Annotated in this window: 189 protein-coding genes and 2 pseudogenes (1 of these 191 cut by a window edge); 108 read left to right on the forward strand and 83 right to left on the reverse strand. The window is 69.3% G+C overall.

Annotation, left to right across the window (positions count from 1 at the left end; all coding sequences use genetic code 11):
- Positions 1 to 460: the start of a LysM peptidoglycan-binding domain-containing protein gene (locus YS110_13800; GenBank protein ID UJB65748.1), read on the reverse strand. 755 nt of this gene lie to the left of the window's left edge; only the first 460 of its 1,215 coding nucleotides appear in the window; the start codon lies at positions 458 to 460; its stop codon lies off the left edge, out of view.
- A 182-nt stretch (positions 461 to 642) separates the two neighbouring features.
- Between YS110_13800 and YS110_13805 the strand changes: the two genes are divergently transcribed.
- The 8 genes from YS110_13805 (at position 643) to pyrF (ending at position 6,916) form a co-directional block, all read left to right on the forward strand.
- A complete protein-coding gene (locus YS110_13805; GenBank protein UJB65749.1) occupies positions 643 to 1,155 on the forward strand; it encodes a peptide deformylase in 513 nt (170 codons plus the stop codon).
- Positions 1,152 to 2,114, forward strand: coding sequence for a methionyl-tRNA formyltransferase (locus YS110_13810; GenBank protein UJB65750.1), 963 nt, complete (start codon positions 1,152 to 1,154; stop codon positions 2,112 to 2,114). Before YS110_13805 ends, YS110_13810 begins: the two co-directional genes overlap by 4 nt.
- Positions 2,111 to 2,923: an AzlC family ABC transporter permease gene (locus tag YS110_13815; GenBank protein ID UJB65751.1), complete on the forward strand. Its 813-nt coding sequence runs from the start codon at positions 2,111 to 2,113 to the stop codon at positions 2,921 to 2,923. Before YS110_13810 ends, YS110_13815 begins: the two co-directional genes overlap by 4 nt.
- The gene (locus tag YS110_13820; protein UJB67457.1) at positions 2,923 to 3,258 is read left to right on the forward strand and encodes an AzlD domain-containing protein; all 336 of its coding nucleotides are present in this window, start codon (positions 2,923 to 2,925) and stop codon (positions 3,256 to 3,258) included. The genes YS110_13815 and YS110_13820 overlap by 1 nt, the downstream gene beginning before the upstream one ends.
- A 68-nt stretch (positions 3,259 to 3,326) precedes the next feature.
- A complete protein-coding gene (locus YS110_13825; GenBank protein ID UJB65752.1) occupies positions 3,327 to 4,520 on the forward strand; it encodes a phosphoglycerate kinase in 1,194 nt (397 codons plus the stop codon).
- 213 nt (positions 4,521 to 4,733) lie between these two features.
- Positions 4,734 to 5,417 (forward strand): hypothetical protein, encoded by a 684-nt coding sequence (locus tag YS110_13830; GenBank protein ID UJB65753.1) that lies wholly within the window; start codon positions 4,734 to 4,736, stop codon positions 5,415 to 5,417.
- Positions 5,414 to 5,974: a hypothetical protein gene (locus YS110_13835; protein ID UJB65754.1), complete on the forward strand. Its 561-nt coding sequence runs from the start codon at positions 5,414 to 5,416 to the stop codon at positions 5,972 to 5,974. Before YS110_13830 ends, YS110_13835 begins: the two co-directional genes overlap by 4 nt.
- A gap of 117 nt (positions 5,975 to 6,091) precedes the next feature.
- A complete protein-coding gene (pyrF, locus tag YS110_13840; GenBank protein ID UJB65755.1) occupies positions 6,092 to 6,916 on the forward strand; it encodes an orotidine-5'-phosphate decarboxylase in 825 nt (274 codons plus the stop codon).
- 108 nt (positions 6,917 to 7,024) lie between these two features.
- On the opposite strand, the gene YS110_13845 is transcribed toward pyrF, so the two are convergent.
- Entirely contained in the window at positions 7,025 to 8,164 is a 1,140-nt protein-coding gene (locus YS110_13845; protein UJB65756.1) for an FAD-binding oxidoreductase, read from the reverse strand.
- Between the two features lie 185 nt (positions 8,165 to 8,349).
- On the opposite strand from YS110_13845, the gene YS110_13850 reads away from it, so the two are divergent.
- Together YS110_13850 and YS110_13855 are read left to right on the forward strand one after the other, a co-directional pair.
- Positions 8,350 to 10,311 (forward strand): nitrate- and nitrite sensing domain-containing protein, encoded by a 1,962-nt coding sequence (locus tag YS110_13850; GenBank protein UJB65757.1) that lies wholly within the window; start codon positions 8,350 to 8,352, stop codon positions 10,309 to 10,311.
- Between the two features lie 186 nt (positions 10,312 to 10,497).
- Complete coding sequence (locus YS110_13855) at positions 10,498 to 13,014, forward strand: EAL domain-containing protein (GenBank protein ID UJB67458.1); 2,517 nt, start codon at positions 10,498 to 10,500, stop codon at positions 13,012 to 13,014.
- Positions 13,015 to 13,122: 108 nt separating this feature from the next.
- Here the strand turns inward: YS110_13855 and uvrA are convergent, their stop codons facing one another.
- Positions 13,123 to 16,143, reverse strand: a complete 3,021-nt coding sequence (gene uvrA, locus YS110_13860) for an excinuclease ABC subunit UvrA (GenBank protein ID UJB65758.1) — start codon at positions 16,141 to 16,143, stop codon at positions 13,123 to 13,125.
- Between the two features lie 337 nt (positions 16,144 to 16,480).
- On the opposite strand from uvrA, the gene YS110_13865 reads away from it, so the two are divergent.
- The 9 genes from YS110_13865 (at position 16,481) to YS110_13905 (ending at position 26,618) form a co-directional block, all read left to right on the forward strand.
- Positions 16,481 to 17,332 carry a GNAT family N-acetyltransferase gene (locus YS110_13865; GenBank protein UJB65759.1) on the forward strand — a complete coding sequence of 284 codons (852 nt, stop codon included), beginning with the start codon at positions 16,481 to 16,483 and terminating at the stop codon, positions 17,330 to 17,332.
- Positions 17,325 to 17,846, forward strand: coding sequence for a phage tail protein (locus tag YS110_13870; protein ID UJB65760.1), 522 nt, complete (start codon positions 17,325 to 17,327; stop codon positions 17,844 to 17,846). Before YS110_13865 ends, YS110_13870 begins: the two co-directional genes overlap by 8 nt.
- 16 nt (positions 17,847 to 17,862) lie before the next feature.
- Positions 17,863 to 18,366: a phage tail protein gene (locus tag YS110_13875; GenBank protein ID UJB65761.1), complete on the forward strand. Its 504-nt coding sequence runs from the start codon at positions 17,863 to 17,865 to the stop codon at positions 18,364 to 18,366.
- Between the two features lie 16 nt (positions 18,367 to 18,382).
- Positions 18,383 to 18,925, forward strand: a complete 543-nt coding sequence (locus YS110_13880; GenBank protein ID UJB65762.1) for a phage tail protein — start codon at positions 18,383 to 18,385, stop codon at positions 18,923 to 18,925.
- A 507-nt stretch (positions 18,926 to 19,432) separates the two neighbouring features.
- A complete protein-coding gene (locus YS110_13885) occupies positions 19,433 to 22,933 on the forward strand; it encodes an IPTL-CTERM sorting domain-containing protein (GenBank protein ID UJB65763.1) in 3,501 nt (1,166 codons plus the stop codon).
- Positions 22,934 to 23,138: 205 nt separating this feature from the next.
- Complete coding sequence (locus YS110_13890) at positions 23,139 to 24,311, forward strand: MFS transporter (protein ID UJB67459.1); 1,173 nt, start codon at positions 23,139 to 23,141, stop codon at positions 24,309 to 24,311.
- Positions 24,312 to 24,477: 166 nt separating this feature from the next.
- The gene (gene ssb, locus YS110_13895) at positions 24,478 to 25,020 is read left to right on the forward strand and encodes a single-stranded DNA-binding protein (protein UJB65764.1); all 543 of its coding nucleotides are present in this window, start codon (positions 24,478 to 24,480) and stop codon (positions 25,018 to 25,020) included.
- 295 nt (positions 25,021 to 25,315) lie between these two features.
- Positions 25,316 to 25,873, forward strand: a complete 558-nt coding sequence (locus tag YS110_13900; protein UJB65765.1) for a hypothetical protein — start codon at positions 25,316 to 25,318, stop codon at positions 25,871 to 25,873.
- Between the two features lie 28 nt (positions 25,874 to 25,901).
- On the forward strand, positions 25,902 to 26,618 hold the full coding sequence (locus YS110_13905; GenBank protein ID UJB65766.1) for a Bax inhibitor-1 family protein: 717 nt from the start codon (positions 25,902 to 25,904) through the stop codon (positions 26,616 to 26,618).
- A 57-nt stretch (positions 26,619 to 26,675) separates the two neighbouring features.
- Here the strand turns inward: YS110_13905 and mnmA are convergent, their stop codons facing one another.
- Genes mnmA through YS110_13930 form a run of 5 tightly spaced genes read right to left on the reverse strand, consistent with a single transcriptional unit; the run spans position 26,676 to position 31,955 of the window.
- Positions 26,676 to 27,815 carry a tRNA 2-thiouridine(34) synthase MnmA gene (mnmA, locus tag YS110_13910; GenBank protein ID UJB65767.1) on the reverse strand — a complete coding sequence of 380 codons (1,140 nt, stop codon included), beginning with the start codon at positions 27,813 to 27,815 and terminating at the stop codon, positions 26,676 to 26,678.
- A gap of 23 nt (positions 27,816 to 27,838) precedes the next feature.
- Positions 27,839 to 29,557: a hypothetical protein gene (locus tag YS110_13915; GenBank protein UJB65768.1), complete on the reverse strand. Its 1,719-nt coding sequence runs from the start codon at positions 29,555 to 29,557 to the stop codon at positions 27,839 to 27,841.
- Positions 29,491 to 30,243, reverse strand: a complete 753-nt coding sequence (locus YS110_13920; protein ID UJB65769.1) for an SDR family NAD(P)-dependent oxidoreductase — start codon at positions 30,241 to 30,243, stop codon at positions 29,491 to 29,493. Before YS110_13920 ends, YS110_13915 begins: the two co-directional genes overlap by 67 nt.
- Positions 30,244 to 31,545: an FAD-binding oxidoreductase gene (locus tag YS110_13925; protein ID UJB65770.1), complete on the reverse strand. Its 1,302-nt coding sequence runs from the start codon at positions 31,543 to 31,545 to the stop codon at positions 30,244 to 30,246. It lies immediately after the preceding gene.
- On the reverse strand, positions 31,542 to 31,955 hold the full coding sequence (locus YS110_13930; GenBank protein UJB65771.1) for a GtrA family protein: 414 nt from the start codon (positions 31,953 to 31,955) through the stop codon (positions 31,542 to 31,544). The genes YS110_13925 and YS110_13930 overlap by 4 nt, the downstream gene beginning before the upstream one ends.
- A gap of 29 nt (positions 31,956 to 31,984) precedes the next feature.
- Here YS110_13930 and YS110_13935 point away from each other — a divergent pair, with 29 nt between their 5' ends.
- Positions 31,985 to 32,869, forward strand: a complete 885-nt coding sequence (locus tag YS110_13935; GenBank protein ID UJB65772.1) for a decaprenyl-phosphate phosphoribosyltransferase — start codon at positions 31,985 to 31,987, stop codon at positions 32,867 to 32,869.
- A 2-nt stretch (positions 32,870 to 32,871) separates the two neighbouring features.
- The gene (locus YS110_13940; GenBank protein UJB65773.1) at positions 32,872 to 33,294 is read left to right on the forward strand and encodes a divergent PAP2 family protein; all 423 of its coding nucleotides are present in this window, start codon (positions 32,872 to 32,874) and stop codon (positions 33,292 to 33,294) included.
- Between the two features lie 159 nt (positions 33,295 to 33,453).
- Here YS110_13940 and YS110_13945 read toward each other — a convergent pair whose 3' ends face one another.
- The 3 genes from YS110_13945 to YS110_13955 form a co-directional block, all read right to left on the reverse strand.
- Positions 33,454 to 33,963, reverse strand: a complete 510-nt coding sequence (locus tag YS110_13945; GenBank protein UJB67460.1) for an NUDIX hydrolase — start codon at positions 33,961 to 33,963, stop codon at positions 33,454 to 33,456.
- A 111-nt stretch (positions 33,964 to 34,074) separates the two neighbouring features.
- Positions 34,075 to 35,511, reverse strand: coding sequence for a sensor histidine kinase N-terminal domain-containing protein (locus YS110_13950; GenBank protein UJB65774.1), 1,437 nt, complete (start codon positions 35,509 to 35,511; stop codon positions 34,075 to 34,077).
- Positions 35,508 to 36,182 carry a response regulator gene (locus YS110_13955; protein ID UJB65775.1) on the reverse strand — a complete coding sequence of 225 codons (675 nt, stop codon included), beginning with the start codon at positions 36,180 to 36,182 and terminating at the stop codon, positions 35,508 to 35,510. The genes YS110_13950 and YS110_13955 overlap by 4 nt, the downstream gene beginning before the upstream one ends.
- 94 nt (positions 36,183 to 36,276) lie before the next feature.
- On the opposite strand from YS110_13955, the gene YS110_13960 reads away from it, so the two are divergent.
- Positions 36,277 to 37,953 (forward strand): VRR-NUC domain-containing protein, encoded by a 1,677-nt coding sequence (locus YS110_13960; GenBank protein ID UJB65776.1) that lies wholly within the window; start codon positions 36,277 to 36,279, stop codon positions 37,951 to 37,953.
- A 61-nt stretch (positions 37,954 to 38,014) separates the two neighbouring features.
- On the opposite strand, the gene YS110_13965 is transcribed toward YS110_13960, so the two are convergent.
- The 6 genes from YS110_13965 to YS110_13990 form a co-directional block, all read right to left on the reverse strand.
- Positions 38,015 to 40,183 carry a c-type cytochrome gene (locus YS110_13965; GenBank protein ID UJB65777.1) on the reverse strand — a complete coding sequence of 723 codons (2,169 nt, stop codon included), beginning with the start codon at positions 40,181 to 40,183 and terminating at the stop codon, positions 38,015 to 38,017.
- A 29-nt stretch (positions 40,184 to 40,212) separates the two neighbouring features.
- A complete protein-coding gene (gene ttrA, locus YS110_13970; protein ID UJB65778.1) occupies positions 40,213 to 43,362 on the reverse strand; it encodes a tetrathionate reductase subunit TtrA in 3,150 nt (1,049 codons plus the stop codon).
- 89 nt (positions 43,363 to 43,451) lie between these two features.
- Positions 43,452 to 44,489: a polysulfide reductase NrfD gene (gene nrfD, locus YS110_13975; GenBank protein ID UJB65779.1), complete on the reverse strand. Its 1,038-nt coding sequence runs from the start codon at positions 44,487 to 44,489 to the stop codon at positions 43,452 to 43,454.
- Between the two features lie 11 nt (positions 44,490 to 44,500).
- The gene (locus YS110_13980) at positions 44,501 to 45,277 is read right to left on the reverse strand and encodes a 4Fe-4S dicluster domain-containing protein (GenBank protein UJB65780.1); all 777 of its coding nucleotides are present in this window, start codon (positions 45,275 to 45,277) and stop codon (positions 44,501 to 44,503) included.
- 406 nt (positions 45,278 to 45,683) lie between these two features.
- Positions 45,684 to 47,105 carry an FAD-binding protein gene (locus YS110_13985; protein ID UJB65781.1) on the reverse strand — a complete coding sequence of 474 codons (1,422 nt, stop codon included), beginning with the start codon at positions 47,103 to 47,105 and terminating at the stop codon, positions 45,684 to 45,686.
- 105 nt (positions 47,106 to 47,210) lie between these two features.
- Positions 47,211 to 47,423: a hypothetical protein gene (locus tag YS110_13990; GenBank protein ID UJB65782.1), complete on the reverse strand. Its 213-nt coding sequence runs from the start codon at positions 47,421 to 47,423 to the stop codon at positions 47,211 to 47,213.
- A gap of 189 nt (positions 47,424 to 47,612) precedes the next feature.
- Here YS110_13990 and YS110_13995 point away from each other — a divergent pair, with 189 nt between their 5' ends.
- Positions 47,613 to 48,182, forward strand: coding sequence for a cob(I)yrinic acid a,c-diamide adenosyltransferase (locus tag YS110_13995; GenBank protein UJB65783.1), 570 nt, complete (start codon positions 47,613 to 47,615; stop codon positions 48,180 to 48,182).
- Between the two features lie 163 nt (positions 48,183 to 48,345).
- On the opposite strand, the gene YS110_14000 is transcribed toward YS110_13995, so the two are convergent.
- The gene (locus tag YS110_14000; protein UJB65784.1) at positions 48,346 to 48,771 is read right to left on the reverse strand and encodes a hotdog fold thioesterase; all 426 of its coding nucleotides are present in this window, start codon (positions 48,769 to 48,771) and stop codon (positions 48,346 to 48,348) included.
- Between the two features lie 157 nt (positions 48,772 to 48,928).
- Here YS110_14000 and YS110_14005 point away from each other — a divergent pair, with 157 nt between their 5' ends.
- The gene (locus YS110_14005; GenBank protein UJB65785.1) at positions 48,929 to 50,065 is read left to right on the forward strand and encodes an ABC transporter substrate-binding protein; all 1,137 of its coding nucleotides are present in this window, start codon (positions 48,929 to 48,931) and stop codon (positions 50,063 to 50,065) included.
- 62 nt (positions 50,066 to 50,127) lie between these two features.
- Here YS110_14005 and YS110_14010 read toward each other — a convergent pair whose 3' ends face one another.
- Both YS110_14010 and YS110_14015 read right to left on the reverse strand, forming a co-directional pair.
- Positions 50,128 to 51,642, reverse strand: a complete 1,515-nt coding sequence (locus tag YS110_14010; GenBank protein UJB65786.1) for an acetyl-CoA hydrolase/transferase family protein — start codon at positions 51,640 to 51,642, stop codon at positions 50,128 to 50,130.
- A gap of 182 nt (positions 51,643 to 51,824) precedes the next feature.
- Positions 51,825 to 53,111, reverse strand: coding sequence for a pyrimidine utilization transport protein G (locus tag YS110_14015; protein ID UJB65787.1), 1,287 nt, complete (start codon positions 53,109 to 53,111; stop codon positions 51,825 to 51,827).
- Positions 53,112 to 53,320: 209 nt separating this feature from the next.
- On the opposite strand from YS110_14015, the gene YS110_14020 reads away from it, so the two are divergent.
- Entirely contained in the window at positions 53,321 to 54,400 is a 1,080-nt protein-coding gene (locus YS110_14020) for an ankyrin repeat domain-containing protein (protein ID UJB65788.1), read from the forward strand.
- Between the two features lie 9 nt (positions 54,401 to 54,409).
- Here YS110_14020 and YS110_14025 read toward each other — a convergent pair whose 3' ends face one another.
- Positions 54,410 to 56,278, reverse strand: a complete 1,869-nt coding sequence (locus YS110_14025) for a radical SAM protein (protein ID UJB67461.1) — start codon at positions 56,276 to 56,278, stop codon at positions 54,410 to 54,412.
- A gap of 37 nt (positions 56,279 to 56,315) precedes the next feature.
- A complete protein-coding gene (locus YS110_14030) occupies positions 56,316 to 56,942 on the reverse strand; it encodes a TetR/AcrR family transcriptional regulator (protein ID UJB65789.1) in 627 nt (208 codons plus the stop codon).
- A gap of 79 nt (positions 56,943 to 57,021) precedes the next feature.
- On the opposite strand from YS110_14030, the gene YS110_14035 reads away from it, so the two are divergent.
- Positions 57,022 to 58,167, forward strand: a complete 1,146-nt coding sequence (locus tag YS110_14035) for an MBL fold metallo-hydrolase (protein UJB65790.1) — start codon at positions 57,022 to 57,024, stop codon at positions 58,165 to 58,167.
- A gap of 130 nt (positions 58,168 to 58,297) precedes the next feature.
- Here the strand turns inward: YS110_14035 and ubiM are convergent, their stop codons facing one another.
- Positions 58,298 to 59,551, reverse strand: coding sequence for a 5-demethoxyubiquinol-8 5-hydroxylase UbiM (gene ubiM / locus YS110_14040; GenBank protein UJB65791.1), 1,254 nt, complete (start codon positions 59,549 to 59,551; stop codon positions 58,298 to 58,300).
- A gap of 457 nt (positions 59,552 to 60,008) precedes the next feature.
- Here ubiM and YS110_14045 point away from each other — a divergent pair, with 457 nt between their 5' ends.
- The 7 genes from YS110_14045 (at position 60,009) to YS110_14075 (ending at position 69,045) form a co-directional block, all read left to right on the forward strand.
- Positions 60,009 to 60,926 carry a M48 family metallopeptidase gene (locus YS110_14045; protein UJB65792.1) on the forward strand — a complete coding sequence of 306 codons (918 nt, stop codon included), beginning with the start codon at positions 60,009 to 60,011 and terminating at the stop codon, positions 60,924 to 60,926.
- 358 nt (positions 60,927 to 61,284) lie between these two features.
- The gene (locus tag YS110_14050) at positions 61,285 to 62,322 is read left to right on the forward strand and encodes an IS110 family transposase (protein UJB65793.1); all 1,038 of its coding nucleotides are present in this window, start codon (positions 61,285 to 61,287) and stop codon (positions 62,320 to 62,322) included.
- Positions 62,323 to 62,690: 368 nt separating this feature from the next.
- The gene (locus YS110_14055) at positions 62,691 to 64,775 is read left to right on the forward strand and encodes an acetoacetate--CoA ligase (GenBank protein ID UJB65794.1); all 2,085 of its coding nucleotides are present in this window, start codon (positions 62,691 to 62,693) and stop codon (positions 64,773 to 64,775) included.
- 7 nt (positions 64,776 to 64,782) lie between these two features.
- The gene (gene pssA, locus YS110_14060) at positions 64,783 to 65,403 is read left to right on the forward strand and encodes a CDP-diacylglycerol--serine O-phosphatidyltransferase (GenBank protein ID UJB65795.1); all 621 of its coding nucleotides are present in this window, start codon (positions 64,783 to 64,785) and stop codon (positions 65,401 to 65,403) included.
- Positions 65,404 to 65,507: 104 nt separating this feature from the next.
- Entirely contained in the window at positions 65,508 to 67,700 is a 2,193-nt protein-coding gene (locus YS110_14065) for a TonB-dependent receptor (protein UJB65796.1), read from the forward strand.
- A 2-nt stretch (positions 67,701 to 67,702) separates the two neighbouring features.
- Positions 67,703 to 68,842 (forward strand): PepSY domain-containing protein, encoded by a 1,140-nt coding sequence (locus YS110_14070; protein UJB65797.1) that lies wholly within the window; start codon positions 67,703 to 67,705, stop codon positions 68,840 to 68,842.
- Positions 68,839 to 69,045, forward strand: coding sequence for a hypothetical protein (locus YS110_14075; protein ID UJB63259.1), 207 nt, complete (start codon positions 68,839 to 68,841; stop codon positions 69,043 to 69,045). The genes YS110_14070 and YS110_14075 overlap by 4 nt, the downstream gene beginning before the upstream one ends.
- 67 nt (positions 69,046 to 69,112) lie before the next feature.
- Here the strand turns inward: YS110_14075 and YS110_14080 are convergent, their stop codons facing one another.
- Positions 69,113 to 73,096, reverse strand: coding sequence for a DUF3616 domain-containing protein (locus YS110_14080; protein UJB65798.1), 3,984 nt, complete (start codon positions 73,094 to 73,096; stop codon positions 69,113 to 69,115).
- Between the two features lie 153 nt (positions 73,097 to 73,249).
- Here YS110_14080 and minC point away from each other — a divergent pair, with 153 nt between their 5' ends.
- The 4 genes from minC to YS110_14100 all read left to right on the forward strand — a co-directional run bounded on the left by minC (position 73,250) and on the right by YS110_14100 (position 77,555).
- Positions 73,250 to 74,005 carry a septum site-determining protein MinC gene (gene minC, locus YS110_14085; GenBank protein ID UJB65799.1) on the forward strand — a complete coding sequence of 252 codons (756 nt, stop codon included), beginning with the start codon at positions 73,250 to 73,252 and terminating at the stop codon, positions 74,003 to 74,005.
- A gap of 41 nt (positions 74,006 to 74,046) precedes the next feature.
- Entirely contained in the window at positions 74,047 to 74,862 is an 816-nt protein-coding gene (gene minD / locus YS110_14090; GenBank protein ID UJB65800.1) for a septum site-determining protein MinD, read from the forward strand.
- 6 nt (positions 74,863 to 74,868) lie between these two features.
- Positions 74,869 to 75,135 carry a cell division topological specificity factor MinE gene (minE, locus tag YS110_14095; GenBank protein ID UJB65801.1) on the forward strand — a complete coding sequence of 89 codons (267 nt, stop codon included), beginning with the start codon at positions 74,869 to 74,871 and terminating at the stop codon, positions 75,133 to 75,135.
- Between the two features lie 77 nt (positions 75,136 to 75,212).
- The gene (locus YS110_14100) at positions 75,213 to 77,555 is read left to right on the forward strand and encodes an IPTL-CTERM sorting domain-containing protein (GenBank protein ID UJB65802.1); all 2,343 of its coding nucleotides are present in this window, start codon (positions 75,213 to 75,215) and stop codon (positions 77,553 to 77,555) included.
- Between the two features lie 87 nt (positions 77,556 to 77,642).
- Here YS110_14100 and YS110_14105 read toward each other — a convergent pair whose 3' ends face one another.
- Together YS110_14105 and YS110_14110 are read right to left on the reverse strand one after the other, a co-directional pair.
- Positions 77,643 to 78,641: a helix-turn-helix transcriptional regulator gene (locus YS110_14105; protein ID UJB65803.1), complete on the reverse strand. Its 999-nt coding sequence runs from the start codon at positions 78,639 to 78,641 to the stop codon at positions 77,643 to 77,645.
- 32 nt (positions 78,642 to 78,673) lie between these two features.
- On the reverse strand, positions 78,674 to 79,156 hold the full coding sequence (locus YS110_14110) for a flavin reductase family protein (GenBank protein UJB65804.1): 483 nt from the start codon (positions 79,154 to 79,156) through the stop codon (positions 78,674 to 78,676).
- Between YS110_14110 and YS110_14115 the strand changes: the two genes are divergently transcribed.
- The 8 genes from YS110_14115 (at position 79,131) to YS110_14150 (ending at position 92,398) form a co-directional block, all read left to right on the forward strand.
- Complete coding sequence (locus YS110_14115) at positions 79,131 to 80,228, forward strand: DUF2817 domain-containing protein (protein ID UJB65805.1); 1,098 nt, start codon at positions 79,131 to 79,133, stop codon at positions 80,226 to 80,228. The genes YS110_14110 and YS110_14115 overlap by 26 nt on opposite strands.
- A 114-nt stretch (positions 80,229 to 80,342) precedes the next feature.
- Positions 80,343 to 81,839, forward strand: coding sequence for a DUF3375 domain-containing protein (locus YS110_14120; protein UJB65806.1), 1,497 nt, complete (start codon positions 80,343 to 80,345; stop codon positions 81,837 to 81,839).
- A gap of 107 nt (positions 81,840 to 81,946) precedes the next feature.
- Positions 81,947 to 82,657 carry a DUF4194 domain-containing protein gene (locus tag YS110_14125; GenBank protein UJB65807.1) on the forward strand — a complete coding sequence of 237 codons (711 nt, stop codon included), beginning with the start codon at positions 81,947 to 81,949 and terminating at the stop codon, positions 82,655 to 82,657.
- Positions 82,654 to 85,944, forward strand: a complete 3,291-nt coding sequence (locus YS110_14130; protein ID UJB65808.1) for an AAA family ATPase — start codon at positions 82,654 to 82,656, stop codon at positions 85,942 to 85,944. The genes YS110_14125 and YS110_14130 overlap by 4 nt, the downstream gene beginning before the upstream one ends.
- A 111-nt stretch (positions 85,945 to 86,055) precedes the next feature.
- Positions 86,056 to 87,225 carry a hypothetical protein gene (locus YS110_14135; GenBank protein ID UJB65809.1) on the forward strand — a complete coding sequence of 390 codons (1,170 nt, stop codon included), beginning with the start codon at positions 86,056 to 86,058 and terminating at the stop codon, positions 87,223 to 87,225.
- Between the two features lie 34 nt (positions 87,226 to 87,259).
- Positions 87,260 to 88,333 (forward strand): HlyD family efflux transporter periplasmic adaptor subunit, encoded by a 1,074-nt coding sequence (locus YS110_14140; GenBank protein UJB65810.1) that lies wholly within the window; start codon positions 87,260 to 87,262, stop codon positions 88,331 to 88,333.
- 148 nt (positions 88,334 to 88,481) lie between these two features.
- Complete coding sequence (gene rbbA / locus YS110_14145; protein UJB65811.1) at positions 88,482 to 91,265, forward strand: ribosome-associated ATPase/putative transporter RbbA; 2,784 nt, start codon at positions 88,482 to 88,484, stop codon at positions 91,263 to 91,265.
- Between the two features lie 5 nt (positions 91,266 to 91,270).
- Positions 91,271 to 92,398 (forward strand): ABC transporter permease, encoded by a 1,128-nt coding sequence (locus YS110_14150; protein ID UJB65812.1) that lies wholly within the window; start codon positions 91,271 to 91,273, stop codon positions 92,396 to 92,398.
- Positions 92,399 to 92,500: 102 nt separating this feature from the next.
- On the opposite strand, the gene YS110_14155 is transcribed toward YS110_14150, so the two are convergent.
- A complete protein-coding gene (locus tag YS110_14155) occupies positions 92,501 to 93,433 on the reverse strand; it encodes a DUF91 domain-containing protein (protein ID UJB65813.1) in 933 nt (310 codons plus the stop codon).
- 58 nt (positions 93,434 to 93,491) lie between these two features.
- Here YS110_14155 and YS110_14160 point away from each other — a divergent pair, with 58 nt between their 5' ends.
- Positions 93,492 to 93,902 (forward strand): YkgJ family cysteine cluster protein, encoded by a 411-nt coding sequence (locus YS110_14160; GenBank protein UJB65814.1) that lies wholly within the window; start codon positions 93,492 to 93,494, stop codon positions 93,900 to 93,902.
- Between the two features lie 41 nt (positions 93,903 to 93,943).
- Positions 93,944 to 94,600, forward strand: a complete 657-nt coding sequence (locus YS110_14165; GenBank protein UJB67462.1) for an FMN-binding negative transcriptional regulator — start codon at positions 93,944 to 93,946, stop codon at positions 94,598 to 94,600.
- A gap of 50 nt (positions 94,601 to 94,650) precedes the next feature.
- Here YS110_14165 and YS110_14170 read toward each other — a convergent pair whose 3' ends face one another.
- Positions 94,651 to 94,944: an acylphosphatase gene (locus tag YS110_14170; protein UJB65815.1), complete on the reverse strand. Its 294-nt coding sequence runs from the start codon at positions 94,942 to 94,944 to the stop codon at positions 94,651 to 94,653.
- Between the two features lie 85 nt (positions 94,945 to 95,029).
- Between YS110_14170 and YS110_14175 the strand changes: the two genes are divergently transcribed.
- Positions 95,030 to 95,263, forward strand: a complete 234-nt coding sequence (locus tag YS110_14175; protein ID UJB65816.1) for a 4Fe-4S dicluster domain-containing protein — start codon at positions 95,030 to 95,032, stop codon at positions 95,261 to 95,263.
- 50 nt (positions 95,264 to 95,313) lie between these two features.
- On the opposite strand, the gene YS110_14180 is transcribed toward YS110_14175, so the two are convergent.
- The 9 genes from YS110_14180 to YS110_14220 all read right to left on the reverse strand — a co-directional run bounded on the left by YS110_14180 (position 95,314) and on the right by YS110_14220 (position 105,689).
- On the reverse strand, positions 95,314 to 95,733 hold the full coding sequence (locus YS110_14180) for a hypothetical protein (protein ID UJB65817.1): 420 nt from the start codon (positions 95,731 to 95,733) through the stop codon (positions 95,314 to 95,316).
- A 15-nt stretch (positions 95,734 to 95,748) separates the two neighbouring features.
- The gene (locus tag YS110_14185; protein ID UJB65818.1) at positions 95,749 to 96,267 is read right to left on the reverse strand and encodes a purine-binding chemotaxis protein CheW; all 519 of its coding nucleotides are present in this window, start codon (positions 96,265 to 96,267) and stop codon (positions 95,749 to 95,751) included.
- The gene (locus YS110_14190; GenBank protein UJB65819.1) at positions 96,264 to 97,982 is read right to left on the reverse strand and encodes a diguanylate cyclase; all 1,719 of its coding nucleotides are present in this window, start codon (positions 97,980 to 97,982) and stop codon (positions 96,264 to 96,266) included. Before YS110_14190 ends, YS110_14185 begins: the two co-directional genes overlap by 4 nt.
- Positions 97,983 to 97,986: 4 nt before the next feature.
- Positions 97,987 to 98,355 (reverse strand): response regulator, encoded by a 369-nt coding sequence (locus tag YS110_14195; GenBank protein ID UJB65820.1) that lies wholly within the window; start codon positions 98,353 to 98,355, stop codon positions 97,987 to 97,989.
- 24 nt (positions 98,356 to 98,379) lie between these two features.
- A complete protein-coding gene (locus tag YS110_14200; GenBank protein UJB65821.1) occupies positions 98,380 to 100,572 on the reverse strand; it encodes a hybrid sensor histidine kinase/response regulator in 2,193 nt (730 codons plus the stop codon).
- Between the two features lie 105 nt (positions 100,573 to 100,677).
- Positions 100,678 to 102,174, reverse strand: a complete 1,497-nt coding sequence (locus tag YS110_14205; protein ID UJB65822.1) for a tetratricopeptide repeat protein — start codon at positions 102,172 to 102,174, stop codon at positions 100,678 to 100,680.
- A complete protein-coding gene (gene cheB / locus YS110_14210; protein UJB65823.1) occupies positions 102,171 to 103,241 on the reverse strand; it encodes a chemotaxis-specific protein-glutamate methyltransferase CheB in 1,071 nt (356 codons plus the stop codon). Before cheB ends, YS110_14205 begins: the two co-directional genes overlap by 4 nt.
- A gap of 12 nt (positions 103,242 to 103,253) precedes the next feature.
- Positions 103,254 to 105,188 carry a methyl-accepting chemotaxis protein gene (locus YS110_14215; protein UJB65824.1) on the reverse strand — a complete coding sequence of 645 codons (1,935 nt, stop codon included), beginning with the start codon at positions 105,186 to 105,188 and terminating at the stop codon, positions 103,254 to 103,256.
- Positions 105,189 to 105,386: 198 nt separating this feature from the next.
- On the reverse strand, positions 105,387 to 105,689 hold the full coding sequence (locus YS110_14220) for a hypothetical protein (GenBank protein UJB65825.1): 303 nt from the start codon (positions 105,687 to 105,689) through the stop codon (positions 105,387 to 105,389).
- A 165-nt stretch (positions 105,690 to 105,854) separates the two neighbouring features.
- On the opposite strand from YS110_14220, the gene dinG reads away from it, so the two are divergent.
- A complete protein-coding gene (gene dinG, locus YS110_14225; GenBank protein ID UJB65826.1) occupies positions 105,855 to 108,074 on the forward strand; it encodes an ATP-dependent DNA helicase DinG in 2,220 nt (739 codons plus the stop codon).
- Positions 108,075 to 108,135: 61 nt separating this feature from the next.
- Here the strand turns inward: dinG and YS110_14230 are convergent, their stop codons facing one another.
- Positions 108,136 to 109,785: a methyl-accepting chemotaxis protein gene (locus tag YS110_14230; protein ID UJB65827.1), complete on the reverse strand. Its 1,650-nt coding sequence runs from the start codon at positions 109,783 to 109,785 to the stop codon at positions 108,136 to 108,138.
- A gap of 18 nt (positions 109,786 to 109,803) precedes the next feature.
- On the reverse strand, positions 109,804 to 110,988 hold the full coding sequence (locus tag YS110_14235; protein UJB65828.1) for an HD domain-containing protein: 1,185 nt from the start codon (positions 110,986 to 110,988) through the stop codon (positions 109,804 to 109,806).
- A 312-nt stretch (positions 110,989 to 111,300) separates the two neighbouring features.
- On the opposite strand from YS110_14235, the gene YS110_14240 reads away from it, so the two are divergent.
- From YS110_14240 to YS110_14285, 10 genes are all read left to right on the forward strand, one after another.
- The gene (locus tag YS110_14240) at positions 111,301 to 111,657 is read left to right on the forward strand and encodes an alkylphosphonate utilization protein (protein UJB65829.1); all 357 of its coding nucleotides are present in this window, start codon (positions 111,301 to 111,303) and stop codon (positions 111,655 to 111,657) included.
- A gap of 5 nt (positions 111,658 to 111,662) precedes the next feature.
- Complete coding sequence (locus YS110_14245) at positions 111,663 to 112,277, forward strand: 3'-5' exonuclease (GenBank protein ID UJB65830.1); 615 nt, start codon at positions 111,663 to 111,665, stop codon at positions 112,275 to 112,277.
- Positions 112,278 to 112,346: 69 nt separating this feature from the next.
- Positions 112,347 to 113,048 (forward strand): MOSC domain-containing protein, encoded by a 702-nt coding sequence (locus tag YS110_14250; GenBank protein ID UJB65831.1) that lies wholly within the window; start codon positions 112,347 to 112,349, stop codon positions 113,046 to 113,048.
- Between the two features lie 71 nt (positions 113,049 to 113,119).
- Complete coding sequence (locus YS110_14255) at positions 113,120 to 114,766, forward strand: site-specific DNA-methyltransferase (GenBank protein ID UJB65832.1); 1,647 nt, start codon at positions 113,120 to 113,122, stop codon at positions 114,764 to 114,766.
- 5 nt (positions 114,767 to 114,771) lie between these two features.
- Positions 114,772 to 116,502 (forward strand): putative DNA binding domain-containing protein, encoded by a 1,731-nt coding sequence (locus YS110_14260; GenBank protein UJB65833.1) that lies wholly within the window; start codon positions 114,772 to 114,774, stop codon positions 116,500 to 116,502.
- Positions 116,503 to 116,602: 100 nt separating this feature from the next.
- Positions 116,603 to 119,296, forward strand: a complete 2,694-nt coding sequence (locus YS110_14265) for a DEAD/DEAH box helicase family protein (GenBank protein ID UJB65834.1) — start codon at positions 116,603 to 116,605, stop codon at positions 119,294 to 119,296.
- A gap of 238 nt (positions 119,297 to 119,534) precedes the next feature.
- Complete coding sequence (locus YS110_14270) at positions 119,535 to 121,241, forward strand: 2-isopropylmalate synthase (GenBank protein ID UJB65835.1); 1,707 nt, start codon at positions 119,535 to 119,537, stop codon at positions 121,239 to 121,241.
- Positions 121,242 to 121,274: 33 nt separating this feature from the next.
- Positions 121,275 to 121,775: a C40 family peptidase gene (locus YS110_14275; protein ID UJB65836.1), complete on the forward strand. Its 501-nt coding sequence runs from the start codon at positions 121,275 to 121,277 to the stop codon at positions 121,773 to 121,775.
- Between the two features lie 35 nt (positions 121,776 to 121,810).
- Entirely contained in the window at positions 121,811 to 122,920 is a 1,110-nt protein-coding gene (locus tag YS110_14280; GenBank protein ID UJB65837.1) for a 3-deoxy-7-phosphoheptulonate synthase, read from the forward strand.
- Between the two features lie 82 nt (positions 122,921 to 123,002).
- Complete coding sequence (locus tag YS110_14285) at positions 123,003 to 125,573, forward strand: EAL domain-containing protein (protein ID UJB65838.1); 2,571 nt, start codon at positions 123,003 to 123,005, stop codon at positions 125,571 to 125,573.
- 416 nt (positions 125,574 to 125,989) lie between these two features.
- Here the strand turns inward: YS110_14285 and YS110_14290 are convergent, their stop codons facing one another.
- Positions 125,990 to 126,496: a Spy/CpxP family protein refolding chaperone gene (locus tag YS110_14290; protein ID UJB65839.1), complete on the reverse strand. Its 507-nt coding sequence runs from the start codon at positions 126,494 to 126,496 to the stop codon at positions 125,990 to 125,992.
- A 150-nt stretch (positions 126,497 to 126,646) separates the two neighbouring features.
- On the opposite strand from YS110_14290, the gene YS110_14295 reads away from it, so the two are divergent.
- The 3 genes from YS110_14295 (at position 126,647) to YS110_14305 (ending at position 129,610) form a co-directional block, all read left to right on the forward strand.
- Entirely contained in the window at positions 126,647 to 127,633 is a 987-nt protein-coding gene (locus tag YS110_14295) for a recombination-associated protein RdgC (GenBank protein ID UJB65840.1), read from the forward strand.
- 12 nt (positions 127,634 to 127,645) lie between these two features.
- Positions 127,646 to 128,899 carry a spore maturation protein gene (locus tag YS110_14300; GenBank protein ID UJB65841.1) on the forward strand — a complete coding sequence of 418 codons (1,254 nt, stop codon included), beginning with the start codon at positions 127,646 to 127,648 and terminating at the stop codon, positions 128,897 to 128,899.
- Positions 128,900 to 129,358: 459 nt separating this feature from the next.
- Positions 129,359 to 129,610 (forward strand): DUF3297 family protein, encoded by a 252-nt coding sequence (locus YS110_14305; protein ID UJB65842.1) that lies wholly within the window; start codon positions 129,359 to 129,361, stop codon positions 129,608 to 129,610.
- Positions 129,611 to 129,723: 113 nt separating this feature from the next.
- Here the strand turns inward: YS110_14305 and YS110_14310 are convergent, their stop codons facing one another.
- The 9 genes from YS110_14310 to YS110_14350 all read right to left on the reverse strand — a co-directional run bounded on the left by YS110_14310 (position 129,724) and on the right by YS110_14350 (position 139,620).
- Positions 129,724 to 130,890 (reverse strand): acyl-CoA dehydrogenase family protein, encoded by a 1,167-nt coding sequence (locus YS110_14310; protein ID UJB65843.1) that lies wholly within the window; start codon positions 130,888 to 130,890, stop codon positions 129,724 to 129,726.
- A 60-nt stretch (positions 130,891 to 130,950) separates the two neighbouring features.
- On the reverse strand, positions 130,951 to 132,141 hold the full coding sequence (locus YS110_14315) for an acetyl-CoA C-acyltransferase family protein (GenBank protein UJB65844.1): 1,191 nt from the start codon (positions 132,139 to 132,141) through the stop codon (positions 130,951 to 130,953).
- Between the two features lie 13 nt (positions 132,142 to 132,154).
- Positions 132,155 to 132,937, reverse strand: coding sequence for an enoyl-CoA hydratase/isomerase family protein (locus YS110_14320; GenBank protein ID UJB65845.1), 783 nt, complete (start codon positions 132,935 to 132,937; stop codon positions 132,155 to 132,157).
- Positions 132,938 to 132,998: 61 nt separating this feature from the next.
- A complete protein-coding gene (locus YS110_14325; protein ID UJB65846.1) occupies positions 132,999 to 134,798 on the reverse strand; it encodes a long-chain fatty acid--CoA ligase in 1,800 nt (599 codons plus the stop codon).
- The gene (locus YS110_14330; GenBank protein ID UJB65847.1) at positions 134,795 to 135,616 is read right to left on the reverse strand and encodes an ABC transporter ATP-binding protein; all 822 of its coding nucleotides are present in this window, start codon (positions 135,614 to 135,616) and stop codon (positions 134,795 to 134,797) included. Before YS110_14330 ends, YS110_14325 begins: the two co-directional genes overlap by 4 nt.
- A 13-nt stretch (positions 135,617 to 135,629) precedes the next feature.
- Positions 135,630 to 136,808, reverse strand: coding sequence for an ABC transporter substrate-binding protein (locus YS110_14335; protein ID UJB65848.1), 1,179 nt, complete (start codon positions 136,806 to 136,808; stop codon positions 135,630 to 135,632).
- Between the two features lie 17 nt (positions 136,809 to 136,825).
- On the reverse strand, positions 136,826 to 137,863 hold the full coding sequence (locus tag YS110_14340; GenBank protein ID UJB65849.1) for a branched-chain amino acid ABC transporter permease: 1,038 nt from the start codon (positions 137,861 to 137,863) through the stop codon (positions 136,826 to 136,828).
- 12 nt (positions 137,864 to 137,875) lie between these two features.
- Entirely contained in the window at positions 137,876 to 138,754 is an 879-nt protein-coding gene (locus YS110_14345; protein UJB67463.1) for a branched-chain amino acid ABC transporter permease, read from the reverse strand.
- Positions 138,754 to 139,620 (reverse strand): ABC transporter ATP-binding protein, encoded by an 867-nt coding sequence (locus YS110_14350; protein ID UJB65850.1) that lies wholly within the window; start codon positions 139,618 to 139,620, stop codon positions 138,754 to 138,756. The genes YS110_14345 and YS110_14350 overlap by 1 nt, the downstream gene beginning before the upstream one ends.
- Positions 139,621 to 139,752: 132 nt before the next feature.
- Here YS110_14350 and YS110_14355 point away from each other — a divergent pair, with 132 nt between their 5' ends.
- The 3 genes from YS110_14355 (at position 139,753) to YS110_14365 (ending at position 141,964) form a co-directional block, all read left to right on the forward strand.
- A complete protein-coding gene (locus YS110_14355; GenBank protein ID UJB65851.1) occupies positions 139,753 to 140,463 on the forward strand; it encodes a TetR/AcrR family transcriptional regulator in 711 nt (236 codons plus the stop codon).
- A 131-nt stretch (positions 140,464 to 140,594) separates the two neighbouring features.
- Positions 140,595 to 141,488, forward strand: a complete 894-nt coding sequence (locus tag YS110_14360) for an EamA family transporter (protein UJB67464.1) — start codon at positions 140,595 to 140,597, stop codon at positions 141,486 to 141,488.
- Positions 141,489 to 141,562: 74 nt separating this feature from the next.
- A complete protein-coding gene (locus YS110_14365) occupies positions 141,563 to 141,964 on the forward strand; it encodes a VOC family protein (protein UJB65852.1) in 402 nt (133 codons plus the stop codon).
- Here YS110_14365 and YS110_14370 read toward each other — a convergent pair.
- From YS110_14370 to YS110_14380, 3 genes are all read right to left on the reverse strand, one after another.
- Positions 141,946 to 142,605 carry an AraC family transcriptional regulator gene (locus YS110_14370; protein UJB65853.1) on the reverse strand — a complete coding sequence of 220 codons (660 nt, stop codon included), beginning with the start codon at positions 142,603 to 142,605 and terminating at the stop codon, positions 141,946 to 141,948. The two genes, YS110_14365 and YS110_14370, sit on opposite strands and share 19 nt — an antisense overlap.
- A 174-nt stretch (positions 142,606 to 142,779) precedes the next feature.
- Positions 142,780 to 143,172, reverse strand: coding sequence for a Cu(I)-responsive transcriptional regulator (cueR, locus tag YS110_14375; GenBank protein ID UJB65854.1), 393 nt, complete (start codon positions 143,170 to 143,172; stop codon positions 142,780 to 142,782).
- The gene (locus YS110_14380; GenBank protein UJB65855.1) at positions 143,169 to 143,366 is read right to left on the reverse strand and encodes a heavy-metal-associated domain-containing protein; all 198 of its coding nucleotides are present in this window, start codon (positions 143,364 to 143,366) and stop codon (positions 143,169 to 143,171) included. Before YS110_14380 ends, cueR begins: the two co-directional genes overlap by 4 nt.
- Positions 143,367 to 143,522: 156 nt before the next feature.
- Here YS110_14380 and YS110_14385 point away from each other — a divergent pair, with 156 nt between their 5' ends.
- Positions 143,523 to 145,829: a copper-translocating P-type ATPase gene (locus YS110_14385; protein UJB65856.1), complete on the forward strand. Its 2,307-nt coding sequence runs from the start codon at positions 143,523 to 143,525 to the stop codon at positions 145,827 to 145,829.
- A gap of 158 nt (positions 145,830 to 145,987) precedes the next feature.
- Positions 145,988 to 147,589 carry a HAMP domain-containing protein gene (locus YS110_14390; GenBank protein UJB65857.1) on the forward strand — a complete coding sequence of 534 codons (1,602 nt, stop codon included), beginning with the start codon at positions 145,988 to 145,990 and terminating at the stop codon, positions 147,587 to 147,589.
- A 247-nt stretch (positions 147,590 to 147,836) separates the two neighbouring features.
- Here YS110_14390 and YS110_14395 read toward each other — a convergent pair whose 3' ends face one another.
- The 3 genes from YS110_14395 to YS110_14405 form a co-directional block, all read right to left on the reverse strand.
- Entirely contained in the window at positions 147,837 to 150,911 is a 3,075-nt protein-coding gene (locus YS110_14395) for an efflux RND transporter permease subunit (GenBank protein ID UJB65858.1), read from the reverse strand.
- Entirely contained in the window at positions 150,908 to 152,089 is a 1,182-nt protein-coding gene (locus YS110_14400) for an efflux RND transporter periplasmic adaptor subunit (GenBank protein UJB65859.1), read from the reverse strand. The genes YS110_14395 and YS110_14400 overlap by 4 nt, the downstream gene beginning before the upstream one ends.
- A gap of 61 nt (positions 152,090 to 152,150) precedes the next feature.
- Positions 152,151 to 153,410, reverse strand: a complete 1,260-nt coding sequence (locus YS110_14405) for a TolC family protein (protein UJB65860.1) — start codon at positions 153,408 to 153,410, stop codon at positions 152,151 to 152,153.
- A 58-nt stretch (positions 153,411 to 153,468) separates the two neighbouring features.
- Here YS110_14405 and YS110_14410 point away from each other — a divergent pair, with 58 nt between their 5' ends.
- The 4 genes from YS110_14410 (at position 153,469) to YS110_14425 (ending at position 157,774) form a co-directional block, all read left to right on the forward strand.
- A complete protein-coding gene (locus YS110_14410; protein UJB65861.1) occupies positions 153,469 to 154,170 on the forward strand; it encodes a response regulator transcription factor in 702 nt (233 codons plus the stop codon).
- A complete protein-coding gene (locus YS110_14415) occupies positions 154,167 to 155,579 on the forward strand; it encodes a sensor histidine kinase N-terminal domain-containing protein (GenBank protein ID UJB65862.1) in 1,413 nt (470 codons plus the stop codon). The genes YS110_14410 and YS110_14415 overlap by 4 nt, the downstream gene beginning before the upstream one ends.
- Before the next feature lie 110 nt (positions 155,580 to 155,689).
- Positions 155,690 to 157,096: an AAA family ATPase gene (locus YS110_14420; GenBank protein ID UJB65863.1), complete on the forward strand. Its 1,407-nt coding sequence runs from the start codon at positions 155,690 to 155,692 to the stop codon at positions 157,094 to 157,096.
- Between the two features lie 3 nt (positions 157,097 to 157,099).
- A complete protein-coding gene (locus YS110_14425) occupies positions 157,100 to 157,774 on the forward strand; it encodes a DUF4276 family protein (GenBank protein UJB65864.1) in 675 nt (224 codons plus the stop codon).
- Positions 157,775 to 157,833: 59 nt separating this feature from the next.
- Here the strand turns inward: YS110_14425 and YS110_14430 are convergent, their stop codons facing one another.
- The 3 genes from YS110_14430 to YS110_14440 all read right to left on the reverse strand — a co-directional run bounded on the left by YS110_14430 (position 157,834) and on the right by YS110_14440 (position 160,043).
- Positions 157,834 to 158,940: an alkene reductase gene (locus YS110_14430; GenBank protein ID UJB65865.1), complete on the reverse strand. Its 1,107-nt coding sequence runs from the start codon at positions 158,938 to 158,940 to the stop codon at positions 157,834 to 157,836.
- A gap of 142 nt (positions 158,941 to 159,082) precedes the next feature.
- Positions 159,083 to 159,691, reverse strand: coding sequence for a glutathione transferase GstA (gstA, locus tag YS110_14435; protein UJB65866.1), 609 nt, complete (start codon positions 159,689 to 159,691; stop codon positions 159,083 to 159,085).
- Positions 159,692 to 159,734: 43 nt separating this feature from the next.
- Complete coding sequence (locus YS110_14440; GenBank protein UJB65867.1) at positions 159,735 to 160,043, reverse strand: YkgJ family cysteine cluster protein; 309 nt, start codon at positions 160,041 to 160,043, stop codon at positions 159,735 to 159,737.
- Between the two features lie 83 nt (positions 160,044 to 160,126).
- Here YS110_14440 and YS110_14445 point away from each other — a divergent pair, with 83 nt between their 5' ends.
- The gene (locus YS110_14445) at positions 160,127 to 161,209 is read left to right on the forward strand and encodes an IS630 family transposase (protein ID UJB65868.1); all 1,083 of its coding nucleotides are present in this window, start codon (positions 160,127 to 160,129) and stop codon (positions 161,207 to 161,209) included.
- Here the strand turns inward: YS110_14445 and YS110_14450 are convergent.
- Positions 161,206 to 161,784 carry an NAD(P)H-dependent oxidoreductase gene (locus tag YS110_14450; GenBank protein UJB65869.1) on the reverse strand — a complete coding sequence of 193 codons (579 nt, stop codon included), beginning with the start codon at positions 161,782 to 161,784 and terminating at the stop codon, positions 161,206 to 161,208. The two genes, YS110_14445 and YS110_14450, sit on opposite strands and share 4 nt — an antisense overlap.
- Positions 161,785 to 161,870: 86 nt before the next feature.
- Positions 161,871 to 163,868 (reverse strand): methyl-accepting chemotaxis protein, encoded by a 1,998-nt coding sequence (locus YS110_14455; GenBank protein UJB65870.1) that lies wholly within the window; start codon positions 163,866 to 163,868, stop codon positions 161,871 to 161,873.
- Positions 163,869 to 164,080: 212 nt separating this feature from the next.
- Between YS110_14455 and mnmG the strand changes: the two genes are divergently transcribed.
- The 13 genes from mnmG (at position 164,081) to YS110_14520 (ending at position 180,115) form a co-directional block, all read left to right on the forward strand.
- Positions 164,081 to 166,033, forward strand: a complete 1,953-nt coding sequence (gene mnmG / locus YS110_14460) for a tRNA uridine-5-carboxymethylaminomethyl(34) synthesis enzyme MnmG (protein ID UJB65871.1) — start codon at positions 164,081 to 164,083, stop codon at positions 166,031 to 166,033.
- On the forward strand, positions 166,030 to 166,689 hold the full coding sequence (gene rsmG, locus YS110_14465; GenBank protein UJB65872.1) for a 16S rRNA (guanine(527)-N(7))-methyltransferase RsmG: 660 nt from the start codon (positions 166,030 to 166,032) through the stop codon (positions 166,687 to 166,689). The genes mnmG and rsmG overlap by 4 nt, the downstream gene beginning before the upstream one ends.
- 42 nt (positions 166,690 to 166,731) lie before the next feature.
- Positions 166,732 to 167,346: a LysE family translocator gene (locus YS110_14470; protein ID UJB65873.1), complete on the forward strand. Its 615-nt coding sequence runs from the start codon at positions 166,732 to 166,734 to the stop codon at positions 167,344 to 167,346.
- Between the two features lie 9 nt (positions 167,347 to 167,355).
- Positions 167,356 to 168,126, forward strand: coding sequence for a ParA family protein (locus YS110_14475; GenBank protein UJB65874.1), 771 nt, complete (start codon positions 167,356 to 167,358; stop codon positions 168,124 to 168,126).
- A 299-nt stretch (positions 168,127 to 168,425) separates the two neighbouring features.
- Positions 168,426 to 172,643 (forward strand): IPTL-CTERM sorting domain-containing protein, encoded by a 4,218-nt coding sequence (locus tag YS110_14480; protein UJB65875.1) that lies wholly within the window; start codon positions 168,426 to 168,428, stop codon positions 172,641 to 172,643.
- 181 nt (positions 172,644 to 172,824) lie between these two features.
- The gene (locus YS110_14485; GenBank protein ID UJB65876.1) at positions 172,825 to 173,367 is read left to right on the forward strand and encodes a serine hydrolase family protein; all 543 of its coding nucleotides are present in this window, start codon (positions 172,825 to 172,827) and stop codon (positions 173,365 to 173,367) included.
- Between the two features lie 9 nt (positions 173,368 to 173,376).
- Positions 173,377 to 174,303, forward strand: coding sequence for a ParB/RepB/Spo0J family partition protein (locus YS110_14490; GenBank protein UJB65877.1), 927 nt, complete (start codon positions 173,377 to 173,379; stop codon positions 174,301 to 174,303).
- Positions 174,304 to 174,469: 166 nt separating this feature from the next.
- On the forward strand, positions 174,470 to 175,195 hold the full coding sequence (locus tag YS110_14495) for a class I SAM-dependent methyltransferase (GenBank protein ID UJB65878.1): 726 nt from the start codon (positions 174,470 to 174,472) through the stop codon (positions 175,193 to 175,195).
- A 267-nt stretch (positions 175,196 to 175,462) separates the two neighbouring features.
- A complete protein-coding gene (locus YS110_14500) occupies positions 175,463 to 176,947 on the forward strand; it encodes a hypothetical protein (protein UJB65879.1) in 1,485 nt (494 codons plus the stop codon).
- 31 nt (positions 176,948 to 176,978) lie between these two features.
- Positions 176,979 to 177,377, forward strand: coding sequence for a YcfL family protein (locus YS110_14505; protein UJB65880.1), 399 nt, complete (start codon positions 176,979 to 176,981; stop codon positions 177,375 to 177,377).
- 29 nt (positions 177,378 to 177,406) lie between these two features.
- Positions 177,407 to 178,018 carry a penicillin-binding protein activator LpoB gene (gene lpoB / locus YS110_14510; GenBank protein ID UJB65881.1) on the forward strand — a complete coding sequence of 204 codons (612 nt, stop codon included), beginning with the start codon at positions 177,407 to 177,409 and terminating at the stop codon, positions 178,016 to 178,018.
- Between the two features lie 169 nt (positions 178,019 to 178,187).
- A complete protein-coding gene (locus YS110_14515) occupies positions 178,188 to 179,123 on the forward strand; it encodes a hypothetical protein (GenBank protein ID UJB65882.1) in 936 nt (311 codons plus the stop codon).
- Positions 179,123 to 180,115 (forward strand): alpha/beta hydrolase, encoded by a 993-nt coding sequence (locus YS110_14520; GenBank protein ID UJB67465.1) that lies wholly within the window; start codon positions 179,123 to 179,125, stop codon positions 180,113 to 180,115. Before YS110_14515 ends, YS110_14520 begins: the two co-directional genes overlap by 1 nt.
- Here the strand turns inward: YS110_14520 and YS110_14525 are convergent.
- Positions 180,093 to 180,722 (reverse strand): flavin reductase family protein, encoded by a 630-nt coding sequence (locus YS110_14525; GenBank protein UJB65883.1) that lies wholly within the window; start codon positions 180,720 to 180,722, stop codon positions 180,093 to 180,095. The genes YS110_14520 and YS110_14525 overlap by 23 nt on opposite strands.
- A 114-nt stretch (positions 180,723 to 180,836) precedes the next feature.
- Positions 180,837 to 181,733, reverse strand: a complete 897-nt coding sequence (locus tag YS110_14530; protein UJB65884.1) for a helix-turn-helix transcriptional regulator — start codon at positions 181,731 to 181,733, stop codon at positions 180,837 to 180,839.
- 48 nt (positions 181,734 to 181,781) lie between these two features.
- Here YS110_14530 and YS110_14535 point away from each other — a divergent pair, with 48 nt between their 5' ends.
- Complete coding sequence (locus YS110_14535; GenBank protein ID UJB65885.1) at positions 181,782 to 183,053, forward strand: MFS transporter; 1,272 nt, start codon at positions 181,782 to 181,784, stop codon at positions 183,051 to 183,053.
- An 82-nt stretch (positions 183,054 to 183,135) separates the two neighbouring features.
- On the opposite strand, the gene YS110_14540 is transcribed toward YS110_14535, so the two are convergent.
- Positions 183,136 to 183,645, reverse strand: a complete 510-nt coding sequence (locus YS110_14540; GenBank protein UJB65886.1) for a GNAT family N-acetyltransferase — start codon at positions 183,643 to 183,645, stop codon at positions 183,136 to 183,138.
- Entirely contained in the window at positions 183,642 to 184,346 is a 705-nt protein-coding gene (locus YS110_14545; protein ID UJB65887.1) for a riboflavin synthase subunit alpha, read from the reverse strand. The genes YS110_14540 and YS110_14545 overlap by 4 nt, the downstream gene beginning before the upstream one ends.
- 114 nt (positions 184,347 to 184,460) lie before the next feature.
- Between YS110_14545 and YS110_14550 the strand changes: the two genes are divergently transcribed.
- Genes YS110_14550 through YS110_14570 form a run of 5 tightly spaced genes read left to right on the forward strand, consistent with a single transcriptional unit; the run spans position 184,461 to position 189,676 of the window.
- The gene (locus YS110_14550; protein UJB65888.1) at positions 184,461 to 185,093 is read left to right on the forward strand and encodes a TetR/AcrR family transcriptional regulator; all 633 of its coding nucleotides are present in this window, start codon (positions 184,461 to 184,463) and stop codon (positions 185,091 to 185,093) included.
- A complete protein-coding gene (locus YS110_14555) occupies positions 185,090 to 186,241 on the forward strand; it encodes an efflux RND transporter periplasmic adaptor subunit (GenBank protein UJB65889.1) in 1,152 nt (383 codons plus the stop codon). The genes YS110_14550 and YS110_14555 overlap by 4 nt, the downstream gene beginning before the upstream one ends.
- Positions 186,238 to 187,452, forward strand: coding sequence for an ABC transporter permease (locus tag YS110_14560; protein UJB65890.1), 1,215 nt, complete (start codon positions 186,238 to 186,240; stop codon positions 187,450 to 187,452). Before YS110_14555 ends, YS110_14560 begins: the two co-directional genes overlap by 4 nt.
- A 6-nt stretch (positions 187,453 to 187,458) precedes the next feature.
- Positions 187,459 to 188,181, forward strand: a complete 723-nt coding sequence (locus YS110_14565) for an ABC transporter ATP-binding protein (GenBank protein ID UJB65891.1) — start codon at positions 187,459 to 187,461, stop codon at positions 188,179 to 188,181.
- A gap of 22 nt (positions 188,182 to 188,203) precedes the next feature.
- Positions 188,204 to 189,676, forward strand: coding sequence for an efflux transporter outer membrane subunit (locus tag YS110_14570; protein ID UJB65892.1), 1,473 nt, complete (start codon positions 188,204 to 188,206; stop codon positions 189,674 to 189,676).
- A gap of 492 nt (positions 189,677 to 190,168) precedes the next feature.
- Here the strand turns inward: YS110_14570 and YS110_14575 are convergent, their stop codons facing one another.
- From YS110_14575 to YS110_14585, 3 genes are read right to left on the reverse strand one after another with little or no spacing between them, the layout of a single operon-like run.
- Positions 190,169 to 191,554, reverse strand: a complete 1,386-nt coding sequence (locus YS110_14575; GenBank protein ID UJB65893.1) for a sensor histidine kinase — start codon at positions 191,552 to 191,554, stop codon at positions 190,169 to 190,171.
- Positions 191,551 to 192,222, reverse strand: a complete 672-nt coding sequence (locus YS110_14580; protein UJB65894.1) for a response regulator transcription factor — start codon at positions 192,220 to 192,222, stop codon at positions 191,551 to 191,553. Before YS110_14580 ends, YS110_14575 begins: the two co-directional genes overlap by 4 nt.
- On the reverse strand, positions 192,222 to 192,560 hold the full coding sequence (locus YS110_14585) for a PepSY domain-containing protein (protein ID UJB65895.1): 339 nt from the start codon (positions 192,558 to 192,560) through the stop codon (positions 192,222 to 192,224). Before YS110_14585 ends, YS110_14580 begins: the two co-directional genes overlap by 1 nt.
- A gap of 129 nt (positions 192,561 to 192,689) precedes the next feature.
- Between YS110_14585 and YS110_14590 the strand changes: the two genes are divergently transcribed.
- The 3 genes from YS110_14590 to YS110_14600 all read left to right on the forward strand — a co-directional run bounded on the left by YS110_14590 (position 192,690) and on the right by YS110_14600 (position 195,278).
- A complete protein-coding gene (locus YS110_14590; protein UJB65896.1) occupies positions 192,690 to 192,971 on the forward strand; it encodes a PepSY domain-containing protein in 282 nt (93 codons plus the stop codon).
- A 41-nt stretch (positions 192,972 to 193,012) separates the two neighbouring features.
- Complete coding sequence (locus YS110_14595; protein ID UJB65897.1) at positions 193,013 to 194,392, forward strand: ferric reductase-like transmembrane domain-containing protein; 1,380 nt, start codon at positions 193,013 to 193,015, stop codon at positions 194,390 to 194,392.
- A gap of 94 nt (positions 194,393 to 194,486) precedes the next feature.
- Positions 194,487 to 195,278 (forward strand): alpha/beta fold hydrolase, encoded by a 792-nt coding sequence (locus YS110_14600; protein UJB65898.1) that lies wholly within the window; start codon positions 194,487 to 194,489, stop codon positions 195,276 to 195,278.
- Positions 195,279 to 195,360: 82 nt separating this feature from the next.
- On the opposite strand, the gene YS110_14605 is transcribed toward YS110_14600, so the two are convergent.
- The gene (locus tag YS110_14605; protein UJB65899.1) at positions 195,361 to 195,648 is read right to left on the reverse strand and encodes a hypothetical protein; all 288 of its coding nucleotides are present in this window, start codon (positions 195,646 to 195,648) and stop codon (positions 195,361 to 195,363) included.
- A gap of 67 nt (positions 195,649 to 195,715) precedes the next feature.
- On the opposite strand from YS110_14605, the gene YS110_14610 reads away from it, so the two are divergent.
- From YS110_14610 to YS110_14630, 5 genes are all read left to right on the forward strand, one after another.
- Positions 195,716 to 196,996, forward strand: coding sequence for a glutamate-5-semialdehyde dehydrogenase (locus tag YS110_14610; protein UJB65900.1), 1,281 nt, complete (start codon positions 195,716 to 195,718; stop codon positions 196,994 to 196,996).
- Positions 196,997 to 197,056: 60 nt separating this feature from the next.
- Entirely contained in the window at positions 197,057 to 198,532 is a 1,476-nt protein-coding gene (gene trkA, locus YS110_14615; protein ID UJB65901.1) for a Trk system potassium transporter TrkA, read from the forward strand.
- 28 nt (positions 198,533 to 198,560) lie between these two features.
- Complete coding sequence (locus tag YS110_14620; GenBank protein ID UJB65902.1) at positions 198,561 to 200,027, forward strand: TrkH family potassium uptake protein; 1,467 nt, start codon at positions 198,561 to 198,563, stop codon at positions 200,025 to 200,027.
- A gap of 104 nt (positions 200,028 to 200,131) precedes the next feature.
- Positions 200,132 to 201,424, forward strand: a complete 1,293-nt coding sequence (gene gshA, locus YS110_14625; GenBank protein UJB65903.1) for a glutamate--cysteine ligase — start codon at positions 200,132 to 200,134, stop codon at positions 201,422 to 201,424.
- 180 nt (positions 201,425 to 201,604) lie between these two features.
- On the forward strand, positions 201,605 to 203,473 hold the full coding sequence (locus YS110_14630; GenBank protein ID UJB65904.1) for a potassium transporter Kup: 1,869 nt from the start codon (positions 201,605 to 201,607) through the stop codon (positions 203,471 to 203,473).
- Positions 203,474 to 203,707: 234 nt separating this feature from the next.
- Here the strand turns inward: YS110_14630 and YS110_14635 are convergent, their stop codons facing one another.
- The 7 genes from YS110_14635 to YS110_14665 all read right to left on the reverse strand — a co-directional run bounded on the left by YS110_14635 (position 203,708) and on the right by YS110_14665 (position 209,693).
- On the reverse strand, positions 203,708 to 204,544 hold the full coding sequence (locus YS110_14635) for a hypothetical protein (protein ID UJB65905.1): 837 nt from the start codon (positions 204,542 to 204,544) through the stop codon (positions 203,708 to 203,710).
- Positions 204,545 to 204,670: 126 nt separating this feature from the next.
- Entirely contained in the window at positions 204,671 to 206,155 is a 1,485-nt protein-coding gene (ubiD, locus tag YS110_14640) for a 4-hydroxy-3-polyprenylbenzoate decarboxylase (protein ID UJB65906.1), read from the reverse strand.
- 55 nt (positions 206,156 to 206,210) lie between these two features.
- Entirely contained in the window at positions 206,211 to 206,798 is a 588-nt protein-coding gene (locus tag YS110_14645; GenBank protein UJB65907.1) for a UbiX family flavin prenyltransferase, read from the reverse strand.
- On the reverse strand, positions 206,795 to 207,205 hold the full coding sequence (locus YS110_14650; GenBank protein ID UJB65908.1) for a zinc-binding protein: 411 nt from the start codon (positions 207,203 to 207,205) through the stop codon (positions 206,795 to 206,797). The genes YS110_14645 and YS110_14650 overlap by 4 nt, the downstream gene beginning before the upstream one ends.
- Positions 207,202 to 207,720 carry an SCP2 sterol-binding domain-containing protein gene (locus tag YS110_14655; GenBank protein UJB65909.1) on the reverse strand — a complete coding sequence of 173 codons (519 nt, stop codon included), beginning with the start codon at positions 207,718 to 207,720 and terminating at the stop codon, positions 207,202 to 207,204. The genes YS110_14650 and YS110_14655 overlap by 4 nt, the downstream gene beginning before the upstream one ends.
- A gap of 12 nt (positions 207,721 to 207,732) precedes the next feature.
- Complete coding sequence (locus YS110_14660; protein ID UJB65910.1) at positions 207,733 to 208,635, reverse strand: U32 family peptidase; 903 nt, start codon at positions 208,633 to 208,635, stop codon at positions 207,733 to 207,735.
- Between the two features lie 5 nt (positions 208,636 to 208,640).
- Positions 208,641 to 209,693 carry a U32 family peptidase gene (locus YS110_14665; protein ID UJB67466.1) on the reverse strand — a complete coding sequence of 351 codons (1,053 nt, stop codon included), beginning with the start codon at positions 209,691 to 209,693 and terminating at the stop codon, positions 208,641 to 208,643.
- 180 nt (positions 209,694 to 209,873) lie between these two features.
- On the opposite strand from YS110_14665, the gene YS110_14670 reads away from it, so the two are divergent.
- The 3 genes from YS110_14670 to YS110_14680 all read left to right on the forward strand — a co-directional run bounded on the left by YS110_14670 (position 209,874) and on the right by YS110_14680 (position 214,562).
- Entirely contained in the window at positions 209,874 to 211,061 is a 1,188-nt protein-coding gene (locus tag YS110_14670) for an MFS transporter (GenBank protein UJB65911.1), read from the forward strand.
- Between the two features lie 246 nt (positions 211,062 to 211,307).
- Positions 211,308 to 212,978, forward strand: coding sequence for a diguanylate cyclase (locus YS110_14675; protein ID UJB67467.1), 1,671 nt, complete (start codon positions 211,308 to 211,310; stop codon positions 212,976 to 212,978).
- A gap of 357 nt (positions 212,979 to 213,335) precedes the next feature.
- On the forward strand, positions 213,336 to 214,562 hold the full coding sequence (locus tag YS110_14680) for an IS110 family transposase (protein ID UJB67468.1): 1,227 nt from the start codon (positions 213,336 to 213,338) through the stop codon (positions 214,560 to 214,562).
- A gap of 19 nt (positions 214,563 to 214,581) precedes the next feature.
- Here the strand turns inward: YS110_14680 and YS110_14685 are convergent, their stop codons facing one another.
- The 8 genes from YS110_14685 to YS110_14720 all read right to left on the reverse strand — a co-directional run bounded on the left by YS110_14685 (position 214,582) and on the right by YS110_14720 (position 224,561).
- A complete protein-coding gene (locus YS110_14685; protein ID UJB65912.1) occupies positions 214,582 to 215,445 on the reverse strand; it encodes an alpha/beta hydrolase in 864 nt (287 codons plus the stop codon).
- 128 nt (positions 215,446 to 215,573) lie between these two features.
- Complete coding sequence (locus tag YS110_14690) at positions 215,574 to 217,037, reverse strand: M20 family metallopeptidase (protein ID UJB65913.1); 1,464 nt, start codon at positions 217,035 to 217,037, stop codon at positions 215,574 to 215,576.
- A 29-nt stretch (positions 217,038 to 217,066) separates the two neighbouring features.
- On the reverse strand, positions 217,067 to 218,629 hold the full coding sequence (locus tag YS110_14695; GenBank protein ID UJB65914.1) for a chemotaxis protein: 1,563 nt from the start codon (positions 218,627 to 218,629) through the stop codon (positions 217,067 to 217,069).
- Between the two features lie 14 nt (positions 218,630 to 218,643).
- Positions 218,644 to 219,864, reverse strand: coding sequence for a GGDEF domain-containing protein (locus tag YS110_14700; protein ID UJB65915.1), 1,221 nt, complete (start codon positions 219,862 to 219,864; stop codon positions 218,644 to 218,646).
- 104 nt (positions 219,865 to 219,968) lie between these two features.
- Positions 219,969 to 221,951: a Cache 3/Cache 2 fusion domain-containing protein gene (locus tag YS110_14705; protein UJB65916.1), complete on the reverse strand. Its 1,983-nt coding sequence runs from the start codon at positions 221,949 to 221,951 to the stop codon at positions 219,969 to 219,971.
- A 218-nt stretch (positions 221,952 to 222,169) separates the two neighbouring features.
- Positions 222,170 to 222,754 carry a methionine biosynthesis protein MetW gene (metW, locus tag YS110_14710; protein ID UJB65917.1) on the reverse strand — a complete coding sequence of 195 codons (585 nt, stop codon included), beginning with the start codon at positions 222,752 to 222,754 and terminating at the stop codon, positions 222,170 to 222,172.
- Complete coding sequence (locus YS110_14715) at positions 222,751 to 223,878, reverse strand: homoserine O-acetyltransferase (GenBank protein UJB65918.1); 1,128 nt, start codon at positions 223,876 to 223,878, stop codon at positions 222,751 to 222,753. The genes metW and YS110_14715 overlap by 4 nt, the downstream gene beginning before the upstream one ends.
- Positions 223,879 to 223,994: 116 nt before the next feature.
- Positions 223,995 to 224,561, reverse strand: coding sequence for a TMEM165/GDT1 family protein (locus YS110_14720; GenBank protein UJB65919.1), 567 nt, complete (start codon positions 224,559 to 224,561; stop codon positions 223,995 to 223,997).
- Positions 224,562 to 224,990: 429 nt separating this feature from the next.
- Here YS110_14720 and YS110_14725 point away from each other — a divergent pair, with 429 nt between their 5' ends.
- The 6 genes and pseudogenes from YS110_14725 (at position 224,991) to YS110_14750 (ending at position 229,780) form a co-directional block, all read left to right on the forward strand.
- Complete coding sequence (locus tag YS110_14725) at positions 224,991 to 225,290, forward strand: RNA-binding protein (GenBank protein ID UJB65920.1); 300 nt, start codon at positions 224,991 to 224,993, stop codon at positions 225,288 to 225,290.
- A 275-nt stretch (positions 225,291 to 225,565) separates the two neighbouring features.
- Complete coding sequence (locus tag YS110_14730) at positions 225,566 to 226,024, forward strand: RNA-binding protein (protein ID UJB65921.1); 459 nt, start codon at positions 225,566 to 225,568, stop codon at positions 226,022 to 226,024.
- Between the two features lie 222 nt (positions 226,025 to 226,246).
- The gene (locus tag YS110_14735) at positions 226,247 to 227,446 is read left to right on the forward strand and encodes a tyrosine-type recombinase/integrase (protein ID UJB65922.1); all 1,200 of its coding nucleotides are present in this window, start codon (positions 226,247 to 226,249) and stop codon (positions 227,444 to 227,446) included.
- Positions 227,443 to 227,634: pseudogene (locus tag YS110_14740) on the forward strand (DUF1016 domain-containing protein). Before YS110_14735 ends, YS110_14740 begins: the two are co-directional and overlap by 4 nt.
- Positions 227,630 to 228,664: pseudogene (locus tag YS110_14745) on the forward strand (Mov34/MPN/PAD-1 family protein). The pseudogenes YS110_14740 and YS110_14745 overlap by 5 nt, the downstream one beginning before the upstream one ends.
- 45 nt (positions 228,665 to 228,709) lie before the next feature.
- On the forward strand, positions 228,710 to 229,780 hold the full coding sequence (locus tag YS110_14750) for a competence protein ComEC (protein ID UJB65923.1): 1,071 nt from the start codon (positions 228,710 to 228,712) through the stop codon (positions 229,778 to 229,780).
- The last annotated feature ends 94 nt before the right edge of the window (positions 229,781 to 229,874 follow it).

The raw sequence follows: 229,874 nt of genomic DNA on the forward strand, positions 1-229,874 counted from the left end.
TGAGCGTGGGCAAGGCCAGATCCGCCAGGCTCTCGGTGCGCGTGCGTGGCGACAGCCGCACCGTCTCGGGCTCGGTCGAGCCCGGCTGCGTGGTGGACAGCCGCGCGTAGCCGCCCTGCCTGTCCAGGTACAGCGTTTGCCCTGGGTAGATGCGGTGCGGATTCGCCACGGCCTGCAGGTTCATGCCCCACAGCTCGGGCCAGCGCCAGGGGCGCTGCAGGTACATGCCGGCAATGCCCCACAAGGTGTCTCCGCGCTTGACCACGTAGGTTTGCGGCGCGTTGGCGGCCAGCTCGGCCACGGGAATGCCGCTTTGCGCCGTCTGCTGGGCCGTGGCGCGCTGGGCGGCGGTCACGGGAGGCTGCTGCGCCGTGGCCGCCCCGGTGGCGGCCAATGCTGCCAACAGGCACAGCGCACGTGCGTGTGCGCCAGCCGCCTTGTGCTTGCTTGGTTGATGCATGGAAAAACGCCCTCTCACTGGCACCGCCCGGAATGCTCGGCAGGGCGAACATGGCGGTTGAATACATTACAAATCATCTCAGATTCTCTGCTCAAGCCCTTGATTGGGCAACGCTTATTGAAAACCGCATCTGCAAGCCTTGGTAAAAGTGGCGAAAATAACGACATATTTTCCATTCGGCCATGGCAATTCTCCCGATTCTTTGTTATCCCGATCCGCGCCTGCACAAAGTCGCCCAGCCCGTGCAGGCGGTGGATGCGCGCATCCAGTCGCTGGTCAGCGACATGCTGGCCACCATGTACGACGCGCAGGGCATCGGCCTGGCCGCTACCCAGGTGGACGTGCACGAGCGCGTGGTGGTCATCGACACCTCGGAGGAGCGCAACCAGCCACTGGTGCTGATCAACCCCGAGATCGTCTGGGCCAGCGCCGAGAAGGTGGTGGGCGACGAAGGCTGCCTGTCCGTCCCCGGCATCTACGATGGCGTGGAGCGCTCCAGCGCCGTGCACGTGCGCGCCCTCGATGAAAAAGGCGCCGCGCGCGTGATCGAGGCCGAGGGCCTGCTGGCCGTGTGCATGCAGCACGAGATGGACCACCTGCTGGGCAAGGTGTTCGTCGATTACCTCTCGCCGCTCAAGCGCAACCGCATCAAGACCAAGATGCTCAAGCAGCAGCGCGAGGCCACGCGCGCATGAGACTGGTCTTCGCCGGCACGCCGGAATTCGCCCGCGTGGCACTGGCGCGGCTGCTGCAGGCGGGCCACGACATTCCCCTGGTGCTGACCCAGCCCGACCGCCCCGCCGGCCGGGGCATGAAGCTGCAGGCCTCGCCCGTCAAGCAGTGCGCGCTGCAGCACGGCATTGCCGTGGCGCAGCCCCTGAGCCTGCGCCTGGACGGCAAGCACCCCGCCGACGCCGCGGCGGCCCGCGCCGCGCTGGAGGCCGCCCGGCCCGACGCCATGGTCGTCGCCGCCTACGGCCTGATCCTGCCGCAGTGGGTGCTCGACCTGCCGCGCCTGGGCTGCCTGAACATCCACGCCAGCCTGCTGCCGCGCTGGCGCGGCGCCGCGCCGATCCACCGCGCCATCGAGGCGGGCGACACCGAAACCGGCGTGACCATCATGCAGATGGATGCGGGCCTGGACACGGGCGGCATGCTGCTGGCGCAAGGCACCCCGATCGCCGCCACCGACACCACGGCCACGCTGCACGACCGCCTGGCCGACATGGGCGGGCGGCTGATCGTCCAGGCCCTCGACCTGGCGGCCCGCGGCCAGCTCACAGCCACGCCGCAGCCCGCCGAAGGCGTGACCTATGCGCACAAGATCGACAAGCACGAAGCGCTCATCGACTGGGCGCTGCCGGCCGAAACCATCGCCCGGCGCATCCGCGCCTTCGACCCTTTCCCAGGCGCAAGCACGCTGGCGCAGGGCGAGGCGGTCAAGCTCTGGAGCTGCGAAATTGATAGCTGCTCGCGCTTGCCTGGTGCGGCTCCAGGCCAGATTTTATCTGTAGAAGACGCCAGCGTGCGCGTGGCCTGCGGCCAGGGCGTGCTGCGGCTCACGGTGCTGCAGCGCGCCGGCGGCAAGCGCCTGCCCGCCGCCGAGTTCCTGCGCGGCTTCGCCTTGCCGCAGGGGCTGGTGCTGGGCGCATGAACGCCGCCGCCCTGCTGCGCCAGCCGGCCTTCCGCCAGGGCATCACCGACATGCTGGGCACCGGCCTGGGCGTGGGCGCCTGGGGGCTGGTCACCGGCGTGGCCATGGTCAAGACGGGCATGCCGGTGGCGCTGGCGCTGCTCATGTCGCTGCTGGTGTACGCGGGCAGCGCGCAGCTGGCCGTGCTGCCGCTGCTGGCCGTGGGCGCGCCGCTGTGGGTGGTGTGGCTCACGGCGGCCTGCGTGAACCTGCGCTTCGTCATCTTCAGCAACATGTGGCGCAGCTACTTCGCCGCATTGCCGCTGCGCCAGCGCCTGACCCTGGGCTATTTCAGCGGCGACGTGATCTTCGTCGCCTTCCTCAAGCGCTACCCCGAGCCCCGGCCCGCGCCGGACCAGGTGCCGTATTTCTGGGGCGCGGCCAGCGTGAACTGGCTGGCCTGGCAGGTGCCGTCCATCGCTGGCATCCTGCTGGCCAACTGGGTGCCGCTGTCCTGGGGGCTGGGCTTCGCGGGCGTGCTGGCGCTGCTGGGCGTGCTGCTGTCGCTGCTGTTCGACCGCGCCACCTGGCTGGCCACGGGCGTGGCGGCCACGGCGGCCATCGCGGCCTTCGCGCTGCCGCTCAAGCTGAACATCCTCGTGGCCATCGCCGCGGCCATCGCGGCCGGCCTGCTGATGGAGGCCGTGGACCGGCGCCGCCACCACCCCGAGGTGGTGCTGGTGCCTGCCGACAGCGCCCTGCCCGAGGACGAACTGCAGCGCGTCGCGGCGGGCGACGAGGTGCCGCTGCGCGCGGAGCGCCATCCATGATGGACAACGGCTGGCTCGAACCCGTGCTCGCCATCCTGGGCCTGACGGTGATCACCGTGGTGACGCGCGCGTTCTTCATGATTCCCGAGCGCGAGCTGCCGCTGCCCGACTGGCTCAAGCGCGGCCTCAAGTACGCCCCGCTGGCCGCACTCACCGCCGTGATCGCGCCCGAGATCCTCATGGCGCAGGGCGCGCTCATCCACACCCTGCAGGACGCCCGCTGGCCCGCCGTGCTGTGCGCCACGGGCTACTACTTCTGGCGCCGCGGCATCCTGGGCACCATCGTCGTCGGCATGGCCGTGTACCTGCCGCTGCACATCGGGCTCGGCTGGTAGGCGCCAGGACGGGAGGCCGGGGCAGGCGCCGCCTACAATGTGCGCGCTTTTTTGCCATACCTCCCGCCATGAACATTCTGCGTTTCTCCGACCTGTGCGCCCAGGGCAAAGTCCAGGGCCAGCGCGTCTTCATCCGTGCCGACCTCAACGTACCCCAGGACGATGCCGGCCGCATCACCGAGGACACCCGCATCCGCGCCTCCGTGCCCTGCATCCAGATGGCGCTCGACGCCGGCGCCGCCGTGATGGTCACCAGCCACCTGGGCCGCCCCACCGAGGGCGAATTCAAGCCCGAGGACTCGCTCGCCCCCGTGGCGCAGCGCCTGTCGGAGCTGCTGGGCCGCGCCGTGCCGCTGGTGGCGCAGTGGGTCGATGGCGTACAGGTCGCGCCCGGCCAGGTGGTGCTGCTGGAGAACTGCCGCGTCAACCCCGGCGAGAAGAAGAACCAGCCCGCGCTGGCGCAGAAGATGGCCGCGCTGTGCGACATCTACGTGAACGATGCCTTCGGCACCGCGCACCGCGCCGAGGGCACGACCTACGGCATCGCCGAATACGCCAGGACGGCCTGCGCCGGCCCGCTGCTGGCAGCGGAGATCGACGCCATCACCAAGGCCCTGGCCCAGCCGAAGCGCCCGCTGGCCGCCATCGTCGCGGGCTCCAAGGTCTCGACCAAGCTGACCATCCTGCAGTCGCTGGCGCGCAACGTGGACCAGCTCATCGTCGGCGGCGGCATCGCCAACACCTTCATGCTGGCGGCCGGGCTGAACATCGGCAAGTCGCTGGCCGAGCCCGGCCTCGTGGGCGAGGCCAAGGCCGTGATCGACGCCATGGCCGCGCGCGGCGCCGAGGTGCCGATCCCCACCGACGTGGTGGTCGCCAAGACCTTCGCCGCCGACGCGCCTGCCACCGTCAAGCCCGCCACCGAAGTGGCGGACGACGACCTGATCCTCGACATCGGCCCCGAAACCGCCGCCCGGCTGGCACAGCAGCTCCTGCAGGCCGGCACCATCGTCTGGAACGGCCCGGTCGGCGTGTTCGAGTTCGCGGCGTTCGAGAACGGCACGCGCGCCATCGCCCAGGCCATCGCGCAGTCCAGCGCCTTCAGCATCGCCGGCGGCGGCGATACGCTCGCGGCCATCGCCAAATACGGCATCGAAAAACAGGTGGGCTATATCTCCACCGGCGGCGGCGCATTCCTGGAAGTGCTGGAAGGCAAAACCCTGCCGGCATTTGAAATCCTGGAGCGGCGCGCCCGCCCTTGAAAATGCGCGGCACCGGGCGGCATATACATCTGGCAACAAAAATGCCGCCCGATCGCCATCCCCATGGGCCAAAAACAACAAATGCCAAGCGGCTGGCGCAGTTAGCGTAGTTTTCTCTTGTTTTTTGGCGAGTCTCGCACCCAAAATCATTCGCCAATGCCGGGGCGCCATCCCGCCCCGGCGCACCCATTTCCAATTCCGTAGGAGGGAACCATGTCCATTTCCAAGGCCATCGGCGCGGCCGTTCTGGTCGGCACCGCTGCCATGCTGACGGGCTGCGCCAACGCGCCCATCCCCGTGGCGGAGAATTTCCAATACACCAGCCAGCAGAAGGTGCGCTCCGCCGGCCACTGGGAACTGGTCTCGCGCGACGTGGTGGCCCAGACGCTGGGCACGCTCAACCAGGCGGGTGCCGCGGGCGCGCCCCTGTACGTGGCCCTGCCGCCGAACGCCAGCGCGTTCGACTACGCCTTCCGCGACTTCCTGATCACCCAATTCGTGCAAAGCGGCACGCCCGTGATGCAGGCCCCGGGCCAGACCCTGGACGTGACCTACGAAGCCCAGGTGGTGCGCCACAACAGCGACCGCCCGCATTTCATTCCCGGCATGTTCACCATGCTGGCGGCCGGCGTGGGCGCCGCCTACGGCCTGCGCCACGAGCACGTGGACACCAAGGTCCTGGCCGGCCTGGGCCTGGCCGTCGCCGCCGACTATGCCAACAGCATCAACTCCGGCGGCCCGACGAACACCGAGATGATCCTCACGACCACCGTCTCGCGCAACGGCCAGTACGTGGCGCGCAAGACCGACGTGTACTACCTCGAGAACGCCGACACGCCGCTGTTCATGCGTGGCGCCGCGTACCGTCCCATGAACCTGAAGGTGGTGTCGCAATGAAGACCCTTGCCATCCTCTCCGCCGTGGCCGCCGCCGCCGTGCTGGCGGGCTGCAACAGCGCGCCGCAGAACGTGGGCCGCGCCGAGCCCACCTACCAGGACGCTGCCACCGCCCCGCTGCTGCAAAACAGCCGCGAGGCCGTCAGCAAGCTCACCGCCGGGTTCGACCTGAACGCCCTGGGCGGCGGCCCGGTGCTCGTGGCCACCGTGGTCAACGTCAACGACCTGAGCCGCTCGGCCCCGCTGGGCCGCACGCTGTCGGAGCAGTACGCCTCGCAGATGGCCGCGCTCGGCTTCAACGTCAAGGAAGTCAAGCTGCGCGGCGACATCTTCGTCAAGGAAGGCGCGGGCGAGCTGCTGCTGTCGCGCGAGATCAAGGACATCGCGCGCAGCTACAACGCCTCGCTGGTGCTCGTGGGCACCTATTCGCCGGCCGCCAACTTCACCTACGTGAGCCTGAAGCTGGTGCGCACCGAGGACAGCCGCATCATCCGCGGCCACGACTACGCCCTGCCCAACGACCGCGACGTGCAGCGCCTGCTGGCCACGCCCCGCTGAACCGCAGGGCATCGCACCAAGGCTGCCTCGGCAGCCTTTTCTTTTTCCTGCTCCGGACGGAGGCGTGCCGCACGCCTGGCCCGGTGCCATCGCCGCGCGCAGACCTAAAATCACCCGATGACCTTTCTCGACATGCTGCGCGACGCCACCGAGCGCCACCAATCGATGCTGTGCGTGGGCCTGGACCCCGAGCCCGCCCGTTTCCCGGGGGCCCTGCAGGGCGATGCGCACAGGATCTACGACTTCTGCGCCGCCATCGTGGACGCCACTGCCGACCTGGTGTGCGCCTTCAAGCCGCAGATCGCCTACTTCGCCGCGCACGGCGCCGAAGACCAGCTCGAACGCCTGATGCAGCACATGCGCTGCAACGCGCCGCACGTGCCGGTGATCCTCGACGCCAAGCGCGGCGACATCGGCTCCACGGCCCAGCAGTACGCGCGCGAGGCCTTCGAGCGCTACGGCGCCGACGCCGTGACGCTCTCGCCCTTCATGGGCTGGGATTCGGTGCAGCCCTATCTCGAATACCACGGCAAGGGCGCCTTCCTGCTGTGCCGCACCTCCAACCCCGGCGGCGACGACCTGCAGGCGCAGCGCCTGGCCAGCGTGCCCGGCCAGCCGCTGGTGTACGAGCACATCGCGGCCCTGGCGCAGGGCCCGTGGAACAAGAACGGCCAGCTCGGCCTGGTGGTGGGCGCCACCTACCCGCACGAGATCGAGCGCGTGCGCGCCCTCGCGCCCACGCTGCCGCTCTTGATCCCCGGCGTCGGCGCCCAGGGCGGCGACGCCGTGGCCACGGTGCGCGCCGGGCTGCGCGCACAGGGGCCGATCATCGTCAACTCCTCGCGCGCCATCCTCTACGCCGCGAATGGCCCGGACTTCGCGCAGGCCGCGCGCCAGGCCGCGCAGCACACGCGCGACACGCTGAACGCGGCGCGCGCCTGATACGGGTTTGCATTCAACCGTATAACTAGGCGGGAAGCCTACGATCAGTGCTGTAGCACGGCAAGGCGAACCAACGACGTTAGACGGTTGAAGGCAAATCCGTATGGTTCAGCGCAAGCGCCCTGGCGCCAGGGCCGCCACGGTTTCCGGCCCCAGGCCCTGCGCGGCCAGGGCCGCGTCCAGCGGCTCGCCGCACAGCAGGTTGCGCGCCAGCAGGGCGTAGCCCGCGGCGCTCTGGATGCCGTAGCCGCCCTGCGCGGCGAGCCAGAAGAAGCCCGCCACGCCCTCGTCCCAGCCGATGACGAAATCGCCGTCGGCCACGAACGAGCGCAGCCCGGCCCAGGTGTACGCGGGGCGGCGGATCGCCAGCGTCGTCACCTGCTCGATGCGCCAGATGCCCGTGGCCACGTCCAGCTCCTCGGGCACCACGTCGTGCGGCGGCACCGGATCGGCATTGGCGGGCGAGCCCATGAGCTGGCCCGCGTCGGGCTTGAAGTAGTAGCTGTCGTCCACCCCCATAGCGGCGGGCCAGGCCTGCACGTCCGCGCCCGGCGGCGGCGCGAAGGTGAAGGCCGTGCGGCGGCACGGCGTCAGGCCCACGGGCGCCGCGCCCGCAAGGCTCGCCACCCCATCGGCCCAGGCGCCGGCGGCGTTGACGACGTGGCGCGCCCGCACCACGTCGCCGCCCGCCAGGCCGATGCGCCAGCCGCCGCCCTCCCGCTCCAGCGCCAGCACCTCGGCCCCGGTGCGCAGCGCGCCGCCGCGCTGGCGCAGGCCGCGCAGGTAGCCCTGGTGCAGGGCGTGCACGTCGATGTCGGCGGCGCCGGGCTCCCACAGGCCCGCGGCCACTGCCTCGGGGCGCAGGCAGGGCAGGCGCGCCTGCAGCTGCGCGTAGCTCTGACGCTCCAGGCCAGGGGCGTGCGGGCGCAGCTCGGCGTAGGTGCGTTCGAGCAGCGCTTCCTGCCCCGGCCCGGCCAGGTACACCACGCCGCGCGGCGTGAGCAGCGGCGCGCTGGCGAAGCCCGCCGGGGGCGCGGCGTAGAAGGCGCGGCTGGCGCGCGTCAGGGCGCAGATGGCGGGCGTGCCATAGGTCTCCATGAACAGCGCCGCCGAGCGCCCGGTGCTGTGGTAGCCGGGCTGCGCCTCGCGCTCCAGCACCAGCACCGACGCGCCCGCCTGCGCCAGCTGCCACCCCACGCTGGCGCCCGCCATGCCCGCGCCGACCACCGCATAGTCCCATGCCGTCATCGCATTACTCCTGTTTTGATAGCTTGCAGCGCTTGCCACGCAAGCGCTGGCACGAATTTTGATAACTATTTGCCGTGCAGCGCCGCGCGCCATGCTTCTTGATGTCTGACAAAACCATGCGCCCAGCGTGCAACCACAGTGGGTGGCCTGCCACCCTTCTTCTGCATTACCCCGCATCCCCCGCCATGGCCTTGCTTTCCCGAATCAGCCTGCTGCAAAAATTCGCCATTCTGGCCCTCATCGGCGTGCTCGTGAGCGCGCTGCCCACGTTCCTGTACGTGCGCGACGCGCTGCGCGCCATGGCGCACGCGCGCCTGGAAGCCAGCGGGGCCGCGCCGCTGACGGCGCTGAGCCTGGTGGTGCAGCGCATGCAGGTGCACCGCGGCCTGTCCTCGGGCATGCTCGGGGGCGACGAGGCCCTGGCGGCGCGCCGCCCCGCCGCGCGCGACCTGGTGAACCAGGCCGTGGAGGCCGCCAGCGCCCGCCTGACCGCGGCCCAGGTGCCCGCCGACCAGCTCGCGGCCTGGCAGCAGGCGCGCCAGACCTGGCAGGCGCTGGAGGCCAGCGTGGACCAGCGCCAGGTGCAGCAGGCGCAGAGCACGGCGCAGCACACGGCGCTGATCGCCTCGGTCATGCGCATCAGCGAGGAGCTGCTCAACGCCTACGGCCTGCAGCTGGAGGAGGCGGAGCACGCCTACGCGCTGATCCAGGCCGCCCTGGTGCACACCCCGGTGCTGGGCGAGAAGCTCGGCATCCTGCGCGCGCAGGGCTCGGGCTTCCTGGCGCGGCGCGAGCTGCCGCCGGTGAACAAGGGGCTGGTGATGGCCCTGCAGCAGCGCGCGCAGGAACTGCAGGGCGACGCCTTCCGCCAGTTCGAGCGCGCCATGCAGCGCGACGCGGGCTACCGCGCGGCGCTCGGCCCGTCGGCCGAGGCGGCCCACGCCCTCGTCACCCAGGCGCTGGCGCTGGCCACCAAGGAAGTGACCGAGGCCGCCACGCTGCAGCTGGCACCGCAGGAATACTTCGACACCTTCACGCGCACCATCGACGCGCTCTACGCGCTGAACGCCAAGGCGCTGGAGAGCCTGGACGCCACGCTGCAGCAGCGCCAGGCCAGCCTGCGCCGCATTCTCATCGCCCAGGCGCTGGCCATGGCGCTGATCCTGGCCCTGGGCGGTGCGCTGATCGCGGCGTTCGCCCGCTCCATCCGCCAGCCGCTGGGGCAGGCCATCGACCTGGCGCACGCCGTGGCGCAGGGCGACCTCGCGGGCACCGACATCGCCCACGGCACGGACGAGGTCGGCCGCCTCACCGCTGCGCTGCTGCAGATGCGCCGCCAGCTCACCCAGGTGGTGGCGCGCGTGCGCCACAACGCCGACGGCGTGGCCACGGCCAGCGCCGAGATCGCCCAAGGCAACCAGGACCTGTCGGCGCGCACCGAAAGCCAGGCCAGCGCGCTGGAGGAAACCGCCGCCGCCATGGAGCAGATGACCGCCACCGTGCGCCAGAACGCCGACAGCGCGGCCCAGGCCAGCCAGCTCGCGGCCAGCGCCAGCCAGGTGGCGCAGCAGGGCGGCGACGTGGTGGCGCGCGTGGTGCAGACCATGCAGGGCATCGACACCAGCAGCAGGAAGATCGCCGACATCATCGGCGTGATCGACTCCATCGCCTTCCAGACCAACATCCTGGCGCTGAACGCCGCCGTGGAAGCCGCGCGCGCCGGCGAGCAGGGCCGGGGCTTTGCCGTGGTGGCCGGCGAGGTGCGCCAGCTGGCGCAGCGCTCGGCCCAGTCGGCCAGCGAGATCAAGGCGCTGATCGCCGAGAGCGCGCAGAACGTGGCGCAGGGCAACGCGCTGGTCGAGCGCGCCGGCAGCACCATGCACGAGGTGGTGGCCGCCGTGCGCCGCGTCACCGACATCATGGGCGAGATCAGCGCCGCGAGCCGCGAGCAGTCGCAGGGCGTGGCGCAGGTGGGCGAAGCGATCACGCAGATGGACCAGTCCACGCAGCAGAACGCCGCCCTGGTCGAGCAGATGGCTGCCGCCGCGAGCAGCCTGCACGGCCAGGCGCAGGAGCTGGTGCATGGCGTGGCGGTGTTCCACCTGGCGGCGGGCGGCAGCACGCAGCGGCTCGGGCTGCCGTCCTGACGCTATTGATTCAGGAGCTGCCTGCGCTTTCTGCACAAGGGCTGCAGGCGGTTTTTATGCGCATGCGGTGAACCGGCCTGCGCAGGCAGGCGCCCCGCTTGCACAGCAGCGCCCAGGCCGTTCACAATGGCTTACCCTCCCGCACGGAGCGTGGCCCCCGCCGCGCAGCCGCTTCGCGGCACCACCATGCGTCCGCTCCAGTTCTCGCTGCGCACCGCCATCACCGTCCCCTTCGCGCTGCTGTTCGCGGCCACCGTGGGGCTGCAGGCGTTCATGCAGCACCGCCAGGTGCAGCAGCTCATCGACCAGGAAAGCGAACGCCTGCTCGCAGCCATCACCGCCACGGCGCGTAGCCGGCTGTCCGAGTACCTGGAGGTGCCGTTCGAGATCCAGCGCGGCATCGGCGACACCATCGGCCGCCAGGGCCTGTACGCGCCGGGGCGCCTGGAAGGCGTGTACGCCTACCTGCACGGCGTGTTCACCGAGGTGTACGCCCGGCACGCGCAGATCAGCCTGCTGGGCTTCGGCAGCCAGCAGGGCGATTACGCGGGCATGCGGCGCGAGCCCGACGGCAGCTACCGCCTGATCCTGAAAGAGAACCGGGGCGAGGGGCTGATGCACGTCTACCAGCAGCCCGTGCCCGGCCCCGTGGTGGCCTCCTACCCCGGCTACGACCCGCGCGTGCGCCCCTGGTATGCGCCCGTGGCCCATTCCGGCCAGGCGCTGTGGTCGCCCATCTACACCACGGCGGGCGAGCGCGGGGACATCACCATCTCGGCTGCCAGCCCGGTGTACGCAGGCGGGCGGCTGGCCGGCGTGATGAATGCCGACGTGCGGCTCGACAGCATGAGCCGCTTCCTGCGCGAGGAGCCGCTGCGCGGCCAGGCCCAGGTGCTGGTGGTGGACGCGCAGGGCTACCTGGTGGCGCATTCCGAGCCCGGCCCGGTGCTGGCCCCGGCGCAGCCCGGCACGCCCCAGGCGCAGCGCGCGCGCCTGCGCATCGGCGACAGCGCCAGCCCGGTGCTACGCCGGGCGGCCGCCCTGCTGCCGCAGGCGGCGGGCGCGGGCTTCAGCTTCGAGGAAGGGGACGAGCGCTACTTCGCCCGCGCCACGCCGTACCAGGACGCGCGCGGGCTGGACTGGCGCATCGTGGTGGTGCTGCCCGAATCCGCGCTGCTGGGCGAGACGCGCGCGCAGAGCCGCCACATGCTGCTGTGGAGCCTGGCCATCGCCGCCTTCGGCCTGCTGCTGGGCCTGTGGGCGGTACGCCAGGCCGTGCGCCCCATCCTGCGCACGGCGGAGGCGGCCAACCGCCTGGCGCACGGCGAATGGCAGGCCGCGCCGGACCGCGGCGGCGCGCTGCTGGAAACCTCCATCCTGGTGCGCGCCTTCAACGACATGGCCGAGCGCCTGCAGCAGTCGTTCCAGCAGATGCGCGAGCTGCTGCTCTACGACAGCCTGACGCAATCGCTCACGCGGCGCGGCCTGCTCGAACGCAGCCAGTGGGCCCAGCCGCGCCCGGCGGTGCTGTGCCTGGTGGGGCTGGACGACTTCCGCGCGCTCAACGACAGCGTGGGCCACGGCACGGGCGACCGGCTGCTGCAGGCCGTGTCGGAGCGCCTGCGCCTGCGCCTGCCCGAGCCCGCGCTGCTGGCCCGCCTGGGCGGCGACGAATTCGCGGTGCTGCACTTCAACGACGAAGGCCAGTTCTCGGCCGCGGCGATGGGCGAGGCACTGCAGGCGCTGTTCGCCGCGCCGTTCTCGGTGGGGGCGGACGAGATCCTCGTGCGCGCCTCGGTCGGCACCGTGGAGGGGCAGTTGGCCAGCGACGACCTGCCCGAATGGCTGCGCAACGCCAGCATGGCCCTGGGCGAGGCCAAGCGGCGCGGGCGCAACCGGTCCGTGGCCTTCTCGCCCGCGCTGGCCGCGCACGCCTTCGAGCGCGCGCGCCTGTCGAACGAGCTGCGCCAGGCGCTGGAAAAGGACGAATTCCTGGTGCACTACCAGCCCGTGGTCGACCTGGCCAGCGGGCGCATGGTGGGCGCCGAGGCGCTCGTGCGCTGGAACAGCCCGACGCGCGGCATGGTGCCGCCGGGGCTGTTCATCCCCACGGCGGAGGAGTCCGACCTGATCCTGGCGCTGGGCGACTGGGTGCTGCACCGCGCCACGCACGACATCGCCCAGCAGCTGGGCGCGCTGCCGCCGGGGTTCGACCTGCACGTCAACGTCTCGGCGCGCCAGCTCATCCAGTCGGACTTTCCGGCCACGCTGCGCGCGGTGCTGTCGGCCAGCCGCCTGCCGCCGCAGCAGCTCACGCTGGAGCTGACCGAGTCGGTGCTGATCGACAGCGACGTGGCCATGCGCGAGCGCATCGCCGCCATCCACGCCCTGGGCGTGCGCATCGCCATCGACGACTTCGGCACCGGCTACTCGTCGCTGGCCTACCTGAGCCGCCTGGCGTTCGACTGCATCAAGATCGACCAGAGCTTCGTGCGCAAGCTGCTCGCCTCGGCGCAGGACGAAGCCATCATCGCGGCCGTGCTGCACATGGCGCATGGCTTCGGCGTGACCGTGGTGGCCGAGGGCGTGGAGACCGCGGCCGAGGCCGAGCGCCTGCGCGCCATGGGCTGCCCCAACGCCCAGGGCTACTGGTTCGGCCGGCCCGGGCCGCTGGAACAGCTGCGCGGCTGGCGCGCGCCGTGAGGTTGCCCAGAGGTTGCGCTCCTTCTTTGCTAGCTGCTGGCGCTTGCCTGGCAATGGTTTTGCAATGAAAACACCGCCAATTCCTTGCCAGGCAAGCGCCAGCAGCTATCAAGAAAGAAGCGCCAGATACCGCCGCAGGTAGCGCCCGGTGTGGCTGGCCGGGTTGGCCGCCAGCGCCTCGGGCGTGCCCGTGCCCACCACGGTGCCGCCGCCCGCGCCGCCCTCGGGGCCCATGTCGATGAGCCAGTCGGCGGTCTTGATGACGTCGAGGTTGTGCTCGATCACCACGATGGTGTTGCCCGCGTCGCGCAACTGGTGCAGCACGCGCAGCAGCAGGTCGATGTCGGCGAAGTGCAGGCCGGTGGTGGGCTCGTCCAGGATGTAGAGCGTGCGCCCGGTGTCGCGCCGGCTCAGCTCCTGCGCCAGCTTCACGCGCTGGGCCTCGCCACCCGAGAGCGTGGTGGCGCTCTGGCCCAGGCGGATGTAGCTCAGGCCCACCTGCAGCAGCGTCTGCAGCTTGCGCGCGATTGACGGCACGTCCTTGAAGAAGGCGTGCGCGTCCTCCACCGTCAGGTCGAGGATCTGCGCGATGTTGCGGCCCTTCCACTGCACCTCCAGCGTCTCGCGGTTGTAGCGCTGGCCGTGGCACACGTCGCAGGGCACGTACACGTCGGGCAGGAAGTGCATCTCCACCTTCACCACGCCGTCGCCCTGGCAGGCCTCGCAGCGCCCGCCCGCCACGTTGAAGGAAAAGCGCCCCGGGCCGTAGCCGCGCTCGCGGGCCGTGGTGGTCTCGGCCATCAGCTCACGGATGGGCGTGAACAGGCCGGTGTAGGTGGCCGGGTTGCTGCGCGGGGTGCGGCCAATGGGCGACTGGTCCACGTTGATGACCTTGTCGAAATACTCCAGCCCCTCGATGGCCTCGTGCGGCGCGGGCTCGTCGTGCGCGCGGTGGATGGCGCGCGCCGCCGCCTTGTGCAGCGTGTCGTTGACCAGCGTCGATTTGCCCGAGCCCGACACGCCGGTGACGCAGGTCAGCAGCCCCACGGGAAAGTCCACGCTCACGCCGCGCAGGTTGTTGCCGCTGGCGCCGGCCACATGCAGCGTTTGCAGCGCCTGCGGCGCGCCGGCGGGCGCGGCGGGCAGGCCCGCCGCGCGCTCCGCCCCCTTTCTTGCGGGCGCGGGCGGCGGCGCCAGCACCGGCTGCCAGGGCGTGCGCCGCGCCGGCACGGCAATGGCGCGCGCGCCCGACAGGTACTGGCCGGTGAGCGAATCCGGCGCGGCGCACAGGTCGGCGCAGCGGCCCTGCGCCATCACGCGCCCGCCGTGCACGCCCGCGCCGGGGCCCATGTCCACCACGTGGTCGGCGGCGCGGATCATGTCCTCGTCGTGCTCCACCACGATGACGCTGTTGCCCAGGTCGCGCAGGCGCGACAGCGTGGCGATGAGGCGGTCGTTGTCGCGCTGGTGCAGGCCGATGCTGGGTTCGTCGAGCACGTACATCACGCCCGTGAGGCCGCTGCCGATCTGGCTGGCCAGGCGGATGCGCTGGGCTTCGCCGCCCGAGAGCGTCTCGGCGCTGCGTGCCAGGCTCAGGTACGACAGGCCGACGTCGTTCAGGAACGTCAGGCGCGCCACGATCTCGTGCACGATCTTGTCGGCAATCTCCGCCTTGGCCCCCGGCAGACGCAGCGCAGCGAACCAGTCGCGCGCGGCCAGCAGCGTCATCTGGCTCACGTCGTGGATGGCGCAGCCCGCCGCCCCCTCGCCCACGCCCGCCCCCACACGCACGTGGCGCGCCTCGCGGCGCAGGCGCGCGCCATGGCATTCGGGGCAGGGCTGCGTGCTGCGGTAGCGCGCCAGGTCGTCGCGCACCACGGTGGAATCGGTCTCGCGGTAGCGCCGCGTCATGTTCGGCAGGATGCCCTCGAACGCATGGTGGCGCACGACGGGCTGGCCCTTGCGCGCGCCACTGTCAAGCAGGTAGGTGAAGGCGATCTCCTGCGCGCCCGAGCCGTGCAGCACCACCTGCTGCACGGCGGCGGGCAGTTGCTCGAACGGCGTTTCCACGTCGAAGCCGTAGTGCCGCGCCAGACTCTCCAGCATGGCAAAGTAGTAGCCGTTGCGCCGGTCCCAGCCCTTGATGGCGCCGCTGGCCAGGCTGAGCGACGGAAAGGCCACCACGCGCGCGGCGTCGAACACCTCCTGCTGCCCCAGCCCGTCGCACGACGGGCAGGCGCCCGAGGGCGAGTTGAACGAGAACAGGCGCGGCTCCAGCTCGGGCAGCGAGAAGCTGCACACCGGGCAGGCAAACTTGCTGCTGAAAAGATGCTCGCGCCCGGTGTCCATCTCCAGTGCCAGCACGCGGCCATGGCCCTCCGCGCCGCCCACGCGCAGCACGGCCTCGATGCTCTCGGCCAGGCGCTGCTGCGCGTCGGCGCGCACCTTCAGCCGGTCGATCACCACGTCCACGTCGTGCTTCTCGGTCTTTTTCAGCGGCGGCAGGCTCTCGTGCTCGTGGATCTGGCCATCGACGCGAAAGCGCACGTAGCCCTGCGCCTGCATGTGCGCGAACAGCTCGGTGAACTCGCCCTTCTTCTGCCGCGCCACCGGGGCCAGCAGCATCAGGCGCGTGTCCTCGGGCAGGGCCAGCACGGCGTCCACCATCTGGCTCACCGTCTGCGCGGCCAGCGGCAGACCGTGCTCGGGGCAGTGCGGCGTGCCGGCGCGGGCGTAGAGCAGGCGCAGGTAGTCGTGGATCTCCGTCACCGTGCCCACGGTGGAGCGCGGGTTGTGGCTGGTGGCCTTCTGCTCGATGCTGATGGCGGGCGACAGGCCCTCGATCAGGTCCACGTCGGGCTTGTCCAGCCGCCCCAGGAACTGGCGCGCATAGCTGGAGAGGCTCTCCACGTAGCGCCGCTGGCCCTCGGCATACAGCGTGTCGAACGCCAGGCTGGACTTGCCCGAGCCCGACAGCCCCGTGATCACCACGAGCTGGTTGCGCGGCAGGTCCAGGTCGATGTTCTTGAGGTTGTGCGTGCGCGCGCCACGGATGCTGATGCGCTGCTCGCGCAGCGCGCGGGCGGGAGAGAGGCCATCGGCGGCGGCGGGAAGAACGGAGTCGGGCATCGGCAGGCGGAAAAAGTCGAACCCGCCATGATAGGCCCGCCCCCTTTCACGCGCCCACCCCACGCCTTTGGCGGGGCCGGCGGGCAAAGGCTGAAAGGCATCTTTCACCCGGCATCAGCAAATACCCTGACTGCTCAGATTCGCTCAGATAGCGCCCCGTAAACGCCGCTACCCTGGGCTGACCACATTGATGCCTTGCACCTTGAAAACCGACTATTGCAATAGGGCAAATCAATTGTTCACAAAATTTTGCAATTCATCTAGGATGTTTTACATCGTGCATCCAGGCGGTGGCTGCTGACGCCCGGCGCGCAAACCCTCACCACACACCTCCACCATGCCCGCCCACCGCACCCCGCCCGGCCCCTTGGCGCTGCGCCCCATCCAGCCGGGCGACGAGGAGGCATTGCACGCCATCTTCGCCGCCACGCGCGAAGCCGAGCGCCAGCAGCTCGGCTGGAGCGGCCCCGAACACTCCGCCGCGTGGGACGCCTTCACCCGCCAGCAATTCGCCGCCCAGCACGCCCAGTACATGCGCAGCTACGCCAACCCCACGTTCAGCCTCGTGCTGCACGGCGACAGTGGCGACGATGTGGCCGGACGCCTGTACGTGGACCGCACCCCGGCGGAAATCCGCATCATCGACATCGCCCTGCTGCCCGCCTACCGGCGCCAGGGGCTGGGCGGGCGCCTGCTGCGCGCGCTGGCCGAGGAATCCGACGCCTGCGGCATCCCCCTGGGCCTGCACGTCGAGAAGAACAACCCCATCCTCGGCGCCTACGAGCGCCTGGGCCTGCAGGCACGCGAGGATCGGGGCGTGTACCTGTACATGCAGCGCCCGCCCCAGCCGCCGCGCCTGCCCGGGCCAGACGCCCTGGCCGCCAGCACCGGCAGCGCCTTTGAACTGCACGACCCCACCCAGCTCGGCTGCGCCGCCCCACTGGCCACGCTGCAACTGCAGCGCGCCACGCAGCGCCAGGGCCGGGGCGTGGCCAGCCTCACGCTCGACTTCGCCGGGCCCGGCATTGGCCGCCCCGCGCATGCCACCTACCTGCTGGCCCACCCGCTGCTGGGCCGGTTCCCGTTGTTCCTCGGCCCCGTCATGGGCGGCGCGGCCGGGGAAATCCACTACCAGGCCACCCTCACCCGCCTGGTGCCACCGCCCGAGGAGACCATCCCCCATGAGTGAAGCATTCGTTGGAGAAATCCGCATGTTCGCGGGCGACTACGCCCCGCTAGGCTGGCTGCCATGCGACGGCCGCCAGCTGGATATCAGTGGCTACGAGGTACTTTTCAGCTTGCTAAGCACCACCTACGGCGGCAACGGGCGTACCAACTTCAACCTGCCCGACCTGCGCGGGCGGCTGGCCATTGGCAAGGACCAGGGCACGGGCCTGACCAACCGCGTGCTGGGCCAGCAGCTTGGCGTAGAGGCCGTCACCCTCACTGTGGCGCAAACCCCGGCCCACAACCACAACCTGTCGGCGGGCGGCGCGGCCAGCGCCACCAGCCCGCAGGGCCTGACGCCCGGCACGGCCAGCGGCTTCACCCTCTACGCCGACAGCGCTACCCCCAGCGCCTGGCTCGCCCCCGGCAGCGTCGCCCCGTCGGCTGGCAACGCGTTGCCGCACAACAACGTCATGCCCAGCCTGGCCATCAGCTTCATCATCTGCACGCAGGGCGTGTACCCCTCACAAGCTTGACAAGGAGCACCGCGCCATGGATCCCTTCGTCGGAGAACTCCGCCCCTTCGCCTTCGGCATCATTCCCCGAGGCTGGCTGCCGTGCAACGGCAGCCTGCTGAACGCAACCCAATACGCCGCACTGTTCTCGCTGCTCGGCAACCGCTACGGCGGCGACGGCCGCACCACCTTCGCCCTGCCCGACCTGCGCGGGCGCACGCCGCTGGGCTGCAGCGCCACCTTCCCTCAAGGGCATAAGAACGGCAGCGAAACCGTCACCCTCACCGCCGCCCAGGTGCCGTCGCACACGCACCAGGTGCAGGGTAGCAAAGCCACAGCCACCGCCAACGGCCCCTCTGCCCAGGCCATGGCCGTGCCGGCCACCTTCATGGCCTACGCCGCGCCCGACACCGCCGCCGGCACGCTCAACACCGCCGCCGTGACCATCAGCGGCGGTAGCGCGCCGCACGACAACATGCAGCCCTCGCTGGTCGTGAACTGGTGCATCGCCACCTCCGGCACCTACCCCCCCCGCCAGTAATCCCCAGGAGGAATCCATGTCAGACCCCTTCTACGGCGAAATCCGTGCCTTCGCCTTCGACTACCCGCCCCGGGACTGGGCCTTCTGCCAAGGGCAGACCATGCTGGCGCAGCAAAACCCGGCGCTGTATACCGTCATCGGCAACCGCTATGGCGGCACGTCCCCCCAAAACTTCAACCTGCCCGATTTGCGCAGCCAAGCCCCCATGGGCGAGGGCCCCGGCCCAGGATTGACGCCGCGCACCACAGGCCAGGCCGTGGGCAAGTCCACCGAAACGTTGCAGCCCGCGCACATGCCGCCGCACGAGCACGCCATCGCGGTGCATACGGGCAACGCCACGACCAACGTGCCCAAGGACAAATTTCTGGCGGCAGGCCGCAAGCCCGCGGCCATAGGGACGCAGCCTCAGCCCGCCTACGCACCCAGTCCGCTGGACGCCCCGCTGGCCCCCACGGCGCTCACGCCCTTCGGCGGCGGGCAGGCGCACGACAACATGCAGCCCTACCTGGCGCTGAACCTGTGCATCTGCCTGCAGGGCGAATTCCCCACGAGACCCTGACAAACCTGCCGTTCTTTATTGCATGAAATTGCTGCCAGCCCTTGCCCTGCAAGCGCTGGCAGCTATGGTTTTTGAAACGAAAGCATAGCCATGCCGCCCACCACATACCCCGCATGCACACATCGGGATAAGCCCTGGTTTTCCCTTTTGCACCGCTGGGCCGCCACGCTGCTCCTGGGCTGCCTTGCCAGCCTGTTCAGCTTCAACCTGCATGCCAGCACGGCAGGAACCAGTGTTGAGATCTGGGTTAACGGAGTACAAGCGCTCCCTCCCGTGACAGTGGACTCCGGCGTGGGACAAGACTTCGGCGACGGCACTCGGTTCGATGTGAACCCGGGGGCCTCAACGGTCACCCTGACCATCGGGTTGGGATACAGCTGGAATGACCTTGGCTCGTTCCAGGCCGTTTTCAGTGGCGGAAACCTTGGCCAAATCACCAGCATCACGCAAACCGGCGGAACGGCCACCGACGCGGCAAGTTACTCGGCCACTGCCAGCGGGAAGACAATGACCTTCAATGTCCCTGGTAGAGGTGCCGCCAACGCGGACCCTGGCACCGTCGTTTTCACGTTCACCTCGACATCCCTGCTAGCCCCCACCGTCACCAACCTGAGCGCCACCAGCGGCCCGGCAGCAGGCGGCACCCCCGTCACCATCACCGGCACCAACTTCTCCGGCGCTACGGCGGTGAAGTTCGGCAACAACGACGGCACCAGCACCACCGTCGTCAACAGCACCATGATCACCACCACCGCGCCCGCAGGTACCGGCACGGTGGACGTGACCGTGACCACCAGCAACGGCACCAGCGCCACCAGCGCGAACAGCAAGTTCACCTACGTGCCTGCTGCAACTTATACCGTTACCTACTATGGCAATGGCTATACGGGGGGGAGTGTTCCAACAGATGGGAACAGCCCGTACAGCAGCGGTTCGACGGTCACCGTATTGGGTAATACCGGCAGCCTGGCCAGGTCCGGGTACACCTTCAATGGCTGGAACACGGCGGCCAACGGCAGTGGCACCAATTACGACCCGGACAGTACCTTCACTATTTCCGGCAATACCGAGTTCTATGCGCGGTGGCAGTTGATCGCTGCGCCCGTCGCTAATGCAGTCAGCGCCACCGTGGCCGCCAACAGCAGCAATAACGCCATCACCCTGAACATCACCGGCGGCACGCCCACCAGCGTGGCCGTGGCCAGCGGAGCCGGCCATGGCACCGCCACCGCCAGCGGCACCAGCATCAGCTACACACCAACCAATGGCTATTCGGGCAACGACAGCTTCACCTACACCGCCACCAATGTCGGCGGCACCTCGGTGCCCGCCACGGTGAGCATCACCGTCAATCCCCAGGCGCCAGTGGCCAACGCGGTGAGCGCCACCGTGGCCTACAACAGCAGTGCCAACCCCATCACCCTGAACATCACCGGCGGCACGCCCGCCAGCGTGGCCGTGGCCAGCGGGGCCAGCCATGGCACCGCCACCGCCAGCGGCACCAGCATCAGCTACACACCAACCAATGGCTATTCGGGCAACGACAGCTTCACCTACACCGCCACCAATGCCGGCGGCACTTCGGTGCCTGCCACGGTGAGCATCACCGTCAATCCCCAGGCGCCGGTAGCCAACGCGGTGAGCGCCACCGTGGCCTACAACAGCAGCAATAACGCCATCACCCTGAACATCACCGGCGGCACGCCCGCCAGCGTGGCCGTGGCCAGCGGGGCCAGCCATGGCACCGCCACCGCCAGCGGCACCAGCATCATCTACACGCCCACAGCGAGCTACACGGGCAACGACAGCTTCACCTACACCGCCACCAATGCCGGCGGCACCTCGGCACCCGCCACGGTGACCATCACCGTCAATCCCCAGGCGCCAGTGGCCAACGCGGTGAGCGCCACCGTGGCCTACAACAGCAGTGCCAACCCCATCACCCTGAACATCACCGGCGGCACGCCCACCAGCGTGGCCGTGGCCAGCGGGGCCGGCCATGGCACCGCCACCGCCAGCGGCACCAGCATCACCTACACGCCCACGGCGAGCTACACGGGCAACGACAGCTTCACCTACACCGCCACCAATGCGGCCGGCACCTCGGCACCTGCCACGGTGACCATCACCGTCAATCCCCAGGCGCCAGTGGCCAACGCGGTGAGCGCCACCGTGGCCGCCAACAGCAGCAATAACGCCATCACCCTGAACATCACCGGCGGCACACCCACCAGCGTGGCCGTGGCCAGCGGGGCCGGCCATGGCACCGCCACCGCCAGCGGCACCAGCATCACCTACACGCCCACGGCGAGCTACACGGGCAACGACAGCTTCACCTACACCGCCACCAATGCCGGCGGCACCTCGGCACCCGCCACGGTGACCATCACCGTCAATCCCCAGGCGCCAGTGGCCAACGCGGTGAGCGCCACCGTGGCCGCCAACAGCAGCAATAACGCCATCACCCTGAACATCACCGGCGGCACGCCCACCAGCGTGGCCGTGGCCAGCGGAGCCGGCCATGGCACCGCCACCGCCAGCGGCACCGGCATCATCTACACACCAACCAACGGCTATTCGGGCAGCGACAGCTTCACCTACACCGCCACCAATGCCGGCGGCACTTCGGCGCCTGCCACGGTGACCATTACGGTGAACGCCGCCGTACCGGGCGCACCGACCATTGGCACGGCCACTGCGGGTGACCAGCAAGCATCGGTGACGTTCACCGCGCCAACCGACACGGGCAGCGCTCCCATCACCGGGTACGAAGTGACGGTGCAGCCGGGCGGGACCAAGGTTTCGGGCACGGCGTCACCCATCACGGTGCCGGGACTGACCAACGGGCAGGCCTACACCTTCACGGTGGCGGCGAAGAACAGCGCTGGCACGGGCGCGGCCTCCAGCCCCTCGAACAGCGTCACGCCCAAGATGGGCCAGACGATTACCTTCGCCCAGCCCGCCAGCCAGCGCCTGGACGCCACGCCCACGCTGGCGGCCACGGCCAGCTCGGGCCTGGCGGTGGCGTTCTCGGCCGATGCGGCGACGCTGGCGGTGTGCGAGATCACCAGCGGCGGCACACTGGCCTTCCACACGGCGGGCGCCTGCACCATCCATGCCGACCAGGCGGGCGACGGCCAATACCTGGCCGCGCCGCGCGTGAGCCGCACGTTCAACGTGCAAACCGCCGCGCCGGGTGCGCCCACAAACGTGGTGGCCACGCCGGGCGATACGCAGGCGCGCGTGGCGTTCACCCCGCCCGTGGACGCAGGCACCTCGCCCATCACCGGCTACACGGTGACGGTGCAGCCGGGCGGCGCCACGGTGGCGGGCACGGCCTCGCCGATCGTGGTGCCGGGCCTGACCAATGGCGTGGCCTATACCTTCACGGTGACAGCGACAAACGCGGCGGGCACGGGCGCGGCCTCCAGCCCCTCGAACAGCGTGACGCCCAAGGGCGTGGTGCAGGGCACGGTGCCCACGCCCACCAGCGGCACGGGCACCACGGGCACGGCCACGGCGAGCACGGCGGCGCTGAGCCCGGCGCAGGACCCGAACTGCCGCCTGGCCGGCGCCCAGTTCGCGGGCGAGGTGCCGCCGGGCTTCACGGTGAGCTACGGCAGCTTCGAGTTCCTGGCGACGGACTGCCAGCACGGCGTGACGATTTCGCTGACCTACCCGCAGGCGCTGCCCCAGGGCGTGCGCTTCATGAAGTTCGGCCCGCCCAGCTTCGGCGCGCCGGATGAGTGGATGGACTGGACGAGCCAAGTGCAGCTCAGCGCCGACCGCAAGACGGCAACCTACTCCGTGCTGGACAACGGCGCGGGCGACTCCGACCCGCGCGTGGGCCTGATCGCCGACCCGATCATCCCGGCCGGCCTGACGGCGCCCGGCCCCAGCCCGGATGCCGCGAAGTCCATCCCCACGCTGGGCGAATGGGCGCTGGCGCTGCTGGCGGCGCTGCTGGGCCTGCTGGGCTGGCGCCAGGGGCGTGCCAGGGCGGCGTGATGCCGTGTGATGCTATGGGTTGAATAGCTGCCAGCGCTTGCCCTGCGGGCGCTGGCGGCTGTTTTTGCCATCAACACGACGGCACCTTCGGGTGCCGTTTCTTCGTGCGGGGGCCGCCTGGGCGAGAATCACGCCTTTCACCTTCCCCCGCCCTTCCGGCTGCCGCCCTGTGTCTGCTTCGCCCACTCCCGCCGCCCCGACCCGCATGACCCCGCTGGAGCGCCGCGCCAGCATCAGCCTGGCGCTGATCTTTGCGCTGCGCATGCTGGGCCTGTTCCTCGTGCTGCCGGTGTTCGCGCTGGAGGCGCGCAAGTACCCGGGCGGCGACGACCCGGCGCTGGTGGGGCTGGCCATGGGCATCTACGGGCTGACGCAGGCGGTGCTGCAGTTGCCGCTGGGCCTGGCCTCGGACCGCCTGGGGCGCAAGCGCGTCATCGTCGCCGGGCTGCTGGTGTTCGCGGCGGGCAGCCTGCTGGCGGCGCTGGCGGATTCGCTCACCGGGCTGGTGGCGGGCCGCGCGCTGCAGGGGGCCGGGGCGGTGTCCGCCGCCGTGACGGCGCTGCTGGCCGACCAGACGCGCGATGCCGTGCGCACCAAGGCCATGGCGCTGGTGGGCGGCAGCATCGGGCTGATGTTCGCCATCGCGCTGGTGGCGGCGCCGGCCCTGGCGGCGGCCGTCGGGCTGCCGGGGCTGTTCGGGCTGACCTGCGCGCTGGCGCTGGCGGGCGTGGCCATCGTGCTGTGGGGGGTGCCGCCCGAGCCCGCGCGCCATGCCGATGCGCCGCGTGGCCGCCTGGCCGACCTGTGGCGCCATGGCGACCTGCTGCGCCTGAACCTGGGCGTGTTCGTGCTGCACACGGTGCAGATGGCCATGTGGGTGGCCGTGCCCGCCATGCTGGTGCAGGCTGGTCTGGCCAAGAGCGCGCACTGGCACGTCTATCTGCCGGCGGTGGTGCTGTCCTTCCTGGCCATGGGCGGGCTGTTCGCCATGGAGCGGCGCGGGCGCCTGCGCGCCGCGCTGCTGGCGGCCATTGCGCTGGTGCTGCTGGTGCAGGTGGCCCTGGGGCTGATGGCGGCCAGCGGCCAGCCGCCCGCGCTGGCCTGGCTGGCGGTGGTGATGTTCATCTTCTTCTGCGGCTTCAACGCGCTGGAGGCCACGCAGCCGAGCCTGGTGTCGCGCATGGCGCCGCCCGCGCTGCGCGGCGCCGCACTGGGGGCGTACAACACACTGCAGTCGCTGGGCCTGTTCGCTGGCGGCGCGCTGGGCGGGCTGCTGGCCAAGTGGGCGGGCGCGGGCGGGCTGTTCGCCGCCACGGCGCTGCTGACGGCGCTGTGGCTGCTGCTGACGTGGCCGCTGCGGCCCGTGGGCCGGTACTGACCGGCGGCCCCGCGGGGCATGTGTGGGCTTTTTGAATACGGCCTGTGCCAGCGGCCCGCAACCCCGTTATGCTGCGCACCGGCGGCCTCGCGCGAGGCCGCTTCATTCGCTCGTCTGGCCCGGAAACATTCCCCCTGCCTTCCGGGCTACTGCCAAAGGAATTTTTATGGCTTCCGTCAACAAAGTAATCATCGTCGGCAACCTGGGCCGCGATCCCGAGATGCGCACCTTCCCCAGCGGTGACCAGGTGGCCAACGTCACCATCGCCACCACCGACCGCTGGCGCGACAAGAACACCGGCGAAAACAAGGAGGCCACGGAGTGGCACCGCGTGGTGTTCAACGGCCGCCTCGCCGAGATCGTCGGCCAGTACCTGCGCAAGGGCTCGCAGGTCTATGTGGAAGGCAGCCTGCGCACGCGCAAGTGGACCGACCAGTCGGGCGCGGAGAAGTTCACCACCGAAATCCGCGCCGACACCATGCAGATGCTGGGCAGCCGCCAAGGCCAGGGCGGCGGTGGCGGCTACGGCGCCCCCGATGACGGCTACGGCGATGGCGGCGGCTACGAGGCGCCGCGCCGCGCCGCGCCGCCCCCCATGCAGCAGCGTCCCGCGCCCGCCCCGCGCCCGGCACCGGCTCCCGCGCCCATGGCACCGCCGCCGCGCGCGGCCTCGGGCTTCGACGACATGGACGACGACATTCCGTTCTGATCCGCCTTGCCGCTGCGGCAAGTGCTTGCACGAAGGGCGCCCGCGGGTGCCCTTTTTGCTACTGAATGCATAGCTTCACCCCCTTGAAGGAAGGGCGCCTGCAGGCTTTTACAACGGTTTGGCACAAGGCCGCCCCTCCAGTTTGTCAAGTGAAGCCTGGGGGCGACAGAACCAACGATTCCTTACACGATTTCCTTTTCTTTCACAGATGATCGGGCCCCTGCGCTGGGCTGGCGGTCAGGCGCAGGCACATCAAAACCATACAACTGCCGCAAAAGAGAGAAAGGGAAACGCCATGGGATTCATCCGCAAGATCCTGATATTCATCACCGGCTACGCTTGGCTGCTGGTTCTGGCCGGGCCGGGGCTGATCGCCCTGTCGGTCTACAGCGGCTGGAAGGCCGACGCGGACCACGCCTACACGGCCCGCGACCAGCTGGCCACCGTGAGCGGCAAGGTGCTCGAGGCCTCGGAGGTCACGGTGAAGAAGCGCCGCCGCGCCACACAGCACTACTACCAGATCAACGTGCAGCCCGACGGCGGCGGCGAGGTGCAGAAGCTCCACATCGACCAGAGCACGCCCAAAGCGCTGGTGGCCGCCATGATCGACGAGAAGGTGGAGGCCCTGGTGGACCGCGGCGACAGCAATCTGGTGTACGACATCCGGGTCGGCGGCGTCCCCGTCATCACCTACGAGACCACGCAGCAACGCCTGCAGGCCAAGGCCGAATCGACGGCGCAGTCGTTCAGCGGCGCGGGCCTGTGGGTCGTCGCCATCTTCCTGACGCTCATCGGCGTGGGGGGCATGTGGTCCAACCGCCGCCTGCGTGCCGCCCACGAGGCCGCCGCCTGAGTTTGCCAACCTATTTCCGGAAGCATTCATGACCTCCAACGCACTCACCCCCGGCGCGCCGGAAGGCGCGCCCTTCGCGCGGCGCGATTTCATCGTCTCGACCTACCAGCACCTGGGCGCGGCCATCCTGGCCTTCGTGGCACTGTCGGCCGTGCTCATGTTCAGCGGCCTGTCCAGCGCCGCCGCCCGGATGCTGCTGTCCAGCGGCAGCAAGTTCCTGTGGCTGGGCGTGCTGGGCGCCTTCATGCTGGTGGGCTGGCTGGCCTCGCACCTGGCCGACAACGCCGAGAGCGCGCAAACCCAGCGGGTGGGCCTGGGCCTGTACGTGCTGGCCGAAGGGCTGATCTTCGCGCCCATGTTCGGCATCGCCCAGCTGGTGGCGCCGGGTGCCATCGGCGCGGCGGCGTTCATCACGCTGCTGCTGGTGGGCGCGCTGACCTGGACGGCGTTCACCTCCAAGACGGATTTCTCCTTCCTCGGCGGCATCCTGAAGGTGGTGGGCCTGGTGACGCTGGGCACCATCATCGCGGGCGCGATTTTCGGCTTCAAGCTGGGAATCTGGTTCTCGGGCCTGATGGTGGCCTTCGCCGGTGCCTGCGTGCTGTACGACACCTCGCGCATCATCCACGACTACCCGGCCGACCGCCCCGCAGGCGCGGCGCTGCACCTGTTCGCGTCGATCGCGCTGATGCTCTGGTACGTGCTGCGCATCCTCATCAGCCTGGCCAATAGCAGCGATGACTGAGCGGCTGTGCTTCAATCGCTTCGCTTTTGATAGCTTTTAGCGCTTGCTGCACAAGGGCTAGAGCCGTTTTTCTTCGATTTCCTCGGGCAGCGCCTGGGCCGCGGCAATGACGCCGCCGCCCAGGCAGACCTCGCCGTCGTACAGCACGGCGCTCTGGCCCGGGGTCACGGCCCACTGGGCCTCGGGGAACTGCAGGGCGAAGCCATCCGGCACGGCCTGCAACTGGCAGGCGGCGTCCTGCTGGCGGTAGCGCGTCTTGGCGGCGTAGGCCCCGGGCGCGGGGGCCTGGCCGGCGCACCAGCTCGTGTCCTGCGCCACCAGGCGGTGCGACAGCAGCCAGGGGTGGCCGTGCCCCTGCACCACGCGCAGGACGTTCCTGTCCAGCTCCTTGCGGGCGACGAACCAGGGCGCATGTTCGCCCGCGCCGCGTGCCGCGCCCTTCTCCTTCACGCCGCCGATGCCCAGGCCCTGGCGCTGGCCCAGGGTGTAGAACGACAGGCCGACGTGCCGGCCCAGCTTGCGCCCCCTGTCGTCGAGGATGGGGCCGGGCTCCTTGGAGATGTAGCGGTTCAGGAACTCGCGGAACGGCCGCTCGCCAATGAAGCAGATGCCGGTGGAATCCTTCTTCCTGGCGTTGGGCAGGCCGATTTCCTCGGCGATGCGGCGCACCTCGGTCTTGTGCAGCGCGCCCACCGGGAACAGCGTCTTGGAGAGCTGCGCCTGGTTCAGCCGGTGCAGGAAGTAGCTCTGGTCCTTGGCCGGGTCCAGCCCCTTGAGCAGCTCGAACAGGCCCGTGGCCGGGTTCTGACGCACGCGCGCGTAGTGGCCGGTGGCAATTTTTTCCGCGCCCAAACGCATGGCGTGGTCAAGAAAGGCCTTGAACTTGATCTCGGCGTTGCACAGCACGTCGGGGTTGGGCGTGCGCCCCGCCTGGTACTCGCGCAGGAACTCGGCAAACACCCGGTCTTTGTACTCGGCGGCAAAGTTGACGTGCTCGATCTCGATGCCCAGCACGTCGGCCACGCTGGCGGCATCCAAAAAGTCTTGGCGGCTGGAGCAGTATTCGCTGTCGTCGTCATCCTCCCAGTTCTTCATGAAGATGCCGACCACCTCGTGGCCCATTGCTTTAAGAAGGTGGGCCGTGACGGCGGAGTCCACCCCGCCCGACAGGCCCACGACGACGCGCTGTTTTTTCATAGGGCTGGAATTATCCCAGCCGTCTACTCCTGCGCTCTCAGCAGTTCCGCCCCCTCGATGATGAGGAAGTCCTTCCTGGCCAGCATGGCTGCGAAATCGTCGCCAAAACCTATCAGGAAGCGATACCCCTCAAGCGGGCCGATGTCAGATTTCTTGATGACCACCTTGCCATTGGCAGGCGCCTCATCCGGACTCCAGGCGGGTGTATCGCCACCACGGCAGAAACCATATTGCCAGGAGCCGTACATGAACAGCGTGGTGACCTGCCAATCAGGAGCACCCGCCTCCCACTCGTGGGCCGTGGTGGACTGCCTGTACAGGAAGAACTTCTGATCCTTGAGTGAATGCGTGGCCGTATCGAATTCAAATGAATCCATCGTGGCTTTTGCCAGCCTGAATCTTTTCTCTCCACCATGACCTGCCGATGGTGAAAAGGCACAAAGACCAGGATCGAAATAAATCACGTCACCTTCACCCGCATGGAATCTGGAAACACCTTGCCGCCATGCCTCTCCGCCAAATTTTCCGGCCACAGGATAGAAAATAGACGAAGAAACCCCATTCAGTGCCAGGAGCACCAGAATGGCAATCTCCAGCCGGCGCCGACGGAATGCGGAACTCACCAATGCGCCGAAAAGAAGCGCCGCGGGCGCGAAAAGATACCGTGCGCCAAAAAATGGTGGATAGCCCAACACCATATCCTTGCCCAGCATGGAAGCGAACGTCAGCGCCGTCAGAACCATGGATGCCGCAAGCAGCCAGCGCCCGTTTTCATCGGTACGCCTCCAGAAAAACGTATAAACAGCAGCCACCAGCATTGCCAAGAGCCAGCGTACCGCGCCATGCTGAACCAGCAGAGGATGAACAACATTGGCACAACGCATGCAAATGTTGTTGAAAACGAGGTGAAACGAGGCAAACACCCCGAATACATCGACTGGGAAAGAGATGGCCCGAGAATTCTGCTGCAAGGCCAGAACGAGCACCGCCCCCACCGACACCGCCAGCCCGAAAAGCAGCCACTTTATTCTTTTCTCAAGCACAGCGCGGATGACGAACAGCGGTGCAAGAAAAGCACTGCCCGGCCCCGACAACCCCGCCAGAAGCGCCACGCAAAAATTGAAGCAGGTGACAGGCAAGCCCCCCGCCATCCTCGGTGCCGCCAGAATCATGGAGGCGGCCAGGAGCATCCAGAATTGGCTGTTGATGGAGTTCAACCAGGTCTCGAAAGATTGAAAGACCAGCAGCGGAATCAGCAGGAAGACTGCTTGCCTTGCCCTGTGACCATCAAAATACCGGTTGAAAATCACCACACAGGGAATTAAAAGCTGTATTGCCAGACTGACAATCAGCGCCCCATAGGGTGCATAGTAAAGCGGAAGCTGCGCGGACACCCAGCCTGCAATGTTTGCGGGAAACGACAAATATCCCAAAGGCATCGCCGTCACCGTCTCCAGGAGACCGATGACCCTGCCTTGCAGGAAGTAGACAACCCCCTCCTCGGCCCAGAAACGAGGTTTCAGGAAAAGGATGGGGGCCTTGACGAAGGTGGCGGCAAAATAAACAAAGAAGAGAAGCAGCCCCGTGAGAATATTTTTATATGGGTTGCTCAGCGTATTGTATTTTTTCAAGAACATGGCTTTTGCCCTGACTCCCTGGGTCTTTCCCGCAGGCTTTAGATATTCATCTTGTTGAAGATAAACGATGGCAGATGCCGGATGACCATCATGATCAACCACCATTTACCCGGCGCGTAAACCACCGGCTTGCCTGCTGCGATGCCATCCACGATATGTTTCGCCACGCTTTCCACCGGTGCCAGCTTGGCGCCCTGGCCCTTGAGGTGCGCGGTCATCGGGGTATCGGTCGGGCCGGGCTTGACCAATACGACCCGCACGCCGGTACCCGCGAAACGATGCTGCAGCCCCTGGGCGTAGCGCGTGACCATCCCTTTCGCCGCGCCGTAGGCGTAATTGGATTTGCGCCCTCTGTCGCCAGCCACCGAGCCGATCAGCGCCATGGTGCCGTGGCTGGCTTGCGCCATGTGCCTGGCAAAGGCCTCGGCATACAGCACGGGCGAGACGCCATTGATGGCCAGCGCATCCTGGCATGCCTGCAGGTCGTCCTGGCATTGCGCCTGCTCGGGCAGCGAGCCATGGGCGATCAGCACGGTATCCACTCGGCCTGCCTCGAAAATACGCGCAGCCACAGCGTCGATGGCTGCGGGGTCCAGAAAATCTGCCTGAAGGATCTGGATTTCCGATTGCGGGCTGCGCGCCCTCAGATCGGCGGCCACCCGTTCAGCACGTTGCGCATCCCGCGCCACCAGAACCAGGTCAAGGGGCTGGCTCTGCAGCCACAGCCGGGCGCAATGCTCGGCAATCGCCGAGGTGGCGCCAATGAGGACGATTCTTTTCCTGTCGTGCATTCAACTTCCCATCAAACGGCGTGAGAGGCCGGAACTGATGCCCCGATCCCGGTATTTCAAGAATTCCGGCAGGCGCGGATAGCCCGCCTCGAAAAGCGCCCTGGGCATGCGTGCATCCTTGGCCAGATAGATGCGGCCCCGGGCCTCGGCCACGATGGCGTCGAGGCGCGCGAAAAGTTTCTGCGTGCGCTCCCCGTGGTTGGGAAAATCCAGCGCCAGCGTGGCGCCAGGCTGCGCAAAGCTCAGCATTCCGGCCGGCTCGCGGTTGCCGAATGTCTTCAGGACGGCGAGAAAGGAGCCATCGCCGAAGCGGGCGATTTCCTGCAGCATGGACTGGACCGCATCCCGCGCCACCCCGCGCGGCACCACGCTCTGATACTGGAAGAATCCCCTGGGGCCGTACATGCGGTTCCATTCGAGCAGATTGTCCAGGGGATAGAAAAAGGGCTCGTAATGCGTGACAGCCCGGCCTGCGCGCCATTTCTTCAGATGGTAGTAGGCCATGTTGAAAGGGCGCAGCGAGAGCCGGTTGACCAGCGAAACCGGCGGCACGATGGGCATGGTCAGCTGGCGGCCCGCAGGCGCTGGCCGCTGCCCTGCGGCAACGGGGTTGCCACGCATGAACAGACCGCGCCCGCCGCTGCCGGGGATGCAGTCGATCCAGGACACGGTGTGTTCCCACTGCGCCTCGGAATCATCGGCAAGCTCGAAGAATTCATCCAGATTGGCGTAGGGAATGGTGTCGGTTTCCAGCCAGGGGCCGGGAATACGGCGCAACTGGATCTCGGCCTGCACGATCACCCCGGTCAGCCCCACGCCGCCGACCGTGGCGGCGAACCAATCGGGGCGCTCATCCGGCCCGCACTCGATGGTTTCGCCATCGGTGCGAATGAGGGTCAGGCGCTGGACATGGTCGCCGAACGCGCCCAGCACATGGTGGTTCTTGCCATGCACGTCGTTGGCAATGGCGCCGCCCACCGTCACCAGTTGCGTGCCGGGCGTGACCGGCAGGATCCAGCCGCGTGGAACCGCCAGCCGCTGGATGTCGCGCAGCAAGACCCCTGCTTCGCACACCAGACGGCCGGTGCGGTCGTCGAAGGCAATGAAATGGTCCAGCCCCGTCGTCAGCCAGAGCGTGCCCTCCGGGTTCAGGCACGCATCGCCATAGCTGCGGCCCATACCATGGGCGACTCCCGGCGCGCCCCCGCACGAGAGCGCCTCCGTGACCTTGCGCGGATCGTTCAGGCCGACGACGCGGTGCGGATGGGCGCTGAGGCGCCCCCAGGAGGAAACCGGCCTCATGCGCCCTCCGAGCGGAAGACGTAGCGCTTGTCGAGGTGGTATTTCGTCAAATAACCGATGGCCAGGCCAATGATGCCGCCCAGGTAGCGCATTTCCCGGGTTTCAAAGAGGTGCTGGAAGCCGAACTCGAACCCCCAGAAAACCACGGTGGTGGCCAGGCCCATGACGGTGTAGAGAGCGAAAGTCCGGGTGTCGTGGGCGACGCTACGTGCACGAAAACGAAAGATGTAGCGTTTATCGAGGACATATTTGACAACGAGACCGACCCCGGTGCCCACGATGACCGAGGCCAGAATGTCGAAGGCCCCGCTGTAGGTACGAATGGAGAGATCCTGGGCACCAATGTTCGCTGCGGTAGCGATCAGTGCGAAAATGGCATATTTAATTGCCAGCTTGGTCGAGGCAAGCATTTAATGTTATCACCGAGGTTCAAAAAGCAATGCATGGTACCGTAACGGCCCACTCGCCCCTGACGCGGATGTTGGGGTTAATCAAGCTGATGCGGCCAAAACAGTGGGTCAAGAATGGTTTCGTTCTGGCGCCACTGATTTTTTCCGGGGAATTCCTGAACGCGGATGCGGTCAGCCAGGCCTTGCTGGCCATGCTGCTGTTCTGCGTGGCGTCGTCGGCAACGTATGTCATCAACGACATGCACGACATCGAACATGACCGGCGCCACCCCCATAAGTCCCGCACCCGCCCTCTGGCCGCCGGGATCGTCTCCGTGCCTGCGGCACTGGCTCTGCTCGCCGTCCTCTATGCCGTGCTGGCGTGGGGCTGGTTCGCCGCCCCGAAGGTGGTGATGGTGATCGCCGCCTATCTGGTGCTGAACCTGGCCTACACCTTCGTGCTCAAGCACCAGCCCGTGGTCGATATTTTCACCATCGCCATTGGTTTCGTGCTGCGGGTCTATGCCGGTGCCATGACGCTGGGCGTGCCAGTCTCCTCCTGGATGGCCATCACCACGCTGTGCCTGGCGCTGTACCTGGCGGCCGTCAAGCGGCGCCAGGAATTGAGCCAGAGCGGCACCGAGGGCCGCAAGGTGCTGGAGAAATACTCCGTGGCGCTGGTGGACCGCTACGCCGAGATGTCCGCCACCGGCGCGCTGCTGTTCTACAGCATGTTCGTGATGTCGGCCAGGCCCGCGCTGGTCATCACGGTTCCGCTGGTGCTGTTCGGCCTGTTCCGCTACTGGTTCGTGGTGGAAGCCCTGGAGGGCGGCGAGTCGCCGACGGATGCGCTGCTGGCCGACTGGCAACTGCTGCTCACGGTGGTGCTGTGGGTGGCCGCCTGCGGCTGGGCGTTGTGGCCAGTGGGAGCGTGACCATGGACGGCAGCTACGCCCTGACCCCTTTTCTGGCCTGGCTCGTGGCTGGTGTCACGAAATTCATCGTCAACAGCATCAAGGCCCGGCAACTGGCGTTCGGGCTGATCGGATACGGCGGCCTGCCGAGCAACCACAGCGCCATCGTCAGCAGCATGGCGGCCCTCATCGCGCTGAAGGAGGGCATTGGCCATCCCGCCTTTGGCGTCGCCGTCACGCTGGCGGGCATCGTGATGCTGGATGCCAACAGCCTGCGCCGGCAGGTGGGCAAGCATGCCGAGGCCATCAACAAGCTGGCCGCCAACACCCCGGAGCACCCGCCGCTGCGCGAGCGCATGGGCCATACGCGCCTGGAAATAGCGGCCGGCATCGGCGTCGGCATTGCGGTTGCCGCCGCGGTGCACAAGTTTCCTGTCTGGTTCTAGTGTGCTGTCCTGCAAATAACTGCACATGAAATCGCGTCTTCGCGTTCAGGGCGTCGTTGCAAATCCTCGTGATAGCTACGGCTATCACTGCGGTTTGCGCCTCGCCCTGAACACGAATCCATCGATTTCATTTCGTGCAGCTATTTACGGGACAGCACACTAGGCGCGCACGACCCGGGGCGTATGCACCGGCGCCTGCAGCACGCTGGCATCGGTGTGCACCAGCTCCAGCGGCGCGCGCCGGCCCGCCAGAAAGTCCTCGATGCACTGCAGCACCAGCGGGCTGCGGTGGCGCTCGGCGCAGGCGCGGATCTCGGGCAGCGTGAGCCACACCGTGCGCACGATGCCGTCGTCCAGCGTGCGCCAGCCGTGGTGCGTGCCCACGCGCCCGGCAAAGGCGAAGCGCAGGTAGGTGATATCGTCGCCCGTGCGCGTGCGCGTGAAGCGGTTCAGGTACACGCCCACCAGCGCCTCGGGCTCGAAATCGTAGGCCGTCTCCTCCAGCACCTCGCGCACGCAGGCCTGCAGCGGCGATTCGCCCGGATCCAGGTGCCCAGCCGGGTTGTTCAGGCGCAGGCCGTCGGCCGTGTCTTCTTCCACCAGCAAAAAGCGGCCTTCGTGCTCGACGATGGCCGCCACGGTGACGTTGGGTTTCCAGCGGTTGGGCATGGCGGGCATTATGGCCGCGTGCCATGCCGGGGCGATGACGCGGTGTACCACGCCCGCAACGCTCTCCAATTGATAGCTTCCAGCGCTTGCCTGGCAAGCGCTGGAGGGCTCTCAGCCCTTCAAGCCATGCGGTGTGCGCTGCAGTGGCAGAAGCAGCCGCGCCTCCAGCCCAGGGCGCGCGGGGGCCAGCACCAGCCTGCCGCCCACGCTCTCGGCAATGCGGTGCACGATGGTCAGCCCCAGGCCGCAGCCCGGGCCACTGGCCGTCTTGCGCCAAAAGCGCTGCGCGGCCTGCGCACACTCCGCGGGCGAAAGGCCCGGCCCCTGGTCGCGCACACGGATCTCCACGGCCGCGCCAGCGGCCCCCTCCACCCATTGCAGCGTGGCGCTCACCGGGCCCTCGCCCTGGTGGTGGCGCAGGGCGTTGTCCAGCAGGTTGGAGACGGCGCCGGTGAGCAGCGCAGGCGGCAGCGGCAGGGCCGCCTGCGCCCAGGGCGCGGGGCCTTCGTCCGGCGCGGGCAGCACCTGCACCGCGACGGCGGGCACCGCCCGGCCTTCGTGCGCGGCACGCTGGCGCGACTGGCGCACGGCCAGCGCGAACGCCTGCACGATGGCCTCGCCCTGCGCCCCCTCGGCGCTGCCCTGGGCGCTGGCGCTCTCCAGCCGCGCGAGCTGCAGCAGTTGCTCCAGCGTGGCGTGCATGTGGCCGATGCCCTCCTGCGCCTGGCGCAGCGCATCGCCCGCCTGCGCGGGTGGGCCCGCCTGGTCCAGCACCAGTTGCGCCACCTGCACGTGCGTCTTGATGGCCGTGAGCGGGGTGCGCAGCTCATGGGCGGCGTCCATCGTCCAGCGGCGTTCGTGGGCGATGGCGGCATCCATGCGCGCAAGCAGACCGTTCAGGCTGTCCACCAGCGGCGCCAGCTCCACCGTGTCGCGGCCCGCGCACACGGGCGTGGGGTCGTGCGGCGGGCGCCGCGCCAGCTCCTCGCGCAGGTGGCGCAGCGGCCGCAGGCTGCGCGTGCTGATCCACCAGGTGAGCAGCAGCACGCCCGCCAGCGCCAGCGCGAAGGGCAGCACCAGCGTGCGCACCACCGTCTGCACGAGGTGCTCGCGCACATCCAGCCGGTCGGCCGTGGCCACGCGCAGGCCGTTGTCCTCCAGCACGTAGGTGCGCCAGGCCTTGCCGCCTTTGGTGATCTGGCCGAAGCCGGGGCCACCGAGGGTGGAGAAATCGGGCCCGTTGCCGGTGCGGGCGATGGGCCGCACCTCGACCTCGCTGCGCACCAGGCTCACCTCGCAGGCCACGCCGTCGCGCGCGATCACCGACTGCAGCGCCTCCTGCTCGGCGGGCGTGGGCAGCCTGCCGTCCGCGGGCTGGAACTGGTGCACGATGCTCGCCACCATCTTGGCCGAGGCGATCAGCCGCTCGTCGAGCATGGTGCGCAGCTCGCGCTGCATGTGCGTGAACTGCCACGCGGCCACGCTGCCCCAGAGCACGCACAGCGTCAGGCTCAGGCCCAGCACGAGGCGCAGGCGCAGGCTTTTCATGCGCTGCGTCCTAAACGAAAACCTACGCCGCGCACCGTCTCGATGATGTCCGCGCCGAGCTTGCGGCGCAGGTGGTGCACGTGCACGTTGACGGTGTTGCTGCCCACGTCGAGGTCGAAGCCGTACAGGCTGTCGTGCAGCTGCGCGGGCGTGAGCGTGCGCCCATGCGCCTGCAGCAGCGCAGCGAGCAGCGCCCATTCGCGGCGCGAGACGTCAACGCGCGCGCCATCGCGCCAGACCTCGGCCGTGTCCATGCGCACCTCGCAGTCGCCCAGCGCCAGCCGGTCGCTCGCGCGGCCCGCGGCGCGGCGCAGCAGGGCGCGCAGGCGCAGCACCAGCTCCTGCAGGTCGAAGGGCTTGGTCAGGTAGTCGTCGCCGCCGCCCTCGAAGCCGGCCACCTTGTCCTCCAGCGTGCCGCGCGCGGTGAGGATGAGCACCGGCACATCGACCGCCGCCGCGCGCCAGCGCTGCAGCAGGGCGATGCCGTCGCCGTCGGGCAGGCCCAGGTCGAGCACGCAGGCGGCATAGGGCGTGGCGTGGCGGGCGCCGTCCATGCGCTCGCGCGCGGTGGCGGCATCGGGCGCCACGTCGCAGGTGAAGCCGTGCAGCTCCAGCCCGGCGCGCACGCCGCTGGCCACCAGCGCGTTGTCTTCGACGATCAGGATGTGCATGGCGGGCAAAAAGCCCGCATTCTAGGAAGGGCGCGTTATCGCAGCATTACGGTGGCGTTGCTATCATCCACTGTATAAACGCACAGTTTTTGGTATGCCGCCCGGCCCGCCGCTCCCGCCCCACCGCTTCTATTACCTGCACAACTTCCAGCGCGCGCTGGACTGGGTGCAGGCGCGCCATGGCGACCTGCTGGACGATGCGGAGCAGCAGTTCCTGGCCTGCTTCCGTGCGCTGCCGCAGGACGCGCGGGCGCTGCTGGTGCGCATGGTGATGCGGCGCGGGCCGTGGTTCCGCGCCAGCAAGCTGGCATACGAGGAGATTCCCCACACTGAAGAGGCCGCTGCGCCGCTGCTGGCGCTGGGCTGGCTCTGCACCGAGCAGGATTTAAGCCTTTCCGAGCTTTTCGCCTTGCACACCAAGCGCGAGCTGCTACAGATTTTGCAGGGCGCGCCGCTGCACGCCGCCATGCGCAAGGCCGACATGCTGCAGGCGCTGGCCGACCGCGCCGGCCTGCGGCAGCCCTACGCCGCATGGAACCCGCAGGCCACCGAGCCCGCCTGGCGCGTGATGGTGGGCGAGCGCTGCGAGCGCCTGCGGCTGATGTTCTTCGGCAACCTGCACCAGGGCTGGTCGGAATTCGTGCTGGCCGACCTGGGTGTGTTCCGCTACGAGGCCGTGCCGATCGATGCCGCCTCGCGCGCCTTCCAGAGCCGCGCCGACGTGGACCGCTACCTCGCCTTGCACGCCTGCCGCCGCGCGCTGGACGAGGGCGCCGACCGCGCCGCGCTGCTGCAGGACGCGCTGGCCTGCGCCAGCGCCCACCCGTGGCTGGAGCAGCGCCGCGCCAAGGTGCTGCTGCGCATCGGCCAGTCCTGCGAGCGCGCGCAGGACTGGCCGCTGGCCGCCCAGGCGTACACCGCCAGCCGCTTCCCCGGCGCGCGCCACCGGCACATCCGCGTGCTGGAGCGCATGGCCTGCCTGCACCAGGCGCTGGCCCTGGCCAGCCAGGCGCTGGACGCGCCCGAGAGCGAAGAAGAACGCCAGCGCGTGGCGCGCATGCTGCCGCGCCTGCGCCGCGGCCTGGGGCAGGGCGCGGGCACGCGCCGCACCGCGCTGGCCCCGGCCGTGGCCGTGGCCGCGCTGCGCGAGGACGTGGCGCTGCCTCCCACCGAGCCGCCCGGCGCCGTCGAAGATGCGCTGCGCGACCACTGGCACCGCACCGACGCGCCGGTGTTCTACGTGGAGAACACGCTCGTCAACGCGCTGTTCGGCCTGCTGTGCTGGCCGGCCGTGTTCGCGCCGCTGCCGGGCGCGTTCTTCCACCCGTTCCAGAGCGGCCCGGCCGACCTGGGCGCGCCGGATTTCGTGGCGCGCCGCCGGCCCCTGTTCGACGCCTGCCTGGCCGAGCTGGAGGACGGCCGCTACCGCGCCACCATCCTCCAGCGCTTCGCGGACAAGCACGGCACGCAGTCGCCCTTCGTGGCCTGGGGCGCGTTGACCGGGGGCCTGCTCGGGCTGGCGCTGGACTGCATGCCGCCCGCGCACCTGCGCCTGTTTTTCGAGCGGCTGCTGCGCGACCTGAAGGGCAACCGCACCGGCCTGCCGGACCTGGTGCGCTTCTGGCCTGCCGAGCGGCGCTACGAGCTGGTGGAGGTCAAGGCGCCGGGCGACAAGCTGCAGGACAACCAGATCCGCTGGCTGGACTACTGCGTAGCCCAGGGCATCCCGGTGCGCGTGTGCCACGTGCAGCGGAGCACGCTCCCGGTTTGATAGCTGCCAGCGCTTGATGGACAAGGGCTGGCGGCATTTTTTACCTGTATCCCACAGGTTCTCAGTAGCGCGCATCCGAGGGCTTGCCGCCCTTGGGCCAGTCCTTGACCTTGGGCGCGAAGTCGGGACGCGGCATGTGGCTGAAGTACTCGGCCACATCGACGGCCTCCTGGTCGGTCAGCCCGCCCTGGCCCAGCGGGAAGCCGCCATGGAAGGCGATGGGCATGTTGCGCTTGACGAAGGCCGCCGCCGTGTAGGTGCGCGCCATGCCCGCGCCGATGTTGAACGACTCGTCGCCCCACAGCGGCGGATAGACCATCTCGCCCCTGGCGTTCTTGATGCCCTCGCCGTTCTCGCCGTGGCAGATGGCGCACTGGGCGGCGTAGACCTTCTGGCCGTTCCCGGGGTTGGGCACGATGTTTTTATCGATCTTGCCGACGCCACGGCCTTCCACCTTGTCCTCAGGCTTGGTGGCGCCCTTCATCCAGTCGAAGAAGGCCACCATCGCCTGCATCTCCTCGCCATCGACCGGCAGCGGCTTGCCGTTCATCGAGCGGCGGAAGCACCCGTTGATGCGCTCCTTCAGGTCGATCTCGCGGCCCGCGCGCGCGCCGTAGCTCGGGAAGAAGGCCGACACGCCGATGTACGGCGAGCCGTCGGCCACGGTGCCGGCGTTCAGGTGGCAGCTCGCGCAGTTCATCCTGGCGCCCACGTTGTGCGGCAGCATGCGCGCGGTATCGATGTTCAGGCGCGCGCCCAGCACGAGTTGCTGGGCGTTCTTTTCCTTCAGCATGTCGGCCAGGCGCGGCGTCTCGAACGGGCGGCGCTTGTCGGCCGTGGCATCGAGCTGCTTGCGCGCGCTGGCCACTTCGGCGGCCTGGATCTCGCGCGCATCGGCGCGGCCCCAGGCGCGGCGCGTGAAGTTCAGGATGTCGGCGATCTCCGCGTCACCCAGTTGGGCAAAGGCCGGCATGGTCAGCGCCTTGGCGTGGCTGAGCGTGACCGGCGCCTTCCAGCCCGTGAGCATGATGTGGATCAGCGTGGCGGGGTCCTGCGACTGCAGCGTGTTGTTGCCCGCGAGCGAAGGGAACACGCCCGGCACGCCGTCGCCGTTGCCACGGTGGCAGTCGGCGCAGAACTGCAGGTAGCCCAGGCCGCCGCGCGTGGTGAACAGGTTCGCCGGCGCATCGCCAGCGGGTGCGGCGGCCTGGTGCGGTGCGATGGCCGGGCCGGGGCCTTGCGCCACCTGCATGGGCAGGTCATCCTTGCCGGGCGGCAGCGATTTCAGGTAAGTGCCGATGGCGAGCAGGTCGCCGCCGGTCATGTACTGCGTGCTGTGCTGCACCACGTCCACCATGTTGCCCGAGACGGTGCCGTGCTTGTTGCGGCCGGTCTTGAGCAGCTCGGCGGTTTCCTCGGGCGTCCAGAGGTTGCGCAGGCTCAGGGCGCGCCAGCCTTCGACGGTTTCGCCCGCCAGGAACAGGGCGCCCTTGCCGCCTTCGCCGGTCATGGTCTTTTCCTGGAACATCAGGCCGCGCGGCGTGTGGCAGGCGCCGCAGTGGCCCAGGCCCTGCACCAGGTAGGCGCCGCGGTTCCACTCGGCGCTTTGCTGCGGCTGGGGCGCGAACGGTGCGTCGTCCAGGAACAGCCCGTTCCACAGCGCCAGGCCCCAGCGCTGGTTGAACGGGAAACCCATCTCCGACGCCTTGTTGGCCGCCTGCACGGGCTTGACGCCCTGCATCAGGTAGGCGTAGAGCGCCTGCATGTCCTCGCCCGTCATCTTGGCGTACGAGGGGTAGGGCATGGCCGGGTACAGGTTGTGCCCATCGGCGGCCACGCCCTTGCGCATGGCGCGGTCGAACTGCGCGAAGCTGTAGGCGCCGATGCCGTGCTGTTTGTCGGGCGTGATGTTGGTGGAGTAGAGCTTGCCGAAGGGCGTCTCCAGCGCCAGGCCGCCCGCCATGGGCTGGGACTTGTCGCCCGTATGGCAGGCCACGCAGTCGCCCAGGCGCGCGACGTAGCGGCCGCGCTCGACCTGCGCGCGCTGCTGCGGCGAGAGGTCGGCCGCGTAGTCGGCGGGCAGGTCGTCGATGACCTGGGGCATCTGCGCATGGGGCGTGGCGGCCAGCTCCTGCGCGAACGAGACGGCCAACCCAGCCAGGCCCAGCGCGGCCACGGCGGCGGCGGCGGCGGCGGCAGGCAGCGCGTGGATTTTCTTCGGGGGTTTCATCGGTGTTTCCTTCTTGGAATGGGAAAAGGTCAGACCCGGCGCACCTGCACCGGCAGCCCCTGGCGCACCACGGCGCCGGATACCCAGTCGATCCACACGTTGTCTTTTGCGGGCCGCGTGGGGTCGGCGAAGCCCAGGGCGTTGAGGTTCACGCCGTTGCCGTGCTGCGGGTTGCGGGCCATGGGCCGGCCGTCCACGGTGTGGGCCGCGGCGCCGAGCTGCGTGTGGCCGTAGCCGTATTCGATGGCGATGGCGCCCCGGGCGATGCCGCCGCGCACCAGGGCCACGCCTTGCACGCTGCTGCCGGGGGTGCGCACCTCGATGCGGTCGCCGTTGGCGATGCCCAGCCGCGCCGCGTCTTCCTGGTTCAGGCTGATGGGGTTGTGCGGATGCACCTGGCGCAGGCGCGAGGCGGCGATGGACATGCTGCTCATCAGGTTGGACTTGTAGCTGCTCATGGTGAGCGGCCAGTCCTCCTCGGGGTAGTGCGCGCGCATGCTGCTGCCGTCGGCGAAGCGCGTGGGGTACCACGTGGGGCAGCCCGCGTAGCGCTCGCCGGTCATGGAGTGGCGCATCTTCGCCAGCCCCTCGTGCCAGAGCTGCACGGGGAACTTGTGCGCGGCCTTGACGTGCTCGCCCTGCCAGGCGTCCTCGATCCGGTCGAAGCGCCCGCCGCGGCTCATCACCATGGCCACGCGGCGCACTTCCTCGGGCTGCAGGCGCTGCTGCAGCGCGGGCATCCAGCGCGTGAGGCCGGTGAGGGCGATGTCGTCGTCGCTGGCCTCGGGCACGGGCTTGCCGGCCTGGTAGGCGATGTTGCACATGCCGCGCAGGTAGAAGTCCTCGGGGGTTTCCAGGTCGAGCGGCGCGCCGTCGCGGGTAGCCATGGCGTTCTTGCCGAAGCCGGGCAGGCCGAGCTGTTTGGCCACGGCGAAGACAAAGGTCTCGAAGCCCACGGGCCGGCCTTCGGCCGTCTTGGCCGTGGCGGCCTCGACCACGGGCCAACGCACCGTGCTGCTCTTGGCGACCACGTCGGCCCAGGGCGCGCCGATGCCCCAGCTCTCGTAGGTCACGGTGTCGGGCACGATGTAGTCGGCCAGGGCCGAGGTTTCGTTGATGAACGGATCCACCGAGACGAACAGCGGCAGCTTCTTCGGATCCTTGAGCGCCGCCGCCAGCGTGTTCTCGAAGCCGCAGATGGCGTACACCGGGTTGCTCATGTGGTTGATCCACGCCTTCACCGGGTAGGGGTAGCCCAGCAGGCCGGCGGCCAGCATCTCGCTGGAGAGGCCGCCGGGCGCCGGGTACCACGGCGCCTGGGCGGGGTAGGGGTTCTGGCCCGCGTCCTTCCTGCGCTTGAACTCGCTGGTCTTCTCGTAGGGAAAGCGCGTGCGCGACAGCGCCACGCCCGTGGCCTTCACCGCGCCCTCGAACTGCGCGAAGTTGTAGCGCGGCCCAGGGCCGAAGGGGCCGAACGGCCCGGCGTCCAGCACCCAGCCGCCCTGGACGTTGAGGTTGCCGATCAGGTTGTTCAGCATGGCGATGGCGTAGGCCGTGTAGAAGCCCGCGCCGCTCATGGTGCCGCCGTGCGAATTGGCCACGGCCTGCTTGCCGTGGCTGGTGAATTCGCGCGCCAGGTCCTCGATGTCCTGCACGGGCACGCCGCACAGGTCGGAATACTCCTGCAGCGTCTTGCGCCGCGCCTCCTCGCGCAGCTTCACGAACGCGCTGCAGACGGGCAGGGGCGCGCTGCCGCCCGGCGGCGTGAAGTCGCGCTCCACCGCCAGCGCGGCGCTCTGCGCGATGGTGTGGGGCGCCAGCGTGCCGTCGGCGAGCTGCACCACGTACACGTCCTCGGCGGGCGTTTTCTCGTCGATGGGCGCGGGCATCGGCAGGCCGATGTCGGCGCCGCGCAGGAACTGGCCGTAGCGCGGGTGCCGGGGGTCGTTGACCAGCAGGTGCGTGGCGTTGCTCCAGCTGGCTTCGCCGGCCGCCGCCATGGCCGCCGGGCCGGGCTGGGTGAGGAACGCGGCGTCGTAGCGCGCGTGGTCGATGATCCAGCGGATCATGCCCATCACCAGCGCCAGGTCGGTGGCGGGCTTGATGGGCAGCCAGCGGTTGTTGCCGCCCGCCGCGTGGCTGGACGACATGGGCAGCACGGGCGACACCACCACGTAGCGGTAGCTGTTCTCCTCGCGCGCGCGGGCCTCGGACAGCTCGCGCCCCATGCGCTGGAACGGGTTGCCCGCCTGCGCGGGCGCGGTGCCGATGAAGAGGCCGAAGCGCGAGTTCTTCCAGTCCGGCTTGCCGTGCGGCATGCCGGGAATGTTGCCCAGCGCCGCCGCCGTGCCCACGCGGTAGGTCTGGCCGCAGTAGGCGCCGTGGTTGGCCACGTTCACCGTGCCGAAGGACTGGCGCGCGAAGCGGTTGATGAGCGGCGTGCGGCCTTCGTTGGAGGCGTCGGTCACCAGCAACTGGTTGGCCCTGGGGCCGTATTCGGGGTTCTCGGGGTCGATCGGCGTCTTCACGTCGCGGATGGCGGCCAGGCCGTCCACGTGGCCCTCGCCGAACAGGTCGCCGCCCTCGCAGATTTCCTTGACCAGCTGCTCGAACGGGATCGTCTTCCACTGGCCCGATCCGCGCGGCCCCACGCGCTTGAGCGGCGCGAGCACGCGGTGCGCGGCCGTCTGGTGCTCGAACATGGCCGAGCCGCGCGCGCAGCTCGTGGCGCGGCCTTCCAGGCCGTTGTCGCCGCCGAGCTGGGCGTAGACCTCGCGCACCGGCGTCTCCATGGGCGCGTGGTGCGTGGTGGCCAGCGGGTGGTAGGGGTTGCCGGCCACGCGCAGGATGCGGTTGTGCGCGGTGTCCACGCGCACGCGGATGCCGCACTGCGTCCAGCAGCCCAGGCAACTCGATGGGCTGACCACCTGGCCCGGCTGGGTCGTGAGCTGGCCGGTCGCGGGGTCGATGCGGAATTCGGGCGTGAGCGAATTGCCGCGCGTGGCGCTTTGCGTGGCCGTGCCGGAGGTGCCGGCGACCAGGCCCTTGGCGCCGCGCGCCAGGGTTTCGCCATAGCCCGCGGCGAAGGCGGCCAGGCCGCCGGCCACGGCGCCGCCGCGCAACAGCAGGCGGCGGCGTTCGCGTTCAGGGGATTCGGGGGGGGAGTTCTTGTCGGTCATATGCGCCTTTCACGGGGCAGTACTGTGCTACTGTTTAGATAGCTTCCAGCGCTTGCCCCTGTTGGGTTGGAGGCTGATTTCGCTGTGATTCAGGCAACATGGCCCTGGCGGGCGGGGAACAGCTCCAGCGCCCAGCCCGCCATGGCCACCAGCGCCACGCACAGGCCGGCCACGCCCAGCATGCCCAGCAGGCCGTCGCCGCCCAGCGGCATGTGGTACAGGTACAGGCCCGCGCCGAACTTGGGCACGCCCTGCACGCCCATGAACAGCGCCCAGCGGAAGGCCCAGGCACTGGCCGCGAGGCCCACGCCCAGCACCAGCGTGTAGCCCGGCGCGTCCAGGCGGTGGCGCCCGCGCAGCAGCGCGCCGAGCACGGCAGCGCCGAACACAGCCGAGCCCAGCATCGTCAGGCGCCACACGGGGAAGTCGCGCCACAGGCGCAGCGCGGCGTTGAACGACGGGCTGTCGCCCCGCAGCCCCGCGAGCACCCAGGCCAGCGCCACGGCCGCCAGCGCCGCGGCCAGCAGCAGCCCCAGGCCGCGCAGCCGCTGCAGCGCGGCGGCGCCGGGGCGCAGGCCGGCGGGCAGGAAGCGCTCCAGCACGAAGGCCGCGCCCACGGTGGCCAGCCAGCCGGTCAGCGCCAGGTTCACCGGCACCCACAGCGTGTGCCACAGCGGGCGCGCGCGGACCACCATCATCTCGGCGCCGGTGTAGAAAGTGATGGACAGGGCCGAGAGCACCAGCAGCGGCGCCAGCGCGCGCATCCAGCCCACGCGGCCCAGCCACCAGCTCGCGCACAGCGCGATGCCGAGGGTGACGAACACCGGCAGCAGCAGCGCGCCCACCGACATCCACGACCACGGCGTGAAGTGCGCATAGAAATGCCAGAAGCGCGCGGGCTGGTGCAGGTCTGCCAGCAGCGACACCGGGGCGGCGATCACGCTCACTGCCAGGGTGAGCACGGCCACGGGCAGCAGGCGGCGCAGCGGGCCGTCCGCCGGCGCCCAGGCGCACAGCGCGGCCAGCAGCGCAGCGCCCGTGGCCACGCCGGCCAGGAAGAAGTACTGCACGGCCCAGGGCAGCCAGGCGGCCTCGTAGTGCGGGGTGAGGAGTTCGATGATCTGCATGCCGCGCTCCTTCAGTGTTCAGCGACCAGGCGCAAGCTGGCCTGGCCGTCCACGCCGTTGACGAATGCATCGGGCAGGCCGATGTAGAACACGCGCGGCGCGGTCTTCATGCCGGGCTTGAGCACCTTGATCGCGTCCTGGTGTTCTGCCAGGCGGCGGTTGATCTCGCTGTCCGGATCTTGAAGGTCGCCGATCACGCGCGCGCCGCCCACGCAGCTCTCCACGCAGGCGGGCAGCAGCCCGGCCTCCAGCCGGTGCTCGCAGAAGGTGCACTTGTCGGCGGTCTGCGTCTCGTGGTTGATGAAGCGCGCGTCGTACGGGCAGGCCTGCACGCAATAGCCGCAACCCACGCAGCGCGCGTTGTCCACCAGCACGATGCCGTCGGTGCGCTGGAACGTGGCCTGCACCGGGCACACGGGCACGCAGGGCGGCTCGTCGCAGTGGTTGCACAGGCGCGGCAGGCTGACCATGGCGGGCGCGCCGCCGTCGGGCTTGTCGATCTCGTACTGCAGCACCGTGGTGCGGAACTGGCCGATGGGCGGCTGGTTCTCCACCGAGCAGCTCACCGTGCAGGCCTGGCAGCCGATGCATTTGCGCAGGTCCACCAGCATGCCGAAGCGCTTGCCCTCCATGCCGGGGCGGCGCGGAGGCTGGAAGCCGGCCATGGCCGGTGTGGCCGCACCCGCGAGGCCGAAGGCGGTGGCCAGGCCCACAAGTTCCTGCAGGAAAGTGCGCTTGCCCGCCTGCGCCACGGCAGCGGGGCTTGAAGGGGGAAGGGATCGGGACATGAATCGTGGGATTTTGTTAATGCGGATTTGATTATTGATTTATCCGCATATTTTCAATTGATGGAAATCAATTGAAAACACATTAACAAAATTCATTATTCAAGAATAAACTTTCCTATATTAAACATCCTGAATTAAGTGATTATTAAATAATCCCGAGCAACGCACAAAGGCATGCAAGCCACTGTCCCGCATGGAAAAAAAGGCGCAGCCATCCATTCGCCCATGGCGTCCGGGTATTTTCCTGGGATATTCGCCAATGCCCACGCAATGGGCGCGGGCGGCGCGCGTGGCCCCCGGGCTGCATACTGCGGCGGGCATCCGGCCGCGCACCGCCGTGATGCACGGCCAAAACTGCCTCCAGCGCTTAGGGGGCAAGCGCTGGCAGCTCATCAAACCATAGCAACTACAACGTGAAAATCTTCCCGGGGTTCAGGATGTCCTGCGGGTCCAGCGCCCGCTTGATGGCCCGCATCATGGCCACGGCCCCCTCCCCGGCCTCGTCCACCAGGAAATCCATCTTGTGGATGCCCACGCCATGCTCGCCGGTGCAGGTGCCCTGCATGCGCAGCGCGCGGGCCACGAGCTGGTGGTTGAGCTGCTCGGCGCGCGCGCGTTCGCCGGGGCTGTCGGGGTCGATGAGGTAGCCGAAGTGGAAGTTGCCGTCGCCCACGTGGCCCACCAGGAAGTACGGGATGCCGCTGGCGTCGGCCTCGGCCACCGAGTCGAGCAGGCAGTCGGCCAGGCGGCTGATGGGCACGCAGGTGTCGGTGCTGATGGCCTTGCAGCCGGGGCGGCTCTGCACGGCGGCGAAGTAAGCGTTGTGCCGCGCCGTCCACAGGCGCGTGCGCTCCTCGGGGGTGGAGGCCCACTCGAAGGCGTTGCCGCCAAAGTCCTGGGCGATGGCCTGCACTGTCTCGGCCTGCTCCTGCACGCCGGCGGGCGAGCCGTGGAATTCCATGAGCAGCAGCGGCTCCTCGCGCAGGCTGAGCTTGCTGTGCGCGTTGACCATGCGCACCGAGTTGGCGTCGATCAGCTCCACGCGCGCGATCGGCACGCCGAGCTGGATGGTCTGGATCACGGTGCGCACGGCGGCCTCGATGCTGGGGAACGAGCAGATGGCCGCGCTCACTGCCTCGGGCAGCGGGTACAGGCGCACGGTGACTTCGGTGAACAGGCCCAGCGTGCCCTCGCTGCCCACCATCAGGCGCGTGAGGTCGTAGCCCGCGCTGCTTTTCTTGGCGCGCGTGCCAGTGCGGATCACCTCGCCGCTGGCCGTGACCACCTCCAGCGCCAGCACGTTCTCGCGCATGGTGCCGTAGCGCACGGCATTGGTGCCGCTGGCGCGCGTGGCGGCCATGCCGCCGATGCTGGCGTCGGCGCCGGGGTCGATGGGGAAGAACAGGCCCGTGTCCTTGATGGCCTCGTTCAAGGCCTTGCGCGTGATGCCGGGCTGCACCGTGACGGTGAGGTCGTCGGCGTTGACGGACAGCACGCGGTTCATGCGCCCCAGGTCGATGCTGATGCCGCCCTGCACGGCCAGCAGATGCCCTTCGAGCGAGGAGCCCGCGCCGTAGGGGATTACCGGCACCGCATGCCGCGCGGCCAGGCGCACGGCGTCCTGCACGTCCTGCGTGCTCTCGGCGAACACCACGGCGGCGGGCGGCGGCGCCTGGATCGAGCCCTCGTCGCGCCCGTGCTGCGCGCGCACGGCGGCGGCCGTGCTGCACTGCGCGCCAAAGCGCGCGGACAGCGCCGCCAGGAAGGCCTGCGGCACGTCGCGCGCGGGAGATGGCGCGGGAGATGGGGTGGGGGCGAGGCGGTCCATGGCAGGCGGGGGCGGTGGGGAAGCGAAAAAGAATACCACCGCGAACGTGCGACGCCGTGGCGGGCGGCAAGCCGCGCCACGGCGTCGCGGGCGGACGGGGAAGGGTCAGGCCGAGGGGATGGGCGCGCCGTCGCCGTCAGGGCGCTGGCGCTCCGGCGCTGGGCGGGTGTCGGGCTGCCAGGCGCGCAGGGCCTGGGCCTTGCGGCCGGGCTCGGCGGAGTAGGCCCAGGCTGCCGTGCCGTGGCCCAGCGAGAGGGCGGCGAACAGCAGCAGGCTCGCGGTTTCGAACGGGAACTGGGGACGTGGCGTGGCCTTCATCGGGGAGAGACTCCGTAGGAAAGTGGAACACGCGCCCATTGCACCGCAGCCTGGCGGGCCAGGCCAGTTCTTTTGCCTGCTGTTTCCCATGCCAACATTTGCGAGCGCCGTGTAAAGCCCTGGGCACGCAGGGGCGATGGCGGCCGTCCGGGACAATCGCGTCCCCCCTGTTTTTCTGGAGACGACCCCATGGGCAACCGCCTGACACAGATCGCCACGCGCACCGGAGACGACGGCACCACCGGCCTGGGCGACAACACGCGCGTGTCGAAGAACAGCCGCCGCCCGCACGCCATGGGCGACGTGGACGAGCTGAACTCGCACATCGGCCTGCTGCTGTGCGAGCCGCTGCCGCCCAGCGTGCGCGAGCTGCTAATCGACGTGCAGCACCAGTTGTTCAACCTGGGGGGCGAGCTGTCGATTCCCGGCTTCGCGCTGCTCAAGGACGATGCGCTGCTGCAACTCGACCAGGCCCTGGCGCACTACAACGCGCAGTTGCCGCGCCTGCAGGAATTCATCCTGCCCGCCGGCACGCGCGCCGCCGCGCAGGCCCATGTGTGCCGCACCGTGGCGCGCCGCGCCGAGCGCGCCGTGGTGGCGCTGCAGGACGCCGAGCCCATGCGGCCCGCGCCGCGCCAGTACCTCAACCGCCTGTCGGACCTGCTGTTCGTGCTGGCGCGCGTGCTCAACCGGATGGACGGCGGCGACGACGTGTACTGGAAAAGCGAACGCCTGGCGCGCCAGAATGCTACTGAATAAATAGCTGTCAGCGCTTTTCAGGAAAGGGCTAGCGGCCGATTTTGCTTGAAACCGGCGCGCCCCAAGCGCGGGCAGCCGAGCAAGGGCCGCCCCGCAGCGAGGGCTGCGTCCCCCTTCCCGAATGGCGCAGCCATTCGAGAGAAGGGGGAAGCGGCGCAGCCGCTCAGGGGGTTGGTCTCAACACCGCCATGGTGATGCGCGAGACGCAGGTCAGCTCGCCCGCGTCGTTGACCATGTCGATCTGCCACACCTGCGTGGTCTTGCCGATGTGCACCGGCCGCGCCGTGCCCGTGACCCAGCCCTGCGTGGCCGCGCGCAGGTGGTTGGCGTTGATGTCCAGCCCCACGGCGCGGTGGCCCGGCGGGCAGGCGCAGGCGGCGCCGACCGAGCCCAGCGTTTCGGCCAGCACCACGCTCACGCCGCCGTGCAGCAGGCCGTAGGGCTGCTTGGTGCGCGCATCCACGGGCACGCGCGCGCGCAGGAAATCGTCGCCGATCTCGGTGAATTCGATGCCCAGGTGCGATACGGCGCAGCCCTGGTTCCAGGCGTTGAGCTTGTCGAGGGTGAGGGGTTCGGTCCAAATGGCCATGGGGTCTCCGGGTCTTTTGAAAGGGACAGTTTCGCGTAATAGGGGCTTCCTAGAATCGCGCGCTCGCGGCCATTATTGGCCGCCAGGGGGCGCCCGCTGTAGCGCAGGCGACAGCCTGCCGGGCCCCGTCCGCCATGTCTTCGTGATTGTTCTGTCCATGCATCGCCGCCAGTTCGTCTCCCTCGCCGCCCTTGCCGCCCCCGCCTTCGTCCGCCATGCCCTGGCCCAGGAGGCCGGCCTGTCCGCCAAGACCCTCACCATCGGCTGCTCGGCCGCCACCACCGGGCCGCTGGCCAGCTCCGGCCTCGACATCCAGCGCGGCACCGAGGCCGCCATGGCGCAGATCAACGCGCGCGGCGGCATCCACGGCCGCGCGCTGCAACTGCTGATGATGGACGACGCCTACGAGCCCGAGCGCAGCGCCGCCAACGTGCGGCAGATGCTCGCGCAGGGCCAGGTGTTCGCGCTGCTGTCGTGCTTCGGCACGCCGAACAACCAGGCCATCCTGCCGCTGGTGGAGGAGTCCGGCATTCCCTACGTGGCGCCGCTGTCGGGCGCGATGTCGCTGCGCAAGGGCACGCGCAACGTGTTCCACGTGCGCGCGAGCTACACCGACGAGATCGTGCGCCTGGTGCAGCGCCTGACCGGCATGGGCCTCAAGGGCATCGCCGTGGTCTACCAGGACAACGCCTACGGCCGCGAAATGCTGGACGACGCCACGCGCGCCCTGGCCGCGCAGGGGCACAAGCCCGCGCTGCAGGTGGCCGTGGCCACCGACGGCAGGAACCTGGCGGGCGCCGTGTCCCAGGTGGCGGCGGCGCGCCCCGCGGCGGTACTGCTGGCCACGGCGGGCACGGTGTCGGTGGGGCTGGTGCGCGGCCTGCGCAAGAGCGCGCCGGGCGTGCTGCTCACCGGCCTGAGCCCGACGCTACCCAGCGACAGCCTGCGCCAACTGGGCGAGGACGGCAGCGGCATCGCGCTGTCGATGGTGGTGCCCGACCCGCACCGCGCCAGGCTGCAGTTGGTGCGCGACTACCAGTCCGCGATGCGCGCGCAGGGGCACCAGGAATTCACCCAGGGCAGCCTGGAGGCCTACGTGAACACGCGCGTGCTGGCCGAGGGGCTGGAGCGCACCGGGCGCGATCCGCTGCCGGTGCGCCTGAACGCGGCGCTGGCCGCCATCCGCAACCTGAACCTGGGCGGCTTCACGGTGGACTACAGCGGCCAGACGCCGTTCGTCGGCTCGCGCTACCTCGACCTGGGGGTGCTGGGCAGCACGGGGCGCTTCGTTTAGAACGCTTCTTCTTTGATAGCTGCCAGCGCTTTCCCATCAAGGGCTGGAGGCGTTTTTCCTTCTTACTTGCGCATGTCGCCGGTGTCCAGGCAGCGCTGGTGCCAGCTCAGGGCCTCGCCCAGCAGGTGCGGCGTGTGCTGCGCGCCCTGGCGGCGCGCGCGGTCGAAGTAGTCCTGCAGCAGCGGACGGTAGTCAGGGTGGGCGCAGTGGTCGATGATGGCCTGCGCGCGCTGGCGCGGCGACAGGCCGCGCAGGTCGGCCAGGCCCTGCTCGGTGACGATGATCTGCGTGTCGTGCTCGGTGTGGTCCACGTGCGAGCACATGGGCACGATGCAGCTGATCTTGCCGTCCTTGGCCACCGAGGGCGTGACGAAGAACGACAGGTAGCCGTTGCGCGCGAAGTCGCCCGAGCCGCCGATGCCGTTCATCATGCTCGAACCCATGAGGTGCGTGGAGTTGACGTTGCCGTAGATGTCGGCCTCGATCATCGAGTTCATGGCGATGATGCCCAGGCGGCGCACCAGCTCGGGGTGGTTGCTGATCTCCTGCGGGCGCAGGATGATGCGGTCGCGGTAGAAGTCGATGTTCTTCTCGAAGTCCTCGTAGGCGCCGCGCGACAGCGAGATGGCCGTGGCCGAGGCGCGCTTCATCTTGCCCGCGCGCAGCAGGTCGAGCATGCCGTCCTGCAGCACCTCGGTGAAGCCCAGCAGGTTGTCGAACGGGCCGTGCAGCAGCCCGGCCAGCACGGCGTTGGCCACGTTGCCCACGCCCGACTGGATGGGCAGCATCTGCTGCGGCAGGCGGCCCTGCTTCATCTCGTGCGCCAGGAAGTCGATGATGTACTCGGCGATGCGCTGCGAGTTCGCGTCGGGCTGCGAGAACAGGTTGTCGCGGTCGCCGCTGTGCGTCTCCACCACGGCCACCACCTTGCGCGGGTCCACCTGCAGGTAGGGCTCGCCGATGCGGTTGTCGGCATGCGTCAGGCTGATGGGCACGCGCCGCGGCGGCAGGGCGGTGCCGTAGTAGATGTCGTGCATGCCTTCCAGGCGCAGCGGCAGCTTGGTGTTCACCTCCAGGATCACCTTGTCGGCGATCTCCAGCCAGGTCTTGTTGTTGCCCACGGCGGTGGAGGGGATCAGGAGCCCGTCGGCCGTGATGCCGACGATCTCGACGATGGCCACGTCCATGCGCCCGAGGAAGCCGAACCAGGCGTGCTGCGCCACGTGCGACAGGTGCATGTCGATGTAGTCGATCTCGCCCGCGTTGATCTTCTTGCGCGCCATGGCGTCGGAGTTGAACGGCAGGCGCTGCGCCACCGCGTCGGCAGCGGCCAGCAGGCCATCGACCTCGGGCGCGGTGGAGGCGCCCGTCCACACGTTGATGCGGTACGGCCGCCCGGCCTTGTGCTCGCTCTGCGCGTGCGCCGCGATGGCCTGGGGCAGCGCCTTGGGGTAGCCCGCGCCGGTGAAGCCGCTCAGGCCCACGGTGGCGCCATGCGCGACGTGCTGCGCGGCCTGCTCGGCCGTCATGCTGCGGGAAAGAAAGTCTGCGTGGCGCACGCGCTCAGCCAGGGCCATGGGAAGCATCTCCAGTCACGATGAAAAAAGCCGCCCTCCATGGAAGAAGGGCGGCTGCGGGCCTGGTGTCGCGACACGGGCCCGTGCCGCGCGATGGTAACGCCACGGCGCGCGCGGTTAAGGGTAAACTCTGTTAATCCCGATGGCCAGACTCGCCCGTCAGGCCCGTGTAATCCGGCGGCTCATGGCGCGCGCCGCAGCAGCGCGTGCAGCAGGATGGCGCCGAAGGTGGCGGTGCCGATGCCGCCGAGCGCGAAGTCGCCGAACTTCAGCGTGAACTCGCCCGTGCCCAGGATGATGGTGATGGCGGCGACGATCAGGTTGGCGTTCTGCGAGAAGTCCACGCGGTTGTCCACCCAGATCTTGGCGCCAGCGATGGCGATGAGGCCGAACACGACGATGGACACGCCGCCCATCACGGGCAGCGGAATGGCCTGGATCAGCGCGCCGAACTTGGGGCTGAAGCCCAGCAGCACGGCGATCAGCGCCGCCACCAGGAACACGGCGGTGGAGTAGATGCGCGTGGCCGCCATCACGCCGATGTTCTCGGCATAGGTGGTCACGCCCGTGCCGCCGGCCGCGCCGCTGACCATGGTGGCCACGCCGTCGCCGATGAAGGCCCGGCCCATGTACTGGTCCAGGTTCTTGCCGGTCATGGCCGTCACGGCCTTGATGTGGCCCAGGTTCTCGGCCACCAGGATGATGACCACCGGCACGATCAGCAGCATGGCCGGCGCGCTGAACACCGGCGCGTGGAACTGCGGCAGGCCGAACCAGGGCGCGGCGGCGATGCCCGACACGTCGATCGGCTTGCCCAGGCCCAGCCCGTTGGTCAGCACGGCGTAGGCGATGCTGGCCAGGATCAGACCGACCAGGATCAGCAGGCGCTGCACCATGCCCTTGGTGAACACGGCCACCAGCGCCACGCAGACGAAGGTGAGCGCCTGCATCCAGCTCTCGAAGTTGTTGGCCGCCATGTTCTTCACGGGGATGGCCGCCAGATTCAGCCCGATCACCGCCACCACCGCGCCCGTGACCACGGGGGGCATGAAGCGCTCGATCCAGCCCGTGCCCACGGCCTGCACCACCAGGCCCACGGCGGCGTACACCGCGCCGCAGGCGATGATGCCGCCCAGCGCCACGCCGACGTTGGCGTTGGGCCCCTTGCCCGCGTAGGCCGTGGCGGCGATCACCACGCCGATGAAGGCGAACGACGAGCCCAGGTAGCTGGGCACCTTGCCGCCGGTGATGAGGAAGAAGATCAGCGTGCCGATGCCGCTCATGAACACGGCCAGGTTGGGGTCGAACCCCATGAGGATGGGCGCGAGCACGGTGGAGCCGAACATGGCGATGACGTGCTGGATGCCCATCAGCCCGGTCTGCGGCCAGGGCAGCCGCTCATCCGGCCCGATCACGCCGCCGCCCTGCAGCACCTGCGCCGGGCGCTCATTCCATTGGAACAACCCCATTTTTTTACTCCTGTCTGGTTGGGTGCGGCGATGGTAGAGGGTTTGCCTGCGTTGTGTAAGTTTTGCATCAAAAAAGCCGAAAAAGCTTGTGTATCAAGCGCTAGCAGCTATCAATTTTGCAGTCTCGTGGTGCATGGGCGCACCATGGCGGTGCACCGCAGCGGCAGCCCGCGGCAGGGCACAATCGCCGCGCACCACCACCCGCCGCCATGGAAACCATCACCCGATTCACGCTGGTCTGCCACGACACCGCCGACGCCGATGCGCTGCATGCGGTCTTCGGCAGCCCGGCCGGCGCGCCGCTCGAAGCCGCCCTCCAGGCCTTCTTCGCCGCCCGTAAGCGCGCCATCCATCCGCCCGGTGGCATGGGCTTCGACCACTACCAGCGCATGGGCCTGGTGATCGACGCGGCCTTCACCTCGGGCTCCACCGACGCTGGCGACTTCATCCGGCCCCTGGCCAAGATCTGCCATGCGCTGCATGCGGAACTGGTGGATGACGAGGAGGCGCGCAAGCTCGAATACGGCTTCATCGACGGAAAAAAGAAGGCCCCCGCCGACGTCGTTGCCCTGATGAAAACCTTGGCGCCCGTGGCAGCGCTGGGCCGCGTGGGCAGGGCCATCGAGGCCGCCGAGCGCATGGAAAGCGACCCCACCTATGCCTTCATCCGCGCGATCGGGTTTTCCAAGAACCAAGCCACCGTCCAGGCATTGCTGGAGAAAGGGGCGGACCCCAACAGCAAGTTTTCGTCGGGCTATTCCTGCCTGAACAAGGCCATCACCGACAAGCGCGTGAAGATTGTGCAGCTCATGCTGGAGCACGGCGCCGACCCCAACCTGCCGCACAAGGGCTACCCCAACCTGTACGAGGCGTGCCGCTTCTCGGCGCCCAAGATCGTGGACTTGCTGCTGCAATACGGCGCCGACCCGGATGGGCGCGAGAAGGGGTCTTCGGACACCAGCTACCCCATCGAGATCGCCATCTACCACCACCAGGCCCAGATCGTGCAATCGCTGCTGGACAAGGGCGCCCGCACCAGCGGCCTGCCCAAGCTGGCGAACCTGCTGGAGTTGACGGCCACCACCTTCGATGCCATGTACGAGAACCTCGACGGCAAGCTCGCCATCTTCAAGCTGCTGGTGCGGGACCCAGCGCTGAAGGCCGAGCTGGTGCAAAAGCGGGACCGCCTGACAGGCATGCTCCAAAAGTCTTTTGCGGCTTACAAGTACCAGACCTCCAAGGACCGCAAGGATTTCGACGACATCCTGGCCTTCATGGCCGCAGTCTGAAACCGGCGTTTAGCCCCGTTGTTGTAGCGCCCGCGCAATGCGGTCGCGCCGCACCGTGGTCTTGGGCACCTTGAACGGGAACCACATGCGCACATCCTCCTCCAGCCCGATGCCGTGCATGTAGTTGTAGATGGCCTTCTTGAGCCCCGCGCCTAGCGCGTCGTGATCGATCCCGGTCGGGTCGATGAAGGCCACGTCGTTCTTCGCAAAGCCGCCCGGCGGCAGCGGCGCCAGCGTGACGCCGTAGTCCTGCGGGTTCTGGCCCACGGGCGAATGCACGGTGCAGGCAAAGCGGTGGAAGAAACCGCTCTGGATGCAGCCGTTGCCGAACAGCTGGCGCACGTATTCCAGCGCGTCCACCGTGTCCTGCACCGTCTGCGTGGGAAAGCCGTACATCAGGTAGGCATGCACGAGGATGCCTGCGTCCGAGAATGCCTTGGTCACGCGGGCCACCTGGTCCACGCTCACGCCCTTCTTCATCAGCGCCAGCAGCCGGTCCGACGCCACCTCCAGCCCGCCCGAGATGGCGATGCAGCCGCTGTCGGCCAGCAGCTCCGCCAGCTCGGGCGTGAAGGTCTTCTCGAACCGCACATTGCCCCACCACGAGATGCCCGCGTCGCGCGCAATCAGCTCCGTCGCCAGCGCCTTGAGCGCCTTGGGCGGCGCGGCTTCATCGACGAAGTGAAAACCCGTCTGCCCCGTCTCGGCCACGATGGATGCGATGCGGTCGGCCAGCACCTGCGCGCTCGCGCCCTCGTAGCGGCTGATGTAGTCCAGGCTGACGTCGCAGAAACTGCACTTCTTCCAGTAGCAGCCGTGCGCCACGGTCAGCTTGTTCCAGCGCCCGTCGCTCCACAGGCGGTGCATGGGGTTGAGCATGTCCAGCAGCGACAGGTAGTCGGAGAGCGGCAGCCCGTCCCACGTGGGCGTGCCGACCTCGGCGAAGGCGATGTCGGCCTCCATCATGTTCACGTACTGCACCTGGCCCGCGTCGTCGCGAATGAAGGTGCGCACCAGCCGCTGGCGCCCGCGCTGGCCCTGCAGATGCTCCAGCAGCGCGAGCAAGGGGCGCTCGCCCGCGTCCAGCGTCACGTAGTCGAAATGGTCGAACACGCGCGGCTCGGCCAGCTCGCGCAGTTCGGTGTTGACGAAGCCGCCGCCCAGCACCGTGGCGATGTGCGGGTGCCGCGCCTTGATCGCCTGCGCGATGCGAAAGGCCGCGTACACCGAGCCGGGAAAGGGCACGGACAGCAGCACCACGTCCGGCCGGTGGCGTTCGACGGCCTCGTGCGTCAGCGCTTGCAGCATCTCGTCCACCAACGTGGGCTTTGCCGCCAGCGCATCGGCCAGCGGGTCGAAAGTCGGCTGGCTGCCCGCCAGCGATTCGGCATAGCGCACGAACTCAAAGCGCTCGTCCACCGCATCGCGCAGCACGTCGGCCAGGTCGTTCAGGTACAGCGTCGCAACGTGCTTGGCGCGGTCGTGCAAACCCAAAGCGCCAAAGGCCCAGCCCAGCGGGTCGCCGCCCTCGTCGTCCACGTACACGTCCAGCGACGCGAAGCGCGGCCCCTCGGGCAGATAGTGGCGGCCCGCGATGCGGTGCGCCAGCGTGCTGTCGCGGCCCTGCAAGAAGGCGATGGCGGGGCCGATGGTGGCGAGGTAGCGCCCCTGCTGCGCCGCGAAGGCCTGCACGCTGGGGCTGCGCTGCTTTTCGGGAAGGGCCTCGATGCGCTCGGCCACGGCGCGCAGGCCCCAGGGCGAGAGCAGGCGCAGCACCAGCGCGAGCGCCAGATCCTCTTGCACCGCCGCGACGCCGCGCGAGCGCAGAAAGCCCGTGAGGTAGGCGGTGGACGGGTACGGCGTGTTGAGCTGCGTCATCGGCGGGATGACGGACAGCACGCGCAGCGGCGGAGGCTTATCGCTTGGCGGCATAGAACCCCAGGAACATATCCACCGCATCCGCCAGCACCTGCCGCTGCCGCGCCGCACTCAGCGGCGGCTGGCCCATGGCGAGCTGCGGCCAGAAGGCGAAGGACTTGACCATGCCGTGCAGTTGGTTGGCGGCGTACTGCGCATCCACGCCCGCGCGCAGGGCGCCGGCTTTTTGCGCGGCGCGGATCCAGCGCGGCAGGCCCTCTTCCTTCTCGGACAGGCGCGCCGCCATGGCCTGGGCGCGCTCGGGCGTATGCATCATCTCGGCCAGGGCCACGCGCGAGAGGTCGATGAAGCTCGCATCGTTGAGCAGCCGCATCTTCTCCTCCAGCACCTCCAGCAGCTGCGCGCGCAGCGGGCGGCGAGCGTCGTAGGCCACGTCGGCCAGCGAATGGCCGCGCTCCCACAACTGCTCCAGGATGGCTTCGAACAACTCGTCCTTGCTCGGGAAGTGGTTGTACACCGTGCGCTTGGAGACTTCGGCGGCGGCGGCCACGCGGTCCATGCTGGTGCCGTTGAAGCCGTGCTCGCGGAACTCGGCGATGGCGGCCTGCACGATGGCATCGCGCTTGCGGTCGGTCAGGCGGGTGGGTGGGGCGGCCTCGGTCATACCGCTATTTTACACCGGGGAGTTTACTTTTCTGAAAAGTGAACTACACTGTGCAGTGTAATTTTCGGCACAGCGCTCCATGCCCCGAATCCTTCTGGTCCTTACCGTCGTCATCGCCATGGCCTACAGCATTCTTTCCTGCACCACCCTGCCGGCAAACTCCGCCCACGAGCAGTCGCCCCAGTACACCGGGGGCAAGTTCCGCAACGCCGCGCCCCGGCAGGCGCCGGGCTTCGCCAAGACCCTGGGCATCCTGTGGCGTTTCATGACCGACAAGCCTGCCGACGCGGTGCCCGCCCAGCCGCTGCAGGTGCTGCCGCTCACCCAAGCCGACTTGGCTGCTGCCCCCGACATGAGCCTGTGGCGCCTGGGCCATTCGACCATGCTGCTCAAGCTGCAAGGCCGGTTCTGGCTGACCGACCCGGTGTTCTCCGAGCGCGCCTCGCCATTTACCTTCATGGGCCCCAAGCGCTTCCATGCGCCGCCCATTTCCATCGACGAGCTGCCGCCCATCACCGGCGTGCTGCTCTCGCACGACCACTACGACCACCTGGATTTCGACGCCATCCAGCAACTCGCCCCCAAGGTCGCGCACTTCGTCACGCCGCTGGGCGTGGGCGACCGCCTCATCGCCTGGGGCGTGCCGGCGGCCAAGGTGCAGCAGTTCGACTGGTGGCAGGGCACGACCCTTGCCGGCATGAAGCTGACGGCCACGCCCGCGCAGCACTTCTCGGGCCGCAGCCTGTCGGACGGCAACCGCACGCTGTGGGCGTCGTGGGTGATTCAGTCAGGTGACACCCGCATCTTCTTCAGCGGCGACACGGGCTACTTCGATGGCTTCAAGGCCATCGGCGAGCGCTACGGCCCCTTCGATCTGACGATGATCGAGACCGGCGCCTACGACCCCCAGTGGCCCGACGTGCACATGCAACCCGAGGAGAGTTTGCAAGCCCACCTGGACGTGCGCGGTCGCCACCTGATGCCCATCCACAACGGCACCTTCGACCTGGCGCTGCATGCGTGGACGGACCCGTTCGAGCGCATCACAGCGCTGGCGGACAAGGCGGGCGTGCCGCTGGTGGCGCCGGTGATGGGCGAGCGGCTGGACATCCGCCAGCCTGCGCTGTCGCAGCAGTGGTGGCGCGCGGGAGCCGCCCCTCAGCGCGCCAGCGCGCCCACCACGCGCGCTGCGGCGCGGATCTCCGCGCCATCGAATCCCGCATAGCCCAGCAGCCACGTCCCACGTGGACGTGGCGACGGGCATGGGGCAGGCGGTGGGTGGGGCGGAGCGCTGATGCCCGCCATCCCTGGGCCGCCCGCCGCCAGCGGCGCTACCGCCTGGCGGGTGTACAGGGTCAGGACGTGAGGGTGGGCCACGCCGGGCGCCGCCCGGTGAGCTGGCTCACGATGGCGGCCTTGAGCGGCGGCAGGCGGTTGGAGCCGGCCAGCAGGGCCTGGCGCAGCAGCTTGGGCAGGGGCCGGTCGTCGGTGTACAGGCGCACGATGGCATTGGTGCCCTGGAACAGCGGCCAGGCGTGGCGGTGGTGGGCGCTGGCGTAGCGCTGCAGCACGCTGGCGGCGCCCAGGTCGGCGCCGTCGGCCTGGGCGGCGACCAGGGCCTGCGTCAGGCTCTCCACGCCCGACAGGCCCAGGTTGTAGCCGTGCGCCGTGACCGGGTGCATGCCCACGGCGGCGTCGCCCAGCAGTGCGCAGCGCGCCCCGGCAAAGCGGTGCGCGTACACGGCCACCAGCGGGTAGGCGTGGCGCTCGCCCACCAGGTGCATCTGCCCCAGGCGGTGCTGGAACTGCGCCTGCACGCGCGCGGTGAACTCCTCGGGCGGCAGCGCCAGCAGGGCCTGGGCCTGTTCGGCACTGGCCGTGACCACGGCCGAGCACGTCGGTGTGCCGTCGATCCAGTCGTTGGGCAGCGGCAGGATGGCCAGCGTGCGGTCGTAGCCGAAGCACTCGTGCGCCGTCTCGTGGTGCGGCAGTTCGTGGCGCATGCGGCAGACGATGACGGTGCGGCCGAAGTCAGTCATGGCCGCGCCGATGCCGAGCTGGCGGCGCGTGGCGGAAAAGCGGCTGTCGGCGGCCACCACCAGCGGCGCTTCCAGATGCTGGGCGTCGCCGTTGGCGTCGGTGTATTCCAGCGCGGCGTGGGTGGCGGCCACGGCCACGCGCGTGACCTTGGCGCTGCTGACGATCTGCACACCCGGCGTGCGCGCGGCCACTTCGTAGGCCGTGCGGCGCAGCGCGTGGTTGGGCACGATCCAGCCCAGGTGCTGCACCCCCGTGCCGCCGGCGTGCAGCTGCATGGCGCCACGCTGGCCCACGGGGCCGTCGTGCACCTGGGCTTCGCGCAGCAGGCCGACCTCGTGCTCGGCCAGGCGCTGCCAGCTGCCCAGGCGCTGCAGCGTGGCCACGCTGGGGTGGGTGAGGGCGATTTCGCGCCCGTCGGGCGCGGGGGCGGCCAGCGCCTCCTCGGGCTGCTGCTCCACCAGGGTGGAGCTGAGGCCGGCCTGGGCCAGCGCGATGGACAGGGACAGGCCGGCGGGGCCGGCGCCGACGATGAGCACGTCGCTGCTGCGGTTCATCTGCTGCGGAAGCATGCGGTGGGTTCCATTCTTCAAAGAGCGCGCACCGGGCGCGAAGGGGCCATTGTGCGGCCCCCCACGGGGCGGGGCTTGCATTGTCTCAAGAACTGGCATGGTGCACGAATGCTCCTGATTTGGGAGCTGCCAGCGCTTTTCCCGCCTGCGTTTCAGCGTGGAATGCCGCTGCATATGGCGTCCACGAAGCGCCAGGCGCTATGAATTTTGACTTGTGGCAAATACGGACGACAGACGTGCGTCTTTTGTGTAACTGCATGTGCCCCTGCCGCCGGGGGAAATGCAGGCACGCCCCCCGTGCACCGCGCCGCCGCGCCCACGAACGGCTGGAGAGGATAGATACACATGGATGCATTTGCCGCCGCGATGCATGCGAATCGCGTGCTTTGCATGGAAGAATCGCGCCGCCGCCCCCCGGCTGGGCAGGGGCCGGGTGGCGCGGTACTCCATCGATTCCATGGCATTGCCCGGGCATGCGGCCGGGCGGCGCGCTGTGCGCGGGGCCGTGGCATCCACCGAATCCAACCATGAGGGACTCCAAGTGAACAAGTGCATTTCGAGCGTGGGCGCCGTGGCGCTGGCCCTGGCTTTGGCCGGCTGCGAGACGACCGGGGGCGGCAGCGCCAAGGGCGGGGGATCGGCGCTGTCGAGCGCGCTGGGCGCGGCCAGCGCGGGCGGCTCCGGCGCCCCCAAGGAAGAGAACAAGGTGGGCGCGGCGCTGGACCTGTTCAAGGCCGCCACGGTGTCGGACGAGGAACTCAAGTCGGTCTCGCTGCAGTACCGCAACTATGAAGACCGCCAGGAGAAGGTGGCCCCGCCGGGCAACAAGTACGCCCAGCGCCTGGCCCGCCTGACGAAGAAGCACGTGAACGAGGACGGGCTCAAGCTCAACTTCAAGGTGTACCTGAGCAACGAGGTGAACGCCAACGCCACACCCGACGGCTCGATCCGCGTCTACAGCGGCCTGATGGACCGGATGAACGACCAGGAGCTGCTGGGCGTGATCGGCCACGAGATCGGCCACGTCAAGCTGGCCCATTCGCTGTCGGCCATGCGCACGGCATACCTGGCCTCGGCGGGCCGCAAGGCGGCCTCGGCCGCGGGCGGCGCGGGCCGGCTGGCCGACTCGGACCTGGGCGCGCTGGGCGAGAAGCTGGTGAACAGCCAGTTCTCGCAGAGCCAGGAAACCGCGTCGGACGACTACGGCCTGGCCTTCATGCAAAAGCACAAGTACAAGGTGCAGGCCATGGAATCGGCCTTCCGCAAGATCGCCGCGCTGGGCGGCAAGCAAGGCGGCCTGGACCAGATGCTCTCCAGCCACCCCGACCCCTCGGGCCGCGCCGACCGCATGCGCGACAAGGCCGCGGGCAAGTAGCCCCCAGAACGTGTTCATGATCTTTTCATAGAGCCCGTTGCCCCGCAAAAGTGGCAGATGCAAGGCGCAAAGCGCAGCCGGGCTGGTGGCCCGGCGAGCATTTGCAACGCCGCAGATGCCACTTTTGCGGGGCAACCCTTCGGGCAAGGCAGCAAAAAGCCGCACTCGTCGTTGCGCACCTTGCCCAGGCAGAGAGCCTGGGCTGCGGCGCGCGCCTAGATTGCGGCTTTTTGCTGCCTTGCGGGCACTATGAAAAGATCATGAACCAATGGGATGGACGCCCCTACCCTAAACGGCATCAAAGTGCCAAAGTGGAGACGTCAGTTCTCTTCCACTTCAACGAGCAGGAGCGTCCACCATGAAGGTTACAACCATTGGCATCGATCTGGCCAAGAATGTGTTTCAAGTCCACGGCGTTGATGAACACGGTCGGGCAGTGTTCAACAAGCCGCTCAAGCGCAACCAGATAGCGGCATTCTTTGCCAACCTACCCGCCTGTCTGATCGGCATGGAAGCTTGCGCCAGCGCCCATCACTGGGCACGCAAGCTCCAGGGCATGGGCCACACCGTGCGCCTGATGGCCCCGCAGTTCGTCAAGCCCTACGTCAAGACCAACAAGAGTGATGCCGCCGATGCTGCTGCCATCTGCGAAGCTGTTACCCGCCCGAGCATGCGTTTCGTGCCCGTCAAGAACATCGAGCAGCAAAGCGTACTGGCCCTGCACCGGGTGCGACAGGGGTTTGTCCTGGCCCGCACCGCGCAAGCCAATCAAATCCGGGGCCTGCTCGCCGAGTTTGGGCTGGTCATTCCACAGGGCATCGGCCACATCCACCAGCGGGTGCCAGAGCTCATCGAGGATGCTTCCAATGAACTGCTCGGCATGTTCCGCCAGCTCATGAACAAGCTGCTGGAGCACCTCAAGGAGCTTGACCGCCAGGTTCAGGAACTGGAAGCGCAAATCGTCGCCTGGCACCGCCAAAGCGATTTGAGCCGCAGGCTCGAACAGATACCCGGCATTGGCCCCGTGACGGCTTGCGCATTGGTCGCTTCGTTGGGCGATGCCAGGCACTTCAAGGATGGTCGACAAGTGGCTGCCTGGCTGGGCCTTGTGCCACGCCAGCACTCCAGCGGGGGCAAGCAAAACTTGCTGGGCATCAGCAAGCGGGGCGACACCTATTTGCGAACCTTGCTGATTCACGGTGCACGCTCGGTGATCTACCACACGCAGAACAAAGCATCCGACAGTGCGCAATGCCGCTGGGTCAATGGCGTGCTACAGCGGCGCAACAAGAACGTGGCAGCGGTGGCGCTGGCCAACAAGAATGCACGCATCGTGTGGGCCTTGCTCGCGCATGACAGAAGTTACGAGTCAGGCTACACACGGCAAGCAGCCTGAGCAGCCACAGCGCCGCTACGGCAGGAACAACGACGACAGGGAGCAAAACCACCGATTGCTCAAGCAATCATGAAGTGATGGCAAGACAGGTCAGACCGTGGTGGATGCAATCCGATGAGAACGTAGCACTTCGAGTGCGCTGAACCGATAGGAAATCCGCCAGCGAATCCCATCAGGGACCGTGGCTCATGCCACATCAAGTCCGGATATACGGGTGCAATCTTTACCTACTTGACAGCACTGCATGAGGGCTTGGCTTATTCGGGGCGTCCATATACGTTCTCAGGCACAGGGCGCGGCACGCGCCCTGTCAACCCGGCGACGTCCCCACGGTGACGTGCGCGCATGCGCGCGCTACGCTGCGCCGCATGGAGACAAGCACAACACCCCCCTACGTTCCCCAACTGCGCCTGTACCAGGACTGGCTGCGCCAGCACCACGGGCTCGCATTCGCCAGCTACGACGCGCTGTGGCGCTGGTCGGTGACCGAGCTCGATGCCTTCTGGCAAAGCGTGTGGGACTACTTCGCCGTTGAATCCCCCACCCCGCACCGCGCCGTGCTGGCGCGCAACCGCATGCCGGGCGCCGAGTGGTTTCCCGGCGCGCAGGTGAACTACGCGCGCCAGGTGCTGCGCCACGTGGCGCCGGCGCACGCGGCGGGCCAGCCCGCGCTGGTCAGCCGCAACGAGAAGGGCCTGCAGCGCGAGCTGCCATGGCCCGAGCTGCAGCGCCAGGCGGCGGCGCTGGCGCTGCACCTGCGCGCGCAGGGCGTGCAGCCGGGCGACCGCGTGGCCGCCTACCTGCCCAACATTCCCGAGACCGTCGTCGCCTTCCTGGCCACGGTGAGCCTGGGCGCGGTGTGGAGTGTGTGCGCGCCCGACATGGGCACGCACGCCGTGCTCGACCGCTTCCGCCAGATCGCGCCCAAGGTGCTGATCGCCGCCGATGGCGTGACCTACGGCGGACGCGACATCGACCGCATGGACGTGCTGGCCGCGCTGCGCGACGCCCTGCCCTCGGTGCAGCACGTGCTGCTGGTGAACAACCTCGATGCTTCGAGAACCATAGCTGGCGGCGCAAGCTACACAAGCGTTACGGCCCGAAACGATGCCGAAGTGGCGGCCTTCGAGCCGCTGTGGCTGCCGTTCGACCACCCGCTGTGGATCGTCTACTCCAGCGGCACCACCGGGCTGCCCAAGCCCATCGTGCACGGCCACGGCGGCATGATCCTGGTGGCGCTGCAGCTCAAGGCCCTGCACAACGACGTGGGCGCGAGCTACGAGCCGAATTCGTTCGGCGAGCGCTACCACTGGTACAGCTCCACCGGCTGGGTGATGTGGAACGCGCAGATCGGCGGCCTGCTGGGCGGCACCACCTGCGTGCTCTACGACGGCAACCCCGGCGGCAGCAAGGAACACCCCGACTGGGGCGTGCTCTGGCGCTTCGCCGCCGAGACCGGCGTGACCTGCTTCGGCGCGGGCGCGGCCTTCTACGCCAACTGCATGAAGGCCGGGCTGAACCTCGCCGATTGCGGCGGCCTGGCGCGCGTGCGCTGGCTCGGCAGCACCGGCTCGCCGCTGGCGCCCGAGGTGCAGGCGTGGGGCACGGCGCAGTTCGCCACGCTGGGTACGCCAGACATCTGGTGGAACAACCTCTCGGGCGGCACCGACTTCTGCGGCGCCTTCATCGGCGGCCACCGCGAGCTGCCCATGGTGCCGGGCGAGATACAGTGCCGCATGCTCGGCGCCGCCGTCGAATCCTGGGACGAGCAGGGCCGCCCCGTGCTCGATGCCGTGGGCGAACTGGTGTGCACGCAGCCCATTCCCTCGATGCCGCTGTTCCTGTGGGGCGACGAGGACGGTTCGCGCTACCTGGCGAGCTACTTCGACATGTACCCGCCCGGCCACGGCCGCCGGCCCGGCGGCGGCGACGGCCCGGCCGAAATGGGCGCGGTGTGGCGCCACGGCGACTGGCTGAAGATCGGCGCGCAAGGCGGCTGCACCATCTACGGCCGCAGCGACGCCACCATCAACCGCCACGGCCTGCGCATGGGCACGAGCGAGATCTACAGCGCCGTGGAGGGCCTGCCCGAAGTGCTCGACAGCCTGGTGGTCGATCTGGAATACCTCGGGCGCGAGAGCTACATGCCGCTGTTCGTGGTGCTGCGCCCGGGCGTGCCGCTCGACGACGCGCTGCGCGCGCGCATCGCCGGCGCCATCCGCACGGCGCTGAGCCCGCGCTTCGTGCCCGACGACATCCTGCAGGTGGCCGAGGTGCCGCGCACCCTCAGCGGCAAGAAGCAGGAGCTGCCCATCAAGAAGCTGCTGCTGGGCCAGCCGCTGGAGAAAGTGGTCAACCAGGACGCCATGGCCAACCCCGGCTGCCTGCCGTGGTACGTGGACTTCGCCGCGCGCCGCGCCGCCGGGGGCACCGCCAGGAGCACAGTTCCATAATGGCTGGATGAGTCCCGCCCCGAAACGCTTTTCGATGATCCGCGAGTTCCACCTCGCGGACTGGTTCACGCTCGGCAACGCCGTGTGCGGCGTGGGGGCGCTGTTTTCCACCCTCAGCTACATCGAGCGCCACGACGTGCGCCACCTGCTCTACGCCTGCGCACTGGTGCTGGCGGCGCTGGTGTTCGACGTGCTCGACGGCCGCATCGCGCGCTGGCGCCAGAAAAGCTCGGCCATGGGGCGCGAGCTGGACTCGCTGGCCGACGTGATCTCGTTCGGCGTGGCGCCCGCCGTCATCGCCTACGGCTGCGGCATGCAGGGGCTGTACGACCGCGTGGTGCTGGCCTTCTTCGTGGCCTGCGGCGTGTCGCGCCTGGCGCGCTTCAACGTCACCGCCGAGACCCTGGCCGACGACAGCGGCAAGGTCAAGTACTTCGAGGGCACGCCCATCCCCACCTCCATCGTGCTGGTGGGGCTGCTGGCGCTCGCCGCCGGCACGGGCGCGGTGCGCGAGCAGCTCTGGCTGGGCAAGGTGATGCTCGGCGGCTTCACGCTGCACCCGCTGGTGCTGCTGTTCGCGCTCTCGGGCGCGCTGATGATCAGCCGCATCCGTATTCCCAAACTCTGACCGCTCGCAGGCAGCGCGTTTCGTTGCCCGTCCATGCCCTTGCGTGAAATAATGCAAATCATTTGCATCTTTATTTGCATGCTCAAAACGAAAGGACAACAAGCATGGACGCGAGCCGAGGGACCAGCGGGAAGAAGAAGCACGGCGGGACGCCGGGATTGACGCCCGCCGCATGGGCGGCGGCGCTGGCCTGCGTGGCGGGCGCGGCGGCGGCGCAGGACAGCAGCGCGCCCACGGCCGCGCAGCTGCCCACCGTCACGGTGACGCAGGAGCGCGAGTCCATCGACGCCGCGCCGCCCGCGCGCGCCGGCGGCCAGGTCGCCACCGGCGCGCGCATGGGCATCCTGGGCAATGCCTCGGTGATGGACACGCCCTTCAGCGTGACCAGCTACACGGCCGAGGCCATCGCCAACGAGCAGGCGCGCTCCGTGGCCGACGTGGTCGCCATGGACCCCTCGGTGCGCATGTCCAGCGCGCGCTCCAACATCAATGAAGACATCGCCATCCGCGGCTTCACCGTGCCCACCGGGGATTTCGCGCTCAACGGCATGTTCGGCCTCGCGCCGTACTGGCGCGCGCCGCTGGAGGCAGTGGAGCGCGTGGAGGTGCTCAAGGGCCCCTCGGCCGCGCTGTTCGGCATGGCGCCGGGCGGCAGCACGGGCGGCGTGGTCAACCTGGTGCCCAAGCGCGCCGGCGCCGAGCCGCTGACGCGGCTGACGGCGGGCGTGATGTCCGGCTCCGTGGCGGGCGCGCACCTGGACGTGGCCCGCCGCTTCGGCCCCGACAACGCGCTGGGCGCGCGCCTGAACGTCATGCACCGCCAGGGCGACACGCCCATCGACGCGCAATCCACGCGCGAATCGCTGGCCTCGCTGGGGCTGGACCTGCGCACAGGCAAGCTGCGCGCCTCGGTGGATCTGTTGTGGCAGCAGCAGCGCATCGACAACGTGGTGCGCCAGTTCCAGTTCGCGCCGGGCCTGGCGGCCATCCCGCAGGCGCCGCGCGGCACCCTGGCCTATCCCGGCTACGGCTGGAGCGACGGGCACGACGGCTCGGCCCTGTTCAAGGCCGAATACGACGTGTCGGACGCCGTCACCGCCTACGCGGGCTGGGGCCAGCGCAAGCAGAACTGGGGCGCCATCGCGGGCAACCCGGTGCTGATGAACACGGCGGGCGACTATTCGTACTTCGGCGGCTGGCAGCGCCAGGGCGTGGATTCGCGCTCGGCCGAGGCGGGCCTGCGCGCCAGCTTCAAGACCGGCGCCGTCGCCCACAGCGCCGTGCTGGGCTACACGCGCCTGGCGCAGTCGCAGACCCTGGGCTTCTACACCGGCTATGCGCCCGGCATGGCCAACATCTACACCGGCCAGCTGGCGCCCACGCCGTCCACGGCGGGCATCAACAATCCGCTGCGGCCCTACCAGGACTCCACGCTCACCAGCCTGGCGCTGGCCGACACCATGGGCCTGCTGGACGACCGCCTGCTGGTCACGCTGGGCCTGCGCCACCAGAAGGTCGAGGGGCAGAGCTACAACTTCATGACCGGACTGCCCTCGGGCCCGTACTACGACAAGACGGCCACCACGCCGCTGGCGGGCGTGGTGTTCAAGCTGCAGCCGAATCTGTCGCTGTACGCGAGCTACGTCGAGGGCCTGTCGCGCGGCGACACGGCGCCCGTCAGCGCCGCCATCGCCAACCCCGGCGAGGTGCTGGCGCCCTACCGATCCAGGCAAAAGGAAGTGGGCATGAAGTACGAGCAGGGCGGCCTGCTGGCCACCCTGGCGCTGTTCGAGCTGACGCGCCCGAGCGCGGGCCTGGCGGGCAACGTCTTCGCCGCCAACGGCCTGCAGCGCCACCGGGGCGTGGAGGCCGCCATGGCCGGCGAAGTGGCGCGCGGCCTGCGCCTGCTGGGCGGCGCCACGCTGATCGACGCGGTGGTCAGCCGCTCGTCCACCCCCGGCCTGCAGGGCAAGGACGCCATGGGCGTGCCCAAGCTGCAAGCCAACCTGGGCGCGGAATGGGACGCGGGCTTCGTGCCCGGCCTCACGCTCACCGGCCGCGTGATCCACACCGCCAAGACGCATGCCGACGCGGCCAACACGCTGCAGACCGCCGCCTGGTCGCGCATGGACGCGGGCGCGCGCTACGCCACCCGCATCGGCGGCAAGCCCGTCACCTTCCGCCTGAACGTGGAGAACCTGTTCAACAAGAACTACTGGGGCATCTCCAGCTACGGCGGCTACCTGTACGTGGGCACACCGCGCACGGTATCGCTGTCGGCCGCCGTGGACTTCTGACCATGTCGACGCGCGCCTGGGCCTGGACCCACAAGTGGAGCAGCATCGTCTGCACCGCCTTCATGCTGCTCTTGTGCATCACGGGGCTGCCGCTGATCTTCCACGAGGAGATCGAGCACCTGACCGGCGTGGTGGAGGCCAGGCCCCTGCCGCCCGGCACGCCCGACGCCAGCCTGGACCGCATCATGCAGGCCGCGCTGGAGCGGCAGCCCTCCAAGGTCATCCGCTACATGTTCTGGGACCAGGGCGAGCACCCCGACCTGACCATGGTCTCCATGGCCAGCCGCATCGACGCGCCGCCGGACGAGTTCCACACCGTCATCCTCGACTCGCGCACGGCCGAGGTGCTGGGCGAGCCCAAACTGGACGAGGGCTTCATGTACGTCATGCTCAAGCTGCACGTGGACATGTTCGCGGGCCTGCCCGGCACGCTGTTCCTGGGCTTCATGGGCCTGTTGATGGTGGTGGCCATCGTCTCGGGCGTGGTGCTGTACTACCCCTTCATGCGGCGCCTGAAGTTCGGCGCGCTGCGCACGCGCCGCAGCCCGCGCCTGAAGTGGCTGGACTGGCACAACCTGCTGGGCATCGTCACCGTGGTGTGGCTCACGGTGGTGGGCCTCACGGGCACCATCAACACGCTCAACCGCATCGTGCTGGGCCTGTGGCAGATGGACCAGATGGCCGAGATGACCGCGCCCTACAAGGGCCTGCCGCCCGTCACGAAGCCGGCCCGCCTGCAAGCCTCCATCGAGGCCGCGCGCGCCGCCGTGCCCGGCATGCACGTCAGCCTGGTCGCCTTCCCCGGCACCATGTTCTCCAGCCCGCACCACTACACCTTCTTCGCCAAGGGCGACACGCCCGTCACCTCGCGCCTGCTCAAGCCCGCGCTGGTGGACGCGCAGACCGGCCAGCTCACCGATTCGCGCGAGATGCCGTGGTACGTCAAGACCCTGTTCCTGTCGCAGCCGCTGCACTTCGGCGACTACGGCGGGCTGCCGCTCAAGATCCTGTGGGCGCTGCTGGACGTGGCCGCCATCGTGGTGCTGGGCAGCGGCCTGGTCCTGTGGCTGCGCAAGCCCAAGGCAGCGGCCGCCGCCGCGCAAGACCCCGAACTCGCCGCCAGCCTGGAGGCCCCGCAATGACAACCAACCGCCCCGAACGCGCGGTGCGCACCGACGAAGTGCAGCCCGGCATGGCCATCTTCCGCGTGCCCCTGCTGCTGGGCGCGGCCTCGTGCGTGGGCCTGGTGTCGGCGCTGGTGGGCGACGGCGTGTTCGACGCGCTGTCCTGGCTCATGCTGGCCGCACCCCTGGCCGTGGTGGCCTGGGCCTGGCGCGTGCGTTGAATGCTACTCTAATAATAGCTGCCAGCGCTTGCTGCATAAGCGCTGGGGGCCGATTTGGCTGATATCGTTACCGTAGCCCCCCGGCGCGTCGCGTGCGCAGCCGCAGCGCGGCCAGGCCCGCCAGGGCCAGCGCCAGCAACCCGCGCGCCCATTCGCCCAGCGTGGGGATGGCCGTGGCGCCGCTGCCCAGGGGGGCGCCCAGCAGCACCGGGTCGATGATGACGCCGTTGGCCGCCTGGTCGTCGTCCCCCGTGCTGCCGGGGCCGTCCGTCACGGTGAAGCTCACCGTGCCGCGGCCGTTCGAGAAGACCGGCGCGACCTGGTACCACGCCGGGGCGCCGCCGGGCGTCTGGCGCCCGTACTTCCAGAGCACGGCACCGGCGGGCGCGGGCTGCGGCAGGTTCAGGCTTACCGTGGCCGATGAGCCGGGCGTGCCGTTGACCAGCGCGAAGCCGAACATGCCGTAGGGGAAGGCGTAGCCGCCCGGCACGTCCGGCAGGCCCGATACCGGCTGGAAGCCCTGCGAATTGGCCGCGAACTGCCAGGTGCCGCCCGCCACGCCCCCGCTCACGCCGCCGCTGCCCGGCCAGGCCGTGCCGCTGGCGGCAGGGGCCGTCACCTGGAAACTTTGCGGCACGGGGGTTGCGGCGGCAAAGCTTGCGTTGCCCGCCTGGTCGGCCTGCACGGTGCAGGTGCCGGTGGCCACCAGGGTCACGGTCGCGCCCGCCACGGTGCAGACCGTGGTGGTGGTGGAGCCGAACACCACCGGCTTGCCCGAGCCGCCGCCCGTGGCGCTGACTGTGAATGGCGCGGTGCCCAGCAGCCGGTCCGCAAGGGTGCCGAAGGCAATGGTTTGCGGCGCCAGCACCGGCCCCGGGGCCGCGGTGGCCAGGTTCTGGCGCGCCAGCGCGCTGGCATGGCCGCCACTGCCCTCCACCACCACGGCGTGAAGGGTGTAGCCGGTGCTGGCGGCCAGCCCCGTGGCCGTGAGGTTGGCGGAGCCGTTGAGCGCGGCCGAGCCCGCCCACGCGGCGGCCGCGCCGCTGCCGTCCCGCCCGGCCTTCACCTGCTCCCAGCTGGGCGCGGGCGCGTTCTGGGGCAGGGCCACGGCGTACAGCGTGCCGGGCTGCGGCGCACTGGCCGTGAACGGCAGCGTGGCGGCGGTGGCCTGGCCCGGCATGAGCGTGACCGTGGACAGCGCGGGCAGCGCCACGGCGTCGGCGCGGAACTTCTTCCAGGCGGCGTAGGGCAGATCCTTGGCCGCCTTGCCGTCGCCATAGAAATCGGCGTCGCCGCAGTCGCTGATCACGTCCACGCTGCCGCCAGCGTCCAGGCTGGCCGGCAGGGTGCCGATGCCTTCGGCCGCGCAGTCCGTGGCAGGCTTGGTGAAGGCGCCCAGGTCCGTGGCGCGCAGGCGCAGGTTGAGGGCCAGCCCGGCGGCGTCGGCGCTGCCGTCCCAGGTGTAGAGGACGAAGCTCTTGCCCGAGCCGCTGGCCGGGCCAGCGATGATGAGGTACTCGTTTGCGCCGTTCTTGCGGATCTCGCGGATGCCGCGCCCGCCCAGGTCCAGGCGGATCGGCGCGCCGAACGTGGCCGTGTGCTTGGCGCCGCCCGTGCTGCCCGGCAGGCTGGCGTAGTTCGTCACTGGGACGATCAGCGCATGGGTGCGGCCCGTGGCGCTGTCGGCCGCCACGGCCGGGGCGCCGGGCGCGCTCACCAGCGGCGCGCGAAAGCCGAGCCAGGCCGCCGTGTCGCCGGGGCTGCTGGCCATGCCTTCGATGGAGAAGCCGCTGAGGGTGCCGGTTTCGGGGGCCTTGGGGCAGTTGTCCGCATCGACCTCGGCATCGCTGCAGCTGCCGCCCGCCGAGCTATCGGTCAGGCCGAAATAGCCGGCGCCCAGGCCGTGCGCGTTGCCGTTGTCCCAGGTGCGCAGGTCTTCGCGCAGCCACTTGTAGTAGCCGGTCACGGACAGGGCCGTACTGCTGCCGCTGCCCGAGGCCGTCAGCGCCATGAAGCGCCAGCGGTCGGGTCGGCTCTTGCCCTTCTTGCTGTTGGAGTGCGAGCCAGCCACATACAGGGTGCCGCTGGCGGCGAAGCCGGCCTCGGTGTCCACCTCGCCATCGGCGTCGCAATCGGCCACGCCCGTATAGCCGCCGCTGGTGCACTCCGCGCCGGTCTTGCCGGTGCGCAGGCCCAGCGCGGCATCGGGCGACAGCGGCGTGAGCGGCCGGCCGCTGGCCCCCGGCGCGTAGGCCGAGAAGGCGTTGCCGCCGCCGCTTTGCGCGGCGTTGCCCGAGGCGTCGAGCTCCGGGGCCTCATCGTCGCCCACGAGCAGGGTGTTGGCATCAAGCACGATGGCCGTGGAGCCATCGGCGCGGCCGGTGTACCAGCGCGTGCCCGCCGTGCCCGCCACATGGGCCGATGCGGCGTACTTGATGGTGCGCGTGACCGAAGCGCCTCCGGCGTTGCCGATGGTGACGGTGATGTCCGCATAGCCCGTGCCCGTGGGAATGATGCGCAGCGTGCGGCTGGTGGTGCCGGTGCCGCCAGCGGCCAGGTTGGCGTCGGGCACCACGGCCTGGTTGCTGGACGTGGCCGCCACGGTGTCGGCGGCGTCGCCCACGGTGAAGGCAATGCCCTGCGTGGCCAGCGGGTCCAGCGGGTCGCCGCGCACGCCCGAATAGGCCGTGGTGGCGGGCAGGCTGGTGGTGGGCGGCGCGGCGAGGGTGAAGGGCTGCGAGACGGTGCCGACGCTGCCGCCAGCGCTGTTGACGGCGCGCACGCGCAGCGTGTGGGTGCCCTCGTCCAGCCCCGGCACCGTGGCGGCGGGCGTGGCGGTGATGAGCGTCTGGCCGACGCCCTGGGTGGCGCTGGCGTCGAAGCCCGCGCCCGAGGACACCTCGACCACGTACCAGGCCGCGCCGGCCACGGCGTCCCAGCTGGCGGCCACGCCATTGCCCTGGGCGCTGGCCGAGAGGCTGGCCGGTGCACCGGGCGCCGCGCTGGGGGGCGCGGCCTCGGGCGCCCAGGCCAGACCGTAGAACGCGCCAGCAGAAGGAGTCGCCAGGGTCTCGAAATTGCCAGACAGCGCACCGCCGTAGCCGGTGCGGTCGAAAAGCCGGTACGCCTTGCCCGAGCTGTCGGTGGCGAACAGCATCACGTTGCCTTCGCCGGTGTCGAGCGCGATCAAGCCGTGTGTCTTGCTAGGCGTCGAGGCCTCGCCGACCTTGCTCCAGGTGCCACCGCTCAGACTGAACTTCACGACCTTGCTGGTGTCGTTGTCGGCCACATAGACGGTGTCGGCGCTTGCGGAGCCGTTCAGGTTGAGGAATGCAATGCCTCGGTAGGTGGAGTTCGTCACCCCGCTCAACGCCGCTGGGGTGTATATCCCGCCGCTGCTCGGCAGGCCCGAGCCGACCGAACTCAATGTTGCGCCATTGACGGCGGCGTGGAGTTGCCCATCCGTGATCGCAATGCCTTGGGTGTTGTCCCGCGTGAGTTGAACGCCGCTCGTGCTATTCAGCGCCGCATACCAGACTCCGCTGTTCGTTGAACTGCCCTTGCCGCTGGCCCATGCCTGGGTGCAGTCGCTGCTGACGGCGCCCCGGATGGTGTCCTTGTTGAATGCCGAGCTGCCGAATTTGGTGGCGTAGTTCACGCTGGTGTCGACAGCCACAAACGCCACGCTGCGCGGCGCGTCGGAGGCTTTGGCGTCGTTGGGCGCAGCCGTGCCTGGCGCGACCGCATAGCCTGGCACAGTCAGACATTGCCCGTTGGCAGAACGGTTCAACAGCCCTTCCGACCCTTTGTCACTGGCGGCGAATCCATTGCCCAGCGCGACGGTCTGTACCAACGTGCCATCTGGCCGGTATTCGTCAAGATAAACGCTCAACGCCACCCCAGACCCAGCACCGACCCGGTACGCGACGAAATTGCCCGGCGTGAACGCATCCGCCCATGCTGGCTGGCACGCCACGAGCGCAGCCAGGGCCAGCGCGCTGATGGCGCTCACCGGGCCGCCGTTGTTTTCCCCATTGCGCGAACGCTTCATGCTCCCACCTACGCGGTTGTGACAAACGGGGCGAATCTAGGCAGCGCGCATGAAACCCGTATGACACTGGCATGACGGTGTGCTGGCAACGCCTTCGGGGACGGCACGGTACACTTCGCCCCTTCCGATGCAGCGCCTTTTCTGGCACCCTCCATGGCCGTTGACACGCCGGGCCACCACGCCCGCACCAGCTTTGACCTCAAAAGCACCCATCTGCCCGTGGTGGCCGTGGTGCTCAAGTCCACCGATGCGGCGCAGCTGGCGGCCGACCTGGCCCAGCGGCTGGGCGACGATCCCGGGCTTTTCGACAACGACCCGGTGCTGATCGACCTGGCGGCCGTGCACGACGAACCCCAGCCCATCGACTTCGCCGCCCTCGTGGCCGAGCTGCGGCGCTACCACACGCGCCCCGTGGCCGTGCGCGGCGGCAGCGCCGCGCAGATGGAGGCGGCCCATGCCCTGGGCCTGATCGCCGCCCCCGAGGCACAGCGCGGCCCGGCGGCCGAGCATGGCCCGCGCGAGGTGGTGCGTGAAGTGGTGCGCGAGGTCGAGGTGGTGCGCGAAGTGCCCATGCCCGCCCCCGGCGCGGTGGTGGTGGACAAGCCGCTGCGCTCGGGCCAGCAGGTGTACGCGCGCGGCACCGACCTGGTGGTGCTGGCCATGGTCAGCTTCGGCGCCGAGGTCATCGCCGACGGCAACATCCACGTCTACGCGCCGCTGCGCGGGCGCGCCATCGCCGGCGCGCGCGGCAACACCGAGGCGCGCATCTTCAGCACCTGCCTGGAGCCGCAGCTCGTGTCCGTCGCCGGCATCTACCGCACCACCGAGACGGCGCTGCCCGACAACGTGCGCGGCAAGAGCGCGCAGGTGCGCCTCGACGGCGAGAAGCTGCTCATCGAACCGCTTTGAATTTCCAACATTTCCAGACCAATGCAAGGGAACCGCACACCATGGCCAAAATCGTCGTCGTGACCTCCGGCAAGGGGGGCGTGGGCAAGACCACCACCAGCGCCGCGTTCGCATCGGGCCTGGCCCTGGCCGGCCACAAGACCGCCGTGATCGACTTTGACGTCGGCCTGCGCAACCTCGACCTCATCATGGGCTGCGAGCGCCGCGTGGTGTACGACTTCATCAACGTCATCCAGGGCGAGGCCAACCTGAACCAGGCCCTCATCAAGGACAAGCAGTGCGAGAACCTGTTCATCCTCGCCGCCAGCCAGACGCGCGACAAGGACGCGCTGACGCTCGACGGCGTGGGCAAGGTGCTGGCCGACCTGGCCGAGATGGGCTTCGAGTACATCGTCTGCGACTCGCCCGCCGGCATCGAGAGCGGCGCGCTCATGGCCATGCACTTCGCCGACGAGGCGCTGCTGGTGACCAACCCCGAGGTGTCGAGCGTGCGCGACTCCGACCGCATCCTGGGCATGCTGTCGAGCAAGACGAAGCGCGCCATCGAGGGCGCCGAGCCGATCAAGGAGCACCTGCTCATCACGCGCTACAACCCCAGCCGCGTGGAAGACGGCCAGATGCTGAGCCTGGCCGACATCCAGGACATCCTGCGCATTCCGCTCATCGGCGTGATCCCCGAGTCCGAGAGCGTGCTGCAGGCGTCCAACCAAGGGCTGCCGGCCATCCATCTCGACGGTACCGACGTGTCCGAGGCCTACAAGGACGTGGTGGCGCGCTTCCAGGGCCAGGAGCGCCCGCTGCGCTTCACCGAGGCGGTGAAGCCCGGGTTTTTCAAGCGCATCTTTGGCGGGAGGTAAATGGCCATGTCACTGCTGTCCCTGTTCCTGGGGGAAAAGAAGAAATCGGCCGCCGTGGCCAAGGAGCGGCTGCAGATCATCCTGGCGCACGAGCGCAGCGGCCGCAACCCCGGCCAGCCCGACTACCTGCCCGCGCTGCAGCGCGAGCTGATGGCCGTGATCTCCAAGTACGTGAAGATCAACGCCGAAGACCTGAAGGTGCACTTCGAGCGCCAGGATGACCTGGAAGTGCTGGAAGTGAAGATCGAGCTGCCGGACGCAGGCAGCAAGTAAGCAGGTTTGCGCGCCGCGCGCATTTTCTTGCGTGCGGCGCGCTATACGGGCGCGGGGGCGGTTTCTAAGCTCGCCCCATGAAACATTTACGCACAATCGCCCCTCCAGCGCGCCTTCTATCCCGCATCGCCGCTGCCCTGCTGCTCGCCGGCGCGGCCACGCAGGCCGCGGCTGTCATCACCATCAACACCGTCGCGGGCACGGGTGCCAATGCCTACAGCGGCGATGGCGGCCCCGCCACGGCCGCTGCGCTCAGTGGCCCACGTGGCGTGGCGGTAGACAGGAGCGGGCGGGTGTACATCGCCGACTCCGACAACAACATCATCCGCCGCATCAAGCTAGACGGCACCATCGAAACCATCGCCGGCGTGCAGAACGGCCCGGCCTGCGTAGCCAACTACAGCGGCGATGGCGGCCCCGCCACCAGCGCCCACCTGGGATGCGCCACCAGCGTGGCGTCCGATAGCCTGGGCAATCTCTACATTGCCGACATGAAGAACCACCGCATTCGCAAAGTCGATGCCAATACCGGCACCATCGCCACGGTAGCAGGCACCGGGGCGCCCGGTTACGGTGGTGATGGTGGCCCCGCCACCAGCGCGCAGTTACAGGATCCTTTTGTCATCGTCATCGACTCCCAGGATCGGGTGTACATCAGCGACCAGGGCAACCGGCGCGTGCGCCGTATCGAGACGGACGGCACCATCACCACCGTGGCAGGCGATGGCGGCGCGAGCGAAACCGGCAATGGCGGCCAAGCGACCAGCGCCGGGTTGGGCGGGATATGGGGTATCGGGCTGGATGCGCAAGATCGCCTGTACGTTACCAATGTCGGCAGCGTGCGGCGTGTCGAGGCCGATGGCACGATCAACCGCGTGGCTGGCAACGGCTCCGGCAGCTACAGCGGCGATGGCGGCCCCGCGCTGTCGGCAGGCATGGTGGCCACGGGGGTCATGGTGGATGCCAGCGGGCGCATGTATATCTCCGATTCTTCCCAGCGCATCCGGCGCGTGGGACTGGACGGCACCATCAACACGGTGGCCGGGACAGGTGTCTCTGGCTTCAGCGGTGATGGCGGCGATGCCTCGGTGGCGACATTCAACGGTATCTACGGCTTGACCGTAGGCAACAAGGGCCTGCTGTACTTTCCCGACTACAGCAACCTGCGCATCCGCGCGCTGACACTGGACGTGCCCACCGAACCCCTGGCCGCCAGCGCCAGCGCAGGCAACGCCCAGGCCACCGTGCAGTGGAATCCTCCCAGCAATAACGGCGGCAACGCCATTACCGGCTACGTGGTCACCGTCGTGGGCGACCCCAGCAAGCGCTGCACGGCCACCCCCCCGGCAACGAGCTGCGTCGTCACGGGCCTGACCAACGGCACCCCCTATACCTTCGCGGTGCGCGCCGACAACGACAACGGCGCGGGTGCCGAGGCCGAGGCCGGCCCCGTCACGCCCAGCGCGCCACCCGTGCCCTCGGCACCGCTGAACCCGGCGGCGACCGCCGGCAACGCGCAGGCCACCGTCTCCTGGGAAGAACCCGTCAGCGGAGGCCCCTTCACCGAGTACACCGTGACGGCGGTCGAAGACCCGAGCAAGACCTGCACGGTCACGGGCACGCCCCCTCTGGCCACAAGCTGTACCGTCCCCGGCCTCACCAACGGCAGCACCTATACCTTCACCGTGCGCGCCACCAACGCCAACGGCACAGGTATGGCTTCCGCTGTCTCCAACGCCGTGACGCCTGCTGCCCCGCCCGTGCCCTCGGCGCCGCTGAACCCGGCGGCAACGGCCGGCAACGCGCAGGCCACCGTCTCCTGGGACGCACCCGCCAGCGGCGGCCCCTTCACCGAGTACACCGTGACGGCGGTCGAAGACCCGAGCAAGACCTGCACGGCCACGCCCCCGGCAACGAGCTGCACCGTCCCCGGCCTCACCAACGGCAGCACCTATACCTTCACCGTGCGCGCCACCAACGCCAACGGCACGGGCGCTGCCTCTACCGTCTCCAACGCCGTCACGCCCAGCGCGCCGCCCGTGCCCTCGGCACCGCTGAACCCGGCGGCAACGGCCGGCAACGGCCAAGCCACTGTCTCCTGGAGCGCGCCTGCCAGCGGCGGCCCCTTCACCCTGTACACCGTGACGGCGGTCGAGGATCCCACCAAGACCTGCACGGCCACGCCCCCGGCAACGCGTTGCGTCGTCTCCGGCCTGACCAACGGCCGCACCTACACCTTCACCGTGACGGCCAGCAATGCCAGCGGCACGGGTACGGCTTCCGCCGTTTCCAACGCCGTGACGCCGCAAGCGCCCAGCAGCAGCGTGGCCCCCATCCCCACGCTCTCCGAATGGGCCCTGCTGGCACTGTCCACGCTGCTGGCGCTGGCCATGGCGTTCACCCTGCGGCGCCAGCGGTAATGCAAAAACCATAGCTGCCAGCGCTTGATCTACGGGGCTTACAGGCTGATTTTCCTGCAAGCCCCGTTTGGTTTGGTATTGCGAAATTCACCCGCGCCGGCGGCCCGCCGCCACGCTGGGCAACTGGCCGAACTGCTGGCGATACTGCGCGGCGAAGCGGCTGGCCGTGCCCAGGCCGCACTCCTGCGCCAGCAGGGCCACGCTGGTGAAGTCGCCGCGCAGCAGGCGCTGGCGCGCCAGGGCCAGGCGCTGCTGGCGCAGCCAGTCCAGCGGGCTCATGCCGAAGCGTTCCTGGAAGGCGTACTGCAGCGCGCGCACCGACATGTGGGCCTGCGCGGCCATGTCCGTCAGCGCGATGGGGCGCGACAGGTCCGCCAGCGCGGCGCTGCACACGCGGTCGATGGCGCGGCGCTTGTGCGCCCGGGGCGTGGCGCACGGGGCGACGGCAGGGCGATGCGGGAACAGCGGCACAAGATGGCGGTAGATGAAGTCCTGTATCCCCAACTGGTGCAGCACCTGCGCGTCGAGGCCGTGCAAATCGATCAGCGCGCCCAGGTGCCGGGCGGCGCTGGCCAGCGGCGCCCCTGCCACCTGCAGGGGCAGCACCTGGGCATGGCCGGTGTCCAGGGGCGCGGCGTCCTCGTAGGTGCCCAGCATGGCGCGGGCCGCCGCCTGGAGTTCGGCCGTCCCGATGTGCAGCATGAGCAGGTGGCGTTCATCCCCGTAGCCCAGCGTGGGGCCGCAGCCCGCGGGCAGGAACAGGCAGCCCTGCGCGGCGCCCCAGGGCAGGACACGGCCTTCCACCTGCACGCTGCAATGCCCTCGCAGCGGAATGAGCAGCGTGGTGTGGATGTTGTCGCTGCGGCTGACCCGCGTGGGCGTCATGGCGCTGGCCACCAGCTCCAGGCCGGGCAGTTGCAGCCGCGCGTTCTTGCTGAAGAAGCCGCCGTGGCCGGGCAGGGCGTCGTACCCCTCCAGGCCAGGAAACGCATGCGCGATCCGGTCGGAGAACACCCGCAGCGATGTCGATGCCTCGCTCTGGCGGTTACCGAAAAGAAGCGGCTCGGCAAGGCGGGGATGGGACATGGCGGGGGCAGGCGGTGAGCGTGTGGCGGGGCCTACTTGTGCAAAGGCCGCGCGGCAGCGGCCGAGAGGCTGCCCAGCAGGTGCTCGGTGTAGAACATGCCGCCGTGGTACAGCAGCGGCGAAGCGCCTTCCCGGTGGCCGCAGCGCTCCACCTCGCCGATGAAGATGGTGTGGTCGCCCTCCACGTACTGGCTGCGGTTGAAGCACTCGAACACTGCCGCGGCGCCATCGAGCACCGGCGCGCCGTTGACGCCCGGGCGGTGGCCCACGCCGCCCCAGCGGTCGATGCCGCGCGTGGCGAAGCGCTCCGCCAGGTGGCGCTGCTCCACCGCCAGCACGTTGATGGCGTAATGCGTGCAGGAGGCGAATGCCTGCAGCGACGCGGTCTGGTGCGACAGGCTCCACAGCACCAGCGGCGGGGTGAGCGACACCGAGTTGAACGAACTGGCCGTGAGGCCCGCCAGTTCCCCGCCCGGCCCGCGTGCCGTGATGATGGTCACCCCGGTGGCGAACATGCCCAGCGCATCGCGGAATTCGCGCGGTGAAAAGCTCGGTGTCAGGGCAATGTCGGGGGTGTCAGGGGTCACTGTGGTGGTGCGCACGCAGGGCGCGCGGCGCTCAAGGGCAATCAATTATTATCGCCCCCCTCCCCGTGGCGTGCTGCCGCGGGGGCTACAGGCTTTCCCCATCGTGCGTCTCCCCCGTGTCCCCTTCCGTGCCTTGCGGCCAGCGCGTGCGCTGGCACGGGGGGCGCTGGCCCTGGCATGCGCCGCCGTGCAGGCCACCCCGGCGCAGCCGCCGTCGGCCTGCGCGCAGTGGCTGCACCGCCTGCCGGGCATACAGGCCAGGCAGTGCGCGGCGGCGCAGCTCACGCCCAGCGGCAGCCACTCGCAGCAGGGGCGGCCCCTGTTCTGGCGCGACGTGCAGCCCGCGGACGGCACGCCCGCGCCGCTGCGCGTGCTGGTGGTGGGCGCCATGCATGGCGACGAGCTGACCTCGGCCTCGCTCGCGCTGCACTGGATCGCGCTGGCCGAGAAGGCGCAGCGCCCGGTGCACTGGCGCTTCATCCCCGTGCTCAACCCCGACGGGCTGCTGGCGCGCCGCCCCACGCGCGTCAATGCGCGCGGCGTGGACCTGAACCGCAACTTCCGCACCCCCGGCTGGGAGCACGACGCCCCGCAGTACTGGGAAAAGCGCACGCGCAAAGACCCGCGCCGCTGGCCCGGCCCGGCGCCGCTGTCGGAACCCGAGTCGCAGTTCCTGCACGCGCAGATGGAGACGTTCCGCCCGCAGCTCGTGGTGAGCATCCACGCGCCCTACGGCGTGCTCGATTTCGACGGCCCGCACGAGCCGCCGCAGCGCCTGGGCCGCCTGCGCCTGGACCGCGTGGGCGTGTTCCCCGGCTCCCTGGGCCACTACGGCGGCGTGCTGCAGGGCATGCCGGTGGTCACCATCGAGCTGGACCACGCCCAGCGCATGCCGCGCGACGCCGAGGTGCGCTCGATGTGGAACGACCTGCTGCGCTGGATGGATACGCGGCTGATGCCGCCAGCCCTGAAAGCCAGCCCTCGCAGGCAACAGAACTGACGAAGCGCGTTCATGGCCTGCCCCAGCGATTGGGGGAAAAGAAGGGGGAACTGGGCGAAAGGATGGCGCAGGCGTGATCGGCACAGCCAGAGCCTCCCTAAAATTTGCGCACCCATGCCCACCCTCGACCAGCAGCGCACGCACAAATACATCGCCGCCCGCCAGCAGCACCCCGCGTGGCTGCTGCTGGCCTCGCGCCGGGCGCCGTTGACGCTCAGCTGCCTGGACGCGCTGTTCGAGCACCAGCGCGATGGCGTGGGCTTCGATGCCGCCGTGCAGGCGCTGGCCGACATGCTGGCCGCGCACGCCAACCAGCCCGAATACGACATCGACCCCGCAGACCTGCCCGCCCAGGCGCGGCGCGAGCTGCGCGAGTGGATACGGCGCGGCCTGGTCACCGAGCGCGAGGGGCGCGTGCACGAGACCGACGCGCTCAAGACCGCGCTGCGCTTCGTGGCGCAGCTCGACGGGCGCATGATGACTTCCACCGCCTCGCGCCTGGCCGTGGTGCAGCGCGAGATCGACAACCTGGCCACCGCGCTCGACCCCGACCCGGCCAGCCGCGCCGAGCACCTGGAGCGCCGCATGCAGGACTTGCAGCAGCAGCTGGACGACGTGCGCGCGGGCCGCATCACCGCGCTGACTCCTGAACAAGCCGTCGAAGGCATCCGCGAGGTCCATGCGCTGGCCACCAGCCTGCGCGCGGACTTCCGCCGCGTGGAGGATTCGTGGCGCGAGGCCGACCGCGCGCTGCGCCAGGCCATCCTGGGCGCGCAGCACCACCGCGGCGCGGTGATGGACCAGCTGCTCGACGGCCACGCCAGCCTGCTCAACACGCAGGAGGGCCGCGTGTTCGAGAACTTCCAGCAGCAGCTCCACCAGCAGGCCGAGCTGGCCGCCATGCGCGCGCGCATCCGCGCCATCCTGGCGCACCCGGCCGCCGCGCAGGCGCTGGACGACTTGCAGCACAGCGCGCTGCGCCTGCTGGTGCCCCAGCTCATCAAGGAAGCCAAGGTAGTGCAGGCCGTGCGCGCGCGCAGCGAGCGCGAGGTGGGCCAGTTCATGAAGACCGGCCAGGCGGCCGAGAACCAGCGCGTGGGGCAGCTGCTCAACGACATCCTGCAACAAGCCCTGCAGGTGGACTGGCAGCGCCAGGCCGTGCGCCGCCTGCCCGCGCCGCTGCCGCCCGTGGGCGTGGCGCTGGCGAACCTGCCGCTGATCGAGCGGCTGCGCATCAAGTCGCTGGACGGCGGCGGCCAGGCCGAGCTGCTGCTGGCCACGCAGTACGCCGACCTCGACCAGGTGGAGGACGAGTTCTGGCAGGCCTTCGAGGGGCTGGACCGGCAGGCACTGCTGGCGCAAACGCTGCAGGTGCTGGAAGCCAGCGCCCAGCCCATGACCCTGGCCGCGCTGGCCCAGGCGCTGCCGCCGGGCGAGCACGACCTGGAGACGCTGGCCCTGTGGCTGGCACTGGCGCGCGAGTCGGGGGCAGTGTTCGATGACGGCCAGGAACACATCACGACGGGCGGCGCGCAGGGCGAATGGCGCTTTACCGTGCCGCGCGTGGCGCTGCAAGCGCAGGCGCTGCGGGCGGTGGATGCGGATTGGTAATGCAAAAATCATAGCTGCCAGCGCTTGTTGTAAGCCAATTCCATTGTCAAAACCTTCTCAAACCGTTGAATAACAAGCGCAAACAGCTCACTTTTTTGACATCCACCATGCCACCCGATACCCCCGACATCTTCGACCAATGGGCCAGCGCCACGCCCGCGCCCGATGCGCCGGATGCCGGGAACGCACCGCCCGAACCTGCCCCTGAGTCCGCCGCCGCCACGCCCCTGGCCCTGCGCCGCGCCGTGCAGGAGCTGCTCAAACACGGCCTGCTGGAGCAATCCGCCAAGCCGCACCTGTTCCGCCAGATCGCCACCCACACCCCGCGCGTCGATGCGCTGCTGGAGCCGCTGGATCTGCGCGTGAAGGTGGATGACATGCGCGGCCTGGCCTTCGTCGCCATCACCGGGGACTACCAGCCCGAGGGCGACGACGAGGACGAATGGACGCACCCGCTGGTGCGCCGCCAGCGGCTCACGCTGGAGCAGTCGCTGCTGCTGGCGATCCTGCGGCGCGAGTTTTTGCAACGCGAGCAGGAGGGCGGCTTGGGCGTGCCCGTGCACACCACCGTGGATGCGCTGCTGCCGCAACTGGAGATCTACCTGGGCGCCACCGGCAGCGACATGCAAGAGCGCAAGCGCCTCTTGAACCTGCTGGAAAACCTGCGCGCGCACGGCGTGGTGTCGGAGGTGGACGGCAACGAGAGCCTGGCCATCCGCCCCATGATCGTGCACCTGGCCAACCCCGAGAACCTGCAGGCGCTGCTGCAGCGCCTGCGCGAGGCCGCAAGCGCCCCGCCGCCCGAGGGCAGCGAATGATGATGAACGGCTACCGCCTGCACGAGCTGCACCTGTACAACTGGGGCGCCTTCGCGGGCCGCCACCAGGCGCACATCGACGCGGGCAACACGGCCGTCATCGGCCCCACGGGCAGCGGCAAGACCACGCTGATCGACGCGCTGATGACGCTGCTGTGCGCCAGCCCGCGCTACAACCTGGCATCGACCGGCGGGCATGAAAGCGACCGCGACCTCGTGTCCTACGTGCGCGGTGCGACCGGGCCGGGCAACGACAGCGGCGACCACATCGCGCGCACGGGCCGCTGCGTGACGGGCATCGCGGCGCGGCTGGTGCGTGGTGATGACGCGAATGACAGCGTGCTCATCGGCGCCATCCTCTGGTTCGACGGCAGCAGCTCCAGCGTGGCCGACATGGGGCGGCGCTGGGGCTTTGCACAAGGCCGCGACCACAGCCTGGATGCGTGGCTGGAGGAACACCACGGCGGCGGCGCCCGCGCCCTGGGGCGGCTGGAGAAGGCCACCGACGGCCTGAACTTCTACACCAGCAAATCCGCCTACCTCGCGCGGCTGCAGCGCTTCTTCGAGGTCGGCCCCAACGCCTTCACCCTGCTCAACCGCGCGGCGGGCTTGAAGCAGCTCAACAGCATCGACGAGATCTTCCGCGAGCTGGTGCTGGACGACCACAGCGCCTTCGACGACGCGCTGCAGGTGGCGGGCAGCTTCGACGAACTCGCCGCCATCCACGCCGAGCTGGAACTGGCCAACCGCCAGTACCTCGCCCTGCTGCCGCTGCGCGCACTGGCCGAGCAGGAACAGCGGCAGCGCACGCAACTGGAAGAACTGCGCCTGCTGCACGCCGCGCTGCCGCAGTGGTTTGCCGCGCAGGGCGCGCGGCTGTGGGGCGAGCGCCTGGCGGAATTGAACGCCGCACTCGACGCAGGCCAGCGCCAGACCACGGAACTGAACACCCAGCGTGAAGCTGCCGAGGCCCAGGCGCAAACCCTGCTCGCAACCTACCTGCGCTGCGGCGGCGGCGACGTGAAACTGTTGGAAAGCAGCATCGCCACCCAACAGGCGACCGTGAAACAGAAGCAGGCCGACGCCGCCACCTACCGCACCCTGGCGCGCAACCTGGGCCTCCAATGTCCCGCCGCCCTCAGCGCGCAAACGCTGGCCGAGCACCAGCAGCAAGCCACGCCCGCGCTGCAGACCCTCGAAACCGAGCAGCGCGACCTGCAGGACGCCGCCGAACAGGCTGTGACCAACGAGCGCAACGCCCATGCCGCGCTCGAAGCCCTGCGCGCCGACCTGCGCGCCGTGCGCCAGCGCCCCGGCTCCAACCTGCCCGTGGAGTTCACCCAGTTCCGCGCCGACCTGGCCGAGCACCTGCAACTGAGCGCCGACGCGCTGCCCTTCGCCGCCGAACTGGTCGAGGTGCCCAAGGCCCACCAACCCTGGCGCGGCGCCATCGAACGCGCGCTGGGCAGCCACCGCCTGCGCATCCTCGTGCCGCGCGATGCCATGGATGACGCACTGCGCTGGGTCAACCAGCGCCACAACCGCCTGCACGTGCGCCTGCTGGAAGTGCGCGAACCCGCCACGCCCGCGCCGTTCTGGCCGGACGGCTTCGCGCGCAAGCTCACCCTCAAGCCCCACGCCTGCGCGGGCACGCTGCGCCAGTTGCTCATCGAACTGGACCGCCACTGCGTGGACAGCCCCGAAGCCCTGCGCACCACCCCGCACGCCATGACGCGCGAGGGCCTGATGTCCGGCAAGACCGGCCAGTTCGACAAGCAGGACCAGCGCCGCATCGACCAGGACTGGATGACCGGCTTTGACAACCGCGACCGCGTGGCGCACCTGGAGCGGCAGATCGCCGACGGCGCGCACGATTGGGATGCGCTACAAAAAGCGAAGCTGCTGGCGCTTGATGCACAAGCGCTGGCGGCCCAAAAGGCTGTGATGTGGCAGCAACTGCAAACGCTGCGCTGGGACGCCATCGACACCGCCAGCGCCAGCACGCAACTGGCGCAGTTGCAGCAACGGCTGGATGCCCTGCTCGACCCGCAGTCCGACGCCGCCCAGGCCAAGGTGCGCTGGGAGGCCGCGCACCGGCGCAGCCAGGACGCCGCCAAAGCACTGCTTGCACACCAGACCGCGCAGGCAGCCATGCAAGCGCGCCGCGACACCGCCCAGGCCCGGCAGGCCGACTACGCCGAGCGCCAGTCCGCCCCGGCCGACGATGCCGCGCAGTGGCACGACGCCATCACCGCGCTGCTGGCAGAACCACCCGCCTGCGAGCAGCTCGACCGCCAGGAGCGCCAGACCCTGGCCCAGTCCAGCGCCCGGATCGACAAGCACACCGGCCAGCTCGCCGAACTGCACAAGGACGTCATCCGCCAGATGGCCAAGGCGCAAAAGGAAGACCGCGGCGCGCTGGCCGACCTGCTGCAGGAAGTGGATGCCCTGCCGCCCTACCTGGAGCGCCTGCGCACGCTGGAGGAAGAAGCCCTGCCGGAAAAGCGCCAGCGCTTCCAGGACTATCTCAACACCGCCAGCGACCAGGGCGTCAGCACGCTGCTGTCGGGCATCGAGGCGCAGGTGACCGAGATCACGGAGCGCATCGACCAGCTCAACCAGACCCTGGCGCGCGTGGACTTCCAGGCGGGCCGCTATCTGCAGCTCGACCCCCAGCCCGTGCTGCACCCCAGCCTGCAGAACCTGAACAAGGCCCTGGCCCACCTGCGCAGCGAACGCCTGCAGGGTGACGGCGGCCACAGCCACTACCAGGCGCTGCAAACCCTGGTCGAACTGCTGCGCGAACACGCCACCAACCGCCGCACCAAGGCCGCGCAGGCGCTGCTGGACGCGCGCTACCGGCTGCAATTCGCCGTCCACGTGCTCGACCGCGCCACGGGCCAGGTGCTGGAGCGGCGCACCGGCTCGCAGGGCGGCAGCGGCGGCGAGAAGGAAATCATCGCCAGCTACGTGCTCACCGCGTCGCTCAGCTATGCGCTGTGCCCGCAAGGCCGCAGCCAGCCGCTGTTCGCCACCATCGTGCTGGACGAGGCGTTCTCCAAAAGCTCGCAGACCGTGGCCGCGCGCATCATCCAGGCGCTGCGCGAGTTCGGGCTGCACGCGCTGTTCGTCACGCCGAACAAGGAACTGCGCCTGCTGCGCAACCACACGCGCAGCGCGGTGGTGGTGCACCGGGTGGGGCGGCAGGCGACGCTGGCGTCGCTGAGCTGGGAGGAGCTGGGGAAGCGGGCAAACCAACGGCAGGGCATGGATAAAAGCAAGCCGTAGAGCCCGAAACTACGGGTGGCGCTCCCCCAAAAAGCATGCAATGGAATATGAGTCAAATTGGTCTCTCGTGCCTATCCAGCAAGCGCTAGAAGCTATATTTTCAGGAGCACCATGAAATCTCCCGCCGACCTCGCCCAGCACCTCGCGCGCCAATGGCAGCGGGCCGACTGGCGCGAGCGGCATTTGCTGCACAACCCGCATGCCTGGCCGCTGCGCCTGCCCATCGGCCAGCCCGGCGCGCGCAGCTTCCGCGACGCCAGCGCCGACCTGCGCGCGCACTTGCAGCAATGGAGGGCCGTCGCCGAATCCGGCGTGGGTACGGTGGAATGGGCGCAGCGCGCCTACCGCGATGGCGCAGCGCCCATCGACGTGCCCACGCACTGGGTACTGCACAAACCGTCCGAAGCCCTGGCCGCCATCGCCCGCTTCGGCGGCGTCGAGGGCGCGCAGGCACACGCCGCACACCAGGGCCTGGCCGCCGTGCTGGCCCGGGTGGACGCCCGCTTTCACCGCCTGCTGCTGCGCCGCCTGGCGCTGTGGCGCGAAAAGCCTGTGGAGCAGGTCATCGCCGCCGCGCACATCGCGCTGCAGCTTGCGCCCGGCTGCGCCGAGGGCAAGCCGCTGCGCGCGCTGGCCGTGGCGGGCAACGACAGCAAGTTCTTCGAGCGCCACGCCGCCCTCGTCACCGCACTGCTGGACGAACGCTTCGACGGCGAGGCCAGCCGCCAGGGCCTCGCCGCCTTCCTGGGCGCGAGCGGCGAAGACGACCACTGGCTGCTCGTCGCCCCGCTGGCCCCCGGCCTGCTGCCGTTCGCGCGCCAGCGCGTGCGGACCAGCGAACTGCTGACCACCGCGTTGCCCGCCAGCCGCATCCTGCTGGTGGAAAACGAAAACTGCCTGCACCAGCTGCCCCAGCCGCTGGCGGGCACCATCGCCATCCTCGGCGCGGGGCTGGACCTGGGCTGGCTGGCCGCGCCGTGGCTGCAGGGGCGCAGCGTGGCCTACTGGGGCGACCTGGACACCTGGGGCCTGCACATGCTGGCCGTCGCGCGCGGCCACCTGCCGCAGTTGCACGCGCTGCTGATGGACCGCGCCACGTTCGACGCGCACGCCGCGCGGGCCGTGGCCGAGCCGGTACATGCCAGCGAGCCGCCGCCGGGACGGCTGCTGCCGCAGGAGGCGGCCTTGTTCCAGCACCTGCGTGCGCAGGAGAAGGGCCGGCTGGAACAGGAGTTCCTGCCCGCGCCGCTGCTGGCGCAGGCCGTGCAGAACTGGCCATAAACTGGTTGCAACGCCCTGAACGCCACCACCCGCCATGTCGCCTCAACCCCAACGCCTCTTGACCCTGGCAGCCGCCGTCACCGCGGCGGGCCTGCTGGCCTTCTACGGCTGGCAGCGGATGCAGTCCACCGAATCCACCGAGGGCTTCATCAGCGGCAACGGCCGCATCGAGGCCACCGAGATCGACATCGCCGCGCGCCAGGGCGGGCGGCTGCTCGACGTGCTGGCGGGCGAGGGCGACTTCGTGCAGGCCGGGCAGGTGCTGGCGCGCATGCAGGTGGACACGCTCAACGCCCAGCGCGACGAGGCGCGGGCGCAGCATGCGCAGGCGCTCACGGCGGTGGCGACGGCGCAGGCCCAGGTGGCGGCGCGCGAGAGCGACCGCCAGAGCGCCCTGGCCCAGGCCGCCGCGCGCGAGAGCGAGCTGGACGCGGCGCGGCGCAAACTGGAACGCTCGCAGGCATTGGCCGCGCAAGGCATGTGGCCCTTGCAGGAGCTGGACAACGACCGCGCCCGCGTGCAAGGCGCGCAGGCCAGCGTGACCGCCGCGCGCGCCCAGGCCACGGCCGCGCAGGCCGCCATCGACGCGGCGCGCTCGCAGGTGGCGGGGGCGCGGGCCGCCGTGGCGGCGCTGGAGGCCACCCAGGCGCGCATCGGCGCCGACATTGCCGACGCCGCGCTCAAGGCCCCGCGCGACGGGCGCGTGCAGTTCCGCGTGGCGCAGCCGGGCGAGGTGGTGGCCGCTGGCGGCAAGGTGCTCAACATGGTGGACCTGGCCGACGTGTCCATGGCCTTCTTCGTGCCCGAGACGGTGGCCGGGCGCATCGCCATCGGCAGCGAGGCGCGCATCGTGCTCGACGCCGCGCCGCAGTTCGTGATTCCGGCGCGGGTGTCGTTCGTCTCGGCCACGGCGCAGTTCACGCCCAAGACGGTGGAGACGGCGAGCGAGCGGCAAAAGCTCATGTTCCGCGTGAAGGCGCAGATCGACCGGGCGCTGCTGCAAAAGCACTTGCAGCAGGTCAAGACCGGCCTGCCCGGCGTGGCTTGGCTGCGCACGGACCCGCAGCGCGAGTGGCCCGCGCACCTCGCCGTGAAAGTGCCGGAATGAAGCAGCAGCCCCCCCCTGAGGCGCTACGCGCCTTCCCCCCGCTCTCGCAGCGCTGCGCGCTGCGGGCAGGGGGACGCCGCCAGCGCGGCGGGGCGGCCCTTGCGCGGCGGCCCTCGCCTGGGCCGCACCAGTTTCATGGGTAGCTGACGTGGCTGACCCGGCAGTGCGCCTGCACGATGTGCAACTGCGCTACGGCACGGCGTGCGCGCTGGATGGCGTGACGCTGGACATTCCCGCAGGCTGCATGGCGGGCTTCATCGGCCCCGACGGCGTGGGCAAGTCCAGCCTGCTGGCGCTGGTGGCCGGGGCGCGCGCGCTGCAACAGGGCCGCGTCGAGGTGCTGGGCGGCGACATGGCGCAGGCCGCGCACCGCCGCCGCGTGTGCCCGCGCATCGCCTACATGCCGCAGGGGCTGGGGCGCAACCTGTACCCCACGCTGTCGGTGGAGGAGAACCTGCAATTCTTCGCCCGCCTGTTCGGCCACGGAGCAGCGGAGCGGCGCCGCCGCATCGACGAACTGACGCGGCGCACGGGCCTGGCGCCCTTCCTGGCGCGGCCCGCGGGCAAGCTCTCGGGCGGCATGAAGCAGAAGCTGGGCCTGTGCTGCGCGCTGATCCACGACCCCGACCTGCTGATCCTGGACGAGCCGACCACCGGCGTGGACCCGCTGGCGCGCGCGCAGTTCTGGGATTTGATCGCCGACATCCGGCGCGGCCAGCCCGGCATGAGCGTGCTGGTCGCCACGGCCTACATGGACGAGGCGCAGCGCTTCGACTGGATCGTGACCCTGGACGCGGGCCGCGTGCTCGCCACCGGCACGCCCGCCGAGCTGCTGGCGCGCACGGGCAGCGACACGCTGGAGCAAGCCTTCATCCACCTGCTGCCCGAGGAGCGGCGGCGCGGCCACGCGCCGGTGGAGATTCCGCCGCTGGCCGCCACGCAGGACGACATCGCCATCGAGGCCCAGGGGCTGACCATGCGCTTCGGCGATTTCGTGGCGGTCGATGGCGTGAGCCTGCGCATCCGGCGCGGCGAGATCTTCGGCTTTCTCGGCTCCAACGGCTGCGGCAAGTCCACCACCATGAAGATGCTGACCGGCCTGCTGGAGGCGACCGAAGGCCGGGCGTGGCTGTTCGGCCAGCCGGTGGACCCGCGCGACATCGCCACGCGGCGGCGCGTGGGCTATATGTCGCAGGCGTTCTCGCTGTACGGCGAGCTGACGGTGCAGCAGAACCTGGTGCTGCACGCGCGGCTGTTCCACGTGCCCGAGGGCGAGATCGCCGCGCGCGTGGAGGACATGGTGCAGCGCTTCGGCCTGGCCGAGGTGCGCGCCAGCCTGCCCGCGGGCCTGCCGCTGGGCATGCGCCAAAGGTTGTCGCTGGCCGTGGCGATGGTGCATAAACCCGAGCTGCTGATCCTGGACGAGCCGACCTCAGGCGTGGACCCGGTCGCGCGCGATGCGTTCTGGCGGCTGCTGGTGGAGCTGTCGCGGCGCGAGCGGGTGACGATCTTCATCTCCACCCACTTCATGAACGAGGCCGAGCGCTGCGACCGCATGTCGATGATGCACGCGGGCCGCGTGCTGGACAGCGACGCGCCCGCCGCGCTGGTGCAAAAGCGCGGCGCGGCCAGCCTGGAAGAAGCCTTTATCGGCTATCTGCTGGAGGCGGCGGGGGAATCAAAAATCATAGCTTCTGGCGCTCGTCCTTCCATGGTTTCAGATACAAAACCATCTGAAACCAAGGAACAGCAGGCGCAAGCAGCTCCTGAAAAAAGAGCACACCGCCACCGCCCTTTCAGCCTGCAACGCCTGCTGTCCTACGCCTGGCGCGAGGCGCTGGAGCTGCGCCGCGACCCGGTGCGCGCCACGCTGGCGCTGGCGGGCTCGGTGATCCTGTTGTTCGTCATGGGCTTCGGCATCAACATGGACGTGCAGGCGCTGCGCTTCGCCGTGCTCGACCACGACCAGACGGCGCTGAGCCGCCAGTACGTGGACGAGCTCGCGGGCTCGCGCTACTTCATCGAGCAGCCGCCCATCGCGGATGCGGCGGAGATGGACCGGCGCCTGCGCAGCGGCGAACTGGCGCTGGCGCTGGAGTTCCCGCCCGGCTTCGCGCGCGACGTGTCCCGGGGTGGCGCGTCTGGCGGGCCCGTACAGATCGGCGCGTGGATCGACGGCTCCATGCCCATGCGCGCCGAGACGGTGGCGGGCTACGTGCAGGGCATGCACCAGGGCTGGCTGGCCAGTCAGGCGCAGGCGCGCGGCATGGGCAGCGCGCTGGCCGCGCCCGCCAGCATCGAGACCCGCTTTCGCTACAACCCCGACGTGCGCAGCCTGCCCGCCATGGTGCCCGCCGTGATCCCGCTGCTGCTGATGATGATCCCCGCCATGCTCGCCGCGCTGGCCGTGGTGCGCGAGAAGGAGCTGGGCTCCATCCTCAACCTCTACGTCACACCCGTCACGCGCAGCGAGTTCCTGCTGGGCAAGCAGCTGCCCTACGTGCTGCTGGCGCTGCTCAACTTCGGCATGCTGGCGCTGCTGGCCGTCACCGTGTTCGGCGTACCCGTCACCGGCAGCCTGGCCACGCTGTGCGCGGCGGCGCTGCTGTACGCGGTGTGCGCCACGGGCATCGGGCTGCTGGCGTCCAGCTTCACGCGCAGCCAGGTGGCGGCGCTGTTCCTGGCGATGATCGGCACCATGATCCCGGCGGCGCAGTATTCGGGCATGCTCGACCCGGTGAGCTCGCTCGAAGGCGCCGCGCGCTGGATCGGCGCCGTGTACCCGGCCACGCACTTCATCGACATCAGCCGGGGCGTGTTCAACAAGGCGCTGCATTTTGCCGACCTGGCGCACGCTTTCTGGGCCCTGCTGGCGGCGGTGCCCGTCATCCTGGCGCTGTCCATCGCGCTGCTCAAGAAGCAGGAGCGCTGACCCCCATGCGCCGCACGCTCGCCAACATTTACCGCCTGGGCATCAAGGAGCTGTGGGGCCTGTGGCGCGACCCGGCCATGCTGGTGCTGATCGTGTTCATGTTCGGCTTCTCGGTGTACTCGGCCGCGCGTTCCATGCCCGAGACGCTGCACCGCGCGCCCATTGCCATCGTCGATGAAGACGCCTCGCCGCTGTCGCTGCGCATCGCCTCGGCCTTCTACCCGCCGCAGTTCATGCCGCCCGCCGCCGTCGCGCAGGGCGAGGTGGATGCGGGCATGGACGCGGGCATCTACACCTTCGCGCTCATCATCCCGCCGGGCTTCCAGCGCGACGTGCTGGCCGGGCGCGCGCCCGCGCTGCAGCTCGCCGTGGACGCCACGCGCATGACGCAGGCGTTCAACGGCGCGGGCGCCATCGGGCAGATCGTGCAGGGCGAGGTGGCGGCCTTCGCGCAGCGCTACCGGGGCGCGGCGGCGGCGCCGGTGGAGCTGGCGCTGCGCGCGCGCTTCAACCCCACGCTGGAGAAGGGCTGGTTCGGCGCGATGACGCAGCTGATCAACCACGTCACCATGGTCTCCATCCTGCTGTGCGGCGCGGCGCTGATCCGCGAGCGCGAGCACGGCACCATCGAGCACCTGCTGGCCATGCCCGTCACGCCCACGGAGATCATGCTGGCCAAGGTGTGGTCCATGGGGCTGGTGGTGCTGGTGGCGGTGGCGGCGTCGCTGCACGGCGTCATCCGGGGGCTGGTGGGCGTGCCGGTGGAGGGTTCGGTGGCGCTGTTCCTGCTGGCCACCGCGCTGCACCTGTTCGCCACCACGGCCATGGGCATCTTCATGGCGACGGTGACGCGCTCCATGCCGCAGTTCGCGCTGCTCATCATCCTGGTGCTGCTGCCGCTGCAGATGCTCTCGGGCGGCAGCACCCCGCGCGAGAGCATGCCGCAGCTGGTGCAGGACCTGATGCTGGCCGCGCCCACCACGCATTTCACGCTGGCGGGGCAGGCCATCCTGTTTAGGGGTGCGGGGCTGGCGGTGGTGTGGCCGCAGCTGCTGGCGCTGGGGGCGATCGGGGCGGTGTTCTTCGCGGTGGCGCTGCGGCGGTTCCGGCGGACGATCGGGCAGATGGCGTGAGGAGGGGGGCTTTGCTGCTCTCAGCCAGAACCCCAAGCGGGTTGAGGGCGTTCAACGTGTTGACCACAAGGCGACAACTGGTTGATTTTTTGGCAACCTCAATCACCCTTCCTGGTACGCCCGCTCCAGCAGCGGCTTGGCGCGCTCCAGATCGGCGGCGCTGCGCAGGCACAGCTCCAGATCGCCTGTGCCCCAGTGGCCGATCTGCCGCACGTCGCGGCTGAAGCCTTCTTCCAGTGCCACGGTGTCGGGGTTCAGTTTCAGGATCACCAGCATCCTGTTCGGGTGCATGACCACGCAGGCAAAGTTCTTGAGCTTGCGGAAAGCCACGTACAGCCTGGGCTGCTTTTCCGTCACGTCATCGCCCAGCGCGAACACGAACGAACGCAGGTCGGCGTACAGCGCCTGAATATCCGGCGCAGCGCCCTCCAACTGTTCGGCAAAGCCCTTGTCCCTGCCTTGCGGCTTCGGGGTGGTGGGGCCTGCATCCGCTGGTGCGGGCTTGGCCGAGTCCGTAGCGGGTTCGGCCACCGTCTGCGTATTCACCAGCTCCAGCAACAGCAAATCCTCGCCAAACAGCTTGTAGCGGATCAGCTCGATACTGCGCGGAATCTGCTGCACCGCGTGCTGGTCGTAGCGCGTGAAGTCCGCCGCAATGCACAGCAGCCGGGTGCCCGACCATTCCACGCTGTCGGCCACGTCCTTGCCCAGCTTTTCCATCACCAGCCAGCGGAACTCGGCCTTGTGGTCGAGCAGCCAGTCCAGATAGAACAGGCCCTGGTTGATGACGTTCTCGTTGCTGTGCCGCTTGTATTCGATGATGACGGGGCAGTTGTTCTCGTCGAGCCCGAGCGAGTCGATGCGGCCGCGATGCGTTTTGCCAGTGGCGTATTCCGTCGCCAGGAAACGCACGCCGAGAAAGGTTTCCATCTGGCCTTCGATCAGCGTCTGCAAATTGCGCTCCAGCGCCGCTGCCGAGGCGGTCAGTTCGGTGGCGGCACCGCCATGCAGGCGAAAAAGCTGGATGTCACTCATACGAAAGAAAACCTCTGGTTAGCGGCCCTCATTGTGGCTTCTAGAATCCGCACTCCCCATGAGATCCCCCATCGCCATCGTCGACGTCGACCGCCCCGACACCTGGACCCGCTACCGCGCGGGCCTGTGCAATACCTGCGCCGCCAACTGCTGCACCATGCCGCTGGAGGTGCAGCTCGCCGACCTGGTGCGCCTGGGCCTGGTCGATGCCTTCGAGGCCGAGCACGAGGAGCCCCGGCGCATCGCCCGGCGGCTGGAGAAGGCGCGGCTGATCGACCACTTCAACCACAAGCACCTGCTGTTCACCCTGGCGCGCCGCGCCAGCGGCGACTGCCAGTTCCTCGACGCGCAGACGCGCCGCTGCACGGTGTACGAGCAGCGCCCCGACACCTGCCGCCTGCACCCGCAGAAGAAAAGCCCCAGGCCAGGCTGGTGCGCCTACGGCGCGCAGGCGCAAACACGGCGCTGACGCGGACAATGGGCGCCTTGCCACGCCCCCCAGCCGCCGCCATGTACATCCCCGCCCATTTCGCCGAAGACCGCCCCGAGGAACTGCACCGCATCGTGCGCGCCCATCCGCTGGGCCTGCTCTGCACGGCCGGGCCGGACGGGCTGGACGCCAACCACCTGCCGTTCCACCTCGATCCGGCGGCGGGCCCGCAGGGCACGCTGCTGGCCCACGTGGCGCGCGCCAACCCGCTGTGGCAGCGCGTGCCTTCGGGCAGCGCGGTGCTGGTGGTGTTTCGCGGCGTGGAGGGCTACATCTCGCCCAACTGGTACCCCGGCAAGCACGCCACGCACCGCGCCGTGCCCACCTGGAACTACGAGGCGGTGCACGCGCACGGCACGCTCACCCTGCACGACGACGAGAAGCACGTGCGCCAGGTGGTGGCGCGCCTGACGCACACGCACGAGGCGCTGGCCCAGCCGCCGGGGCCGCACCGCCCCTGGCGCATGGGCGACGCGCCGCCGGACTATCTGCAGGCCATGCTGCAGTCCATCGTCGGCATCGAGGTGCGCATCACGCGGCTGGAAGGCAAGCGCAAGCTGGGCCAGAACCGCGAGGCGCCCGACCGCGAGGGCACGCAGCAGGCCCTGCAGGCGCGCGGCCACGGGGCGCTGGCCGAGGCCATGCGCCGGGCCGGCGAACCGCGCCAGGACTCCTGATTCGATAGCTGCCAGCGCTTGTCTGGCAAGGGCTACAGGCCTTTTTAGCCTTAAACCGTCTCGCGCTGTACAAAGCCTTGTAGCGGCTCGTGCGCCGGGCCTTCGCTGACCTCCACGCGGTCCACGCGCGCGGCGGGCGGGCCGTCGTGCGCCCAGTCGATCAGGGCCTGCACGGCGTCGGCCGGGCCGCTGGCCAGGGCCTCGACGCTGCCGTCGAGCCGGTTGCGCACCCAGCCCTGCAGGCCCAGCCGCTCGGCGGTCTGGATGGTGGTGTGGCGGTAGTACACGCCCTGCACCAGGCCGTGGATGCGCAGGTGGCGGGTGATGGTGGAAACAGAAGACATGGCGGTGGTAGCAGGCCGCCCGCGCGGCGCGGGGGCATGGCGGGAAAACCCGTAACTCTACCCCGCGCCGTGGCATGCTGCAGGCATGGCTGCTCCCGCCAAGGCCCTGCCCACGATCTCCCCGGCACGCTGCACGGGCTGCGGCTGGTGCGTGGCCGCATGCCCGCCGCACGTGCTGTCGCTGCAGGTGCAGGGCGAGGGCCGCTGGGGCCCCAAGCGCGCGCTGCTGCACGACGCGCCCGGCTGCACGGGCTGCGCCCTGTGCGCGGTGCGCTGCCCGTTCGGCGCCATCCGCATGGTGCGGCGCGAAGCGGTTTAAGGCCAAAAAGGCCTGTAGCCCTTGCCAGAAAAGCGCTGGCAGCTATCGAATCAGGAGTCCGCAAACACCCCGGCCAAGGCCTGCGCATCGCACAGCAGGGTGGGCTGGGCATCTCCTTCGCCCAGGGCGAGGGCGCGCAGGCCGGGCAGCGCACAGCGCGCGGCCAGCACGGCCGGCAGGGGGTGGATGCAGGCCACGGGAACGCGCGCCAGCTCCACCGGGCCGCGCACGGTCAGTTCGGCCAGGCCCTGCGGCAGCGCGATGGACAGGCACTGCAATGGCGCCGCAGGCACCGGCGCGCCCACGGGCGGCGGGGCCATGTCCAGCGCCCGCGCGCCGGGCGCTGCCAGGCGTGCGCCGCGCACATGCCGCGCCTCGATGCCGACGCGCCAGGGCCCGCTGGCGAAGCGCACGATCTCCAGCGCCGCGCCGCCGTCCCCGGCCAGGACGCTGCTCTCCGCCTCAGCCATGGCCGTGGCCCGGCATCACCCGGCCAGCCCTTCGGCGTAGCTGGCCAGCAGCCGCTCCAGGTCGAGCAGGCTCACGGGCTGCTCCTGGAAGTGCACCACCCCCAGCACCAGGGTGCGCAGGGGCTCGCCCAGCGTGGCCGGCGGGGGCTGGATGCTGCTGTGCGCGACGTCGACCACGTCGATGATGCGATCGACCCGCAGGCCGCTGTCGATGCCCGCGCCGCTGCCGAGCATGATGGCGCTGTCCTGCCCGGTGGCCGGGGCGGGCAGTTGCAGCACATCGTGCAGGCGGATGACGGTGGCGATGTCGCCGCGCACGTTGATGACGCCTTCGAGCGAGGGCGGGCAGCCGGGCACGAAGTGCACCACGGCCTGCGCCAGGATCTCGCGGATGTGCGTGCCGTGGAAGGCGAACCAGTGCGGCCCGAGCGCGAAGATGACCAGCTTGACCATGCGCTCGTCCACGTTGACCACCTCCTGGCGCGCGCCGTGGCGCTGGCGCAGGATGTGGTCGAGGGTCGGCGCGCCGCTCATTCGGCCACCACCACGCGGTTGCGGCCGCCGCGCTTGGCCTGGTACAGCGCCTTGTCGGCGGCCTCGCGCAGCAGCTCGTAGCGCTGGTACTTGGGGTAGGCGGCGACGCCGGCGCTGAAGGTGCAGTGAAAGCCGTGCTCGCCGCTGTAGAAATCGACGCGCGCGAAGTCCTCGCGCAGCGCGTCGATCAGGCGCGCGGCCTGCTGCGGGCCTTCGTTCTGCAGGATGACGGCGAACTCCTCGCCGCCGTAGCGGCCAATGATGTCGCTGGCGCGCAGGCGCTGCTGCAGCACGCGCGACAGCGCCATCAGCACCTGGTCGCCCGCCGGGTGGCCCCAGGTGTCGTTGACGGCCTTGAAGCCGTCGATGTCGATCATCACCAGGCTGAGCACGCCGCTGTCACGCCGCGCCAGCGACAGGGCGTTCTCCAGCAACTGCGTGGTCATGGTGTGGTTGAACAGGCCGGTGAGGCTGTCGCGCGCCATCAGCGCGCGCAGCGTGCGCATGCGCTCGGCGCGGATCACCACCGCCGCCACCAGCTCGTCGGGCACCACCGGCTTGGTGAGGAAACCCTCGGCGCCGATGCGCATGGCGGAGAACAGCTTGCGGCGGTCGGTCTCGGAGGTCAGGTAGACGATGGGCAGGCCGACGTGGTCGGGCACCTGGCGGATGATGGCCGCCGCCTCGCGCCCGCCGCATTCGGGCATGTACATGTCCATGAGCACGATGTCGGGGCGGAACTGGTGCAGCGCGTCGAGGATGCGGGTCGGGTCGTGCACCTCGCAGGTGGTCAGGCCGGCCTGCTGCAGCAGGATGGCGTGGTAGTGCGCCATGTCGGGCTCGTCGTCCACGATGAGCACGCGGTAGGGCTCGTATTCCTGCTGGTGCGTCAGCCCGTCGAGCGCGGCCACCAGTTCGTTGGCGCGCACCGGCTTGACGAAGTAGGCCTGGCCGCCCGCGCGCACGGCCCCCAGGCGGGCGTTGAAGTCGTTGCGCGCCGAGACGAACACCGCCGCCACGGGCTCGCCGGTTTCCTCGCGCAGGGCCAGCAGCACGTCGATGCCGGCGCTGTGGCCCCGGGGGAAGTGGATGTCCATGACCACGGCGTCGGGCCGGCGCGCCAGCACCGCGTCGTGCAGCGCGTCGGGGTCGGTGAAGCACACGGCCTCGTAGCCGAAGCAGGCCAGCTGCGCGGCGAGCTGCTCCAGCATCAGGGCCTCGTCGTCGCAGACGTACACCAGGCGCCCGGGCGTGGCCGGGGCGTTGCGGTCCACCGGGGCCAGGGCGAAGCTGGGCAGCTCGCCCACGGCCGCGGCCTGCGCGGCGGTGCCCAGCCCTTCGGCCAGCACGGCCAGCTCGTCCAGGCACTGCGCCAGCTGCGCGCGCCAGTCGGCGGACAGGGCCTGGAGCGCACCGCCCGCAGTGCCGTCCGGGGCGCCGTCCACCAGCGGCAGCAGCAGGTCTTCGCCGCGTTCGGCGCAGGCGCCCAGCTCGGTCAGGCCGAACGAGCGGCCCGTGCCCTTGAGGTTGTGCAGCAGCCGGTGCAGGTGCGCGGCGGCCTCGCTGCCGGCCTGCGGGCCGGCCAGGCCGTCGCAGAGCGCGCGCGCCTGCGCCACGCGTTCAGGCAGTTGTGCCAGGTAGGCCTGGCGCAGGCGGGCGATGCGCTCGCGGGCCCCGGCAGCGGCGGCTGCGGCGGTAGGGCGTTGCGTTTCCATGGCGTCAACCTTTTGCGTGGCGTGCCATCACCTCGCCGATGAGGGAAGGCAGGCGCTCTTCCAGCGTGAAATCCTTGGCCAGGCAGGCATCCAGGCGCGGCTCCCGGGCCAGCAGGCCGGCGGGTTCGTCGCCGGTGAGCAGGATGAACGGCAGCAGGCAGCCCTGCGCGCGCAGCTCGCGGAACAGGTCGATGCCGCTGACCAGGGGCATGTTCATGTCGCTGATGACGAGCGCGATGGCGCCGTCGGCGTTGAGACGGCCGGCGGCGTCCACGCCATCCTCGGCCAGCACGGCCTCATGGCCCATGCCTTCGAGCACTGCGGCGGTCATCTCGCCCGCCAGCGCGTCATCGTCCACCACCAGTACCTTCATGATTGCGTTCTCAGTCGTGCCGCCTCATCCCAGCAGGGTGCGCAGCGTTTCCACCAGATTGTTCTGGTCAAAGTCGCCCTTGACGATGTAGGCGTCCGCGCCGACCTGCATGCCGCGCCGCTTGTCCTCTTCCTTCTCGCGCGAAGTGATGATGACGATGGGCGTGTCGCGGTACCTGTCTTCCTCGCGCAGCCGCGCCGTGAGGGTGAAACCGTCCATGTGCGGCATTTCCACGTCGGTCAGGATGGCGTCGAATTCGCCCTCCATGGCCTTGCGCAGGCCGTCCACACCGTCTTCGGCCAGCGTGACATGGTAGCCGTAGGCCTGCAGCACATCCTTTTCGATTTCCCGTGTGTTCAGTGAGTCATCGACCACCAGCACGCGGTAGGGCGTGGCGCTGGCGTGCGCGGCGGCGCCCGCCTGCACGCCCTGGCCGCGCAGGCGCCGCGCCTGCTCCAGCAGCGCCGGCGCGTGCAGCACGTTGACCATCTCATTGCGCCCGGTGATGACCATGCCCGAGACCAGCGGCAGCCGGCGCAGGTGCGGCGGCAGGGGCTTGATGACCATGTCGCGCTCGTCGAGCAGGCCATCGACCTGCACGGCGATCTTCTCGCTGCGCACCTGCAGCACCACCAGCAGCAGGCCGGGGTGGCGCTCCTGCGCACCCGGGCCGCCAGCGGGCGCCGGCACGCGCAGCAGCTCGGCCAGCGGCACCACGGGCACGAATTCATTGCGCACGATGACCACCTGGCGCTCGGCCACCTGCATCAGCGCCTGCGCGGGCACGCGCTGCAGCTCCACCACGTGCTGCGCCGTGAAGCCCCAGGGCAGGCCGTGGGCCTGCACCAGCAGCACGCGCATCATGGCCAGCGACATCGGCAGGCGCAGCGAGAACGTGGTGCCCTGGCCCAGGCGCGTCTCGATGCCCACCGCGCCCTGCAGCTCGTCGAGCACGGTCTGGCGCACCACGTCCATGCCCACGCCGCGGCCCGAGAGGTCGGTGATGATGCTGCTGGTGGAAAAGCCGGGCAGGAAGATCAGGTCGATGGCTTCCTGGTCGCTCAGCGCCGCCGCCTTCTCGGCGCTGAGCAGGCCTTTCTTCACGGCCTTCTCGCGCACCGCCGCCACCGGGATGCCGCCGCCGTCGTCGGCCACCTCGATGACCACCCAGCCGCCGTCCTGGCGCGCCGACAGGCGCAGCCGCCCCTGCGCCGGCTTGCCCACGGCGGCGCGCGCGGCGGGCAGCTCGATGCCATGGTCGATGGCGTTGCGGATCAGGTGGATGATGGGGTCGGAGAGCTTGTCGATGAGCTGGCGGTCGAGCTCGATCTCGGTGCCGCCGATGCTGCACTCCACCTGCTTGCCCACCGAGCGCGCCAGCTCGCGCACCAGGCGCGCGGCCGGCTCCAGCACGATGGCCAGGGGCAGCATGCGCATCAGCAGGGTCTTGTCGTGCAGCTCGTCCATGAGCGCTTCCTGCGCCTGCACGTCGTCCTTGAGCAGGCGCGCGAACTGGCGCAGGCCCTGCGCCGCGCCGTCGCCCAGGCTGGCGGCCAGGCTGCGCTCCAGGGCGTGGATGTCGGCCAGGCGCTCGCGCATGCGGGCGTGGCTGGAGACGACCTCGCCCATGAGCTTGATGAGTTCGTCCAGCTTGGACAGGCGCACACGCACCGTTTCCGCGGCCTGCAGCCGGGGTTCGGGCGCGCCAGCCTGCGCCGCCGGCACGGGCGCGGCCACGGTGGCCGGTTCGGCAGGCACAACCGGCGGCTGTGGCGCCACAGGTGCCAGGGCAGGCTCGGCAGGTGCCTCGTCCGCAGGCGCCGCCGGGCCCGCCGCCTGGGCCAGCGCCTGGCACAGCGCGCCGTCGGGCGCGGGCAGGCTGGCGCCATCGCCGCCCTGCGCCAGCCGGTCCACCAGGTCGGCCAGCTGGTCCAGCGCGCGGTACAGCAGCTGGCCCAGCGGCGCGCTGTAGGCCAGGCTGCCGTCGCGCATGGCGCCGAGCACGTCTTCGAGGCAGTGGGCGATCTCGGTGATGGACGCCAGCCGCAGCATGCGCGACGAGCCCTTGATGGTGTGGGCCGAGCGGAACAGCGCGTTGACCCCCTCCGGGTCGGCGCGCCCCGCGTCGAGCGCGGCCAGCCCCTCGCCCAGGCGCGCCAGGTGGTCGCGCGCCTCCTCGACGAAGCGGCCGATGAACTTGCGGATGTCAATCGCCACGGCGCGTCCCCCTGCGCGGCGCGGCCGTGCGGTTTTCAAGCAAAAATGGCCGCAAAACCTTGCCTGGCATGCGCTGGCAGCTATTGAATTTGATGTATTTCATGGTCAGCGCGCGACGGCCGCCTGGGCCAGCTGGCGCTCGCACAGGAAGCGGATTTCATGGGCCGGCAGCTCCAGCGGCAGGTAGCGCAGCCCGGCCTGCGGCGGCGTGGTGCCCGAGAGCATCTGCACCACCACGCGCCAGGAGCGGCGCGCCTGCTCCAGCGCCCCGCCCTCGCGCAGCAGGTCGGCCAGGAAGTAGTGCGCCGGCCAGCAGGCATGGTGCGCGTAGATGGCCTGGCGCAGCCAGCGGATGGCCTCTTCGCCCTGGCCGCGCCACTTGGCCGCCAGGCCCAGCAGCATGCAGGCATCGACCGACCAGGGGTCGGCGTCGAGCACCTGCTGCGCCAGGGCCTGGGCGGTGTCGAAGTCCTTGCGCTCCAGCAGCACGTAGGCCTTGAGCAGGCGCGCCTCGGCGCTGCCGGGCTGCGCGGCCAGCGCGGCGTCGAGCAGCGGCAGGGCCTGCGCATAGTGCTTGTCCTGCACCGCCTGGCGCGCCTGGGCCAGGGCCGCGGGTGCCTCGGCGGGCGCATGGGCGCAAGCCAGGGCCTGGGGCTGGGCCAGCAGCTCGGGCAGATCGCCCCAGCCCGTGGGCAGCCGCAGCGGGGCGGGCGGCGGCGCGGGCGCGCGCGGCGGCATGGGGACGGGGGCGGGGGGCCACTGCCATGCGGAATCGGCACCCCCGGCCTGCGGGGCCGGGCCCGGCGTGAAGTAGAACAGCCCGGCTTCCTCGACCAGGCGCAGCACGCCCAGGTCGTTGGCCAGGGTCTCGGCCGAGCCGATGACCAGCACGCCATCGCCGCGCAGCAGCCGCGCCAGGTTCTGCTGGATGCGCCGGCGCGTGGCCGCGTCGAAGTAGATCGAGACGTTGCGGAAGAAGATGATGTCGCAGTCCTGCACGGCCTGCGGCGCCTCGCTGTCGAGCAGGTTCAGCGGGTACAGGCGCACCAGGCGCCGCACGTCCTCGCGCAGGCGCTGGCCCTGGGGGTGGGGCTCGAAATAGCGCTGGCGGATGGCATCGGACACGCCGCGGAAGGAGAAGTCGCCGTACACCCCGGCGCGCGCCTTGGCCAGCGCATCGGTGTCGATGTCGCCCGCCACCAGCTCGAACAGCTGGGCCATGCTGTCGCCGTACTTTTCCAGCAGGGCCATGGCGAGCGAGTACGGCTCCTCGCCCGAGGAACACCCGGCCGACAGGATGCGCACCGGCGCGTGCCCGGCATGGCGCGCCAGCGCGCGCGGCGCCAGGCGCTGCACCAGCAGGTCGATCTGCTCGGGCTCGCGGAAGAAATAGGTCTCGTTGATGGTGAGCAGGTTCACCAGCGCCTGGAACTCCGCGCCGCTGCGCACCAGTTGCTGGTAGTAGGCCATGGGCGCCATGCGCAGGTGCGCGCAGCGCTCCTGCAGCGCCTGCGCCAGCTTGGCCTGGCCGTCGCCCTCGCACTGCAGCCCGCAGCGTTCCTTGACCAGGGCCTGGAACGGGGCCAGGTCCAGGGCGTTCATGCCGCGCTCCCGGCCAGGCGGCGCGGCGGGCGGCTGGCCAGCTCCCGCATGGCCGGGGCCAGCGCGGCCAGCGGCAGCACCTGCGCGGCGGCACCGCGCTCGATGGCCACGCGGTTCATGCCGTAGACGACCGAGCTGGCCTCGTCCTGCGCCAGCGTGTGCCCGCCCGCGGCGCGGATGGCCGCCAGCCCCGCCGCCCCGTCGTGCCCCATGCCCGAGAGGATGACGCCTACGGCCCGCGCCCCGAACACCTGGGCCGCGCTAGCCAGCAGCACGTCGCAACTGGGCCGGTACACGCAGCCGGGCGCACGCGCGCGCAGCGCCAGGCGCTCCCCAGGCGCCACCGCGAGGTCGTGCTCCGAGGGCGAGACATGAATGGTGCCGGGCACCAGCGCGTCGCCATGGCGCGCCAGGCGCACCGGCATCTGGCACAGCGCGCCCAGCCAATCGACCATGCCCTGGGCAAAGCCATCGGAAATATGCTGCGCCACCAGCACCGGGCAGGGAAAGCCGCGCCCCAGCGCGGGCAGGATGGTCGCCAGGGCCTGCGGCCCGCCGGTGGACGCGGCGATGGCGAACACCGGCTCGCCGCCCCGCAGGGCCGGCACGCCCACTGGCGCAGAGGGCAACGCCTGCGCGGGCGTGGCGGCGGCCGGCTCCAGGCGCGCCCGCATGCGCGTGATGACGGACACGCCCGCGAGCAGCCGCACCTTGGCCACGAAAGCCGCCGCGTCGCCCGAGCCGTAGTCGGGCTTGCCCACCACGTCGAGCGCGCCATGGGCCACGGCCTGCAGCGCGCCCTGCGCGTCGGCCACGCTGCTGACCACGAGGATGGGCACGGCGCGCGTGCACATGATGGCCTCGATGGCCTGCAGCCCGCCCATGACGGGCATTTCCAGGTCCATGGTCACGAGGCTGGGGCGCAGGGCCTGCACCATCTCGACCGCCTGGCGGCCGTTGCAGGCTTCGCCCACCACCTCGATGCCGGGCTCGGCCTCCAGCAGGCAGCGCAGCAGCCCGCGGGCCAGGCTGCTGTCGTCGGCGATGAGCACGCGGATGTTCGCCATCGCCTACGCTCTTCAGTTCTGCGTGGCGCCGGAGGCGGCATCCAGCTTGAACTGGTGCACCAGTTCGTCGAGCCGGCCCGAGAGCTGGGCCATGTCCTTGCTCACCTGCGAGATGCGGGTGATGGACTGCGCCGTGTGCGAGCTGGCCGTGACGATTTCGCGCAGCGCCAGCACCACCTGGCTGCTCGCGGTCTTCTGCTGCTGCGTGGACAGCGATATCTGCTGCGCGGCGCTGCTGGTCTGGCTCGCGGCACTGACGATTTCGTTCAGGCGCTCGGTGGCGTTGGCGCTGGCCGAGAGCCCGGCGGTGATGCCCGAGGCGCCCTTCTCCGAGGTGATGACGAGGCGGCTGATGGAGTCCTGGATCTCGCTGATCTTGGCCTCGATCTCGCGCGTGGAGTCGGTCACGCTGTCGGCCAGGCGGCGGATCTCGCCCGCCACCACCGAGAAGCGCTTGCCCGCCTCGCCCGCGCTGGAAGCCTCCAGCGCGGCGTTGAAGGCGATGAGCTTGGTCTGGTCGGCCACGGTGTTGATGATCTCCATGACGCGGCTGATCTGCTTGGACTTGGCGCCCAGCGCCACGATCTCCTGCAGGCTGTGCTGGTTGTCGCTGCGGATGTCGTTCATGCGCCCGAGCACGGTCTGCATGGCCTCGGAGCCCTTGCGCGAGCCCTCCAGCGTCTGGTTGGCGATGTCCACCACCGAGCGCGAGTGGTCGGCGATCTGCGTGGAGGAGGCCGAGAGCTCCTCCATGGTGGTGGTGATCTCGGCCACCGACGACGACATCTGCGTCGAGGTGGCCGCCTGGCCCTCGACGGCGCTGGTGATCTCCTGCGCCGCCGCGTGCACGCGCACGGCATTGGCGCTGACCTCGGCCACCAGCGTGCGCAGGCGCGCCTGCATGGCACGCGTGGCCTCGGCCAGGGTCGCCACCTCGTCGCTGCCGGCCACCGCGATGGTGCTCGACAGATCGCCCCGGGCCACGTGGTTCACGCCCGAAGCCACCCCTTCGAGCCGGCCCACGATGTGACGCGCCATCCACTGCGCCAGCAGCATGCCGCCGATGATGGACAGAATCCCCACCACCAGCGCGACGTTGCGCGAGCTGTCCAGCGAGGCCTGGAAGCCGCTGGCATCCATGGCGATCTCGATCACGCCGATGGGCTTGCCGGAAAAGTCCTTGAGCGCCGAGGAATAGATGGCGAACGGCTTGCCCTGGGCATTGCGGTGGTCGAGCTGCGCCTCGCCGCCGAGCGCGCGCTGCAGCGTGGCCGCGTCGGGCATCAGCTCCTTGCCGAAGGTCGAGGCCAGAACCTTGAAGCTGCCGTCCTTGTCCATGACGTGCAGGGCCACGTCCACGCCGTTCTGCTGCTTGAACTGGTCGAAGAAGGGCTGGCCGAAGCCCATGCCGAACTCCACCGAACCCACATGCCGGCCAGCGCGCTGCACCGGCACCATGCCGCGAATGCCCAGCCCCGCCACGCCGCCCTCCAGGCCGCGCACCGGCTGCAGGGTGCGGTTGGCGGCCACCACGGTGCTGCGGAACGACGACAGATCGTCGCCGTACTTCTGCGGCGCATGCACGCGCAGCCACGAGACGGCGGGCGGCGTGTGGAACTGGAACTGCTCCACGCCGTAGTCGCGCGCCAGGGCCTGGAAGCCGGGCACGAACATGTCGGCCACGGCCTTGCGCTCACCGCCATCGAACTTGTCCTGCACCACGGGCATGCCGGCCACCAGGGCGCTCAGGACCTCGGCGCTGCGGCTTTCGGCGGCGATCGCGTTGTGGATGGCCTTGAGGTGCGCGTCCAGCGCGCTGCGCTCGGCGTCGTGCACCAGGCGGTTCATGTTCGACAGGTTGGTGAACGTCAGCGCCGCGCCCACACCGCCAATGGCGATGCCCATGACCACCATGATCTTGGCCCAGAGACGGAGTTTGTGAAACATGTACGACACCTCGAAGAACAGCGAGCGGATGGGGAGCGGCCGGGGCCTGGGGCGCAGCGCCCCTGCGCCGGATGCGGCGCCGGGCAAGTCTACATTTTCGGGGGGCCGCGGCGGGGCTTGGCGGGCAGGTGCGCCGATGGCGGGGCCTGCGGGGGCAGGTAGTTGTCGGCCGTTACCACGGGCTGCCCGGTCCGGGCTTCAAGCCTTGGGGCTGGGAATGGACTGCACCAGGCGCAGCAAGGTTTGCGCGGTGGCGCAATCGGTCGGGCGCTGTTTGCCATCGGTGGCGGGTAGTTTCAACCTTACGATTTTTTCGTAAGGTTGGGCAGAGCCAGCCTCCTGGGCCAATTTGCGCTTCAGGTCAGACCAGTACCGGTTCCCGTTGGCACTGCCCGTCAACACCTGCACGACATCGATCACTGAGAACCACCAGACCTCAGTGGCATCGTCGTACACGCGACGGATGGACTGGCCCTCAAAGTTGGCAGAAAGAATTTTCATCAGCGCCCCGTATTTTTTCGATGGTTTGCTGTATGAAAATACAGTGTTCTGAATGCTATTTATTTGCTATTGAATTAATAGCTTTCAGCGCTTTACCACAAAGCGTTTCAGCCATTTTTTTTGCATAACGCCCCTGCCAGCCCACTGTGCCACACTCCCACCCCTATGTCTTCCACAGAATGGACCCAGGCGGGCCTGCAGGCGTTTGATGGGGTGGTGCAGTCCACCGAGGGATTGCGTGGCCGTGCCGGGCAGCGTGGCATGGCCGAGGCCGTGGCCCAGGCCTTCGGCCAGGCACAACTGGGCAAGGTGGAAGACGAAGACGCCGGCCCCGCACGCGCCATTGCCGTCATCCAGGCCGGCACGGGCGTGGGCAAGTCGCTGGCCTACAGCGTGCCGGCCATCGCCATCGCGCTGGCGCGCGGCACGCGCGTGCTGATCTCCACCGCCACCGTGGCGCTGCAGGAGCAACTGGTGCACAAAGATCTGCCGCAGCTGGCCGCGCGCATGGAGCAGCCCTTCGCCTTCGCCCTGGCCAAGGGGCGCGGGCGCTACGCCTGCAAGCTCAAGCTGGAGCGCCTGGCCAGCGGCGCCAGCGCCGAGGATGACGACGTCATCCCCGACGACCTGCTGGCCGCCGAGGCCGCCGAGCAGCGCCAGGGCCGCCACGCCCCGCACCAGGCGGAGGCACGCATGCAGTTCTACGCCAGCATGGCCGACGCCCTGGCCACCGGCCAGTGGGACGGCGACCGCGACCAGTTGCCCACGCCGCCCGAGCCCGAGATGTGGGGCCCGGTGGCGGCCGAGGCCTCGTCGTGCACCGGCAAGTACTGCCCGCTGTTCAGCCAGTGCACCTACTTCGAGCGGCGCAAGGCGCAGGTGGCGGCGCAGGTGATCGTGGCCAACCACGACCTGCTGCTGTCGTCCATCGGCGCGCGCCTGCTGCCCGAGCTGGACAACTGCCTGCTCGTCATCGACGAGGCGCACCACCTGCCGTCCACCGCGCTGGCGCAGTTCGCCTGCGAGATGGACCTGTCGCGCCTGTCGTGGATCGACCGGCTGGCCAGCCGCGCGCTGCGCATCGGCCAGCTCGTGGAGGTGGAGGAAATCGCCGACATTCCCCAGCACGCGGCACGGCTGCGCACCGCGCTGGCCGACCTGGCGCGCCTGGTGCTGGATGTGTACGGCGAGCCGCTGCGCGCGCCGGGCCGCGGCACCACAGGCGGCCCGGGCAACCGCCTGGCCACCGCGGGCCAGCCCGCGCGGGCGCGCGTGGCCGGCGGGCGCCTGCCCGAAGCCCTGGGCGAGCCGCTGGCCCAGGCCGCGCACCACGCGGGCGGCTTTCTGGATGCGCTGCGCGCCATCGCCAAGGCGCTGCGCGCGGCCATGCGCGACACGCCCGACGAGGCGCGGCGCCTGTCGCAGCTCTACGCCCAGGTGGGCAGCCTGGCGCCGCGCCTGGAGGGCGTGCACGCCTGCACCCAGCTGCTGCTGCAGGACGCGCCCGAGGGCGCGGTGCCCGCCGCCAAGTGGTTCACGCTGGCGGTGGAGGGCGACTTCCTGGTGGTCCGCGCCCACGCCAGCCCGGTGCTGCCCGGCGCCACGCTGCGCCACCACCTGTGGTCCGCGGTGCGCGGCGCGGTGCTGACCTCGGCCACGCTCACGGGCTGCGGGCAGTTCGACTTTTTCCTGCGCGAGGCCGGCCTGCACGGCGACGCGGCGGTGCGCACGCTGGAGGTGGCCAGCCCGTTCGACTACGCGCGCCAGGGCACGCTGGTGGCGAGCGAGACCCAGGCCGACCCGCGCGACGCCCCGGCCTACACGGCCGAGATGGTGGAGGCGCTGCTGTCCGACCTGGCCCTGGTGGAAGCGGGCGCGCTGGTGCTGTTCACCTCGCGCGAGCAGATGCGCCAGGCCGTCGATCAACTGCCGACCGCGCTGCGCGCCACGGTGCTGGTGCAGAACCAGTGGCCGCGCCAGCAGCTGCTGGCGCAGCACCGCGAGCGCGTGGCGCAGGGCCAGCCCTCGATCATCTTCGGCATGCAGTCCTTCGGCGAGGGACTGGACCTGCCGGGCAGCCTGTGCGAATCGCTGTTCATCACCAAGCTGCCCTTCGCCCCGCCCGACGATCCGGTGGGCGAGGCGCGCGCCGAGTGGCTGCGCGGCGCGGGGCGCGACCCGTTCAGCGAGCTGGTGGTGCCGGCCACGGCCATCCGCCTGGCGCAGTGGGTGGGCCGCGCCATCCGCACCGAGGAAGACCTGGCGCATGTCTACTGCTACGACCGGCGCCTGGTGCGCACCGGCTACGGGCAGCGGCTGCTGCAAGGCCTGCCGCCGTTCGCGCTGCAGCGCCGCGCGTGCGCGCCCGCCGGGGCCGGAAAATAAGGGCCAAATCAGCCCGGAACGCCCGTCCAGCAAGCGCTGGCAGCTATCAAAACAAGCGTTTTCACGCTGATGTCCCGGGCTCGAAGAAATCCACCAGCTCATTGAGTTCGCTGGCCACGCGCTTGAGCTCCTCGGACGCCAGCCAGGCGCGCTGCGCCTCGCCCCGGTTTTCCACGATCAGGTCCGCCACCTGGTGCATGGCGCCCGCCACTTCCTCGGCGCCGAAGGCCGCCAGCCGGGTGGCCGTGGCCAGCTCGCGGGTTTCATCGGCCAGCGCCTGGCCCGCGCCGCCGGCGCCCGCCAGGTGCAGCAGCCGCTCTGCGCGCTCGCTCAGGCCGCTGGTTTCGGCCACGGCGGCGTCGAGCGCGCGGATCGCCGCGTACACGCGGTCGTGCTGCGCCTCGGAGTGCTCGGTGACGCTGTAGAGCACGGTGTTGAGCGTGGTGCAGTGGCGCTGGATGCGCCGCGCCGCCAGCGCGATTTCGTCGATCATCACCTTCAGGTTCAGCTGCATGACGGCGGCGGCGTGGTTCAGCTGGCCGCTCTCGCCGGTGCCGGAGAGGTCGATCTCGCCCTGCAGATCGCCCTGGGCGATGCGGTTGAGGCGGCGGATCGAGGCGTTCAGCGGATCGACGACGCCGCGAATGAACATGTGCCCCGCCAGCACCACCGCCAGCAGCCCGCACAGGATGCCCGCGATGGCGATGGCGCGGATGCGTGCATTGCGCGCCAGCGTTTCCTCGTAGGCAGCGCGCGCGGCGGCGTCCAGCGCATCGCGCAGCTCCGACGCGGCGGCCGAGGCCGCCTGCTCCAGCGGCAGCACGCGCTGGCGGATCAGCTCGTCGATCTGCTCCGGGTCGTCGTAGGCGGCAGCCATCTCCACGCGCTGCAGGCCCTCGTCGGTGTAGCGCGTCAGCGCGGCGGCCAGCCGCTGCGTCTGCTGCGGCGCCTGGCCCGAGTCGGCGGCCAGCTGGGCCAGCAGCGCCTGCACCTCGTCGCGGTTGGCACGCAGCCGGGCCACCTGGCTGGCCAGCGCCTCTTCCTGGCCGGTGCGCAGCCGCGCCAGGCGGATTTCGAGCATGGTGGCGCGGCTCTCGCCCAGGCGGGTCTTGATCTTGCCGATGGCCGCCACCGGCCCGAGCTGCCGGTGGTAGAGCTGGTGCAGCGCGTCGTCGGCCAGCTTCAGCCCGCCGATGCCGAGCACGCCGCCCACCAGCATCAGCAGCGCCACGAACAGCATGCCCGCGTGCATGCCGCTGCGTATGCCCAGCCACGCCGGCAGGCGCGCGGCGGGCCGGGCGCGGCCCGCCGCCATGTCGCGGTGCAGCACCTGCGCGGCCGCGATGGCAGCGGGCGGCGCGTGCTTGCGCACCGACATGTATCCCGTCACCTGGTCGTGGCGCTTGACGGGCACCACGCAGGCATCGACCCAGTAGTAGCCGCCGTCCTTGCAGCGGTTCTTGACGATGCCGCGCCACGGCTTGCCCTGCTGGAGCGTGCGCCACATGTCCTCGAAGGCGGCGGGCGGCATGTCCGGGTGGCGCACGATGTTGTGGCTCTGGTACAGCAGTTCGTCCAGCGCGTAGCCGCTGACCTCGACGAACGCCTCGTTGGCGTAGGTGATGCGGCCCTTGAGGTCGGTCTTGGACACGAGGGTGACGCCGGGCGGGACCTCGGTTTGCCGGGACGTGACGGGCAGGTTCTTCTTCATGGTGCGGGTTCTCCCGAATCAGCGGTGCATCCACAGGCGCTTGAGCACCAGCGCGGCGGAGCGGCACTCCTCCACGCGCAGCGCGCCGACGATGCCATGGGCGGGATCGGCCGCGTCGCAGCGCTGCGGGCGCATGACCGGCATGCCGCTGCTGTCATACAGGCTCCACAGGTCCACCGGCGCATCGTGCTTCTGCCGCGAGCGCACCACGGCCAGCTCGCCGTTGGCCAGCCGCGCCAGCGTGCCGGGCGGATGCATGGTCAGGGTCTTGATGGACAGTTTCACCAGCGAATCTTCGTACAGGCGGCTGCGCTCCAGGAACAGGGCCTTGAGCGCATCGCGCGGGAACTGGCCCGCACGGTTGGCGCGCGGGGTCACCATGGCCGCGTAGGAGTCGGCCACCGCCAGCAGGCGCGCGCCGGGCAGGATGGCGTCGCCGCGCAGCCCGCGCGGGTAGCCCGAGCCGTCGCAGCGCTCGTGGTGCTGGCACACCAGTTCGAGCCACAGCGCATCGGTCACGCCCATGGCCGCCAGCTGCTCGGCGCTGTGCACGGGGTGGCCGCGCACCTGCGCGGCCTGCTCGCGCGTCAGCGCGCCGGCCTGTCGGTCGAGCTGCGCCTGCAGCGGCAGCAGCGCCACGTCGCGCGTCAGCGCCGCGCAGGCCAGCGACAGGCGCGTGGGCGCATCCAGCAGCAGCTCGACCGCGGCGATCTCGGTCAGCGCCGCGCCGAGCAGTTGCTGCACCACCAGGTACGGGTGCTGGCGGTCCAGGTGCAGCGCGGCCAGCAGCGCATCGGGGTCCTGCGCGCAGGCGTCGATCACGCCGCGCGCCAGGCTCTGCACGACCTGCGGCAGCACGGCCTGCGGCGAACCGGCCTGCAGGTGCGCGTGCAGGCGCTTGAGCGTCGATGCCAGCGTGCCGGCGCGGGCGAACACCGGCTCCGCCCCGGCCCCGGGCGGCGGCACGGGCGGCAACGCCGCCGCGCCCGCCATGCCTGCCGTGCCGGTGGCATCTGCCGCGCCGGAGCCCGGGCTGGCGGGCGTCGGATCGGGCGCATAGGCGCCGCGCGCCAGCAGCGTCTCGATATGGCGCGGAATGCTCAGCACATAGCCCTCGCGCAGCAAGAGATGGCCGTCCTCGTCATACAACGGCCAGGGCAGGGGCTCGTTCAATACCAAATCGCTTTGGTGGATGCGGCGCATGGGAAGGTTTGCAGATGGATGCCGTGAGAATTTCGTGAGTGATTGAAGCGCGATGCATCTTGTTTCAGTTTGATACCTGTCAACGCAAAACCTGATGCAAGTCCGTTATTTCCCTAGGATGCAGCACCGCGTTTGCTATCTTTCAAGGAGCTGTCAGCGCTTGTCAGAAAAGGGCTACAACCCTTTTTTCCATGTATTCCAGGGCACGCGCCACGGGCGCCCGGATGGCACTGGCCGCGGGGGGCGACAATCCAGCGTCACGCGCACCCGCGCACGGCGGCACGCCGCCGCACAACCCACACCGGATTCGCCATGCCCCACACCCTTCCCGCCTGCCCGCAATGCGGCCAGGAAAACACCTACCCCGACGGCGCCAGCTACCTCTGCCCCGATTGCGCCTTCGAGTGGCCCCAGCAGGCCGACGCAGCCGAGGCCGAAGCCCCCGAGGGCGGCGGCACGGTGCGCGACGCCAACGGCAACCCGCTGGCCGATGGCGACGCCGTGATCCTGGTGAAGGACCTCAAGGTCAAGGGTTCGTCCAGCGTGCTGAAGAAGGGCAGCAAGATCAAGGGCATCCGCCTGGTGGACGGTGCCGATGGCCACAACGTGGACTGCAAGACCGAGCTGGGCAGCATGCTGCTCAAGTCCGAATTCCTGAAGAAGGCCTGAACGCCATGGCGCCGCCCATCGCCGTCATCGACTTCGAGACCACCGGCATGGCCCCGGCCCAGGGCGCGCGCGCCACCGAGGTGGCCATCGTGCTGCTGCAGGGCACGCAGGTGGTGGACCGCTTCGCCAGCCTGATGCGGACCGGCGCGTGGATCCCGCCCTTCATTGAGCAGCTCACCGGCATCAGCAACGCCATGGTGGCCGCAGCGCCGCCGGCCGAGGCCGTGATGCGCGAGGCCGCGCGCTTCGTGGGCGGCGCACCCATGGTGGCGCACAACGCGGCGTTCGACAGCAAGTTCTGGCAGTCCGAGCTGCAGCACGCGGGCGTGCAGGCCACGCAGCCCTTTGCCTGCACCGTGCTGCTGTCGCGCCGCGTGTACCCCGACGCGCCCAGCCACAAGCTCGGCAACCTGATCGACCACCTGGGCCTGCCGCGCACCGGCCGCGCCCACCGCGCGCTGGCCGACGCCGAGATGGCCGCCGCGCTGCTGGCGCGCATGCAGCACGACCTGGGCCAGCGCTACGGCGTGCCCTGGCCCGACCACGCGCTGCTCATGCGCCTGCAGGCCTGCAAGCGCCAGGCCCTGGGCAAGCTGCTGCAGCCGGCGCTGGTGGCTTGAGAGCGTGTGAAGCTCCTTTTTCGATAGCTTCCAGCGCTTGCCAGGCAAGCGCAAAACGCCAAAAAGACCATGAAAACCGTCTCCATCGGCCAGATCCACGCCGTGCTGCGCGGCCGGGCCGTGCCCTGCACGCGCCCCGACGGCAGCCCCGGCGGCCGCAGCGCCATCGCCAAGCAGCCCGTGGCGGGGCCGGTCCAGGTCGGCCCCGAGGGCCTGGAGGGCGATGAACAAGGCGACCGCCGCGTGCACGGCGGCCCCGACAAGGCCGTGCACCAGTACGCGCTGGAGCACTACGCCGCCTGGCGCGCCGACCTGGGCGCGCTGCCCGTGCTCGACGCGCCCGGCGCCTTCGGCGAAAACCTGGCCAGCGCCGGCGTGACCGAGGCCACGCTGTGCTGGGGCGACCGCGTGCGCATCGGCAGCGCCCTGCTCGAAGTGGCACAAAGCCGCCAGCCCTGCTGGAAGCTGAACCTGCGCTTCGGCCACAAGGACATGGCACGGCGCCTGCAGGACACGGGCCGCACCGGCTGGTACTGGCGCGTGCTGGAGCCTGGCCAGCTCCAGGCGGGCGACGCCATCCACCTGGTGGAGCGCCCGCACCCCGCCTGGACGCTGGCACGCGTGGTGGACCTGCTGTACCACCGCCCGCTGGACCGCGAGGCGCTGCAGGGCCTGGCCCGGCTGCACCTGCCGCCGTCGTGGCAGCGCATCGTGCAGGGGCGGCTGGAACGCGGGCAGGTGGAGGACTGGGCCAGGCGCATGCAGGGGTGACGAAGCGCGACACAAGGCCCTGGGCCAGCCCCTGTGCACCACAATAACGGGCCTGCTTTTTCCGCTCTGCCATGCCCACCCTCGATTGGCTCAACCGCGCCACCGCCTTCACCACCGCCTCCCAGGTGCCCTACCGGCTGCTGGACACCGTCTCGACCCACGGCGATGCCACGCTGGCGGCACACAACCTGTTGATCCAGGGCGACAACCTTGAAGCCCTCAAGGCCCTGCTGCCGTTCTATCAAGGGCAGGTCAAGTGCATCTTCATCGACCCGCCCTACAACACGAAAAGCGCCTTCGAGCACTACGACGACAACCTGGAGCACAGCCAATGGCTCAGCATGATGCTGCCGCGCCTGCAACTGCTGCGCGAGCTGTTGAGCGAGGATGGATCGATCTGGGTGACCATTGACGACAACGAGGGGCATTACCTCAAGGTGTTGATGGATGAGGTGTTTGGGCGGGGGAATTTCGTGGCCGACGTTTCATGGCACAAGCGCGTCAGTCCTGCCAATGACGCTCGCTATTTCAGCGGAGACCATGACCACATACTGGTCTATGCCAAGAGCAAACCGCAATGGCAACCCCACCGATTGCCGCGCAGTCAGGAGCAAACGCGGTATTACACCAACCCCGACAACGACCCGCGAGGTGATTGGAATTCCGCCGCCTATACCTGCGCGAAAACCGCCGATGAGCGCCCCAATCTCTACTACCCCTTGACCCACCCGCGCACGGGCCAGGAGGTGTGGCCCAAGCGAACCCGGGTCTGGGCTTATTCGCAAGAGGCGCACGCGCAGCATGTGCGAGACGGAATGTTGTATTGGGGCGTGGGTGGCAACGCCAATGCTCCCCGCATCAAGAAGTTCCTGACGGATTCTGGCGACGTGGTGCCGCGTTCCATTTGGGCGCACAGTGAATCGGGCCACAACCAGGAGGCCATGCTGGAAGGGCTGGCGCTGTTTGCCGATGGCAGGTTTGGCACCCCCAAGCCTGAGCGTCTGCTCCAGCGCATCCTCCACATCGCCACCCACCCCGGCGACCTCGTCCTCGACAGCTTCCTCGGCTCCGGCACCACGGCCGCCGTCGCCCACAAGATGGGCCGGCGCTGGATCGGCATCGAAATGGGCGGGCACGCCGCCACGCACTGCCTGCCGCGCCTGCAAAAAGTCATCGACGGGGAGCAGGGCGGCATCAGCCAGGCCGTGGGCTGGCAGAGCGGCGGGGGCTTCCGCTTCGCACGCCTGGGCGCGCCCATCTTCGACGCGCACGGCGGCATCCACCCGCAAGTGCGCTTCGCCACCCTGGCGGCCTTCGTCTGGCAGCAGGAAACAAAGACAGCTTTTGACCCCTCACAGGGCCAGCCCGGCACGCCCTGGCTAGGAACACACTCTGTTTTTGATAGCTCCCAGCGCTTGCCGGATGGGCGTGAGGAGCCGATTTCGCTTGAACCCCCGCCCGAGCCCGCGGAACCCGTGCTGCGCAGCCGCACGGCCTATTACCTGCTGTTCAACGGCATCCTGGGCGACAAGCGCCCCGCCAGCGGCAACGTGCTGACCCGCGCCGTGCTGGACGCCCTGCTGCAACTGCACGCCACCACGCCCCACCCCGGCGCGCCCCTGGTCGTCTACGGCGAAGCCTGCCGCCTGGGGCCCGAGAGCCTGGCGCGCGCGCAGGTGACGTTCAAGCACATTCCGTATGACGTGCGGGCGAGGTGAGCGGCATGAACCATCCCACTATTGATTTTTTGAACACGCTCAGAAGCATGTCTGCGGAAACTGAATGGTTGGAGTTCAAGCGCGCGGAGCACACGTTCAGCTTGGATCAGTTGGCGCAGTACGTATCGGCCTTGGCGAACGAAGCCAATCTTTGCCACCGCGAGGAAGGCTGGTTGGTAATGGGCGTGGAAGACGCCATCGATCGGGCCAATGGTTTGCGCCCCGCCAGAGGCACCCAGTTCGCACGAACGATGGAAGAGGTCAATCGGATCAAAGCCTCCGTGGCGGCGCAAACCAATCCGTCCGTGGCATTGCAGACGCCCCACGAAATCCAGGTTCCCGGCATCGATGGCCAGCCAGCGCGGGTGCTGATGTGGCGCGTGCCTGCCGCTCCCCGTGGCATGCCCGTGACGTGCAAGGGTCACTGGTGGGGCCGCGTTGGCGAGAAACTGGGGGGACTGGCGCTGCACAAGCTGGACACGCTGCGCGCTCAATCGGCGCTTCACGATTGGTCCGCAGCCGTCGTGTCCAGCGATTGGGCGCTATTGGAGCCCAGGGCCATCGCCCGTGCGCGCGAGCTGTTCGCGCGCCGGCATGCACCGAAGCCCGACATGGTGGATCAAATGCAGTGCCAGTCCGACGTGGAGTTTCTGCATGGCCTGCGCTTGGCCGTCAATGGTGGGCTGACGCGGGCCGCGCTGGTGCTGCTGGGCAAGCCAATGGCGGCTGTTCACCTGGGCGGGCCTACGCCGCGCATAGGCTGGAAGCTGGTGGATCATCGCGGGGATGATGTGGGGCATAAGCACTTCGACCTGCCGCTGCTGTTGGGCGTGGATGCCTTGATCGAACGCGTCCGCATCATTGAAGTCAACGTGCTGCCGCCGCGCGAAGTGGCACCACTGAATTTGCCGAATTACGACGACTGGGTGATCCGTGAAGCCTTGCACAACTGCATTGCGCATCAGGACTACACGCAAGGCGGGCGCATTCTGGTCACGGAGAGCCCTGACACGCTCCAATTTTTCAACTACGGCGAGTTTCTGCCCGGATCGCTGGACAAGGTGTTGCATGCCGTCCAGCCTGAACAGCGTTATCGCAATGCCTGCCTTGCCAACGCGATGGTGGATCTGGATTTGATGGAGACGATGAATCGCGGGGTCAAGGGCATGTTCCGCAGGCAAAGGGACCGTTTCTTTCCGCTGCCGGACTATGGGATTGGTACGCAGCCTGCTTCCGTCACCGTCACGTTGTATGGACGCACGTTGGATGAACGCTACGTCGGTGCACTGATGACGCACACGGATCTGAGCCTGGAAGACGCGGTTTTGCTCGATCAGATCCAAAAAAACAGGTTGCCACCTGCGCGGCAGTTGCAACGCCTACGCGCGAAAGGCGTGATCGAAGGGCGAGGCAAGAAGATTCGCATTTCGGCTGCTATTGCCGTGGCTACGGGGTCGGAAGTCGCCTATGTCAACCAGAAGGGCCCTGCCGCCCAAGACTGGAAGGATTTGGTGTGCAAACTGCTGGCGCTGGCGCCGCAACCCCGCACCAAAATCGATGAGCTGTTGCTCCCCAAGCTGGCGCTGTGGATTCCGGGCGCGGCGGAGCGCAAGAAGTACATCAAGGACTTGCTCTCGGACATGGCCCGGCAAGGCACCATTCAGAACATTGGCAAGCCAACCCGAGGCGCTCTTTGGGCGCTCACTGCGCCAATGAGCGCCAATGAATCTGGGTGAAATCGCCAATCGAAAAGTATGAATTCTTTATAAATCAATAAGTTGCATTGGATTTGGTGCCACTGTTCCGCCAATGCTTAAACCAATCTCCCGCCAATCGATGACCATCCTCACCCTCAAGCGCTACCAGCAAACCGCCCTCGACACCCTGACCGCCTTCGCCCGTCTGGCAGCCGTCAAGGGCCCGGCGGCGGCTTATCGGGAGCTGGCGGGCCACGCCTATTACGCGGAGACTTTTGGCGACGTGCCCTGCGTGTGCCTGCGCATTCCCACCGGCGGCGGCAAGACGGTGATGGCCGCGCACGCCGTGCCGCTGCTGGCCCGCGCCTGGTGCACTACGGATGCGCCAGTGGCGGTGTGGCTGGTGCCGAGCGACGCCATCCGCGCGCAAACCCTGGGCGCGCTGCAAACCCCCGGTCATCCGTACCGCGAGGCGCTGGCCGAGGCATACGGCCAGGGCGTGCAGGTGTGCGCACTGGAAGAAGTGGCGCAGATCGCTCCGCCGGATTGGGAACGCCAAGCCGTGGTGGTGGTGGCCACCATCCAGAGCTTTCGCATCGAGGATGCGGGGCAGCGCAACGTCTATAGCTTTTCCGAGAGCTTCGAGCGTCATTTCAAGGGCAAGGATAGCCAGGCGCTGGCGGGCCTGCAGGCGCTGCCCGATGCCCTGGTCACGCCCGAAGACGCCGCGCGCGACACCACCGGCGTGCTGGCCGGCTTCGTGGGCCAGCCACGCTGGAGCCTGGCGAACTGGCTGGCGCTGCACCAGCCCATCGTCATCGTGGACGAGGCGCACAACACCAAGACGGACAAGAGCTTCACGGCGCTGCAGCGGCTCAACCCCTGCTTCATCGTGGAGCTGACGGCCACGCCTATTCCCGCCAAGACGAATGTGCTGTACCACGTCAGCGCCCAGGAACTGGCGGCCGAGGACATGATCAAGCTGCCCATCGTGCTGGCCGAGCATCCCGAGGGCTGGCCCGCCGCCGTGTTTGCTGCCGTGCAGACGCAGCGCCAACTGGAAGCCGAGGCGCTCAAGGACGAAGCCGCAGGCTATGGCTACGTACGCCCCATCGTGCTATTCCAGGCGCAGAACGCGGGCGACGAGATGCCGCCCGAGAAGCTGCACGACTACCTCGTCAACACGCTGAAACTGCCCGAGAGCCAGATCGCCATCGCCACCGGCACCACGCGCGGGCTGGCCGACATTCAGCTTGCCGCACGCGATTGCCCGGTGCGCTACGTCATCACCGTGCAAGCGCTGCGCGAGGGCTGGGACTGCCCGTTTGCCTACGTGCTGTGCAGCTTGCAAAAGCTCACCAGCGCCACGGCGGTGGAGCAGCTGCTGGGCCGCGTACTGCGCATGCCCTACGCGCGCCCGCGCGGACGGGCGGCGCTGGAGCGGGCCTACGCCCACGTGTGCGCGGCGGAATTTGGGCAGGCGGCGCGCGCATTAGCGGATCGACTGATCGAGCACATGGGTTTCGAGGCACTGGACGTGGCCTCGATGATTGCCGCGCAAGCCGCCTTGCCATGGCAGGATGGGGCGGGCGATGATTTTGGGTCAAATCGGCCTCAGACGCCCGCCAGTCAAGCGCTGATAGCTACTAATTTTGAACTGATTTTGCCCACACCCGCACTGCTGGCACTGCCTGGCATGCAGGCACAGAGCGTGGCGGGAGGGCAGCAGCTCGTGGCCACCCGCCACATTGGCGCGGAGGCCGAAGCGCTGTTGTTGGCCCAGGTGCGCGGCGCCAAGAAGCAGGAACAGGTGCGCGGCCAGGTGGCGCAGCACAACGCGCTGCTGGCCGCGCAGGCCGCGCCCTCGGTGCGTGGCGTGCCGTTCGCGCCCCTGCCCACGCTGGGCTACCGCACCGCACCGCAAGCCCCGCTGTGGCCGCTGGAGCGCGAGGCCGTGCTAGAGGCCGTGGAGCTGGATTTGCTTGCGCCCCAGGCCGTGCAATTGCCAGGCTTCCGGGTGGTGCAGGAGTCGGACGTTTTCGAGATCGGCCTGGATGGCGAGCGCATCGCGCTGCGCCGCACCGGCAGCGCGCAAATGGCGATGGATTACGCCAGCAGCAGCATCGACGCGCAGACGCTGGTGGGCTGGCTGGACCAGTCGCTGTTCAAGTCCGTTCACCTGAGCGGCCTGACGCAGAGCGAGCGCCGCACTTACCTGGCGGCAGTGGTGAACCACCAGCTCCACACCTGCGGCGTGCCGCTGGTGGTGCTGGCGCAGGCGCGCTTTCAGCTCGCACGCGCCATCGAAAACCACGTGGCCGACCTGTGGCGCGCCGCCGCACAGCGCGCCTTCCAGCAGAAAGTGCTGGCCGGAGATGGCTGGCTGGTGGAGCCGGACTGGACGCACCCGCACGTTTTCACCCCGGGCCGCTACCCAGCGCCCGCCGCCTCGCGTTACGGCGGGCGCTGGCGCTTCGACAAGCACTACTTTCCGGTGCTGGCGGATTTGAAGGACGGCGGGCAAGAATTCCAGTGCGCCCAACTCATTGACCGCCACCCACGCGTGCGCCACTGGGTGCGCAACCTGGATACTGCCCCGTGCGGCTTTGGCTTGCCCACGTCGCGCGGGCACTTTTATGCCGACTTCGTGGCTGAACTGGTGGATGGGCGCGTGGCGCTGCTGGAATTCAAAGGCCTTTTGCAACACGACCCCTACGAACTGGAAAAGCGCCAAGTAGGAGAGCTGTGGGCACGCGCCAGTGACGGACGCGCGGTGTTCGGCTGGCTGACGATCGAAGGCTTGGCACAGCAACTGGACGCGGTACTTGCCTGAGCGGCACGTGCTACCATCGGCCCCCTATGCAACGCAGCATGACCCTATCCACCCTAGCGCTAGGCCTAGTGCCTGGCCGGGGTCTGCCTGCGTTCGCCGCTTCGGTTGCCTGATTCGCTTCAGCGCACACCACCCGACACCCCCCTGACCCCGGCCCACGAACCAGCCTCCACGCCTGTGGAGGGCTGCAGGGGATGTCGCCTTTGGTTTTTCCAAACCCTGATTCGTGGAGCCCATCGTGATCGACCAACCGTCCCGCAAGTACCAGACCGCCGCCCCCATCGCCCTCGCGGACCGCCGCTGGCCCGCCAACACCATCACCCGCGCGCCCGTGTGGCTCTCCACCGACCTGCGCGACGGCAACCAGGCGCTGTTCGAGCCCATGAACGGCGCGCGCAAGATGAAGCTGTTCCAGGAGCTGGTGCGCATCGGCTTCAAGGAGATCGAGGTGGGCTTTCCCGCCGCCTCGCAGACCGACTTCGACTTCGTGCGCCGCCTCATCGACGAAGACCTGGTGCCCGAGGACGTGACCCTCATGGTCATGACGCAGTCGCGCAGCGACCTCATCGAGCGCACCGTCGAGGCGCTGCGCGGCGCGCCCCGCGCCATCGTGCACCTGTACAACGCCACCGCCCCCATCTGGCGCCGCGTGGTGTTCGGCATGAACGTGACGCAGATGCTGGCCTTCATCGAGGAACACGTCGCGCACCTCAAGCGCCTGACCGACGCGCGGCCCGAGACGCGGTGGACGCTGCAGTATTCGCCCGAGACCTTCAACGCCACCGAGCTGGAGGTGTCGCTCAAGGCCTGCCAGACCGCGCTTGCCGCCTGGGGCGCGGGCCCGGGGCGCGAGGTCATCATCAACTTGCCCACCACGGTGGAGAACGCCACGCCCAACCGCTTCGCCGACCAGATCGAGTGGATGCACCGCCACCTCGCGCCGCGCGAGCACATCGTGCTCTCGGTGCACCCGCACAACGACCGTGGCACCGGCGTGGCGGCGGCCGAGCTGGCCTTGCTGGCCGGCGCGCAGCGCGTGGAGGGCTGCCTGTTCGGCAACGGCGAGCGCTGCGGCAACCTCGACCTGGTGACGGTGGCGCTGAACCTCTACACCCAGGGCGTGCATCCGGGCCTGGATTTTTCCGACATCAACGCCGTGGCGCGCGTGGCCGAGGAATGCACGGGCCTGCCCATCCACCCGCGCCACCCCTACGTGGGCGACCTGGTGTTCACCTCGTTCTCGGGCTCGCACCAGGACGCGATCAAGAAAGGCTTCGCCGCGCACGACCCCGAGGGCCAGTGGCAGATTCCGTACCTGCCCATCGACCCGGCGGACCTGGGCCGCACCTACGACAGCGTGATCCGCGTGAACAGCCAGTCGGGCAAGGGCGGCATCGCCTTCCTGCTGGAGCGCGACCAGGGCGTGGTCATGCCGCGGCGCATGCAGGTGGAGTTCAGCGCCGTGGTGCAGCGCGCCACCGACGCGAGCGAGACCGAGATGACCGGCGACGCCCTCTGGGCGCTGTTCCAGGCCACCTACCTGCGCCAGCCCCAGGGCGTGCCGGGCCTGGTGACGTACCACGCGCACCGCCTGGCCGGCGACGGGCGCGGCATCGAGATCGACGTGGCGATCGACGGCGCCCGTCTCACGCTGCAGGGGCAGGGCAACGGCCCGATCGACGCGGCGGTGGACGCGCTGGGCCTGCCGCTGTCGGTGCACGCCTACGAGGAGCGCGCCACCGGCACCGGCGCGGGCGCGCAGGCGCTGGCCATCGTCGAGGCCGGGCTGGACGGCCTGCCCGGCGCCACCTTCGGCGTGGGCCTGCACCACAACATCGTCACCGCCTCGGTGCAGGCCGTGGTGGGCGCCGCCAACCGGCTGCTGCAGCGGCGCCATGCGCAAGGGCACCAGGCCCCCGGAGCCCGGACCACGGCCATGGTTTGATGCCACGGCTGGCCCTGGGATAAGCTCGCGGCCATGCTTGCCCCGCCCACTCCCCTTGCCCGGCGCCGCCACCTGCTGGCGCTGGGCGGCACGCTGCTGCTGGCAGCGTGCGGCAGCGCCCCGCCGCAGCGCGGCGGCACCACCGCGCTGCCCTCGCGCCTGACGCACGAGCAGGCGAGCGACATCGCCATCCACGCCCTGGGCCTGGTGGGCACGCCCTACCGCTACGGCGGCAATACGCCCGAGGGCGGCTTCGACTGCAGCGGCCTGATCGGCTACGTGTACCGCAGCCGCGCCGGCGTGGCGCCGCCGCGCACCGTGGCGCAGCTCAACGGCTTCGGCGCGCCGGTGGACGGCGCCGACCTGCGCACCGGCGACCTGGTGGTGTTCGGCGGCGCGCGGCCCACGCACGCCGGCATCTACGTCGGGCAGGGGCGCTTCGTGCACGCGCCCTCGACAGGCGGCGAGGTGCGGCTGGACCGCCTCAGCGGCCCCTACTGGTCGCGCCAGGCCGTGGCATTCCGGCGGCCTTGAACCTTGCACCGCGGACCGCGCGAGAATGGCGGGCTATGACTACCCTGCACGCCCACCGCCCCGCCACCCCGCTCTCCACCGACGACGCCACGCGCATCGACGACGTGCGCATCAAAGCCGTCCGCCCGCTAATCACGCCCGCCATCCTCGAGGAGTGGCTGCCCGCCCCCGAGGCCGCGCAGCGCCTGGTGGAGTCGAGCCGCGCCGCCATCTCGCGCGTGCTGCACGGGCAGGACGACCGGCTCATCATCGTCGTCGGGCCGTGCTCCATCCACGACCACGAGCAGGCCATGACCTACGCGCGGCTGCTGCAGGCGCAGGCCGAGGCGCTGTCGCAGGAGCTGCTGGTGGTGATGCGCGTGTACTTCGAGAAGCCGCGCACCACCGTGGGCTGGAAGGGCTACATCAACGACCCGCACATGGACGGCAGCTTCGCCATCAACGAAGGGCTGGAGATGGCGCGTGCGCTGGTGCTCGACGTGCTGGCGCTGGGCCTGCCGGTGGGCACCGAGTTCCTCGACCTACTCTCGCCGCAGTACATCAGCGACCTGGTGAGCTGGGGCGCCATCGGCGCGCGCACCACCGAGAGCCAGAGCCACCGCCAGCTCGCCAGCGGCCTGTCCTGCCCCGTGGGCTTCAAGAACGGCACCGACGGCGGCGTGAAGGTGGCGAGCGACGCCATCCTGGCCGCGCAGTCGGCGCACGCCTTCATGGGCATGACCAAGATGGGCCAGGCCGCGATCTTCGAGACGCGCGGCAACCAGGACTGCCACGTGATCCTGCGCGGCGGCAAGGCGCCCAACTACGCTGCCTCCGACGTGCAGGCGGCCTGCGAGATGCTGCACAAGGCGGGCCTGCGCGAACAGGTGATGATCGACCTCTCGCACGCCAACAGCAGCAAGCAGCACCGCCGCCAGATCGACGTGGCGCAGGACGTGGCCGCGCAGATCGCCGCGGGCGAGGCGCGCATCACCGGCGTGATGATCGAAAGCCACCTGGAGGAAGGCCGCCAGGACATCGAACCCGGCCAGCCGCTGGCGCCCGGCGTGTCCGTCACCGACGCCTGCATCAGCTTCGCGCAGACCGTGCCGGTGCTGCAGCAGCTGGCCGCCGCCGTGCGCGCGCGGCGTGGCCAGCAGGCATAAGCATGAAAAACGGCTCCAGCCCTTGCCCAGCAAGCGCGAGCAGCTCTCATTTTTGAAATACTCCCCAGTGCCCTGATCCCGCATGGATTGCCCCGCCCGCCCCGCAGATGACATGGCCTTGCGCCTGCTGGCTGCCTGCAACCAGGCCCTGGTGCGCGGCCGCGGCGAGGCGCAGATACTGCAGGCCATTTGCGACTGGGCCGTGCACCAGGGCGGCTGCCGCCTGGCCTGGGCCACGCTGGCGCACGACGGCGCGCCGCAAACCGTGGCCCGGTCCGGCCCCGTGGACGACAGCCTCCCCGCGCCCGGCGACCCCGGCACGCTGGCGCTGCCGCTGCACGATGGCGGCGCCAGCCCGCTCGGGGCGCTGTGCCTGCACGGCCCCGGGTGCCTCCCCCCGGACGCCGGGCAGCAGGCGTGGCTGCGCGAGGCGGCGGACGACCTCTCGCACGGCCTGGCGCTGCTGCGCGCGCGCCAGGCCGAGCAGCGCATGCAGGCCTTCGCCCTCAAGGTGGCGAGCGCCGTGTCGGCCAGCACCGGCACCGCGTTCTTCGAGCGCCTGCTGCACTACATGACCGATGCGCTGGGCGCGCAGGCGGGCTGCGTGGCACGGCTGCTGCCCGCGGCGGCGCAGCAGCCCGCGCGCGTGATGACGCTGGCGCTGAGCGTCAACGGCGCCCTCAAGCCCAACCGCGACTACCTGCTCGACGGCACGCCCAGCGCGCAGTTGCTGACGCAGCGCCAGTGCGTGGTGGAGCGCGACGTGGCCGGGCGCTACCCCGACGCACCCGTGCTGCGCGAACTCGGCGCCCAGGGCTACGTCGGCCAGCAGCTGTGCGACGCCGACGGCGAGCCGCTGGGCCTGATCTTCGTGCTGTTCCGCGAGCCGCTGCACCAGGCCGGGTTCATCACCTCGACGCTGCAGATCTTCGCCGCGCGCGCCGCCTCCGAAATCCAGCGCCAGCAGGCCGAGGCGCGCATCCGCTACCAGGCTTCGCTACTGGACAAGGCGCAGGACGCCATCGTCGTGCGCGACCTGGAGCACCGCATCCTGTTCTGGAACCAGGGCGCCGAGCGCCTCTACGGCTGGACGCGGCTGCAGGCGCTGGGCCAGAGCGCCCAGACGCTGCTGTACGACGACCCCACGGTATTCCAGCGCGCCACGCGCATCACCCTGGAAAAGGGTGAATGGGTGGGCGAGATCACCCAGCGCAACCGCCACGGCCGCACGCTCGACATGGAGGTGCGCTGGACGCTGGTTCCCGGCGAGGACGGACAGCCGCCGTCGATCCTGGCGATCAACACCGACATCAGCGCGCGCAAGGCCAGCGAGCGCGAGGTGCAGCGCCTGGCCTTCTACGACGCGCTCACCGGCCTGCCCAACCGCATGCTGCTCATGGACCGCATGCAGCAGGCCCTGGCCAGCGCCGAGCGCCAACGCCAGGGCGGGGCGCTGCTGTTCATCGACCTGGACAACTTCAAGACCCTCAACGACACCCTGGGCCACGACATGGGCGACCTGCTGCTGCAGCACGTGGCGCAGCGCCTGGGCAGTTGCGTGCGCGGCATCGACACCGTGGCGCGCCTGGGCGGCGACGAGTTCGTGGTGATGATCGAACAGCTCAGCAGCGACCCCGGCGAGCTGGCGCGCGCCGCACGCACCGTGGGCGAGAAGATCCTGCAGCTGCTCTCGGCCCCTTACCTGCTGGCCGGCTACCAGTACCGCAGCACGCCCAGCATCGGCATCGCCCCGTTCGGCCATGGGCGCACCAGCGTGGGCGAGCTGCTGAAGCAGGCCGACCTGGCCATGTACCAGGCCAAGACGGCCGGGCGCAGCACGCTGCGCTTCTTCGACCCCGACATGCAGGCCGCCGTGACGCGCCGCGCCGCGCTGGAAGGCGACCTGCGCGCCGCCCTCGCCAAGGACGAGTTCCTGCTGCAATACCAGCCGCAAAGCGACCGCACCGGCCGCGTGGTGGGCGTGGAGGCGCTGGTGCGCTGGCAGCACCCGCAGCGCGGCCTGGTGGCGCCGGCCGAATTCATCGGCCTGGCCGAGGAGACCGGGCTGATCCTGCCCCTGGGGCGCTGGGTGCTGAACCAGGCCTGCAAGCTGCTGGCGCGCTGGCAGGGCGACCCCTACCTGGCCCAGCTGACGATGGCGGTGAACGTCAGCTCCATGCAGTTCCGCGACGCCAACTTCGTGGAGGACGTGCTGCGCGTGCTGGCCGTGAACGGCGCCCCCGCGAACCGGCTCAAGCTGGAGCTGACCGAGAGCCTGCTGGTGGAGAACATGGAGGCCACCATCGCCACCATGGAGGCACTGTGCGCGCACGGCGTGGCCTTCGCGCTGGACGACTTCGGCACCGGCTACTCCTCGCTCACGTACCTCAAGCGCATGCCGCTGGCGCAGCTCAAGATCGACCGCAGCTTCGTGCGCGACCTGCTGACCGACCCGAACGACGCCGCCATCATCCACACCATCATCGCGCTGTCGCGCAGCCTGGGCCTGGAGGTCATCGCCGAGGGGGTGGAATCGATCGAGCAGCGCGACATGCTGGCGCGCGCGGGCTGCCATCTCTACCAGGGCTATCTGTGCAGCCCGGCGCTGCCGGAAGACGCGCTGCAGCGCTTCGTGCGCGACCGCGTGGGTTGAAATAAAACACCCCCTGAGTCGCCTTCGGCGCCTTCCCCCTCTCTCTACGCGCTACGCGCTCCGGGAGGGGGACGCAGCCAGCGGCCTGGCGAAGCCAGCTCCGCGGCTGCCTGGCCTGGGGCGCGCCAGTTGCATGGGCCATGGATGTGAGCGAACCCAGCCGTATCTGCATCCTGGATGTTCCTTCTTCTTGTATTAAAGAAGATAGTGGTAGTAATAGAAGGCCGGGATTTCTGTGGATAACACGGAATTTCTGATTTTTGACAGGCACTTGTGTCAATGCACAAGCCTGTGCGCGGTGCCCGGGCGCCGCTGTCCCGCGAACGGGGACAACTGCGCGACAGGCACCGGCGCTGTGGACAAGGGCCCGGTTGTGCCAGCGATGGGCCCAGTCTTATCCACAGCACCGTAGCGGCTTACTGCTGCGGCGGTTGCCGGCGCCCCTCGGGCCCGCCGTGGCGGTGCATGCCCTTGCCGTGCATGCCTTCCATCCAGCGCAGCGATTGCGTGTCGAAAGTCTTTTGCTGCGGCGGCGTCAGCTGGCCATAGAAGGCCTTCGTGGCCTCACCCCGGCGGTCGGCGTCGGCGGCGTGCTGCTCGCGCAGGGCGCGCATGCGGTCGATGCGCTCGGGGGTGGACAGGTCGCGCAGGCTTTTCCAGTCCGCGTCCAGGCGCGCACGCTCGCGCGGCTTCATGGATTCCATGTAGGTGGACCAGGCGCCTTCCTGGGCCGGCGTGAGCTGCAGTTGCTGCTTGAACTTGGCGGCCCAGTTTTCCATGCGCTCCTTGCGCAGCTCCTGCATGCGCTCGCCGCGGGGTTGCGGGCCCGGCGGGGGCGTTTGCGCCAGCGCGGGCACGGACAGGGCGGCGAGCAGCGCGGCCGCGGCGGCGGAGGTTGCGATGCGGCGTGACAGGAAAGTCATGGTGGATTCCTTTCAGACGGTTGAGAAACCCGCTGGCGGCCACGCCAGCGATTGAAAGCCAGTGTGCGCCTGCCGTGTAAGCGCGCCATGCGCGCTTTGTCAGGCTGTGTAAAGTTGCGCTCCAGGAAAAAGCACCACAAAGGAATCCGCGTGTTCAAGAACATGATCGTGTACCGCATCGCGCCGCCATGGCAGATGGGGTTGGAAGAAGTCGAAGCCGCGCTGCAGAAGGCGCTGTTCCAGGAATGCGGCGCCACGCAGGAGCAGTCCAGCGGCTTCGTGCCGCCGCGCGGCGACGCGCACGGCCTGCTGGCCGAGAGCGTGGGCGGGCAGTGGGTGCTGCGCTACATGACCGAGGCCAAGATGCTGCCCGCCAGCGTGCTGGCGCGCAAGGTGAAGGAAAAGGCCGCGCGCATCGAGCAGGAAACCGGCCGCAAGCCCGGCAAGAAGGAAAGCCGCGAGCTCAAGGACGAGGCCAAGCTCGACCTGCTGCCCATGGCCTTCACCAAGCAGGGCTCGATGTGGGTGTGGATCGACCCGCAGGCGCGCTGGCTGGTGCTGGACACCGGCAGCCAGGGCCGCGCCGACGAGGTGGTGAGCCTGCTGGTGGAACTGCTGCCCAGCTTCGCCGTGGCGCTGCTGGACACGCAGACCTCGCCGCAGGCCGCCATGGCGCACTGGCTCAAGGAGCAGGAACCGCCCGCCGGCTTCAGCGTGGACCGCGAGTGCGAGCTGAAAAGCGCCGACGAGGCCAAGGCCGTGGTGCGCTACGCGCGCCACCCGCTGGACATCGACGAGGTGCGCGCGCACATCGAGGCGGGCAAGCTGCCGACCAAGCTGGCGCTGACCTGGGACGACCGCGTGAGCTTCGTGCTGACCGAGGGGCTGCAGCTCAAGAAGATCAGCTTCCTCGACACGGTGTTCGAGGGCCAGGCGCCCGACGAACAGGGCTTCGACACCGACGTGGCCATCGCCACGGGCGAATTGACCAAACTGATCCCCGACCTGGTGGAAGCGCTGGGCGGCGAGGGCCGTAGCGTGGGCGAGGCCCCGGCCGGCGCTGCGCAGCGCGGCGGCGCCGTGACCGGCCCGGCGCAGGCGCCCGTGGATACCGACCCGGACAGCGCGCCTTTCTAACCCCCGGCCGCCATGGCGCTGAACTGGGTCTGGATTGGCTTTTTCGTCACCGCCTGCGCCACGGCCGTGGCGCGCTGGTGGCTGGGCGAGGAGGGCATCTTCACAGCGCTGCTCGCGGCCCTGTTCGACGGCGCGCGCGCGGGCTTCGAGATCGCGCTGGGCCTGGCTGGCATCATGGCCCTGTGGCTGGGCCTGATGCGCGTGGGCCAGCAGGCCGGCATGGTCGAGCGGCTGGCGCGCGCGGCCGCGCCGCTGCTGCGCCTGCTGTTTCCGGGCGTGCCGCAGGGCCACCCGGCGCAGGGCGCCATGACCATGAACCTCTCGGCCAACCTGCTGGGCCTGGACAACGCCGCCACGCCGCTGGGGCTGACGGCCATGCGCGCGCTGCAGGCGCTGAACCGCGAGCCGCCCGGCACCGCCAGCGATGCGCAGATCATGTTCGTGGTGATGAACACGGCGGGGCTGACGCTGATTCCCACCTCGGTCATCGCCATGCGCCAGAGCGTGGCGCTCAAGCAAGGGCTGGGCGCGGGCTTCAACGCGGCCGACATCTTCCTGCCCACGCTGCTGGCCACCTTCATCTCGCTGCTCGCGGGCGTGCTCGCCGTGGCCGTGGCCCAGCGCCTGCCGCTGTGGCGCGCGCGCCTGCTGCTGCCGCTGCTGGCCGTGGCCGGCCTGCTGGCGGCGGCCGTCACGGCGCTGGCGCGGCTGCCGGCCGAACAGGCGGCGCGCATCGCCAGCACCACGGGCGCCGCCGTGGTGCTGGGCGTGGTGCTGCTGTTCGTCGTGGCCGGGGCCTGGCGGCGCGTGAACGTGTACGACGCCTTCATCGAAGGGGCCCGGGAGGGCTTTGGCGTGGCCATCCAGGTCGTGCCGTACCTGATCGCCATCCTGGCGGCCATCGGCGTCTTCCGCGCCGCCGGGTGCATGGACGCGCTGCTCGGCGCCATCGGCGCCGTGGTGGCCTGGGCCGGGTGGAACACCGACTTCCTGCCCGCGCTGCCCGTGGGCCTGATGAAGGTGCTGTCCGGCGCCGGAGCGCGCGGCCTGATGGTGGACGTGATGCAGACCTACGGCGTCGATTCCTTCCCCGCGCGGCTGGCCGCCATCATCCAGGGCTCGACCGAGACCACGTTCTACGTGCTGGCCGTCTACTTCGGCAGCGTGGGCGTGAAGAACACGCGCCATGCGCTGGCCTGTGCGCTGTTCGCCGATGCCGTGGGCATCCTGGCCGCCATCGGCGTGGGCTATGCGCTGCTGCGCTGAACTGCGGCCCGCCCCTTTCTTTCTCCTTCATGCGCCCGGCCGGGCGCTTTTTTTTTGCCCGTGCATCCCGGGGCGGGACACAGGTGCTGCCACGGCTGTTGTTGTCCTTTGTATTCAATATTGAAAGATAGTGGTAGTAGTAGAGGGCGGCCCGTTCTGTGGATAACTGGAAAATCTCCTTTTCCATCAATGATTTGGTTGGTTCCAAAGCATGGGGAGGGACAGGGGCGCGTGCTGCGCCTGAAATGGGGATAAAGCGCGCGCGCCGGCCCGCGCTGTGGATAAGCACCGGCTTATGCCAGCCCTGCGCCCAGGGTTGTCCACAGGACGGTTTTTGGCATGAAAAACGGCTTAAGCCCTTATGCAGAAAGCGCTGGCAGCTATGGTTTCAGGAGTTCCGTGGCGGGCAGGCCGGTTGCAGGACAATGGCGCCTTCGTGTTTTTTGCGAGATTGCACCCGTGACCGATACCGCCCGCCTCCCGTTGCCCGACCGCCTGGCCATCGACCCGCGCAGCCCCCACCATGCGGCGGCCGTGTTCCAGCAGGAGGCCGACATCGGCATCCGCTTCAACGGCAAGGAGCGCTTCGACGTGGAGGAGTACTGCGTCAGCGAGGGCTGGATCAAGGTGCCGGCCGGCAAGACCGTGGACCGCAAGGGCCGGCCGCTGCTCATCACGCTCAAGGGGAGCGTGGAGGTGTTCTACAAGTAATACGGATTTGCCTTCAACCGTCTAACGTCGTTGGTTCGCCTTGCCGTGCTACAGCACTGATCGTAGGCTTCCCGCCTAGTTATACGGTTGAAGGCAAACCCGTATGAGGGCGCTCAGCGCCCGAGCAGCGAGCGCGCCACCAGCTCTTTCATGATCTCCGACGTGCCGCCGTAGATGCGCAGCACGCGCGCGTCGGTCCAGAAGCGCGAGATCGGGTATTCGGCCATGTAGCCGTAGCCGCCGAAGAGCTGCAGGCAGGCGTCGGCCACGCGGCCGAAGACCTCGGTGGTGTGCAGCTTGAGCGCGCTCACGGCCTCGGGGGTGAGTTCGCCGCGTTCGTAGGCCGCCACGCTCATGGCCAGGAAGGCCTCGGCGGCGGCGATGTCGGCCGCGCACTGCGCCAGCGTGAAGCGCGTGTTCTGGAACTGGCCGATGGCCTGGCCGAACGCCTGGCGCTCCTGCACGTATTTCAGCGTGGCGTCCAGTGCGCCCCGGGCGCCGTGCACCGCCTGCACGCCGATGATCAGGCGCTCGCGCGGCAGCTCGCGCATCATCTGCACGAAGCCCTGGCCCTCCAAGCCGCCGAGCAGCGCGTCCAGCGGCACGCGCATGTCCTCGAAGAACAGCTCGGACGTGTCGCCCGCGTGCTGGCCGATCTTCTCCAGGTTCTGGCCGCGCGTGAAGCCGGGCGTCCTGGTATCGACCAGGAACAGGCTCACGCCCCTGGCGCCGGCGGCCGGGTCGGTCTTGGCGGCGAGCACCAGCAGGTCGCAGTGCTGGCCGTTGCTGATGAAGATCTTGCTGCCGTTGATGACGTATGCGTCGCCTTCGCGCCGTGCCGTGGTGCGGATGGCCTTGAGGTCGCTGCCCGCGCCGGGCTCGGTCATGCCGATGGCCGCCACGGCCTCGCCGCGGGCCATGCGCGGCAGCCAGTACGCACGCTGCGCCTCGGTGCCGCAGTGCAGCAGGTAGGGCGGAACGATGTCGTTGTGCACCTGCAGCCCGCCGACGAAGCCGCCGTAGCCCCGGCGCGAGAGCACCTGCACCACGGCGAACGAGAAGTGCACGCTGGCGCCTGGGCCGCCGTATTCCTCCGGCACGTCGGCGCACAGGTAGCCGTTCTCGCCCATCTTGCGGAACAACGCGCGCGCCACCAGGCCGGCTTTTTCCCAGCCGCGGTAGTGGGGCTCGATCTCCGCGTCGCAAAAGCGCTCCAGCGATTCGGTGAAGAGTTGCAGTTCGGCCCGCTGCTCAGCGGAAAGGAAGGTGTTGGGGAGCATGGTGCTATGGATAGATGAGCTGCCAGCGCTTGTCCATCAAGCGCTGGAGGCCAAAAAGACTCAAACCCGTTCAAGGATGGCGGCAATGCCCTGGCCACCGCCGATACACATGGTCACCAGCGCGTAGCGCCCGCCCGTGCGGTGCAGCTCGGCAATCGCCTTGGTGGTGATGATGGCGCCGGTGGCGCCCACGGGGTGGCCGAGCGAGATGCCCGAGCCATTGGGGTTGACCTTGGCCGGATCGAAGCCCAGCTCCTGCGCCACGGCGCAGGCCTGGGCGGCGAAGGCCTCGTTGGCCTCGATCACGTCCATGTCGCTGACCTTCAGGCCGGTGCGCGCCAGCACCTTTTGCGTGGCGGGCACGGGGCCAATGCCCATGTAGGCCGGCTCCACGCCCGCGTGCGCGTAGCCCACCAGGCGCGCCAGGGGCTTCAGGCCCAGCGCCTGCACGCGGCCGCCGGCGGCCAGCACCACGGCGGCGGCGCCGTCGTTGATGCCCGAGGCGTTGCCGGCCGTGACGGTGCCGCCTTCCTTCCTGAACGCGGGCTTCATGCCGGCGAGCGCCTCCAGCGTGGTGGCGGCGCGCACATGTTCGTCTTCCTGGAACAGCACCGTACCCTTGCGCGTGGCGATTTCGACGGGGACGATCTGTTCCTTGAAGTAGCCGGCGGCGATGGCGGCGGCGGCGCGGCGCTGGCTCTCCAGCGCGAGCTGGTCCTGCATTTCGCGGCTGATCTTGTAGCGTTCGGCCACGTTTTCGGCGGTGATGCCCATGTGCATCTTCTGCCACGGGTCGTGCAGGATGCCGAGCATGTAGTCGATGCTCTTGCTGTCGCCCATGCGCTGGCCCCAGCGCGCGCCCTGGTCGAAGTAGGGGCCGCGGCTCATGCTCTCGCTGCCGCCGCCCACGGCCACGTCGCAGTCGCCGTAGCCGATGGCCTGCGCGGCGGACACGATGGCCTGCAGGCCCGAACCGCACAGGCGGTTGACGTTGAACGCGGGTGTCTCGATGGGGCAGCCGGCGTCGATGGCGGCCACGCGCGAAAGGTAGGCGTCCTTGGTGTCGGTAGGGATGACGTTGCCCATGACGACGTGGCCCACGGCGTCGGGCGCGATGCCGGCGCGCGCGATGGCGGCCTTCACGGCGGTGGTGGCGAGCTGGGTGTTGGGCACGTCCTTGAGGCTGCCGCCGAAGGTGCCGATGGCGGTGCGGGCGGTGCCGACGATGAAGATGTCGCGGAGCGGGGTCATGGGGGTGGTTCTTTCAATGGCCAATGAACTGGGGTTTGCGCTTGGCGAAGAAGGCCTCAATGCCTTCGCGCAGGTCCTGCGTGTGGGCGCAGGTGTCGAAGGCCTGGGCCTCGGCCGCCAGTTGCGCGGGCAGGTCGCGGTCGAAGCTGGTGCGCAGCAGGCGGCGCATCTGGCCGTAGGCCTTGGTAGGGCCGTGGGCCAGGCGCTCGGCCAGGGCGTGGGTGGCGCTGTCCAGTTCGGCGGCGGGTAGCACGCGGTTGACCAGGCCTAGGCGCAGCGCGTCGTCCGTGGAGAAGTTGTCGCCCAGCAGCGCTATTTCGAGCGCGTGGCGCAGGCCCACCAGGCGCGGCAGCGCCCACGAGCCGCCGACGTCGCAACTGGTGCCGAGGTTGATGTAGGCGAGGTTGAACTTGGTGCCCTCGGCGGCGAGCACGAAGTCGCACATCAGCATCAGCGACAGGCCGCCGCCCGCCGCCGCGCCATGCACCTGGGCGATGACGGGTGCGTCGATCTGCAGCAGCAGTTGCAGCGTGGCGTTCAGCGGCGCCAGCAGGTCGCGCGCGCCCTGGGCCGGGTTGGCCTGCAGCGTGGCCAGGTCGCCCCCGGCAATGAAGGCGCGGCCCGCGCCCTTGAGCACCACGGCGCGCACGCCGGGGTCGGCGGCAATGGCCTGCACCGCCGCCAGCAGGGCCTGGGCCATGGGCAGGTCGAGTGCGTTCAGGGCGGCGGGGCGGTTGAACACCAGGGTGGCGATGGCGCCCTGGCGGGTGACGATGAGGGGGGAGGTGTCGGTCATGGTGTGCTATTGGAATAAGAGCTGCCAGCGCTTGATGGACAAGCGCTGGAGGCCGATTTGGCTATGAATACAGCGCCTCGATCTCGCTCGCGTAGGTCTTGTAGATGCTGCTGCGGCGCACCTTCATGGTGGCGGTGACCTCGCCGTCGTCGTGGTCCAGTTCCTTGGTGAGCAGGTGGAACTTGCGGATCTGCGCCACCTGGGCCAGCCTGGCATTGCCGCCGGCGATCTCGGCGTCGATGAGCTGGCGCACGGCGGGCGTTTCCACCAGCGAGCGGAAGTGCGTGAACGCGATGCGCCGCGCCTCGGCCCATTTGCCCACGGTCTCGTAGTCGATCATGACCAGCGCGCCGACGAACTTGCGCCCCTCGGCCACGATGACGCACTCCTTGATGTAGGGGCTGGCCTTCATGGTGTTCTCGATCTCGGACGGCGTGAGGTTCTTGCCGCCGGCGGTGATCATGATGTCCTTGAGGCGGTCCACGATCTGGAGCTGGCCGTCCGTCTCGCGCACCACGTCGCCGGTGTGCAGCCAGCCGTCCTGGATGCTCTGCGCCGTGGCCTCGGGGTTCTTGTAGTAGCCGGCGAACACCATCTCGCCCTGGATCTGGAACTCGCCGTTGTCGGCGATGCGGTACGCCACGCCCTGCGTGACCGGGCCGACGGTGCCCACGCTCACCTGGTCGAGGTCGTGGCCCGTGACCATGCCGGTGGATTCGGTCAGGCCGTAGACCTCGACCAGCGGCACGCCCAGGGTGCGGAAGAAGCGCACCACGTCGGGCGCGATGGGTGCGGCGCCGGTCAGCGCCACGCGCGCATCGCGCAAGCCGATGAAGTTCTGCAGCGCGCGCAGCACCAGCCCGTAGTGCGCGGCGTGGCGCAGGCGCTCCAGCATGGTCCACTGGCTGCGCGGCTTTTCCGCTAGCGGGGCGCAATCGGCCAGGGCGCGCTGGTAGAGCGCGCGGCGCAGCGCGCCGGTTTCCTGCATCTTGATGGCGATGGCCGAGTGCAGCTTCTCCCAGATGCGCGGCACGCCGAGGAACATGGTGGGCGCGACTTCGCGCAGGTCTTCCTGCACGGTACGGATGGATTCGCCGAAGTTCACCTGCGAGCCCAGGTAGATGGGGCAGAAGGTGGTCAGCATCTGCTCGGCCACGTGGCACAGCGGCAGGTAGGACAGGTGCGTGGTGTGCGCGTCCAGGCGCAGGCGCTCGATGATGCCGGGGCTGACGCCGCGCATGTTGCGCCACGAGACCATGGCGCCCTTGGGCTTGCCGGTGGAGCCGGAGGTGTAGATCATCAGCCCGATGTCGTCGAGCGTCTGCCGCGCCAGCACGTCGTCGATGCGCGCCTGGCTGTGCACGCTGGCGCCCAGGCGCTCCACTTCGTCGAAGGTCGTGATGAGCGCGCAGTGTTCGGGGGCGAAGCTGCGCAGCCCCTTGGTCTCCATGACGATGATTTTTTGCAGGCGCGGCAGCTCGGCCAGGGCGTCGAGCACCTTGTCGGTCTGTTCCTGGTCCTCGCAGACCATGATGTCGATGTCGGCATGGCCGACCACGTAGGCCACCTCGGGCGAGGGGCTGGTGGGGTACACGCCCACGGTGATGGCGCCGACCAGGCCCGCGCCCATCTGCGCCAGCACCCATTCGATGCGGTTCTCGGCGATCACGCCGACGTGGCCGCCCGCCGGCAGGCCGAGCTGCTGCAGGCCCTGGCCGAAGTGGCAGGCGCGCTGGTAGTACTGCGCCCAGGTGACGGGCTTCCAGATGCCGAAGTCCTTTTGCCGGATGGCCACGCGCTGGGCATCGCGCTGCGCGCGCTGGCGCAGCATCTGGGGCAGGGTGAGTTCGGGAAGGTTCATGACAGCCACCTCTTCCTGCGCTTGTAGTGCTTGATTTCTTTGAAGCTCTTGGCTTCGCCGCCGCCGCCCATGCCGAGGTAGAACTCGCGCACGTCGGGGTCGTTCGCCAGGCGCTCGGCCGTGCCGTCGATGACGATCTTGCCGTTCTCCATGATGTAGCCGCTGTGCGCCACGGCCAGGGCCACGGTGGCGTTCTGCTCCACCAGCAGCATGGAGGTGCCGCGCTCGGCGTTGATGCGCGCGATGATGCCGAAAATGTCCTCGGTGAGCTTCGGCGACAGGCCCAGCGAGGGCTCGTCGAGCAGGATCAGCTCAGGTCTAGCGATGAGCGCGCGGCCGATGGCCAGCATCTGCTGCTCGCCGCCCGAGAGGTACCCGGCCAGGCCCTTGCGCCGCTCGTGCAGGCGCGGGAAGTATTCGTACACCAGGTCGAAGTCGGGCTTGGCGGCACCGTCGCGCCCGCTGAGCGCATAGGTCGAGGCGACGAGGTTCTCCTCGATGGTCAGGTCCTCGAACACGCGCCGCCCCTCCATGACGTGCGACAGCCCGCGGCGCACCAGCAGTTGCGGCGCGATGGATGCGGTGCTCTGCCCGTTGAAGCGGATGCTGCCCGCTTCAAGCGCGCCGTTCTCCAGCGGCAGCAGGCCTGAGACGGCCTTGAGCGTGGTGCTCTTGCCCGCGCCGTTGCTGCCCAGCAGCGCCACGATCTGCCCGCGCGGCACGGCCAGCGAGAGGCCGCGCAGGGCCTGCACGACCTTGTTGTAGATGACCTCGATGTTGTTGACTTCGAGGACGCAATCCGTGGCTTGCTGGGTCATGGCTGCGGCGGGGTCAGAGCTTGATCCAGTCGGATGCGGCGACCATCTTCTGCGCCTTCATGTCGGCGCGGTAGACGCGCCCTACGGGAATGGAGTTGCCGCTGATGGTGATCGGCACGCCGATGAGCCCGCCGGTGTCGAAGTCCTTGAGGCTGTTGAGCGCGGCCTTGAGGTGGGCGCCGGTGAGCGGCTTGTTGCCGTCCAGGCAGCGCTTGGCCGATTCGAGGAACAGCATGGCGGCCAGGAAGCCCTGCATGTAGGCCGTGCTCTGGTACTCGGGGCGCAGGGCGCGGATCTTCTCCAGCATCGGCGCCTTTTCGGTGTCGTAGTAGTAGCGGTAGGGCATCACGCCCATGAAGCCGTCGCCCGCTTCGCCCATCTTCATGACGGTGGAGCTGTCCATGGTCCAGAAGGTGCCCATCCACTTGCTCTTCATGCCCTGCTGCTTGCCCTGGGTGATGAACTCGGGAATGGGCGCGAGGATGTAGCCGTGGAAGATGGTGTAGTCGGGCGCGGCGCGGCGCAGCTTGATGACCTCGGTGGACACGTCCACGCTGCCCGCGGGCGTCATGATCTTGACGGGCACCGACAGGCCCAGCGCCTTGGCGGCGGCCTCGCTCTTCTCGATCGGGTCGCGGCCGAACTCGGAGTCGGAGTAGACAAAGGCCACCTTGGCGCCGGGCTTCTCCTTGGCGATGTGCTTGAGCAGGATGCCGAACATCTCCGTGTAGTCGGGGCCCACGAGGAACTGGTGCGGGTACTTCTTCGGGTCGTTCAGTTCGCTGGCGAACGAGGCGCCGGCCATCAGGATGTTGCCGTTGCGCTCCAGCTCGGGGTTGATGGTCTTGGCGAAGCCGGTGGAGTCGCCGTAGTAGACGTTGACCTTGTTCTGGCTGGTGATCTTCTTGAACGCGGCCACCGACACGTCCACCTTGTAGCCCGTGTCCTCGGGCACGTACCTGACCTTGCGGCCCTTGATGCCGCCGGCGTCGTTGACGATCTTCACGTAGTCCTGGATGCCCGCGTTGATGCCCACGCCCGCGAAGGCGAACACGCCGGTCATGGGGATGGAGCCGCCGATGACGATCTCCTCGGCGCCTTGCGCCAGCACTGAGAGCGGTTGCACGAGCGCGGCGGCGGCTGCGCCCAGCATGAGGCTGCGGCGTTTCGTGGAAATGCGATGCTGTGCCATGTCTGTCTCCTAGGGTGTTAATTACGGAAGGGCCACAGGTGGAAGAAGCGGCGCACGCGGCGCCATATTTCTGCGAGCCCGAGCGGCTCGAACACCAGAAAACCGATGATGAGTGCGCCGAACACCACCAGGCGCACGGGTGAGAGGAACACCGCCAGCGCGGCCCCGCCGGGCAGCAGGTCGACGACGAGCTTGAGCAGCTCGGGCACCATGGTCATGAACACCGCGCCGAGGATGCCGCCGAGGATCGAGCCCATGCCGCCGACGATGATGGCCGCGAGGAAGAAGATCGACATCGACAGCGGAAAGCTCTCGGGCGTGACCACGCGGAAGAAGTAGGCCCACAGCCCGCCCGCCAGCCCGGCGTAGAACGACGACAGGCCGAACGACAGCAGCTTGTAGCGCAGCAGCGGGATGCCCAGCACCTCGGCCGAGATGTCGCGGTCGCGGATGGCGATGAAGGCACGTCCGATGCGCGTGCGGAACAGGTTGGCCGCGCCCAGCAGCATCAGCAGCGTCACCGGCACGATCAGCCAGTACAGGCGGAAGGACGTGTCCAGGTCCATGCCCAGCAGGCGCGCCGGCGGCAGCGACAGCCCGGCCGTGCCGCCGGTGATCTGGAAGTTGGCGAACAGGAAGTGCGCGATGAACGAGGCCGCTATTGTTGCGATTGCCAGGTACAGCCCCTTCACGCGCAGCGACGGAATGCCCACCACGATGCCGCCCAGCATGGCCACCACGCCGCCGGCCAGCAGGTTCAGCAGGAAGGGCGTGCCGTAGCGCGTCTGCAGAATGGCCACGGTGTACGCACCCAGGCCCATGAAGGCGGCCTGGCCCAGGCTCACCAGGCCGGTGTAGCCGGTGAGGATGTTGAGGCCCGTGGCGCTTGCCACGTTGATGGCCACGAGGCAGGCCATGTAGAGCCAGTAGTCGCTGGCGACGAAGGGGAACAGCAGCAGCAGCGTGGCGGCGATGGCGAGCCACGCATGCTGGGTGCGCGAGTCGAACAGCGCCGCGTCGGCGACGTAGCTTTCCTTGAGGGTTCCGATACGCATGGTGATGAGCCCTTAAAGACGTTCGATTTCGTGGGTGCCGAACAGGCCGTAGGGCCGCGCCATCAGGATGACCACCAGCACCACGAAGGTGGCCAGCAGCTTGTATTCGCCGCCCAGGTAGGCGCCGGCCAGCGCCTCCACCAGGCCGATGAGGATGCCGCCCACGAGCGCGCCGAGCACGCTGTCGAGCCCGCCGACGATGACGACCACCAGCACCGACAGGCCGAACACGCCCATGCTCGATGAGATGCCGCCGATCGAGCCGACGATGATCCCGGAGATGGCCGCGAGCATGGCCGAGGCCACCCAGGCCAGCGAGAACACGCGCGGCACGTTGATGCCCACCGAGTAGGCGGCGGCCTGGTCGCTGGCCGTGGCGCGCAGCGCCACCCCGCCGCGCCAGTAGCGGAACACCAGCAGCACGGCGGCGATAAACACGGCGGCCACCACCGCGCCCCAGAACACCTTGGGCGCGAGGAAGGCGTCGCCGACCATGATCGGGTCGCTGGGCATGAACTCGGGCAGGCGGCGCTGGTCGGCCGTCCAGACCATTTCCACCAGGCCGATGAGCACCGACGACAGGCCCACGGTGACCATGAAGACGGAGATCGGCGGCTCGCCCAGCAGCGGGCGGATCATGGTGCGCTCGATCACCGCGCCCAGCAGGCCGCAGGCCAGCACGGCGGCCGGAATCGCCAGCCACAGCGGCAGCGCCCACATGGCGGCGAAGGTGAAGAACAGGTAGCCGCCGGCCATGAGCATCTCGCCGATGGCGATGTTCACCACGCGCGTGGCCTTGTAGACCATCACGAAGGCCAGCGCGGCGAGCGCGTACAGCCCGCCGCTGGCGATGCCGGTGAGGCTGATCTCGAACAGGTAGGCCCAATCCATCATGCGGCTCCCGCCATGGCTGGCTGTGCGGCCGCGCGCAGCTTGGCGCGCAGCTCATCGACGTTGCCCGAGCCCAGGTAGGCGCGGCCCACTTCCGGGTCGGCCTGCACCACGGCCGGCACGCCCTGCGCGATGACCTGGCCGAAATTGAGCACCACCACGTGGTCCGACAGGTCCATGACCATGCCCATGTCGTGCTCCACCATGAGCACCGTCACGCCCCACTCGGCGCGCACGTCGAGGATGAAGCGCGCCATGTCCTCCGTCTCCTCGCGGTTCATGCCGGCCACGGGCTCGTCGAGCATCAGGATCTCGGGCTGCATGGCCAGCGCGCGCGCCATCTCCACGCGCTTTTGCAGGCCGTAGGACAGGGCCGAGACGGGGGCGTGGCGGATGTGGTCGATCTCCAGGAAGTCGATGATGCGCTCCTCGATGTCGCGGCGCAGCGCGGCCTCCTCGCGGCGCGCGCGGCCCAGGTAGAACAGCGCGTCGAACACGTTGGTCTTGAGGTGCGCGTGGCGGCCGAGCTTGATGTTGTCCAGCACCGTCATGCCGCGGAACAGCGCGATGTTCTGGAAGCTGCGCCCCAGGCCCATGCGGGCGCGCTGCGGCGCGGGAATGCGCGTGATGTCCTGGCCCTTGAAGCGGATGCTGCCGCTGGTGGGCCGGTAGAAGCCCGAGATGGTGTTGAACAGCGAGGTCTTGCCCGCGCCGTTGGGCCCGATCACGGCGGTGATGGAGCCCGGCTGCACGCCGAAGCCCACGCCGGACAGCGCGCGCACGCCGCCGAACGCCAGCGTCACGCTGTCCACCTGCAGCAAGGGCGGGGCGGCGGAATGTGCGCCGCGCGCAAGCGTTGTCTCCATCGGGCTCCTCTACGGGTTTGTGCGAAAGGACGAATTTCTACTTTTACGTAGACTTGTTACTTGAAAGTAGATTCTGGTGCAGCCGCGATTTTGGAAAATCAGTACTTACCCGATACACGAAGGATTTCCCGTATGGGCACATCACGCACAGATCCGCAGGCCGCGCGCCGCGCGCCGCGCGCCGCGGCCCAGGCTTCGCCCTGGGCCCAGGCGCCCGCGCGCGAGGCGCAGCGCGAGGCCAAGCGCAACGCCGTGCTCTCCACGGCGGCGCAGATGTTCAACGAGCGCGGCTTTCACGCCACCTCGCTGGACGACATCGCAGCGCGCCTGCACGTCACCAAGCCCACGCTGTACTACTACGTGAAGAACAAGGACGAGATCCTGCTGGAGTGCGTGAAGAAGGGCCTGCACATGACGCTCGACGGCATCGAGGCCTCGCGCGCGGCGGGCGGCAACGCCGTGGACCAGTTGCGCGCGTGCATGCGGGTGTATGCCGACATCGTCACCCAGCCCTTCGGCATGTGCCTGATCCGCATCGGCGACGAAGAGGTGCCCGAGCCCAGCCGCACCGAGCTGCGCCGCATGAAGGCCGAGATCGACCTGGCCTTCCGCCGCCTGGTGGCGCAGGGCGTGCAGGAGGGCTCGCTCAGCGCCTGCGACCCGAAGATGACGGCCTTCGTCATCGCCGGCGCCTTGAGCTGGATCGGGCGCTGGTACCAGCCCGATGGCGAGTACAGCGCCGCCCAGGTGGCCGAGCAGTGCATCGCCACGCTGATGCACGGCGTGCTGGTGCCCCCGGCCGCGGCCGCGAGGAGTCCTAAAAAGAGAGCGGCCAGCGATTGATGGCAAAAGGGTTAAGAGTGTTTTCCATCTGAAACCCCGATGGAGCAAGCGCTGGCAGCTACGATAACCGGAGCAATCACCAGCCCCTGAAAGCCTCCATGTCCGCAGCCACCGCATCTTCCCCCTCCGGCATGGGCCGGGCCGACTGGGCCAGCGCCCTGGTGGTCATCGTCATCTGGGGGCTGAACTTCGTGGTCATGAAGTGGGGCCTGGCCACGCTGTCGCCGCTGCTGCTGTGCGCGCTGCGCTTCGTCGCGGCGTCGGTGCCGCTGCTGCTGTTCGTGCGCCCGCCGCGCAGCGTCGGCTGGGGCCTGCTGGCGGCCTACGGGCTGGTGCAGGGCGTGGGGCAGTTCGGGCTGCTGTTCACGGGCATGAAGCTGGGCATGCCGGCGGGCATCGCCTCGGTGGTGCTGCAGACGCAGGCCTTCATCACCATGCTGCTGGCGGCGCTGCTGATGGGCGAGCAGCCGCAGCGCTGGCAGTGGCTGGGGCTGTGCATCGCCATCGGCGGGCTGGGCATGATCGGTGCCGCGCATGGCGACGGCGCGGCGGGCATGACGCTGCTGGGCTTCGCCTTCACCGTGGGCGCGGCGGCGATGTGGGCGGTGTCCAACCTGCTCACGCGCGCGGCGGCGCGCCAGGGGCGGTACGAGCCGGTGTCGTTCATCGTCTGGACCAGCGTGTTCCCGGTGCTGCCGCTGGCGCTGCTGTCGCTGTGGGTGGATGGCGCCGGCAGCGTGCAGCGCCAGCTGCAGGGCATCGGCTGGCGCGAGCTGGGCACGGTGGCCTACCTGGCCGTGCTGTCCACGCTGCTGGGCTACGGGCTGTGGACGCGGCTGCTGCAGCGCCACGCCGCGAGCACGGTGGCGCCGCTGTCGCTGCTGGTGCCGGTGATCGGCCTGCTGTCGGCCATGCTGCTGCTGGGCGAGCGGCCGACGGGCGTGCAGTGGCTGGGCACGCTGGCGGTGCTGCTGGGCATGGCTATCAACCAGTTCGGCGGGCGCTGGGCGCGGCGCAGGCGCTGAGCCTGTCGCATTTCTTCAAGACCACGACCGGGCGCGCGGCTACGCTGGCGGCTTCTTTTCCAGGGGTTTTTGCCATGCAATTCGGCTACACCATTCTTTACGTCGAGGACGTTCCGGCCACCGTGGCCTTCTACGAGGCGGCTTTCGGCCTGCGCCGGCGCTTCGTGCACGAGGCGGGCGACTTCGGCGAACTCGACACCGGCGCCACGGCGCTGGCGTTTTCGTCGCTGCGCCTGATGGCGCAGCTGGGCAAGAGCCCGCAGCGCGCGGTGGCGGGCGCGCCATGCTGCGAGATCGCCTTCACCACGGCGGACGTCGCCGCCGCCGTGGAGCGCGCGGTGCGCGCGGGGGCCGCGCTGGTGCAGCCGCCCGAGGCCATGCCGTGGGGGCAGACCGTGGCCTACGTGCACGACAACAACGGCTTTCTGGTGGAACTGTGCACGCCCATGGGCGCACCTCAGCCGCCAGCGCCGTAGCCCGGCGCGCAGGCCAGCGCGAGCAGGGCCGGCGCTGCCCGCAGGCGGGCCGGCGTGGCGCCCAGCCAGCGCAGGCATTCGCGGCTGAAATGGGCCTGGTCCGCATAGCCATGGCTGGCCGCGATGGCGGCCAGCGGCGCGCCGCTGGCCAGTGCCTGGGCCGCGCCGCGCACCCGTGCCAGCGCGCGCCAGTACTGCGGCGGCTGTCCGGTGGCGCTGTGCAGCAGCCGCTCCAGGCTGCGCGGCGAAACGCCCAGCGCCCGCGCTGCCCAGGCCACCTGGGGGGCCTCGCGCAGCGCGGCCAGTGCGTCGGCCACGCGCGGGTCGAGCACGGCATGCTGGTCGATGTGCGGCAGCAGCGCGCTTTCGTCGCCCTCGGGCACGTGCCGTGCCGCCGCCAGCAGGGCCGCGCTGTCGATGCGCACGCCGGGCCGCAGGCGAAAGCCCAGCCACTGGGTGGCGCGGGCGCTGGCCACGCTGCGCGCCTGCGTGTCCAGCGGCGAAACCAGCCACTGCGGGCGGCATCCCGCCTCGCGCCGCAGGATCAGGTCGCGGCAGCCGTCGGGCAGCACGATGGCGGTGCTGGCGCCGCCGCTGGCGTGCGCCCAGCGCTCCAGCACCACGGCAGGCAATGGCGGCATGGTTCTTTTCAGTTATTAAGCACCGCCCACAGCCCTTGAAACCGGCGCGCCCCAAGCCAGCGGACGCCGCGCAAGGGCCGCCCCGCAGCGAGGGCTGCGTCCCCCTTCCCGAATGGCGCAGCCATTCGAGAGAAGGGGGAAGCGGCGCAGCCGCTCAGGGGGATGTTCTTCATCTCAAGCCGCCAGGTCGTCAAGGATCGGGCAGTCAGGCCGGTCGTCGCCGTGGCAGCAGCCCACCAGCGCTTGCAGGCTGCGCTGCATGGCCTGCATGGCGGCGATGCGCTCGGAGAGGTTGGCGATGTGTTTTTGCGCGATCTGCTTGACCTGGCTGCTGGCGCGCTGCTTGTCCTGCCACAGGCCGAGCAGCGTGGCGATTTCGTCCATGGAGAAGCCCAGGTCGCGCGCGCGGCGGATGAAACGCAGGGTGTGGATGTCCGCCTCGGTGTACTGGCGGTAGCCGCTGCCGGTGCGCGCCACCGGGGCCAGCAGGCCGAGCGATTCGTAGTGCCGCACCATGCGCGCCGAGATACCGGCGCGCCGGGCGGCCTCGCCGATGGGGACGGTCACGCGGCGACCTTGTAGCCTTCTTCCTGGATGGCGTTGGCGATGGCGTCGCGCGATTTCTCGCTCTCGACCACGACCTGGCCCGTGGGCAGGTCGACCTTGATGAGGGCTTCGTTGTCGAGCGCACGCACGGCGTGCACCACGGCGCGCTCGCAGTGGCCGCAGGTCATGCCTTGGACGGTGAAGGTGTATTGCATGGAAAAGTCCTCCGGGTGGGGTTGTGGATAGGGCCACGATGATGAACCCTGCCATGGTGGCAGAGTCAAGCGGATTTGCAAGCCGGGTGGGGTTGACCTTGCCAGCATGGCAAGGTTTAAGCTGGGCGCCATTGTGAAAAACGCAGAGGTTTCGCCATGACGACGACGGCTGAGAACACCCCCGCCACGCTGGATTTCGGCGTGGGCGGCATGACCTGCGCGAGCTGCGTGGCCCGTGTGGAGCGCGCGCTGCGCAAGGTGCCCGGCGTGCAGGACGCGGCGGTGAACCTGGCCACCGAGTCGGTGCACGTGACCTACGACGCCGCCCGCCCGGACATGGACGCGCTGGCCCGGCGCGCCGTGCGCAACGCGGGCTACGAGCCGCGCGCGCTGGCCGCGCAGGAGGCCGAGGCCGACGCCGCCGGCCCCTGGGCCGGCTTCGCGCCCGTGGCCATGGGCCTGCTGCTGTCGGCGCCGCTGGTGCTGCCCATGCTGGGCGACCTGTTCGGCCAGCACTGGATGCTGCCGCCCTGGGCGCAATTCCTGCTGGCCACGCCGGTGCAGTTCATCCTGGGCGCGCGCTTCTACAAGGCGGGCTGGCACGCGGCCAAGGCGCTCACGGGCAACATGGACCTGCTGGTGGCGCTGGGCACCAGCGCGGGCTACGGCCTGTCGCTGTGGCTGTGGGCCACGGCGCACGCGGGGCATGTGCCGCACCTGTATTTCGAGGCCTCGGCCGTGGTCATCACGCTGGTGCTGCTGGGCAAGTGGCTGGAGGCGCGCGCCAAGCGCCAGACCACGGCGGCCATCCGCGCGCTGCACGCGCTGCGCCCCGAGGTGGCGCACCTGCTGGGGCGCGACGGCGAGGTGGACGTGCCGGTGTCCGAAGTCATGGCCGGCGACCGCCTGGTGGTGCGCCCGGGCGAGCGCATTCCCGTCGATGGCGTGGTGCTGGAAGGGCACACGCAGGTGGACGAATCCATGCTCACGGGCGAGCCGCTGCCCGTGGCGAAGGAGCCCGACGCGCAGATGACGGGCGGCGCGATCAACGGCGACGGCCGCATCGTGATGCAGGTGCAGGCCGTGGGCGCCGAGACGGTGCTGGCGCGCATCATCCGCCTGGTGGAAGACGCGCAGGCCGCCAAGGCGCCGATCCAGCGCATGGTGGACAAGGTGTCCGCCGTGTTCGTGCCCGCCGTGCTGGCCATCGCGTTGCTCACGCTGCTGGGCTGGCTGTGGGCCGGTGTGGGGCTGGAGACGGCGCTGATCCGCGCCGTGGCGGTGCTGGTGATCGCCTGCCCCTGCGCGCTGGGCCTGGCCACGCCGGCCGCCATCATGGCCGGCACGGGCGTGGCGGCGCGCCACGGCATTCTCATCAAGGACGCGCAGGCGCTGGAGACGGCGCACCGCGTGGACACCGTGGCCTTCGACAAGACCGGCACGCTGACCGTGGGGCGGCCGCGCCTGACGGCGTTCCAGGCCGTGCCGGGCCAGGACGAAGCGGTGCTGCTCGCCGCCGTGGCCAGCGTGCAAAGCGGCAGCGAACACCCGCTGGCGCGCGCCGTGGTGGCGGCTGCCCGCGAGCGCGGCCTGGCGCTGGCCGCGCCCGAGGGCGTGCGCGCCGTGCCGGGCCGGGGCACCGAGGGCGAGGCGGGCGCGCGCAGCGTCCTGGTCGGCAGCCTGCGCTGGATGGAGGAACTGGGCGTGGACCTGGGGCCGCTGCAGGCGCAGGCCGCGCAGTGGCAGCGCGAGGGCGCCACCGTCTCGGCCCTGGCCGAGCGCGTGGCGGAGGGACCGAGCGGCGCACGGCCGCCCGAAGCCGCGAGCGCCCCCTCGGGGGGCAGCGAGGACACGGGAGTGCCGAGCGTGGGGGCGCGCTATGTTCTACGGGCGCTGCTGGCGTTCGGGGACGAGCCCAAGCCCGGCGCGCGCGAGGCGCTGGCGCTGCTGCGTGCGCGCGGCGTGCGCTGCGTCATGGTGTCGGGCGACAACCGGGGCGCCGCCGAGGCCATGGCGCGCCGCCTGGGCCTGCAGCCCGAGGCCGGGGAGGTCATGGCCGAGGTGCTGCCGGGCGACAAGGCGGTGGCGGTGCGCCGGCTGCAGCAGCAGGGCGGCGGCGCGCACACCGTCGCCATGGTGGGCGATGGCGTGAACGACGCCCCGGCCCTGGCCGCCGCCGACGTGGGCCTGGCCATGGGCAACGGCACCGACGTGGCCATGCACGCTGCGGGCATCACGCTGATGCGCGGCGACCCGCGCCTGGTGGCGGCGGCGCTCGACATCTCGCACCGCACCGTGGCCAAGATCCGCCAGAACCTGTTCTGGGCCTTCGCCTACAACGTGGCGGGCATTCCGCTGGCGGCGCTGGGCTACCTGAACCCGATGGTGGCGGGCGCGGCCATGGCGCTGAGCTCGGTCAGCGTGATGACCAACGCCCTGCTGCTGAAGCGGTGGCGCTTGTGAACACGCTCTGAGCACGTTCTGGAGGCCTTCCCCAAGAAAAGCCCGTGAATAGGAGGCAAACGGCGAGCCCGAGGTGTTTGTCTGGCAAACTGCAACGCTTTGTTGCAGTAGTGGGCGTGCAGGACCTCATGCCGCCTGCGGTTTTGGAGAGAAAGACCATGGATGTTTTTGCACTCATGCGGTATTTCACCATCCGTCTGCGGATGCTGGGCGCCATCGTCGTCGTGATGGTTCTGCTGGGCCTGCTGGGCGGCGCGGGCATGTTCGGGATGCTGCGCATCCACGGCATGAGCGAGGATTTCATGACGCAGGGCTTCACCAAGACCGTGGCCCTGGGCGAGCTGCGCGGCGCCGTCGGCGCCATCCGCCAGTACGAGAAGGACATGGTCATCGCCTACGACCGGCCCGACGCCGCCCGGCAGGCCCACACCCAGTGGCTGGCCAGCCTGGAGCAGGCCAAGAAGGTGGCCGGGCGCTTCCTGGAAGGGCCGCAGGGCGCGGACGGCACCATCGCGCGCGCCTTCGTCGGCCACCTCGACCGCTATGGCACGCAGTTCGCGCCCGTGGCGCAGCTGCTGCAGTCGGGCGGCTACGAATCGGCGGCAGTGGCCAACCGCATGAGCACCGAGGCGGGGGCCGAATTCACCGCCACCGGCCAGCGCCTGGAAGAACTCGACACGCACCTGCGCCAGGAGGTGCAGCGCACCGTGCAGCGCCAGCGCGATACCGCTGACCAGACCAAATGGCTGTTCGTGCTGGCGGTGGTCGTCACGGTGCTGGTGGTGGTGCCGCTGACGCTGCTGAACATGGTGTCGATCTGCCGTCCGCTGGAGCGCGCGCGCCAGATGGCGCAGGCCATTGCCGGAGGCGACCTGTCGCAGCGCATCGAGGTCGTCGGCCGCGACGAGGTGGCCGACCTGCAGCGCGCCCTGGTGCACATGGAGCAGAGCCTGGGTGCCATCGTCTCGCAGGTGCGCGACGCCAGCAGCAGCATCGCCACGGCCAGCGCCGAGATCGCCACGGGCAACCAGGACCTGTCGGCGCGCACCGAGCAGACCGCCAGCCATGCGCAGGAGGCCGTGGCCTCGCTGGCGCAGCTGACCTCGACGGTGCAGCAGACGGCCTCGTCGTCGCAGATGGCCAACCAGCTCGCCGCGTCGGCCTCGGGCGAGGCCACGCGCGGCGGCACGGTGGTGCAGCAGGCCGTGGGCAGCATGCACGAGATCTCGGCCTCCAGCCGCAAGATCGGCGACATCATCGGCCTGATCGACTCGATTGCCTTCCAGACCAACATCCTGGCGCTGAATGCCGCCGTCGAGGCGGCGCGCGCCGGCGAGCAGGGCCGGGGCTTTGCCGTGGTGGCGGGCGAGGTGCGCTCGCTGGCGCAGCGCAGCGCGCAGGCGGCGAGCGAGATCAAGGGCCTGATCGGCAACAGCGTGACGGCCGTGAACGGCGGCGTGCGCCAGGTCGAGGACGCGGGCGGGCTGATGAAGGAGATCGTGGCCAGCGTGCAGCGCGTGGGCGACATCATCGGCGAGATCAGCGCCGCCGCCAGCGAGCAGACCGAGGGCATCGGCCATGTGAACCAGTCGGTGGGCGAGATCGACCGCATGACGCAGCAGAACGCCGCGCTGGTCGAGCAGTCCGCCGCGGCGGCCGATTCGCTGCGCGACCAGGCGGCGCGGCTGTCGCAGCTGGTGGCGCAGTTCCGGCTCGACGACCGCGCCGGGCACGGCGGCGTGCCGCGCCTGGCGGGGTGAGCGGCGCTGGCAGCGGTATCAGTTTTCCATGGCGCTGCGCGCCACCCGCAGCCTATGAAACCGGCGCGGCCCATGCGCGGGCCACCGCGCAAGGGCCGCCCCGCCGCGCTGGTGGCGTCCCCCTGCCCGCATGGCGCAGCCATGCGAGAGCGGGGGGAAGGCGCGAAGCGCCTCAGGGGGGTGTTGTTTCATCTCAGAAACATAGCTGCCAGCGCTTGCTGCACAAGGGCTGGAGCCCGAAAAGATATCAAACGCCGTTCTTGGCGGAACGCTCTCCGAACCAGGCCACGTACAGGGCTGGCAGCACCACCAGCGTGAGCAGCGTGGCCGTGACCAGCCCGCCGATCACCACGATGGCCAGGGGCCGCTGCGTCTCGGCGCCGATCTCGTGCGAGAGCGCCATGGGCAGCAGGCCCAGCATGGCGAGCAGCGCGGTCATGAGCACGGTGCGCAGGCGCTGCATGGAGCCCTGGCGCACGGCCTCGGCCACGCTGAGGCCGTCGGCCTGCAGTTGCTGGTAGACCGAGAGCATCACCACGCCGTTGAGCACGGCCTGGCCCGACAGCGCGATGAAGCCGATGGCCGCCGACACCGACAGCGGTATGCCCAGCAGCCACAGCGCGATGAAGCCGCCGATGAGCGCCAGCGGCACGTTCACCAGGATCAGCGAGGCGGTCTTGAACGATTTGAAGGCGTCGAACAGCAGCACGAATATCAGCAGCAGCGAGATGGGCACGACGACCGAGAGGCGCTTCATCGCGCGTTCCTGGTTCTCGAACTCGCCTGACCAGTTGAGCTGGTAGGTGTCCGGGATTTGCACGTTCTGTGCCACGCGCGCCTTCATGTCCGCCACCACCGAGCCCATGTCGCGCCCGGCGATGAAGATGCCGATGGCCGTGGTGCGGCGCCCGGCTTCGCGCGCGATGTTCATGGCGCCCGTGCCCTCGCGGATGTTGGCCACGGCCGAGAGCGGCACGTAGCCGCCGTCGGGCGTGGCGATGGGCGTGCGCGGCAGGTTGGCGATCACGCGCTCGTCCTTGGGCAGGCGCACGGCCACGGCGAACTTGCGCTCGCCCTCCCACAGGCTGGTGGCGGCCTTGCCGGCCAGGGCGGCCTCGATCACGTCCTGCACGTCGCCCACGTTCAGGCCGTAGCGCGCGGCGCGGTCGCGGTCGATGTTGATGAGCAGCTGCGGCACCTGGCCGTCGCGGTCGATCTCGGCGCGCGCCACGCCCTGCACCTGCTTGACCTCGCGCGCTATGGCGTCGGTGATGCGCTTCATCTCCGCCAGGTCGTCGCCCGCGAGCTTGATGACGATCTGGCCCTTGATCTGCGAGATGGATTCGAGCACGTTGTCGCGGATGGGCTGCGAGAACGCAGGGTCGATGCCGGGAATGGCCGTGAGCACGCGGTTCATCTCGTCGGTGATCTTTTCGCGCGTCATGCCAGGGCGCCATTGGTCCTCGGGTTTCACGTCCACGAAGATCTCGGCCATGGAGATGGTCTTGGGGTCGGTGCCGTCCTCGGGCTGGCCGGCCTTGGAGACCGTGGTGTTGACCTCGGGCACCGTGAGCAGCGCCTTGCGCGCCATGCGCAGGATGCGCGTGGCCTCCTCGCTCGACACCGTGGGCGAGAGCGCGAAGTTGACCCAGGTCGTGCCTTCGTTGAGCTCGGGCAGGAACTCCGAGCCCAGGCGCGAGGCGACCACGCCCGTGACGCCGAAGGCCGCGAGCGCGATCACGGCCACCGTGCGCCGGTGCGCCAGCGCCCAGTCGAGCACGGGGGCGTAGAGGCTCTTGGCCGTGCGCACCACGCGGTTGTCGCCGTGGGGCAAGCGGCGCTTGAGCATCCAGTAGGCCAGCAGCGGCACCAGCGTGAGCGAGAAGACCAGCGAGCCCACGAGCGCCATGGTCACCGACAGCGCCATGGGCTGGAAAATGCGCCCTTCGTGCCGCTGCAGCGCGAAGATGGGGATGTGCGCCGCGATGATGATGAGCATCGAGAACAGCGTGGGGCGGCCGACCTCGTTGGCGGCCTCGATGATGGTCTCGCGCCGGTCGCGCTCGTCCATGTCCTCGCCGCGCTCGGCCAGGCGGTGCATGATGTTCTCGACCACGATCACCGCGCCGTCCACGATGATGCCGAAGTCCATGGCGCCCAGGCTCAGCAGGTTGGCCGGCACGCCCATCACCTTCAGGCCCATGAAGGTGGCCAGCAGCGACAGCGGGATCACGACCACCACGGCCAGGCTCGCGCGCAGGTTCGACAGGAAGAGGTAGAGCACCAGCGAGACCAGCAGCGCGCCTTCCACGAGGTTGCGGAACACCGTGGTCAGCGTCTTGTCCATGAGCCAGGTGCGGTCGTAGAACGGCACGATCTGCACGCCCGGCGGCAGGCCGCGCGCGTTCAGCTCGGCGATTCTTGCCTTCACGCCCTTGAGCACCTCGCTCGGGTTCTCGCCTTTCCTCATGATGACGATGCCGGTGACCACGTCGTCGTCCAGGTCCTGGCCCACCACGCCCAGGCGCGGCACGGCACCGGTCTTGACCTCGGCGACGTCGCGGATCAGGATGGGCGTGCCGCCGTGCGCGGCCACGACGATGCGGCCGATGTCGTCGGCCGACTGCAGCAGGCCGATGCCGCGGATGGTGTACTGCTGCGCCCCCTGGGCCACGTAGCTGCCGCCCGCGTTGGCGTTGCCGCGCCCGAGCGCGTCGAGCAGGTTCTGGAACGTGACCTTGTAGGCGCGCAGCTTGTCCAGGTCGGGCTGCACCTCGTACTGCTTGATGGCACCGCCCATGGCCACCACGTCGGCCACGCCGGGCACCTGGCGCAGCGCGCGCTCCACGGTCCAGTCCTCGATGGTGCGGATGTCGGTGGTGGAGAGGCCGTCGCCCTTGAGGCGGTAGCGCATGATCTCGCCCACGGGCGTGGCGTTGGGCGCGATTTCGGCCTGCACGCCGGGCGGCAGGTCCACGCTGGAGAGGCGCTCGGCCACCTGCTGACGCACGATGTTGACGTTGGCCGCGTCGTCGTAGGTGACCACGCTGAACGACAGGCCGAACTGCGTGTGCGAGAACACGCGGATGGAGTTGGGCAGGCCCGCCAGCGCCACCTCGATGGGCAGCGTGACCTGCTTCTCGACCTCCTCGGGCGCGCGGCCGGGGTAGAGCGCGATCACCGTGACCTGGGTGTCGGTCACGTCGGGGAAGGCCTCCACCGACAGGCTCTTGAACGCGAAGAAGCCCGCGCCCGCGAACAGCAGCGTGCCCAGGATGATGAACAGCGGCTGGTACAGGGCGTACTGGATCAGGCGCTTCATTGCGGTGCGTCCTTCTTCGCCGGGGCGTCTTCCGCGAGCATCTGGAACTGCCGCGCCAGCAGCAGCACGTTCTGCGTGACGACCTTGTCGCCTGCCGACAGGCCCGTGGCGACGATGGCGTCGCGCGGGCCCTCATGGCCGAGCGTGACGGTGCGTGGCTCGAACACGCCCGCCTCGCGCTGCACGTAGACGGTGTGCGTGGCGCCCGTGAGCGTCACGGCCTCGGCGGGCACGACGACGCCGCCGCTGCGGCTCTCGTTCACGCGCGCGGTGGCCAGCATCTCGGCCTTGAGGCGGCGGTCGGCATTGGGCACGAGGCCGCGCACCTTGAGCGTGCGCGTCGTAGGGTCGATCGCATCGGCCGTGGCCGTCACGCGGCCCGTGAAGGTCTCGCCGGGGTAGGAGGGCACCTGCAGCGTGAAGCTGTCGCCGGGGCGCAGCGAGTCCAGGTCGCCCTCGCGCGCGTCGATCTGTACCCACAGCGAGCGCGGGTCGGTCACCACGAACAGCGCCGGTCCGCCCTGGTCGGGGCGCAGCTCCTGGCCGGGGTTGAGGTTGCGCTCCACCACCACGCCGTCGATGCCGCTGCGCAGCGCGAGCTGCTGGCTCACGCCGGCGCCGCCGCCATACAGCTGCGTGCGCGCCAGCGCGCGGGCCGATTCGGCGTGGGCGCGCGCGGCGTCGGCCTCGGCCTGTTCCAGCTCCTTGCGCGCCACGATCCCGGCGGCGAACAGCTCGCGCTGGCGCGCCAGCGCCTGCTGGGCGAGCACCTGGTCGGCGTGGGCCTTGGCGGTGTCGGCCTGGGCTTGGCCGAAATCGGGCGAGGCCAGCAGCGCCAGCGTGGCACCGGCCTGCACGCGCTGGCCCAGGTCGGCGCGGATGGCGGCCACGCGCCCGGCGAAGGCCGGGACAATGCGCTGCGTGCGCTCCTCGTTCCACACCAGGCGCGCGGGCAGGTCCACGCGCAGCGCGCTGGCCGGGCGGGCCTCGGTCACGGCCAGCAGCGCCAGTTGCGGGTGGCCGCTGGCGTAGTGCAGCTGCCCGGCCTGCAGCACCGGGGGCGCGGGCTCGGGTTCGGCCGGGGGCGGGCTGGCCTGTTGGCAGCCGGGCAGGGCCAGCGCGGCGCACAGCGCCAGGGCGATGCAGGCGCCGGGGAGAAGGAGGGTTGGTTTGCTCATGTTTTTATAGCTGCTTGCGCTTGATGGTTAAGCGCTGGAGGCTGTTTTTGCTATGAATGGATCAGGGCGGGCTGGACGCCGCAGGCTGGGTGCGCAGCCGCCACAGGCCCTCGGCCTTGGCGTAGTCGGCCCGGGCGCCGATGGCTTCGAGCAGGGTGGCGCGCAGCGTGCGGCGGGCGTCGAGCAGGTCGGTCAGGCCGATGGCGCCCTTGGCGTAGGCCAGCTCGGCGCTCTGCGCCACCTGGCGCGCGCGCGGCACGATGCCGCCCTCGTACCCGTCGGCGCGCTGGGCCGCGCTGGCCAGGGCGGCCTGCAGCGCCTGCAGGTCGAGCAGCGCGGCGCGGCGCGTCTGCGCCAGGGCCTCCTGGGCCTGGTCGCGCTGCGCCTGGGCGCGCTGCACCTCGCCCTCGAAGCGGTAGCCCCACTGCAGCGGGAACTGCGCGCGCAGCTCCAGCAGCCGGGTCGATGTGCCGGGAAAGTGGTCGTACGAGGCACCCACCGTGACGTCGGCCTTGCGCAGGGCCAGCGCGCCCTCCAGCGCCGCCTGGGCGGCCTGCACGCGCGCCTGGGCGGCGCGCACGTCGGGGCGCTGCCCGGCCAGGGCCTCCAGGTCGGTGGCGGGCGCGGGCGGGCCGCTGCGCGCGGGCCAGTCCTCGGGCGTGGCCTCGATGTCGGGCCCGCGCGCGATGCGCTGCGCCAGCGCCAGCGCGGCCTGGGCGCGCGCCAGTTCGGCGGCCTGCGTGTCGGCGCGCGCGCGCTCGGCCTCGATGCGCGTGCGCGCGCCGTCCTGCGCCGACAGGTCGCCCGCGCGCACGCGCTGCGCGGCGCTGTGGTCGAGGGCCACCAGGCCGTCCTCGATGGCGCGCGTCTCGCGCAGGCGCTCCTGCGCCGCCAGCAGCTCGTAGTAGGCGGCCAGCGTGGCCTGCAGCTGCTGCACCTGGGTGTCCGCCACATCGTCCTGCGCGGCCTGGGCGGCAGCCTGCGCCGCCTGGGTGCGCAGGCCGCGCTTGTTGCCGCGCTCCCAGGTCCAGTCGATGCCGATGGACTTGTCGATGCGCTTGCGCGTGAGCGCGTTGCCGCCGCCCACGCCGTTCTGCAGGTCGATGGACGCGGCCTTGGCGCTGAGCACGGGGGCGGGCGCGTGGTCGGCGGCGAGCACGTCGGCGCGCGCGGCGCTCAGGGCGTGGCGCGCCAGCGCCACGTCGCTGTTGGCCTGGGCGGCGGCCAGGGCCTGGGCCAGGGTGAGCGGCTGCGCCGCATGGCCCCCGCCGGGCAGGGCGGCGGCCAGGGCGCTGATCAGAAACAACTGTCGTATCCTCATGGGCCGCGTTTATCGCGCCCCGTGCCTGACCAGCGCCTGACCTCCTGAACACGCTCCCATGCGAATCCTGCTCGTTGAAGACGATGCCGTGCTGCGCGCCGTGGTGCGGCGCAGCCTGGCCGACGCCGGCCACCGCGTGGACGTGGCCGCCAGCGTGGCCGAGGCGCGCCACTTCTGGAACGTGCAGCCCTACGACGCCGTGCTGCTCGACCTGAACCTGCCACAGGACGCAGGCCAGGGCAGCGCCCCGGCCAGCGGCCTGACGCTGCTGCGCGCCGCGCGGGCGCGCGGCGACCGCACGCCGGTGCTGGTGCTGACGGCGCGCGGCCGCACGCAGGAGCGCATCGACGGGCTCGACGCCGGGGCCGACGACTACCTGGGCAAGCCGTTCGAACTGGCCGAGGTGGAGGCGCGCCTGCGCGCGCTGGCGCGGCGCAGCCAGGGCGCGCAGGACGTGACGCTGCTCGGCGCGCTGGCGCTGGACCGGCGTGCGCGCCGCTTCACGCTGCACGGCGCGGCGCTGGAGCTGCCGGCGCGCGAGTTCGAGGTGCTGTGGGAGCTTATGACGCCGCCCGGCCGCGTGGTGAGCAAGCGCGCGCTGTCGGACAAGCTGTCGGACTTCGCCGAGGCGTTGGGCGACAACGCGCTGGAGGCCTTCATCTCGCGCCTGCGCAAGAAGCTGGCGGGCAGCGGCGCGGGCATCCGCACGCTGCGCGGCCTGGGCTACATGGCCGAGGCGCAGCCGCAGGCCGGGCCATGAGCGGCGCCGCGCTGCCCTCGCTGCGCGCGCGGCTGGCGCGCCACGTGCTGGTGCCGCTGGCGCTGGTGTGGCTGGCGGGCACCATGGCGTCGGTGGGCGTGGCGAACCTGTTCACGCAGCGCGCCTTCGACCGCTCGCTGCTCGACGACGCCTACGCCATTGCCGCCAACGTGCGCCAGGGCGGCCAGGGGCTGGAGCTGGCGCTGAGCCCGCGCGAGGTCAAGGCGCTGCTGTTCGACCACGTGGACACGGTGTATTTCGCCGTGCTGCGCGGCGACGGCTCGCTGCTGGCGGGCAACGCCCACCTGGCCGCCGAGACCTTGCAAGACGGCGAGCCGTACCGCTTTTCCGACATCCATTTCCGCGGCCAGGCGCTGCGCGTGGTGCGCGTGCGGCCCGCGCAGGCGGCGTTCGAGGTCGTCACCGCGCAGACCGTGCACAGCCGCAACGCCATGCTGCGCAGCGCGCTGCTGTATTCGCTGGTGCCGCAGCTGCTGCTGCTCGGGGTGCTGGCCTGGTGGCTGCGCCGCGCCATCGCGCGCGATTTGCAGCCGCTGGCCGCCTTCCAGCAGGCGCTGGAGCAGCGCGACGCGCGCGACCTCGCGCCCCTGCCGGTGCAGGCCGGCACGCGCGACCTGCAGCGCCTGGGCCAGGCGGTGAACGCGCTGCTGGGGCGCGTGGGCGAAGGCGTGCGCGCGCTGCACGAGTTCGCGGGCAACGTGGCGCACGAGCTGCGCACGCCGCTGGCAGGCATCCGCGCGCAGGCCAGCTACGGCCTGGCGCAGCACGACAGCGCCGTGTGGCGCGAACAGCTCGCGGGCATCGTGCGCAGCGAGGCGCGTGCCAGCCACCTGGTGGACCAGTTGCTGGCGCTGGCGCTGGCCGATGAGGCGCGCGGCGCCATGCCGCTGCAGGCGGTGGCACTGGACGCGCTGGTGCAGGAGACGGTGCTGCGTTTCCTGCCGCGCGCCGACGCCGCCGGGGTGGACCTGGGCGCCCAGGGGCTGGAGCAGCCGGTGGTAGTGCAGGGGCTGCCGCTGCTGATCGAGGGGGTGCTGAGCAACCTGATCGACAACGCCCTGCGCTATGGCCAGCCGCCCGGCGGCGAGACGCCGCGCGTGACGGTGGCGCTGGCACGCGCGGGCGAGGGTGGGGCGGGGAGCGGGGAGGGCGAGGTGCTGCTGTCGGTGATCGACAACGGCCCGGGCATTGCCGCGCCGCAGTGCCAGGCGCTGCGCCAGCGCTGGGTGCAGGGCCGCGAGGGTGAGCGCCTGGGCGAGGGCGCCGGGCTGGGCCTGGGCATCGTGGCGCGCTACGCCGAGCTGCTGGGCGCGCGGCTGGAATTGCTTCCGGCGCCGGAGGGCCGGGGCTTGCGCGTGCAGTTGGTGTTTCCGGTTGGTTGCACTTGATTCGATAGCTGCCAGCGCTTGCTGGCAATGGGTTACCGGCATTTTTCAATGCATGGGTTGGCGCTCTATGGGTGGGCGACAATCTGTGTTCTACGACAAGGAAGCCTTGTATGCTGACCCGCCTGGAAATCAACGGATTCAAGACCTTTGAGTGTCTCGATATCAGCTTCAGCCCCTTCACCGTCATTCTGGGCAGCAACGCGGCAGGCAAGAGCAATCTGTTCGATGCCATCAAGCTGCTGTCCCACCTGGCGACGAGGGATGTCAATGAAGCCTTGAAGGAGATGCGCGGCGAGCCGCTGGAACTGTTTCGCCAGACTTCCGGCCAGGGCCGTGCGACGCAAATTTGCCTGGCGGCCGAGGTGCTCGTCGATCCGCTGGTGCGCGACCCGTGGGGCAGTGAAGTCAAGCTGACGCACACGCGCATGCGCTACGAGGTGACGCTGGAGCGGCGGCAGCTCAAAAACGGGCTGGAGCGTGTGCAGGTCGCCGAGGAGGCGGTCTATCCCATCAGAAGCATGGAAGATGCCTGGGTGAGGGCGCACAAACCCACCAAGCCATTCCGGCAGGCGTATCTCAAATACAGCCGTTCCAAGCCCTGGCTGACGACGGAAAAACTCTCGGAAGGCTTGTCGTTCAACATTCACCAGGACGGAAAGCCAGGTCGTAATCGCCCGGCCAGCGCGGCGGAAGCGACGGTGCTCTACAGCGTGACGAATGCCGAATTTCCGCACCTGTTCGCCCTGCGTGAGGAAATGCGCCATTGGCGCCTGCTGCAGCTTGATCCGGCATTGCTGCGCAAACCTGTGTCGGCAACGGCTTCCGATGTGCTCGATGCGGATGGGGCCAATCTGGCGGCCGTGCTGGCCCGGCTCAAGGCGGAGACGGCGACGGCCGAGCGTCCCAATGGTGTGTTGAGCGACATCGCCGGTGAACTGGGCAGCCTGATTCCCGGGGTTGTCCAGCTTGATGCGGCATTGCATGACGCCAGCCGCGAATACCGCATCGAACTGACCATGCGCGATGGTCTGCCCTACACGTCGCGCGTGATTTCCGATGGCACCCTGCGCGTGCTGGCGTTGTTGACGTTGCTCAATGATCCGCAGCACCGCGGGCTGATCTGCTTCGAGGAGCCCGAGAACGGTGTGCATCCAGGGAGGGTGCAGCAACTCGTGCGCCGGTTGAACGACATGGTTGCCAAGCCTGCAACGTATGCTGCGGAAGACGGCTTGGTTCCGCCGCTGTGTCAATTGCTGCTCAACAGCCATTCACCCGTGGTGCTGTCTGCTTTGCAAAAGCCGGATGAGGATGGCAAACCTCTGAATGCCGAGATTCTGTTCGCTGACACGGCCACCGTGAGCGATCCCCTGCGCAAGGAGTTGCGGCGCAAGACCCGGCTGCGCCCCGTGGTTCGCCCGAACACGCCCCAGGCGTCCTTGTTCGAGAACATCCCCCAAGGCCATGTGTCTCCGCTGGAGGTGAACAACGTCCTGGGCACCGTGAGCGCGGAGGGTTAGGCCATGCGCTACCTGGGACTGGCCCTGTACGCCGAGGGCCGTACCGATGACCGCTTTCTTGGCCCCATCCTGAGGCGGTTGTGCGGGGAGGTGTGCGCTGCATCGCCGCACCTTGTGGAGTTCAACGACGAAATCCTGATGCTGCCGGATGTGGCCGCGTTGAGGCAGGCCCGCAGGGACGAGCGCATCCTTGGGGCGGCCCTCCAGGCCAAGGGCGCGTGGTCGATCCTGTTCGTGCATGCCGACGCCGATGGCGATGCCGCCAAGGCCCGTAGCGAACGCGCGCAGCCGGGGCTGGACAAACTGCGTGAGGCGTTCGACCAGGCCTGCCAGGGTGTTGCAGTCATTCCCGTGCAGACCATTGAGGCATGGGCGCTGTGCGACGGCGATGCACTGCGGAAAGTGTTCGGCACCACGCTCACTGACCAAGCCCTGGGCTTGCCTCCGTCCGCCAGGGCTGTGGAAAGGCTGGCAGACCCCAAACAGTGCCTGGAAACCGCCTTCAAGGCCAGCCAGGCCGGTGGGCGCCGCAGACGGCAACACAGTGTGAACGAGCGGATGGGTGCCCTGGGTGAGCAAGTGGCGCTGCCCCGCCTGCGCCAACTGGCTGCTTTCCAAAACTTAGAAGCCGAATTGAAGCAGGCATTGCGCGCCCTGCGCGTGCTTGAAGATGTGTAATTGCTCCTGATTCAGGAGCTGCCAGCGCTTGTCTGGAAAGCGCTGGAGCCCAAATACACTCAAAGCGTGGGGTAGTCGGTATAGCCTTCGGCGCCGCCGCCGTAGAAGGTCTCGCGCTGCCAGGCGTTCAGCGGCGCGCCCTGGCGCAGGCGCTCCACCAGGTCGGGGTTGGAGATGAAGTCGCGGCCGAAGGCCACCATGTCGGCGTGGCCGCTGGCGATGGCCTGCAGCGCCATGTCGCGCGTGTAGCCGTTGTTGGCGATCCAGGCGCCGCGCCCGCCGGCGTCGCGGTAGGCGGCCTTGAAGGCGGCGTAGTCGAACGGGCGGCCCTCGACCTCGCGCGGCCCGCCGGTGGCGCCTTCGATGACGTGGATGAACGCCAGGCCCAGCGGCGCGAGCTGGCGCGCCACGTACTCGAACAGCGGCTGCGGCTGGCTGTCGCGGATGTCGTTGGCCGGGGTGACGGGCGACAGGCGCAGGCCGGTCTTGCCCGCGCCGATGGCGTCGGCCACGGCGCTGACCACCTGTACCAGCAGGCGCGCGCGGTTTTCCACACTGCCGCCCCAGGCGTCGGTGCGCTGGTTGGCGCCGTCCTTGAGGAACTGGTCGAGCAGGTAGCCGTTGGCGCCGTGGATTTCCACGCCGTCGAAGCCGGCCTGCACGGCGTTGCGCGCGGCGTTGGCGTAGGCCTGGACGATGCCGGGCAGTTCCTCGGCATCCAGCGCGCGCGGTGCCGAGGTGGGGAAGAAGCCGCCCTGGCCGGTGGCGGCGTCAATCAGGTAGGTCTTGGATTGCGCGGTGACGGCCGAGGGTGCCACGGGCGCTTCGCCGCCAGGCTGCAGGCTGGTGTGCGAGACGCGCCCCACGTGCCACAACTGCGCCACGATTTTGCCGCCGCGCGCGTGCACCGCCTGGGTCACGCGCTTCCAGCCTTCGAGCTGCTCGGGCAGGTACAGGCCGGGCACGTCGGCGTAGCCCTGGCCTTGCTGGCTGATGGGCGTGCCTTCGGAGACGATGAGCCCGGCGCCGGCGCGCTGGGCGTAGTAGGTGGCGGTGAGTTCGCCGGGCACGTTGCGCGGCGAGCGGTTGCGCGTCAGGGGCGCCATGGCGATGCGGTTGGACAGGTGCAGGTCGCCGGCTTGGATCGGATCGAAAAGGGTGCTCATGGAATCGGCCTACGCGGAGGCGGTAGTGGTGACTGTGCCTGGGAGGGTACCGCCTTGGCGCGCAACGCGCAGCCGGTCTGCGTCAACAAGGGGACTCGTGGCGTGCCTCCCCTGCGCAGCAGGCGGGGAGGCACGGGGGCCCTTACTTGAGCAGGCCCTCGGCCTTCATTGCGGCCTGGACGGCCGGGCGGGCCGCCACGCGCTCGCGGTAGGCCGTGAGGTGCTTGAGGCCGGAGATGTCCACGTCGACATGGCCGCACCAGTTGCTGACGGTGAACAGGTAGGCATCGGCCACGGTGAACTGCTCGCCCATCAGGTAGGGCTTGTGCGCCAGTTCGCCATCCACCCACTGCAGGCGGCCCAGCAGGCGCTCGCGCACCAGGGGCTTGTAGTCTTCGGGCGTGCCGGGGGTGAACAGCGGGCCGAAGCCCTTGTGCAGCTCGGTGCCGATGAAGGTCAGCCATTCCTGCAGCCGGTAGCGTGCCAGCGTGCCGTTGGCCGGGGCCAGGTTCTTGTGCGGCGCCTGGTCGGCCAGGTACTGCACGATGGCCGGGCCTTCGCGCAGGCGGGCGCCGTCGTCCAGCTCCAGCACGGGCACGTAGCCCAGCGGGTTGATGGTGTAGAAGTCCGTGCCGTCCTGCAGCTTGTGGCTCTTGGTGCTGGCCAGCACCGGGGTGTAGGCCAGGCCGGCCTCGTGCAGAACGATGTGGGGCGACAGCGAGCAGGCGCCGGGGGAGTAGTACAGCTTCATGCGAGATCCTTCCTTTCGGTGGTGTGGATGGCTGGCCGCCATGCTATGCCATGTGTGGCGGCCTGTCCGCCGCGGGGCTTTCGCTTTCAGGCGGAGCGCGCGGGGCGGTGGCCTGTTCCATCCAGGTAAGCCACTGCATGGCCTGGATGCGGCTGGTGCCGCACATGGCCTCGCTCGGCTGCAGCGAGGCGCAGACGGCAGGGCGCCCGGGGTGGCCGAAGATGCGGCAGCGCGCGCCGGGCCCGAGCTGCACGCAGGGCACGCCGGCGGGCTTGCCCTGGGGCATGCCGGGAATCGGTGAGGAGATGGACGGTGCGGTGCAGCAGGCACCGCAGCCCGGGCGGCATTCCACCTAGTGTCGTGAGTTAGAAGTTCGTTGAACTAATCGAAGATGGCCGAATCGATCGTGTACCGTATGCACACGACGAGGCGGCCATGCGAGGAAGACCCAAGGCAGAACTGGTGCTGAGCGAAACCGAGCGCGAGCAGCTCACAGCGCTGACGCTGCGGCGCAAGACCGCGCAGGCGCTGGCGTTGCGCGCTCGCATTGTTCTGGCCTGCGCCGAAGGCGTGGACAACCAGGTGGTTGCAAGCCGCCAGCGCGTGACGCAGCAGACGGTTTCGAAGTGGCGCGCCCGATTCGTCGAGCATCGGCTGGACGGACTGCTGGACGCCCCTCGGCCTGGCGCACCGCGAACGATTGACGACGCGCGGGTCGACGCCGTAATCGCCAAGACGCTGGAGAGCGTTCCCGATGCGGCGACGCATTGGAGCACCCGCACCATGGCGCGCGAAACCGGCATGTCGCAAACGGCGGTGTCTCGCATCTGGCGCGCATTCGGACTCCAGCCTCATCGCCAAGAGACCTTCAAGCTCTCCAGCGATCCCCTGTTTGTGGAGAAGGTGCGCGACATCGTCGGGTTGTATCTGGACCCGCCGCTCATGGCCATGGTCCTGTGCGTGGACGAGAAGAGTCAAATTCAGGCACTCGATCGCACGCAGCCCCTGCTGCCCCTGGCCCCGGGCATCCCCGAGCGGCGTACCCACGACTACGAGCGCCACGGCACGACCACGCTCTTCGCGGCGTTGGATGCCACCGGGTCCGTCATCGGGGACTTGCATCGCCGCCATCGAAGCGCGGAGTTCCTGCAGTTCCTGCGCACCATCGAGGCCAACGTGCCGGCGGTGCTGGACATCCACCTCGTGATGGACAACTACGGAACACACAAGACTCCTGCCATCAGAAGCTGGCTTGCCCGGCATGCGCGCTTTCACGTGCACTTCACCCCGACCTCTGCGTCCTGGCTGAACCAGGTCGAGCGCTGGTTCTCCACCCTGACGCAAAAGTACATCCGCCGCGGCACTCATCGCTCCACACGACAACTCGAACAGGCGATCAGGCACTACATCAAGAACAACAATGACCACCCGAAGCCGTTCGTGTGGTCCAAGACCGCCGACGACATCCTCGCGAGCGTCGAGAGATTTTGTTTGCGAACTTCTAACTCACGACACTAGCCGTGCAGGCGCTGCGCGGCCCAGAGCACCTGCGTGACCACGGCGCGCACGCCCTCCTGGTCGTGCGCGTGGCGCAAGGCACCTTGCGCATCGAAGGCCTCGGCTGCGGCGCCGAGGGCGTAGGACTGTGGGGCCAGCCAGCACTGCGCATTGAGCAGCAGCGGGGCCAGGTGGCTTTGCGCGCGCAGGCCGCCGAGGCGGCCGTTGGATGCGCTGAGCATGCCCACGACCTTGCCTGCCAGGGGACGGTCGCCCTGGCCCCAGACGGGGTGGCCGCTGACCGGGCTGGATGCCCAGTCGATGGTGTTCTTCAGCAGGGCGGTGTAGCTGCCGTTGTATTCCGGCGAGCAGACGATCCAGGCCGGGTGCGCGTCCATCACCTCCTTGAGGCGCAGCACGTCGGCTGGCGTGCCGCGCGCCTCCAGGTCGGCGTTGTACAGCGGGATATCGAAGTCCGACAGTTCCAGCAGCGTGACGTCGGCCCCGGCCTCGCTGCCCATGCGGGCGGCCGCGGCGGCCAGGCGGCGGTTGAACGATTGGTGGCGGGTGCTGCCCGCGAAGGCGAGGAGTTTCATGGAGCCGATTGAACCACGCCCGGCATGCAGGATGCGTGCGTGGTTTCACGTGAAACAATCCGGGGCGGCGCGGCGTGCCGCCCGCCTTACCCGTGCCCGATGGCGGCCTGCTGGCGCTCCAGCTGGAACACCGCCACGGTGCCGACCAGCGCGTCGGCCTGCTGGCGCAGGCTGTGGGCGGCGGCGGACATTTCCTCGACCAGCGCGGCGTTCTGCTGCGTCGCCTGGTCCATCTGGGTCACGGCCTCGCCCACCTGCGCCACGCCCGCGCTTTGCTCGCGGCTGGCGGCGCTGATCTCGGCCACGATGGTGCTCACGCGCTGGATGGCATCGACCACGCGCTGCATGGTCTCGCCGGCCTCATGGACCTGGCTGCTGCCGGTCTCCACGCGCCCCACGCTGTCGCTGATGAGGGCCTTGATCTCGCGCGCCGCTTCGGCGCTGCGGCCCGCCAGGCTGCGCACCTCGCCGGCCACCACGGCGAAGCCCCGGCCCTGCTCGCCGGCGCGCGCGGCCTCGACGGCGGCATTCAGGGCCAGGATGTTGGTCTGGAAGGCGATGCCGTCGATCACGCCAATGATGTCGGCGATCTTGCGGCTGCTGTCGTTGATGCCTTGCATGGTGTGGATGACGCGGGCCACGGCCTCGCCGCCCTGGGTGGCAACGTCGGAGGCCTGGCGCGCCAGCGCGCTGGCGTTGTGGGCGTGGTCGGCGTTCTGGCGCACCGTGGAGCCGAGCTGTTCCATGGAGGCGGCGGTCTCTTCGAGGGCGCTGGCCTGCGATTCGGTGCGGCCGGACAGGTCGTGGTTGCCCTGCGATATCTGGGCGCTGGCCGTGGCCACGGTTTCCGCGCCTTCGCGCACGCGGGCGACGACGGAGGCCAGGCTGTCCTGCATGGTCTTGAGCTGGAACATGAGGCTGCGGCGGTCGCCCGCGCGCAGGGCGATGGTGCGGCTCAGGTCACCTTGGGCCACGCGCTCGGCCAGGGCTGCGGCTTCGCTGGGCTCGCCGCCAATGGGCCGCAGCACCAGCCGGTCCACGGCGAAGGCCAGGACGATGGAGACGAGCGCGATGCTGAGCAGGCCCAGCGCGGCGGAAGTCCATTGCAGGCGGCGCACCTGGGCGAGGATTTCGCCGGTGGGCACGGTGGCCGCGAAGGACCAGGGTGTGGCGATGCCGTCGAGCTGCAGCGGCACCTGGATGCGCGTGGCATCGGCGTTGGCGAGGGTGTCGTGGAAGGCCGTTTCCAGGCGCTGGCCGCTGCGGACGGCTTCGCGCATGGACTGGAGCTGCTCGTCGGAGAAACCGTCGCCAGCCGCCACCGGCTTGCCGATCCGGGCAGGGTCCTTGGCGGCCACGTAGATGGCCTGGTTGGAGAGCAGGCTGGCGTAGCCGCTTTGGTAGATGCGGATGGCCTGCACCATCTCCTGGATGCCGTCGAGCGTGATGTCCACGCCCGCGACGCCAACGAAGCGGCCGTCGATCTCGATCGGAACCGACAAGGTGGTGATCAGCACGTTCTTGCCCCCGATCTGGTAGGGGTAGGGCTCCACCAGGACATTGCCACCCGTGGACTTGGGCATCTGGTAGTAGTCGCCCGGGCCGGGCTTGTCGTAGTCGGTCAGGGGTTCCACGGTGGCGCTGCCATTGGCTCCGCCGCGGTTCCAGTAGGGCACGTAGCGGCCCGTGGCGTCGTGGCCGATGGCGCTGGCGAAGTCGGTATCGCGGCCGTCGAAGGCGTTCGGCTCCCAGCCCGTCCACACACCGATGAAGCGGGGGTTCTTTTCCAGCACGGTGCGCAGGATGGTGTTGGCGGTCTGGCGGTCGGCGTGGCCCGATGCCTTGAGCGCCACCATGGTGGCGGCCAGCGTGCGCGCGGCTTCCAGCCCTTGCTGCAGCGGGACCGCCGCATCACGGCCGCTGTGGGCCGCCAACTCGCCGGCGTACTGCAGGGCGGCTTCGCGCTGCATCTGGCCGGCCTGCCAGGTCAGAATGGACAGGGTCAGCGCAAAGCCTGCCAGGATGATGCAGGCCACCACCGTCAGCATCTGGGTGCGCAGCGAGAGTTGGCGAAAGAACGACATAGACATTTCCTCCTTGGGGTGCGGCTTTTTTGGGGCAGGAACTCCGCCAGCGGTGCGGCGGACGCCTTGTTCATTGTGGGGTCTTTTAGGGCTTGATCTGGCGCAAGCACGACAGGGCGAGGAAAAAAGTCCGGGCCAGGTTTCACGTGAAACACCGGAAGGCCAAAGGTGGGAAAATTGCGGGTTTCCCTGCGCCACCGGAGCCTTGTCCCATGCTGTATCCCCAGGAATTCGATTGTCTAGTCGTCGGTGGCGGCCACGCCGGCACCGAGGCGGCGCTGGCGGCCGCGCGCATGGGCTGCAAGACGCTGCTGCTGACCCACAACATCGAGACGCTGGGGCAGATGAGCTGCAACCCCAGCATCGGCGGTATCGGCAAGGGCCATCTGGTCAAGGAGGTGGACGCCCTGGGCGGCGCCATGGCCCTGGCCACGGACGAGGGCGGCATCCAGTTCCGCACGCTCAACAGCAGCAAGGGCCCGGCGGTGCGTGCCACGCGTGCGCAGGCCGACCGCGTGCTGTACAAGGCCGCGATTCGCCGCGTGCTGGAGAACCAGTCCAACCTGTGGCTGTTCCAGCAGGCCGTGGATGACCTAGTGGTGGAGGGTGACCGGGTGGTGGGCGCGGTCACGCAGGTGGGTATCACCTTCCGCAGCCGTACCGTGGTGCTGACGGCGGGCACCTTCCTTGACGGCAAGATCCATGTGGGCCTGAACAACTACGCGGCCGGCCGGGCGGGGGATCCACCGGCCGTCTCGCTGAGCGCGCGCCTCAAGGAGCTGAAGTTGCCGCAGGGCCGCCTCAAGACCGGCACCCCGCCGCGCATCGACGGGCGCAGCATCGACTTCTCGCAGTGCGAGGAACAGCCCGGCGATGGCATGCCCGGCGGCGTGAACGAGGGCGTGCTGCCCGTGTTCAGCTTCATGGGCAGCGTGGCCATGCACCCGCGCCAGGTGCCGTGCTGGATCACGCACACCAATGAGCGCACGCACGAGATCATCCGCAGCGGCTTCGACCGCAGCCCCATGTTCACGGGCAAGATCGAGGGCGTGGGCCCACGCTACTGCCCCAGCGTGGAGGACAAGATCAACCGCTTCGCCGACAAGGAAAGCCACCAGATCTTCCTGGAGCCCGAGGGGCTGAGCACGCACGAGTTCTACCCGAACGGCATTTCCACCAGCCTGCCGTTCGACATCCAGTACGCGCTGGTGCGTTCCATGCGCGGGCTGGAGAACGCCCACATCCTGCGTCCCGGCTACGCCATCGAGTACGACTACTTCGACCCGCGCTCGCTCAAGAACAGCTTCGAGACGCGGCAGATCCAGGGCCTGTTCTTCGCCGGGCAGATCAACGGCACCACGGGCTACGAGGAGGCCGCCGCGCAGGGGTTGTTCGCAGGCTTGAATGCCGCGCTGCAATGCCGCGGCGAGGCGCCCTGGCTGCCCGGGCGCGATGAAGCCTACCTGGGTGTGCTGGTCGATGACCTGGTCACCAAGGGGGTGACCGAGCCCTACCGCATGTTCACCAGCCGGGCCGAGTTCCGCCTGCAGCTGCGCGAGGACAACGCCGACATGCGCCTGACCGAAGCAGGGCGCCACATGGGGCTGGTGCCGGATGCGCGCTGGGATGCCTTCTGCCGCAAGCGTGACGCTGTTTCACGTGAAACCGAGCGGCTCAAGTCCACCTGGGTGAACCCGCGCATCCTCGCGGCGCAGGAATCCGAGCGCGTGCTGGGCAAAGCCATCGAGCACGAATACAACCTGTTCGACCTGCTGCGCCGCCCTGGCATCGGCTACGAGGCGCTCATGTCGCTGGACGGCGGCAAGTACGCGAGCGGCGATGTTTCACGTGAAACGCTGGGCGATCTGGGCGCGCCGGTGATCGAACAGGTGGAGATCGCCGCCAAATATGCGGGCTACATCGACCGGCAGAAGGACGAAGTGCAGCGCGCCGCCCACTTCGAGCGGCTGCGTCTGCCCGACGACCTGGACTACATGCAGGTGGCCGCCTTGTCGATCGAGGTGCGCCAGAAGCTGCAAAAGCACCGGCCCGAAACCCTGGGCCAGGCCTCGCGCATCTCGGGCGTTACTCCGGCGGCCATCTCGCTGCTGCTGGTGCATTTGAAGAAGGGCGGCTTCAAGGGCTTTGCCATGGAGGCTGCATGATAGAGGCCGCGCTGCGCCAAGGCGCCCAGGCCCTGGGGCTGGCGCTGAACGAGGGGCAGATGGCCCAACTGCTGGACTTCCTGGCCTTGCTGCAGAAATGGAACAAGGTCTACAACCTGACGGCGGTGCGCGATCCGCAGGAGATGCTGACCCACCACCTGCTCGACAGCCTGGCGGCCGTGGCGCCGCTGCGCCGCCACCTTGCCACGCAACTGGCAGGGCAGGGCGCCCGGCTGCTCGACGTGGGCTCCGGTGGCGGACTGCCCGGCGTGGTCTTCGCCATCTGCTGTCCCGAAGTCGATGTCAGCTGCGTGGACACGGTGGCCAAGAAGGCCGCCTTCATCCAGCAGGCCGCGGCGGCGCTCAAGCTACCCAACCTGCACGGCATCCACGCGCGCGTGGAAACGCTGGCGGGCCCGTTTGACGTGGTGAGCTGCCGTGCCTTTGCCGCGCTGGCCGACTTCACCGCCTGGTCGCGCCAGGCACTCGCGCCGCATGCTGTCTGGCTTGCCATGAAGGGCCGGCATCCGCACGACGAAATCGCCGCGCTGCCCGCCGGTGTGCAAGTGTTCCACGTGGAACCGCTTGCTGTGCCGGGGCTGGATGCCGAGCGCTGCATCGTCTGGATGCGGCCTGCCGCCGGGGCCGTGGCGTAAACTCGCCTGTCGCTCCCCGCGACGCTCGAAGGGTTCCCCATCATGTTCGGCATTGCTGACTACGGCGCGTTCGTCGCCGCGATCATCCTGTTCCTGGCCATCCCCGGTCCTGGCAACCTGGCCCTTATCACCTCCACCGGCAAGGGCGGGGTGCGCGCGGGCCTGGCAGCCGGGCTGGGCGTGATCGCGGCCGACCAGGTGCTGATGTGGGCCGCGGTGGCGGGCGTGGCGGCGCTGCTGGCCGCCTATCCGGCGGCCTTCCATGCCGTGCAGTGGCTGGGCGCGGCCTACCTGGCGTGGCTGGGCTTGCGGATGCTCACGGCCAAGCCCGGCAGCGCTCCGGTGCTGCGCATGGAGCCGCGCCACTACTTCCGGCAGGGGGCTGTCATCACGTTGCTCAACCCCAAGGCCATCGTGTTCTACATGGCGTTCTTCCCGCTGTTCGTCGATCCGGCGCGGCACCAGGGGCTGCTGACGTTCGGGGTGATGGCCGTGACCATCGCCGTGCTGACCTTCCTCTACAGCCTGACCGTGGTGCTGCTCACGCACCACCTGGCCGAGCGCATGCGCGCCAATCCCGCCATCGCGCGCGTGCTGGAAAAGACCGCGGGCGTGTTTCTCATCGGCTTCGGCGTCAAGCTGGCCATTTCCAGGTAAGTCCATCGCATGGCCAAGATTTTCTGCATCGCCAACCAAAAGGGTGGCGTCGGCAAGACCACCACCACCGTCAACCTCGCGGCGGGCCTGGCCAGGATCGGCCAGCGCGTGCTGCTGGTCGACCTCGACCCGCAGGGCAACGCCACCATGGGCTCGGGGGTGGACAAGCGCGGCCTGCAGCTGTCGGTGTACGACGTGCTGCTCGAATCGGCCTCGGTGCAGGAGGCGGCGGTCGCGTCCGGGCCTGGCGGCTACCGCGTGCTGGGCGCCAACCGCGAGCTGGCCGGAGCCGAGGTGGAACTGGTCGAACTGGAGCGGCGCGAGAAACGCCTGAAGGCCGCGCTCGATGCCGTGCAGGTGGACTACGACTTCGTGCTGATCGACTGTCCGCCGTCCCTCTCCATGCTCACGCTCAACGGCCTGTGCAGCGCGCATGGCGTCATCGTGCCCATGCAGTGCGAGTATTTCGCGCTTGAAGGGCTGACCGACCTCGTCAACACCATCAAGCAGGTGCACGCCAACCTCAACCCCGACCTGCAGATCATCGGCCTGCTGCGTGTGATGTACGACCCGCGCATCACGCTGCAGGCCCAGGTGAGCGAGCAACTCAAGGGGCATTTCGGCGACAAGGTGTTCAACACCGTCATCCCGCGCAACGTGCGCCTGGCCGAGGCGCCCAGCTATGGCTTGCCCGGGGTGGTTTTCGACCCTTCAGCCAAGGGAAGCCAGGCCTTCGTCGAATTCGCCCAGGAGATGGTGGAACGCATTCAGCGTATGTAAGCATACGTATTTTCCCCAATTGCAAACCATTGTGATTTGTGAGTATTTGTGAGTGATGGTGTATGGCGAGCCATAGGGGAGGCTGCCTAGACTTCGGGCCAGACGCAATCTGCGGTGACCGCGATTGCATTTTCTCGCCGGAGTTCCACACGTAGACGTGCATGCAAGGGCTCCGGCGGTCTTCAGAAAGCCCAGCCATGCCAAGACATCACAACCATGCTGCCGTCGCGCCGCCCATGCAGTCCTTTGGGCAAGCATTGCCGGCCGTTTCACCCCAGGCCCCGCCCTCCCCGCGCCGTGTGCGTTCCTGGTTCTCCCTGCTGGTGGTGCCTGTTCTGGGCATGGCGGGTGGCACTGCGTATGCGGCAACCTCGTATGACCTTCTGGTCAACCACGATGCTTTCCAAGTGGGCGGGCCCGTCAATACGACATCCGATGTCGTTGACGCCCCTGTGGGCGGCACGTTCGTGTACCGTGCCAAGTCCAAGATCAACGGCAGCAGCCTTTCGGTGGGCAATGCCACGCTCACGCAGAAACTGCCTGCCACGGCCATCTTCCAGGGAATTGACGTACCTGGCGGCTCCGGGGTGGTTTGCACCGGGCAGCCCAGCGTGGGCCAGCCCATTGGCTCGGCCGTCATCACTTGCGCCATCCCGGCCCTGACGTCGGATGCCGAGGTGCCGATCGACTTCAAGGTCATCCTGCCGGACGAAGGGACCGACCACGCCGCGAAGGCGACGATCACCGCGCTCGACAATACCGATCCGAACGCGGGCAACAGCAACGACATCGAACGCAACATCACCACCTACAAGCGTGCCGATCTGGCCGTGGCCATCACCGGCCCTGCCGACAACAGCACGCACCAGCAGGGCAGCGTGGTGAACTACCAGCTCCAGGCCCGCAACACCAATGCCACCTATGCGTTCGACCTGAATCCTGGTGAAAAAGCCACGGTGCGCTTTTCCCAGCCGGCGGGCACCACGTTCCAGGGCTCTCCTTCGTCTCCCGGAAATGCCTGGACATGTGTCGCGGGTACGGACAACAGCGCAACCCCACCCGTGCCCGTGTACGACTGCACGTACACCGCGTCGGCGGTGGTTCCCAAGAATACCAACCTGCCGTTGCTCACCATTCCGGTGCTGGTGAACGCCAGTTCCGGCGATACCACGGCCCTGGTATCGGTCTCGGGCCAGACGGCGGGAGGCGTGAGCTTCCTGGATGCCTATCCGGACAACAACACCGATGACGCAACGATCAAGCTGACGCCCAACAACCAGCTGGACATGGCATTGGTGAAAACCGTCGCCCCCTCGGTCGTGGACAAGCAGGGCGCCAGTCCGGCCAGTGTGACCTACACCCTGACGGCCACCCGCAATTCCGGCTTGCTGATACCCCAAGGCATCACGATCACCGACACCCTGCCCGCGAACGTAACCTTCGATGGCGTCGTGACGCCGACGGCGTGGGATTGTGCGGGCTCCAGCGGCCAGAACGTCGTCTGCACGTTCGACAACGCGGTCACCCAGAACGCGAACCTGCCCGACCTCAAGTTCAAGGCGCAGGTGGACGTTGCGAGCGTGCCGCTGGCTGGCGGCAAGGCCGTGCTGCAAAACCAGGCCACTCTGGCGGTTGCCAACGAACCTTCGCCAGGCACCAACAACACCTCCAGGGCCGACCTGACCGTCACCAACCAGATTTCCCTGAGCACCGCCAAGGCCGCGTACAAGGCTGCGGGCGGTACCCCCAACCCGGCGAACGACACCGCGGCGGGCGTGATTGCCGACGGGGACGAGTTCTACTATGAAATCAAGGTGCACAACGACAGCGATATCCCCGTGCAGTCTGGCCAGACCATCACCTTGACGGATGTGCTGGACGGCCAACTGGAGTACATGGAGGCCGCGGGTGCCTGGTCGTGCTCGGCAATCCCGGCGGGCTGGTCGGCAAGCACGCCGCAGACGGTGACCTGTACGCTGACGGCCGGCATCGCCGCCAGGGGCGCTAATGACCTGTACCTGAAAGTCAAGGCGCATATCAGCTCGGGCCAATGGGCCACGATTGCGAACCAGGCCAAGGTGACGTGTCCTGCAAACCGCGACTGCGCAACCCCGACGATCTTGACGAACAACCACGAGATCAAGTTGTCAGACCTGCATGCGGACCTGTCCATTACCAAGGCGGCAGCGGTCACGCCCGGCTTTGCCCATGGTGACGGTGTCTCTGGTTCCGAGGTGGTGTACACGCTGAAGGTGAAGAATGCTGTGCCTGTCACGGTGCCACCAGCAAATCCAGCGGATTTTCAGACGGCCAAGACTGTGGAAATCACCGATGTGGTGGACAACCTCCTGAACAGGAATACCAGCCCGGATGCCGATCCGGTGACGGGCGCTCCCAGGTATGCGAACAACCGCTTCGTGGAGGCCACGGTTCAATTGCCTACGCCGACCACCGTGACGGCCGATCCCTGCACTTACAGCAATGTCGCGAACAATGCGGATGCGCTGGAAGTGAAATGCACCTTGCACGATGTGCCCGTCGGTAGCGACGAATACACGGTCACGATCAAGGCGCGCCAGTATGTGGACCCCACCAGCAGTGCGAACCAGACGAACAAGATCACGAACACCGCTTCTGTCAGCTCTCCGGATACCGCTGAATACGACAGCGACAACAACAAGGATTCCGCGGACGTCACGCTCACGGCGCTGACCAACATGACGGCTGAGAAACAGGCCGCACCCGGCAGTGCGCTTGCCGGCCAGAAGATCGAATACACCCTGAACGCGACCAACAAGGGGCCATCCAAGGCCACGGCCGTGAAGGTGGTGGACACGTTGCCGCTGGGCATGATCTGGGTGACCGCGCCCACCATCAGCAGTGGCACCTGCACATTGGCCAACGGCGACACCATTGCCGCGGGCCTGGTGGTAACCAGTGCCAACCGCGAGATGACCTGCGCCTGGACGGGGGCGGCGGCCACCTTCAACGCCAGCAACACGACGAAGAACGTGAAGTACGCGCTGCGCTCGGCCACCGTGGGCTATCCGGCATCGGTGCAAAACAATGCCTATGTGGACACCACCACGCTGGAGACCATCCCCTTGAGCGCCAGCGGCACGGACAACAGGACCGACAAGACGGTCACGCTGGACCAGCCCAAGCTGAATGTGCTCATCACCATGGGCCATACCAACGACGGCTTGCCGCTGAACGGCCAGACCCAGTACACCATCACGGTGACGAACAGCGGCGAGTCCACCTCCTACGCCACCAATGTGGAGATGATGGACGTGTTCCCTGCCCCGGGCTCCACCGCGACCTTCGATCCGCTCTCCGCGATGGTCGATAGCGTGGTCGCGTCCACGAACCCCAACCGCTTTGATCCCAGCAACTGCGCGTTTGTCGCGACCGGGCTGAAGTGCAATTTCCCCTGGCTGGCACCTGGCGAATCGGCGGTGATCAAGTTCTCGATGAAAGCCACGGCCATCAACAACGGCAGCATTCCCGTGGGCACCATCCTGCACGAGGCCACCGTGAGCGCCGATGCCGAGTACCTGGATGGCGGCAAGGACGTGAGCAAGGACAACACGGTCAAGGACCGCACCTCGGCCTACGACCAGGGCCAGGTCGATCCCGCCGACTTGCGCGATGTCGACCTGTCGATCAAGAAGACCGTGACCAGCCCCACCAGCGGCAACGTCGAGGTGGGTGGCCAGATTGCATACCGGCTGACCGTGAAGAACGAGGAAACGGTCAAGCACCTGGTGAACGGCAATGCCAAGGTGGTCGACGTTCTGCCCGTGGGGCTGGAACTGGCGGGCGCTGCGCCTTCCGGCTGCAGCTACACGGCAGCCACCCGCACGCTGGAGTGCACGGTCACCGACCTGAACGCAGGCGCTTCACGGACCTTCGACTTCACCGTGACGGTGAACGCGATTGCCCCGGGCCAGACGGTCGTTGTCAACAAGGCCACCATCACCAGCCTGGGCGACCCGGTGGATCCGAACAACGAAGACGAGACCCCCGGCGTGCCCGTGAGCGACCTGGACGTCGGCCTGGTCAAGACGGTGAACATGGCCACGATCAACGTCGGCCAGACCCTGACCTACACGCTGCAGGCCACCAACCACGGTACCGTGGCCGGCCAGAACGTGGTGATCACCGACACGCTGCCCACCGGGCTGAACTTCCTGGCATCGCCCGATGGCTGCACGGCTTCCGCCGGCGTGGTGACCTGCAACGTGGGCACCCTGGCCGCCAAGGAAACGAAGACCCTCACGTTCACCGCCACGCTGATGGCGGACGTTCGCGGCACCACGCTGCGCAATTGCGCCCGGGTACAGGCCCCCGGCGACAAGGACCCAGCGAACAACGAAAGCTGTGCCGAGTCGAAGGTTCCGGGCCCCGGCGAAACCACCACGAAGTCCATCCCCGTGCTCGATAACATCGGCCTGGCCTTGATGGCCTTGCTGCTGATGGGCTTTGCCGGTACCCGGTTGCGCCGCCGTCCTTGAACGGTTGTCCTGAGCGCTGAAAGGCGCTGAGGAGCGCCGATCCCCATCGCCGCCGCCATGCCTGGGTGCATGCGGCGGCGATGTGCTTTGCGCCTCGGGCAGAATACCGGCTGGCGATTCATCATGAAAAAAGCCTCCAACGCCCGTCCACCAAGCGCAAGCAGCTCCTGAAAAAATAGCAATGAAGTCTTCCACCATCTTGCTCCTGCCCGGCTGGCAGAACTCCGGCCCCGGCCACTGGCAGACTGCGTGGGAGAGTCTGCATGGCGACCGGCGCGTGGAGCAGCACGACTGGGTGCGCCCGCTGCGCGGCGACTGGTCGGCGCGGCTGGAGGAAGTGGTGGCCGATGCTCCCGGCCCCGTGGTGCTGGCGGCGCACAGCCTGGGCTGCATCCTCACGGCCTGGTGGGCGGCGCACACGCGCCATGCGCACAAGGTGCGCGGCGCGCTGCTGGTGGCCCCGGGCGACGTGGAGCGGCCCGCGCTGGCGCCGCAGCTCGGTGGCTGGGCGCCGATCGCGCGCCAGCGCCTGCCTTTCCCGTCGGTGCTGGTGGGCAGCCGCGACGACCCGTACTGCAGCTTCGAGCGCGCACAGGCGCTGGCGGCGGATTGGGGCGCGCGCTTCGTCGATGCCGGCGCGCGCGGGCACATCAATGCCGAATCGGGGCTGGGCGCGTGGCCCGAGGGCCGGGCGCTGCTCCAATCGCTGACAGACAAGGACTGAAAGACACGCATGGTCACCAAGAAACCCAAGGGCCTCGGGCGCGGCCTCGAAGCATTGCTGGGCCCCAAGGTCGAGGACAAGGCCGGGCCGGCCGAGGCCGCGCAGGCGGGCCTGCCCAGCACGCTGGCGCTGGACCAGCTCGTGCCCGGCATCTACCAGCCGCGCACGCGCATGGACGAAGGCGCGCTGTACGAGCTGGCCGAGAGCATCAAGGCCCAGGGCATCATGCAGCCGATACTGGTGCGCAAGCTCACCGGCGGCGAGCATGCCGGCAAGTACGAAATCATCGCGGGCGAGCGGCGCTTCCGCGCCTCGCGCCTGGCGGGCCTGGACGCGGTGCCGGTGCTGGTGCGCGAGGTGCCCGACGAGGCCGCCGCCGCCATGGCGCTGATCGAGAACATCCAGCGCGAAGACCTGAATCCGCTCGAAGAGGCGCAGGGCCTGCAGCGCCTGGTGCGCGAGTTCGGCCTCACGCACGAGCAGGCCGCGCAGGCCGTGGGCCGCTCGCGCAGCGCCGCCAGCAACCTGCTGCGCCTGCTGAACCTGGCCGATCCGGTGCAGACCATGCTCATGGCGGGCGACATCGACATGGGCCATGCGCGCGCGCTGCTGGCGCTGGACCGGGCCACGCAGATCACCGCAGGCAACCAGATCGCCGCCAGGAAGCTCTCGGTGCGCGAGGCCGAAAGCCTGGTGAAGAAGCTCGGGGCCGAATTCCAGCTGCTGCCGCAAAAGCCCAAGAAAGAGAAGTCGCGCGACCTCAAGCGCGTGGAAGAGGAGCTGTCCGACCTGCTCATGGCCGAAGTCGAGGTGCGCGTGAAAAAGCGCGTCAAGCGCGGCGGCCGCACCGAGGAAATGGGCGAGCTGGCCATCCAGTTCGGCTCGCTCGATGCGCTCAACGGCCTGATCGAGCGCCTGCGCGCTGAGAACGTGTGAACGACATGCCCGCTCATCACGCCAAAACACGCCCCCTCTGCGTTGCAAATGCTCGCCATAGCCCGCGCTATGGCTGCGCTTTGCGCCTTGAGGGGCCGCGTTTTGGCGCGCCGCTCGGTCACGCCGGATTCATTCACACGTTCTGACTGACGCTTCCCCCCGGCCCATGCGCCTGCCCTGGCCCGCGCCCGCACTCATCGCCTGGGCCGGCGCCTGGGCGCTGCACGCGCTGCTGCTGCCGCGCGCGGGCGCGCTGGCGGCCCTGCTGGCGGGCTGCGCGCTGGGCACCCTGGCCAGCCTCTGGGGCGCGCGCTGGTGGCGCCGGGTGCTGATTGCACTGGGCTTTCCGCTGTCGCTGTCGCTGGCGGGGGCCGCCGCGCTGCCCGCCTGGGCCTGGCTGATTCCGCTGGCCCTGCTGCTCGCGGTGTACCCGCTCAACGCCTGGCGCGATGCGCCCCTGTTCCCCACGCCTGCGGGCGCGCTGCAGGGGTTGGAAGCGCTGGTGCCGCTGCCGCCCGGCGCGCGCGTGCTCGATGCGGGGTGCGGCCTGGGCGACGGGCTGCGCGCGCTGCGCCAGGCCTATCCGCAGGCCCGGCTCGACGGGCTGGAACGCAGCTGGCCCCTGCGCTGGCTGTGCGCGCTGCGCAGCCCCTGGGCGCGCGTGCGCCAGGGCGACATCTGGCTCGCCGACTGGAGCGGCTACCAGCTGGTCTACCTGTTCCAGCGGCCCGAGAGCATGACCCGCGCCCTGGTCAAGGCCGGTGAAATGGCGCCGGGCAGCTGGCTGGTGAGCCTGGAGTTTCCCCTGCCCGGCGTGGCGCCGCAGGCGCAGCGGCCGGTGCGCGAGGGCGGGCGCATGGTGTGGGTTTATCGCCTGCCGTTACGGGTGTAGACAAATTTCACACGGTTCGTGAGAAAGGGTTTGCTACAGTAACGCCCGGTTTTTCAAACCGGCCGTCACAGACCATAAAACCAATCGAAACGGGACGCTATCGCCGGATTCATTCATCGCATCGGAGAGGGGATGCATGAAGGAGCCGGTTTCTTTCCTGGTGAGAAACGCGCCTTGCCGTGGCTGCGCTGCACGCGGCGGATCGGGTGTGGGAGTGCGTCGGGCCGCCGTCCCTATTCGCCGTCGTATTACCCGCAAGGAGAATCCATGCATCCAAAAACCATGTCGCGCACCCGCCTGTGGGGCGCACTGGCGCTGAGCGCGTCGCTCGCCGGCTGCGCCACCATGCAAAGCCATGACCAGCTGGCCACGGAAGTCCAGACTTCCAGCCGCTCGGAAGGCATTCCCGCCGCCCTGGCGCGCCTGGACGCGTCGGCCAAGTCGGACGACGACAAGAAGGCGCTGCTCTACAACCTGGAGCGCGGCGAACTGCTGCGCCTAGACAACCGCTACGAGGACAGCATCCAGTCGTTCATGGTGGCCGATGCGCGCGTCAAGGAGTGGGAGGAAACCGCCAAGCTCAACCCCGGCCAGCTCATGGGCACCATGGGCGCCGCCCTGATCAGCGAACGCTTCAAGAGCTACGAGGGCCAGGACTACGAGAAGGTGTTCCTCACCACCCGCCTGGCGCTGAACCGCGTGGCCCTGGGCGACCTGGAGAGTGCGCGCGTGGACATCAAGCGCACGCACGAGCGCGAGGCCGTGATCGCCGAATTCCGCGCCAAGGAAATGGCCGCCGCTGAGGAAGAGGCGCAGTCCAAGGGCGCCACCAAGGGCGGCAAGGAACTGGACGGCTACCCCGTCGAGACCCTGAACGACCCCGAGGTGCTGGCGCTGAAGAACGGCTACCAGAACGCGCTGAGCCACTACCTCTCGGGCTACCTGTACGAGGTCATGAACGAGCCGGGCCTAGCCGCGCCGGGCTACCGCAAGGCCATCGAACTCAAGCCGGAAACGGCGGTGCTCGAAGAGGGGCTGCGCGGCCTGGACAAGCGCGCCAGCTTTACCTGGAAGCGCCGCCAGCGCATGACCGACGTGCTCTTCCTCGTCGAGGCGGGCGATGCCCCGGCGCGCAAGTCCCAGGCCTTCACGCTGCCCGTGCCCACGGGGCGCGGCATGGTGACGGCGAGCATCTCGTACCCGGTGATCGAGCCCTCCAACGACCCGCTGCTGGCCCAGGTGTCCGCCGCCGGGCAGGACTTGAAGCTCGAGCGCGTGGTCGACGTGAACGTGATGGCGCGCCGCGTGCTCAAGGACGAAATGTCCGGCGTGATGCTGCGCGGCATGACGCGCGCCGTGGCCAAGGGCGTGGTGCAGGACCAGTTGCAGAAGAACGCCGGGCTGTTCGGCGCCCTGGTCGGCGCCGTGGCCTCGGTGGCCACCGAGCAGGCCGACGACCGCATGTGGCGCATGCTGCCCGGCCGCGTCTACGTGGCGCGCGGCTACCTGCCGCCGGGCGAGCACCAACTGGCCATCGATGGCCGCCCGCTCGAAGGCACCGTCACCATCGACGGCCAGTACGCGCTGGTGCCGCTGCGCTTCTATGGCGAGCGCGTGCTCGTCGGCCAGGTGGCGGTGATGGGCAAGCTGGCCCCCGCGCCCGCCGCGGTCCCGGCCCCTGCCGCAGCGCCCGCGCCCGCCACCAAGCCCGCACCGCGCAAGCGCGCCGCCAAGGCGGCGGCTGCGAACTGACGCATTGTTTCCAGAACCGGGAGTCCCATCCATGAACCTTCTTCGTACCTCCTTGGCGGCAAGCGTCCTGGCGGCGAGCCTTGCGGCCGCGCCCGCCATGGCGCAGCAGCACGACCCCGCCACGCCGCCCGCCGTCGCCGCCAAGGTGGCGCTGCGCGGCGAGGCCAACGGCATTGCCGTGCGCGAGATGCGCCTCGTGCGCAAGAACGACATCCTGACCGTGCAGGCCGACCTGTCCAACACCGGCCGCAGCGACCGCACGGTGTACTACCGCTTCCGCTGGCTCGACAGCGTGGGCAACCAGGTCGGCGACGGCGAGTCGTGGAAGCAGCTCGGCGTGCTGGGCCTGGGGATGCAGACTGTCAAGAGCGTGGCGCCGACCAGCGCCGCCGCCGATCTGCGCCTGGAAATGAACGTCGAACCGCGCTGACGCAGCGCACAGCAAAGGAGAAAGCCAACATGCAGCAAACCACCCGGCGCCGCGCCTTCGCCCTGGCGCTTGCCGCCAGCACCCTGGCCCTGAGCGCCTGCCAGAACCTGTCCTCGCCCGTGATCCGCTTCGACCGCCAGGTCAACTACGGCGATGCCAAGGGCGTCGAGCTGGTCACCAACGAATTCGGCTCCAGCGACCTGCAGATGATCGCCGAGAAGATGACCGGCAGCCTGCTCGAAACCGGCATCTTCCAGGGCCGCCCCACGGTGACCATCTCCACCGTGAAGAACAAGACCAGCGAGTACATCGACACCACCAACGTGATGAACTCCATCCAGACCGCGCTGGTCAAGTCGGGCAAGGTGCGCTTCACCCGCTCCATCAACGAAATGCAGCAGGGCGTGGACGAACTGCAGCGCCAGAACCAGAGCGGCCTGTACAAGCAGAACACCACCGCCAAGGTCGGCCAGATGACGGCGGCCAAGTACCAGCTCGAAGGCGAGCTGACCAGCATCGTCAAGCAAAGCGCCTCTACCAAGGACGTGTTCTACAAGTTCACGCTCAAGCTGTTCGACGTGGAGGAGGGCACCATCGAATGGCAGGACGAAAAGGAAATCCGCAAAACCAGCAAGAGATAAGGAGGCATCCCCCTGAGTCGCTTCGCGCCTTCCCTCTTCTCTCGGCTTCGCCGGGAAGGGGGACGCCGCCGGCGCGGCGGGGCGGCCCTTGCGCGGCGTCTGCTGGCTTGGGCCGTGCCGGTTTGGGGGATGTGTGCGCCATCGAATTCCAGTGCATAAGGAGCATTCCATGCAACGCAGAACCACCCTGGGCGCCGCCTGCGCCCTGCTGGCCGCCACGGCCCTGACCTGGGGCGTGGCCGCGCAGGCGCAGCAGCCCGGCGCCGCGCCGCGCATCGCCGTCACCAACCTGGCGTACGCGCAGCAGGTGTCGGAGTATTTCGTCGCCGGCACCTACCAGCAAAGCAGCCAGATGAGCGCGCAGGGCAGCCACAGCCACGGCATGTACGGCGGCGCGGGCCAGCAGTCCATGCAGGCCTCGGCGCAGGCCAGCGGCACCTACGTGGCCGGGCGCTACAGCTACATCGAGCAGCGCGACCTGGCGGGCTACACCAACGACATCAAGGGCGCCCTCCTGCAGGGCACCTACTTCAAGCTGGTGCAGGGCAAGGCGTTCGACGCCGGCGCCCCGCAGCCCAGCAAGGCCGAGCAGGTGCTGAACCAGGTGCAGACCGGCAAGATGCAGACGCCGCGCGCCCAGCCGCAGGTGACCGACGTGATCGCGCGCATCAAGAAGGGCGAGTTCAACGGCGCCGACTACGTGCTGTTCGGCTCCGTCAGCTCCATCGACTTCACCGACGCGCTCTCGCCCCTGCAGGGCACCACCAGCGCCACGCGCCAGTACGGCCTGCAGCTGCTGGCCGACTTCTCGCTCATCAACACCAAGACCTACGAGGTCAAGGCCGCCTTCTCCGCGCAGGGCGCGGGCAACGACACCAAGATCCTGTCCAACCGCGGCGACATCGCTCCGCCCAACCGGGCCAAGGTGATGCGCGAGACCTCGCTCTCGCTGGCGCAGGACGTGTACCAGCAGCTGACCATGCAACTGGGCTACTCCGACCCCAACCTGGCGCGCGGCGTGCGCCCGGGCCAGCCGCCCATGCCCTACCCGGCGGGCCAGCCGATGGCGCCGCAGCAGCCGGAGCAGGTGCTGATCCTGAAGTGATGCCCCCCGCCGCGCCGCCCCCGCGCAAGGCCAGCCCCAGGCTGGCCTTTTTGCTGGGCGCGCTCCTGGCACTCGGGGGCTGCGCGCAGTTGCCCGGTGCGCCTGAGTGGCCTGCGCCCTCGGGCTTCCGCACCCAGGCGCTGCCCGGCCGCGATGGCGCCACGGTGCTGGCGCTGGAGCGCGGCGCGCGCGTGGCGCCGCTACGCTACCGCGTCGTGGTCGTGCCCGGGTCCGGCTGTGCCGGCATGGGGGCGTTTGCCGGGCGCTACTTCGCCGGGTTGCTGCACGCCCAGGTGCTGGTGCTGCACAAGCCCGGCGTCGACCCGCAGGCACGCACCGCGCCCGGCGACTGCGCACGTGGCTTCGTGCAGCAGGACCGCCTGTCCGCCTGGCTGGCGCACGCCCGCGCCGCGCTGCGGGCCGATGCGCTGCGGCGCCAGGGCGAGCCGCCCGTGCCGCAGTTGCTGGTGGGCATCTCCGAAGGCGCCGAGCTGCTGCCCGCGCTGGCGCCCGAGGTGCCGCAGCTCGCCGGCCTGGTGCTGATTGGCGCCAGCGGGCTGGATCCGCAGCAGGCCGGCGCCCTGCAGGCCGAGCGCCTGGGCGCGCAGGACGGCTGGGCGGAGCTGGGCCGCATCCAGGCCGGCCGCCGGGCTGATGGCGCCGTGGTGCAGGGCCGCAGCCTGGGCTACTGGCGCGACCTGTGGACCTGGCCGCTCGCGCTGCCGCTGGTGCGGAGCCCCTGGCCGCTGCTGCAAGTATGGGGCGGCGACGATGCCCTGGTGCCCTCCGCCGCCTACGCGCAATTCGCGCGCATGGCCGCGCTGCGCACCGTGCCGTACTGCGCACGCCGCATCGGCGGCGCCGACCACGGCCTGCAGCGCCCGGACGGCAGCGACGGCGTGCAGCAGGTGTGGGCCTGGGCGGAGCAATGGGCCCGTGCCCCGCAGGCCGGCCTGTGCGGCCCCGGCGTCACCGGGGCCGATGCATCCTGAAGAGCTGCTCCGGCCCGACCGTGAAATAGTCCGCCGGCCCGCCCGCGCGCAGGATGTGGCCGGCGCTGGCGGTGTCGTAGATGCCGTCCCTGAGCAGCGCCTTGTTAATGTGCACCGCCACCACCTCGCCCAGCACCAGCCAGGTGTCCACCGCCGCGCCGTCCGCGCCATGCAGTTGCTGCACCTGCGTGCAGCGGCACTCGAAGGTGACGGGGCTCTCGGCTACGCGCGGCGGGCGCACCAGCGTGGAGGCCCGCGGCGTGAGGCCGGCCAGCACGAACTCGTCCACCTCGGGCGGCACGGCGGCGCAGGTGGTGTTCATCGCCTCGGCCAGGTCGCGCGTGGCCAGGTTCCACACGAACTCGCCCGTGGCCTGCACGTTGCGCACCGTGTCCTTGTAGCCGATGCTGGCGAAGCCCACGATGGGCGGCACGTAGTTGAAGGCGTTGAAGAAACTGTAGGGCGCCAGGTTGGCCGCGCCCTGCGCGTCGCAGGTGGAGATCCAGCCGATGGGGCGCGGCCCCACGATGGCGTTGAACGGATCGTGCGGCAGGCCGTGGCCCTGGCGGGGCTGGTAGCTGTGGATGGCGGGGGCGGTGGTGCTCATGGCGCCAGTGTGTGGGAAAACGGTGGCACGGTCATGGTCCTGAGTGTGTGCTATTAAATGGATAGCTTCCAGCGCTTGCCACATCAGCGTCAGAAGCCAAAAGAACCGATGGTTTCAGGGCGATGCATCCACCACCGCCTCCACCGGCTGCTGCCCCAGGAAGCGCCCCGGCGGCACGCCCACCGTGCGGCGCACCATGGCGCTGAAGGCGCTGGGGTTGTAGCCCAGCTCGGCCGCGATCTGGCCCATGGGCGTGCGCGCCGCCGCCAGGGCCACGGCCTTGGCCAGCACCACCTGCTGGCGCCATTGGGTGAAGCTGCTGCCCAGTTCCTGGCGGAACAGCCGGGCCACGGTGCGCGGGCTGGCGCCCGAGTCCTGCGCCCAGCCCTGCAGCGTGGCGTGGCGCGTGGGGTCGTCCAGCACTGCCTCGCACAGCTGGCGCAGGCGCTTGTCGCGCGGCAGCGCCACGCCCAGGGGCACGGCGCGGGCGCGGCGCAGTTCGTCGAGCACCAGGGCGCTGATGTGGCGCTCGCGCCGCAGCGCCTCGGGCGCGGGCGGGCTGGCGCTGTCGGGCGTGGTGTCGAGGGCGCGCACCAGCGCGTGCAGCAGCGCCGACACTTCCAGCACCCGGCACTGCTGCCAGGCAGGTCCGGGCGCGCCGGTGCCGCCCGGCCCGCTGCGCCCGCGCGGCTGGTACAGGTACAGCGTGTGCAGGTGCGCCGCGTCCACCATGGTCACCGCGTGCTCCACGCCGGGCGGAATCCACAGCGCGCGCGAAGGCGGCACGATGTACGTGCCGCGCGCGGCGGTGAGCCGCACCACGCCCTCGGTGGACAGCGCCACCTGCGCCCAGGCATGGCTGTGGGGCAGCACGTGCGTGTCCGCCGGCAGGTAGCGCGCCTTGGCGCGCAGCGGGCGGCGCGCGGTGGGCTCGAACAGGTGGGGCGTGAGCGCGTCCACCGGCGGGACGCTGGCGCCCGACGGCGCGCGGGGCGGTGCATGGTTTGGCATGTTCGCGATATTAATTGGCAGGCTGTCGCTAACCGGCCGCAGCCGTCCATGCCTACCATCGCTGCCATGACGACATCCGCTCCCCTGCCTGCCTTGCGCCAGGACGCGCGCACCATCGGCCTCATCGGCCTGGCGCACGGCTCCTCGCACTTCTTCCACATGCTGCTGCCGCCGCTGTTCCCGTTCCTGATCGCGGAGTTCGGCTACAGCTACTCGCAACTGGGGCTGCTGCTCTCGGTGTTCTTCATCGTCTCCGGCGTGGGCCAGGCGCTGGCGGGCTTTCTGGTGGACCGGGTGGGCGCGCGCCCGGTGCTGTTCGGCGCGCTGGGCAGCTTCGTGGCCTCGGGCCTGGTCGCGGGCAGCGCTGGCGGTTACCCCGGGCTGGTGCTGGCGGCGGTACTGGCGGGGCTGGGCAACGCGCCGTTCCACCCGGTGGACTTCACCATCCTGAACAAGCGCGTGTCGCCGCAGCGCCTGGGCCACGGCTTCGCGGTGCACGGCATCTCGGGCAACCTGGGCTGGGCCACGGCGCCGGTGTTCATGGCGGGCATTGCCACGGCCACGGGCTCGTGGCGCGTGGCCTGCCTGAGCGGCGCGGCCCTGGCCCTGCTGGTCCTGGCCACCATGGTGTGGCACCGCGACGCGCTCGACGACCGCCAGGGCGCGGCCGCCGGGCCGGGCGGCAAGGCCGCGCCCGCCACGGTGCCCGAGCATCCGCTGGCTTTTCTCCGGCTGCCGTCGGTGTGGCTGTGCTTTTCCTTCTTCTTCTGGAGCACCTGCTCGCTGAGCGCCATCCAGAGCTTCGCCAGCCCGGCGCTGCAGCAGATGTACGCCATGCCGCTGTCGCTGACGGCCATGGTGGTCACGGGCTACATGCTGTGCAGCGCCGCCGGCATGGTGGTGGGCGGCTTCATCGTGGGGCGCGTGGCGCGGCTGGAGAAGACCATCAGCGCCTGCCTGCTGGCCTCGGCGGTGCTGCTGCTGCTGGTGGCCCTGGGCTGGCTGCCGGGCGCGGCGGCCCTGGCGCTGGTGGCCCTGGCGGGGACGGGCATCGGCATCGCCGGCCCGTCGCGCGACATGCTCATCAAGCGCGCTGCGCCGCCGGGCGCCACGGGGCGCGTGTACGGCACGGTCTACTCGGGGCTGGACCTGGGCTTTGCCGTGGCGGCACCGCTGTTCGGCGCGCTGCTCGACCGGGGGCAGACCGCCGCCATCTTCTACGGCTCGGCCCTGGCGCTGGTGCTGGGCGTGGCCTCGGCGGGGCTCGTGGGCGCCGGCGTGGCGGCGCGTGCGGCAAGGCCCGTGGGGGCTTCGGCCTGAAGCCGGATAGATGCTCTTGAAAAGAGAGCTGCTGGCGCTTGCTGGGTAAGGGTTGGAGCCGTTTTTTGCTTTGAATGGCGCGCTATGGCGCCGCCAGCGCGCGCGCCATGTAGACCGCGCCTTCGCCATAGCTGGCCAGGTGCTGGCGCTGGCGCGCATCGGGCACGGCCCGCGGGACGTAGCCCTGGCGCTCCCAGTAGCCTTGCGAGCCCTGCACGGACACCAGCGCGCTGTGGCGCAGGCCCTCGGCCCGGGCGCGCGCCCACAGGGGCATCAACAGCGCGCGGGCCAGGCCCTGGCCGGCACAGCGGGGCAGCACGGCCATGTCGTGCAGGTACAGCGTGTCGGGGGCCGCGCAGGCCGCGAAATCGCCGTGCAGCGGCGTGACCTTGCCCAGGCAGGAGCGGTACGCCGCCAGGTAGGCCACGACCTGGCCCGCCTGCGCGATCACCAGCGAGCACTGCGCCGGGCTGGCCAGGCGGCGCACGAAGACGTCTGCGCTTTCGGCGAACGCCGCGCCGTAGCATGCCTGCTGCACCGCCAGCAGGCCGGGCAGGTCCGCCGCCGCCAGGGGGCGGGGCAGGGCGTTCATCGGGGCAGTTGCGGGCGCGGCAGGTAGTCGTCCAGCGACAGGCCTTTTTCCTGCAGCAAGGCTTCGAGCACCGGGGCCAGGCGGCCCAGGCTTTCTTGCACGGCCTCGCGCACCGTGTCCACCACCACCTGCGTGCTGCGCTCGATCTCGATGTTCAGGCAGCCACCCACCGGTACGTCCTCGAACACCGTGGCGCGGCGCGTCTCTGGGATGAGCCAGACCTCGAACCAGCCCTCGGCGCGGTTCACCTCGGCCACGGTGAGGCTGGCGCCGTGCAGGGCGATGTAGCCCTTGGCGAACACGTAGCGGCGGAACGCCTCGGGCACGGCCACGCGCCAGACGAGGTTGTTCTCCAGTTCGCGGCGCTCCACGAGCGTGCCGGTGAAATCCACGTGGCCCGACAGCGGGTGGCCGCCGATCTCGGCGCCGTCCTTGGCGGCGCGCTCCACGTTCACGCGGCCACCCTCACGGTAGCTGCCCAGCGTGGTGATGTTGAGGCTTTGCAGCATCACGTCGAAGCAGGCCTGCGTGGGCGAGAGGATCTCGGTCACCGTCAGGCACACGCCGTCCGTCGCCACGCTGGCGCCGATGGCGAGCTGATGGCAGAAGCCCTCGGGAAAGTCGAGCGTGAAGGTGCGCAGGCCCGCGCGGTCGTGGATGGCGGCGATGGTGGCCGTGGCTTGGACGATGCCTGTGAACATGGGCGGTCGGCGGAAAGCTGCAAAGCGACCGATTGTGCCAGCGCCTTCTTGATAGGCACCCATGGGACTGCCGCGGCATTGACAAGATAGTAATAAGTTACTATCTTTCATGCCATGAACTCACCTGCCAAATACCTGTCGGCCGAAGCGCGCCGGGCTGCGACGGTCGAGGCGGTCATCCAACTGGCTGCGCAGACGCCTCCGAGCGAAATCACCACCACGGCCATTGCCCAGCACATGGGCGTGACACAAGGTGCTTTGTTCAAGCATTTCCCTACCAAGGAGGCGATCCTCGAGGCCGTCATGGTCTGGGTCGCCGAGCGCCTGCTCAGCCGGGTGGACGAGGCCGCGCAAGCCGCCCAGGCCCTTGGGGGGGCGTTGGCGGCGCTGGAGGCCGTGTTCCTCGCGCACGTAGACTTCGTGGTGGAGCATCCTGGCGTACCGCGCATGCTGTTCGGTGAACTGCAGCGCAGTGAAATGACCGCCCCCAAGCGCGTGGTGCAAACGCTGCTGGGCCACTACGGCGCACGCCTGCAGCAATGGCTGGCCGAAGGCCAGGCCCAGGGCCAGGTCTCTGGCACCCTGGACTGCGCTACCGCCGTCACGCTCTTCATTGGCTCCATCCAGGGCCTTGTCATGCAATCGATGCTGGCTGGCGACGTCCTGCACATGCGCCGGCAGGCGGCGCAGGTATTCGCGTTGTACCGACGCGCCGTTACTGCGGTTCCGGCAGGAGATGCACCATGAAATTTCCAGCCCTGCAACGGCGCACATTGGCGCTGGCAGCCCTGCTGCTGCCCCTGGCCGCGCTGCTGGGCTATGTGGCCCTGCGCTCGGGGCCCCTGGCTCCCGTGGCCGTCACCGAAGCCGAGGTACGCGGCCAGGTGCTGCGGCCCGCGCTGTTCGGCATCGGCACCGTGGAGGCGCGGCAGACATACCGCATCGGCCCCACCGCAGCAGGGCGGCTGCAGCACCTGGCCGTGGACGTGGGTGACGCCGTGCGCGCAGGCCAGATCCTGGGTTCGATGGACCCTGTGGATCTGGACGAACGCATCCGCGCCCAGGAAGCGGCGCGCAAACGCGCCGACGCGGCCGTGCGCGAGGCCAGCGCCCGCCAGGCATTCGCTGCAGCCCAGGCGCAGCGCTACACCCAACTGGAGGCCGCGCGCTCGACCAGCGAAGAGACCGTGCTGCTCAAGCGCCAGGAGCTGGCCGTGGCCGATGCCGCCCTGGCTGCCGTGCGCGAGGAGGCCGCCCGGGTGCAGGCGGATACGGCTGCCCTGCGCAGCCAGCGCAGCCACCTGCGCCTGCTGGCACCGGCGGACGGCGTGGTGACCTTGCGCGACGCGGAGCCTGGCAGCACCGTGCTGGCAGGCCAGGCTGTTCTGGAAGTAGTGGCGCCGCACAGCCTGTGGGTCCATCTGCGCATCGACCAGGCCAGCGCCGCGGGCCTTGCCGCGGGCCTGCCGGCGCAAGTGCATCTGCGCTCGCACCCCGGTGCACCGTTGCCCGGGCGGGTGCTGCGCGTGGAGCCCAAGGCGGACGCCGTGACGGAGGAAACGCTGGCCAAGGTGGTTTTCACGCAACTGCCCACGCCTTTGCCACCGTTGGGTGAGCTGGCCGAGGTCACGGTCGACCTGCCTGCGCTGCCGGCTACGCCAGTGGTGCCCAATGCCGCCCTCCAGCGGCTTGGTGCGCAGCGGGGGGTATGGCGCTATGGCCCGGGCGGCCTGGACTTCACCCCGGTCACCACGGGACGCGCTGACCTGAATGGCAACGTGCAGGTACTGCAGGGTCTGGAGGAGGGCGCCCGCATCATCGTTTACAGCGAAAAAGCACTGACTCCGCGCAGCCGCGTGCGCGTGGAGCCCCAACTGGCCAAGGCCACGCCATGATTTCCCTCGCGGGCCGCGACATTCTGCACAGCTGGGGCAAGTTTGTCTTCACGGGGGTGGGCCTGGGGCTGCTCATCGGCGTCACGCTGGTCATGGCGGGGGTGTACCGGGGCATGGTTGACGACGGCCAGGCCTTGCTGGACAACAGCGGCGCCGACCTGTGGGTGGTGCAGCAGCATACGCAGGGGCCGTACGCTGAATCCTCCAGCCTGAGCGACGATGCCTACCGCACGCTGCGCGGCATCGAGGGCGTGGCCGAAGCGGCCAACGTGACCTACTTCACCATGCAGGTGCGCCGCGACACGCCGGTGCAGAAGGACGTGCGCGCCATGGTGGTGGGCATCACCCCAGGCGCCGGCTGGGGCGCGCCTGGCCATCCCCCCGCGCTGGTCGCCGGGCGGCACATCACCCGCGGCCACTACGAGGCCGTGGCCGACATGGCCTCGGGCGTTGCGCTGGGCGAGCAGCTGACGATCCGGCGCAACCAGTACACCGTGGTCGGCCTGACGCGGCGCATGGTGTCTTCCAGCGGCGACCCCATGGTGTTCATCCCGCTGAAGGACGCCCAGCAGGCGCAGTTCCTCAAGGACAACGATGCCATCCACCGCCAGCGCCAGCGCACGGCGGCCAACCCGGCGTTCAATCGTCCCGGAGTGCCTGGCCTGCGCGAAGCGATCGATGCCTCGCAAACCAGCAGCAGCACCGTGAACGCGGTGCTGCTGCGCCTGGCGCCCGGCGCCGATGCGCAGGCCGTCGCCGACACGGTTCGCCGCTACGTGCGCCTGGGCGTCTACACGCGGGCGCAGATGCAAGAAATCCTGGTCAGCAAGCTCATCGCCACTTCGGCGCGCCAGATCGGCATGTTCCTGGCCATCCTCGCGCTGGTGAGCGCGGCCATCGTTGCCTTCATCATCTACTCGCTGACCATGGACAAGATCCGCGAGATCGCGGTGCTCAAGCTCATCGGCACCAAGAACCGGACCATCGCCGCGATGATTCTGCAGCAGGCCCTGGCGTTGGGCCTGATCGGTTTTGCCGTAGGGAAGGTCAGCGCTACGTTCGCCGCGCCGTTCTTTCCCAAATACGTGCTGCTGGTGCCGCAGGACTCGCTGGCCGGGTTCTTCGCCGTGCAGGCGCTGTGCGCGCTGGCCAGCGTCATTGCCATCCGCGTGGCGCTGCGCATCGACCCCGCCGAAGCCATCGGAGGGTGACAGGAGATGGCCATGACAGAGCCGCACCACGGCATCCACATACAGGGCCTGTCCAAGCGCTATGGCAGCGGCGATACCGCGGTGCTCGCGCTCAAGGACGTCAACATGCAGGTCGCCCCCGGCGAGGTGGTGGGCCTGATCGGGCCCTCGGGCTCGGGCAAGAGCTCGCTGCTCAAATGCCTGGGCGCCGTCACCGACCCCACTGCGGGCCGCATGACGCTGGGCGGCCAGACCATCTACGACAACGGGTGGCAGGTGCGTGATCTGCGTGCGTTGCGGCGCGACAAAATCGGCTTCGTCTTTCAGGCACCGTACCTGATTCCGTTCCTGGACGTGACCGATAACGTCGCTCTGTTGCCCATGCTGGCCGGCCTGCCCAACGGCCAGGCGCGTGCGCGGGCGCTGGAGCTGCTGCGTGCGCTGGACGTGCAGCACCGCGCGCGCGCCATGCCCGCGCAGCTGTCAGGCGGCGAGCAGCAACGCGTGGCCATCGCCAGGGGGCTGGTCAACCGCCCGCCCGTGATCCTGGCCGACGAACCCACGGCGCCACTGGATTCGGAGCGCGCGCTCGCGGTGATGCGCATCCTGGGCGAGATGGCGCGCACTTACCACACCGCCATCGTCGTCGTCACCCACGACGAAAAAATCATCCCGACGTTCCGGCGGCTGTACCACATCCGCGACGGGGTCACGCACGAAGAGGCGGGCCAAGCCCGGCCTTTGGCTTAACCCACGCTTTCCACGTCTCACCATGCGTCCTCCTGTCCCCGTCGTGTCGCTCCCTTTGGGGGGCGCCCATGTCCGCATTCTCACCATGGCCCTGGGCTGCCTGCTGGCGGCATGGCTGACGGGCTGCGTCAGCAGCCGCCAGGAGGCGGCCCCTCCTGCCGCCGTGGCACCCGATGATGCTCCGGCACCCTGGAGCGACGGCCCGCGTCAGCGGGCCGCTACGCCCCCGCGCGTCGCGGGACTGGCACTGCCCGGCCCCTGGTGGGAAAGCCTGCAGTCGCCAGCGCTGAGCGCACTGATCGCCCAGGCCCAGGCCGCCAGCCCCACGCTGGCCGCCGCCGAGGCGGCGCTGCGCCAGGCCGAGGCCCTGCAGAACGCCCAAGCGGCCATCACCGCGCAGCCCCAGTTCGACGCCACCGTCGGCGCGCAGCGCCAGCACACCTCCCCTGCTGCCCTGGGGCAAAGTGGCGAGGGCCGCAGTTTCAGCCTGTACAGCGCGGGCCTGCAGGTGCGCTACCTGTTTGACCTGTCGGGTGCCAGCCAGCACACGCTCCAGGCCCTCGCGGCGCGCACCGAATGGCGCCGCCACGAGCAGACCGCCGCGCGGCAGGCCCTTGCCGGCCAGATTGCCGCCACCGCCATCGCGCGGGCGCGCTGGGCGGCGCAGGTCGAGGCTACGCACACCCTCGCGCAGCAACAGCAGGCCCAGGCGGACATCGCCCAGGCGCGCTTGCGCCTGGGCCAGGCCACGCCCGACGAAGCCCTGGCACTGCAGGCCCAGGCTGCACAAACCCGTGCCAGCCTGCCTCCGCTGCGCCAGCAGATGCAGCAGGCCGAGCACGTGCTGGCCGTGCTGGCAGGCCAGCCCCCCGGCATGCAGCCCCTGCATGCTTTCGCGTTGGGCGACTTCACCCTGCCGGCGCAATTGCCGCTGCGTGTGCCCTCGCAGCTGGTACGCCAGCGGCCAGACATCCAGGCCAGCGAGGCGCTGTTGCACGCCGCCCACGCCGAGCACGGCGCCACCGTGGCACGACGCTACCCGCAGCTGCAGCTGAGCGCCAACCTGGGCAGCCAGGCCCTGACCAGTGGCGCTCTGTTTGGTGCGGGCGCGGCGGTGTGGGCGCTGGGCGGGCAACTGGCGCAGCCGCTTTTCAATCCGGCGCAGCAGGGCCAGGAGGCGGCGGCGCTGGCTGCGCTGCAAGCGGCCAGCGGCCAGTACCAGAGTGTGGTGCTGCAGGCATTGCGCCAGGTGGCCGACGCCCTGGGTGCCCTGGACCACGGCGCGCAGGCCCTGCAGTCCCTGCGCGAAGCCGATTCGGCAGCCGAGGGTTCCGCGCGCACCGTGCAGCGCCGCTACGCCCTGGGTGCGGCCAGCTACGTACAACTGGTGCAAGCCCAGCAGCAGGTGACGCAAACCGCCCTGCTGCTGGCCCAGGCCCAAGCGCAGCAGCTGGCCGACTGCGTGGCGTTGTACCAGGCCTTGGGCACGCCTTGAGTCAGGCGGTGCCGCGTGCCCGGTGCAAGTGCCACCTGTATGGACGAAACATGAAGAAAAAAGGCTTCAGGGCATACCCACGCAGCGCGAGTAGCTATGTTTTTTGATGGAATTCTTGCCTTGGCAGCCTGCCAAGGCCTTATCAGTTTTCCATGGCGCTGCGCGCCACCCGCAGCCCATGAAACCGGCGCGGCCCATGCGCGGGCCACCGCGCAAGGGCCGCCCCGCCGCGCTGGTGGCGTCCCCCTGCCCGCATGGCGTAGCCATGCGAGAGCGGGGGGAAGGCGCGAAGCGCCTCAGGGGGGTGTTGTTTCATCTCAGTTTTCCATGGCGCTGCGCGCCACCCGCAGCCCATGAAACCGGCGCGGCCCATGCGCGGGCCACCGCGCAAGGGCCGCCCCGCCGCGCTGGTGGCGTCCCCCTGCCCGCATGGCGCAGCCATGCGAGAGCGGGGGGAAGGCGCGAAGCGCCTCAGGGGGGTGTTGTTTCATCTCAGTCACAGGCCGGCAGGCACAGGCGCAGCCGCGCGCCGCCCAGGGGCGAGGCCAGTGCCTGCACGCTGCCGCCATAGGTCTCGGCCAGTGCGCGCACGATGTCCAGCCCCAGGCCGGCGCCGGGGCGCTGTTCGTCGAGCTGCACGCCGCGCTGGAACATGCGTTCGCGCTGCGCCTCGGGAATGCCGGGGCCGTCGTCGTCCACGGTGAAGCACAGTTGCGCGCCCTCGCGCCGCACGTCCACCACCACGCGCGCACGCGCCCATTTGCCGGCGTTGTCGATCAGGTTGCCCAGCAGTTCGTACAGGTCCTGCGCCTCGCCGCGAAAGGCGCCGTCGTGTGCCTGGGCGGCCAGCGTGAAGCGCACGCCGCGCGCCTCGTGCAGCCGCGCCATGGTGCGCAGCAGCGCCTGCACGGGCGCCAGTACCGGCGTGCGCAGCCCGGTGGCGCGCACGGCGGCGGCGGCGCGCGCGCGCGCCAGGTGCCAGTCCACCTGGCGGCGCGCGCTGGCCACCTGTTCGCCCACCAGCTGCGCCAGCGGGCCGCCGTCTTGCGCGGCGGCATTGGCCAGGATGGACAGCGGCGTGTGCACGGCATGCGCCAGGTTGCCCGCCTGGGTGCGGGCGCGCTGCACCATGTCGGCGTTTTCCGCCAGCACGTGGTTGAACTCGTTCACCAGCGGCTGCAGCTCCTGCGGAAAGCGCCCCTCCAGCTGCGCCGCCTGGCCGCCGCGCACCGCCGCCAGGCGCGCGCGCAGCTGCTGCAGCGGGCGCAGCGCGAGCTGCAGTTGTACTGCCACGGCCACGGCCAGCCCCAGCGCCAGCATGCCCAGCGCCAGCAGCAGCATGCGGGTGAAGCGCTGCAGGGGCTCGGCCACCAGCGCCGTGTCGGCCGCCACCGCCAGGCGCAGCGGCGGCGCGTCGTCGTCGGGCAGTTGCAGGGTGCGCGCCACGGCCAGCAGGTCGTGGCCCTGGGTATCGCGCAGCGCCAGCACCTGGTCGCCCGGCGTGGCGCGCGGGGCTGGGGGCAGGGCCAGGGTCTGGTCCCAGAGCGAGCGCGAGCGCGCCAGCGCCGCCTGGGGCTGTGCGCCCAGCCGGTCGATCTGCCAGTACAGGCCCGACAGGGGCTGGTTCAGCCGCGCATCGGCCGCCATGGGGGCCAGGCGCAGGCGCGCGTCCGCGTCCCAGTCCACGGCGCCGCTGAGGTGGTCGAGCTGCATCACCAGCTGCGCCTGCAGCTGCTGGGTGATGTGCTCCTGGAACAGCGCGCGCAGCCCCCAGCCTGCCAGGGCGACGGTGAGCAGCATCCAGGCCAGCGTGCCCGCCAGCAGGCGCAGGCGCAGCGAGCCGCCGCTGCCGGGGCGGGAGGGCGCCGCCGCGTTCATGCGGCGGCGCTGGCGTCCACCAGCCGGTAGCCCAGGCCGCGCACGGTCTCGATGCTGCCGGGCGGCAGCTTCTTGCGCAGGCGGCCCACGAAGACCTCGATGGTGTTGGAGTCGCGGTCGCTGCCCTCGGCGTAGATGTGCTCCGACAGCTCGGTGCGCGACAGCACCTCGCCCTTGCGCTGCATGAGCTGCGCCAGCAGCTTGAATTCGTGGCTGGTGAGCGCCAGCGGCTGGCCGTGGGCGAGCACGCGCGCCTGGCGCGTGTCGAGCCAGATGGCGCCGCACTGCCACTGCGCGCTGGCGTGCTCGCCCCCACGGCGCAGCAGCGCGCGCAGGCGCGCCAGCAGTTCCTCCATGTGAAAGGGCTTGGCCAGGTAGTCGTCGGCGCCGGCGTCGATGCCCGCCACCTTCTCCTGCCAGGCGCTGCGCGCGGTGAGGATCAGCACCGGCATGTTGCGCCCCGCCATGCGCCAGCGCCGCAGCACCGACAGGCCGTCGAGCACGGGCAGGCCCAGGTCGAGCACCACGGCGTCGAAGTCCTCGACCTCGCCCAGGTAGTGCGCCTGGGCGCCGTCGGCGGCGCTGTCCACCGTGTGGCCGGCGGCGGCGATGGCCTGCGCCAACTGGGTGCGCAGCACGGGTTCGTCTTCCACGACAAGGATGCGCATCACGGTTCCTTGCGCTTGATTTTCAGCACCCGCCCATCGACGGCATCGACCTTGAGCTTGGCCAGTCGCCCGTCGCGCTGCAGCAGGCGGATTTCGTAGATGAAGCGGCCATCGTCGTGCTCGAACTCCACCTTCAGCGCCTGGCCCTGGTACTCGCGCTCGACGCGGTCGAGCACGGTGCGCAGCGGCAGCACCTGCCCCTGCTCCAGCGCCTGGCGCGCGCGGTCGTGGTCATGGCCGCCGTCGTCGGCGTGCAGGACCGTGCCCGCGCCCAGGGCGCAGGCCAGCAGGACCGGCCAGGCCAGGCGGCGCAAACGGAGGGAATCACGGAGGGGCATGGCGGGCTTTTATACCCCTGCCCGGCTGAACGCCGCATGAACGCGGCCTTCAGCATCGGTTCAGGGCGGTTTTTCCAGAATTCGCCACAGGCCAGGCACGGTGCCCGGCCCTGCACAGGAGCAACCATCATGCACAAGACCGCACGCCACTTCATCCTCGCGCTTGCCACGGGCGCCGCCCTCACGCTGGGCATGGCCCAGGCGCAGACGCCGCCCCCCGCCAACGCGCCGCAGCTCACCCTGCGCGAGATCTACGACCGCGTGGAGGCCGCGGGCTACCGCAACATCCGCGAGATCGAGCACGAACACGGGCGCTACAAGGTGAAGGCGCAGAACGCCCAGGGCGCGCGCGTCAAGCTGTACGTGAACGCCGCCAGCGGGGCCGTGGAACACACCCGCACGCGGGATTGAGCCGCCCGCCGCCACCCGTACCACCCACCAAAGAGAACCCCATGCGCACCAAAGCGGCACTCGGCATCTGGCTGCTGGCCATCACCCTGGCATGGGCGGGCGTGGCACCCCCGGATCTCGGCCTGTGGCCGCTGGTGGACGCCCAGGGCGCCGCCGGCGGCGCGTGGCGCCTGCGCCAGCACGCCATCCATCTCACCGGGCTGTGGAGCATCGGCCTGATGGGCCTGGTCATGGTCCTGGCGCTGCGCCTGCCGTGGCTGGAAGGGCCGCTGGGCGGCATGGACCAGGTCTACCGCCTGCACAAATGGGCGGGCATTGGCGCGGCCGTGGCGGCCCTGGCCCACTGGGGCGCCAAGGAGGCGGGCGGCGGCATCAAGGCCCTCTGGGGCCGCGCCGGCCACCCGGCGCGCGACGCCGTGCTGCCCTGGCTCGCCGACAGCCGCGGCCTGGCCAAGGACCTGGGCGAATGGGCCTTCTACCTGCTGCTGGCGCTGGTGGTGCTGACCCTGTGGCAGCGCCTGGTGGCGTACCGGCACTGGCGCATCACGCACCGCGCCATGCCGCTGCTGTACCTGGTGCTGGCCTTCCACAGCGTGGCGCTGATGCCGCGCGGCTTCTGGGCGCTGCCGCTGGGGGCGCTCATGGGCGGCCTGCTGGCGCTGGGCTGCGTGGCCGCCCTGTGGTCGCTGGCGGGCTGGACGGGCGCGCGGCGCAGGCACACGGCCCGCATCGCCTCGGTGCGGCGCCTGGGCGATGCGCCCGGCGCACCGCTGGAGGTGGTGTGCGCCATGCCCCCGGGCTGGCCGGGGCACCGCGCCGGGCAGTTCGCCTTCGTGCGCTTCGACCGTGGCGAGGGCGCCCACCCCTTCACCATCGCCAGCGCGCCCGGCGCGCTGGGCAGGGGCGACGCAGGCGAGCCGCTGCTGCGCCTGGTCATCAAGCCGCTGGGCGACTACACCCGCACCCTGCATGCCCGCCTGCGCGCCGGGCAGCGCGTGGACGTCGAGGGCCCCTACGGACGCTTCGACGGCGCGGGCCAGGCCGGGCGCCAGCAGGTGTGGGTGGCTGGCGGCGTGGGCGTCACGCCCTTCCTGGCGCTGCTGGAAGCCCGCCAGCCAGGCGCCGTGCCGCCCGCCGGCGGCCTGCAGCCGGCGCACCTGCACTACTGCACCCGCGATGCGGCGCGCGACCCGCTGCTGCCGCGCCTGCGTGCGCTGTGCGGCCAGGCCCAGCCGCCCGTGGCGCTGGCGGTGCACAGCGATGCCCTGGGCCAGCGCCTGCGGCCGCAGGACCTGGAAGCGCTGCCCGGCCCGCTGGACATCTGGTTCTGCGGCCCGCCGGGCCTGGGCGCGCTGCTCGCGGCGCACGCCAGCGGGCCGCGCCCCTGGCGCCTGCACCGCGAGTCGTTCGCCATGCGCTGACGAGCGCGCCGCTGTCTCGCTGTCTCCCAGGTGGCTGCGCCGCCGGCGGGGGCATTCCAGCATGGCGCGTTCCAACCAACGACAAGGAGACACCATGCCTTACGCGCACGTGAACGGCCAGCGCCTGTACTACGAGGACACCGGGGGCGACGGCCCGGCCATCGTCTTCTCGCACGGGCTGCTGATGGACGGCAGCATGTTCGCGCCGCAGGTGCAGGCGCTGCGCGGCGCGTGGCGCTGCATCACCTGGGACGAGCGCGGCCACGGCCAGACCGCCACGGGCGCGTGCGCGCCGTTCAGCTACTACGACTCGGCCGACGACGTGGTGGCGCTGCTGGCGCACCTGGGCATCGGGCGCGCGGTGTTCGCGGGCATGTCGCAGGGCGGCTACCTGTCGCTGCGCGCGGCGCTGCGCCACCCGCAGGCGGTGCGCGCGCTGGTGCTGATCGACACCCAGGCCCTGCCCGAGGAGGCCGAGAAGATGGCGGGCCACCAGGCCATCGTCCAGGAATGGCTGGAACGCGGCCTGTCGGACGAGCGCGCGCGCACCATCGAGCGCATCATCCTCGGCGACGGCTGGGAGGGCGCCGCCGCCTGGCGCGCGGCCTGGCAGCGCATGCAGCCGGCCGACCTGCTGGCGTGCTTCACCACGCTGGCCACGCGCGACGACATCAGCGGCGAACTGGGCCGCATCGCCGCGCCCGCGCTGGTGCTGCACGGCGACGCCGACCACGCCATCGCGCTGGAGCGCGCCCAGGCCATGGCCGAGGGCCTGCCGCACGCGCGCATGGTGGTGGTGCCCGGCGCGGGCCACGCGGCCAACCTCACGCACCCGCAGCCGGTGAATGCGGCGCTGGCGCAGTTCCTGGCGCAGCTGCCGCAGTAGGGCTGCTCTTTTATCCATAGCTACCAGCGCTTGCTGTGCAAGGGCTGGATCCCGTTTTGCCCCAAAAACAGGGCGGGCTGGATCAGGCCGCCGCCAGCGTGGCGCGCGCCTTGTCCAGCCACAGCTGCAGGCTGTCCACCAGGTCCTGGTGGCTGAATGAGCAGCTTTCCTCGGTGAACAGGGCGCCGGCCTCCAGCCGGTCGAGCAGGCCGTGCAGCACCTCGGTGTAGCGCGGCGGCAGCGCCGCCAGCAAGGCGGTGTGGGCGCGCGCGCGGGTGCTGAAGGCGTGGTTGCCCAGGCGCTGCGCGCGCAGGGCGTGCAGGTCGTCCTGCAGGGTCTGGAGCTGGTGGGTGGCGAGTTCGGCGGACATGGGGCCCGAGCGTAGCGCCATGGGGATGTCAGCGCAGGCACAGGGGAACTGCGTCAGAATCGCGCGCATGACCGCGCTCGACATCGCTGAATACACCCACACCCTTGGTTCCCAGGCAAAAACGGCCTCAGCCCTGATGGCGCGTGCGCCAGCAGCTATCAAAAACAAAGCGCTGCGGGCGCTGGCGCAGTTGCTGCGCGACAACGTGCAGGCGCTGCAGCACGACAACGCGCGCGACCTGGAGCGTGCCGTGGCCGCCGGGCTGGACGCGCCGATGGTGGACCGCCTCAAGCTCACGCCGAAGGTGATCGAGACCTGCGCCCAGGGCTGCGAGCAGCTCGCGGCCATGCCCGACATCATTGGCGAGATCCTGGGCATGAAGCAGCAGCCCAGCGGCATCCGCGTGGGGCAGATGCGCGTGCCCATCGGCGTGTTCGGCATGGTTTACGAGAGCCGCCCGAACGTGACCATCGAGGCCGCCAGCCTGTCGATCAAGAGCGGCAACGCCTGCATCCTGCGCGGCGGCTCGGAGGCCATCGAGTCGAACAAGGCGCTGGCGCGGCTGGTGGCGCAGGCGCTGGCCCAGGCCGGCCTGCCGGCGCATGGCGTGCAACTGGTCGAGACCACCGACCGCGCCGCCGTGGGCCAGCTCATCGCCATGCCGCAGTTCGTCGACGTCATCATTCCGCGCGGCGGCAAGGGGCTGATCGAGCGCATCAGCGCCGAGGCCAAGGTGCCCGTCATCAAGCACCTGGACGGCAACTGCCACACCTACGTGGACGACCCCTGCGACATCGCCATGGCGGTGACGGTGGCCGACAACGCCAAGACGCAGAAGTACAGCCCCTGCAACGCCAGCGAGGGCCTGCTGGTGGCGCGCGGCGTGGCGGCCGACTTCCTGCCCCGCATCGGCGCCGTGTACGCCGCCAAGGGCGTGGAGATGCGCTGCGACGCCGAGGCCCTGGCCCTGCTGGCCGCCGTGCCCGGTGCGGCGCTGGTGCCCGCCACCGCGCAGGACTGGAGCGAGGAATACCTGGCGCCCATCATCAGCGTGAAGGTGGTGGCGGGCGTGGAGGAGGCGATTGCCCACATCAACCGCTACGGCAGCCACCACACCGACGCCATCCTCACCACCAGCCACGTGCACGCGCAGCAGTTCCTGCGCGACGTGGACTCGGCCAGCGTGATGGTGAACGCCAGCACGCGCTTCGCCGACGGCTTCGAGTACGGGCTGGGCGCCGAGATCGGCATCAGCACCGACAAGTTCCACGCGCGCGGCCCGGTGGGCATCGAGGGGCTGACCTCGCTCAAGTACGTGGTGCTGGGTGAAGGTGAGATTCGCACCTGATGCGCTCCTGATTTAATAGCTTCTAGCGCTTGTCTGCATTGGCTTATGGCCTGATTTGGCATGAAAATCATCATCCTGGGTGCGGGCCGCGTGGGCCAGAGCGTGGCCGACAGCCTGGTGTCGGAGCACAACGACATCACCGTCATCGACACCGACGCCGCGCGGCTGCGCGACCTGGAGTCGCGCCTGGACCTGCGCGGCGTGGTGGGCAACGGCATGGAGCCCCCGGTGCTGGCCGAGGCCGGCGCGCGCGACACCGACCTGCTCATCGCCTGCGCCGCGCAGGACGAGACCAACCTGGTGTGCTGCAAGGTGGCGCAGATGCTGTTCAACGTGCCCACGCGCATCGCGCGCGTGCGCTCGCCCAGCTTCGAGGACGGCAACGCGCTGCTGGCGCCCGACGGCTTCGCGGTGGACCACATCCTGTGCCCCGAGGACTCGCTGGTGCGCTACATCGCCAAGCTGGTGGAGTACCCCGAGGCGCTGCAGGTGCGCGAGTTCGCGGGCGGGCGCGCCAGCCTGGTGTCGGTGCGCGCGCGCCCCGGCGCGCCAGCCGTGGGCCTGCAGATCGGCGCGCTGCGCCAGCAGATGCCCGACGTGGCGGTGCGCATGGTGGCCATCTACCGGCGCTTCGCCGACGAGCCCGACCGCTTCGTGCCCTGCGACGGCAGCACGCGCATCGAGCCGGGCGACGAGGTCTTCGCCCTGGCCAGCCACGCGCGCATTCCGCAGGTGCTGGCGGCGCTGCACCGCCCCGAGGGGCGGCCCGCGCGGCCGGTGCGGCGCATCATGATGGCCGGCGGCGGCCAGGTCAGCGAGCGCCTGGCGCGGCTGCTGGCGCAGCAGGCCGGGCGCTTTCACCTGAAGATCGTCGAGGAAGACCCGCAGCGCTGCGTGGCGCTGGCCTCGGCCCTGCCCGAGGGCGTGCTGGTGCTGCAGGGCGAGACCTCGGACGAGGAGCTGCTGAGCGAGGAGGGCATCGAGGAGGTGGACTTCTTCCTGGCGCTCGGCGACGACGACGAGAACAACATCATGGCCTGCCTGCTGGCCAAGCGCCTGGGCGCGCGCCGCGTGCTGGCGCTCATCAACCGCCACACCTACGCCGACCTGATGCACGGCACGCAGATCGACATCGCGCTGTCGCCCGCGCAGGCCATGCTGGGCGAGCTGCTGGCCTACGTGCGCCGCGGCGACGTGCAGGCCGTGCACAGCCTGCGCCGCGGCGTGGCCGAGGCGCTGGAGATCGTGGCGCGCGGCGACCGCAAGAGCTCGCGCGTGGTCGGGCGCCAGGTGGAGGACCTGCCGCTGCCGCCCGCCGTGCACATGGGCCTGATCATCCGCGGCCTGCCCGACCCCGAGGCGCCGCCGCCGCCCGAGGGCGCCATCGTGCCGCTGCAGGCGAGCGAGCCCGAGGTCATCCTGCCGCGCAGCCACACGGTGATCGAGCACAACGACCACGTGGTGTTCTTCCTGCCGAACAAGCGCCTGGTGCGCGAGGTGGAGAAGCTGTTCCGCGTCAGCGCCACTTTCTTCTGATTCTTCCGACGACCCCTACGGCCCGGCCATGAGCGACCTCTTTCCCGTTCTGCGCGTGCTCGGCATGCTGCTGTGCATGTTCGCGCTGGCCATGGGGGTGCCGCTGGCCGTCTCGCTGGGGCAGGCCGACGGCGTGTGGCAGGCCTATCCGCTGGCCATGCTGGTCACGCTGGCCTGGGGCGCGGGCCTGTGGTGGGGGCTGCGGCGCCACAAGCGCGAGCTGCAGCCGCGCCACGGGGTCATTTTGGTCACGCTGGTGTGGGTGCTGCTGCCGCTGTGCGCGGCGCTGCCGCTGTGGCTGGCGCTGCAGTGGGTGAACCACCCGGTGACGTTCACGCACGCCTACTTCGAGGCCGTCTCGGGCCTGACCACCACCGGCTCCACGGTGCTCAGCGGGGTCGATGCGCTGCCCCTCTCGGTGAACGTGTGGCGCACCTTCCTGCAGTGGCTCGGCGGCATGGGCATATTGATCCTGGCCGTGGCCGTGCTGCCGCTGCTGGGCGTGGGCGGCGCCCAGCTGTTCAAGGCCGAGGCGGCCGGCCCGATCAAGGACACCAAGCTGACCCCGCGCATGACCGAGACGGCCAAGGGCCTGTGGGGCGTGTACGCGGTGTTCTCCGTCACCTGCGCGGCGGCGTTCTGGGCCGGCGGCATGTCGTTCATGGACGCGCTCATGCACATGTTCACCACGGTGAGCCTGGGCGGGCTGTCGGCGCACGACGCGAGCTTCGCCTACTTCGACTCGCCGCTGCTCGAAGCCATCGCGCTGGTGTTCATGCTGGCCGCGAGCTGCAACTTCGCGCTGTACTTCATCGCGCTGCGCAAGGGCCACTGGCGCGGCTTCTGGCGCGACCCCGAGATGCGCGCCACCATGGTGGCGCTGATCGGCGGCGGCCTGCTGGTGGCGCTGCTGTTGTGGGCCAAGGGCGTGTACGCGCCGCTGCAGGCGCTGCGCCACGGCATGTTCCACGTGGTGTCGGTGGCCACCACCACGGGCTTCGCCACGCAGGACTACCTGCAGTGGCCGGTGTTCGCGCCGGTGTTCATGCTGCTGCTGTCGGGCGTGGCCACCAGTGCGGGCTCCACGGGCGGCGGCATCAAGATGGTGCGCATGCTCATCCTCATCAAGCAGGCGCGGCGCGAGCTGACGCGCCTGGTGCACCCGCGCGCCGTGCAGCCGGTGCTGCTGGGCGGCCACGTGGTGGACAACCGCATGATCTTCTCGGTGCTGGCCTTCATGCTGGTGTACGGCGCCACGGTGATCGTGCTCAGCATGGTGCTGCTGCTGACCGACATCGATCCGCTGACCGCCTTCTCGGCCGTGCTCGCCAGCGTGCACTGCATGGGGCCGGGGCTGGGCGCCGTCGGCCCCAGCTCCAACTACGCGGTGCTGACCGACTTCCAGATCTGGGTGTGCACCTTCGCCATGCTGCTGGGGCGGCTGGAGATCCTGAGCTTCATGGCCATGCTTTCGCCGGCGTTCTGGAAGCGCTGAGGTCCGGCGGCCCCGGCCCGGGTGCATTTTCATATGCCGCGAGGCGCATAAGCCGCGCCGCGCATCCCTAAAATGCCCCGGTTGACCTTCACACCAGGGCATTTATGGTTCCGCATCTCATCACCGCGCTCACGGGCCCGATCAACGAGCTGGAGCAGCGCATCCTCGATTCCATGCCCGCCATCGAGCGCTGGTTCCGCCTGGAGTGGATGGAGCACACGCCGCCGTTCTACAGCTCGGTGGACATCCGCAACGCCGGCTTCAAGCTCGCGCCGGTGGACACCAACCTGTTCCCCGGCGGCTGGAACAACCTGACGCCCGAGATGCTGCCGCTGGCCGTGCAGGCGGCCATGGCGGCAATCGAGAAGATCTGTCCCGAGGCGCGCAACCTGCTCATCATTCCCGAGAACCACACGCGCAACACCTTCTACCTGGCCAACCTGGCGCAGCTGGCGCGCATCTTCAACATGGCCGGGCTGCACGTGCGCATCGGCTCCGTCAGCCCCGAGGTGAAGAAGCCCACGCGCGTGGCCCTGCCCGGGGGCGAGGAGATCACCATCGAGCCCGTGGTGCGCACCAAGCACCGCCTGGGGCTCAAGGGGTTCGACCCCTGCACCATCCTGCTGAACAACGACCTGTCGGCAGGCGCGCCCGGCATCCTGGAGGAGCTGTACGAGCAGTACCTGCTGCCGCCGCTGCACGCGGGCTGGAGCGTGCGCCGCAAGAGCCGCCACTTCAAGAGCTACGAGGAGGTGGCCAAGCGCTTCGGCAAGCTGCTGGGCATCGATCCCTGGCTCATCAACCCGCTGTTCAGCCAGTGCGGCGCGGTCGATTTCGCCGAGGGCCAGGGCCTGGAGGGCCTGCAGACCCAGGTGGACGCGCTGCTGGCCAAGGTGCGGCGCAAATACAAGGAATACGGCATCAACGAAAAGCCCTTCGCCGTCGTCAAGGCCGACAACGGCACCTACGGCATGGGCATCATGACCGTGCACGACGCCAAGGAGCTGGAGCAGCTTAATCGCAAGAGCCGCAACAAGATGGCCGTCATCAAGGACGGCCAGACGGTGAGCGAGGTCATCGTCCAGGAAGGCGTGCGCACCCAGGAGCGCATGCACGAGGCCGTGGCCGAGCCGGTGGTGTACATGATGGACCGCTACGTCGTCGGCGGTTTCTACCGCGTGCACGCCGAGCGCGGCGACGAGGAAAACCTCAACGCCCCGGGCGCGGCCTTCGTGCCGCTGGCCTTCGCCCACGGTGGCCAGCTGCCCCAGCCGGGCGCGCGCCCCGGCGCCAGCGCGCCCAACCGCTTCTACATGTACGGCGTGGTGGCGCGCCTGGCCATGCTGGCCGCCAGCTACGAGCTGGAGGCCACCGACCCCGAGGCCGAGGTGTACTGACCCCCCCTGAGCGGCGGGGCGGCCCTTGCGCGGCGTCTGCTGGCCTGGGGCGCGCCGGTTGCATGGCTTGCGGGGAGTTGTCGCGTTGCAACAATACGTACGCGCCTGGCGGCGCGCCACGGGGAGGCCAGCGCACAATAGCGCTCCCACACCACATGGAACCCCGCCGGGTCCCAGACAGTGCAAAGCACCAAATCACCGCTGGGAGCGCTCGTCCTCGGTGCCATTGGCGTCGTCTACGGCGACATCGGCACCAGCGTTCTCTACACCGTCAAGGAAGTGTTCGGCTCGGGCCACGTGCCGTTCACCACCGGCAACGTCTACGGGATCCTGTCGATCCTCTTCTGGACGCTCACCTTCATCGTCTCGCTCAAGTACGTCGTGCTGGTGCTGCGCGCCGACAACAACGGCGAGGGCGGCCTGATCGCCATGCTGGCGCTGGCCTCGCAGTCGGTGAAGGACAAGCCCGCGCTGCGCCGGGCCCTGCTGGTGGTGGGCATCTTCGGCACCTGCCTGTTCTACGGCGACGGGGTCATCACCCCGGCCATCACGGTGCTGGGCGCCGTGGAGGGCCTGGAGGTGATGTCGCCCAGCCTGCACGGCGCCATCATCCCGCTGACGCTGGTCATCCTGCTGGGCCTGTTCATGGTGCAGAAGCACGGCGCCAGCAGCATCGGCCGCTTCTTCGGGCCGGTGATGATCGTGTGGTTCGTCACCATCGCGGCGCTGGGCGTGGCGCAGATCACGCGCCACCCCGAGATCCTGTGGGCGCTGAGCCCGCATTACGCGCTGGGCTTCATGCTGGCCAACCCGGGCACCACCTTCGTGCTGCTGGGCGCCGTGGTGCTGTGCGTGACCGGTGGCGAGGCGCTGTATGCCGACATGGGCCACTTCGGCAAGCGGCCCATCCGCGTGGCCTGGTTCTCCATCGCCATGCCGGCGCTCACGCTCAACTACTTCGGCCAGGGCGCGCTGCTGCTGGAGAACCCCGAGGCGGTGAAGAACCCCTTCTACATGCTGGCCCCGGCATGGGCGCTGATGCCGCTGGTGGTGCTGGCCACGGCGGCGGCCGTGATCGCTTCGCAGGCGCTCATCACCGGCGCCTACAGCGTGACCAAGCAGGTCATCCAGCTCGGCTATCTGCCGCGCCTGCGCGTGGAGCACACCAACGTCAAGGAAGCCGGGCAGATCTACATGCCCTTCGTCAACTGGAGCCTGTTCGTGGCCATCGTGCTGGCCGTGGTCATGTTCCGCTCCAGCAGCAACCTGGCGGCGGCCTACGGCATCGCGGTGACGCTGGACATGCTCATCACCACCACGCTGACCTTCTTCGTGGTGCGCTACAACTGGCGCTACCCGCTGCCGCTGTGCATCGCGGCCACGGGCTGCTTCTTCCTGGTCGATCTGGCCTTCTTCAGCTCGAACCTGCTCAAGCTGCTGCAGGGCGGCTGGTTCCCGCTGTTCATCGGCGCCAGCGTATTCCTGCTGATGATGACCTGGCAGCGCGGGCGCGAACTGCTGCACGACAAGCGCCACGCCGAGGCCATCGACCTGCGCGACTTCCTCGCCTCGGTGCTGATCAGCCCGCCCACGCGCGTGGACGGCACGGCCGTGTTTCTCACGGGCGAGCCGGGCATCGTGCCCAACGCGCTGCTGCACAACCTCAAGCACAACAAGGTGCTGCACGCGCAGAACCTGTTCGTCACCGTGCGCAACCACGAGGTGCCCTGGATCGGCATGGACAAGCGCCTGCAGATCGAGCCCCTGGGCAGCGACTGCTGGCAGGTGACGGTGAACTACGGCTTCAAGAACGACCCCGACCTGCCGCGCGCGCTCGGCCTCATGCGCGGGCGCGGCTGCGAGCTCGACGGCATGACGACCAGCTACTTCCTCTCGCGCGACGTAGTCACGCCCAGCGTGGGCAGCGGCATGGCGCCGTGGCGCGAAAAGCTGTTCGCGCAGATGCACCACAACGCCAGCGGCGTGGCCGACTTCCTGAACCTGCCGAGCAACGCGGTGGTGGAGCTGGGGTCGAAGATCGAGATTTGAGGTGTTTCCAGGTAACGCAAAATCACTACATAAACACATACAGCGCATCTGTCAACATCGGCTGGTACCGAATTGAAGTTGCCAATGAACCCGATGTGGGAGTCGGTGGCAGTAATGTCCAATATGTCACGCTGGGCCACATTTGCAGTCAAACCCTGATAAATTCTGAGCATACATAAAGGTGATTCCTGGTTATCAGAAGAAAAACATAAAAAAGGGGCGTAAGCCCCTTTTTTATTCGGATGAACCAAATTTTTCTTCTCTTTCCTCTATCTTGTAGCGCACCTCGCCATTTCTTTGCAGTTGATACACCCACAAATTGGAGTGAAATCCGGGGATCGTGAGCGGATTCTTGGCAGTTCCGACATGCCCTGAGCGCGATTGTTGCCGCCCAATTTCATCGGTATTGAATATCAGCCCCATGTCTATGGTTTTTTTGAAGGTGCTGAAATCAAGGTGGTATTTGCCGACGCCTGATTCTTGTACGTAGTCTCGGGCGACAAAATCTATCATGGCTCCCGCATAGGCTACGGCGCTATCCACCAGCGCCTTCGACTGGTTGGCAAGGTATTCAACGACTGCTCTTTGATCATTGGTGAGTGCGTTTTTTCCATTTGTGATGGCGATTTTCTTGTCTTCGGTCACGGTAAAGCCAAAGCCTGACGGTATGTCCGGATAGTACATGGCGATCTTCTTTTGTAGATCAAGCCATGCCGCATTGGCAGCACGGTATTCGGCACCCTCGCCGTTCAGGTTCAAGAAGGCCCTGAATTTTTCTATTCCATCAGATGTTCTTCTATCGGGGATGGCTTCGCCGGTTTTGATGTCAACGATATAGGTGCCTGACATTTTCATTTTGGTCGGGCTGTACACGAAGGTCTCATTCGCCCTGGCCGCAATCCTTTCCTCCATGGTGATCTGCATGGATTGCTCCATCGCTTCCGCCGATCCTTCGGACAGGGTGACGCCCTCGGGCGGCTGCGACGGCAAGCTGCCCGTAAAGGGCGCGGCAGGCGCTTGGGGCCGCAGCTGCGTTCTGGCGTTGCTGACCATGCTGGTGATGTCCATCATTCCCTCCTTGTGCTGTATATCCCGGTACATCGGCACATGCAGGAAAAAATGAAGGAGGTTCGCAATATCTTTGGCCTCGAACCCTTACCACTCAAGCGCTGTGAGCTATTTTTCTAATAGCAAAAACTACAAACCCAGCGCATCCGCCAGCGCATTCATGCGCGCGCTGACCTCGGCGTCCATCGCCATCGGGCGCCCCCATTCGCGCTGGGTTTCGCCGGGCCATTTGTTGGTGGCGTCCAGCCCCATCTTGCTGCCCAGGCCCGCCACGGGCGAGGCGAAGTCGAGGTAGTCGATGGGGGTGTGCTCGATCAGCAGCGTGTCGCGCTTGGGGTCCATGCGCGTGGTCAGCGCCCAGATGACTTCCTTCCAATCGCGCGCGTCCACGTCTTCGTCCACGACCACGATGAACTTGGTGTACAGGAACTGGCGCAGGTGGCTCCACACGCCCATCATCACGCGCCGCGCGTGGCCCGCGTAGGCCTTGCGGATGCGCACCACGGCCATGCGATAGCTGCACGCCTCGGGCGGCAGGTAGAAGTCGAGGATCTCGGGAAAGGCGCGCTGCAGCAGCGGCACGAACAGCTCGTTCAGCGCCAGGCCGAGCATGGCGGGCTCGTCGGGCGGCTTGCCGGTGTAGGTGCTGTGGTACAGCGCGTCCTCGCGCAGCGTGACGCGGTCCACGGTGAACACGGGGAACTCGGCGCACTCGTTGTAGTAGCCGGTGTGGTCGCCGTAGGGGCCTTCGAGCGCGTGCTGCCAGCCGCTGGCGTGGCGGGCGTCGGGGCGGATGTGGCCTTCGAGCACGATTTCGGCGCTGGCGGGCACTTGCAGCGGCACGCCGAGCGCGGGCGCGACCTCGGTGCGCGCGCCGCGCAGCAGGCCGGCGAACTGGTATTCCGACAGCGTGTCGGGCACGGGCGTGACGGCGCCGAGGATCGTGGCCGGGTCGGCCCCGATGGCCACGGCCACCGGGTAGGGCTGGCCGGGGTGCAGGCGGCAGTGGTCGGCGAAGTCCAGCGCGCCGCCGCGGTGCGAGAGCCAGCGCATGATGAGCTGGTTTTTCGACAGCAACTGCTGGCGGTAGATGCCGAGGTTCTGGCGCTTTTTCAACGGCCCGCGCGTGATGGTGAGGCCCCAGGTGACGAGCGGCGCCACGTCGCCGGGCCAGCAGTGCTGGATGGGCAGGCGCGCCAGGTCCACCTCATCGCCCTCCCACACCACCTGCTGGCACGGCGGGCGGCGCACGTGCGCGGGGGCCATGCTCCACAGCGTCTTGAGCAGGTCGCGCTTGCCCCACAGGTCTTTCATGCCGCGCGGCGGCTCGGGTTCTTTCAGCGCGGCGAGCACTTCGCCGAAGGCGCGGATCTCGGGCAGCCCGGCCACGCCCAGCGCGCGCGCCACGCGCGCGGGTGTGCCGAACAGGTTGGCGAGCACTGGCATGGTGTGGCCCGTGGGCTGCTCGAACAGCAGCGCCGGGCCGCCCGCGCGCAGCACGCGGTCGGCCAGCGCGGTCATTTCGAGGTGCGGGGAGACGGGCGCGGCGATGCGGCGCAGCTCGCCCGCCGCCTCCAGTTGCGCCATGAAGTCACGCAGGTCGCGGTAGTGCATTTTTGAATGAAATTGGCCTCTGGCGCTTGCTGGGTAAGCGCGAGCAGCTATCGAATCAGGAGTTTTGCGGGAGACCTTGCCAGCGCGGGGCCAGCGCGTTCTCGATGCCCAGCAGGTCGAGCGCGCGCGCCACGCTGTGGTCCACGATCTCGCCCACGCTGGTGGGGCGCTGGTAGAACGCGGGCATGGGCGGGCAGACGATGCCGCCCATTTCCGTCACCGTGGCCATGTTGCGCAGGTGCACCAGGTGCAGCGGCGATTCGCGCACCATCAGCACCAGGCGGCGGCGCTCCTTGAGTGCCACGTCGGCCGCGCGCGTGAGCAGGTTGTCGGCCAGGCCGTGGGCCACGGCCGCCAGGGTGCGCATGGAGCAGGGCGCGATGACCATGCCCTGCGCGCCGAACGAGCCGCTGGCGATGCTGGCGCCCACGTTGTCCAGCGCGTGCACCACGTCGGCCAGGGCCTCGACGCTGGCGCGGTCCATGTCCAGCTCGTGGCGCAGGTTGCGCCAGCCGGCGTCGGAGACGACCAGGTGCGACTCGACGTTGCCGATCTCGCGCAGCGCCTGCAGCAGGCGCGCGCCATAGACGGCGCCGCTGGCGCCGGAAATGCCGACGATGACGCGGCGGGGAGAAATGCTCATGCGGCCTCTTTGCGCAGCGGGTGGTCGATCAGGTCGGCCTCGACCCGGCCCAGCACCTCGGCGGCCTGCGCGGGGTCGAAATCCTGGTGGTTGCGCTTCTTCACGCCGTATTCGTGCAGCTGGTAGTGCCGCGCCGGGGCGATGCCATGGCGCGCCAGGCTGCTTTTCACGCACACCAGCGGGCAGCCGTCGAGCGCGACGATGGGGCGGCCCGACTGGGCCAGCTTGACCAGCTTGGGCACGTCGCCGCCCACGCCGGCGATGCACGACATCTCGGCCACGCCGCGCCGGTCGAGCTGCACGGCGACGTGGTTGGCGAGCTGCGCGGCGCTGGAGCAGCCGGAGCAGGAATAGACCAGCGGGCGTGCGCCTAGCAGGTGGCCGGGGGCGGGGGCAGGGTCGTTCATGGCCGGCCCCCAAAGATCGGCGGCAGCGGCGGCAACTGGCGCGCCAGGTGCGGCGCGCGGCGCGCGAGCACGGCGCGCGGCGTCCAGTGCGCGGGGTCGAGCACGGGCAGCTCGATGGCGTCGAGCGCGTTCTTCACTACCAGGCCCAGCTCGGTGTCGCCCTCCATCACCAGGCGGCGGTTGAAGAACAGCGTGTCCGGATCCTGGCGGCGCTGCGCCAGCAGCATGAAGTCCTGCGCGTTGGCGCTGATGGCCAGGTCGGGCTGGGCCTGCGGCGCGCTGGGCGCGAAGCGCTGGCCGTTCCATGAAAAGTCGAACGCCAGGCGCGCGTCGCGCACGCGGATGGACAGGCGCTTGTCCTTGAGCAGCGCCTTCACGTCGTCGGGCAGGTGGTGCGCCAGCGCCAGGTTGATGGCGGTGACCAGCAGCACCGAGCCGGGGTAGGCGGGCAGGCGCGCGAGCACGGCGCCCACGGGGCGCGGCAGGGTGAAGGGGGCGGGCGGGGTGGTGGTCATGGGGCCTCCGGGTCAGGCATGCGCGGGTTCGACGATCAGGTCCAGCCCTGGCTTGCCGTGCCAGTAGCCGTTGCAGGGCGCGGCGGGCATGAGCGCGCGCATGCGCTCCAGCGCCGTGGGATCGGGCTGCGCGGCGTGGCGCGCGGCGTCGAAGGCGGCGATGACCTCGGCCATGTGCTGCGACTGCGGCGACAGGCGCAGCAGGTCCACGCCCAGGGCGCGCAGCGCGGGCACGTCCTGCAGCAGGTTGTGCACGCGCGCCGACTGGGTCTGGATGCCGTTGAGCACCAGAAAGCCCTCGCCCTCGCGCGTTTGCAGCAGCTGCCCGTCGGGGTGCTCGATGCAGGCGAAGCCGCAGTCGTCCTTGGGCCGGTTGTAGTGGCGTGCGGTGAAGCAGCGCGCCGAAAACGCCAGCGGCATGCGGCCGTAGGCGAAGACTTCGGTTTCCAGCCCGGCGGGCCGGTGCTGCTGCAGCACCGCCAGGTCGCTCTGGCGCATTTCCAGCGGCATGACCCAGCGGCGCGCGCCCAGGCCGGCTATCCAGGCCAGGGCGTCGGGGTTGAACAGGTTGAGCTGCGGGCCGGCCACGAACGGGCGCTGGCCCGCGAGGTTGTGCACGGCGCCCATGTCGTTGGCTTCGACAAGGAACTCCTCGTCCCGCACGATCTTGTGCATGGCGGCCACGTCGGCGGTGGATTCGAGCAGTGTCATGGTGGAGAGCACGGGCTGCTTGCCCGCGTCCCGGAGCATGCGCGCGATGTCGATCCAGTCGCTCTGGCGCAGCTCGCGGCGGCGCGAACACACGGCCTCGCCGAGGTAGACCACGTCCACGGGCGTTTCGGCCATGGCCTGGTAGAAGGAAAAAACGGTGTCGCGCGGCCAGTAGTACAGCAGCGGACCAAGGGCGAGTTTCATGGTGTTCATTTCCAGGGACGGTGGTAAGCACCCAAGGTGTGCTGCTGGCCCTCGGCCACCTGGTCGAGGCTGGCCATCCAGGCGGTCTTGGGCGCGTACAGGTGGCCCTGCGCCATGCAGTGGTCGATGGCTTCGCGCCACACCTGCGTGACCTGCGCCACGTAGGCGGGGCTGCGCTGGCGGCCCTCGATCTTGAAGGCGCGCACGCCCATCTTCACGAGCTGGGGCAGCAGCTCCAGCGTGTTGAGGCTGGTGGGCTCCTCCAGCGCGTAGTAGTTGCTCTCGCCGCCCACGTCGAAGCGGCCCTTGCACAGCGTGGGGTAGCCGGCGTTCTCGCCGTTGCCGTAGCGGTCGATGAGCACGCCGTTCAGGCGCGACTCCAGCCCCTGGGGCGTTTCCTGCCAGCGCACGAACTTGGCCGGCGAGCACACGCCGTGCGTGTTGGGCGACTCGCCCGTGGCGTACGAGGACAGCGCGCAGCGCCCCTCGACCATCACGCACAGGCTGCCGAAGCCGAACACCTCGATCTCCACCGGCGTGCGCTGCACCACCTGCTTGACCTGCTCCAGCGAGAGCACGCGCGGCAGCACCGCGCGCTGGATGCCGAACTGCTGGTGGTACAGGTTGATGGCGTCGTGGTTGGTGGCCGAGCCCTGCACCGACAGGTGCAGGCGCAGCTGCGGGTGGCGCTCGGCGGCGTAGCGCATAAGGCCCGGGTCGGCCAGGATCACGGCGTCGATGCCCCAGGCGGCCGCCTTGTCCAGCGCCGCGCGCCAGGGCGCGGGGTTGCTGGCCTGCGGGTAGGTGTTGAGCGCCAGCAGCACCTTGCGGCCGCGCGCATGGGCGTAGGCGATGCCGTTGCGGATGGCTGTTTCGTCGAAGTTCAGGCCCGCGAAGTTGCGCGCGTTGGTGGCGTCGCGCAGGCCGAGGTAGACGCAATCGGCGCCACCGTCGATGGCGGCCTTGAGCGCGGGCAGGCTGCCTGCGGGGCAGACCAGTTCCGGCGCGCGCGGGGGAGGGGCGCCTGCATCGGGGGCGCCAGGGCTTGACCTTGCCATGGTGGCAGGGTCGATGATGCTCGCTTCGTGGGTCACGTGGTTTCCTTGCCGGCACGGCGTTCAGGCGCCGCGCATGGGCCCGCACCTTACGGCGGGGTTACGGCCGCAGCGCTGACCTGGGTCAACGCTACGGCACAATGCCCAAGTTAATTGCTCGGAATTGATGCAGCACAAAACACCATGAACAAGAACCTCTGGCTGCTGGCCCTGTGCCAAGGGCTTTTCCTCACCAACAACGTCGTCTTCATCGCCATCAACGGCCTGGTCGGGCTGCAGCTCGCCCCCTATGGCTGGATGGCCACGCTGCCCGTCATGGGCTACGTGGTGGGCGGCGCCCTGTCCACCGGGCTGGTGGCGCGCACGCAGCGGCGCTGGGGGCGGCAGGCGTCGTTCCAGATCGGGCTGGCGGTGGCCGTGGTCTCGGCCCTGCTGTGCGCCGGGGCGGCGTTCGCGCACCAGTTCTGGCTGCTGTGCGCCGCCACGGTGGCGGCGGGCTACTACAGCGCCAACGGGCAGCTGTACCGCTTCGCGGCGGCCGAGCTGGCGCCCCCGGCCTTCCGCGAAAAGGCCGTGTCGCTGGTGCTGGCCGGCGGGCTGCTGGGCGCCGTGGCCGGGCCCAACCTGGCCAACCACACGCGCAACCTGCTGGCCGCGCCGTTCGCCGGGGCCTACGTGGCGCTGGTGCTGGTGGGGCTGCTGTCCATGCTGCTGATGGCGTTCGTGCGCTTTCCGTCCGTGGCGCAGGCGGCGGGCGGCGCGGCATCCCAGGGCCGCCCGCTGGGTGCGCTGCTGCGCGAGCCGGCGTTCTTCGTCGCCACGCTGGGCGCCGCCCTGGGCTACGGCGTGATGAACCTGCTGATGGCGGCCACGCCGCTGGCCATGCAGGTGTGCGGCTACGACTTCGCCGACGCGGCGTTCGTGCTGGAGTGGCACGTCATCGGCATGTTCGCGCCGGGCTTCTTCACCGGGCACCTGATCAAGCGCTTCGGCGTGCTGGCGGTGATGGGCGTGGGCGTGCTGCTCAACGCCGCCTGCGTGGCCGTGGCACTGGCGGGGGCGGAGATCGCCCACTTCACCGTGGCGCTGACGCTGCTGGGCGTGGGCTGGAACTTCCTCTTCACCGGCAGCACCACGCTCGCCATGCAGGCTTACCGGCCCGAGGAAAAGGACCGGGCGCAGGCGGCCATCAACTTCTGCGTGTTCGCCACCATGGCGCTGACCTCGTTCGCCTCGGGCGCGCTGGTCACCACGCAGGGCTGGGCGCTGCTCAACTGGGGCTCGCTGCTGCCCATCGGCCTGACGGGCGCCGGGCTCGCCTGGCTGGCGTGGCGCCGGCGCACGGGATGCTCTGCACGAATCGAGCGGTAAGCGTGCGCGGCAGGCCGCCCGAGTCGGCAGATGCACGCGGCGCGGTGATTCGTGCAGAGCATCCCAAATATGAGGGTTCGTGCGTAGAAATGCGCAATCGGCATTTCATGCTGCTGGTGTAAGCTAATGAAAACAGAGACACCATAGGTTTCGGATATGCAGGCCGGAACCCTGCACACCATGAACACCCGTCTGAATGCGTGGATAGAACCCCTCGGGCACATGCTCGACGGGCTGGGTGTCGCCATGTGCCTGTTCGATGCGCAGGACCATACGGTGGCGTGGAACGACATGTTCCTGCGCTACTTTCCCGAGCACGAAGGCCATGTCTTCGCGGGTGAGCACTACCGCCACAACCTGCGCCGCTTCTACCTGAGCCGGCTGGAGGCGGACGAGATCGCGCATATCGACGAGTACATCGAGGCAGGCATCGCGCGCCATCGCCACCAGGCCCAGCCCTATGTGTTCGCGCACCGCGGGCGCCAGTTGCTGGTGTCGTCGCTGCCGCTCAACGGCGTGGGGCGCCTGCGCCTGTGGCGCCTGCACCAGGACGTGCTGCACGACCAGGCCAGTACCACGCCGCCGCCGGGCAGCGGCTCCCCGCTGTCGCTGCTCGACCGCGTGCCCAACGGCCTGACGCTGTGCGACGCCGCGGGGCGCATCACCTGGGTGAACGCGGCGTTTGCCCACATGTACCGCCTGCGCGACCCGCAGGCCGCCGTGGGCGCAACCCTGGCGGAAGTGTTCCACGCGGCATGGCTGCGCGTGGACACCCCCGATACCGCCGCCTGCACCCAGGGCCTGCAGACCCTGCGCGACATGCTGCGCTTCACCGGCGCCCCGTTCGAGCTGACGCTGCCCGGGCCGCGCCACTGCCGCGTGGTGGCGCGCCCGGGCGGCGCCGGCGAGTGCCTGTATGCGCATCTGGACATCACCGAGCTCAAGCACCAGCAGGCCCTGCTGGCCCGTGCCGAAGCCGCCGCGCGCGAGAGCGCGGCCCTGCTGGAGCGGGAATCCGCCATCCTTCAGACCACGCTGCAGAGCCTGGACCAGGGCGTGGCCATGGTGAATGCCGAGGGGCGGGTGGAGTTCTGCAACCAGCGCGTCTTCACCTTGCTCGACCTGCCGCCCGAGGTGCTGCAGAACCGCCCCCACGTCGAGGACGTGATCCGCTACCAGCGCGAGCATGGCGAGTTCGATGGCCTGCCGCCCGAGGCCATCGCGCATTTCCAGCCGGCCGATGGAGCGCCCATTCCCCCGCTGGTGGTGCGCCGGCGCCCCAACGGGCGCGTCCTGGAGATACGCAGCCTGCCCGTGCAGGGCGGTGGCATGCTGCGCACCTTCACCGATGTGACCGAGCGCCACGCGCACCAGCAGCACATCGAGTACCTGGCGAGCCACGACGGCCTGACGGGCTTGCTCAACCGCTGCAAGTTCATGGAATGCATGGCGGCCGAAGCGTCCTTGGCGCGGCGCATGCAGTCGCGGTTCGCCGTGCTCTACCTCGATCTCGACGGCTTCAAGCCGATCAACGACACCCATGGGCATGCCGCCGGAGACCAGGTGCTGGTGCACGTGGCGCGGACGCTGCGCCACGTGGCGCGTGCTTCGGACTTCGTGGCGCGGCTGGGAGGCGATGAATTCGCCGTGCTGCTGCGCGGCATCGACCGGCAGGAGCAGGCGCGGGCCCTGGCGCAGCGCCTGTCGGGCGTCCTGGCGCAGCCCTGGCAGATCCAGGCGCAGGAGCAGGCGCTGCAGGTATGCATCGGCGCGTCCATCGGGCTGGCCATGTACCCCGAGCATGGCGAGGACCCCGAGGCGCTGCTGGCCAGCGCCGACCGCGCCATGTACCTGTCCAAGACCGGCCAGCGCACCGGCAGCCTGGCCCGGCCCCTGCCGACGCGCGGCACGCCGTAGCAGCGCGCCATACGGATTTGCCTTCAACCGTCTAACGTCGTTGGTTCGCCTTGCCGTGCTACAGCACTGATCGTAGGCTTCCCGCCTAGTTATACGGTTGAATGCAAACCCGTATCAGTTTTTCATGCTGCGTCGCAGCACCCGCGACGCATGAAACGAGGGTGTAATTTGGGTGCGGCGTCCGGCACAGAGGTCGGTTCGTACTTGGTGTCCCGAACCCGTGTATCAGTTGGACCCGCGGCCTCACGAGCACCCCAAACTGTCGCCAGGCACTGGCGTGCCTGAGCACGCACTTCAGACTTCGATGACGTGGGTCGCACGCCGGTGTCGCTGCTGTTCTTTGATGAGGAGGCGATCATGGACGTGATTCATCCGCTCTGTGCGGGACTGGACGTGCACAAGCAAAGCGTAGTGGCTTGCGCACGGATTGCGGGCCCAGGCCCGCTGGTGCAAGAGGTCCGCACCTTTGCCACGACCACCTCGGGCCTGCTGGAGCTGGCCGACTGGCTCGAATCCTTCGGCGTCGAGCACGTCGCCATGGAAGCTACGGGCGTGTACTGGAAGCCGGTGTGGCATGTGCTCGAAGGCCACTTCGAGTTGGTGCTGGCCAATGCCGCGCACGTGAAGAACATGCCCGGGCGCAAGACTGACGTGAACGATTCGATGTGGCTGGCCGATCTGCTGGCTCATGGCTTGATCCGCGCCAGCTTCGTGCCGCCGGTGGCGGTGCAGGAGCTGCGCACCCTGACGCGAACGCGCAAGCAGTTCGTGCGCGAGCGCGCCTCGCACGTGCAGCGCATCGAGAAGGTGCTCGAAGACGCCAACATCAAGATCACCAGCGTCCTGAGCGACATCCTGGGCAAGAGTGGGCGTGCGGTGCTGCAGGCGCTCATTGACGGCCGCAGCGATCCCCAGCGTCTGGCTTCATATGTCGTGGGCAACCGCCTCAAGGCCAGCCGAGCCGAGTTGGTCGAGGCATTGAGCGGGCGCGTGCGTGCCCACCACCGCTTCATGCTCAAGCTGCACCTGGGCCATATCGACGCTCTGGACAAGGCCATTGCCGACATCGAGAAGGAGGTGGGCCTGGGGCTCGAGCCGTTTCGACAAGCCGCCAAGTTGCTGAGCACGATGCCCGGCTTGAGTCAGGTCAGCGCCAACGTGGTGGTCGCCGAGATCGGCATCGACATGTCGCGCTTTGCAACGGCAGGCCACCTGCTGTCATGGGCCTGCCTGTGCCCGCGCAGCGACGAGAGCGCGGGCAAGCGGCGTAGCACACGGCTGCGCCGTGGGGGCGTGTGGCTCAAGACCACCTTGGTGCAGGCCGCATGGGCCGCGGTTAAGGTCAAGGGCAGCTACCTGCAGGCGCAGTTCCACCGCATCCGAGCCCGTCGGGGTGCCAAGAAGGCCATCATCGCCGTGGCCGCTTCCATGCTCACCGCTGCATGGCACATGCTCAAAGATGGCACCGAATGGCATGACCTGGGGGCTGCGCACTTTGACCGCGCTGACGCCGAAAAAACCGCCAACCGGCTCATTCGGCGACTACAACAAATCGGATACACCGTCCAGGTTGCTCCCGCTTGATCTGCGCCTGAGTTTCACTTCAGACGTGTCCCGCCAGCCAGTGCTGCAGCCGCTCGAACACGGGTTCGGCCAGTTCGGGGCTTTCGTTGAACAGCTCGTGGTACAGCGGCTCGAAGCAGTGCGCCTGCACGCGCCCCCTGGGCGCGGCGGCGGCAAAGGCGCGGCTGCCCGCCGGATTCACCAGCCGGTCGGCCCCGGCCCACAGCAGCAGCGTGGGCACCTGCCAGTGCGCGGCGCGGGCCACGGTGGCCGGCCCGGCCTCGGCGATGAAGCGCGCCAGCCGGGCGCTGATGCGGTCGTGGCACAGCGGATCGGCCAGGTAGGCGCGCACCACGGCGGCGTCGTGCGAGAGGTAGCGCGCGTCCAGCCCGTTGCCCACGCGCAGGTTGGGCGCGATGCGCGGCAGCGTGGCCAGCAGCAGCTTCTGCACGCGGCCCAGTCCGGCATCGAGCGCTGGCGAGGACAGCACCAGCGCATCGACCGGCCGCAGCCCCAGGGCGACGAAGCGCGCCGCCACCAGCCCGCCCATGCTGTGGCCCAGCAGCACCAGCGGCTGGCCCGGGGGCATGTGCGTGCGCGTGGCATCGACGATGTCGGCCAGGTCGTCGAGCAGGCGGGCGTCCCACGGCAGCCCGCCGCGCGGCCCGCCGGATTCGCCGTGCCCGTAGTGGTCGTAGCCGCGCACGGCGCAGCCCCAGGCGCCGAGGCGCTGCGCCAGCGCGTCGTAGCGCCCGGCGTGCTCGCCCAGCCCGTGCACCACGAGCACGGTGGCGCGCGGCGCGTCGGGCCGGGGCCAGTCGTACACGGCAAGGTTCTCGCCATCGCTGGCCGTGAAGGCGGTCAGGGTGTAGGCGAGGGCGTCCAGGTCGGAGGTGTCAGGCATGGTGCGTCGGCGGGGGCGGGGCTCGGCGCATCATAGAGAAGGCACCCGGCGCCACGGCGCGCGCGGGGCCTTTATGCTATTGAAAGAGAAGCTGCCAGCGCTTGCTGGAAAAGCCTTTGAGGCCTAAATCATGCAGGCATGCTGGCGATGACCTGGGCCACGGCGGCGGTGAGCTTCTTGGCGTAGGGCACGTGCAGGAACTCGTTCGGCCCGTGGGCGTTGCTCTTGGGGCCGAGCACGCCGCAGACCATCATCTGCGCACGCGGAAAACCCTGGCTGAGCATGTTCATGAGCGGAATGGTGCCGCCCTGGCCGATGTAGCCCACGCCCGTGCCGAAGTGCGCCAGGCTGGCGGCATCGAGCGCCTGGGCGAACCAGGGCGCGGTGTCCGGCGCGTTCCAGCCGTTGGCGGCGCCCTCCATCTCCCAGGTGACCTTGGCCTGGTAGGGCGCGTTGTCTTCGAGCAGCGCCTTCATCTCCTGCACGCAGGCGGCGGCGTCCACCAGCGGCGGCAGGCGCAGGCTGAGCTTGAAGGCGGTGTAGGGGCGCAGCACGTTGCCGGCGTTGCGCAGCGTGGGCAGGCCCTCGGCGCCGGTCACGCTGAGCGTGGGCTCCCAGGTGCGGCGCAGCAGCGCCTGCACCGGATCCTGCGTGGTGGGCAGGGCAAAGGCCGAAGCGCCGCCGCAGCCCGCGTGCGCCCAGGGGTAGCTGCGGTAGACCGCGTCGCCCAGGATGGCGGCCGTGGCCTGCGCCTGGGCCAGGCGCTCGGGCGGCACGGCGCAGTGGAAGCCCTCGGGCAGCAGGCGGCCGGTACGGCTGTCTTCGAGCCGGTCGAGCACCTGGCGCAGGATGCGGAAGCTCGACGGCACCAGGCCCGAGGCGTCGCCCGAGTGCACGCCCTCGGTGAGGATTTCCACCTTCAGCGTGCCGCTGGCCATGCCGCGCAGGCTGGTGGTGAGCCAGAGCTGGTCGTAGTTGCCGGCGCCGCTGTCCAGGCACACCACCAGGCCCACGTCGCCCAGGCGCGGGCGCAGCGCGTCGATGGTGGGCAGCAGGTCGGCGGAGCCGCTTTCCTCGCAGGTCTCGATCAGGCCGACGATGCGCGGGTGCGGCACGCCCTGGCGCTGCAGCTCCTGCACGGCGGCGATGCTGGCGTAGACGGCGTAGCCGTCGTCGGCGCCGCCCCGGCCGTAGAGCTTGCCGTCCTCGTACTGGGGCGTCCAGGGGCCCAGGTCCTTGCGCCAGCCCTCGAACTCGGGCTGCTTGTCGAGGTGGCCGTACATCAGCACCGTCTGCGTGGCGTGGGCCCGCGTGGCCGCCACCTCGAAGAACAGCACCGGCGTGCGTCCCGGCAGGCGCACGATTTCCAGCGCCAGGCCGGCCACCTTCTGCGCTTCGACCCAGGCGGCGGCGTTGCGCACCACGGTGTCGAGCAGGCCCTCGGCCGCCCAGTCGGGGGCGAACATGGGCGACTTGGCGGGGATGCGGATGTACTCGGTGAGCTGCGGGACGATCTGCGCGTCCCACACCTGGCCGATGCGCTCCAGGGCGTCGGCGCTGTGCAGGGTGGGCGTGGGGAGGCGGGCGTTCATGGCGGTTCCTTCTTGCGGGGGTATGGGGTTCAGGCCAGCGCGGGCCGGTATGCGGCCCCGCCCGCGTCGAGGTGGAAGGCTTCCACCGCGCGCTGCAGTTCCTGCGCCTGCTGGTTCAGGCTGGCCGCGGCCGCTGCGCTTTGCTCCACCAGCGCGGCGTTCTGCTGCGTGGCGTGGTCCATCTGGGTCACGGCCTCGGCCACCTGGGCCACGCCGCCGGCCTGCTCGCTGCTGGCGGCGCTGATCTCGCCCATGATGTCGGTGACGCGGCGGATGGCGGCCACCACCTCCTGCATGGTGGCGCCGGCCTGGTCTACCAACTGCGAGCCTTGCTGCACGCGATCCACGCTGGTCGAGATCAGGCCCTTGATCTGCTTGGCGGCATCGGCGCTGCGCTGCGCCAGCGCGCGCACCTCGCCCGCCACCACGGCGAAGCCCCGGCCCTGCTCGCCGGCGCGCGCGGCCTCGACGGCGGCATTGAGCGCCAGGATGTTGGTCTGGAAGGCGATGCCGTCGATGACGCCGATGATGTCGGCGATCTGGCGCGCGCTGTCGTCGATGCCGTGCATGGTGTCCACCACCTGGGCCACCACGTCGCCGCCCTGGGCCGCCACGGTGGAAGCGTTCAGGGCCAGCTGGTTGGCCTGGCGCGCGTTGTCGGCGTTCTGGCGCACGGTGGCGCCCAGTTCCTCCATGGAGGCGGCGGTCTGTTCCAGCGCGCTGGCCTGGCTCTCGGTGCGTGCCGACAGATCCTGGTTGCCTTGGGCGATTTCGCTGGAGGCATGCGTGATGCTGAGCGAGGCGTCGCGCACCTGCGCCACGAGGCGGCGCAGGCTGTCCTGCATGCGTGCCAGCTCGGCCATCAGCCCGACGGGGATACCCTGGCGGCGGGCTTCGTCATGCTGGCCCAGGTCGCCCTCGGCCACGCGGCGCAGCGCTTCGCGCGCCTCGGCGGGGTCGCCGCCCAGCTCGCGCTGCAGGGTGCGCGCCATCGCCCAGCCCAGCCCCCCCGCCACGGCCATCGCCAGCAGCGCCAGCCCGCCGACCGTCCACTGGATGCGCTGGGCCTGCGTCTGGGTGGCGTCGTGCGCGGCGGCGGCGGCCTTGCGCGCGTCCTCGACCTGCTGGACCAGCGCCGTGCGCAGCACGCGCCAGGCGGGGGTTTCCTTGGCGTTCAGCAGCGCGGCGGCGGCGGCGTTGTCGGTGCGCGCCAGGGCGTGCACCTGGTCTTGCACGGTGACCTGGGCGCTGCGTGCCGCGCCGATCTGCGCCAGGCCCGCCTCGAACGGCGTGCCGCGCGCGTTTTGCTGGGTGGCGGCATAGGCCTGGTCGAACGCCTTGGCGGCTGCGGCGTAGTTGTCGAAGGCGCGTGCGTTGCTGGGGTCAAGCAGGATATTGCGCAGTGCCTGGCCGCTTTGCAGGCCCTGGGCGTACAGCTCCACCAGGCCGTTGGCGATGGCCTGCTCGTTGCCGATGTAGCGGTTGAAGCCGCTCTGCGTGCGCGCCAGGCCCCACAGGCTGGCCCCCAGGGCAAATACGAACAGCAGGGCGGGAAGCGCCGTGAACAGCGCGAGTCGGGCCGTGAAACGCATGGATGATCTCCTCCTCAAATGTTCTGTGTGGATGGTCCGGGGCCTGCCGCGTCCTCGGGCGCGGCGCGCGTTGCCAGCGTGCGCAGGCCGGGGCTGGCCTGTACGCGGTTGCGTCCGTCCTGCTTGGCCTGGTACAGGGCGCGGTCGGCGGCGTCGAGCACCATCTCCCAGGTGTCGCCGCTGCCCAGGGTGCCGCCGAACACCCCGATGCTGACCGTGACGGCCAGGGCCTGGCCCTGCCAGTGGCATACCGACTGCTGCACGCTCTGGCGCAACTGCTCGGCCAGCACCAGGGCGCCGTCCAGGCCGGTGTCCGGCAGCAGCACGAGGAATTCCTCGCCGCCATAGCGGCCCACCAGATCCTGGGTGCGCACGCGGTCGCTCAGCACGTTTACGACGTGGCACAGCACGCGGTCGCCTGCCAGGTGGCCGTGCGCGTCGTTGATGCGCTTGAAATGGTCGATGTCCACCACCATCAGCGCCACCGGCCCGCCCATGCGCTGGGCGCGCGCGGCATCGCGCTCCAGCGCGAAAATCGCCGAGCGGCGGTTGGCCACGCCCGTGAGCGCATCGGTGGTGGCCAGGCGGCGGTTGCCTTCGTCGAGCCGGTCCCGGGTCATGAAGACGAAGCCCAGCGACGCCATCTGCACCGTGAGGAACGACATCAGGAAGGTCAGGCTCTGCACCAGGTCGCTCGCCAGCAGCCCGGACGGATGCTGCGGCCCCCACAGCGCCATGGCCGCGCGCAGCAGCAGCACCAGCATCTGCACGCCCAGCCCCAGGCCCAGCAGCACCACGCCGCGCCCCGCGCCGGGCCTGGCCATGGGGCGCAAGGCCGACAGCAGCAGGCCGATCTGCACCGCATAGCACAGGCTGGCCGTGGCCGCACGCAGCGGGTAGTGGTCCATCAGCGCCCACATGACCAGCGCGATGAACAGCACCGGCACCGCCATGTGCCAGCGCGGCCAGGCCCGGCCCAGGAACTGGTGGACGGCGGCCTGCAGCGCCGAGAGCGCGCAGGCCAGCAGGACGTTGGCGAGCACGATGGACAGCCCGTCGGGCATGCGTCCGCGCCCGCCGTACAGCACGTAGCCCAGCGCGTGCAGCAGCAGCCCCGTGGCCCACCAGGCGATGCCGTCGCGCCGCTGCCCCCAGCCGACGATGGCCAGCGCCAGGGCCATGGCCACCGAACTGATGACGATCATCAGGAGCATGGTCGGAACGTCAGCGTGCATGGTTCGGCGCGGTAGCAGGGAGCACGTGCCAGTATGCCCGAGGCGTACCGTGGGCACCGGCCCGCCGGCGGGGATGGCCGTCGTGGGCGCTCAGGCTTTTCCGTTCAGGGTTTGCCGAGGGCCAGCGCCAGGCCGTGCGCGGGGCGGGCCGCGTCCTGCGGCTCCAGCTTGAACACCTGCACGGCGCCCGCCAGGCGCGCGGCCTGTTCGCGCAGGCTGTGCGCGGCGGCGGCCGACTGCTCCACCAGCGCGGCGTTTTGCTGCGTCATCTGGTCGAGCTGGCCCACGGCCTGGTTGACCTGGCCGATGCCGCCCGCCTGGTCGGCCGCGGCCGCCGTGATCTCGCCGATGATGCCGCCCACGCGCTGCACGCTGCCGACGATTTCGTCCATGGTGCTGCCCGCGTCCTGCACCAGGCGCGCGCCCGCCTCGACCTTTTCCACCGAGGCGTGGATGAGCTGCTTGATCTCGCGCGCGGCCTCGGCCGAGCGGCCCGCCAGGCTGCGCACCTCGCCCGCCACCACGGCGAAGCCGCGGCCCTGCTCGCCGGCGCGCGCGGCCTCGACGGCGGCATTCAGGGCCAGGATGTTGGTCTGGAAGGCGATGCCGTCGATCACGCCGATGATGTCGGCGATCTTGCGCGAGCTTTGGTTGATGTCGCCCATGGTGCTGACCACCTCGCCCACCACCTGGCCGCCGCGCGCCGCCACCTGCGCGGCGGAGGCCGCGAGCTGGTTCGCCTGGTGCGCCGCGTCGGCCGACTGGCGCACCGTGGCCGTGAGGTGCTCCAGGCTCTGCGCCGTCTGCCCCAGGCTGCTGGCGGTGGCCTCGGTGCGGGCCGACAGGTCCTGGTTGCCGCTGGCGATCTCGGCGCTGGCGGTGCCGATGCCGTCCACCGCCGTGCGCACCTGCTGCAGCATCTGCACGTAGCGCAGGCGCATGCCCTCGACCTCTTGCACCAGCGCGCCGATCTCGTCGCGCCGCGTGGTCTGGAAGCTCTGCGTCAGGTCGCCCTGCGCCACCAGGGTGATGGCCTGCGTGAGCCCGGTGAGCGGCTGGCTGACGCCGCGGCGCAGCATCACGAACAGGCCCACGCCCAGCAGCCCCAGGGCCAGCGCCATCAGCCCCCACACGGCCCAGGAGACGTGGCGCTGGCTGGCCATGGCCTCGGCGTCGGGCACCTCGGCCACGACCCACCAGCCGCCCTGGGTCTTGCGCAGCAGTGCCCAGGGGGCCTCGGCCCCGGGGTAGAGCACGGCCGCCGCATCGCGCACGAAGCCGTCCGGCGCGGCCGCCAGTGCCTCGAAGAAGGCACGCGACTGCGGGAAGGCCTCGAGCACCTTCTTGCCGCGCGCCGTGGGGTGGTACACGAAGCGGGCCTGCTCCAGCGCGGCCCCGGGGTTGACCAGGTACACGCCGCCGTGCTCGAAGAAGCGCATCTGCTCGACCTGCTTTTGCAGCATGGCATCGAAGATGCTGATGTCGTTGCCGATGAACAGCAGCGCCACCACCTTGCCGCCGGCGTCCTTGACCGGCAGGTAGTCGCCCATGTAGGGCTTGCCCGCCACCAGGGTGATGCCGGTGTAGGGCTCGCCCTTGGCCACCACCGCATGGGCGGGGTCGGTGCGCTCCAGCGGCGTGCCCTGCTGGCGCTGGCCCTGTTCGTTCTTCACCGAGGTGGTGATGCGGATGAAATCGTCACCCTTGCGGGCGAACACGCTGGCCACGCCGCCGGTTTCGTTGGCGAACTTGTCCACGGCGCTGTAGTCCTCGTTCACCAGCGCCCCGTAGCTGCGCAGCTCGCCCGTTTCCTCGTTGAGCTGCATGGTGGCCTCGAAGTAGCGCTGGAAGCCGCGCATGGCGCCTTTCGCCAGCTCGCGGTTGGTGTTGTCGGCGGCGTCGAGCGAATGGGCCAGGGCCTGGGCCGTGTCGCCCACGCTGCGCACCAGCTGCGCGCGCGTGCTGCGCTCGGTGAGCACCGCCAGGGCCAGCCCCACCAGCACCAGCACCAGCGCCACGAGGCCCAGTGCCGCGAGCGTGACCCGGCGGGCCACGGAACGGTGGTTGGCAAGCGAAACGGCGGCCATGCATGTCTCCTGAAAAAGGTGCGCCGGATCGGTCCGGGTCTGCCTGGAAATCTACGGCAGGCCTGCTGTTACATTCACGCACGATTTCCCTTACGCGGTGTCACGTACCGCGGCGGCGGCGCGCTGGCCTGTACCGTGATGGGCATGTTTTTGGCCGCAAAGCCACGCCCAGAAAGCGCTGGCAGCTATTTTTTTGGGAGCGTGCAGGCGGGGCGCGTTCAGGAATGCTCGAAGTGGAACACCGCCGTGCCCGCGCGTGCGTTCGGCAGGAAGCGCACCTCCTGGCCGTCCTGCAGGCCGAAGGCGTCGAGGATGCGCAGCCGGTTCTTGCCCGCCAGCACCTCGAAGTCCTTGTAGGTGCCGACGCGGATGTTCGGCGTGTCGTACCACTGGTAGGGCAGGCGCCGCGTGACCGGCATGCGCCCGCGCAGCACCGACAGGCGGTTGGGCCAGTGCGCGAAGTTGGGAAAGGCGACGATGCCGTGCCGGCCCACGCGCGCCGTCTCGCGCAGCATGGTCTCGGCGTTGCGCAGGTGTTGCAGGGTGTCGATCTGCAGCACCACGTCGAAGCTGTTGTCCTCGAACACCGCCAGGCCGTCCTCCAGGTTGAGCTGCAGCACGTTGACGCCGCGGCGCACGCAGGCCAGCACGTTGGCGTCGGCATATTCCACGCCGTAGCCGGTGCAGCCCCGGGTGCGCTGCAGCAGGTCGAGCAGGGCGCCGTCGCCGCAGCCCAGGTCGAGCACGCGCGCGCCCTGGGGAACCAGGCGGGCGATGGCCTGCATGGTGGATGTCTCGCTCATGCCAGCTCCTTGGCGATGTTGTCGAAGTAGGAGCGCACCACGGCCATGTAGCGCGCGTCCTCCAGCAGGAAGGCGTCGTGGCCGTGCGGCGCGTCGATCTCGGCGTAGGCCACGTCGCGGTGGTTGTCCAGCAGCGCCTTGACGATCTCGCGTGAGCGCGATGGGGCGAAGCGCCAGTCGGTGCTGAAGCTCACCAGCAGGTAGCGCGCGCGCACCGGTGCCAGCGCCCGCGTGAGGCTGCCGCCGTGGCGCCGCGCGGGGTCGAAATAGTCCAGCGCGCGTGTGATGAGCAGGTAGGTGTTGGCGTCGAAGTAGTCGCTGAACTTGTCGCCCTGGTGGCGCAGGTAGCTTTCGATCTGGAACTCGATGTCCTGCGTCGAGTACTTCGGCTCCAGCCCGTCGCGCAGCTGGCGGCCGAACTTCTCGTTCATCACGTCGTCGCTCAGGTAGGTGATGTGGCCGATCATGCGCGCGATGCGCAGGCCGCGCTTCGGGATCACGCCATGCGCGTAGAAGTGGCCGCCGTGGAAGTCCGGGTCGGTCACGATGGCGCGGCGCGCCACCTCGTTGAAGGCGATGTTCTCCGCCGTCAGGTTGGGCGCGCTGGCCACCACCACGGCATGGCGCATGCGCTCGGGGTACTGGAGGGTCCAGGAAAGCGCCTGCATGCCGCCCAGGCTGCCGCCCATCACCGCCGCCAGCTGCGTGATGCCCAGCCGGTCGAGCAGCCGGGCCTGGGCATCGACCCAATCCTCCACCGTGACCACGGGGAAGTCGGCGCCATAGACGTGCCCCGTGCCGGGGTGGGTGTGCATCGGGCCGGTCGAGCCGAAGCACGAGCCCAGGTTGTTCACGCCGATGACGAAGAAGCGGTTGGTGTCCACGGGCTTGCCCGGGCCGATCATGTTGTCCCACCAGCCTTCGCTCTTGGGCTGCCCCTCGTACACGCCCGCGACGTGGTGCGACGCGTTCAGGGCATGGCACACGAGCACGGCGTTCGAGCGCTCGGCGTTGAGCGTGCCGTAGGTCTCGTAGGCCAGGGTGTAGTCTTGGATGGAGGTTCCCCCCTGCAGCGGCAGGGCCTCCGGGAAGTGCATGAACTGGGGTGTGGCGATGAACGACATGAAAAAACCCGGCATCGCTAAAAACGAGGCCGGGCGGACATGCCAGCGGACGGGTCTTTAGCTGGATTTATAAAGCGCCCGCAAGCGGTGGCAAATCGGCGCCGGGCCATTATGGATCAAGTCGGCGCCCACAGGGCCAACAACCCCAGCCCCAGGAAGATCACCGCCGACACCACGTGCACCGCGCGGATCGGCACGCGCCGCGTGATGCGCTCGCCCAGCCAGACCACCGGCGCGTTCGCTAGCATCATGCCCACCGTGGTGCCCATCACCACCCACGCCCAGGCGCTGTACTGCGCGGCCAGCATGACGGTGGCGATCTGCGTCTTGTCGCCCATCTCGGCCAGGAAGAAGGCCAGCACCGTGGTGCCGAACACGCCCCAGCGCGGCGCGTCGCCGCCGGCCTCGTCATCGTCCAGCTTGTCGGGAATCAGCATCCACAGCGCCATGGCGATGAACGACGCCCCCAGCACCCAGCGCAGCAGCTGCGGGCCCAGCAACTGGGTCACCCAGGCGCCCACGGCCCCGGCCAGCGCATGGTTGGTCAGCGTGGCAACGAAAATGCCCAGCACGATCGGCCAGGGCTTGCGAAAGCGCGCGGCCAGCACGAGCGAGAGCAACTGGGTCTTGTCACCCATTTCAGCCAACGCAACGATGGCCGTGGATACGAAAAAGGCTTCCATGGAGCAGGGGTAGGCTGGATGGCACGCAAACATCGGCCACGCGCCGACTCCAGCCGTAAAGGATCGGTGCGCAGCCAATGGTCTCGCCCAGCATGCATGCCGCATGTGCCATGGAGCCAGTGGCCCCAAGTCTGTTGACACATGCCCCTGGCGCGTTGCGCGCCAAGCGGACTACTCCCCAAAGACAGAGCGCGGATTGTAGGGCCTGGGGCGGGGTACCCTGGTGAAAGTACCGAGAAAAAGTGCGGCATGTCCGCCCTGCCGCAAGGGCGGGGGCGGATTAATCTGAACCATAATGAACGGCCTTTTTTGCCCTGCGGCAAGCAAGGCGCATGCGGTGTCTGGTCAGTTTCGCGTCTTTGAGTTCGTCACGGGTTTGCTGATTGCGTCGGTCTCCATCGCTTTTTCATGTTTTTTCAGGAGTCCCTCATGGGCAACAAACTGTACGTGGGCAACCTGCCCTATTCCTTCCGCGACGGCGATCTCGAGCAAACCTTCGGCGCCTTCGGCGCGGTGCAAAGCGCTAAAGTCATGATGGAGCGCGACACCGGCCGTTCCAAGGGCTTTGGCTTCGTCGAAATGGGCAGCGCCGCCGAGGCGCAAGCCGCGATTGCCGGCGTGCACGGTCAGCAGTTTGGCGGCCGCGATCTGGTGGTCAATATCGCCCGCCCCATGGAGCCGCGCCCGCCCCGCGCTGGCGGCTACGGCGGCGGCCGCGGCGCCTATTGAGGCGGCCGTGTTTCCCGCGCCCGTCGGGTGCGGGTTTCCACGGATGTGACAGGCCCCGGCAACGGGGCTTTTTTAATGCATCGCAGCAAATGCGCCACATTCAGGGCCGCGCCTTGCTTTTTATTGGGATTTGTGCTGCATAATGTTTCGGCGGATTTTTTCCGCAAGTTCGCGGTGATCCGTCAAATTCATGCATAGTGCGTCCGCAAGATCAACTGGCAGCGTTTTCGGGGCTCCGTCGCTTTCTGCTTTCATGGTTTTTTAGGAGTCCCTGAATGGGCAACAAACTGTATGTCGGCAACCTGCCCTATTCGGTGCGCGACAACGATCTGGAACAAGCGTTCAGCGCCTTCGGCGCCGTCACCAGCGCCAAGGTCATGATGGAGCGCGATACAGGGCGCTCCAAGGGCTTCGGCTTCGTGGAGATGGGCAGCGATGCCGAGGCGCAAGCCGCCATCAACGGCATGAACGGCCAGCCCCTGGGCGGCCGCAGCATCGTCGTCAACGAAGCGCGCCCGATGGAGCCCCGGCCGCCGCGCAGCGGTGGCTTTGGTGGCGGTGGCGGTGGCGGCTTCGGCGGTGGTGGCCGCAGTGGCGGCGGCTTCGGCGGCGGCCGTGACGGCGGCAGCCGCGAAGGGGGCTTCCGCAGCCCCTACGGCGCTGGCCCGCGCGGCGGCGGCAACGGCGGTGGCCGTGGCGGCTACGGCGGCGGCCGTGGCGGCGACAGCTACTGAGCTGCGCGCGTATTGCTCGAAAGGCTCCGTGAGGAGCCTTTTTTCATTTCACCATGACTCCAGCACCGAACTTTGCTGGACTACGCCGAAGCCCGATACAGCAGGTTTATCAATAACTTAGGCGAGTCCAACATATGCCGGTGCTTTCCGAAACCTGACCCGGCTTCCCCTCTGATGGCCCCTACATGGCTCTTGGGAATCGGGTCTTTCCGAGGAGTCATCGTGGCAAAACTCAAGCTCACCAAGTCCGCAGTCGATGCGGCACAACCCCAGGCGCAGGCCGTCGAACTCCGGGACACGCTGGTGCCCGGCTTCCTGTGCAAGGTTACACCAGCGGGCCGCAAGGTGTTCATGCTCCAGTACCGCACGAACGCTGGCGAGCGGCGCAAGCCCGCCCTGGGCCTGTACGGGGAACTGACCGTCGAGCAGGCCCGCTCGCTGGCCCAGGAATGGCTGGCCGAGGTGCGCCGGGGCGGCGACCCCAGCGCGGCCAAGGCCGCCGCCCGTTCAGCCCCCACGGTCAAGGAGCTGTGTACCAAGTTCATGGAGGATTACTCCAAGCAGCGCAACAAGCCCAGCACCCAGCGCGGGTATCAGGCCGTCATCGACCGCTGCATCGTTCCGATGCTGGGCCGTTTGAAGGTCCAGGACGTGAAGCGCCCGGACGTGGCCACGGCGATGAAGAAGATGGCGCACAAGCCGGCCGAGGCCAACCGTGCTTTCAGCGTGATGCGCAAGATGTTCAACCTGGCCGAGGTGTGGGGCCACCGGCCTGACGGCACCAACCCCTGCCGCCACGTCCCGATGTACCCCAACGGCAAGGCCACCCACCTCATCAGCGACGAGGACATGGGCAAGCTGTTTCGGCGACTGGAGCACATCGAAGCCGAGGGTCTGGAGAACTACGTCATCCCGCTGGCGATCCGCCTTCAATTCGAGTTCGCCGGCCGCCGCTCCGAAATCGTGACGCTCCGATGGGATTGGGTGGACCTGGACAACCGCCGCGTGGTCTGGCCGGACAGCAAGACGGGCGGCATGTCCAAGCCCATGAGCGAGGAAGCCTATCGACTGCTCTCGACGGCGCCACGGCAGGAAGGCACTCCCTATGTGCTGCCGTCTCCAAGCCATCCCGGCAAGCACCTGACCACGGGCGAGTATTACGGCGGCTGGAGCCGCGCCCTCAAGGCGGCGGGCGCCACGCACGTCGGCACGCATGGCATCCGCCACCGCTCCGCGACCGACATTGCCAACTCGGGCATCCCGGTCAAGGTCGGCATGGCGCTGACGGCGCACAAGACCGTGGCGATGTTCATGCGCTACGTCCACACCGAGGACGATCCGGTGCGCAAGGCGGCCGAGCTGGTGGCGAACCGGCGCAAGACGATCACCGAGGCGCAGCGGCCTGCGGAGGTGGCTGCATGACCAAGAAGGCGCCTGCGATGGCGGGAGTCGCACCCGCCGCCGTGCCTGCCGGCTACGCCGGCATCCACGGCGGCATCGTGGATCTGCTCGATGCCGCGCGCCAGACGGCAGCGCGCAGCGTCAATGCGCTGATGACGGCCAGCTACTGGGAGATTGGCCGCCGCATCGTGGAGGCCGAGCAACAGGGCATCAGTTCTGGTTCCGCCTCGGAAGTCGGCGCTGATGAAGACAGCCTTTGAATCGCTGTCGCATCTTCAATCGCGAGCGTTCGACACCGACGCAGTGACTCTTTTGGTCGATCCGGAACAGTTTGCGGCAACCGTTCCGCAGGATGCGGCCCTCATCGTGGATGCGACGGCGTCACTTCAGGTGCTGGCTGCAGAAACACAATCGGCAGCGTTGGATCAATCCCCAGCCCGATTGGCACGGATCGCGATGTATGGTCAGGGGCGCTGTGTGGCGGTATTGCTCGAAGGAGCTGGCCGTGCCGGCCGAGTTGACGACCTCACGGCGTTCTTGTTCGAGTGCTGCCGGTTTGCACCGGAACTGCGTGCGTCGATTGCCGGCGAGACGTCTGAGCCGACTCGGATTTTCGTGGGTGACAACTGTCGTTCGCTGACGATGCCTATGTCTGACGCCGTTGTTTCGCGGTCGACGTCACTGGCCGGCCTGCAACTGGAACGATGGCTCGTTGATGGGCTTCCGAAGGAAGCGACGCTTTGCGCCGGAATCTCAGATGCCGAAGGCCTTGGAATGGCATGGACCCGCGCCAGCCTTGGCCCGACCACTGCGCTTGAAGTCGCAGACGATGGTGGCTGGAACATTCGGGTCCTGTCCCCAGTTGCGCAAGCAATCCATGCTGATGCGCTGCGCTGGGGTGCTCTGGAAACAGGCGGCGCCTTGATCGGCCGCATCTCGTTTGAAAATCGAACCATCACCATTGCAGGCCTTGTTGAGGCACCGCCTGACAGTGTTCGAGAGGCCGCCCGCTTCGTCCTCGGAACCAACGGGCTTGTTCAAAATTTGCGCGCCGCAAACGCGGCCTCTTTGGGGTATCTCGCCTTTATAGGAACGTGGCACAGCCACCCGAAAGGCGGCGCACATTCGGGTATCGACCGAAATACATTGCGCGGCATCGCCGAGGATGCTGGCGGCCTTCCGGCCGTGTCGTTGGTATGGACTCCGACAGGACTCACGTGTGCGGTGGATCGCTGGTAGGTGCAAAGCCACCGGCACTTTGTTGGCATAAAACAAGAGGGATGTATGGCTGACTACTTCGAGATCGACTTTCTTGGCGTCGAAACAGCGAAAAGCGGGGACGCGATCACGCTGCGCTACTCGGTGAATGGCACCGAGGGCGTGCACGTTGTTGACGGTGGGTATCTGGATACGGGTGATCAGATAGTCGAGCATCTGAAGACGTACTATGGAACAACAGTCATCGACCATGTGATCCTCACGCACCCAGATCGCGATCACGCCAACGGACTACGAAAAGTCCTGGAGCAATGCACGGTCAGGAATCTTTGGATCAACCGGCCGTGGATATACGCGGACCAGTTGATCGATCGCTTTGAGACCTATGAATCGGTTGAAGCCCTGCGACGGAAGTTGCGCTCAATCTACGATGCCACGGCAATTCTTGAGGATATTGCGGTGGAGAAGGGAATTCCAATCCATGCCCCCCTTCAGGGGCAGAGCATCGGTCCGTTCGCGGTCATGGCACCTACCCTGGGGCGCTACTTGGACCTGATCGTGGACTCCGCGAAGACACCGGAAGCTGTCGAAGAAAGTGCTTTTGATAGCGCGCTGAGCAGCATATTCCGGGCAGTGAAGGCCGCGACCGCCTACATCAAGTCCCTGTGGGGCGAGGAATATTTCCCGCCTGAGCCGACCAGTCGTGAGAATGAAATGAGTGTGGTGCAGTCGGCTGTCTTGAACGGTCATCGCGTCATGCTTACTGGCGATGCCGGGCGTGAAGCACTGCAGGAGGTGATCGACTACGCACCTTTCGTGGGACTCGCGCTGCCAGGTATTCGGTATTTCCAAGTGCCCCATCACGGCGGGCGACACAACGTTTCGACCGAAGTCTTGGATCAACTGCTCGGCCCACGGTTGAACAGTATGCCGGACAAGCACCATTGGAATGCCATATGCAGTTCTGCCAAGGCGGATGAGGATCATCCGCGGAAGTCGGTGATTCGCGCCGTATTGCACCGGGGTGGGCACTGGGCGGCAACTGAAAGCCAGAACATACGCATCGGGGCAGGCATCACCCGCGATGGCTGGGTGCCGATTCCCCAGGCGGCGTATCCGGAAGATCAAGAAAATTGACAGCGCCTGAAGGCCAGCACCACTTTTCAACTGCCTGCTGGCAACTTGGCCTGCATCCCGACGTTCCTTCGTCGGGCTCATGGGCTGCGCCCCG

Source organism: Acidovorax sp. YS12 (genome assembly GCA_021496925.1).
GTDB lineage: Bacteria > Pseudomonadota > Gammaproteobacteria > Burkholderiales > Burkholderiaceae_C > Paenacidovorax.

Coding starts and splice junctions, on each gene's coding strand:
- YS110_14580 (UJB65894.1), bottom strand. CDS start 192,222: ATGCGCATCCTTGTCGTGGAAGACGAACCCGTGCTGCGCACCCAGTTG.
- YS110_14075 (UJB63259.1), top strand. CDS start 68,839: ATGACAACCAACCGCCCCGAACGCGCGGTGCGCACCGACGAAGTGCAG.
- YS110_14395 (UJB65858.1), bottom strand. CDS start 150,911: ATGAAGCGCCTGATCCAGTACGCCCTGTACCAGCCGCTGTTCATCATC.
- YS110_14370 (UJB65853.1), bottom strand. CDS start 142,605: ATGCCGCCATTGCCTGCCGTGGTGCTGGAGCGCTGGGCGCACGCCAGC.
- YS110_14110 (UJB65804.1), bottom strand. CDS start 79,156: ATGTTCGCCACCGGGGTGACCATCATCACGGCACGCGGGCCGGGCGGG.
- YS110_14690 (UJB65913.1), bottom strand. CDS start 217,037: ATGAACGCCCGCCTCCCCACGCCCACCCTGCACAGCGCCGACGCCCTG.
- YS110_14720 (UJB65919.1), bottom strand. CDS start 224,561: ATGGAAGCCTTTTTCGTATCCACGGCCATCGTTGCGTTGGCTGAAATG.
- YS110_14065 (UJB65796.1), top strand. CDS start 65,508: ATGGACGCGAGCCGAGGGACCAGCGGGAAGAAGAAGCACGGCGGGACG.
- ttrA (UJB65778.1), bottom strand. CDS start 43,362: ATGACCGACAAGAACTCCCCCCCCGAATCCCCTGAACGCGAACGCCGC.
- YS110_14545 (UJB65887.1), bottom strand. CDS start 184,346: ATGTTCACAGGCATCGTCCAAGCCACGGCCACCATCGCCGCCATCCAC.
- YS110_13820 (UJB67457.1), top strand. CDS start 2,923: ATGGACAACGGCTGGCTCGAACCCGTGCTCGCCATCCTGGGCCTGACG.
- YS110_14035 (UJB65790.1), top strand. CDS start 57,022: ATGCCCCGAATCCTTCTGGTCCTTACCGTCGTCATCGCCATGGCCTAC.
- YS110_14205 (UJB65822.1), bottom strand. CDS start 102,174: ATGAACGCCCTGGACCTGGCCCCGTTCCAGGCCCTGGTCAAGGAACGC.
- YS110_14185 (UJB65818.1), bottom strand. CDS start 96,267: ATGAGCGGCGCGCCGACCCTCGACCACATCCTGCGCCAGCGCCACGGC.
- YS110_14315 (UJB65844.1), bottom strand. CDS start 132,141: ATGACCCCGCTCCGCGACATCTTCATCGTCGGCACCGCCCGCACCGCC.
- YS110_14540 (UJB65886.1), bottom strand. CDS start 183,645: ATGAACGCCCTGCCCCGCCCCCTGGCGGCGGCGGACCTGCCCGGCCTG.
- YS110_14400 (UJB65859.1), bottom strand. CDS start 152,089: ATGAGCAAACCAACCCTCCTTCTCCCCGGCGCCTGCATCGCCCTGGCG.
- ubiM (UJB65791.1), bottom strand. CDS start 59,551: ATGCTTCCGCAGCAGATGAACCGCAGCAGCGACGTGCTCATCGTCGGC.
- YS110_14125 (UJB65807.1), top strand. CDS start 81,947: ATGCCACCCGATACCCCCGACATCTTCGACCAATGGGCCAGCGCCACG.
- YS110_14530 (UJB65884.1), bottom strand. CDS start 181,733: ATGCCAAACCATGCACCGCCCCGCGCGCCGTCGGGCGCCAGCGTCCCG.
- YS110_13905 (UJB65766.1), top strand. CDS start 25,902: ATGACCTCCAACGCACTCACCCCCGGCGCGCCGGAAGGCGCGCCCTTC.
- YS110_14535 (UJB65885.1), top strand. CDS start 181,782: ATGCCTACCATCGCTGCCATGACGACATCCGCTCCCCTGCCTGCCTTG.
- YS110_14165 (UJB67462.1), top strand. CDS start 93,944: ATGTACATCCCCGCCCATTTCGCCGAAGACCGCCCCGAGGAACTGCAC.
- YS110_14135 (UJB65809.1), top strand. CDS start 86,056: ATGAAATCTCCCGCCGACCTCGCCCAGCACCTCGCGCGCCAATGGCAG.
- YS110_14030 (UJB65789.1), bottom strand. CDS start 56,942: ATGACCGAGGCCGCCCCACCCACCCGCCTGACCGACCGCAAGCGCGAT.
- YS110_13960 (UJB65776.1), top strand. CDS start 36,277: ATGCCGCCCGGCCCGCCGCTCCCGCCCCACCGCTTCTATTACCTGCAC.
- YS110_14560 (UJB65890.1), top strand. CDS start 186,238: ATGATTTCCCTCGCGGGCCGCGACATTCTGCACAGCTGGGGCAAGTTT.
- YS110_14495 (UJB65878.1), top strand. CDS start 174,470: ATGCGCCTGCCCTGGCCCGCGCCCGCACTCATCGCCTGGGCCGGCGCC.
- YS110_13930 (UJB65771.1), bottom strand. CDS start 31,955: ATGCTTGCCTCGACCAAGCTGGCAATTAAATATGCCATTTTCGCACTG.
- minE (UJB65801.1), top strand. CDS start 74,869: ATGTCACTGCTGTCCCTGTTCCTGGGGGAAAAGAAGAAATCGGCCGCC.
- YS110_14365 (UJB65852.1), top strand. CDS start 141,563: ATGCAATTCGGCTACACCATTCTTTACGTCGAGGACGTTCCGGCCACC.
- YS110_13945 (UJB67460.1), bottom strand. CDS start 33,963: ATGCCCAACCGCTGGAAACCCAACGTCACCGTGGCGGCCATCGTCGAG.
- YS110_13920 (UJB65769.1), bottom strand. CDS start 30,243: ATGCACGACAGGAAAAGAATCGTCCTCATTGGCGCCACCTCGGCGATT.
- YS110_14415 (UJB65862.1), top strand. CDS start 154,167: ATGAGCGGCGCCGCGCTGCCCTCGCTGCGCGCGCGGCTGGCGCGCCAC.
- metW (UJB65917.1), bottom strand. CDS start 222,754: ATGAGCGAGACATCCACCATGCAGGCCATCGCCCGCCTGGTTCCCCAG.
- YS110_14010 (UJB65786.1), bottom strand. CDS start 51,642: ATGGCCCTGGCTGAGCGCGTGCGCCACGCAGACTTTCTTTCCCGCAGC.
- YS110_14345 (UJB67463.1), bottom strand. CDS start 138,754: ATGGATTGGGCCTACCTGTTCGAGATCAGCCTCACCGGCATCGCCAGC.
- YS110_14590 (UJB65896.1), top strand. CDS start 192,690: ATGCACAAGACCGCACGCCACTTCATCCTCGCGCTTGCCACGGGCGCC.
- YS110_14160 (UJB65814.1), top strand. CDS start 93,492: ATGAGATCCCCCATCGCCATCGTCGACGTCGACCGCCCCGACACCTGG.
- YS110_14100 (UJB65802.1), top strand. CDS start 75,213: ATGAAACATTTACGCACAATCGCCCCTCCAGCGCGCCTTCTATCCCGC.
- ubiD (UJB65906.1), bottom strand. CDS start 206,155: ATGCACTACCGCGACCTGCGTGACTTCATGGCGCAACTGGAGGCGGCG.
- YS110_14520 (UJB67465.1), top strand. CDS start 179,123: ATGCCCCCCGCCGCGCCGCCCCCGCGCAAGGCCAGCCCCAGGCTGGCC.
- YS110_14220 (UJB65825.1), bottom strand. CDS start 105,689: ATGAAAATTCTTTCTGCCAACTTTGAGGGCCAGTCCATCCGTCGCGTG.
- YS110_13915 (UJB65768.1), bottom strand. CDS start 29,557: ATGGTGGTTGATCATGATGGTCATCCGGCATCTGCCATCGTTTATCTT.
- YS110_14385 (UJB65856.1), top strand. CDS start 143,523: ATGACGACGACGGCTGAGAACACCCCCGCCACGCTGGATTTCGGCGTG.
- YS110_14015 (UJB65787.1), bottom strand. CDS start 53,111: ATGGGGTTGTTCCAATGGAATGAGCGCCCGGCGCAGGTGCTGCAGGGC.
- YS110_13880 (UJB65762.1), top strand. CDS start 18,383: ATGTCAGACCCCTTCTACGGCGAAATCCGTGCCTTCGCCTTCGACTAC.
- YS110_13805 (UJB65749.1), top strand. CDS start 643: ATGGCAATTCTCCCGATTCTTTGTTATCCCGATCCGCGCCTGCACAAA.
- YS110_14555 (UJB65889.1), top strand. CDS start 185,090: ATGAAATTTCCAGCCCTGCAACGGCGCACATTGGCGCTGGCAGCCCTG.
- YS110_14045 (UJB65792.1), top strand. CDS start 60,009: ATGGCATTGCCCGGGCATGCGGCCGGGCGGCGCGCTGTGCGCGGGGCC.
- YS110_14130 (UJB65808.1), top strand. CDS start 82,654: ATGATGATGAACGGCTACCGCCTGCACGAGCTGCACCTGTACAACTGG.
- pyrF (UJB65755.1), top strand. CDS start 6,092: ATGACCTTTCTCGACATGCTGCGCGACGCCACCGAGCGCCACCAATCG.
- YS110_14175 (UJB65816.1), top strand. CDS start 95,030: ATGGCTGCTCCCGCCAAGGCCCTGCCCACGATCTCCCCGGCACGCTGC.
- YS110_14070 (UJB65797.1), top strand. CDS start 67,703: ATGTCGACGCGCGCCTGGGCCTGGACCCACAAGTGGAGCAGCATCGTC.
- YS110_14695 (UJB65914.1), bottom strand. CDS start 218,629: ATGCGTTTCACGGCCCGACTCGCGCTGTTCACGGCGCTTCCCGCCCTG.
- YS110_14470 (UJB65873.1), top strand. CDS start 166,732: ATGTTCGGCATTGCTGACTACGGCGCGTTCGTCGCCGCGATCATCCTG.
- YS110_14450 (UJB65869.1), bottom strand. CDS start 161,784: ATGAAACTCCTCGCCTTCGCGGGCAGCACCCGCCACCAATCGTTCAAC.
- YS110_13870 (UJB65760.1), top strand. CDS start 17,325: ATGAGTGAAGCATTCGTTGGAGAAATCCGCATGTTCGCGGGCGACTAC.
- YS110_14680 (UJB67468.1), top strand. CDS start 213,336: ATGGACGTGATTCATCCGCTCTGTGCGGGACTGGACGTGCACAAGCAA.
- YS110_14455 (UJB65870.1), bottom strand. CDS start 163,868: ATGTCGTTCTTTCGCCAACTCTCGCTGCGCACCCAGATGCTGACGGTG.
- YS110_14310 (UJB65843.1), bottom strand. CDS start 130,890: ATGCTCCCCAACACCTTCCTTTCCGCTGAGCAGCGGGCCGAACTGCAA.
- YS110_14570 (UJB65892.1), top strand. CDS start 188,204: ATGCGTCCTCCTGTCCCCGTCGTGTCGCTCCCTTTGGGGGGCGCCCAT.
- YS110_14660 (UJB65910.1), bottom strand. CDS start 208,635: ATGAAACTCGCCCTTGGTCCGCTGCTGTACTACTGGCCGCGCGACACC.
- YS110_14380 (UJB65855.1), bottom strand. CDS start 143,366: ATGCAATACACCTTCACCGTCCAAGGCATGACCTGCGGCCACTGCGAG.
- YS110_14140 (UJB65810.1), top strand. CDS start 87,260: ATGTCGCCTCAACCCCAACGCCTCTTGACCCTGGCAGCCGCCGTCACC.
- YS110_14725 (UJB65920.1), top strand. CDS start 224,991: ATGGGCAACAAACTGTACGTGGGCAACCTGCCCTATTCCTTCCGCGAC.
- YS110_14195 (UJB65820.1), bottom strand. CDS start 98,355: ATGAAGGTACTGGTGGTGGACGATGACGCGCTGGCGGGCGAGATGACC.
- YS110_13815 (UJB65751.1), top strand. CDS start 2,111: ATGAACGCCGCCGCCCTGCTGCGCCAGCCGGCCTTCCGCCAGGGCATC.
- YS110_14120 (UJB65806.1), top strand. CDS start 80,343: ATGCCCACCCTCGACCAGCAGCGCACGCACAAATACATCGCCGCCCGC.
- YS110_14330 (UJB65847.1), bottom strand. CDS start 135,616: ATGACCCAGCAAGCCACGGATTGCGTCCTCGAAGTCAACAACATCGAG.
- trkA (UJB65901.1), top strand. CDS start 197,057: ATGAAAATCATCATCCTGGGTGCGGGCCGCGTGGGCCAGAGCGTGGCC.
- YS110_14550 (UJB65888.1), top strand. CDS start 184,461: ATGAACTCACCTGCCAAATACCTGTCGGCCGAAGCGCGCCGGGCTGCG.
- YS110_14265 (UJB65834.1), top strand. CDS start 116,603: ATGACCATCCTCACCCTCAAGCGCTACCAGCAAACCGCCCTCGACACC.
- YS110_14390 (UJB65857.1), top strand. CDS start 145,988: ATGGATGTTTTTGCACTCATGCGGTATTTCACCATCCGTCTGCGGATG.
- YS110_14190 (UJB65819.1), bottom strand. CDS start 97,982: ATGGAAACGCAACGCCCTACCGCCGCAGCCGCCGCTGCCGGGGCCCGC.
- YS110_14215 (UJB65824.1), bottom strand. CDS start 105,188: ATGTTTCACAAACTCCGTCTCTGGGCCAAGATCATGGTGGTCATGGGC.
- minD (UJB65800.1), top strand. CDS start 74,047: ATGGCCAAAATCGTCGTCGTGACCTCCGGCAAGGGGGGCGTGGGCAAG.
- YS110_14565 (UJB65891.1), top strand. CDS start 187,459: ATGGCCATGACAGAGCCGCACCACGGCATCCACATACAGGGCCTGTCC.
- YS110_13900 (UJB65765.1), top strand. CDS start 25,316: ATGGGATTCATCCGCAAGATCCTGATATTCATCACCGGCTACGCTTGG.
- YS110_14105 (UJB65803.1), bottom strand. CDS start 78,641: ATGTCCCATCCCCGCCTTGCCGAGCCGCTTCTTTTCGGTAACCGCCAG.
- YS110_14055 (UJB65794.1), top strand. CDS start 62,691: ATGGAGACAAGCACAACACCCCCCTACGTTCCCCAACTGCGCCTGTAC.
- YS110_14235 (UJB65828.1), bottom strand. CDS start 110,988: ATGCGCCGCATCCACCAAAGCGATTTGGTATTGAACGAGCCCCTGCCC.
- YS110_13955 (UJB65775.1), bottom strand. CDS start 36,182: ATGCACATCCTGATCGTCGAAGACAACGCGCTGGTGGCCAGCGGCGTG.
- YS110_14260 (UJB65833.1), top strand. CDS start 114,772: ATGAACCATCCCACTATTGATTTTTTGAACACGCTCAGAAGCATGTCT.
- YS110_14170 (UJB65815.1), bottom strand. CDS start 94,944: ATGTCTTCTGTTTCCACCATCACCCGCCACCTGCGCATCCACGGCCTG.
- YS110_14245 (UJB65830.1), top strand. CDS start 111,663: ATGGCGCCGCCCATCGCCGTCATCGACTTCGAGACCACCGGCATGGCC.
- YS110_14080 (UJB65798.1), bottom strand. CDS start 73,096: ATGAAGCGTTCGCGCAATGGGGAAAACAACGGCGGCCCGGTGAGCGCC.
- ssb (UJB65764.1), top strand. CDS start 24,478: ATGGCTTCCGTCAACAAAGTAATCATCGTCGGCAACCTGGGCCGCGAT.
- YS110_13885 (UJB65763.1), top strand. CDS start 19,433: ATGACCTTCAATGTCCCTGGTAGAGGTGCCGCCAACGCGGACCCTGGC.
- YS110_13810 (UJB65750.1), top strand. CDS start 1,152: ATGAGACTGGTCTTCGCCGGCACGCCGGAATTCGCCCGCGTGGCACTG.
- YS110_14115 (UJB65805.1), top strand. CDS start 79,131: ATGATGGTCACCCCGGTGGCGAACATGCCCAGCGCATCGCGGAATTCG.
- YS110_14715 (UJB65918.1), bottom strand. CDS start 223,878: ATGTCGTTCATCGCCACACCCCAGTTCATGCACTTCCCGGAGGCCCTG.
- YS110_14485 (UJB65876.1), top strand. CDS start 172,825: ATGAAGTCTTCCACCATCTTGCTCCTGCCCGGCTGGCAGAACTCCGGC.
- YS110_14490 (UJB65877.1), top strand. CDS start 173,377: ATGGTCACCAAGAAACCCAAGGGCCTCGGGCGCGGCCTCGAAGCATTG.
- YS110_14320 (UJB65845.1), bottom strand. CDS start 132,937: ATGACCGACACCTCCCCCCTCATCGTCACCCGCCAGGGCGCCATCGCC.
- YS110_14605 (UJB65899.1), bottom strand. CDS start 195,648: ATGTCCGCCGAACTCGCCACCCACCAGCTCCAGACCCTGCAGGACGAC.
- YS110_14000 (UJB65784.1), bottom strand. CDS start 48,771: ATGGCCATTTGGACCGAACCCCTCACCCTCGACAAGCTCAACGCCTGG.
- YS110_14750 (UJB65923.1), top strand. CDS start 228,710: ATGGCTGACTACTTCGAGATCGACTTTCTTGGCGTCGAAACAGCGAAA.
- YS110_14645 (UJB65907.1), bottom strand. CDS start 206,798: ATGAGCATTTCTCCCCGCCGCGTCATCGTCGGCATTTCCGGCGCCAGC.
- YS110_13990 (UJB65782.1), bottom strand. CDS start 47,423: ATGAAGGCCACGCCACGTCCCCAGTTCCCGTTCGAAACCGCGAGCCTG.
- gshA (UJB65903.1), top strand. CDS start 200,132: ATGGTTCCGCATCTCATCACCGCGCTCACGGGCCCGATCAACGAGCTG.
- YS110_14025 (UJB67461.1), bottom strand. CDS start 56,278: ATGACGCAGCTCAACACGCCGTACCCGTCCACCGCCTACCTCACGGGC.
- YS110_13985 (UJB65781.1), bottom strand. CDS start 47,105: ATGGACCGCCTCGCCCCCACCCCATCTCCCGCGCCATCTCCCGCGCGC.
- YS110_14150 (UJB65812.1), top strand. CDS start 91,271: ATGCGCCGCACGCTCGCCAACATTTACCGCCTGGGCATCAAGGAGCTG.
- YS110_14290 (UJB65839.1), bottom strand. CDS start 126,496: ATGACTTTCCTGTCACGCCGCATCGCAACCTCCGCCGCCGCGGCCGCG.
- YS110_13995 (UJB65783.1), top strand. CDS start 47,613: ATGGGCAACCGCCTGACACAGATCGCCACGCGCACCGGAGACGACGGC.
- YS110_14275 (UJB65836.1), top strand. CDS start 121,275: ATGCTTGCCCCGCCCACTCCCCTTGCCCGGCGCCGCCACCTGCTGGCG.
- mnmG (UJB65871.1), top strand. CDS start 164,081: ATGCTGTATCCCCAGGAATTCGATTGTCTAGTCGTCGGTGGCGGCCAC.
- YS110_14475 (UJB65874.1), top strand. CDS start 167,356: ATGGCCAAGATTTTCTGCATCGCCAACCAAAAGGGTGGCGTCGGCAAG.
- YS110_13855 (UJB67458.1), top strand. CDS start 10,498: ATGCGTCCGCTCCAGTTCTCGCTGCGCACCGCCATCACCGTCCCCTTC.
- YS110_14635 (UJB65905.1), bottom strand. CDS start 204,544: ATGATGGACATCACCAGCATGGTCAGCAACGCCAGAACGCAGCTGCGG.
- YS110_14670 (UJB65911.1), top strand. CDS start 209,874: ATGAACAAGAACCTCTGGCTGCTGGCCCTGTGCCAAGGGCTTTTCCTC.
- YS110_14250 (UJB65831.1), top strand. CDS start 112,347: ATGAAAACCGTCTCCATCGGCCAGATCCACGCCGTGCTGCGCGGCCGG.
- gstA (UJB65866.1), bottom strand. CDS start 159,691: ATGAAGCTGTACTACTCCCCCGGCGCCTGCTCGCTGTCGCCCCACATC.
- cheB (UJB65823.1), bottom strand. CDS start 103,241: ATGGCGAACATCCGCGTGCTCATCGCCGACGACAGCAGCCTGGCCCGC.
- YS110_14655 (UJB65909.1), bottom strand. CDS start 207,720: ATGACCACCACCCCGCCCGCCCCCTTCACCCTGCCGCGCCCCGTGGGC.
- YS110_14020 (UJB65788.1), top strand. CDS start 53,321: ATGGAAACCATCACCCGATTCACGCTGGTCTGCCACGACACCGCCGAC.
- YS110_14515 (UJB65882.1), top strand. CDS start 178,188: ATGCAACGCAGAACCACCCTGGGCGCCGCCTGCGCCCTGCTGGCCGCC.
- YS110_14595 (UJB65897.1), top strand. CDS start 193,013: ATGCGCACCAAAGCGGCACTCGGCATCTGGCTGCTGGCCATCACCCTG.
- YS110_14430 (UJB65865.1), bottom strand. CDS start 158,940: ATGAGCACCCTTTTCGATCCGATCCAAGCCGGCGACCTGCACCTGTCC.
- YS110_14360 (UJB67464.1), top strand. CDS start 140,595: ATGGGCCGGGCCGACTGGGCCAGCGCCCTGGTGGTCATCGTCATCTGG.
- YS110_14700 (UJB65915.1), bottom strand. CDS start 219,864: ATGCACGCTGACGTTCCGACCATGCTCCTGATGATCGTCATCAGTTCG.
- YS110_13875 (UJB65761.1), top strand. CDS start 17,863: ATGGATCCCTTCGTCGGAGAACTCCGCCCCTTCGCCTTCGGCATCATT.
- YS110_14445 (UJB65868.1), top strand. CDS start 160,127: ATGCGAGGAAGACCCAAGGCAGAACTGGTGCTGAGCGAAACCGAGCGC.
- dinG (UJB65826.1), top strand. CDS start 105,855: ATGTCTTCCACAGAATGGACCCAGGCGGGCCTGCAGGCGTTTGATGGG.
- YS110_13965 (UJB65777.1), bottom strand. CDS start 40,183: ATGAAACCCCCGAAGAAAATCCACGCGCTGCCTGCCGCCGCCGCCGCC.
- YS110_14240 (UJB65829.1), top strand. CDS start 111,301: ATGCCCCACACCCTTCCCGCCTGCCCGCAATGCGGCCAGGAAAACACC.
- YS110_14410 (UJB65861.1), top strand. CDS start 153,469: ATGCGAATCCTGCTCGTTGAAGACGATGCCGTGCTGCGCGCCGTGGTG.
- YS110_13845 (UJB65756.1), bottom strand. CDS start 8,164: ATGACGGCATGGGACTATGCGGTGGTCGGCGCGGGCATGGCGGGCGCC.
- YS110_14325 (UJB65846.1), bottom strand. CDS start 134,798: ATGAACCTTCCCGAACTCACCCTGCCCCAGATGCTGCGCCAGCGCGCG.
- YS110_14685 (UJB65912.1), bottom strand. CDS start 215,445: ATGCCTGACACCTCCGACCTGGACGCCCTCGCCTACACCCTGACCGCC.
- YS110_13830 (UJB65753.1), top strand. CDS start 4,734: ATGTCCATTTCCAAGGCCATCGGCGCGGCCGTTCTGGTCGGCACCGCT.
- mnmA (UJB65767.1), bottom strand. CDS start 27,815: ATGAAAAAACAGCGCGTCGTCGTGGGCCTGTCGGGCGGGGTGGACTCC.
- YS110_14255 (UJB65832.1), top strand. CDS start 113,120: ATGCCCACCCTCGATTGGCTCAACCGCGCCACCGCCTTCACCACCGCC.
- nrfD (UJB65779.1), bottom strand. CDS start 44,489: ATGCAGATCATCGAACTCCTCACCCCGCACTACGAGGCCGCCTGGCTG.
- YS110_14405 (UJB65860.1), bottom strand. CDS start 153,410: ATGAGGATACGACAGTTGTTTCTGATCAGCGCCCTGGCCGCCGCCCTG.
- YS110_14585 (UJB65895.1), bottom strand. CDS start 192,560: ATGCCCCTCCGTGATTCCCTCCGTTTGCGCCGCCTGGCCTGGCCGGTC.
- YS110_14620 (UJB65902.1), top strand. CDS start 198,561: ATGAGCGACCTCTTTCCCGTTCTGCGCGTGCTCGGCATGCTGCTGTGC.
- YS110_14420 (UJB65863.1), top strand. CDS start 155,690: ATGCTGACCCGCCTGGAAATCAACGGATTCAAGACCTTTGAGTGTCTC.
- YS110_13850 (UJB65757.1), top strand. CDS start 8,350: ATGGCCTTGCTTTCCCGAATCAGCCTGCTGCAAAAATTCGCCATTCTG.
- YS110_14300 (UJB65841.1), top strand. CDS start 127,646: ATGGCGCTGAACTGGGTCTGGATTGGCTTTTTCGTCACCGCCTGCGCC.
- YS110_14355 (UJB65851.1), top strand. CDS start 139,753: ATGGGCACATCACGCACAGATCCGCAGGCCGCGCGCCGCGCGCCGCGC.
- YS110_13940 (UJB65773.1), top strand. CDS start 32,872: ATGGACGGCAGCTACGCCCTGACCCCTTTTCTGGCCTGGCTCGTGGCT.
- YS110_14665 (UJB67466.1), bottom strand. CDS start 209,693: ATGGCAAGGTCAAGCCCTGGCGCCCCCGATGCAGGCGCCCCTCCCCCG.
- YS110_13925 (UJB65770.1), bottom strand. CDS start 31,545: ATGAGGCCGGTTTCCTCCTGGGGGCGCCTCAGCGCCCATCCGCACCGC.
- YS110_14600 (UJB65898.1), top strand. CDS start 194,487: ATGCCTTACGCGCACGTGAACGGCCAGCGCCTGTACTACGAGGACACC.
- YS110_14650 (UJB65908.1), bottom strand. CDS start 207,205: ATGAACGACCCTGCCCCCGCCCCCGGCCACCTGCTAGGCGCACGCCCG.
- pssA (UJB65795.1), top strand. CDS start 64,783: ATGAGTCCCGCCCCGAAACGCTTTTCGATGATCCGCGAGTTCCACCTC.
- YS110_13980 (UJB65780.1), bottom strand. CDS start 45,277: ATGTCCCGATCCCTTCCCCCTTCAAGCCCCGCTGCCGTGGCGCAGGCG.
- YS110_14525 (UJB65883.1), bottom strand. CDS start 180,722: ATGAGCACCACCGCCCCCGCCATCCACAGCTACCAGCCCCGCCAGGGC.
- YS110_14575 (UJB65893.1), bottom strand. CDS start 191,554: ATGAACGCGGCGGCGCCCTCCCGCCCCGGCAGCGGCGGCTCGCTGCGC.
- YS110_14155 (UJB65813.1), bottom strand. CDS start 93,433: ATGAGTGACATCCAGCTTTTTCGCCTGCATGGCGGTGCCGCCACCGAA.
- YS110_13950 (UJB65774.1), bottom strand. CDS start 35,511: ATGAAAAGCCTGCGCCTGCGCCTCGTGCTGGGCCTGAGCCTGACGCTG.
- YS110_13935 (UJB65772.1), top strand. CDS start 31,985: ATGCATGGTACCGTAACGGCCCACTCGCCCCTGACGCGGATGTTGGGG.
- YS110_13890 (UJB67459.1), top strand. CDS start 23,139: ATGACCCCGCTGGAGCGCCGCGCCAGCATCAGCCTGGCGCTGATCTTT.
- YS110_14500 (UJB65879.1), top strand. CDS start 175,463: ATGCATCCAAAAACCATGTCGCGCACCCGCCTGTGGGGCGCACTGGCG.
- YS110_13825 (UJB65752.1), top strand. CDS start 3,327: ATGAACATTCTGCGTTTCTCCGACCTGTGCGCCCAGGGCAAAGTCCAG.
- uvrA (UJB65758.1), bottom strand. CDS start 16,143: ATGCCCGACTCCGTTCTTCCCGCCGCCGCCGATGGCCTCTCTCCCGCC.
- YS110_14505 (UJB65880.1), top strand. CDS start 176,979: ATGAACCTTCTTCGTACCTCCTTGGCGGCAAGCGTCCTGGCGGCGAGC.
- YS110_14610 (UJB65900.1), top strand. CDS start 195,716: ATGACCGCGCTCGACATCGCTGAATACACCCACACCCTTGGTTCCCAG.
- YS110_14340 (UJB65849.1), bottom strand. CDS start 137,863: ATGCGTATCGGAACCCTCAAGGAAAGCTACGTCGCCGACGCGGCGCTG.
- YS110_14230 (UJB65827.1), bottom strand. CDS start 109,785: ATGAAGAAGAACCTGCCCGTCACGTCCCGGCAAACCGAGGTCCCGCCC.
- YS110_13835 (UJB65754.1), top strand. CDS start 5,414: ATGAAGACCCTTGCCATCCTCTCCGCCGTGGCCGCCGCCGCCGTGCTG.
- YS110_14180 (UJB65817.1), bottom strand. CDS start 95,733: ATGGCTGAGGCGGAGAGCAGCGTCCTGGCCGGGGACGGCGGCGCGGCG.
- YS110_14335 (UJB65848.1), bottom strand. CDS start 136,808: ATGGCACAGCATCGCATTTCCACGAAACGCCGCAGCCTCATGCTGGGC.
- YS110_14350 (UJB65850.1), bottom strand. CDS start 139,620: ATGGAGACAACGCTTGCGCGCGGCGCACATTCCGCCGCCCCGCCCTTG.
- YS110_14705 (UJB65916.1), bottom strand. CDS start 221,951: ATGGCCGCCGTTTCGCTTGCCAACCACCGTTCCGTGGCCCGCCGGGTC.
- lpoB (UJB65881.1), top strand. CDS start 177,407: ATGCAGCAAACCACCCGGCGCCGCGCCTTCGCCCTGGCGCTTGCCGCC.
- YS110_14050 (UJB65793.1), top strand. CDS start 61,285: ATGAAGGTTACAACCATTGGCATCGATCTGGCCAAGAATGTGTTTCAA.
- YS110_13865 (UJB65759.1), top strand. CDS start 16,481: ATGCCCGCCCACCGCACCCCGCCCGGCCCCTTGGCGCTGCGCCCCATC.
- YS110_14730 (UJB65921.1), top strand. CDS start 225,566: ATGGGCAACAAACTGTATGTCGGCAACCTGCCCTATTCGGTGCGCGAC.
- minC (UJB65799.1), top strand. CDS start 73,250: ATGGCCGTTGACACGCCGGGCCACCACGCCCGCACCAGCTTTGACCTC.
- YS110_14280 (UJB65837.1), top strand. CDS start 121,811: ATGACTACCCTGCACGCCCACCGCCCCGCCACCCCGCTCTCCACCGAC.
- rsmG (UJB65872.1), top strand. CDS start 166,030: ATGATAGAGGCCGCGCTGCGCCAAGGCGCCCAGGCCCTGGGGCTGGCG.
- YS110_14285 (UJB65838.1), top strand. CDS start 123,003: ATGGATTGCCCCGCCCGCCCCGCAGATGACATGGCCTTGCGCCTGCTG.
- YS110_14425 (UJB65864.1), top strand. CDS start 157,100: ATGCGCTACCTGGGACTGGCCCTGTACGCCGAGGGCCGTACCGATGAC.
- YS110_14005 (UJB65785.1), top strand. CDS start 48,929: ATGCATCGCCGCCAGTTCGTCTCCCTCGCCGCCCTTGCCGCCCCCGCC.
- YS110_14675 (UJB67467.1), top strand. CDS start 211,308: ATGTGCCTGTTCGATGCGCAGGACCATACGGTGGCGTGGAACGACATG.